This is a genomic window from Pseudomonas lurida (genome assembly GCF_002563895.1).
GTDB lineage: Bacteria > Pseudomonadota > Gammaproteobacteria > Pseudomonadales > Pseudomonadaceae > Aquipseudomonas > Aquipseudomonas lurida.
In genome coordinates, this window is record NZ_PDJB01000001.1 from 2,908,543 (window position 1) to 3,139,228 (window position 230,686).

At 60.4% G+C, this 230,686-nt stretch carries 187 protein-coding genes and 9 pseudogenes (2 of these 196 running past the window's edge); 107 read left to right on the forward strand and 89 right to left on the reverse strand.

Annotated elements, in window-relative coordinates; translation table 11 throughout:
• Window positions 1-188, reverse strand: partial view of an ABC-F family ATPase gene (locus tag ATH90_RS13065; RefSeq protein WP_010210624.1) — the 5' portion only. 1,399 nt of this gene lie to the left of the window's left edge; only the first 188 of its 1,587 coding nucleotides appear in the window; it begins with the start codon at window positions 186-188; the stop codon falls past the left edge of the window.
• Between the two features lie 141 nt (window positions 189-329).
• Window positions 330-1,568 carry an MFS transporter gene (locus ATH90_RS13070; RefSeq protein WP_069023933.1) on the reverse strand — a complete coding sequence of 413 codons (1,239 nt, stop codon included), beginning with the start codon at window positions 1,566-1,568 and terminating at the stop codon, window positions 330-332.
• Between the two features lie 153 nt (window positions 1,569-1,721).
• Here ATH90_RS13070 and ATH90_RS13075 point away from each other — a divergent pair, with 153 nt between their 5' ends.
• A complete protein-coding gene (locus ATH90_RS13075) occupies window positions 1,722-2,534 on the forward strand; it encodes a class I SAM-dependent methyltransferase (RefSeq protein WP_098466450.1) in 813 nt (270 codons plus the stop codon).
• A 138-nt stretch (window positions 2,535-2,672) separates the two neighbouring features.
• Here ATH90_RS13075 and ATH90_RS13080 read toward each other — a convergent pair whose 3' ends face one another.
• Window positions 2,673-3,059: a TIGR03067 domain-containing protein gene (locus ATH90_RS13080; RefSeq protein WP_034103537.1), complete on the reverse strand. Its 387-nt coding sequence runs from the start codon at window positions 3,057-3,059 to the stop codon at window positions 2,673-2,675.
• A 368-nt stretch (window positions 3,060-3,427) separates the two neighbouring features.
• On the opposite strand from ATH90_RS13080, the gene ATH90_RS13085 reads away from it, so the two are divergent.
• On the forward strand, window positions 3,428-4,744 hold the full coding sequence (locus ATH90_RS13085; RefSeq protein ID WP_098466451.1) for a Wzz/FepE/Etk N-terminal domain-containing protein: 1,317 nt from the start codon (window positions 3,428-3,430) through the stop codon (window positions 4,742-4,744).
• Between the two features lie 252 nt (window positions 4,745-4,996).
• Entirely contained in the window at window positions 4,997-5,896 is a 900-nt protein-coding gene (lpxO, locus tag ATH90_RS13090; protein WP_034103533.1) for a lipid A hydroxylase LpxO, read from the forward strand.
• Between the two features lie 18 nt (window positions 5,897-5,914).
• On the opposite strand, the gene ligD is transcribed toward lpxO, so the two are convergent.
• Both ligD and ku read right to left on the reverse strand, forming a co-directional pair.
• Window positions 5,915-8,404 (reverse strand): DNA ligase D, encoded by a 2,490-nt coding sequence (gene ligD, locus ATH90_RS13095; protein WP_098466452.1) that lies wholly within the window; start codon window positions 8,402-8,404, stop codon window positions 5,915-5,917.
• Between the two features lie 3 nt (window positions 8,405-8,407).
• Window positions 8,408-9,241, reverse strand: coding sequence for a non-homologous end joining protein Ku (ku, locus tag ATH90_RS13100; protein ID WP_069023927.1), 834 nt, complete (start codon window positions 9,239-9,241; stop codon window positions 8,408-8,410).
• A 184-nt stretch (window positions 9,242-9,425) separates the two neighbouring features.
• Here ku and ATH90_RS13105 point away from each other — a divergent pair, with 184 nt between their 5' ends.
• Together ATH90_RS13105 and ATH90_RS13110 are read left to right on the forward strand one after the other, a co-directional pair.
• Window positions 9,426-9,740 (forward strand): hypothetical protein, encoded by a 315-nt coding sequence (locus ATH90_RS13105; protein ID WP_069023926.1) that lies wholly within the window; start codon window positions 9,426-9,428, stop codon window positions 9,738-9,740.
• Window positions 9,741-9,752: 12 nt separating this feature from the next.
• Window positions 9,753-10,910: a PQQ-dependent sugar dehydrogenase gene (locus ATH90_RS13110; RefSeq protein WP_098466453.1), complete on the forward strand. Its 1,158-nt coding sequence runs from the start codon at window positions 9,753-9,755 to the stop codon at window positions 10,908-10,910.
• Window positions 10,911-10,999: 89 nt separating this feature from the next.
• Here ATH90_RS13110 and ATH90_RS13115 read toward each other — a convergent pair whose 3' ends face one another.
• Window positions 11,000-11,479 carry a nuclear transport factor 2 family protein gene (locus ATH90_RS13115; RefSeq protein WP_034103524.1) on the reverse strand — a complete coding sequence of 160 codons (480 nt, stop codon included), beginning with the start codon at window positions 11,477-11,479 and terminating at the stop codon, window positions 11,000-11,002.
• 54 nt (window positions 11,480-11,533) lie between these two features.
• Entirely contained in the window at window positions 11,534-12,097 is a 564-nt protein-coding gene (locus tag ATH90_RS13120; protein ID WP_098467672.1) for a TetR/AcrR family transcriptional regulator, read from the reverse strand.
• A 125-nt stretch (window positions 12,098-12,222) separates the two neighbouring features.
• Here ATH90_RS13120 and pssA point away from each other — a divergent pair, with 125 nt between their 5' ends.
• On the forward strand, window positions 12,223-13,566 hold the full coding sequence (gene pssA, locus ATH90_RS13125; RefSeq protein WP_034103520.1) for a CDP-diacylglycerol--serine O-phosphatidyltransferase: 1,344 nt from the start codon (window positions 12,223-12,225) through the stop codon (window positions 13,564-13,566).
• A 65-nt stretch (window positions 13,567-13,631) separates the two neighbouring features.
• On the opposite strand, the gene efeO (ATH90_RS13130) is transcribed toward pssA, so the two are convergent.
• Genes efeO (ATH90_RS13130) through efeU form a run of 4 tightly spaced genes read right to left on the reverse strand, consistent with a single transcriptional unit; the run spans window position 13,632 to window position 17,854 of the window.
• The gene (efeO, locus tag ATH90_RS13130) at window positions 13,632-14,450 is read right to left on the reverse strand and encodes an iron uptake system protein EfeO (protein WP_069023924.1); all 819 of its coding nucleotides are present in this window, start codon (window positions 14,448-14,450) and stop codon (window positions 13,632-13,634) included.
• A 26-nt stretch (window positions 14,451-14,476) separates the two neighbouring features.
• Window positions 14,477-15,781 carry an iron uptake transporter deferrochelatase/peroxidase subunit gene (efeB, locus tag ATH90_RS13135; protein ID WP_034104229.1) on the reverse strand — a complete coding sequence of 435 codons (1,305 nt, stop codon included), beginning with the start codon at window positions 15,779-15,781 and terminating at the stop codon, window positions 14,477-14,479.
• 14 nt (window positions 15,782-15,795) lie between these two features.
• Complete coding sequence (gene efeO / locus ATH90_RS13140; RefSeq protein WP_098466454.1) at window positions 15,796-16,998, reverse strand: iron uptake system protein EfeO; 1,203 nt, start codon at window positions 16,996-16,998, stop codon at window positions 15,796-15,798.
• A gap of 10 nt (window positions 16,999-17,008) precedes the next feature.
• On the reverse strand, window positions 17,009-17,854 hold the full coding sequence (efeU, locus tag ATH90_RS13145; RefSeq protein WP_034103514.1) for an iron uptake transporter permease EfeU: 846 nt from the start codon (window positions 17,852-17,854) through the stop codon (window positions 17,009-17,011).
• Window positions 17,855-18,020: 166 nt separating this feature from the next.
• On the opposite strand from efeU, the gene ATH90_RS13150 reads away from it, so the two are divergent.
• Both ATH90_RS13150 and ATH90_RS29070 read left to right on the forward strand, forming a co-directional pair.
• Entirely contained in the window at window positions 18,021-19,043 is a 1,023-nt protein-coding gene (locus tag ATH90_RS13150) for an AraC family transcriptional regulator (protein WP_098467673.1), read from the forward strand.
• Between the two features lie 286 nt (window positions 19,044-19,329).
• Window positions 19,330-19,713, forward strand: coding sequence for a hypothetical protein (locus ATH90_RS29070; protein ID WP_105702682.1), 384 nt, complete (start codon window positions 19,330-19,332; stop codon window positions 19,711-19,713).
• Window positions 19,714-19,772: 59 nt separating this feature from the next.
• Here ATH90_RS29070 and ATH90_RS13155 read toward each other — a convergent pair whose 3' ends face one another.
• Window positions 19,773-20,300, reverse strand: a complete 528-nt coding sequence (locus tag ATH90_RS13155) for a hypothetical protein (protein ID WP_034103512.1) — start codon at window positions 20,298-20,300, stop codon at window positions 19,773-19,775.
• A gap of 132 nt (window positions 20,301-20,432) precedes the next feature.
• Between ATH90_RS13155 and ATH90_RS13160 the strand changes: the two are divergent.
• A pseudogene (locus ATH90_RS13160) lies at window positions 20,433-20,750 on the forward strand (helix-turn-helix transcriptional regulator); the annotation flags it as partial.
• Between the two features lie 15 nt (window positions 20,751-20,765).
• Here the strand turns inward: ATH90_RS13160 and ATH90_RS13165 are convergent.
• The 9 genes from ATH90_RS13165 to ATH90_RS13205 form a co-directional block, all read right to left on the reverse strand.
• Complete coding sequence (locus ATH90_RS13165) at window positions 20,766-21,977, reverse strand: MFS transporter (RefSeq protein ID WP_098467674.1); 1,212 nt, start codon at window positions 21,975-21,977, stop codon at window positions 20,766-20,768.
• Between the two features lie 389 nt (window positions 21,978-22,366).
• Window positions 22,367-23,782, reverse strand: a complete 1,416-nt coding sequence (locus ATH90_RS13170; RefSeq protein ID WP_034103510.1) for an efflux transporter outer membrane subunit — start codon at window positions 23,780-23,782, stop codon at window positions 22,367-22,369.
• Window positions 23,779-26,958 carry an efflux RND transporter permease subunit gene (locus ATH90_RS13175; RefSeq protein ID WP_034103509.1) on the reverse strand — a complete coding sequence of 1,060 codons (3,180 nt, stop codon included), beginning with the start codon at window positions 26,956-26,958 and terminating at the stop codon, window positions 23,779-23,781. Before ATH90_RS13175 ends, ATH90_RS13170 begins: the two co-directional genes overlap by 4 nt.
• Window positions 26,959-26,973: 15 nt before the next feature.
• A complete protein-coding gene (gene mexE, locus ATH90_RS13180; protein ID WP_034104225.1) occupies window positions 26,974-28,215 on the reverse strand; it encodes a multidrug efflux RND transporter periplasmic adaptor subunit MexE in 1,242 nt (413 codons plus the stop codon).
• A 452-nt stretch (window positions 28,216-28,667) separates the two neighbouring features.
• Entirely contained in the window at window positions 28,668-30,290 is a 1,623-nt protein-coding gene (locus tag ATH90_RS13185) for a dipeptide ABC transporter ATP-binding protein (protein WP_098466455.1), read from the reverse strand.
• Window positions 30,287-31,186, reverse strand: a complete 900-nt coding sequence (locus ATH90_RS13190; RefSeq protein ID WP_098466456.1) for an ABC transporter permease — start codon at window positions 31,184-31,186, stop codon at window positions 30,287-30,289. The genes ATH90_RS13185 and ATH90_RS13190 overlap by 4 nt, the downstream gene beginning before the upstream one ends.
• Window positions 31,187-31,189: 3 nt before the next feature.
• Entirely contained in the window at window positions 31,190-32,140 is a 951-nt protein-coding gene (locus ATH90_RS13195; RefSeq protein WP_098466457.1) for an ABC transporter permease, read from the reverse strand.
• Complete coding sequence (locus tag ATH90_RS13200) at window positions 32,137-33,747, reverse strand: ABC transporter substrate-binding protein (protein WP_098467675.1); 1,611 nt, start codon at window positions 33,745-33,747, stop codon at window positions 32,137-32,139. Before ATH90_RS13200 ends, ATH90_RS13195 begins: the two co-directional genes overlap by 4 nt.
• A gap of 62 nt (window positions 33,748-33,809) precedes the next feature.
• Complete coding sequence (locus ATH90_RS13205; protein WP_098466458.1) at window positions 33,810-36,242, reverse strand: TonB-dependent receptor plug domain-containing protein; 2,433 nt, start codon at window positions 36,240-36,242, stop codon at window positions 33,810-33,812.
• Between the two features lie 393 nt (window positions 36,243-36,635).
• On the opposite strand from ATH90_RS13205, the gene ATH90_RS13210 reads away from it, so the two are divergent.
• From ATH90_RS13210 to ATH90_RS13240, 7 genes are all read left to right on the forward strand, one after another.
• Window positions 36,636-37,583, forward strand: coding sequence for an AraC family transcriptional regulator (locus ATH90_RS13210; RefSeq protein ID WP_034103505.1), 948 nt, complete (start codon window positions 36,636-36,638; stop codon window positions 37,581-37,583).
• A 107-nt stretch (window positions 37,584-37,690) separates the two neighbouring features.
• Complete coding sequence (locus ATH90_RS13215) at window positions 37,691-39,064, forward strand: Rieske 2Fe-2S domain-containing protein (protein ID WP_034103504.1); 1,374 nt, start codon at window positions 37,691-37,693, stop codon at window positions 39,062-39,064.
• Window positions 39,064-39,552, forward strand: coding sequence for a benzoate 1,2-dioxygenase small subunit (gene benB, locus ATH90_RS13220; protein ID WP_098466459.1), 489 nt, complete (start codon window positions 39,064-39,066; stop codon window positions 39,550-39,552). Before ATH90_RS13215 ends, benB begins: the two co-directional genes overlap by 1 nt.
• Before the next feature lie 10 nt (window positions 39,553-39,562).
• Window positions 39,563-40,585 (forward strand): benzoate 1,2-dioxygenase electron transfer component BenC, encoded by a 1,023-nt coding sequence (gene benC / locus ATH90_RS13225; protein WP_098466460.1) that lies wholly within the window; start codon window positions 39,563-39,565, stop codon window positions 40,583-40,585.
• Between the two features lie 10 nt (window positions 40,586-40,595).
• The gene (locus tag ATH90_RS13230) at window positions 40,596-41,357 is read left to right on the forward strand and encodes a 1,6-dihydroxycyclohexa-2,4-diene-1-carboxylate dehydrogenase (RefSeq protein WP_098467676.1); all 762 of its coding nucleotides are present in this window, start codon (window positions 40,596-40,598) and stop codon (window positions 41,355-41,357) included.
• 54 nt (window positions 41,358-41,411) lie between these two features.
• Window positions 41,412-42,746: an MFS transporter gene (locus ATH90_RS13235; protein ID WP_069023910.1), complete on the forward strand. Its 1,335-nt coding sequence runs from the start codon at window positions 41,412-41,414 to the stop codon at window positions 42,744-42,746.
• A 40-nt stretch (window positions 42,747-42,786) separates the two neighbouring features.
• Window positions 42,787-44,034, forward strand: coding sequence for an OprD family porin (locus ATH90_RS13240; protein ID WP_098466461.1), 1,248 nt, complete (start codon window positions 42,787-42,789; stop codon window positions 44,032-44,034).
• On the opposite strand, the gene ATH90_RS13245 is transcribed toward ATH90_RS13240, so the two are convergent.
• Window positions 44,031-44,255 carry a DUF2790 domain-containing protein gene (locus tag ATH90_RS13245; RefSeq protein WP_069023906.1) on the reverse strand — a complete coding sequence of 75 codons (225 nt, stop codon included), beginning with the start codon at window positions 44,253-44,255 and terminating at the stop codon, window positions 44,031-44,033. The genes ATH90_RS13240 and ATH90_RS13245 overlap by 4 nt on opposite strands.
• 110 nt (window positions 44,256-44,365) lie before the next feature.
• On the opposite strand from ATH90_RS13245, the gene ATH90_RS13250 reads away from it, so the two are divergent.
• The 4 genes from ATH90_RS13250 to ATH90_RS13265 all read left to right on the forward strand — a co-directional run bounded on the left by ATH90_RS13250 (window position 44,366) and on the right by ATH90_RS13265 (window position 47,871).
• Window positions 44,366-45,277 (forward strand): LysR family transcriptional regulator, encoded by a 912-nt coding sequence (locus tag ATH90_RS13250; RefSeq protein ID WP_034103492.1) that lies wholly within the window; start codon window positions 44,366-44,368, stop codon window positions 45,275-45,277.
• Window positions 45,278-45,506: 229 nt separating this feature from the next.
• The gene (locus ATH90_RS13255) at window positions 45,507-46,340 is read left to right on the forward strand and encodes an oxidoreductase (protein ID WP_098466462.1); all 834 of its coding nucleotides are present in this window, start codon (window positions 45,507-45,509) and stop codon (window positions 46,338-46,340) included.
• Window positions 46,341-46,366: 26 nt separating this feature from the next.
• The gene (locus tag ATH90_RS13260) at window positions 46,367-47,308 is read left to right on the forward strand and encodes an AraC family transcriptional regulator (protein ID WP_098466463.1); all 942 of its coding nucleotides are present in this window, start codon (window positions 46,367-46,369) and stop codon (window positions 47,306-47,308) included.
• Window positions 47,309-47,553: 245 nt separating this feature from the next.
• Window positions 47,554-47,871, forward strand: a complete 318-nt coding sequence (locus tag ATH90_RS13265; protein WP_098467677.1) for a hypothetical protein — start codon at window positions 47,554-47,556, stop codon at window positions 47,869-47,871.
• A 138-nt stretch (window positions 47,872-48,009) separates the two neighbouring features.
• On the opposite strand, the gene ATH90_RS13270 is transcribed toward ATH90_RS13265, so the two are convergent.
• From ATH90_RS13270 to ATH90_RS13295, 6 genes and pseudogenes are all read right to left on the reverse strand, one after another.
• Window positions 48,010-48,378, reverse strand: a complete 369-nt coding sequence (locus ATH90_RS13270; protein ID WP_098466464.1) for a hypothetical protein — start codon at window positions 48,376-48,378, stop codon at window positions 48,010-48,012.
• 142 nt (window positions 48,379-48,520) lie between these two features.
• Window positions 48,521-48,976: a hypothetical protein gene (locus ATH90_RS13275; RefSeq protein WP_170041116.1), complete on the reverse strand. Its 456-nt coding sequence runs from the start codon at window positions 48,974-48,976 to the stop codon at window positions 48,521-48,523.
• A 145-nt stretch (window positions 48,977-49,121) separates the two neighbouring features.
• Window positions 49,122-49,546, reverse strand: a pseudogene (locus ATH90_RS29555) (LysR substrate-binding domain-containing protein); the annotation flags it as partial.
• A gap of 12 nt (window positions 49,547-49,558) precedes the next feature.
• On the reverse strand, window positions 49,559-50,314 hold the full coding sequence (locus ATH90_RS13285) for a bestrophin-like domain (protein WP_098466466.1): 756 nt from the start codon (window positions 50,312-50,314) through the stop codon (window positions 49,559-49,561).
• Window positions 50,315-50,372: 58 nt separating this feature from the next.
• Window positions 50,373-50,492, reverse strand: a pseudogene (locus ATH90_RS29560) (S-(hydroxymethyl)glutathione synthase); the annotation flags it as partial.
• Window positions 50,493-50,524: 32 nt separating this feature from the next.
• Window positions 50,525-50,647: pseudogene (locus ATH90_RS13295) on the reverse strand (S-(hydroxymethyl)glutathione dehydrogenase); the annotation flags it as partial.
• On the opposite strand from ATH90_RS13295, the pseudogene ATH90_RS13300 reads away from it, so the two are divergent.
• Window positions 50,647-50,766 (forward strand): annotated as a pseudogene (locus ATH90_RS13300) (SDR family oxidoreductase); the annotation flags it as partial. The pseudogenes ATH90_RS13295 and ATH90_RS13300 overlap by 1 nt on opposite strands.
• Window positions 50,767-50,773: 7 nt before the next feature.
• Here ATH90_RS13300 and ATH90_RS13305 read toward each other — a convergent pair.
• The 4 genes from ATH90_RS13305 to ATH90_RS13320 form a co-directional block, all read right to left on the reverse strand.
• Window positions 50,774-52,126, reverse strand: a complete 1,353-nt coding sequence (locus ATH90_RS13305; RefSeq protein ID WP_098466467.1) for an MFS transporter — start codon at window positions 52,124-52,126, stop codon at window positions 50,774-50,776.
• Between the two features lie 99 nt (window positions 52,127-52,225).
• Window positions 52,226-52,840, reverse strand: coding sequence for a nitroreductase family protein (locus tag ATH90_RS13310; RefSeq protein ID WP_098466468.1), 615 nt, complete (start codon window positions 52,838-52,840; stop codon window positions 52,226-52,228).
• 70 nt (window positions 52,841-52,910) lie between these two features.
• Window positions 52,911-53,264 carry a putative quinol monooxygenase gene (locus ATH90_RS13315; protein WP_034103479.1) on the reverse strand — a complete coding sequence of 118 codons (354 nt, stop codon included), beginning with the start codon at window positions 53,262-53,264 and terminating at the stop codon, window positions 52,911-52,913.
• A gap of 85 nt (window positions 53,265-53,349) precedes the next feature.
• The gene (locus tag ATH90_RS13320) at window positions 53,350-53,547 is read right to left on the reverse strand and encodes a tautomerase family protein (protein ID WP_034103477.1); all 198 of its coding nucleotides are present in this window, start codon (window positions 53,545-53,547) and stop codon (window positions 53,350-53,352) included.
• A 149-nt stretch (window positions 53,548-53,696) separates the two neighbouring features.
• Between ATH90_RS13320 and ATH90_RS13325 the strand changes: the two genes are divergently transcribed.
• The gene (locus ATH90_RS13325; RefSeq protein ID WP_098466469.1) at window positions 53,697-54,599 is read left to right on the forward strand and encodes a LysR family transcriptional regulator; all 903 of its coding nucleotides are present in this window, start codon (window positions 53,697-53,699) and stop codon (window positions 54,597-54,599) included.
• A 15-nt stretch (window positions 54,600-54,614) separates the two neighbouring features.
• Here ATH90_RS13325 and ATH90_RS13330 read toward each other — a convergent pair whose 3' ends face one another.
• Window positions 54,615-55,514: a LysR family transcriptional regulator gene (locus ATH90_RS13330; RefSeq protein WP_034103473.1), complete on the reverse strand. Its 900-nt coding sequence runs from the start codon at window positions 55,512-55,514 to the stop codon at window positions 54,615-54,617.
• A 144-nt stretch (window positions 55,515-55,658) separates the two neighbouring features.
• Here ATH90_RS13330 and salA point away from each other — a divergent pair, with 144 nt between their 5' ends.
• The 3 genes from salA to ATH90_RS13345 all read left to right on the forward strand — a co-directional run bounded on the left by salA (window position 55,659) and on the right by ATH90_RS13345 (window position 59,615).
• A complete protein-coding gene (gene salA / locus ATH90_RS13335) occupies window positions 55,659-56,960 on the forward strand; it encodes a salicylate 1-monooxygenase (RefSeq protein ID WP_098466470.1) in 1,302 nt (433 codons plus the stop codon).
• 376 nt (window positions 56,961-57,336) lie between these two features.
• A complete protein-coding gene (locus ATH90_RS13340; RefSeq protein WP_141537480.1) occupies window positions 57,337-58,761 on the forward strand; it encodes a hypothetical protein in 1,425 nt (474 codons plus the stop codon).
• Entirely contained in the window at window positions 58,758-59,615 is an 858-nt protein-coding gene (locus ATH90_RS13345; RefSeq protein WP_098466472.1) for a hypothetical protein, read from the forward strand. Before ATH90_RS13340 ends, ATH90_RS13345 begins: the two co-directional genes overlap by 4 nt.
• Before the next feature lie 397 nt (window positions 59,616-60,012).
• Here ATH90_RS13345 and ATH90_RS13355 read toward each other — a convergent pair whose 3' ends face one another.
• The 3 genes from ATH90_RS13355 to ATH90_RS13365 are packed head-to-tail and all read right to left on the reverse strand — an operon-like array spanning window position 60,013 to window position 64,226.
• Complete coding sequence (locus ATH90_RS13355) at window positions 60,013-61,908, reverse strand: hypothetical protein (RefSeq protein WP_098466474.1); 1,896 nt, start codon at window positions 61,906-61,908, stop codon at window positions 60,013-60,015.
• A 19-nt stretch (window positions 61,909-61,927) separates the two neighbouring features.
• Entirely contained in the window at window positions 61,928-62,560 is a 633-nt protein-coding gene (locus ATH90_RS13360) for a hypothetical protein (protein ID WP_098466475.1), read from the reverse strand.
• Window positions 62,553-64,226 (reverse strand): VPA1262 family N-terminal domain-containing protein, encoded by a 1,674-nt coding sequence (locus ATH90_RS13365; protein WP_098466476.1) that lies wholly within the window; start codon window positions 64,224-64,226, stop codon window positions 62,553-62,555. The genes ATH90_RS13360 and ATH90_RS13365 overlap by 8 nt, the downstream gene beginning before the upstream one ends.
• A 1,303-nt stretch (window positions 64,227-65,529) precedes the next feature.
• Between ATH90_RS13365 and ATH90_RS13375 the strand changes: the two genes are divergently transcribed.
• Genes ATH90_RS13375 through ATH90_RS13385 form a run of 3 tightly spaced genes read left to right on the forward strand, consistent with a single transcriptional unit; the run spans window position 65,530 to window position 80,381 of the window.
• Complete coding sequence (locus ATH90_RS13375) at window positions 65,530-67,251, forward strand: ShlB/FhaC/HecB family hemolysin secretion/activation protein (RefSeq protein ID WP_098466478.1); 1,722 nt, start codon at window positions 65,530-65,532, stop codon at window positions 67,249-67,251.
• A 33-nt stretch (window positions 67,252-67,284) separates the two neighbouring features.
• Window positions 67,285-79,614, forward strand: a complete 12,330-nt coding sequence (locus ATH90_RS13380; protein WP_098466479.1) for a two-partner secretion domain-containing protein — start codon at window positions 67,285-67,287, stop codon at window positions 79,612-79,614.
• A gap of 29 nt (window positions 79,615-79,643) precedes the next feature.
• A complete protein-coding gene (locus ATH90_RS13385) occupies window positions 79,644-80,381 on the forward strand; it encodes a hypothetical protein (RefSeq protein WP_224265895.1) in 738 nt (245 codons plus the stop codon).
• 112 nt (window positions 80,382-80,493) lie between these two features.
• Here the strand turns inward: ATH90_RS13385 and ATH90_RS13390 are convergent, their stop codons facing one another.
• A complete protein-coding gene (locus ATH90_RS13390; protein ID WP_010210548.1) occupies window positions 80,494-81,408 on the reverse strand; it encodes a LysR family transcriptional regulator in 915 nt (304 codons plus the stop codon).
• A 247-nt stretch (window positions 81,409-81,655) separates the two neighbouring features.
• Here ATH90_RS13390 and ATH90_RS13395 point away from each other — a divergent pair, with 247 nt between their 5' ends.
• The 4 genes from ATH90_RS13395 (at window position 81,656) to pgm (ending at window position 87,962) form a co-directional block, all read left to right on the forward strand.
• Window positions 81,656-82,678: a zinc-dependent alcohol dehydrogenase family protein gene (locus ATH90_RS13395; RefSeq protein ID WP_034105416.1), complete on the forward strand. Its 1,023-nt coding sequence runs from the start codon at window positions 81,656-81,658 to the stop codon at window positions 82,676-82,678.
• A gap of 704 nt (window positions 82,679-83,382) precedes the next feature.
• Window positions 83,383-84,810 carry a hypothetical protein gene (locus ATH90_RS13400; protein WP_098466480.1) on the forward strand — a complete coding sequence of 476 codons (1,428 nt, stop codon included), beginning with the start codon at window positions 83,383-83,385 and terminating at the stop codon, window positions 84,808-84,810.
• Window positions 84,807-86,210, forward strand: coding sequence for an aminotransferase-like domain-containing protein (locus ATH90_RS13405; RefSeq protein WP_098466481.1), 1,404 nt, complete (start codon window positions 84,807-84,809; stop codon window positions 86,208-86,210). The genes ATH90_RS13400 and ATH90_RS13405 overlap by 4 nt, the downstream gene beginning before the upstream one ends.
• A gap of 108 nt (window positions 86,211-86,318) precedes the next feature.
• Entirely contained in the window at window positions 86,319-87,962 is a 1,644-nt protein-coding gene (gene pgm / locus ATH90_RS13410) for a phosphoglucomutase (alpha-D-glucose-1,6-bisphosphate-dependent) (protein ID WP_069023853.1), read from the forward strand.
• A 52-nt stretch (window positions 87,963-88,014) separates the two neighbouring features.
• Here pgm and ATH90_RS13415 read toward each other — a convergent pair whose 3' ends face one another.
• Window positions 88,015-88,710: a pirin family protein gene (locus ATH90_RS13415; protein ID WP_034105409.1), complete on the reverse strand. Its 696-nt coding sequence runs from the start codon at window positions 88,708-88,710 to the stop codon at window positions 88,015-88,017.
• A 218-nt stretch (window positions 88,711-88,928) separates the two neighbouring features.
• Here ATH90_RS13415 and ATH90_RS13420 point away from each other — a divergent pair, with 218 nt between their 5' ends.
• Window positions 88,929-91,376 carry a UvrD-helicase domain-containing protein gene (locus ATH90_RS13420; RefSeq protein ID WP_098466482.1) on the forward strand — a complete coding sequence of 816 codons (2,448 nt, stop codon included), beginning with the start codon at window positions 88,929-88,931 and terminating at the stop codon, window positions 91,374-91,376.
• A 136-nt stretch (window positions 91,377-91,512) separates the two neighbouring features.
• Here ATH90_RS13420 and ATH90_RS13425 read toward each other — a convergent pair whose 3' ends face one another.
• The gene (locus tag ATH90_RS13425) at window positions 91,513-91,785 is read right to left on the reverse strand and encodes a DUF1652 domain-containing protein (RefSeq protein WP_034105405.1); all 273 of its coding nucleotides are present in this window, start codon (window positions 91,783-91,785) and stop codon (window positions 91,513-91,515) included.
• 258 nt (window positions 91,786-92,043) lie between these two features.
• Between ATH90_RS13425 and ATH90_RS13430 the strand changes: the two genes are divergently transcribed.
• From ATH90_RS13430 to ATH90_RS13445, 4 genes are read left to right on the forward strand one after another with little or no spacing between them, the layout of a single operon-like run.
• On the forward strand, window positions 92,044-92,853 hold the full coding sequence (locus ATH90_RS13430; RefSeq protein ID WP_098466483.1) for a helix-turn-helix transcriptional regulator: 810 nt from the start codon (window positions 92,044-92,046) through the stop codon (window positions 92,851-92,853).
• A gap of 49 nt (window positions 92,854-92,902) precedes the next feature.
• Window positions 92,903-94,309, forward strand: coding sequence for an NAD(P)/FAD-dependent oxidoreductase (locus ATH90_RS13435; protein WP_034105401.1), 1,407 nt, complete (start codon window positions 92,903-92,905; stop codon window positions 94,307-94,309).
• Window positions 94,310-94,336: 27 nt separating this feature from the next.
• Complete coding sequence (locus ATH90_RS13440; RefSeq protein ID WP_016975816.1) at window positions 94,337-94,678, forward strand: cupin domain-containing protein; 342 nt, start codon at window positions 94,337-94,339, stop codon at window positions 94,676-94,678.
• 60 nt (window positions 94,679-94,738) lie between these two features.
• Window positions 94,739-95,818 (forward strand): polyamine ABC transporter substrate-binding protein, encoded by a 1,080-nt coding sequence (locus ATH90_RS13445; protein ID WP_034105397.1) that lies wholly within the window; start codon window positions 94,739-94,741, stop codon window positions 95,816-95,818.
• Window positions 95,819-95,904: 86 nt separating this feature from the next.
• Here ATH90_RS13445 and ATH90_RS13450 read toward each other — a convergent pair whose 3' ends face one another.
• A complete protein-coding gene (locus tag ATH90_RS13450; RefSeq protein ID WP_098466484.1) occupies window positions 95,905-96,690 on the reverse strand; it encodes a helix-turn-helix transcriptional regulator in 786 nt (261 codons plus the stop codon).
• A 199-nt stretch (window positions 96,691-96,889) separates the two neighbouring features.
• Here ATH90_RS13450 and ATH90_RS13455 point away from each other — a divergent pair, with 199 nt between their 5' ends.
• The 8 genes from ATH90_RS13455 (at window position 96,890) to ATH90_RS13490 (ending at window position 107,516) form a co-directional block, all read left to right on the forward strand.
• Window positions 96,890-98,254 (forward strand): APC family permease, encoded by a 1,365-nt coding sequence (locus ATH90_RS13455; RefSeq protein WP_098466485.1) that lies wholly within the window; start codon window positions 96,890-96,892, stop codon window positions 98,252-98,254.
• 9 nt (window positions 98,255-98,263) lie between these two features.
• Window positions 98,264-99,367, forward strand: coding sequence for a DmpA family aminopeptidase (locus ATH90_RS13460; protein ID WP_098466486.1), 1,104 nt, complete (start codon window positions 98,264-98,266; stop codon window positions 99,365-99,367).
• A gap of 365 nt (window positions 99,368-99,732) precedes the next feature.
• Complete coding sequence (locus ATH90_RS13465) at window positions 99,733-101,166, forward strand: serralysin family metalloprotease (RefSeq protein WP_034105390.1); 1,434 nt, start codon at window positions 99,733-99,735, stop codon at window positions 101,164-101,166.
• A gap of 49 nt (window positions 101,167-101,215) precedes the next feature.
• Entirely contained in the window at window positions 101,216-101,584 is a 369-nt protein-coding gene (locus ATH90_RS13470) for an AprI/Inh family metalloprotease inhibitor (protein ID WP_098466487.1), read from the forward strand.
• A gap of 103 nt (window positions 101,585-101,687) precedes the next feature.
• Complete coding sequence (locus ATH90_RS13475; RefSeq protein WP_034105386.1) at window positions 101,688-103,439, forward strand: type I secretion system permease/ATPase; 1,752 nt, start codon at window positions 101,688-101,690, stop codon at window positions 103,437-103,439.
• The gene (locus ATH90_RS13480; RefSeq protein ID WP_069023846.1) at window positions 103,436-104,737 is read left to right on the forward strand and encodes an HlyD family type I secretion periplasmic adaptor subunit; all 1,302 of its coding nucleotides are present in this window, start codon (window positions 103,436-103,438) and stop codon (window positions 104,735-104,737) included. The genes ATH90_RS13475 and ATH90_RS13480 overlap by 4 nt, the downstream gene beginning before the upstream one ends.
• 2 nt (window positions 104,738-104,739) lie before the next feature.
• Complete coding sequence (locus tag ATH90_RS13485) at window positions 104,740-106,068, forward strand: TolC family outer membrane protein (protein WP_098466488.1); 1,329 nt, start codon at window positions 104,740-104,742, stop codon at window positions 106,066-106,068.
• Between the two features lie 38 nt (window positions 106,069-106,106).
• Window positions 106,107-107,516, forward strand: a complete 1,410-nt coding sequence (locus ATH90_RS13490; RefSeq protein ID WP_098466489.1) for a polyurethane esterase — start codon at window positions 106,107-106,109, stop codon at window positions 107,514-107,516.
• A gap of 66 nt (window positions 107,517-107,582) precedes the next feature.
• On the opposite strand, the gene ATH90_RS13495 is transcribed toward ATH90_RS13490, so the two are convergent.
• A complete protein-coding gene (locus ATH90_RS13495) occupies window positions 107,583-107,807 on the reverse strand; it encodes a YgdI/YgdR family lipoprotein (protein ID WP_034105378.1) in 225 nt (74 codons plus the stop codon).
• A 186-nt stretch (window positions 107,808-107,993) separates the two neighbouring features.
• Between ATH90_RS13495 and ATH90_RS13500 the strand changes: the two genes are divergently transcribed.
• From ATH90_RS13500 to ATH90_RS13510, 3 genes are all read left to right on the forward strand, one after another.
• Window positions 107,994-109,640: a VRR-NUC domain-containing protein gene (locus ATH90_RS13500; protein WP_098466490.1), complete on the forward strand. Its 1,647-nt coding sequence runs from the start codon at window positions 107,994-107,996 to the stop codon at window positions 109,638-109,640.
• On the forward strand, window positions 109,637-111,892 hold the full coding sequence (locus ATH90_RS13505) for an ATP-dependent DNA helicase (protein ID WP_098466491.1): 2,256 nt from the start codon (window positions 109,637-109,639) through the stop codon (window positions 111,890-111,892). The genes ATH90_RS13500 and ATH90_RS13505 overlap by 4 nt, the downstream gene beginning before the upstream one ends.
• An 80-nt stretch (window positions 111,893-111,972) precedes the next feature.
• A complete protein-coding gene (locus ATH90_RS13510) occupies window positions 111,973-112,905 on the forward strand; it encodes an alpha/beta fold hydrolase (RefSeq protein WP_098466492.1) in 933 nt (310 codons plus the stop codon).
• Here ATH90_RS13510 and ATH90_RS13515 read toward each other — a convergent pair.
• Together ATH90_RS13515 and ATH90_RS13520 are read right to left on the reverse strand one after the other, a co-directional pair.
• Window positions 112,868-114,334 (reverse strand): sensor histidine kinase, encoded by a 1,467-nt coding sequence (locus ATH90_RS13515; RefSeq protein ID WP_034105369.1) that lies wholly within the window; start codon window positions 114,332-114,334, stop codon window positions 112,868-112,870. The two genes, ATH90_RS13510 and ATH90_RS13515, sit on opposite strands and share 38 nt — an antisense overlap.
• Window positions 114,331-115,041, reverse strand: a complete 711-nt coding sequence (locus tag ATH90_RS13520) for a response regulator transcription factor (RefSeq protein WP_034105368.1) — start codon at window positions 115,039-115,041, stop codon at window positions 114,331-114,333. Before ATH90_RS13520 ends, ATH90_RS13515 begins: the two co-directional genes overlap by 4 nt.
• 286 nt (window positions 115,042-115,327) lie before the next feature.
• On the opposite strand from ATH90_RS13520, the gene ATH90_RS13525 reads away from it, so the two are divergent.
• Both ATH90_RS13525 and msrA read left to right on the forward strand, forming a co-directional pair.
• A complete protein-coding gene (locus tag ATH90_RS13525; RefSeq protein WP_098466493.1) occupies window positions 115,328-117,070 on the forward strand; it encodes a cytochrome c biogenesis protein DipZ in 1,743 nt (580 codons plus the stop codon).
• Between the two features lie 161 nt (window positions 117,071-117,231).
• Window positions 117,232-117,927, forward strand: coding sequence for a peptide-methionine (S)-S-oxide reductase MsrA (gene msrA, locus ATH90_RS13530; protein WP_098466494.1), 696 nt, complete (start codon window positions 117,232-117,234; stop codon window positions 117,925-117,927).
• Window positions 117,928-117,999: 72 nt separating this feature from the next.
• On the opposite strand, the gene ATH90_RS13535 is transcribed toward msrA, so the two are convergent.
• Both ATH90_RS13535 and ATH90_RS13540 read right to left on the reverse strand, forming a co-directional pair.
• Window positions 118,000-118,950, reverse strand: a complete 951-nt coding sequence (locus tag ATH90_RS13535; protein ID WP_034105362.1) for an alpha-E domain-containing protein — start codon at window positions 118,948-118,950, stop codon at window positions 118,000-118,002.
• 2 nt (window positions 118,951-118,952) lie between these two features.
• Window positions 118,953-120,362 (reverse strand): circularly permuted type 2 ATP-grasp protein, encoded by a 1,410-nt coding sequence (locus tag ATH90_RS13540; RefSeq protein ID WP_034105360.1) that lies wholly within the window; start codon window positions 120,360-120,362, stop codon window positions 118,953-118,955.
• 430 nt (window positions 120,363-120,792) lie between these two features.
• Between ATH90_RS13540 and ATH90_RS13545 the strand changes: the two genes are divergently transcribed.
• The 3 genes from ATH90_RS13545 (at window position 120,793) to ATH90_RS29715 (ending at window position 121,782) form a co-directional block, all read left to right on the forward strand.
• Window positions 120,793-121,338 (forward strand): hypothetical protein, encoded by a 546-nt coding sequence (locus tag ATH90_RS13545; protein ID WP_034105358.1) that lies wholly within the window; start codon window positions 120,793-120,795, stop codon window positions 121,336-121,338.
• A gap of 85 nt (window positions 121,339-121,423) precedes the next feature.
• Window positions 121,424-121,636: a hypothetical protein gene (locus ATH90_RS13550; RefSeq protein WP_034105356.1), complete on the forward strand. Its 213-nt coding sequence runs from the start codon at window positions 121,424-121,426 to the stop codon at window positions 121,634-121,636.
• A gap of 11 nt (window positions 121,637-121,647) precedes the next feature.
• Window positions 121,648-121,782, forward strand: a complete 135-nt coding sequence (locus ATH90_RS29715; protein WP_010210499.1) for a hypothetical protein — start codon at window positions 121,648-121,650, stop codon at window positions 121,780-121,782.
• On the opposite strand, the gene ATH90_RS13555 is transcribed toward ATH90_RS29715, so the two are convergent.
• On the reverse strand, window positions 121,773-123,125 hold the full coding sequence (locus tag ATH90_RS13555; protein ID WP_034105354.1) for a cation:proton antiporter: 1,353 nt from the start codon (window positions 123,123-123,125) through the stop codon (window positions 121,773-121,775). The genes ATH90_RS29715 and ATH90_RS13555 overlap by 10 nt on opposite strands.
• 394 nt (window positions 123,126-123,519) lie before the next feature.
• Between ATH90_RS13555 and ATH90_RS29720 the strand changes: the two genes are divergently transcribed.
• The 5 genes from ATH90_RS29720 to ATH90_RS13585 are packed head-to-tail and all read left to right on the forward strand — an operon-like array spanning window position 123,520 to window position 128,799.
• Complete coding sequence (locus tag ATH90_RS29720) at window positions 123,520-125,514, forward strand: aminotransferase class I/II-fold pyridoxal phosphate-dependent enzyme (RefSeq protein WP_069023834.1); 1,995 nt, start codon at window positions 123,520-123,522, stop codon at window positions 125,512-125,514.
• A gap of 25 nt (window positions 125,515-125,539) precedes the next feature.
• Window positions 125,540-126,394, forward strand: a complete 855-nt coding sequence (locus tag ATH90_RS13570) for a transporter substrate-binding domain-containing protein (RefSeq protein WP_034105347.1) — start codon at window positions 125,540-125,542, stop codon at window positions 126,392-126,394.
• Window positions 126,394-127,098 (forward strand): ABC transporter permease, encoded by a 705-nt coding sequence (locus ATH90_RS13575; RefSeq protein WP_034105977.1) that lies wholly within the window; start codon window positions 126,394-126,396, stop codon window positions 127,096-127,098. Before ATH90_RS13570 ends, ATH90_RS13575 begins: the two co-directional genes overlap by 1 nt.
• 7 nt (window positions 127,099-127,105) lie before the next feature.
• A complete protein-coding gene (locus ATH90_RS13580) occupies window positions 127,106-127,804 on the forward strand; it encodes an ABC transporter permease (protein WP_034105345.1) in 699 nt (232 codons plus the stop codon).
• Window positions 127,801-128,799, forward strand: coding sequence for a DMT family transporter (locus ATH90_RS13585; protein WP_034105344.1), 999 nt, complete (start codon window positions 127,801-127,803; stop codon window positions 128,797-128,799). Before ATH90_RS13580 ends, ATH90_RS13585 begins: the two co-directional genes overlap by 4 nt.
• Here the strand turns inward: ATH90_RS13585 and ATH90_RS29575 are convergent.
• A pseudogene (locus tag ATH90_RS29575) lies at window positions 128,755-129,294 on the reverse strand (TetR/AcrR family transcriptional regulator); the annotation flags it as partial. The gene ATH90_RS13585 and the pseudogene ATH90_RS29575 sit on opposite strands and share 45 nt — an antisense overlap.
• 90 nt (window positions 129,295-129,384) lie before the next feature.
• Between ATH90_RS29575 and ATH90_RS13595 the strand changes: the two are divergent.
• A complete protein-coding gene (locus tag ATH90_RS13595; RefSeq protein WP_098466496.1) occupies window positions 129,385-130,383 on the forward strand; it encodes a M14 family metallopeptidase in 999 nt (332 codons plus the stop codon).
• On the opposite strand, the gene ATH90_RS13600 is transcribed toward ATH90_RS13595, so the two are convergent.
• Window positions 130,345-131,202, reverse strand: coding sequence for an AraC family transcriptional regulator (locus ATH90_RS13600; RefSeq protein ID WP_034105338.1), 858 nt, complete (start codon window positions 131,200-131,202; stop codon window positions 130,345-130,347). The two genes, ATH90_RS13595 and ATH90_RS13600, sit on opposite strands and share 39 nt — an antisense overlap.
• Window positions 131,203-131,346: 144 nt before the next feature.
• Between ATH90_RS13600 and ATH90_RS13605 the strand changes: the two genes are divergently transcribed.
• A complete protein-coding gene (locus ATH90_RS13605) occupies window positions 131,347-132,147 on the forward strand; it encodes an alpha/beta fold hydrolase (RefSeq protein ID WP_034105336.1) in 801 nt (266 codons plus the stop codon).
• Between the two features lie 107 nt (window positions 132,148-132,254).
• Here ATH90_RS13605 and ATH90_RS13610 read toward each other — a convergent pair whose 3' ends face one another.
• A complete protein-coding gene (locus ATH90_RS13610; RefSeq protein ID WP_098466497.1) occupies window positions 132,255-133,043 on the reverse strand; it encodes an aldolase in 789 nt (262 codons plus the stop codon).
• A 3-nt stretch (window positions 133,044-133,046) separates the two neighbouring features.
• The gene (locus ATH90_RS13615) at window positions 133,047-133,751 is read right to left on the reverse strand and encodes a haloacid dehalogenase type II (protein WP_098466498.1); all 705 of its coding nucleotides are present in this window, start codon (window positions 133,749-133,751) and stop codon (window positions 133,047-133,049) included.
• Between the two features lie 115 nt (window positions 133,752-133,866).
• Between ATH90_RS13615 and ATH90_RS13620 the strand changes: the two genes are divergently transcribed.
• A complete protein-coding gene (locus tag ATH90_RS13620) occupies window positions 133,867-134,712 on the forward strand; it encodes a LysR family transcriptional regulator (protein ID WP_034105330.1) in 846 nt (281 codons plus the stop codon).
• On the opposite strand, the gene ATH90_RS13625 is transcribed toward ATH90_RS13620, so the two are convergent.
• From ATH90_RS13625 to ATH90_RS13670, 10 genes are all read right to left on the reverse strand, one after another.
• Window positions 134,698-135,927 (reverse strand): EAL domain-containing response regulator, encoded by a 1,230-nt coding sequence (locus tag ATH90_RS13625; protein ID WP_034105328.1) that lies wholly within the window; start codon window positions 135,925-135,927, stop codon window positions 134,698-134,700. The genes ATH90_RS13620 and ATH90_RS13625 overlap by 15 nt on opposite strands.
• 9 nt (window positions 135,928-135,936) lie before the next feature.
• Window positions 135,937-136,320 carry a response regulator gene (locus ATH90_RS13630; RefSeq protein WP_034105326.1) on the reverse strand — a complete coding sequence of 128 codons (384 nt, stop codon included), beginning with the start codon at window positions 136,318-136,320 and terminating at the stop codon, window positions 135,937-135,939.
• Entirely contained in the window at window positions 136,305-137,654 is a 1,350-nt protein-coding gene (locus ATH90_RS13635) for a sensor histidine kinase (protein WP_034105324.1), read from the reverse strand. The genes ATH90_RS13630 and ATH90_RS13635 overlap by 16 nt, the downstream gene beginning before the upstream one ends.
• 194 nt (window positions 137,655-137,848) lie before the next feature.
• The gene (locus tag ATH90_RS13640) at window positions 137,849-139,219 is read right to left on the reverse strand and encodes a sensor histidine kinase (RefSeq protein ID WP_034105322.1); all 1,371 of its coding nucleotides are present in this window, start codon (window positions 139,217-139,219) and stop codon (window positions 137,849-137,851) included.
• Window positions 139,216-139,878, reverse strand: coding sequence for a response regulator (locus tag ATH90_RS13645; protein ID WP_034105320.1), 663 nt, complete (start codon window positions 139,876-139,878; stop codon window positions 139,216-139,218). Before ATH90_RS13645 ends, ATH90_RS13640 begins: the two co-directional genes overlap by 4 nt.
• A gap of 12 nt (window positions 139,879-139,890) precedes the next feature.
• Complete coding sequence (locus ATH90_RS13650) at window positions 139,891-140,535, reverse strand: tetratricopeptide repeat protein (protein ID WP_034105318.1); 645 nt, start codon at window positions 140,533-140,535, stop codon at window positions 139,891-139,893.
• A complete protein-coding gene (locus ATH90_RS13655; RefSeq protein ID WP_098466499.1) occupies window positions 140,532-141,341 on the reverse strand; it encodes an SDR family oxidoreductase in 810 nt (269 codons plus the stop codon). The genes ATH90_RS13650 and ATH90_RS13655 overlap by 4 nt, the downstream gene beginning before the upstream one ends.
• Window positions 141,328-142,002: an iron-containing redox enzyme family protein gene (locus tag ATH90_RS13660; protein ID WP_098466500.1), complete on the reverse strand. Its 675-nt coding sequence runs from the start codon at window positions 142,000-142,002 to the stop codon at window positions 141,328-141,330. The genes ATH90_RS13655 and ATH90_RS13660 overlap by 14 nt, the downstream gene beginning before the upstream one ends.
• Window positions 141,999-143,477: an AMP-binding protein gene (locus ATH90_RS13665; protein ID WP_098466501.1), complete on the reverse strand. Its 1,479-nt coding sequence runs from the start codon at window positions 143,475-143,477 to the stop codon at window positions 141,999-142,001. Before ATH90_RS13665 ends, ATH90_RS13660 begins: the two co-directional genes overlap by 4 nt.
• Entirely contained in the window at window positions 143,467-144,144 is a 678-nt protein-coding gene (locus tag ATH90_RS13670) for a thermostable hemolysin (RefSeq protein ID WP_098466502.1), read from the reverse strand. The genes ATH90_RS13665 and ATH90_RS13670 overlap by 11 nt, the downstream gene beginning before the upstream one ends.
• Window positions 144,145-144,325: 181 nt before the next feature.
• Between ATH90_RS13670 and ATH90_RS13675 the strand changes: the two genes are divergently transcribed.
• The 6 genes from ATH90_RS13675 (at window position 144,326) to xylB (ending at window position 150,993) form a co-directional block, all read left to right on the forward strand.
• On the forward strand, window positions 144,326-144,868 hold the full coding sequence (locus ATH90_RS13675; RefSeq protein ID WP_098466503.1) for a cytochrome b: 543 nt from the start codon (window positions 144,326-144,328) through the stop codon (window positions 144,866-144,868).
• Between the two features lie 164 nt (window positions 144,869-145,032).
• Entirely contained in the window at window positions 145,033-146,565 is a 1,533-nt protein-coding gene (locus tag ATH90_RS13680; RefSeq protein WP_069023824.1) for a sugar ABC transporter ATP-binding protein, read from the forward strand.
• A complete protein-coding gene (locus ATH90_RS13685; RefSeq protein WP_034105304.1) occupies window positions 146,558-147,535 on the forward strand; it encodes an ABC transporter permease subunit in 978 nt (325 codons plus the stop codon). Before ATH90_RS13680 ends, ATH90_RS13685 begins: the two co-directional genes overlap by 8 nt.
• A gap of 34 nt (window positions 147,536-147,569) precedes the next feature.
• A complete protein-coding gene (locus ATH90_RS13690; RefSeq protein ID WP_034105302.1) occupies window positions 147,570-148,502 on the forward strand; it encodes an ABC transporter substrate-binding protein in 933 nt (310 codons plus the stop codon).
• Between the two features lie 21 nt (window positions 148,503-148,523).
• Window positions 148,524-149,525 (forward strand): LacI family DNA-binding transcriptional regulator, encoded by a 1,002-nt coding sequence (locus tag ATH90_RS13695; RefSeq protein WP_098466504.1) that lies wholly within the window; start codon window positions 148,524-148,526, stop codon window positions 149,523-149,525.
• 7 nt (window positions 149,526-149,532) lie between these two features.
• Window positions 149,533-150,993 (forward strand): xylulokinase, encoded by a 1,461-nt coding sequence (gene xylB / locus ATH90_RS13700; protein WP_098466505.1) that lies wholly within the window; start codon window positions 149,533-149,535, stop codon window positions 150,991-150,993.
• A 135-nt stretch (window positions 150,994-151,128) separates the two neighbouring features.
• Here xylB and ATH90_RS13705 read toward each other — a convergent pair whose 3' ends face one another.
• Window positions 151,129-151,977: an NmrA family NAD(P)-binding protein gene (locus ATH90_RS13705; protein ID WP_098466506.1), complete on the reverse strand. Its 849-nt coding sequence runs from the start codon at window positions 151,975-151,977 to the stop codon at window positions 151,129-151,131.
• 99 nt (window positions 151,978-152,076) lie between these two features.
• The gene (locus ATH90_RS13710) at window positions 152,077-152,517 is read right to left on the reverse strand and encodes an Lrp/AsnC family transcriptional regulator (protein WP_034105294.1); all 441 of its coding nucleotides are present in this window, start codon (window positions 152,515-152,517) and stop codon (window positions 152,077-152,079) included.
• Window positions 152,518-152,626: 109 nt separating this feature from the next.
• Between ATH90_RS13710 and ATH90_RS13715 the strand changes: the two genes are divergently transcribed.
• Entirely contained in the window at window positions 152,627-153,529 is a 903-nt protein-coding gene (locus ATH90_RS13715; RefSeq protein ID WP_098466507.1) for a DMT family transporter, read from the forward strand.
• On the opposite strand, the gene ATH90_RS13720 is transcribed toward ATH90_RS13715, so the two are convergent.
• Window positions 153,507-155,486: a peptidase U32 family protein gene (locus ATH90_RS13720; protein ID WP_098466508.1), complete on the reverse strand. Its 1,980-nt coding sequence runs from the start codon at window positions 155,484-155,486 to the stop codon at window positions 153,507-153,509. The genes ATH90_RS13715 and ATH90_RS13720 overlap by 23 nt on opposite strands.
• Window positions 155,487-155,556: 70 nt before the next feature.
• A complete protein-coding gene (locus ATH90_RS13725; RefSeq protein WP_010210464.1) occupies window positions 155,557-155,937 on the reverse strand; it encodes a RidA family protein in 381 nt (126 codons plus the stop codon).
• Window positions 155,938-156,103: 166 nt separating this feature from the next.
• On the opposite strand from ATH90_RS13725, the gene ATH90_RS13730 reads away from it, so the two are divergent.
• The 3 genes and pseudogenes from ATH90_RS13730 to ATH90_RS30050 form a co-directional block, all read left to right on the forward strand.
• On the forward strand, window positions 156,104-156,592 hold the full coding sequence (locus tag ATH90_RS13730; RefSeq protein ID WP_098466509.1) for a winged helix-turn-helix transcriptional regulator: 489 nt from the start codon (window positions 156,104-156,106) through the stop codon (window positions 156,590-156,592).
• 115 nt (window positions 156,593-156,707) lie between these two features.
• A pseudogene (locus ATH90_RS30045) lies at window positions 156,708-157,475 on the forward strand (PAS domain-containing protein); the annotation flags it as partial.
• A gap of 111 nt (window positions 157,476-157,586) precedes the next feature.
• Window positions 157,587-158,063 (forward strand): annotated as a pseudogene (locus tag ATH90_RS30050) (methyl-accepting chemotaxis protein); the annotation flags it as partial.
• 54 nt (window positions 158,064-158,117) lie between these two features.
• Here ATH90_RS30050 and ATH90_RS13740 read toward each other — a convergent pair.
• A complete protein-coding gene (locus ATH90_RS13740; RefSeq protein WP_098466511.1) occupies window positions 158,118-159,440 on the reverse strand; it encodes an OprD family porin in 1,323 nt (440 codons plus the stop codon).
• A gap of 588 nt (window positions 159,441-160,028) precedes the next feature.
• Window positions 160,029-160,898 carry an isocitrate lyase/PEP mutase family protein gene (locus tag ATH90_RS13745; RefSeq protein WP_034105279.1) on the reverse strand — a complete coding sequence of 290 codons (870 nt, stop codon included), beginning with the start codon at window positions 160,896-160,898 and terminating at the stop codon, window positions 160,029-160,031.
• A 276-nt stretch (window positions 160,899-161,174) separates the two neighbouring features.
• Here ATH90_RS13745 and ATH90_RS13750 point away from each other — a divergent pair, with 276 nt between their 5' ends.
• The gene (locus ATH90_RS13750) at window positions 161,175-162,197 is read left to right on the forward strand and encodes a hypothetical protein (protein WP_141537481.1); all 1,023 of its coding nucleotides are present in this window, start codon (window positions 161,175-161,177) and stop codon (window positions 162,195-162,197) included.
• A 253-nt stretch (window positions 162,198-162,450) separates the two neighbouring features.
• Entirely contained in the window at window positions 162,451-164,067 is a 1,617-nt protein-coding gene (locus ATH90_RS13755) for a hypothetical protein (RefSeq protein WP_098466513.1), read from the forward strand.
• A 350-nt stretch (window positions 164,068-164,417) separates the two neighbouring features.
• Here ATH90_RS13755 and ATH90_RS13760 read toward each other — a convergent pair whose 3' ends face one another.
• Complete coding sequence (locus ATH90_RS13760) at window positions 164,418-165,167, reverse strand: SDR family NAD(P)-dependent oxidoreductase (RefSeq protein WP_034105276.1); 750 nt, start codon at window positions 165,165-165,167, stop codon at window positions 164,418-164,420.
• A gap of 103 nt (window positions 165,168-165,270) precedes the next feature.
• On the opposite strand from ATH90_RS13760, the gene ATH90_RS13765 reads away from it, so the two are divergent.
• The gene (locus ATH90_RS13765; protein WP_034105273.1) at window positions 165,271-165,630 is read left to right on the forward strand and encodes a winged helix-turn-helix transcriptional regulator; all 360 of its coding nucleotides are present in this window, start codon (window positions 165,271-165,273) and stop codon (window positions 165,628-165,630) included.
• Window positions 165,631-165,690: 60 nt separating this feature from the next.
• Here ATH90_RS13765 and ATH90_RS29930 read toward each other — a convergent pair whose 3' ends face one another.
• Entirely contained in the window at window positions 165,691-166,554 is an 864-nt protein-coding gene (locus ATH90_RS29930) for a methyl-accepting chemotaxis protein (protein WP_420884290.1), read from the reverse strand.
• A pseudogene (locus tag ATH90_RS29935) lies at window positions 166,549-167,328 on the reverse strand (MCP four helix bundle domain-containing protein); the annotation flags it as partial. The gene ATH90_RS29930 and the pseudogene ATH90_RS29935, both read right to left, overlap by 6 nt.
• A gap of 133 nt (window positions 167,329-167,461) precedes the next feature.
• On the opposite strand from ATH90_RS29935, the gene ATH90_RS13775 reads away from it, so the two are divergent.
• Window positions 167,462-168,670: a multidrug effflux MFS transporter gene (locus ATH90_RS13775; protein ID WP_098466515.1), complete on the forward strand. Its 1,209-nt coding sequence runs from the start codon at window positions 167,462-167,464 to the stop codon at window positions 168,668-168,670.
• 223 nt (window positions 168,671-168,893) lie between these two features.
• A complete protein-coding gene (locus ATH90_RS13780) occupies window positions 168,894-169,751 on the forward strand; it encodes an SDR family oxidoreductase (protein WP_034105269.1) in 858 nt (285 codons plus the stop codon).
• A gap of 126 nt (window positions 169,752-169,877) precedes the next feature.
• Here the strand turns inward: ATH90_RS13780 and ATH90_RS13785 are convergent, their stop codons facing one another.
• A complete protein-coding gene (locus ATH90_RS13785) occupies window positions 169,878-170,792 on the reverse strand; it encodes a site-specific integrase (RefSeq protein ID WP_034105267.1) in 915 nt (304 codons plus the stop codon).
• A 108-nt stretch (window positions 170,793-170,900) separates the two neighbouring features.
• Window positions 170,901-171,725 carry a M949_RS01915 family surface polysaccharide biosynthesis protein gene (locus ATH90_RS13790; protein ID WP_034105265.1) on the reverse strand — a complete coding sequence of 275 codons (825 nt, stop codon included), beginning with the start codon at window positions 171,723-171,725 and terminating at the stop codon, window positions 170,901-170,903.
• Window positions 171,726-172,136: 411 nt separating this feature from the next.
• On the opposite strand from ATH90_RS13790, the gene arnC reads away from it, so the two are divergent.
• The 12 genes from arnC (at window position 172,137) to ATH90_RS13850 (ending at window position 185,151) form a co-directional block, all read left to right on the forward strand.
• Complete coding sequence (gene arnC / locus ATH90_RS13795) at window positions 172,137-173,168, forward strand: undecaprenyl-phosphate 4-deoxy-4-formamido-L-arabinose transferase (RefSeq protein ID WP_034105263.1); 1,032 nt, start codon at window positions 172,137-172,139, stop codon at window positions 173,166-173,168.
• On the forward strand, window positions 173,165-175,156 hold the full coding sequence (arnA, locus tag ATH90_RS13800) for a bifunctional UDP-4-amino-4-deoxy-L-arabinose formyltransferase/UDP-glucuronic acid oxidase ArnA (protein WP_098466516.1): 1,992 nt from the start codon (window positions 173,165-173,167) through the stop codon (window positions 175,154-175,156). The genes arnC and arnA overlap by 4 nt, the downstream gene beginning before the upstream one ends.
• On the forward strand, window positions 175,156-176,040 hold the full coding sequence (gene arnD, locus ATH90_RS13805) for a 4-deoxy-4-formamido-L-arabinose-phosphoundecaprenol deformylase (protein WP_098466517.1): 885 nt from the start codon (window positions 175,156-175,158) through the stop codon (window positions 176,038-176,040). Before arnA ends, arnD begins: the two co-directional genes overlap by 1 nt.
• Window positions 176,037-177,698 (forward strand): lipid IV(A) 4-amino-4-deoxy-L-arabinosyltransferase, encoded by a 1,662-nt coding sequence (gene arnT, locus ATH90_RS13810; protein WP_098466518.1) that lies wholly within the window; start codon window positions 176,037-176,039, stop codon window positions 177,696-177,698. The genes arnD and arnT overlap by 4 nt, the downstream gene beginning before the upstream one ends.
• Complete coding sequence (arnE, locus tag ATH90_RS13815; RefSeq protein WP_098466519.1) at window positions 177,695-178,042, forward strand: 4-amino-4-deoxy-L-arabinose-phosphoundecaprenol flippase subunit ArnE; 348 nt, start codon at window positions 177,695-177,697, stop codon at window positions 178,040-178,042. The genes arnT and arnE overlap by 4 nt, the downstream gene beginning before the upstream one ends.
• Complete coding sequence (arnF, locus tag ATH90_RS13820) at window positions 178,039-178,452, forward strand: 4-amino-4-deoxy-L-arabinose-phosphoundecaprenol flippase subunit ArnF (protein ID WP_069023808.1); 414 nt, start codon at window positions 178,039-178,041, stop codon at window positions 178,450-178,452. Before arnE ends, arnF begins: the two co-directional genes overlap by 4 nt.
• On the forward strand, window positions 178,449-179,840 hold the full coding sequence (locus tag ATH90_RS13825; protein ID WP_034105251.1) for a UDP-glucose 6-dehydrogenase: 1,392 nt from the start codon (window positions 178,449-178,451) through the stop codon (window positions 179,838-179,840). Before arnF ends, ATH90_RS13825 begins: the two co-directional genes overlap by 4 nt.
• A gap of 3 nt (window positions 179,841-179,843) precedes the next feature.
• Window positions 179,844-181,466, forward strand: coding sequence for an ArnT family glycosyltransferase (locus ATH90_RS13830; protein WP_098466520.1), 1,623 nt, complete (start codon window positions 179,844-179,846; stop codon window positions 181,464-181,466).
• A gap of 144 nt (window positions 181,467-181,610) precedes the next feature.
• A complete protein-coding gene (locus tag ATH90_RS29780; RefSeq protein WP_034105244.1) occupies window positions 181,611-181,865 on the forward strand; it encodes a type VI secretion system contractile sheath small subunit in 255 nt (84 codons plus the stop codon).
• 175 nt (window positions 181,866-182,040) lie between these two features.
• Entirely contained in the window at window positions 182,041-182,751 is a 711-nt protein-coding gene (locus ATH90_RS13840) for an HPP family protein (protein ID WP_034105242.1), read from the forward strand.
• Window positions 182,752-182,892: 141 nt separating this feature from the next.
• Window positions 182,893-183,996, forward strand: a complete 1,104-nt coding sequence (locus tag ATH90_RS13845) for an enoyl-CoA hydratase/isomerase family protein (RefSeq protein ID WP_034105240.1) — start codon at window positions 182,893-182,895, stop codon at window positions 183,994-183,996.
• A gap of 3 nt (window positions 183,997-183,999) precedes the next feature.
• Window positions 184,000-185,151, forward strand: a complete 1,152-nt coding sequence (locus tag ATH90_RS13850) for an acyl-CoA dehydrogenase family protein (protein ID WP_034105238.1) — start codon at window positions 184,000-184,002, stop codon at window positions 185,149-185,151.
• Between the two features lie 131 nt (window positions 185,152-185,282).
• Here ATH90_RS13850 and ATH90_RS13855 read toward each other — a convergent pair whose 3' ends face one another.
• From ATH90_RS13855 to ATH90_RS13870, 4 genes are read right to left on the reverse strand one after another with little or no spacing between them, the layout of a single operon-like run.
• The gene (locus ATH90_RS13855; protein ID WP_034105237.1) at window positions 185,283-186,056 is read right to left on the reverse strand and encodes an enoyl-CoA hydratase; all 774 of its coding nucleotides are present in this window, start codon (window positions 186,054-186,056) and stop codon (window positions 185,283-185,285) included.
• A gap of 11 nt (window positions 186,057-186,067) precedes the next feature.
• Entirely contained in the window at window positions 186,068-187,195 is a 1,128-nt protein-coding gene (locus ATH90_RS13860) for an acyl-CoA dehydrogenase (protein WP_034105235.1), read from the reverse strand.
• 9 nt (window positions 187,196-187,204) lie between these two features.
• Window positions 187,205-188,389, reverse strand: coding sequence for an acetyl-CoA C-acyltransferase (locus ATH90_RS13865; protein ID WP_098466521.1), 1,185 nt, complete (start codon window positions 188,387-188,389; stop codon window positions 187,205-187,207).
• A 12-nt stretch (window positions 188,390-188,401) separates the two neighbouring features.
• Window positions 188,402-189,169 carry an SDR family NAD(P)-dependent oxidoreductase gene (locus tag ATH90_RS13870; protein WP_098466522.1) on the reverse strand — a complete coding sequence of 256 codons (768 nt, stop codon included), beginning with the start codon at window positions 189,167-189,169 and terminating at the stop codon, window positions 188,402-188,404.
• A gap of 213 nt (window positions 189,170-189,382) precedes the next feature.
• Here ATH90_RS13870 and ATH90_RS13875 point away from each other — a divergent pair, with 213 nt between their 5' ends.
• The 5 genes from ATH90_RS13875 to ATH90_RS13895 all read left to right on the forward strand — a co-directional run bounded on the left by ATH90_RS13875 (window position 189,383) and on the right by ATH90_RS13895 (window position 199,588).
• Window positions 189,383-190,276, forward strand: a complete 894-nt coding sequence (locus ATH90_RS13875) for a bestrophin family protein (protein ID WP_034105231.1) — start codon at window positions 189,383-189,385, stop codon at window positions 190,274-190,276.
• Window positions 190,277-190,352: 76 nt separating this feature from the next.
• A complete protein-coding gene (locus tag ATH90_RS13880) occupies window positions 190,353-191,411 on the forward strand; it encodes a HEAT repeat domain-containing protein (RefSeq protein WP_098466523.1) in 1,059 nt (352 codons plus the stop codon).
• Window positions 191,412-191,533: 122 nt separating this feature from the next.
• Window positions 191,534-193,033, forward strand: a complete 1,500-nt coding sequence (locus tag ATH90_RS13885) for an ATPase domain-containing protein (RefSeq protein ID WP_034105227.1) — start codon at window positions 191,534-191,536, stop codon at window positions 193,031-193,033.
• Window positions 193,033-194,703 carry an ATP-binding protein gene (locus ATH90_RS13890; protein WP_098466524.1) on the forward strand — a complete coding sequence of 557 codons (1,671 nt, stop codon included), beginning with the start codon at window positions 193,033-193,035 and terminating at the stop codon, window positions 194,701-194,703. The genes ATH90_RS13885 and ATH90_RS13890 overlap by 1 nt, the downstream gene beginning before the upstream one ends.
• Window positions 194,704-194,845: 142 nt before the next feature.
• A complete protein-coding gene (locus tag ATH90_RS13895) occupies window positions 194,846-199,588 on the forward strand; it encodes a DUF8038 domain-containing protein (protein WP_098466525.1) in 4,743 nt (1,580 codons plus the stop codon).
• A gap of 51 nt (window positions 199,589-199,639) precedes the next feature.
• Here the strand turns inward: ATH90_RS13895 and ATH90_RS13900 are convergent, their stop codons facing one another.
• The 5 genes from ATH90_RS13900 to ATH90_RS13920 form a co-directional block, all read right to left on the reverse strand.
• Window positions 199,640-200,017 (reverse strand): response regulator, encoded by a 378-nt coding sequence (locus ATH90_RS13900; protein ID WP_003217591.1) that lies wholly within the window; start codon window positions 200,015-200,017, stop codon window positions 199,640-199,642.
• A gap of 78 nt (window positions 200,018-200,095) precedes the next feature.
• Entirely contained in the window at window positions 200,096-201,289 is a 1,194-nt protein-coding gene (locus ATH90_RS13905) for a hybrid sensor histidine kinase/response regulator (protein WP_034105219.1), read from the reverse strand.
• Window positions 201,283-201,888, reverse strand: a complete 606-nt coding sequence (locus ATH90_RS13910; protein ID WP_034105217.1) for a chemotaxis protein CheB — start codon at window positions 201,886-201,888, stop codon at window positions 201,283-201,285. Before ATH90_RS13910 ends, ATH90_RS13905 begins: the two co-directional genes overlap by 7 nt.
• Window positions 201,885-202,715, reverse strand: a complete 831-nt coding sequence (locus ATH90_RS13915; protein WP_371919443.1) for a CheR family methyltransferase — start codon at window positions 202,713-202,715, stop codon at window positions 201,885-201,887. Before ATH90_RS13915 ends, ATH90_RS13910 begins: the two co-directional genes overlap by 4 nt.
• Window positions 202,716-206,213, reverse strand: a complete 3,498-nt coding sequence (locus ATH90_RS13920; protein WP_098466526.1) for a response regulator — start codon at window positions 206,211-206,213, stop codon at window positions 202,716-202,718.
• A gap of 277 nt (window positions 206,214-206,490) precedes the next feature.
• On the opposite strand from ATH90_RS13920, the gene ATH90_RS13925 reads away from it, so the two are divergent.
• From ATH90_RS13925 to ATH90_RS13940, 4 genes are all read left to right on the forward strand, one after another.
• The gene (locus ATH90_RS13925) at window positions 206,491-208,185 is read left to right on the forward strand and encodes a hypothetical protein (protein WP_141537482.1); all 1,695 of its coding nucleotides are present in this window, start codon (window positions 206,491-206,493) and stop codon (window positions 208,183-208,185) included.
• 69 nt (window positions 208,186-208,254) lie between these two features.
• The gene (locus tag ATH90_RS13930; RefSeq protein ID WP_098466528.1) at window positions 208,255-210,099 is read left to right on the forward strand and encodes a hypothetical protein; all 1,845 of its coding nucleotides are present in this window, start codon (window positions 208,255-208,257) and stop codon (window positions 210,097-210,099) included.
• Window positions 210,100-210,248: 149 nt separating this feature from the next.
• On the forward strand, window positions 210,249-210,611 hold the full coding sequence (locus tag ATH90_RS13935; protein WP_098466529.1) for a response regulator: 363 nt from the start codon (window positions 210,249-210,251) through the stop codon (window positions 210,609-210,611).
• A gap of 157 nt (window positions 210,612-210,768) precedes the next feature.
• Complete coding sequence (locus ATH90_RS13940) at window positions 210,769-212,169, forward strand: DUF1254 domain-containing protein (protein ID WP_034105213.1); 1,401 nt, start codon at window positions 210,769-210,771, stop codon at window positions 212,167-212,169.
• 44 nt (window positions 212,170-212,213) lie between these two features.
• On the opposite strand, the gene ATH90_RS13945 is transcribed toward ATH90_RS13940, so the two are convergent.
• A complete protein-coding gene (locus ATH90_RS13945) occupies window positions 212,214-212,885 on the reverse strand; it encodes a DUF3313 domain-containing protein (protein WP_069023794.1) in 672 nt (223 codons plus the stop codon).
• Between the two features lie 90 nt (window positions 212,886-212,975).
• A complete protein-coding gene (locus ATH90_RS13950) occupies window positions 212,976-213,470 on the reverse strand; it encodes a hypothetical protein (protein ID WP_034105208.1) in 495 nt (164 codons plus the stop codon).
• A 166-nt stretch (window positions 213,471-213,636) separates the two neighbouring features.
• Between ATH90_RS13950 and ccoN the strand changes: the two genes are divergently transcribed.
• The 3 genes from ccoN to ATH90_RS13965 all read left to right on the forward strand — a co-directional run bounded on the left by ccoN (window position 213,637) and on the right by ATH90_RS13965 (window position 216,058).
• On the forward strand, window positions 213,637-215,064 hold the full coding sequence (gene ccoN, locus ATH90_RS13955) for a cytochrome-c oxidase, cbb3-type subunit I (protein WP_098466530.1): 1,428 nt from the start codon (window positions 213,637-213,639) through the stop codon (window positions 215,062-215,064).
• A gap of 1 nt (window position 215,065) precedes the next feature.
• Complete coding sequence (locus ATH90_RS13960) at window positions 215,066-215,275, forward strand: cbb3-type cytochrome c oxidase subunit 3 (protein ID WP_098466531.1); 210 nt, start codon at window positions 215,066-215,068, stop codon at window positions 215,273-215,275.
• Between the two features lie 90 nt (window positions 215,276-215,365).
• On the forward strand, window positions 215,366-216,058 hold the full coding sequence (locus ATH90_RS13965; RefSeq protein WP_034105202.1) for an aspartate/glutamate racemase family protein: 693 nt from the start codon (window positions 215,366-215,368) through the stop codon (window positions 216,056-216,058).
• Here ATH90_RS13965 and ATH90_RS13970 read toward each other — a convergent pair.
• From ATH90_RS13970 to ATH90_RS13985, 4 genes are all read right to left on the reverse strand, one after another.
• On the reverse strand, window positions 216,055-216,567 hold the full coding sequence (locus ATH90_RS13970; protein WP_098466532.1) for a GNAT family N-acetyltransferase: 513 nt from the start codon (window positions 216,565-216,567) through the stop codon (window positions 216,055-216,057). The genes ATH90_RS13965 and ATH90_RS13970 overlap by 4 nt on opposite strands.
• Before the next feature lie 61 nt (window positions 216,568-216,628).
• Entirely contained in the window at window positions 216,629-217,693 is a 1,065-nt protein-coding gene (locus ATH90_RS13975; protein WP_069023792.1) for a DUF1176 domain-containing protein, read from the reverse strand.
• Window positions 217,694-217,746: 53 nt separating this feature from the next.
• Entirely contained in the window at window positions 217,747-218,886 is a 1,140-nt protein-coding gene (locus tag ATH90_RS13980) for a glycerate kinase (protein WP_034105196.1), read from the reverse strand.
• Between the two features lie 91 nt (window positions 218,887-218,977).
• Window positions 218,978-220,084 (reverse strand): sugar diacid recognition domain-containing protein, encoded by a 1,107-nt coding sequence (locus ATH90_RS13985; protein ID WP_034105195.1) that lies wholly within the window; start codon window positions 220,082-220,084, stop codon window positions 218,978-218,980.
• Window positions 220,085-220,246: 162 nt separating this feature from the next.
• Here ATH90_RS13985 and ATH90_RS13990 point away from each other — a divergent pair, with 162 nt between their 5' ends.
• On the forward strand, window positions 220,247-221,557 hold the full coding sequence (locus tag ATH90_RS13990) for an MFS transporter (RefSeq protein WP_098466533.1): 1,311 nt from the start codon (window positions 220,247-220,249) through the stop codon (window positions 221,555-221,557).
• 49 nt (window positions 221,558-221,606) lie between these two features.
• On the opposite strand, the gene ATH90_RS13995 is transcribed toward ATH90_RS13990, so the two are convergent.
• Window positions 221,607-222,311, reverse strand: coding sequence for an SDR family oxidoreductase (locus ATH90_RS13995; protein WP_069023789.1), 705 nt, complete (start codon window positions 222,309-222,311; stop codon window positions 221,607-221,609).
• Window positions 222,312-222,411: 100 nt separating this feature from the next.
• On the opposite strand from ATH90_RS13995, the gene ATH90_RS14000 reads away from it, so the two are divergent.
• From ATH90_RS14000 to rarD, 3 genes are all read left to right on the forward strand, one after another.
• Entirely contained in the window at window positions 222,412-223,314 is a 903-nt protein-coding gene (locus ATH90_RS14000; protein ID WP_069023788.1) for a LysR family transcriptional regulator, read from the forward strand.
• Window positions 223,315-223,394: 80 nt separating this feature from the next.
• Window positions 223,395-224,405 carry an aldo/keto reductase gene (locus tag ATH90_RS14005; protein WP_098466534.1) on the forward strand — a complete coding sequence of 337 codons (1,011 nt, stop codon included), beginning with the start codon at window positions 223,395-223,397 and terminating at the stop codon, window positions 224,403-224,405.
• Between the two features lie 226 nt (window positions 224,406-224,631).
• On the forward strand, window positions 224,632-225,513 hold the full coding sequence (rarD, locus tag ATH90_RS14010) for an EamA family transporter RarD (RefSeq protein ID WP_034105971.1): 882 nt from the start codon (window positions 224,632-224,634) through the stop codon (window positions 225,511-225,513).
• 55 nt (window positions 225,514-225,568) lie between these two features.
• Here the strand turns inward: rarD and hppD are convergent, their stop codons facing one another.
• Both hppD and ATH90_RS14020 read right to left on the reverse strand, forming a co-directional pair.
• Entirely contained in the window at window positions 225,569-226,645 is a 1,077-nt protein-coding gene (hppD, locus tag ATH90_RS14015; protein WP_034105188.1) for a 4-hydroxyphenylpyruvate dioxygenase, read from the reverse strand.
• 245 nt (window positions 226,646-226,890) lie between these two features.
• Complete coding sequence (locus tag ATH90_RS14020; RefSeq protein WP_098466535.1) at window positions 226,891-227,814, reverse strand: DMT family transporter; 924 nt, start codon at window positions 227,812-227,814, stop codon at window positions 226,891-226,893.
• Window positions 227,815-227,891: 77 nt separating this feature from the next.
• On the opposite strand from ATH90_RS14020, the gene ATH90_RS14025 reads away from it, so the two are divergent.
• From ATH90_RS14025 to ATH90_RS14035, 3 genes are all read left to right on the forward strand, one after another.
• The gene (locus ATH90_RS14025; RefSeq protein ID WP_098466536.1) at window positions 227,892-228,761 is read left to right on the forward strand and encodes a LysR family transcriptional regulator; all 870 of its coding nucleotides are present in this window, start codon (window positions 227,892-227,894) and stop codon (window positions 228,759-228,761) included.
• Window positions 228,762-228,843: 82 nt separating this feature from the next.
• Window positions 228,844-230,385: an EAL domain-containing protein gene (locus ATH90_RS14030; protein ID WP_098466537.1), complete on the forward strand. Its 1,542-nt coding sequence runs from the start codon at window positions 228,844-228,846 to the stop codon at window positions 230,383-230,385.
• A gap of 198 nt (window positions 230,386-230,583) precedes the next feature.
• Window positions 230,584-230,686 carry the start of a histone-like nucleoid-structuring protein, MvaT/MvaU family gene (locus ATH90_RS14035; protein WP_034105180.1) on the forward strand. The gene runs 263 nt beyond the window's last position, so the window shows 103 of its 366 coding nt (coding positions 1-103); the start codon lies at window positions 230,584-230,586; its stop codon lies off the right edge, out of view.

The window sequence follows — 230,686 nt, forward strand, 5'->3', positions numbered from 1 at the left end:
TTCGGCTCCAGCATGACCTGGCCGCCGGACGGATCGAGGTCACCACCGAGGATTTTCATGAAGGTCGACTTGCCGCAACCGTTGGCACCGATCAGACCATAACGGTTGCCAGCGCCGAACTTGACCGAGACGTTCTCGAAGAGCGGCTTGGCGCCGAACTGCATGGTGATGTTAGCTGTGGAGATCAATTACTTTACCTATCAATGGGTTGCGAGCGTGACGGCAGGGCCTTCAGGCATGCGTCAACAGCGACATCAAGGCGCGAAACCCGGTCGCTGAGCAGAAAATTGGGGATGTGTGTTGGAATTTGGCGCGCATTGTCGCATATGTCAGGCGACAGTTGTATGTCGAGCGAAGGAAGGTTTCTCCAACGTCTCCGGCATCGCCAGCCATAACAGCGCCAAGGCCGCTGCGGCCACACCGGCCAGGGTCAGGAACGCGGCGTTGTAGCCGGCCTGCTGCACCACGAAGCCGGCCAGGCTGCTGCTCAGCGCGGCGCCCAGCCCGAATACCGTAGACAGCGCGCCCAGGCTGACGTTGAAGCGTCCGGTGCCCTGGGTCAGGTCCTTGACGATCACCGGGAACAGCGCGCCGAAAATCCCTGCGCCAATGCCGTCGAGCATTTGCACGGCTACCAGCCAGTAAGGGTCGCTGGACAAGGTATAGAGCACCCCGCGCAGTGGCAGGATCATGAAGCCAGCCAGCAGAAGGGGTTTGCGCCCCCAGATGTCGGCTTTAAGCCCGACCAGCCAGGCCATCGGCACCATCACCAACTGCGCGGCGACGATGCATGCCGAGGTCAGCGGCGTCGCCATCTGCAGGTTAATCTGCGACAGCTTCTGGCTGACCAGCGGCAGCATCGCCGCATTGGCCAGGTGGAACAGGGCGCAGCAGATGGCGAACAACAATAGCGGGCGGTTCGCCAGCAACACCTTCATGCCAGAGGGTTGTTCATGATCGGTGTGATGCGCCGGGTCGAAACCTCGAGCCACATCGTGGTCGATCGCCTCGGCTGACACGCAACTGATCGCGACGATACTGGCCAACGCCATGAAGGCCATCAGGTAGAACACCACGACTGGCCCAAACAGGTAAGCCAGGCCCCCGGCCAACAGCGCAGCCACGGCATTGCCGGCGTGATTGAACGTTTCGTTGCGCCCTGTGCGCCGGGTGAACGCGCGCGGCCCGGTGATGCCCAGGGAGATCGCGCTGATCGCCGGCGCGAACACCGAGGCGGCGACGGCGCTTGCCGCCTGGGTCAATGCCACCAGGCTGAAAGAGCTGACAAACGGCAGCAGCAGGCAACTGCCGGTCACCACGATAGCGGCCAGGGCAATGACTGCGCGCTTGCTGCGGGTACGGTCGATCAGCGCGCCTGCCGGACCCTGGGTGAGGAGGGCGGCGATACCGGCCAGGGTCATGACCACGCCGATACTGGCGGGGTCCCATTTATGTACGGCCAGCAGGTAGATAGCGAGGTAGGGGCCAAGACCGTCGCGTACGTCCGCCAGGAAAAAATTCAGGCTGTCCAGGGACAAGGTGTTGCGCAGGTCGGAGTGTCTGGCCATGACGAAGTCTTCTGAGTTGGCGTCCAGGGACTGAACACTCACAGCGTTAATGACACGCAGGCGTTGCGTTTAGTTTCGCCCGTTACTTAGGGTTTTAATCGGCGGGCACTTGGCTTATTTTCTGTGCCCCTGTATGGATTTTCTGGAGAAGCAATGGACATGCCCTCAGCTCAACAGGCGATTGCCAGCAACAAAGACGCCTGGGACCAATCTGCCAACCTGCACAAGACCACTGACACCTGGACCGCGCTGCTCAACAGTGTTGGCGATGCGGATTTCTCTTGCCTGGATCCCACGCTCACCGGCCTGCTGCAAGACGTCGGCGTGGCCGGCAAGGACGTGGTGCAATTGTGCTGCAACAACGGTCGCGAAAGCCTTTCATTGTTTGGCCTCGGCGCAGGTTCGGTCGTGGGGGTGGACCAATCGCAGGCGTTCCTGCAGCAGGCCCGCGAGCTGGCGGCTGTCTCGCCGCACGAGCCTGAATTCATTGAAAGTGATATCCATCACTTGCCGCACTCTTTGCTCGGGCGCTTCGATATTGCGTTGGTGACCATCGGGGTGCTGGGCTGGATGCCGGATGTGGGCTCGTTCATGCGCCACGTTGCCAGCACGTTGAAACCCGGTGGCACGCTGGTGATGTATGAAACCCACCCGTTCCTGGAGGTGTTCGACCCACGGGCGCAGAACCCATTCCTGCCGGCCAGTTCCTACTTTCAGCGCGAACCCTTCGTGCTGCAGGAATCGATTGTCTACGAGGGTCAGGGCGAAGTGGCTGGGCCCACGTCCTACTGGTACGTGCACACCCTGGGCGATGTGGTCAGTGCCGCGATCTCTGCGCACTTGCAGATCAGCCACCTGCAGGAATACCCCCATTCCAATCGCGAAGAGCTGTACGACCAGTACGAGCACCAGCCCGCACAACTGCCAATGTGCTTTACCTTGACCGCCACCAAACGTCCCGCTTGAGGCGTTTTTCCAAGGGCAAAAAAAAGCCCGCGGGGATAGGCGGGCTAAGGGATTCACTGGAGTAGGTAGGCTTTACCCTATAGACCCGAAAGTGAAGGGGTTGTGAAAATACTGTCGCAAGTTCGGATGGCGCATCGTTCAGGTACGCCGCACGAAAGTGCGCATGGTTTGACCTGGGCCAGTACTGAACGCGATTGGCCTTGGCATACTTTCATCCGCGGCAATGAACACGAACTCATCCCCTTCGAGGCGATAGCTGGCGGGTAGGTGCTTGCCTGCGTCATCCCCTATGGCGTCGATCCAGGTGATGCGCTTGGGAACGGTGCTGCTGTCCAGAAAAAACCGGCCAGCCAGTAACACCTCGCCGCTGACGGTCTTCACTTCGAAGCGGTCTCCGGTAATAGTAGTGAGTGCACCGGGAGCGCTGTGGGCATCGGGAGGATTGAGCACGCCGCTGTCTTCGAGGGCGACTTGCTCCCAGGCACCTTGAAGGGCCTGAATATCGGGGTCTGAGATAGATGACATACAAATTCCTTTTTGCTGAAGCGTGATCTGCCTGAGATGTAATCAGGTGTAGGAAAAATCTTATTTTTCAATTGTTAATGCTATTTCTCGTTACCACGACAGGCGATTGACGTTACCTTGCCTGGCCGCCGGGTAACGTCTTGTAACGGACCGTCTTTGCTCTGGGTGTCTGTCAGCAGTGACACCCTTGTAACTGAAATGAAAACCCTTGCTGCTTAGGATGGTGAGACTTCAATCAACAAGGGGGTCCTTTGCTGTTAAAGGTCCTCTTGTACCGCCGGTCCGGACGTTGCCCTCTGTTTATTACGTTGTTATTCAGGTCTGTTGTTTATGGGCGCTGGATGTCAACTCATCAGGGCGTATGAATTTTGAACAACACTCCCCAGCTACACCAACACTTACCGTCGGATGAAATTGATCTCTTTGAACTGTTTCACGCGATCTGGAAGCAAAGAAAACAGGTCATCGGTTGCACCATTCTCGCAGGCCTTCTGGGAGTAGGCTATGCGTATCTGGCGCCGAAGGTCTACCAGGTCAGCAGTGTGTTGCGGCCTGCGGCAATCAATGAGCTCGATGCCCTCAACCGTTCGGAGGTCTACAAGTTGCCTGCGACCGATGCCCTGGCCAAAGTCGGCGCGCAGCTTGAGTCGTATGACGCCCGGTTGGGATTCTTCAGGGCCAACCCCGCGCTGTTCGAGGCCTTCCAGACACCTGGGCGAAGCCTGGAGCAGAGCTTCGAGGCGTTCAATCGCAACGCGGTCAACCTGGTCCTCCCGGATCCCAAGAAGCCCGGCTCACTCAACAATTACATCCGCCTGGAAATGCAGTACCCCAGTGGGGTTGACGGCGTAGCGATTCTCAATGGGTTCGTGGCCTACGCCATCGCGCAGGAACGCGATCAGGTGGGAGCGGACCTCAAGGTGATCGTCAACAACCGCCTGAACGAGCTCAAGGGCAAGATCGACGCAGCACGGGCCAATTACGAAACGGACAAGGCGTCGAAGATTGCCAGGCTGCTGGAGGCGGATAAGGTCAAGCGGGCCCAGTTGCAGGATGAGCTCACTGCCTTGCGCTTGCAGATGAAAATGCAGCGTATCAGTCGCCTTGCAGAATTGGACGAGGCTATCTCCATAGCCAAGTCCATCGGCATCAAGCATCCCACCACGCCTTCTGCAATGGGGGCTGATGCGTCCAATGGTTCCAGCCAGGTGATGCGTACCGAAGTCACCAATCAAAAAATCCCGCTGTACTTCATGGGCACCGACGCGCTGGAGGCCGAACGGGTGGCGCTAGCGCGACGCAGCAATGATGACTTCACCAACAGTCGGGTCGCCGAGATTGGCAAAGAATTGCGCATGCTTGAGGTCAATCGTGAAGTGGAGGTGCTCAAGAGCCGCAAGGACGAGGACATGTTCCTGCGAGACGTCGAACCACTCTGGGCCGAGGAAGCGCGACTGCGTGGCCTTAATATCGACATGAGCGCACTGAAACTGGTGACAGTCGATCGCCAGGCTCAAGAACCGTTGGCGCCGATCAAGCCTAGAAAGCCCCTGATCATCGCGTTAAGCCTGGTGGCAGGGCTAATGCTGGGGGTGTTGGTGGCGCTGATTCAGCATTTTGCGCAAGTGCGTCGGCAAAACGGGCCGCTTTCGGTACTCAATGAGCGTCAGTTGCCACGCCCATAGTAAGGGTTGAACGCGTCACGGGCGTGCCCCAGGGCAGGCCCGCTCAACACATTCATACGACAGCTTTTCACAATTCTTAGTTAACTTTTGGTTACAACCTGTGGCTAAATAACTGCCAATGGCCATAGGCCGGTGGTTAAACAGCCGGTTGTGCCGATTGTGTGAATTGTGATTTCAGGTGCTGCTATCCATCCTCGGCCGTTGTGGGCACGCAGGTGCAGCCTGTTCTCTTCTGACGTGTGACGAAATCCCTTGAAACTCATCATTGTAATTCTTTACGTTGCCTCGATTGCGTATGTTCACCTACGTGGCCGTGTGCGGCACAAGCTGGGCCGCCAGCTCAGCGATCATTCGACGTTCCTGGCACCGATCAACTGCTTTCTTTATCTCTTCTCCAAGCTGCCCAGCCGCCCCTATTTGTCACCCAGCGATTTCCCGGACCTGACGCCGCTGCAGGAACATTGGGAAGAAATCCGCCAGGAAGGCCAGAACCTGCTGCGCGCGGGTGAGATCAAGCGTTCGGATCAATACAACGACGTGGGTTTCAACTCGTTCTTCAAATCGGGTTGGAAGCGCTTTTATCTGAAATGGTATGGCGACAGCCACCCGTCGGCGATGAAGCTGTGCCCGCGTACCACGGCGCTGGTGCAGAGCATTGGCTCGATCAAGGCTGCGATGTTCGCCGAGCTGCCGCCAGGCTCCAAGCTGGTGCGTCACCGCGATCCGTACGCAGGCTCCTACCGTTATCACTTGGGCCTGGATACGCCGAATGACCCAGGCTGCTACATCAACGTGGATGGCGAAAGCTATTACTGGCGCGACGGCGAGCCGGTGATGTTCGACGAGACTTATATCCATTACGCCGAAAACACCACCCAGCAGAACCGCATCATTCTCTTCTGCGACATCGAGCGTCCGATGAAGTACCGCTGGGCGGCTGCGTTCAATCGCTGGTTCAGCCGGACCGTGATGGCCGCCGCGGGCTCGCCCAACGATGCCGGTGACAAGACGGGTGGGCTCAACCGTGCTTTCACGCGCCTGTACAAGATCCGGCTTCGCGGCAAAGAGCTGAAAAAGCGCAACCGTACGCGCTATTACCTTGAAAAGTGGGCGATCTTTGCGGGTCTGGCAGCGATCTTCCTGCTGATCTGAAGACGCTGCGGGCGCCGTTCACTCGGGTGGATGGGCGCCCAGTTTGTCCCACATCTTCTTGCTGATCTTCTGTCGGTTGGCATAACCCGCCCAGGGATCGGCCTTCAAGCCCCTGACGCGTTGCGCCAGGTTGGCGACCGTCCATTGCTGGGCACTGCGTAACCCTTTCAATTCCTCGCGGCTGATCGGCACCGACACCGGTAGACCCGGGCGTGCCCGCACGGAGTACGCTGCGACGGTACTGGCCCCGCGTGCATTGCGCAGGTAGTCGATAAAGATCTTGCCGACCCGATTCCTGGGCCCCGACGTCGCGGTAAACCGCTCGGGCAGTTGCGCCGTCATGAACTGCGCGATGGCCTTGGCGAATGCCTTGACGGTGTCCCAACTGTCCCGGCGCGCCAGCGGCACGACCAGGTGCAAGCCTTTGCCACCGCTGGTCTTGACGAACGCTTGCAGCCCCAACTCGTCCAGCACCGAGAGGGTCAACTGCGCCGCTTCGAGCATGGCTTTCCAAGGCAGCGCCGGGTCCGGGTCGAGATCGAGCACAAACAGGTCGGGGGTCTCGATCTTGTCCGTAGTCGAGCCCCAGGTGTGAAACTCTACGGTGCCCATCTGCACTGCGCCGATCAACGCGCCAATGCTGTCGATTTCCATCAGGCGCGCATGGCCCGGGTCGAGGGCCTGATCCAGTTGCTTGATGTTGGGAATAGCGAGACGTTCCGAGTGTTTCTGGAAGAACTGCTCGCCCTCGATGCCTTCCGGCGCCCTCAGTAGAGCAACCGGGCGATGGCTTAGGAAGGGCAGGATCCACTGGCTGATGCTGTCGTAGAACTGCGCCAGTTGTTGTTTCTGCGTGCCGCTTTGTTTGTCGATCACGCGGTCTGGGTGGGTGATATTCACCCCTGCGCCGGTTTTTTTCGTGGGCTTCATGGATTTGGCCGTTCGCGGTTGCTCATGAATGATCTGCGCGGCGGGTTTGTCCGTACGCATTCCGACAAACGACGCCTGGCGGACCACGCCTTCACGGGTCCATTCGGCAAACTGCACCTCGCCAACCAACGTCGGCTCCACCCAGTGCACGCCGCGGGCTTGCGCACTGGTCAGGGGTTTTTCCAGAGGCGATACCTTGCGTTCCAGTGGCGTGAGTTGCGTGTAGATCGATTTCAGTGACGCCTGATCGAAGCCGGTGCCCACACGCCCGGCGTACACCAGCCCGGAGTCGTCATTCACGGCCAGTAACAGCGCCCCGAAACCGCTGCGCGAACCCTGTGGCCGGGTGTAGCCGACAATCACGAATTCCTGGCGCAAACGGCATTTGAGCTTGATCCAGTCCGCGCTGCGACTGGACGCATACGGGCTGCCCAAGCGCTTGCCGATCACACCCTCCAGCGCCAGGTCACAGGCACTTTCAATGATGTCGCGAGGGTGGGCGGTGAAGGCTTCCGAGAAACGCAATAGTTTGCTCCTGCTGCCGGCCAACGCGGCCTTGAGTGCAGCACGGCGATCCTCGACGGGCGCCTGGCGTCGATCCTGGCCATTGAGAAACGGCGCATCGAACAGGTAATAGACAATGTCCAGGCTGCGGCCGATATCAAAGGCATTTTGCAACGCCTGGAAATCCGGCAGGCCGTCGCCGTTGAGGCTGACCACCTCGCCGTCGAGCCAACTGTCCTTGAGCTTGAGGGCCTGCAGGGCCTTGGCCTGACGCGGTAGTCGATCGGTCCAGTCGTGGCCGTTGCGGGTGAACAGACGCACTTCGCCGTCTCGAATGCGTGCGAGCATGCGATAGCCGTCGAACTTGATTTCGTATTGCCAGTCGCCCTCCGGTGCGCGGTCCACCAGCGTGGCCAGTTGCGGGCTGAAGTCTTCTGGGAGGGGGGGCGTCGCTTTTTGCGGCTTGGCTTTGGCTTTGGCTTTGGCCTTTGGCTGGGCACGGGGCTTGCCGACCGAAGCGTCACTGACCACGCTATTCGGTTCGGCCTGGACGATATCGTAGTCATCGGCCGGGCGTGCCTGGGAGTCCTTCTCCTTGATCAACAGCCATTGTTCTTTATCGCCGCTGCCCTTCAGGCGCGTGCGCACCAGCGCCCAGTCGCCGGAAAGTTTCTCGCCGACCAGGGTGAACTTGAGCTTGCCAGCGGCGTAGGCCTTGTGCGGATCGTCGTGGGGTTGCCACACGCCACGGTCCCACACGATGACATCGCCTGCGCCGTATTGGCCGGTGGGAATACTGCCTTCGAAGCTGCCATAACTGAGAGGGTGGTCTTCCACGTGGACGGCCAAGCGCTTTTGCGCAGGGTCAAGGCTTGGGCCCTTGGGCACTGCCCAACTGAGCAACACGCCGTCGAGCTCCAGGCGAAAGTCATAATGCAGGTTGCGCGCGTCATGTTTCTGGATCACGAAGGACAGCGCTGACGCCTGGCGTTTGGCAGCAGGCGCGCTGCCTGCCGGCTCGCCAGTGATGCTGAAGTCGCGCTTGCGGTTGTACTCGCTCAGGGGCTTTGCCATGACTTATGAGGCCTTGGTGGATTTTTTCGCTGCGGGCTTCTTGGTGGGTTTACCCGCCAGGCTGCGCTTGAGCAATTCCGTCAGGTCGATCACATCGGCAGACTTGCGCTCGTCACTGTCTTCACGCGTTTCCACATCTTCGATTTTGCCGGCCTTGGCTTTCTTGGCCACCAGCGCCATGATTTTTTCCTGGAAACTGTCGCGGTATTCATCCGGCTGCCAGTCGGCACTCATGTCTTCGACCAGGCGCTTGGCCATGTCCAGCTCGCCTTTGGCCAGGCTGGGCTTGGTCACGTCGGCACCCAGCTCCAGTTCGTCCAGGCTGCGGACCTCGGCGGGCCAGCGCAGCATTACCAGTACCAACGCCGAGTCCAGCGGCATCAAGGCTGCCAGGTGCTGCTTGGTGTGCAGCACCACATTGGCCAGGGCCACTTTACCGGTCTTTTTCAAGGTCTCCCTCAGCAGTGCATAGACCTTGCCTCCGCGCTTGTCCGGTGCCAGAAAATAGGGCGTGTCGATGTTCTGCAGCGGGATCTGGTCGCTGGCGACAAACGCGATGATTTCGATGGTTTGGGTCGACTTGGGGTGGGCCGAACGGATTTCCTCTTCGCTGAGCACCACATAGCGGCCTTTTTCGAACGCCACGCCTTTGACGATGTTTTCTTTCGTCACCTCTTTGCCGGTGGTCTTGTTGATACGCTTGTAGCCCACCGGGTCCATGCTGCGCTTGTCCAGCCAGTCGAAGTCAACGCCCTGCGATGAAGTAGCCGAGACCAGTGAAACCGGGATATGCACCAGGCCAAAGCTGATGGCGCCTTTCCATATTGCCCGTGGCATATGTGCGATTCCTTAAGTAGAGGCTGTGTTCTGGTGACTCGGACGCTGCGCGAAAAGTTTCCCCGAGCAGATGCGCGGACAGATCGTGTTACACCTGATGAGAAACTATTTAGTGTCGAAAGCCGAACCCAAGGCGTAGCGTGTTATCGAAAGCACGTACTCCTCGACCCAGAGAGGCTTTGTCATGAATAGCTGTGTGCGTCACGTTGCAGCGCTGGTAGCAGGCTTGGCCTTTGCGTCTATGGCCCATGCGCAAAACCTGCCCGGCAACAACACGTCCAACAATGGCCCGATCCACCGGGCCAACCCCAACAGCATGCAGGGCACCCAGCCCAATGCGCCGGCCATTCGCGGTATCCAGACCGGGCCGACCACGCGCACGCCCACCCTGGAGAACGGCGGCATTGGCAATAGTTACCCCAAGCGCGACGCCGCCCCCAGCCGCCCGACCACTGAAACCAAAGCCCCCACCTATGATGCCAACGGCAATCGCCGGTAAGGATGCAGCCCTATGCTTCTACGCAAAACCCTCCTAGCCGCCCTGTGTGCAACCTCGCTGCTACCGTTGACGGCCGCTTTCGCCGCCGATGCCCAGCAATTCCCGAGTGAACAAGGCAGTGTCACCGCGACCCCGATCGCCAAAGGCCTTGACCACCCATGGGCAGTGGCTTTCCTGCCGGACAAACAAGGTTTCCTGGTCACCGAGCGTCCCGGTCACCTGCGTTTTGTCAGCCCGGACGGCAAGCTCTCCGCGCCGCTGACGGGTGTACCCGAGGTGTGGGCCAAAGGGCAGGGCGGTTTGCTGGATGTGGTGCTGTCGCCGGACTTCAAGCAAGACCGAATGGTCTACCTTTCCTACGCCGAAGGTGGCGGCAAGAATGGGACGGCTGGGACTGCCGTGGGGCGTGGCCGTCTAGCCGCTGACCTCAGTGGCTTGACCGACTTCAAAGTGATCCTGCGCCAGGAGCCGAAGCTGTCCACCGGCAATCACTTCGGCTCGCGCCTGGCCTTCGACCGTGATGGCTACCTGTTCGTGACCCTGGGGGAAAACAATGACCGCCCGACGGCGCAGGACCTGGACAAGTTGCAAGGCAAGGTCGTGCGCATCTACCCGGATGGCCGGGTACCCGATGACAACCCCTTCGTCGGCCAGCAAGGCGTGCGGCCGGAGATCTGGTCCTACGGCCAGCGTAATCCTCAGGGACTGGCGTTGAACCCCTGGAGCGGCACGGTCTGGGAAAACGAACACGGCCCGCGCGGCGGTGATGAGATCAATATCATCGAGCGGGGCAAGAACTACGGTTGGCCGCTGGCGACCCACGGTATCAATTATTCCCTCACCCCCATCCCTGAAGCCCAGGGCAAGACGGTGGAAGGCACGGTACCGCCACATCACGTCTGGGAAAAGTCACCGGGCATCAGCGGCATGGCGTTTTACGATGCTGACCGTTTCAAACCTTGGCAGCACAACGTGTTCATTGGCGCGCTGGTTAGCCAGGAGTTGATTCGGCTGCAGTTCGATGGCGACAAGGTGATCCACGAGGAGCGCTTGCTGGGTGGCTTGAAAGCACGGATCCGCGACGTACGGCAGGGGCCGGATGGCTTCTTGTATGTGCTGACGGATGCGGACGATGGTGTGTTGTATCGCGTCGGTCTGAACCAGGACTGAAGGTCCAACAGGTCTGTAGAAGCCCCGCTTGCCGGTGACAGCGCCTTTAAGAGCGCTGTCGCTGGCAAGCTGGGCCGGACTGAAGCGGTTTACAAGCCCAGTTCGGAGAGCCCCGGATGATCATCCGGACGCCGACCGAGCGGCCAGTGGAACTTGCGCTCGCTTTCCTTGATCGGCAGATCGTTGATGCAGGCATAACGGTTGGCCATGAGGCCGTTCTCGTCGAATTCCCAGTTCTCGTTGCCATAGGAACGGAACCAGTTGCCCGAATCGTCGTGCCACTCGTAGGCATAACGTACCGCGATGCGGTTATCGGTAAACGCCCACAGTTCCTTGATCAATCGATAGTCCAACTCCTTGGCCCATTTACGCGTCAGGAAACCCTTGGCGTCTTCGCGGCTGTGAGCGAATTCGGTGCGGTTACGCCATTGGGTGTCGAGGGTGTAGGCCAGGGAGACGCGCTGCGGGTCACGGGAATTCCAGCCGTCTTCGGCCAAACGCACTTTTTCGATAGCCGACGCGCGGGTGAACGGCGGCAGCGGAGGGCGTGTTTCTGCGGTAGATGACATTGGCATTTCCTCAACACATTAAGGTTTAGTTGGAAAGTGCGCGTACCTGCGCGTTCAAAGTCCCAATAACGTTCGCGCCATGCATTGCGCAGTATCGGCAGCGGTGGAATCGCCCATCACCAGGGCAACGGTGATGGCGCCGTCGATCAGGATCAGCAGTTGCGCGGCCTGCCGTTCGGGGTCGGAAGTGCCATGCGCTTGGCACAGTTCAAGGGCGTACTCGAACAGTTTCTGTTTATGGGCCTTGGCCAGCAGGCGCACCGGGTCCTGCGGGTCGCCGGTTTCGCCACTGGTATTGATAAAGGCGCAGCCGCGGAAATCCGCAGTGCCGAACCAGGCCTTGAGCGCACTGAACAGCGCAAGCAGCCGCTCGCCAGTGCCTTCGTTGCGTTCCACTTCATCGCGCAGCCACTGCATCCAGCGCGCATCGCGACGTTGCAGGGCGGCAATCACCAATTCGTCTTTATTGGCGAAGTAGCGATAAATGCTTTTTCTCGAGACGCCGGCGGTTTTTACCAAAAAGTCCATGCCGGTGGCGGCGATGCCATGGCGATAGATCAGTTTTTCGGTGACATCGAGGATGATATCGCGGGTTTCATTGCTGGTCGTTAGGTGCATGTGATTGACAGTAGAACGATCGTTCTTCTTGGTCAATTAAATTTTTTCCATGCGGCATAGCGAGACCTGAGCACCCCCATGGTGTAAGCTCGGGGACTCTTCGGATTCGACCCATTGCGAGCCTTATGCCGTCGTTCTTCAAACGCTCCCTGTTGCCCAAATTGCGCGGTTTCCCTCTTACTCCCGACGCCATCGACGTGCTGTCCGGCGCAGATGCTTATCGCCGTTGTCTGCTGGAGCAAATCGCCCAGGCCACCCGGCGCATCTACATCGTCGCGCTGTATCTGCAGCAGGACGAAGCGGGGCAGGAGATCTACGAGGCCCTGCACGCGGCCAAGGCTGCGCGGCCGGAGTTGGACATCGTGGTGGTGGTCGACTGGCTGCGCGCCCAGCGTGGTTTGATCGGCGCGGGCAAGCAGCCCGGCAATAGTGCCTGGTACCAGGCCATGACCCAAAGCCACGGCAGCGAAGTACCGGTGTATGGCGTGCCGGTGCAAACCCGCGAACTGTTCGGCGTGCTGCACCTCAAGGGGTTCGTGATCGACGACAGCGTGCTGTACAGCGGTGCGAGCCTGAACAACGTGTACCTGCACAAGTTCGACAAGTATCGCTTCGACCGCTACCACTTGATCCACAGCAAGCCCTTGGCGGATTCGATGCAACACTTGGTGGAGCACGGGCTTATTGCCTCCAAGGCGGTCAATCGCCTGGACCTGCCCAACCCACCCACCACGCGCAGTTTGCGCAATGACATCGGCGACTTGCGCAGCCGCCTCAAACACGCGGCTTATGACACCACGGCGGGGCAGTTGCCCAACGGCCATCTGTCGGTCAGCCCATTGCTCGGCGTTGGCAAGAACAACCCGCTGAACCGAGTCGTGCTCGAATTGATCGCCAGCGCCCAGCATCAACTGACTATCTGCACGCCGTATTTCAACCTGCCATTGCCAGTGACCCGTGAAATCAACCGTGCCCTGGCGCGTGGAGTGAAGATCGACATCATCGTCGGTGACAAGACCGCCAACGACTTCTACATCCCGCCGAGCGAGCCATTCAAGGTCATCGCGGCGCTGCCCTACCTGTACGAAATCAGCCTGCGACGCTTCGCCAAGCGACATCAGCCGATGATCGACAGCGGCCAGTTGAACCTGCACCTGTGGCGCGACGGCGACAACACGTACCACCTCAAGGGCATGTGGGTCGACCTGCGCTACACCTTGCTGACCGGCAATAACCTCAACCCGCGGGCGTTCCGCCTCGACCTGGAGAACGCCTTGTTGATCGACGATCCCCAGGGCCAGTGGTTGGAGCCGCGACGTGTCGAGCTGACGCAGATTTTCCAGCACACCACACGCATCGAGCGTTACCTGGATCTGCAGACGCTGCCGGACTATCCCGAGGCGGTCGGCAAGTTCCTGCGTCGGGTCAGCCGTGTGCGGATCGAGCGGTTGCTGTACCGGATCCTGTAGAAACCGCAGGCAAAAAAAAGACCCAGCCCCTTCAACCGGGCTGGGTCTTTTTTTTTGCCTATGGTTTAGTTCAGGCCCAGCTTGCCACGCAGGGTCGACAGGTCTTCAGCCAGGGTATTGACCGGACCCACCAGGGCCTTGCGGTCGTTTTCCTTGACCTTGTCGTAGGTCTCGAAGCCGCCATCCTTGGTCTTGTACTTGGCCAAAACCTTGTCCACGGTGGCGAAGTTCTTGTCGACCTTGGCCAGGAAGGCCTTGTCCTGCTTCTCGATCTGGCCACGGAACAGATCGACGATTTTCTTCGCGCCGTCGATGTTGCCCTGGAAGTCATACAGGTCCGTGTGGCTGTAGCGGTCTTCTTCGCCGGAGATCTTGGTGGCGGCGACTTCCTCCAGCAGCGCGGCGGCACCGCCCACGACTTTCTCGGGTGGGAAGGTCAGCCCGTCGACGCGGGTCTTGAGGTCGTTGACGTCGGTGTTGAGCTTGGCGGTCAGGGTTTCCAGGCCCTTGGTGCTGTTCTGCGAGAACAGCGCGTATTCGATGCGGTGGAAACCGGTGAAGTCCTCGGCGGTCACGCCTTTTTCATGGTCGTCGACACGCGAGTCGATGGACGCATCGAGGTCGCTGAACAGCTCGGCGATCGGCTCGATGGACTCATAGTGCACACGGGTCGGCGCATAGAGCTTCTTGGCAGTGGCCAGGTCACCCTTGTTGATGGCGTCGGTGAACGCCTGGGTCTGGGTAACCAGTTCGCCGATTTCTTCGGTGACGTAGATCTTGTAGTCCGAGACCGGGCCTACCAGGTCCAGCGGCGCGGTAGCGGCGAATGCTGCAAGCGGCGAAAGGGTCATTAACAACGACAACGCAATAGTCGACTTCTTCATGGGACGGTATCCGCTCTGAGTGTTTTTTAGGTATGGGCAGTGGTTTGAGGATGCGTTGCAGCCAGCAGCGTGCGCCCAATGAAATCCTTGGGCCCGGTGACCCCCGGCAAGGTGAAGAAATACCCGCCGCCGACCGGCTTGAGGTACTCCTCCAGAGGCTCGCCGTTGAGCCGGGTTTGCACACTGATAAAGCCTTTCTCCAGGTCAGCCTGGTAGCAGATGAACAACAGCCCCATGTCCAGCTGACCGTTTTTGTTGACGCCGTTGGAGTAGTTGAACGGCCGGCGCAGGATCAGGTTGGCCTGGGTCTGCGGGGTGCGAGGGTTGGCCAGGCGGATGTGGGCATCGAGCTTGGTCAACTTGCCTTCCGGGTCCTTGCTGTAGTCGGGGACCTGGGTTTCTTTCTGGCCATCCATGGGCGCGCCCGTGGTCTTGACGCGGCCGATGATGCTTTCTTGCTCTTGCAGTGGCGTACGGTCCCAGCGCTCGACGAAGTTGCGGATGATGCGCACGGCCTGGTAGCTGCCGTTGGCCGCCCAGGCCGGTTCGTCGCTGCCAGGCTGTACCCACACAATCTGGTTCATGGCGGTCTCGTCGTTGGAGTTCGGGTTCGCCGAGCCGTCACGGAAACCCAGGAAGTTGCGCGCGCTCTGGGCTGGCTCGCCAGGTTTGGCAGGCGCCTGGGGCGGCACGCTGCCTTCCTGCTTCCAGCGCACCAGCAACAGGTCGGGCAGGTTCTTCACGATGTCGCGCAGGGCGTGAATATTGGTGTCCGGGGTGTTGGAGCTGAATTGCAGGCTCAGGTCGCCGTGGCACTGCGCCGGTTCCAGCGCATCGTTGGGGAAACCGACCATGCGGCTCAGGCGCTTGGGTTTGGCTGCTGCGAGACCGAAACGCTCATCGAACAGCGATTCGCCGACGGACACCGTGATGGTCAGGTTGTCTGGCGTCACCACCGGGCCGAGGATCCCGGAGTCGGTGGGCGGCAGTTTCGGGTCCACTTGCGGCACGGTGCCGCCAGCCATCAGGAAGCTGATGCGCTCGTTGAGCGTGCGGAACAGCCGCTCCAGGTCCTCACGGTCACTGGCCAGTACGTCGAACGCCACGAGCATGCCGCACGCCGGGCGTGGGGTGACGATGCCGCTCTGGTGCTTGCCGAAGAAGTCATGGTGGTCCTGGGTCTTGTCGCTGCGTGGTGCGGTGGTGACTTGCTCGGCGGCGGCCGCCATGGCCGGGCAGGTCAGTGTGCTGCCGGCAATTGCCGCGCCGGTGGCGGCCATGCCCAGCAGGACACGGCGGCGTTGGAGGTCAAATTGTGCTGAATCGCTCATGTGTGCGGTCGTCTTCACTGCAGGCCGGAAAGGCCAAGGGCGGGGTCGATTCCATCGAGTGCAGCGGCCAGAGCCTTGGCCTTGTCGGCGATCTGCTTGCGCTGATCGGCGGTCACGCTGTCATAGGTGGCGTAGCCCTTGTCGACCTTGAAGCCCTGGAGTTCGGCATCAAAGGCGGCGAGGGCGCTGTCGACCTTGGGTAGCAGGTCGGCGGCGGATTTGGTCAGCAACGGGCGCATCAACTCCACGACCTTGTGGGCGGCCTCCAGGTTGGCGGCGAACCCATTCAGGTCGACGTGGCTGTAGCGTTCTTCTTCACCGCTGATGGCGCGCACATCGGACAGGCTGTTGAGGTTGCGCACCACGATGCTCACCAGTTGCTCCGGTGGCAGGGACTGGGCCAGCAGCTGTTGCTTGAGCGTCGTGACGTCGCTCACCAGGCGCTGTGCAACCGGAGCCAGGCCGTCGAGGCTGCGCTGTTGGAACAGGCTGTATTCCAGGCGATGGAAGCCGCTGAAGGCCGGGTCCTGTTCGCGCTTTTCAAAGTAATCGGCGCGGGCGTTGATGGCATTGTCCAGCTCAGCCAAGCGTTGCGAGGCCGGGGCCAGTCGCTGGTAAGCCTCGCGGGCGGGAACGTAAAGCGCTTGCGCCTGGGCCAGGTCGCCGCTGTCGATGGCCTGCTGCAAGGCGGTGGCGGCTTTGACCAACGCGCTGCCCTGGCTGCTCAAGTACACGCGAAACTCCGACAACGGGCCAATAAACGCCACCATCGACGGTTTGGCCTTGGCCTGCGCGTCGGACTCGGCGGTGGGCGTTACGTGCAAGGTGCCACGTGGGTTGCTCAGCAGGCCGCAGGTGATCGCGTAGTCGCCGGGCAGCAGGTTGGCGTTGATCACCTGGCTCAGGCCGGGAGCGATGTTTTCACGCTCTTCGACCACGAGCACGCCATCGAGGATTTCCCATTCCACCGCACGATCAGAGCGGTTGATGATGCGGAAGCTGGCGCGGCCGGCCGGCACCGTCAGCTCATTCGGCTCGCAGGCGTGGCCATGAATGGTCACGGCGATCTCGTTGTGGTTGGTCTGGCGCTTGCTGGCCGCCAGTTGCGAGGCGTAATAGAACAGGCCACCGGCGGCGATCATCACGACCACCGAGCCCGCCACTGCCCAGCGCAGGGCGCGGGGTGGCGAAGCCGGTTGAGGAGTTGGGTTGGACAAGGGACGGTCCTTACTGGCTGGAAACGGAAGAAGACGAGGCGACCGGCTTGGACGGCGCGGCCGGCAGGAAGAACATCACCAGGGCCACCACCAGGTAAATCAGGTAGGCGCCGAGGGTGCTGACGGTCGGGGCCTCCTGATAGCCGAACATGCCGGCGAGTACTGAGCCCAGCGGGCTGTCCATGGGCAAGGCGGCGCTGAAATCGAACAGCACGGTTTGCAGGTGATTCCACACGCCCGCCTCGTGCAGGGCCTGCACGGAATTGGCGAGGATGCCGGCGGCCACCACGAGGATAAACAGGCCGGTCCAGCGGAAAAACGCACCGAGGTTCAGGCGCATGCTGCCGGTGTAAATCAGGAAGCCGACGATGATTGCCAGGATCAAGCCGAGCAGGGCACCTATCGGTGCGCCCGGGCCCTCACTCTGCTGGAACACCGCCAGCAGGAAAAACACGGTTTCAAGGCCTTCACGGGCCACGGCGAAAAACACCATGAGGATCAGCGCGGTGACTTGGTGTCTGGAGCCGGCCAACGCGTGATCAAGGGATTCGTGCAGGGAATGCTTGATCGACCGCGCCACTTTGCGCATCCAGAACACCATGGAACTGAGGATGCCCACGGCGACCAAGCCGACAATGCCTTCGAACAGCTCCTGCTGTTTTTGCGGGAATTCGGCGCTGACCAATTCCAGGCCACCACCGACCAGCAGGGCCAGCGCAGCGGCGAGGAACACCCCGATCCACACGGCAGGCATCCACTGCCCACGGCCGGTCTGTTGCAGGTAACTGGCGATAATGCCAACGATCAATGCGGCTTCAATGCCTTCGCGCAGCATGATGAGAAAAGGAACGAGCATTCGGCACCGCATCCAAACTAGATAGGAACCTAAGTTGTAACATAATGATACTCATTACTAAACAAGCAATCTTGACGTTTGCTGAACCCTGGCTGAACGGTGGTGGCAAATCGCGTCGCCCCTTATGATGCGTGCCATTCTCTGCACCCTTGGGCACCGATTCACCATGTCGGAAAAAGACACCATTTCCATTCACCTCGTACGCGAAGCCTTATTGCAAAGCTGCGCGCCGGGGGCCGCAAGCGACGAAGTGCTGCAGCGCGCCGGGGTTGACCCGCACCTGCTGGCCGAGCCCACCGCGCGTGTCTCGGCCACTGCCTACGCACGCTTGTGGCGCCTGTTGGCACGGCGCATGGATGATGAGTTCTTTGGCATGGACCCGCGCAAGCTCAAATCTGGCAGCCTGGCCTTCCTGTGCCGCACCGCGATGGCGCAACCGACACTCGTCACCAGCCTGGAAAGCGGCCTGGGGTTCCTGTCACTGATGCTGGAGCGACTGCCCGCGCAACTGGTGCGCCAACAGAGCCTGGCGGAGATCGTGTTGCTTGAGCCCGAGTCTGAGCCCAACCGAGCGTTCACGTACTTTACCTACTGGATGATCGTGCACGGCGTCGCCTGTTGGCTGGCAGGGCGACGCATCCCGATCCTGGCGATTGAACTGCGTTGTCCAAAACCGGCCTTCTGCGACGACTACCAGGTGATGTTCTCTGACAACCTGCGTTTTGATCGGCCGCGTACCCGCATGATCTTCTCCGCCGACTGCTTGGACCTGCCGATCAAGCGCAGCACTGAAGAACTCAAGCGTTTCCTGGCCCACGCGCCCGCCAATATCCTGGTCAAATACCGCGACCCCGACAGCCTCGCTACCCGCATCAAGCACGACCTGCGCCAGATGCCTCCCGATACCTGGCCGGAAACCGACGGCCTCGCCGCCAGCCTGTGCATCTCCGCCTCCACCCTGCGCCGCCGCCTGGCGGAAGAAGGGCAGACCTACCAGGGCCTCAAGGACAGCGTGCGTAAAGAACTGGCGATTGTCTGGCTCGCCGAGCCGCAGATCAGCTTTGCCGAGATAGCCGAGCGATTGGGCTTTGCCGATACCAGTTCGTTTTATAAGGCGTTTCGTAAATGGGTCGGGTCGAATCCCGGGCAGTACCGTAGTTTGATTTTGAACGAGACAAATCGGTTGTAATGGCGTGAGTGGGCTGGATTAGGAAATAACTTACCGAGTGCTTCTCGCGTACTACAGAACAGTCCTTCATGTTTTTGGGAAGTTTGCGGCTTACCCACAGTGATAATTCGTGCATAGTCAGTGGCACGGTTCCTAATACTTCTATTGAACAGTTCGATTCATGTGCAGTGTATCTGCGTCGGCAGCGCGGCACGGCTAAGTCGAGGGCGGCTTATGGAGAAATAACAAAACGATAGGTAAATAGTCGCAAAAAAATCTTGAAGGTTCGACATTTAAGGTGAAGATCATGAAAAGTCTTTTTGCACTGCCTTTTTTAGTGTTGACGTTGCTGTCTGCGTCCGTGTCCGCGGTGTGCTTGAATATCACGGATAGCTACAGTGGGATAATCCAACCTGACTCCGAGGCCATAGCGCTCGGTCCATTTACTATCGCAGGGACTAACGGCTGCTCTAATGCAAACATTGATGCGATGGTGTCTGCTGCAGGAAGCGGTAGAGCACCCCATATCTACATTCAACAGCAGGTCGGTGGCGCTTGGAAAACAGTCGCTCACAATCCTTTGTCAGCCTATGCCTCATGGCTTGGCCCCTTGGGTACCTACCGAGTGATGCTGGACAACCGCGAACCGGTCTCCAAGTCCTATTGGGGGACGGTCAGGTTTGGTCGGTGATGCGCTGATAGACCAGGGTGTCAAAAGGCGGGTTGGCACCCTGTATGACATGGCCAGGTTCAGGCACGCTCCTCTATCGAGAGATCACTTCGGGAAGAGTTGACAAAATACGCGAGTGCATTTATTGCGTGATTGGCAGCGATCATGCCCTGGACATATTCTGGGATACCTTGTGAACGCTTCACGTCGGGACGACTTTCAAGAAACGAAAGGTAGTCTTCCAGTGTTTCGTTAAATAAAGCGATTGCATTGTATTTGACGTCGGTTTCGGCTTGCTGGCCGTTGGCATCAAAAGCGCCAAGGCCAGAGATGAACACATGAAACGCCTCGCCATCAATGACGTTATCCTCATACAGCCGCCTGCCGACTTTCTTTAGTTCGTTGGTGGTAATGGATGTCATGTCGTAGTCTTTCAAGAAGGCTTTCAGATCATCGATTGACTCTTGTTTGCGAAGCTTCAACGTGTCCGCAGCGTTTGCCTCCTCTGTTATCGTGAATTTATTGACCACCTGTTCCGGGTTTTTTATCTGGAACGGGTTAGACGCCTTGGTATGCCTCATTTGTTCTGCAGTCAATAAAACGGCCATGATCGGATACTCCGTTAGTCGAAACGTACACTTTTATATCGGCCCCTGTCATATCCACTTTAAAAAAGCCTCGTGACCGAATGACCACGGCGCAAAAGCGGGCGCACATACTGGCCACGTCAAAGGCAGCACACCCCCATCGAGCACTACCTGCGCCAGATGCCCGCTGAGGCCTGGCCGGAAACCGACGGCCTCGCCGCCAGCCTGTGCATCTCCGCCTCCACCCTGCGCCGCCGCCTGGCGGAAGAAGGGCAGACCTACCAGGGCCTCAAGGACAGCGTGCGTAAAGAACTGGCGATTGTCTGGCTCGCCGAGCCGCAGATCAGCTTTGCCGAGATAGCCGAGCGATTGGGCTTTGCCGATACCAGTTCGTTTTATAAGGCGTTTCGTAAATGGGTCGGGTCGAATCCTGGGCAGTACCGTGGTTTGATTTTGAGTGATGCTAATTAGCGGAAGAGAGAGTGTTTAGTCAAAGCGGCTAACTTTTTTATAGCGGTAATGATAGATTGCAAGTGAGGTTAATGCTGTAAAAAACGTTGCTAGGGCGGCCGTTGTGAAGGGGGCATGCCGGCCATAGGTTGTTATGAGTAGCGTCCCTATAGCAGGGCCTATTACAACGCAGAGCATTTGAGCGCTTCTAAAAGACGTTGACATTCGCCCAATGGTTTCAGAAGGGCAGAGTTGCTGGAGGAGTATGTTTGACGAGATAATCAACAGCTCGTAGCCAAAGCCATTGATAAACCATACGGTTGGATAAAGTAACTTTTTGTTAGGTATATCAAGAGGCACTAGCAGTGCAGTCATTATCAATGCCAAGCAGAAAACAACGAGGCCGTATGACCGAAGCAAAACGTCCTCAAGGTTTTTGAGTTTTAACTTCACCAGCAAGGCAGCGCACACCGCCCCTGCGGCCGTCGCTGAAACGATCTGTGAAAACACGATGGGAGGGTAACCTTCATGTGCCAGAAAAGCAGCCAGGTGGGGATCATAGATGCCTAACGCCAACGAAGTGAGCAAGGAATATAGAAAACCAACGCGTAATTGGAAAGGCAACGATTTAAATATTGAGAACCCCTTCAGTAGGTCACGATATAACGGCAGGATTTTTGATGACGCAGGTGCAGGTTTGGCGTCTATTTTCGCACAAAGGGAAAGCAGGAACGGCAGGGTTAGAAGTACAGCTGTGGCGGAAAAAAAGAAGCCGTCTTTAGTGGGCAATACCATAGTCAGCAGGCCAGCCAGTAAAGGCACAGTGATTTTTGAAGTTTGGTCAAGTAGGCTGGTGTAGCTAAAAAATGACTTGTGTTCTTCCCGGTTGACTAATGTTCGTATCGCTATAGTAATTGAGGGGAAATAAATCAAATTCGACATCCCTTTCAGAATCACTAAGACTAAAAACATTTCAAAACTTGGGGAGTAGGCGAGCGCAGCGGTGGAAGCTATGCGAAGCGAAACGCCAAATATTAACGTTTTCCTAACGTCCAGCCGATCAATCAACGTTCCAACTATCGGCCCCAGAAGTAACATAGGTGCACCCAGACAGAAAGCGAGTAATGCTACTGAGGGTGGGGAAATGCTCCACAGGTATGCAGGCACCGTAAATATCAGAAAAATATCCAGCCATAGCGCCAGGCTAGATAACGCTTGGACGACGACAAGTTCACGTGAGGCTCTCAATGTCTTAACCCGACTTTTAATGAGATTATATGATGAGTTCCTCAATGTTGTCGCCTTAGCAAAATGCCCAGGCGCAAGAAACGGTAAAATTGTCGAGTATTGCTGTCAATGGAAAAGCTTGAGGTGTTGTGCTTTTCGATTTTATATTTTGTGAAAATTGGATTGGGTTTGTAGGAAGTTGTCCGGTGTTTTTTCCTACACTCTTTTATGGGGTTGTATTTGAATGTTTATTACCGGCTCCTGTCTGTCCGCATGTAGCCATGCGTAAGACTTGATTTAATTCTTGTCAATTTGTTTCAGGTTTCGACGAGCCAAAAAAAGCCCCGTGACCGAATGGACCACGGGGCAAAAAATTGGCTGGATGCGACCAACCAAAGGAGCTCTTTACATCACTTGGCGGTAGCGACCACCGTGTCCGGCTGCCAGCCACCCCCCAGTGCCTTGTAGATCGCGACGATGCCGCGATACAGGTCGACTTCGGCCTGGGCCTGGGAGTCTTCGGCGGCCAGGCGCTCACGTTGGGCGTCGAGCAGTACCAGGAAGTCCACAGTGCCTTCGCGGTAGCGGATCGCGGCCAAATCGGCAGCGGCGCGGCTGGATTCGCTTTGGCGGATCAGCGAGACCAAGCGTTGCTGGCGCTTGCCGTAGTCGCTGAAGGCGTTCTCGGACTCTTCCAGGGCCAACAGCACTTGTTGCTCGTAGGTTGCCAACGCGCCATCGGCCTCGGCATCGGCGCCGCGCAAACGGGCGCGCACACTGCCCAGGTCAAATGCTGCCCAAGTGATGCTCGGGCCAAGGGCCCAGGCATTGGCGGCGGACGAGCCGATCTGCGAACCGCGCCCGGCGGTAAAGCCGAGGAAGCCGCTGAGGCTGACCCGTGGGAACAGGTCGGCCTTGGCTACGCCGATGCGTGCAGTGGCGGCGGCCAGTTTGCGTTCGGCGCTGAGGATGTCCGGGCGGCGTTGCAGCAGTTGCCCCGGGTCGCCAATCGGCAACGCCTTGGCAATCGCCGGCAGGTCTTTCGGGCTCAGGTCTACGGTGAGCTTGTCGGGCCGCTGGCCGAGGAGGGTGGCGATGCGATTGCGCTCGCGCACTTGCTCGGCCTGCAATTGCGGCACGCTGGCTTCTACCGCCGCCAGGCGCGCATCGGCACGCTCCACGTCGAGTTGGTCACCCACACCGGCATCCCGCAGGCTGATGGTGATGGAGCGAGATTCCTGCTGGTTCTTCAGGTTGTCCAAGGCAATGCGTTCACGCAGTTGCGCGCCACGCAGTTGACCGTAGGCGTCCACCAGTTCGGCGATCATGGTGACTTGCAGCTGGTACAAGTCCGCCTCGGCGGCCTGCTGGTCGGCGTCGGTGGCTTCCAGGTTGCGCTGGATGCGACCGAACAGGTCCAGTTCCCAGGCCATGTCCAGGCCGAGGTCGTAACGCTCACTGTTGACGCGCTTGGTGGTCTGGCCTGGGATTTGTCCCTTGGCCAGGTCACTGCTGGCGCGGCTGGTGATGGTCGGCATGGCGTCATTGCTGGCGTCATCGCGGATCGCCCGTGCCGCCCGCAGGCGGGCAAAGGCGACGCGCAGATCCCGGTTACCTTGCAGCGACTGGGTCACCAGTTGGTTGAGGGTCGGGTCCTCGAACTGCTGCCACCAGATGCCTTCGAACTTGGCATGGTCATACTGCTTGGCATTGGCAGCGGCCGTGATATTGGCCGCCTCCGGCGTCTGGGTTTTATAGTCCGGGCCTACGGCACAGGCGCTTAGCGCCAGTACCAGCAAGCTCGGCAGAAAGACTTTCACACTCATTGCTGTGTCTCCAGCTTCAAGGCCTTGGCCGCTTTGCGCGCGTCCTGGCGCTCCACATAGCGACGGATCAGTACGTAGAACACTGGCGTCAGCAACAGACCGAAGAAGGTCACACCGATCATCCCGGAGAACACCGCCACGCCCATGGCATGACGCATCTCGGCACCGGCGCCGCTGGACAACACCAGAGGCACCACACCCATGATGAAGGCGAACGAGGTCATCAGGATCGGCCGCAGACGCAGACGGCAGGCTTCCAGTACCGCAGCGAGCGGGTCGAGGCCTTCTGCCTGTTTATCCTTGGCGAACTCGACGATCAGAATCGCGTTCTTGCACGCCAGGCCCACCAATACGATCAAGCCGATCTGGGTGAAGATGTTGTTGTCGCCGCCCGAGATAATCACCCCGGTAATGGCCGACAGCAGGGTCATCGGCACGATCAGGATCACCGCCAATGGCAGGCTCCAGCTTTCGTATTGGGCGGCCAGTACCAGGAACGCCAGCAGTACGCAGAGCGGGAATACGAACAGCGCGGTGTTGCCCGAGAGGATTTGCTGATACGTCAGGTCGGTCCACTCGTAGGTCATGCCGTTGGGCAGTTCTTCTTTCAGCAGTTTCTCGATCGCCGCTTCAGCCTGGCCCGAGCTGTAGCCCGGTGCCGCGTTGCCGTTGATTTCGGCGGTGATGAAGCCGTTGTAGTGCATCACGCGGTCCGGGCCCGAGGTGTCGCTGACCTTGATGAAGGTCGCCAGGGGGATCATCTCGCCTTTGTTGTTGCGCACTTTGAGCTGGCCGATCTGGTCTTCATCCAGGCGGAACTGCTGCTCCGCCTGCACGTTGACCTGGTAGGTCCGGCCGAAGCGGTTGAAGTCGTTGGCATACAGCGAGCCCAGGTAGATCTGCAGGGTGTCGAAGATGTCGCTGATCGCCACGCCATGGGTCTTGGCCTTTTCACGATCGATGGCGGCATCGACCTGGGGCACGTTGACCGTGTAGCTGGTGAACAGGCCGAACAACTCCGGCGTGGTACGGCTCTTGGTGATGATGTTCTGCACTTCTTTGTACAGCTCGTCGTAACCCAGGTTGCCACGGTCTTCGATTTGCAGGCGGAAACCACCGATCGTACCCAGCCCCTGCACCGGCGGCGGAGGGAAGATCGCCATGTAGGCTTCCTGGATGTTGCTGTATTTGCCGTTCAAGGCACCGGCAATCGCACCGGCGGACATGCTCGGGTCTTTACGCTCGTCGAACGGCTTCAGGGTCACGAACACGATGCCGCTGTTCGGGCTGTTGGTGAAACCGTTGATCGACAGGCCAGGGAACGCTACGGCGCTTTCCACGCCTGGTTGTTTCAACGCGATGTCGGACATGCGCTTGATCACATCTTCAGTGCGGTCCAGGCTCGCGGCGTCCGGCAACTGGGCGAACGCCACCAGGTATTGCTTGTCCTGGGCCGGTACGAAACCGGTCGGCGTGTGGGCAAAGCCCAGCCAGGTCAGGACCATCAGGCCGGCATACAGGAACAGCGCGATGCCACTGCCACGGATCACGCGGCGTACGGTGCCGACGTAGCCATGGCTGGCCTTGTCGAAAAAGCGGTTGAACGGTCTGAACAACCAGCCACCCAGCAACTTATCGAGGAATTTGGAGAACCCATCCTTCGGCGCGTTGTGGCCTTTGAGCAAGACTGCAGCCAGGGCAGGGGACAATGTCAGCGAGTTGAAGGCCGAAATCACCGTCGAGATCGCAATGGTCAAGGCGAACTGCTTGTAGAACTGCCCGGTCAAGCCGCTGATGAACGCCGCTGGCACGAACACCGCACACAGCACCAACGCCGTGGCGATGATCGGGCCGGTCACTTCGCTCATGGCTTTTTCAGTGGCCGGGAACGGTTCCAGGCCCAGTTCGATGTTCCGTTCGACGTTCTCCACCACCACGATGGCGTCGTCCACCACGATACCGATGGCCAATACCAATCCGAACAAGGACAGCGCGTTGAGCGAGAAGCCGAACAGGTGCATCACCGCAAACGTACCGATCAACGATACCGGCACCGCCACCAATGGAATGATCGAGGCGCGCCAGGTTTGCAGGAACAGGATCACCACCAGGACAACCAGGATCAGTGCTTCGAACAGCGTGTGCACCACCGCTTCGATGGAGCCGCGCACGAAGATGGTCGGGTCATAGACGATGCTGTAGTCCATGCCCTGGGGGAAGCTCTTTTTCAGCTCTTCCATCTTGCCGCGCACTTCGTTGGAGATCTCGATGGCGTTGGAGCCAGGGCGCTGGAAGATCGGAATCGCCACGGCCGGCTGGTTGTTGAGCAACGAACGCAGGGCGTACTGGCTGGAGCCAAGCTCCACCCGTGCGATGTCTCGCAGGCGGGTGATTTCACCATTGTCGCCGGAGCGAATGATGATGTTCTCGAACTCTTCCTCGGTTACCAGGCGACCCTGGGTGTTCACTGACAACTGGAACGCGGTGGCCGTCGGTGCAGGTTGGGCGCCCAGGGTACCGGCGGCGACTTGACGGTTCTGCTCACGGATCGCCGTCACGACATCAGTGGCGGTCAGATTGCGTGAAGCGGTCTTGTTCGGGTCCAGCCACACTCGCAGCGAGTAGTCGCCCATGCCGAACAGCTGTACGTCACCCACACCGCCCAGGCGCGCCAACTCATCCTTCACATTGAGCAGGGCGTAGTTGGACAGGTACAGCATGTCGTAGCGCTGATCCGGGGAGGTCAAGTGCACCACCATGGTCAGGTCGGGGGAGGCCTTGTCCACGGTGATACCGATGCGTGTCACTTCCTCAGGCAGCTTCGGCTGAGTACGGGTCACGCGGTTTTGCACCTGCACCTGCGCATTGTCCAGGTCGGTGCCCAGGGCGAAGGTGATGGTCAAGGTCAGCTTGCCGTCGGCGGTCGACTGCGAGGACATGTACAGCATGTTCTCGACGCCGGTGATGGCTTGCTCCAGCGGAGCGGCCACGGTTTCACCGATGACTTTGGGGTTGGCGCCCGGGAAGTTCGCGCGCACCACCACGGTCGGCGGCACCACTTCCGGGTATTCGCTGATCGGTAGTTGGAACAGCGAGATCGCACCGGCAATCAGGATCAGCAGCGAGAGCACCGCTGCGAAGATCGGCCGTGAAATGAAGAACTTGGAAAAATTCATCTTGAGTCGTATCCCTTAACCGCGTGGAGTCGCAGCGCTGGCAAGTTTGGGCGCGGCTTTATCCGGCGCCACTTGTTCCAGATTGCTGGCTTCAAGCGCTTGTCGTTGTTGGGCCAAGGCGGCGAGGGTTTCCTTGCTGGCCATCGGAATGGTTTCCGGGGCGACCGGCGAGCCAGGGCGCACGCGCTGCAGGCCCTTGACGATAATGGTGTCGTCCTTGTTCAGGCCGCTGCGCACGATGCGCAAACCTTCGATCTTCGGACCCAGCTCCACCGCGCGATAGGCCGGCTTGTCACCGTCCATCACCAGTACGAATTTCTTGCCCAGGTCGGTGCCGACGGCTTCATCGTTGATCAACACGGCGGAGTAGGTGCCGCTGCCCACCAGCTTCAGGCGTGCGTACAGGCCAGGGGTGTATTCGCCCTTGCTGTTATCGAACACGGCGCGACCACGGATGGTGCCGGTGGCGGGGTTGACCTGGTTGTCGACGAAGTTCATCTGGCCCAGGTGCGGGTTGCCGGTCTCGTTGGACAGGCCCAGGTAGACCGGGGTCGTCGCACCGCGACGGCCTTGGCGAGCCAGTTCGGTGTACTTGAGGAACACGCGTTCATCGGCGTCGAAGTAGGCGTAGACCTTGTCGGTGGAGACCACGCTGGTCAGCGCGGTGACGTCGGCGGTCACCAGGTTGCCGGCGGTGATTTCGGCACGGCTGACGCGGCCGCTGATTGGCGAGGTCACGCGGGTGAAGCTCAGGTTCAGCTTGGCCAGGTCCAACTGCGCCTGGATCCCGGCGACGGCGGCGCGGGCTTCCTGGGCAGAGGTGGTGCGCGAGTCTGCCAATTCGGCGGAGATCGCGTTGCTCTGGCGCAGGCGCTCGCCACGTTGCGCTTCGTTATCGCTGCGAGTGGCGGCGGCTTTGGTCTGGGCAAGCTGGGCCTCAAGGCGGCGCACTTCGGCCTGGAACGGACGCGGGTCGATCTGGAACAGCAGGTCGCCTTTTTTCACCAGGGCGCCTTCGGTGAACGCTACCTGATCGATCTGGCCGGACACGCGCGGACGGATCTGCACGGTTTCCGGGGCTTCCAGGCGACCGGTGAATTCATCCCACTCGTTGACCGGTTGTTCCAGCACCTTGGCCACGCTGACTTTGGCAGCTGGCATGGCGGCCGCTTGTTCCGGGGTCTTGCCGCACGCGCTCATCACCACCACGGCCAAAATCGCCAGGGGGAAGCGCAAATGTTTGAGTGACTGTTCCATGAGGTGCATCCGCCAATGTATTTGAGATGGGCGGATCATGCGCGGCGATGTGCTATGTCACGAATCGAATGAAGCAAAGGTAACTATCATTCGGAATGATATAAGCGAGCGATTAGCCCTCTAGCATGGGGGTTTCGTTAGGGGGCTATCAATGGGCTTAATGGCAAAGGACTGTTGCTGAGCGTGCAAGGAACCTGCGTCGCCTCATGAAGGTCTCGAAACCTACCCTTGGTTATCGGGTCGGCGGGTAGCTCGTACGCCGTGCCGATGCCACCAGGACTGGCCCACCGGCATCGGACTTGAAATGGACTCCCAAGGCGATTCCTTGCACATCGTCGGCCGCTGCTGTCGCAACTCAAAGTGACCTGCGCTGTAATTGGGACAGCGCCTGCGAAGAGGGTCGACGTGTTCTTTGGCGGTTTGTTGCAACTGTCGCAGTTGCAAATGGGTGATCACGCCGCCGTTGCCGTGACCTGCCGCCCTGGAATCGCCGCAATCAGTTCCCGCGTGTAGTCACTCGCCGGCTGATTGAATATCCGCTCCACCGAACCCTGTTCAATCACCCGGCCATTGCGCAGCACCAGCACGGCATGGGCGAAGTTGGCCACCACCGACAGGTCGTGGGACACCATCACATAGGCGATGCCCATCTCCCGTTGCAGCTCTTGGAGCAGATCAAGAATGTGCGCCTGCACCGAGACATCCAAGGCGCTGACGGGCTCATCCAGCAGCAACAGGTCAGGTTTCAACGCCAGGGCCCTGGCGATGGCGACGCGTTGGCACTGGCCGCCAGACAGTTCACGCGGCAGGCGGTCCAGGTAACTCACCGGCAGGTGCACACGGCTGATCAACTCCCGCGCCGCCTGTTCCAGGGCCGGCCCCTTGAGCAAACCGAACGACACCAGTGGCTCGACAATGCTGTCGAACACCGTGAAGCGTGGGTCGAGCGCGGCAAACGGGTTTTGTTGCACCAGTTGCAGGCGCTGGCGCAGCGGACGGAATTCGCGCCAGCTCAGGTCGGTGACGTCCTGCTGTTCGAACCAGACCCGACCCCGTGTGGGTTTTTCCAGGCCGAGTGCAATGCGCAACGCGGTGCTCTTGCCCGAGCCGGACTCGCCCACAATCGCGAGTGTCTGGCCGGGATAAACCTGCAGGTTGAGGTCCTCAAGGGCCACGAACGTCGAGTCCTCCCCCTTGACCTTGGGCAGCACGAACGTCTTGCCCACATTGTGCAGGCTCAGTATCGGTTCCTGCGCCGGGTCAATGCGCACCAACGGCTCGCGACGCTTGGCGAAGGCCGGAGCGGCGGCAATCAGCGCGCGGGTGTAGTCATGCTTTGGCGCGCCGAGGATCTGGCCTGGCGGCCCTTGCTCGACGAGTTCGCCTTGCTGCATCACCAGGATCCGGTCGGCGCGGTCGGCAGCCACGCCCAGGTCGTGGGTGATGATCAACAGCGATATCCCACGCTCACTGACCAGGCGTTGCAGGTGGTCGAGGATCTTGCGCTGTACCGTAACGTCGAGGGCACTGGTAGGCTCGTCGGCGATAATCAGGCGCGGGTTGCCCGCCAACGCGATGGCGATCAGCACGCGCTGGCGCATGCCGCCGGAGAGTTCATGGGGATACTGGCGGGCGCGCAGCACGGGTTTGTCGATGCCCACCTGTTGCAGCAATTCGACAATGTCGGCATCCACCGCAGGGTAGCGTTTGCCCTTGGCCAATATCAGCGCCTCGGCGATTTGCTGGCCGATGCGCAGGGTCGGGTTGAGGCTGACCATCGGGTCCTGGGGCACCAGGCCGACGGTACGACCACGCAGGGTGCGCTTCTGGCGCTCGTTGGCGTGCGTCAGGTCGTTGCCGTCCACCCACAGTTGCCCCGCGCTGATCTGCGCGGTGTCCGGCAGCAGGCCGAGGATGGCATTGGCCAGGGTCGACTTGCCGGAGCCGGACTCGCCGACGATCGCCACCGTCTCGCCCTGGGCGATGGCGAACGACAGCGTGCGTACCGCGTGATTGACGTGCCCGCCGGAACCGTAGGTGACACTGAGTTGGCGAACGTCCACTAAAGCGCTCATCGCTGGATCTCCTCGAAAGTGCGGGCGATATGGTTGAGGCTGAACACCACGGCGACCAGGAACAGACCGGGCAACAGTGACACCCACGGGGCTGTGATCAGGAAGTGCCGACCGTTGGCAATCAAGGTGCCCCATTCGGCTGCCGGTGGCGCGGCACCGAAACCGAGAAAACTCAAGCCGGCCGTGGCCAGGATGGCCGCGCCAAAGTCCAGGGTCGCCAGCACGGCCACCGGCCCCCAGGCATTGGGCAGGATATGCCGCAGCAAGGTGCGCCCCCAGCTTGCGCCGCCCAATCGCGCGGCCTCGACGTAGGGCAGGGTCTTGACCCGCAGCACTTCGGCGCGGGTGGTACGAGCAAACCCCGGGATGATGCCGATGCCCACGGCGATGGCCACCGGCACAGTGCCGAAGCCGATTGCCGTGACGATGGCCAGCGCCAGCAACAGGCCGGGCAGGGCGAGCAGCACGTCGACGAAGCGCATGATCACTGCATCGATGCGGCCACCGGCAAAGCCCGAGAGGATGCCCAGGCCCAGGCCGCCCAACAGCGCGATACCGACAGCCAGGACTGCCGCGAGCACCGACAGGCTGGAGCCAAATACCACCCGAGTGTATAGGTCGCGGCCCAGCTCATCGGTGCCGAACCAGTGGCTCAGGTTGGGGGCGCGCAGCTTGTCGATGGGAGACGTGGCATAGGGGTCGAAGCTGCTCAACCAGTGCGGGGCCACGGCCGCCACCAGCGCAAACAGCACCACCAGCAGGGCCAGGCTGAACCCCGGTCGACGCAGCAGTGGCAACACCACTGCCGTCGCACGTTGCAGGCGGCTGCGGCGCTGCCATAGGGCAGGACTTGCCGGGCGGGCGTTGCGCCCCAGGTTCTGCTCAAGGATGGTCATGATCTAGGACACCTTTGGCGTGTGAGAGATACGCGGGTCGAGCCACGGATAGAGCAGGTCGACCAGCAGGTTCACCAGTACGAATGCCGCCGCCGACACCGCGACGATTGCCAGCACCACCGGAATGTCCTGGCGCAACACCGCTTCCTGGGCGAGGCGACCGATGCCGGAGCGGGCAAAGATCGTCTCCACCAACACCGCGCCGGACACCGTATTGCCGACCTGCAAACCGATCAGGGTAAGGACCGGCAGCGCAGCATTCTTGAAACCATGGCGCGCCTGCACCTGGCGCCGGCTGAGGCCCTTGGCGTAGGCAGTGGCGATATAGGACTCTTTCCAGACCCCCTGGAAACTGCGTTGCAGCACCTGGGCGTACACCGCCGCGCTGGGAATCGCCAGGGTGATAGCCGGCAGCACAAGGCTCTCAACGCCCCGGCTGCCGGTGGCGGGAAACCAGCCGAGACCGAAGGCAAAGACCTGGATCAGCAGCAACCCCATCCAGAACACCGGCACCGAGAACCCCAGCGATGGCAGGCGCGCCAAGGTTTTTTTCAGCGGTTGCCAACGGATGTAGGCGGTCAGGTAGGCCAGGCCGATCCCGCCCAGCAGTGACAGCACAATGGCCAGGCCGGCCAGGGACAAGGTCTGCGGCAGCCGTTCGGCAAGCAGCTCGGCCACCGGGCGATTGAGCGAGAGTGACTGGCCGAAGTCACCACGCAGCGCCCCTAGCAGCAGGTCGACATACTGTTCGAACAGGCCCTTGTCCAGGCCGTAGTAAGCCCGCGCCTTGGCCAAGTCCTCTACCGACAGCGAGTCGGCCTCCATGCCCGACGCGCTGAGCATGATCGACAAGGTGTCACCCGGCAGCAGATACAGGATGAAGTACGTGATGCTATAGGCCCCCCACAGCACCAGCAGGGCCTGGCCAACGCGGCCAATCAGATAGCGGCTCATGGTGTGCCGATCTCGATGTCGCCCAGCAGCGCGAAGCCCTCGGCGGTCCAGCGGAAGTTCTTCACCTTGGGCGAGGTCGCGGCTTGCCACACGCGCTCATACACCGGGAAAGCCGAGCTTTCGTCGATCAGCAGGTCCTGCAGGTCACCATAGGCCGCCGCGCGCTGTTGCCCTTGGGTCGCGGTGATGCCGGCATCGAACAAGCCCTTGGCTTTTTCCAGCACCGCCGGCTCATAGGTGTTGGTGGCGACCGTGGAGCTGTTGGCACTGCGCGGATCGAGGATGGTTTGCAGGATGATCGGGTCGGCGCGAGTCATGTAGTTGATGGTCAGGTCATAGTTGCCCGCAGCGTTGTTAGCGACCCATTCGGCGCGAGTGACCACGCTGAGCTTCAACTCGATGCCGACCTTGCGCAGTTGGTCCTGGATCAGCACGTCGCCGGCGGTTTCGGCCGGGGTGATGTTGTAGCTCAGTGTCAGGCGCTTGCCGTTTTTCTGTCGGTAACCGTCCGCGCCCTTGGCCCAACCGGCTTGATCCAACAATTGCTCGGCACCGGCCGGGTCATGGGCGAGCTTGTCGCCCTGGCTTTTGAAATACGGGGTGGTCACATCGAAGATGCCGTCTACCACCGGGAACTCGGCGTTGTAGACGGTGCTGGCGTAGCTCTTGCGGTCGAGGGCCTTTTGCACCGCTTGGCGCACGTGCTGGTCCGCCAGGATGCGCTCGCCACGGGTGTTGGGGTACAGATTGAGCGCAGGCCCCGGCAGCGAACGGCTCTGGATGGTCGCGCCCTTGGACTGGAACAGCTTCAGGTCGACTTCCGAGAACGGGTTGCGTGGCCACAGGATGTCGGCCTTGCCTTGCAGGAACAGGCCATTGCGCACGCTCTCTTCGGGGATGTAGCTGATGTCCACCGCGTCCAGGTGCGCTTCGCCCTGATTCTTCATATTGGCCGAGGCCCACGCGTAACCCTTGCGCTTGGTCAGGTGGGCGCCGACTTCCGGCGTGTAGCTGGCCAGCACGAAAGGCCCGGTGCCGATTATCTTGCCCAATGAGCGCTCTTTCACGGTCAGTGCGTAGGAGGCGGGCGCCAGGATCGCCAGGTTAGTGGTCGAGGTGGCTTGCAGGAAACCCGCGTTGGGCTTGGACAGCACCAGCTTGACGGTGTAGTCGTCCACCACCTCGGCATGGTCGAAGCCCGCCAGGTAGGTGGCGCCGAAGGTGGCCGGCAGCTGCGTAGCCAGGGCCTTGTCGCTGTCGAATGCGGTTTTTACCGACTTGGCATCGAAGCGCTCGCCATTGCTGAAGGTGACGTCATCGCGCAGGTGGAAGGTGTAGGTCAGCGCGTCGTCACTCACTTCCCAGCTTTTGGCCAGCCAGGGAATGATCTTGCCGGTGTCCGGGTCCTGGTCGGTCAGGGATTCGGCGACGTTGCGCAGCAGTACCCGGTGCTCCAGCCAATAGACCTGGAACGGGTCGACGCTGACCAGGGTGGTGTTGTCGCCAAAGAACGCGATGTTCAGGGTCTTGCCAGCCTGGGTGTCATTCCCGGGCGAGCAAGCGGCGAGGCTGAGCGCCAAGACGCAAGGGGCCAGCAGACGGCTCATCAAGTTGGAGGTATTCAATGGGGTGCCCTCATGTGGCGTTTCGGGTGCATGCAAGGTGTGGATCAGAAGTCGTAGGCCAGCTTGGTGTACCAATAGCCACCGCCTGGATAGAACGGCGGGTTGCCGTACGCCGCGAGGCCGAGGTTGCTGTACACCGCATGTTTGTCGGGGCGTACGTCGAAGATGTTGGTGCCGCCGATGCTGACGGTGACGCTGTCGACGAAGGTGTAGCTAATGTCCAGGTCGGTGATCCATTTGGCGCCGAAGCTACGATCGCCCGTCGGGTTGACGGCCAGGGTCTTCACCGCGCCGTAGCGGGCGGTTTGCAGGTTCACGGCCAAGTCCTGGACCTTCCAGTTGGCGCCCAGGATCCACTTGGTCTTGGGTGACGCGTCGGTCAGGTCGCCTTCGCGGTCGCGGCCTACCAGGGTCACGCCCGAACCCGCCAGCGCCCCCGGCGTGTCGCGTGTGCCTTCGATAGTGGTTTTGTTCCAGTTGAAGCCCAGGCTCCAGCGCACATCACCCCAGGCGTCCAGCGGCGTGGTGTGGTCGGCGACCACGTCGAGGCCCTTGGTGCGCGTGTCGAAGGCGTTGGTGTAGTAGTTGACCCAGGTGCCGGTGGGCACGCCCTGGGCGGCAAGAATGGCGTTGATCACACCGTTGCCACGGTCGTAGAGGTTGCTGGTCAGGGCGATGCGGTCGTCGATGTCGATCAGGTAGGCATCGGCGGTGATGCTGGTGCGTGGCGCTGGCTGCCAGGTGAGGCCCAGCCCCAGGTTGCGGGATTTCTCCGGCTTGAGGTCGTCGCCACCGAGGGCCTTGGCCAGGTTGCTGCCGGACGGCGTCAAGCGTGTAACCGCCGGCACCACGTTGCCATTCACATCGGTCGCCACCCGGTTGTCGGCCACGGTGTAGCCGATCTGGGTCAGGGAGGGCGCCCGGAACCCGGTGCCCACCGTGCCACGCACCGCCACGGTGTCGGTCAATTCGTAGCGCGAGTTCACTTTCAGGCCGAAGGTATTGCCCGAGTCATCGTCGTAATGCTCGACCCGGCCGGCCACGTCGAGAAACCATCGCTCGGTCAGGTCGAAGCCCAGGTCCAGGTAGCCGGCGTAGTTGTTGCGGATCAGGCTCACTTCATCTTCCGGGCGAATCGTCACGGCGGCCTGCGCGCCGGAAGCGGCGGGGTAGGTGCCGGTGATGTACGCCTCAGGGTCGCCCGCGAACGTGCTGAAATGCTCCCAGCGATGCTCCAGGCCCGCCGATACCTGCACCGGCGGTGTCAGGTTGAACAGGCTGTCGTAGCGGCGGGTGAAGTCCAGGTTATTGACCCACTGCTCAAAGCGAAAGGTCGCCAGGTTGTCGAATTTGGTCGGTGATGCGGTGCCCAGCGACGGGTTGATATTCAGGTCGCTGGAGTGGTGCACGTTGTTGCGGCCGTAGGTGGTGCTCAGGTCCCAGTTCCAGTCCGCCAGCAGGCCCTTGCCGCCAAACAGGAACTGGTAGTCGCGGTCCTTGATGTTGTTGAGCGGGAAGTACCCGTCGGGGAACACCTCGGGCACCGCTGCCGTGCCGGTGGGTAAGCGAAAGTAGTTGGCGGCCTCGGCATCACGCTCGCCGTAGGTAGAGAACGAGTACAGCGTCAGGTCTTCCAGGGGCAATTCGGCGTTGTAGGCCAGGTTGAAGGCCTTGAGGTCGGGGTCGCCGTTCTTGATCGCCACCCGGTCCCAGGCCGCTTGCTTGGCCGGGTCGGCGAACGCTCGCACGGTGTTGTCGGCCTTGTCGTTCCACGAGGCACTGCCGCGTTTGCGCGCGTCGGCCGAGAAATGGAAGAAGCCGCCTTGGCCGAGTTCGAAGCCCTGGTCACCCGCCACCTTGATGGTCTCTCCCTGGCCGGAATACAGCTGGCCGTAGCTGGTTTCCAGGTGTCCGCCACTCTTGGTGCTCTTGAGGATGATGTTGATCACACCCGCTACGGCGTCGGAACCGTACTGTGCCGCAGCGCTGTCCTTGAGCACCTCGATATGGTCCACGGCACTGACCGGGATCAGGTCGATATCCACCGCATTCGCGCCGCTGTTGTCGATGGAACCGCGCTGGCCCGTGGCGCCGTTATGCCGACGTTTGCCGTTGACCAGCACCAACGTGTAGGCCGGTCCAAGGCTGCGGTTGCTCAATGGGCGGGTAACCGAGTTGTAGCCGGCGATGTTGGTGCCGAAGTTGAACGAGGGCAGCAACTTGGCAATCGCCTCCGACAACTCGGCGCGGCCGGTCTTGAGCAACTGGTCGCTGTTGATCACATCGATCGGTGCCGGGCTGTCGGCCACGGTGCGCTGCTGGCCACGCAGGCCGGTGGAAATCACGGTGACGGTGTCGAGCTTGGCGTCTTCGGCAGCGGCCTCGGCGAAGGAGGGCGCGGCGGCCAATAGCAGGGAGCTGGTCAGCAGTGACAGGTGAAATTTCTTGATAGGGGCGGGGAATGCGATGTCTGGCATGGAGGCAACCTGGAGGCTAGGGGGTACGTCCTCCGCCAGGCATGGGGTCGGTCTGTGATATGAAGATATCTCTATAAAAAATCGCGGGGAAAGTCTTTTTTGGAATAAGCTAATTATTAGAAATTGTTATTTTGAGGTTTTATAAGATCAGCTTTTTTTATTATGTGGGGGGCGTTCGTGCTGCATGTCCAGCGCGGGTCACTCTATCGGCACCGAGGTGGATACGTATCAAGACGTTTCGCTGCACACGGCGCCGATGCGAGGTCTAGTGCGTATCATTGAGCGGCGTTGTCGCACCATACCTCCAGGGTATCCCTTCAGACCTTATCCATATTGGACGGTCGCCACACCAGGCGTCAGCCTGAGGCCAATAACTATAAAAGAGGCGCAACCATGACCGTGCTATTGAGTGAGCGCAGCCAGATTTTCCAGCGTGCCGATGCCTATGCCGTGTCCGACTACGTCAACCAGCATGTCGGCAGCCATTGCATCCGCCTACCGCCCAAGGGCCGACCGCAGGCGAGCATCAGCCACCGTACCTTTTCCAGCCTGGACCTGTGCCGCATCAGCTATGGCGCGCCGGTGCGGGTCACCTCGGTGGCGCTGGAAACCATCTATCACCTGCAGATTCTGCTGACCGGGCATTGCCGTTCCAACGCCCGTGGCGTGGAGCATGTGTTCGGCCCGGGCGAGATCCTGCTGATCAACCCGGATGACCCGGTGGACCTGACTTATTCCGCCGACTGCGAAAAATTCATCATCAAACTGCCGGTGCGCCTCCTGGAAAATGCGTGCCTGGAGCAGCAGTGGGCCCTGCCGCAGCCCGGCATCCGCTTTGCAACCGGCCGTCACGCGCTCAGCGAAATGGGTGGGTTCGCACAGTTGCTGGGGCTGATCTGCCATGAGGCGGAAAACGCCGCCGAGCCGCATATGCAGGGCCTGTACGAGCGCATCGTGGCGAACAAACTGCTGGCATTGCTGGGCAGCAATGTGCGGCGCGTGGTGGCCCAGCCGGCCCAGGGTGGCGGCTTCGAGGCTGTGCGCGAGTTCGTCGAGCAGCACCTCACCGACGACATCAGCCTCGAACAACTGATGGCAGTGGCCAAGGTCAGCGAGCGCTCGTTGTACAGCCTGTTCGAACGCCAGGTGGGCTTGTCACCCCGCGACTACGTAAGGCGGCGCAAGCTTGAGCGGGTGCACGCACGCCTGCAACTGGGCACCGCGCGCAGCGTCACCGAGGTGGCGCTGGACCATGGCTTCATGCACTTGGGACGCTTCTCCGAGGCCTATCGCCAGCGCTTTGGCGAGTTGCCTTCGCAGACCTGGAAACGCCACCGATAAGCGGCGTGCGCCCGGCGGATAGTGATTTGCAGAAAAGGGATATTGGCCAGTAGGACGGCCACGTACGGTGAGGGCGCCTGATACAAGAACAACGGAGGGCCTGCCCCATGACCAGTACACTCGACCGACTCGCCCGGCAACTGCGCGAGTCCGTTCAGGAAGATCCCGCCACCGGGGTGTTTCGCTGCCGCCGCGACATCTTCACCGACCCCGAGCTGTTCGCCCTGGAGATGAAGCATATCTTCGAAGGCGGCTGGCTCTACCTGGCCCATGAAAGCCAGGTGCCCGAGATCAACGACTACTTCACCACCTGGATCGGCCGCCAGCCCGTGGTCATCACGCGCGACAAGCACGGCAGCCTGCATGGCCTGGTCAACGCGTGCGCCCATCGCGGCGCCATGTTGTGCCGGCGCAAGCAAGGCAACAAGGGGTCGTTCACGTGCCCCTTCCACGGCTGGACCTTCAGCAATGCGGGCAAGCTGCTCAAAGTCAAAGACGCCAAGACCGGTGCCTACCCGGACAGCTTTGACTGCGACGGCTCCCACGACCTCACGCGCCTGGCCCGCTTTGAAAACTACCGGGGTTTCCTGTTCGGCAGCCTCAGCGACAACGTGCCGGAATTGAGCGATTACCTGGGCGAAACCCGCGTGATCATCGACCAGATGGTCGACCAGGCACCGTTGGGCCTGGAGGTGTTGCGCGGCAGTTCGGCCTATGTCTACGACGGTAACTGGAAGCTGCAGATCGAGAACGGCGCCGACGGTTATCACGTCAGCTCGGTGCACTGGAACTACTCGGCAACCATGGGCCGGCGCAACTACGAGGCCGAAGGCACACGCACCGTCGACGCCAACGGCTGGTCGAAAAGCCTGGGCGGCGTCTACGCCTTCGAGCATGGGCATATCCTGCTGTGGACGCGCCTGCTCAACCCGGAGGTGCGCCCCGTGCACGCCCACCGCGAGGCGCTCGCCGAACGCCTGGGCCAGGCGCGTGCCGACTTTATCGTCGACCAGACCCGCAACCTGTGCCTCTACCCGAACGTGTACCTGATGGATCAGTTTTCCACCCAGATCCGTGTGGTGCGGCCCATCGCGGTCGACAAGACCGAAGTGACGATCTACTGCATGGCCCCGATTGGCGAGAGCGCCCAGGAGCGCGCCACGCGTATCCGCCAGTACGAAGATTTCTTCAACGTCAGCGGCATGGGCACCCCGGACGACCTGGAAGAGTTCCGCGCTTGCCAGACCGGCTACCAGGGCGCGAGCACCTTGTGGAACGACCTCAGTCGTGGCGCCAAGCAATGGGTTGAAGGCGCGGATGAAAATGCCAAGGCCATGGGCATGCACCCGCAGCTCAGCGGGGTCAAGACCGAAGACGAGGGGTTGTTCGTACGCCAGCATGCGCATTGGGCCCAAAGCCTGCAGCGCGCAATCGAACGCGAGCAGCAAGGCCTGATCGCCAGCGACCGGGAGGTGTTGTGATGAGCCAGTCCCGTGACCGCCTGCTGGATTTTCTCTACCGCGAAGCGCGCCTGCTGGACGACCGCCAGTGGGATGAGTGGCTGGCGTGCTACTCACCCAAAGTCGAATACTGGATGCCCGCCTGGGACGATCACGACACCCTCACCGAAGACCCGCAACGCGAGATCTCGTTGATCTATTACCCGAGCCGCGACGGCCTCGAAGACCGCATCTTCCGGATCAAGACCGAGCGCTCCAGCGCCAGCACACCGGAGCCGCGCACCGTGCACATGATCAGCAACCTCGAAGTGCTCGCCGACGATGGCGCGCAGGTGGAGCTGCGATTCAACTGGCACACCCTCAGTCACCGCTACAAGACCACGGACAGCTATTTCGGTACCTCGTTCTACCGCCTCGATACGCGCGCCGAACAGCCGCTGATCACGCGCAAGAAGGTGGTGCTGAAAAACGACTACATCCACCAGGTCATCGACATCTACCACATCTGAGGACACTGCCATGACGTACGCCATTGCCCTGAACTTCGAAGATGGGGTCACGCGTTTCATCGATTGCAAGGAGGGCGAGAAGGTACTCGACGCGGCCTTCCGCCAACGCATCAACCTGCCCATGGACTGCTCGGACGGCGTGTGCGGCACCTGCAAATGCCATTGCGAAACCGGCACCTATGACTTGGGCGACGATTACATCGAAGACGCCTTGAGCGCGGATGAGGCGCAGGCACGCCAGGTGCTGACCTGCCAGATGGTGCCGCAGTCCGATTGCGTGATCGCCGTTCCGGTGCCGTCCAGCGCCTGCAAGACCGGCACCACGCATTTTGCCGCGACGCTGACCGGTATCACCCGCCACGCCGATGCCGCACTGGAGGTCAGTTTCGAACTGGATCAGGCGCCGGTGTTCCTGCCCGGCCAGTACGTGAACATTGGCGTGCCCGACAGCGGGCAGACGCGCTCGTATTCGTTCAGCAGCGGCCCGGGTGAGCGGCGCACGAGTTTTCTGATCAAGCACGTGCCGGGCGGGTTGATGAGCGGCTGGCTGCAACGCGCCCAGCCGGGTGACAGCGTGCCGATGACTGGGCCACTGGGCAGTTTCTTCCTGCGTGAAGTGGCGCGGCCACTCTTGCTGTTAGCCGGTGGCACCGGGCTGGCGCCGTTCCTGTCGATGCTTGAAGTGCTCGCACAGCGTCGGGAAACCTGCCCGATCACGCTGATCTACGGCGTCACGCGGGACCAGGACCTGGTGATGGTCGAGGCACTGCAGGCGTTCAGTGCGCGGTTGCCCGGCTTCAACTTCGTGACCTGCGTGGCCGACCCACAGACCGCGCATCCCCGCCAGGGCTATGTCACCCAGCACATGGCCAGCGAGGTGCTCAATGACGGTGATGTCGACGTGTACCTGTGCGGGCCGCCCCCCATGGTCGATGCGGTGCGCCAACACTTCAAGACGCACGGCGTGAGCCCGGCCAGTTTCCATTACGAGAAATTCACCCCCAACGCTATTGCCAGCAGCGATGCCGCCTGAGGACCTGTCCATGACTCAACGTTTCAACAACAAAGTCGCGCTGGTCACCGGCGCCGCCCAGGGCATTGGCCGTCGCGTCGCCGAGCGCTTGCTGGAGGAGGGCGCCTGGCTGGTGGCAGTGGATCGCTCCGAGCTCGTGCATGAGTTGCAGCATGCACGCGCACTGCTGCTGACTGCGGACCTTGAACAGCACGCCGAGTGCGCGCGGGTGATGGCCGCGGCCCAGGCGCAGTTCGGGCGTATCGACATTCTGGTCAACAACGTCGGCGGGACTATATGGGCCAAGCCTTTCGAGCATTACGCCGAACGAGAGATCGAAGCTGAAGTGCGCCGTTCGCTGTTCCCGACGCTGTGGTGCTGCCATTGCGTGCTGCCGTACATGCTGGCACAGGGCAGCGGCGCCATCGTCAATGTGTCGTCCGTCGCCACCCGTGGAGTCAACCGCGTGCCCTACGGTGCGGCCAAGGGCGGTGTGAATGCACTCACTGCCTGCTTGGCCCTGGAAACCGCCGGCAGCGGCATTCGCGTCAACGCCACCGCGCCTGGTGGCACAGAGGCACCACCACGGCGCATCCCGCGCAACAGCCAGCCGCAGAGCGAGCAGGAGCGCGTGTGGTACCAGCAGATTGTCGACCAGACCCTCGACAGTAGCCCGATGAAGCGTTACGGCAGCATCGACGAACAGGCCGGCGCGATCCTGTTCCTGGCGTCCGACGAAGCTTCCTATATTACCGGCGTGACCTTGCCGGTGGGCGGTGGCGACCTCGGCTGAAGCGCGTTCTACCTGCAGACACTGACTCACAACAACAATAAAGAGAGCACTGCCATGCGTACCCATGATGTCCATTCGATTATTGATAACGCTCCGTTCAACCGCTTCCACTGGTTGATCGTGAGCCTGTGTGCGGTGCTGTTGATCTTTGACGGCTATGACTTGTTCATCTATGGCGTGGTCCTGCCGTCGATCATGCGCGAGTGGGGGCTCACGCCCTTGCAGGCTGGCGCCCTGGGCAGCTACGCGTTGTTCGGCATGATGTTCGGTGCACTGATTTTCGGCACCCTGGCGGACCGTTTCGGCCGCAAGAAAGGCATTGTGTTCTGCTTCGCGCTGTTCAGCGTCGCCACCGTGATCAATGGCTTCGCCAGCAGCCCCACCGAGTTCGGCATCTGCCGGTTCATCGCCGGGCTAGGCTGCGGCGGGCTGATGCCCAACGCCGCCGCGCTGATCAATGAATACGCACCGAAAAAAGTCCGCAGCACCCTGATGGCGTTCATGTTCAGCGGTTACTCCCTGGGCGGCATGCTGGCCGCCAGCGTAGGGATTTTCATGCTGCCGCACTTCGGCTGGTCGTCGATGTTCTTTGTCGCGGTGATCCCGCTGCTGCTGTTGCCGCTGATTGTGTACTGGCTGCCGGAATCCATTGGCTTCCTGATCCGCCAGGGCCGCACGGAACAGGCCCGCGCTCTGCTCGCTCGCCTGTCGCCGGGCACCCTGATCAACGCCGAAGATGAGTTGGTCGTCACCGACATCAAGGGCAAAGGCGCCTCGGTGGTGGAGCTGTTTCGCCATGGCCTGGCGGTGCGCACGGCAATGATCTGGACAGCGTTTTTCTGCTGCCTGCTGATGGTCTACGCACTGAGTTCTTGGCTGCCCAAGCTGATGGCCGGCGCCGGTTACAGCCTGGGGTCGAGCCTGTCGTTCCTGGTGGCCTTGAACTTGGGGGGCATGGCGGGCGCCCTCATAGGCGGCCGCCTGGGCGACCGCATGAACCTGGTGACCGTGACGATCGCGTTCTTTATTGCCGGGGTTATCTCGATCAGCCTGCTGGGCATCAACAGCCCGATGCCGGTGTTGTACCTGCTGATCTTTGTTGCAGGGGCGACCACCATCGGTACGCAGATCCTGTTGTATGCGGGGGCGGCGCAACTGTATGGCTTGTCGATACGCGCCACGGGCCTGGGCTGGGCCTCCGGCATCGGCCGCAACGGTGCGATCGTCGGACCGCTGCTGGGCGGTGCGCTGATGGCGATCGAGCTGCCGCTGCAACTGAACTTCATGGCCTTTGCCATTCCTGGTGCCATCGCGGCACTGGCGATGACGGTGTTCGCCCTGAATGAGCGCCGCAACCGCGTGGCCTTTCCGACCGCACAGGCGCTGTGACCTGCACCCACCGTCGATAACAATAACTAAGAGCAACGACATGCACACACAACGTATCTGGCTTGCCCTGCTGGGCATGCCCCTTGCGGCGACGGCTGGCGAGGGTGGTTTCTTCAAGGATTCCACGGCCACCTTGCAAGCCCGCAACTATTACTTCAGTCGCGATTTCTCCGACATCGTCGGGGCCAACAAACAATCCCGGGCAGAGGAGTGGGGCCAGGGTTTCATCCTCACCTACAAGTCCGGTTATACCCCAGGCCCGGTAGGCTTCGGCCTGGATGCACTGGGCACCCTGGGCCTCAAGCTCGACAGCAGCCCCGATCGCGTCAATACCGGCTTGCTGCCGGTGAAGGACGACGGGCGCGCCGCCGACGACTACAGCCGGCTGGGCCTGACCTTCAAGGCGCGCCTGTCCAAGACCGAGCTGAAGGTCGGCGAACTGCAGCCCAACCTGCCGGTGCTTGCCTTCAGCGACATTCGCCTGCTGCCGCCGAGCTACCAGGGGCTGAGCATCAGTTCCAGCGAGATCAGCGGCCTCACACTGCAGGCCGGGCATTTGACCAGCACCCGCCTGCGTAACGAGGCCGGGGACGAAAAGATGATCGCCATGCTCGGTCATGTGCCGCAACGCACGGCCGACAGTGAAGCCTTCAACTACCTGGGCGGCGACTACGCCTTCAACAGTAACCGCACCAGCGTCAGCCTCTGGCACGGCCAACTGAAGGACATCTACGCCCAGGACTTTGTCGGCTTCAAGCACAGCCAGCCGATCGGATCGTGGGTGCTGGGGGCCAACCTGGGTTACTACGATGCGCGGCAGGACGGTGACCAATTGCTTGGCAAGCTCGACAACCAGGCGTTTTTCTCGCTGCTGTCGGCCAAGCGAGGCGGCCATACTTTTTACCTCGGTTATCAGGCGATGTATGGCGACAGTGCCTTCCCGCGTGTGTTTGCCAACATCACCCCGCTGGGTAACGAGGTGCCCACCTACGAGTTTGCCTACACCGACGAGCGTTCGTGGCAAGTGCGCTACGACTATGATTTTGTCGCGCTGGGCCTGCCGGGGCTGACCACCACCGTGCGCTACATCACTGGCGACAATGTGAACACGGGGGCTGGCTACGAGGGTAAGGACCGCGAGCGTGACCTCGACATCGGTTACGCGGTGCAAAGCGGCGTGCTCAGCGGCCTGGGGATTCGGATTCGCAATGTGATGGCGCGTTCCAACTACCGCAGCGACATCGACGAGAACAGGCTGATCCTTAGCTACACCTGGAAGCTGCTTTAAACCCCGCCCTGGCAGGTGCCCATCACCGTGTATTCCACGGTGTGGCTTGTGCCCTGGCTGTCGAGATAAACCAGGGTGGCGGGCTCCACCTGGCAACTGCCGGGCACCGCAGTGATGGAAACGATGTGCTGGATATCCAGCGGCTGGCTGTCATTGCTGCCGGCGGCGAAAGCCCCGGTGGCGGTGAACAGCAGGATAAGGCTGAGAAATCGAATATTCATGCTGGGGTCCTCTGTCAGTAGGCTCCAGTGTAGTGGCTGCAGCGCCGCGTTAAAGACAGGAACCGGTAAATGACCCGTACGCATTATGTAGCAATAAAGGCCCGCCGCTGATGGACCTGTTCAACGGCATGCGGGTATTTGCCCAAGTGGTCGACAGCGGCAGTTTTGCTGCAGCGGCAGAGGTGTTGAACCTCTCCGGAGCGCAAGTCTCACGACTGGTCGCCGACCTCGAACACCATCTGCAGGCGCGCCTGCTGCAGCGCACCACCCGGCGCCTGAGCCTCACCGAGTCCGGCGAACGCTTCCTGCTGCGCTGCCGTGGCATCCTCGACGACGTCAGGGACGCCAGCGCCGAAGCCAGCGGCGCCCACCTCAACCCCCGCGGGCACCTGCGCGTGCACTGCATGAGCGGCCTGGGCGTACTCATCACCCCCTTGATCGCACGGTACAGCGAACTCCACCCCGACGTATCCCTGGAACTGACCCTTTCCCAACACACCCCCGACCCCCTCGAAGAAGGGCACGACGTCGTCATCTCCATCGCCCACGCACTCCCGGATTCCGCCCTGGTCAGCCAGACCATCGGCCAACTGTTCAGTGTGCCCTGCGCAGCCCCCGGCTACTTGGCCAAGCACGGCGTACCGGAACATCCCCGCCAACTGCTGGAGCATCGACGCCTGCACCTGCAGGACTTCCAGGAGGATGAATGGCTGTTCCAGGACGAGGCGGGCGCCATCAGCATTCCGCCCGGCACCACCTTCAGGACCAACGTTGCCGATGCGATGGTCAAGGCTACGCAAGAGGGGATGGGGGTCAGCCTGCTACCGTTTTTCAGCGCGTACCCGGCGCTGAAGGACGGCTCGCTGGTGCGGCTGCTACCGGAGTATCGGCTGCGTGAGCGGACGATTTTCGCGGTGTACCCGTCGCGGCGGTTTTTGGATGCGAAGGTGCGTACTTGGGTGGTTTTTTTGCAGGAGAGGTTGCCGGTGGTGTTGGGTGGGTGTATTGGGGTAGATAACTAGGAGGGGTGGGCTGGTTTAATTGGCTCCTATCGGCCAATAGTTGACGTTCAAAGCAGGGTAGAGAAATCCGTTCCCTTTCTTCCTTTGGTCTCGTTTCCTGTCATCAGACTTCAGGTTGCTCACCGAGCACTTCGATAGAATCAGGCAATACTAAAATCCAATTCGGCATAGTCCCCAACCCCTCTCCGCCCTAGCATGGCCTCACCTTATATCTTCAGGAGTGCGTCCCATGAGTGCAGAAAAAACCATTTTTATCACCGGCGTGAGTAGCGGCTTTGGCCAGGCCCTGGCTAAGGAAGCTCTCGCCCAAGGCCATCGAGTGATCGGCACTGTCCGCAGCGAATCATCTTTGGCAATCTTCCAGGCGCTCTCGCCTGGTCGGGCCCATTGTGTGGTGCTGGACGTTACCCACTTTAATGCCATTGACGCAGTGGTCGCCGCTGTTGAGGATCAGTTTGGCCCTGTGGATGTGCTGGTTAACAACGCGGGGTATGGCCACGAGGGGATTTTCGAGGAGTCGTCGTTGGCGGAAATGCGCCGCCAGTTCGACGTCAATGTATTCGGCGCGGTGGCGATGACCAAGGCATTCGTGCCGTATTTTCGCCAGCGGCGGGCGGGGCATATCCTTAATATCACGTCCATGGGCGGGTATATCACCATGCCGGGCATTGCTTATTACTGCGGCAGCAAATTTGCGCTGGAGGGCATCTCTGACACGTTGAGCAAGGAGCTTGCACCCTTCAATATTTTTGTCACGGCTGTGGCGCCGGGGTCGTTCCGAACGGACTGGGCAGGTCGTTCGATGCAGCGTACGCCGCGCAGCATCAGTGACTACGATGCGACTTTCGACCCGGTACGAAAAGCCCGTGAGGAAAAAAGCGGCCAACAACTGGGCGATCCACAAAAAGCTGCACGCGCGATGCTGACGATTATCGCGAGCCCCAACCCACCGGCTCACCTGCTGTTGGGCAGCGATGCCCTGGCTCTGGTGCGTGACAAGCTGCACCGGACGGCGGAGAGTATTGAGCAATGGGAGACGCTTAGCTGTTCTACGGACGGCTGAGCATGAAAGGGGAGGACGTATAGTTGATGCAGAAACCCGAGAACCCGAGCACAGCGCGTATCGTGCAGTTGATGAGCCAGCTTGCACCGTTGGAGGGTTACAACCTGAGCCCGCTGGATGATGTGCGTTTTCTGCGTTCCAACCGGCCGCTGACGCGCACGCCGGTTTTGTATGAGCCGGGAATTGTCATTCTCTGTCAGGGGCAGAAACGCGGTTATCTGGGTGATGAAATTTACGTCTATGACGCCCAGCATTATCTGGTGGTGTCGGTGCCAGTGCCTTTTACAATGGAGACCGATGCTAGCGAGGCGGAGCCAATGCTGGCGATTTACCTGCGTCTGGATTTCGCCCTGGCCGGCGAGCTAATTGAGCAGGTAGATAAGGTATGGAACATAAGAGTGGCTCAGCCTATGGGCATGTACGCCTCGCCCATGGATGAACCGCTACGCCAGTCCACCCTGCATTTTCTGGAAGTCATGGGCGACCGCACCGACGCGCAAATCCTTGGCCCGGCGATGTTGCGCGAACTCTACTACCGCATCCTCACCGGCGAACAAGGCAACACCCTACGCGCGGCCATCGCCCAGCGGGGTCAATTCGGCAAGGTGACGCGTGCCATTTACAAAATCCACCGCTGTTACCACGAGCATCTGGATGTAGAAGCCCTGGCCCAGGAAGCGCAGATGAGTGTGCCTAACTTTCATCTACATTTTCGTAAGGTGACGGATTCCTCGCCTATGCAGTACCTCAAGTCGACGCGGTTGCATCAAGCGCGATTACTGATGCTGCGTAATGACCTGACAGCGGCCAAATCGGCATTTCTGGTGGGATATGAAAGTGCTTCGCAATTTAGCCGCGACTTCAAGCGCCTCTTCGGCCGCACACCGATAGCGGAGGTGGCATGGATGAAACAGACTTATGCGTTGCCGGCACCGACAACCCCGTCGCCATTCGTGTCATCACACTGAGCCTTAATCAATCCTGTCTTGCCCGGCGCCAGTAGGCTTGTAAACGCCGTGCTGTTTCAGTCTGCGGAGAAAGGGGAGGAATTTATTTACCCTGCTCTAACGTCTGCTAAGGGTCGTTTTCTGCCCCTAGGGACAGACAGAAAACGGCCCATTGCTGACTGTCGTAACAGTTGCCTGCCTAGCGTGGATATCTTTGCCAGCGCTATTGTGCGCACCATTTACCCACAAAAAAATGGAGCCCAATGATGAGGGCAAAACGCTATCGAGTTCGCTTAATGTTCGAATGGGGCGGAGGCTGCCTTTGGTGTGGAAACACTATTGCCCGGGAGAAATTTTCTGTAGGGCCTATTGAAGAGAGACTACCACTCAGTAACGAAGTACAGGCAATGCTTAAAGAGCTTTCACAGTGGCATGACACCTCGCTGAACTGGGACTATCCACCTGATCCCGGCCCTTGGAGTGCAGACGATTACGCAAGATTTGACGAGGCCGCCGCTAAATTACTGAAATCCGTCCAACAGGAACTGGGTGAAGAATTCGAGGTGGTGTACGAAAAACTTTAGCTTATCGGTGTGAGCCTTCGACCTGATTCTGATAACGAAAGGATGCAGCTATAGATCGGTAGCTCACCTTTGCAACAGGCCGCCACAACCCAAAGCAGACATATTAGCTTCTTGATCAGTAGGTAGCCCCCGCCAGTCCTAAAATCGAGACGGCGGTTCATTTCCAGCTTTGATCTGTGAAAAGACATGGTCTGGATCTGCCTGGCACCAATATCTGAACAGAAGGCGAGGTTCGGTATCCCCAAAATACTGACTCAGGAAGCTCTCGGCGGGGATTAACAATTTAGTTTCTGGCCATTGCTGAGCTAAAACACCTATGTGTTTGCCAGACGAACAAATAATCCACGTCGCCTTGCCTCCACTGATGCCAGGCAGGTAACCCATACCTTGGATCGTTTCGAACAAAGCGCGCAGTGTTACTGCTGGATCAAGCCTGATTGATGTCCTACGACTTTCCAGATCATCCCCTGCATGCACGCCATCCCGATCAATTTGAATGACCAACATGAATGTTCCTTTTCAGTGTTGTGTGATTACTAGAATGCCAGCGTAGGAATGCCAGCAGCTATCTGTCTACAGTCCGCTTTGGTCCGGTTGCTGCCTTTCGCGACGGGCAGCAATCGACCCAAAGCCGACATAACTCCGTGCATTATCGTTTTTCCACAACAACCACATAATCGGAGAAGTCGACATCACCCACCCCGTCGCTACATTCCAACGTCATCGTGCCATCGGTCCCGTGGACGTGAATTCCAGCATTGCCAACCCATGCATTCATGCCAAAAGCGCTCTTCCAGACGTTCCAGATTTTTAGAACGTTTCCACCTTTAGAAAACACTTCTATCTCCAAAGCATCGGGACTGGTATCAGACCACAAAACTATTTCGGGACAGCCGTTGCCAGAGCCTTCGACGACAATTTGCCCGCCCTTTATCTTTAATGCCAATCCTTGCACTCGACCGTTCGTAGCGCCCAATCGACGAACTGAAAAGACGGTTCTGGGCTCTGTGATCTTGATCTCAATGATCGCAACGACAGTTTTTCCATTGAAACTTATGGGCTTCCCTTTGGTGCGCATAAATGTCGAGGAGAGCGTTTTTTCCATTTTTAGATCCCCGGAATCTCTCAGGTGCCTTGCCTCAGTTTGGCCTAGGGAGGTTAGCATCTCTATACCTTAGGGGATTATGAATGGCTGCTTCTGGCCGATTGCTGCCCTTACGATAGGCAACAATCAGCTACCTGCCGCCAAGCGCCAAATGCGCCCGACTCGGGTACAGCAACGCCAAAGGGCGAGGGGCTGGCCTATGCGGCCTCAGAATCTCTACCAGGCTGAGACTGTCCAAATGCTCGGCCACGGTGATCCCAGCGTTACTCTCAAACGCCCGATCCTGGCCCTTTATCGAGAAATGCCAGGGCAAGGTCCTGTTGCTCTGACCGGATAAGAAGTTGACGCCGCAATGGGAGGCCAGGTCGTCGAGTGTCTGTGGTTCGCCATGCCGTACAGGTACTCGAACGCTGCACACGTCACCACGGTGGCCATCGCGATAGGGCGTGCGATCGATGTTGAATCCGGTAGCTCGCCAATACGCAACGTAAAGTCGATACCTTCACCGACAAACTCGACAGCCCGGTCGGTCACGCCAAGAATCATGTTGATGCCCGGATAGGCGGCGGTGAGTGCGACCTTTTAGAGCTGCATGACGGCCAGCGCCCTGCGCAGGGGCTCGTCGGATATCTGGATGGGGCCATGGAAGGGCACATCCATGTCCAACACCAGGTAAACAGACGCTGCGATCAGCAATGACGAGATGATGAACATCCCGATGACCATCGGGTTCCTGGGGGCGCGGTAGCCAAAACTCGCGAAGATCAGCGTCAACCAGGCGGCCAGCATCCCGATCAACGGGCCGGGAATCGCCCCCTCCGACTGCTCGACGATCCTCCAGCGTTGCTCGATGAGCGAACGGTATTGCTGGCGAATATCCTGGAGCATCGTTTCGTGAAAACGATCCGGGGGTTTTATACCGGTCAATGACTTCCCGATGTCGTCCAGGTATTTAGCCGCCTCACTGTTACGGTGCTGCAATGCTTCGTCACCGCGATAGGGGGTCTCGATCGCTCGCTCAAGATAAGTGACCAGGCGGCTCCTTGTGTCTTGTGTTGCTTCTCCGTAGGCACGCAGCGTCCGGTCAAAAATGATCAGGCTGGTTGCGTACCCGTGGAAATTCGCATCAATGGACTCAAAGGTGTTCTTGGCGGAGTTGATCATCAGCCCGAATTCCAGTGACGTCATGACCACAAAAATATTCGCGACCAGACGAATGACCGTGTTGGTCTCGTCATCCCTGTGGTGGGCCGCCAGTTTGGGGTACCACTGCATCATGAGCAGTGATGCAGCAACCAGGCACCCAAAAATGGCCAGTGCGATCCAGAGTGAGTTCATGCGTCAGCGCCCTGATCAAGAGGATTCAAGTCTTGCAGAATAGACTGTCGACGGTACCCTTGTTCTCGATACGTCCGTACAGGTGCGCGTGGCACGCAGTGCAGGCGTGGCGCGGAATGGCTGCGTTCTTGTCCGCAATGGCGAGCTTGTCGGCATGTGCCGTGACGCTGACAGCATCGCCCGAGGGATTTGCCGCCCCCGGGCCTCACATCAGTACTTGATGACGGTGCGGATCGACTTGCCTTCATGCATCAGGTCGAACGCTTCATTGATGCGTTCCAGTGGCATCGTGTGGGTGACAAAGGGCGCCAGCTCGATTTCGCCTGTCATGGCGTGCCGCCAGCGTTGAGGAAGTGGCTAACATGATCGTGTATGTCTGCTCCACGCAGGCATCGGCGACCACCGGCGCTTCGTTAAGAGTCGACGGTGGCGTAGTGGACGATATCGTCTAGCCGGCCTTCAGGGCTGGCGGGATACGTACAGATTCACCCCGATACAGACCAGCAAGGCGAACGCAGACAACAGCATTGCGTTCGCCATCCCTTGCGAGAACGACGCCACGTCATCATGCGCAATCAATATTCCCGAGACGGCAACGCCTAACACGCCGCCCAACTGCCTGGCAGAAGCCATCAACCCCGAGGCGATCCCTGCATCGTGCTGGGATACAGACGACAACATCGAATTGGTAATGGACGGCACCGACATTGCGCTGCCAATGCCGACCAGCATCAGTGCGCCATTGAGCAGCCATGGGGAGGCTTGCGCCGTGATTTGCGACAGTACGAGAAAACCTGCGATCTGAACGCTAAAGCCCGTGGTGATGATGCGTGTGGCGCTGAAGCGTTTGGCGAAGCGTGAGGAGAGCAGGGTTGAAAGGGTCAGCACCGCCGTCAAGGGGATGAATGACACCCCGGTTTTGAACGCGTCGTAGTGCAGGAAGGTTTGAAAGTAGATACTGAACACGAACACTGCGCCATAAAACGTCAAATTGATCGCAGCACCGGCCAGCGCCATGCTGCCGAGCACTTTATTGCGGGCAAGGCGTGTCGGTAGCATGGGATCCTTGACGTGACGTTCGATCACAACGAACGCTGCCGCACAGGCCAGCGCAACAGCCATGGATGTCAGCGTCTCAGCGCTCCAGCCTTGCGCACTCGACTCGGTCAAGCCGTAGGTTAAGGATGCAAGGCACACAGCAATACTGATCTGGCCCGGAATATCGATGTGTTTATCGACCCGAGGGGATGCGGGTGCGTAGCGCAGGATCAGCATGATCGCCAGCAGACCGATTGGAATATTCAGCAGAAAGACACTTCGCCATCCAAAGTACTCGATCATCAAACCACCGATTACCGGCCCGGCAGCCAGCGCTATTCCGCCGCAAGCCCCCCAGAGCGCGACGGCAGATCGACGTCGGTCCGGGTCTTGAAATGACACACGGATCAGCGTCAATGAAGTGGGGATCAGCAACGCGGCTCCGATGCCCTGGATCACCCGCATCGTGATCAGGACACTCATGCTGTTGGCCAAGCCGCAGCCGATGGAGGCTAGGGTAAATATCGCAAAGCCCGCGGCGAAAACGGATTTTGCCCCCCATTTGTCACTCCAGGCTCCCCCCAGGATCAGCAAGGCAGAGAAGGGCAAGGCATAACTGTTAATGACCCACTGAAGGCCGGTGAGGTCGGCGTTAAAGGCGGCTTTCAGGGCTCCCAGCCCGACGTTCACTACGCTGACGTCGAGTTGCACGACAAGAAAGCCCAGGCAGGCAGCGATTAAGATGGCGCGTAACGAAGCAGGAGTTTGAATCATGGCATTTGTGTTTCACAGCCTGTGGCAGGTCAGGGTTGAGGCGATTGACCCAGGCCATGGCATGCCTGGCGTGAACCAGGCACGCACAGTGGCGAGGGCTTACACGAACTGCAATACGTCGTTCACGGCTTTACGCGGTTTTTGTGGCCAGTTGGCCGAGCCCGGGTAGCCAACGGTGATCAACATCACAGGTACTTCTTCCTCCGACAGACCGAACTCCTTGGCCACCGCAGCCTGATCGAACCCGATCATGGGGGTCGATACCAGGCCTTGGCCCTTGGCGGCCAACATCAGGGTCATCGCGGCAAGCGAGCCAGAGCGAATGGCTTCGTCGCGCTGCAATTGAGCGTTTTCCTGGTACATGCCTTGGGCCGCACCCACCCACATGTCGTAGATCGACTGGTCAATGATTCCGGCATCCAGGGTCGGCTTCAATGCGGCAGGCAGGGTGACATGCGGGTTCAGGGTGCCGCAGACAATAAACGTCACGGCGGCGTCCATGATCTTTTGCTGGCCGAATGCCAATGGCAGCAGGCGCGCTTTGGCTTCGGTGCTGCGTACGGCCAGGAACTTCCAGTTTTGCAGGTTGAAAGCGGAAGGGGCGTGGGTGGCCAGGTTGACCAGCTCGGCGACCTGGGCGTCCGTCAAGGAGCGTTCAGTGTCGTAGCTGTTGGCGGAAATGCGGGACTTAATTACTTCGGCGATAACGGACATGGTGATCTCTGTGCGGGCGGGTGATGCGCAGGACACGGTTGTCACTCTTGAGCCTGCGCCCTGTTTCAACTCAGCGGCTGAAGCCGTCGAATGGCGTCATGTAGACGGCGCCGAACGGGTCCAGGCGCTTGCGGATTTCAGCGTCGGGGGTGCCGTACACCACCAGGCTCTTGATGGTGCACAGCTCCAGGAAACGCTGGCCGAAAGGCGCAAACGTGGTGTCGACGTGGCTTACCACGGCATCGACGTTATAACGCTCAAGGATGTGCACGGTGCTGTTGTCTTCGTTGACGCTGTATTCGTAAACCAGTGTGCCCGGCTCAGCCTTGGTGGCCGCAACGATCGTAGCAATCAGTCGTTTGAATTCAGCGAACTCGGCGGGTTTTACCGCAAGTGAGAACAGGCAGGAAATATAGGGATGCATGATAGTGGTCTCCGGCAGAGGGATGACAAAAACCTGCAAGGCAGCATCGGTGGATTAGCCAGAGCATGCGGTGCAGGTCGGGGCGTCAGGATTTCTCGGGGGCTTCCCCGAACAGCTTGCCGGCGCCTGCCCAATCCGATGCGGCTACGTCTTCGAAGATCACGTAGATGTAACTGGCATCGGTACCGGTGTGTTTAACAATGCTTTCGGTGATATCGGCTGCAACAGCCGCTTTCTGCGCGTGTTCTTTACCTTCGAACCAGCTCACACGTACGACGGGCATGATGTATTCCTTCTAGGACATTGATCTGGAAGCGGTGCGCGAAGTGCACCGTTGTCTGACTGGAATCCATCGTACTGTTGAATACTGTGGCGATAAACGGCCTTCAGCTATAATCTGGGTAGACCAAAACTCTACAATGGCAGTGCATCATGGTACCTATCGACTCCTTCCAAGGCGTCATCACCTTCGTCGTGGCGGCGCGTTCATCCAGTTTCACCCAGGCAGCGGAGCGCTTGGGCCTGTCGAAGTCTGCCGTGGGCAAGGCCATCGCGCGGCTGGAAGAGCGGTTGGGCACGCAGTTATTCCATCGCACTACGCGAAGGATTTCCCTGACCGCTGATGGCGAGGCCTACTTCGCAGCGTGCTCCACGGCGCTGGAGGAAATCGGCACCGCAGAAAGCGGGCTGGGGCCAGGTGGTGGTGAACCTTCAGGACGTTTGCGGGTTGATGTTCCGGTGGCCTTCGGACGGCGGGTCGTCGCACCACTGTTGTTTGAGATCGCCAACAAATACCCGGCGCTTCAATTGAGCCTGACGTTTTCCGATCACTTGGTGGACCCGTTTGAAGAGGGTATCGATTTGTTGGTGCGCTTCGGCGAATTGCAGGACACCAGCGGGCTGGTAGCACGGCGATTGACCCGTCAACGCTGGGCAGTTTGTGCGTCACCTGACTACCTTGCGCGCTTCGGCACCCCGCAAACCCTGGAAGAGCTGACCCAGCATCGCTGTATCGTCGGCCATCGGCGCGGCCAGCCGCTTTCATGGCGAGTGATGCAGGCGGGTAAAACCGTGCGTTACGCCCCCCCTTCAACGCATCAGATTGGCGATGGCGAAGCCATGATTCTGGCCGCGGTGGCGGGTACGGGCCTATGCCAAATGCCGCGTAGCCTGTTCCAGGATGATATCGAGGCGGGCAGGCTGGTCGAGGTGTTGCAAGCCTATGAGCCTGAAGCGGTGGACGTGCATGCGGTGTGGCCCAAAGTGTCGCACCTGCGCCCCAAGGTGCGTTATGTGGTCGACGAGTTGGTCAAGTTGTGCGCGCATTGGCAGTGAAGGCTGCACGCGCCGTTAATCGCTGAACAGCTCGAACATCAGTTGCCGGAACCATTTATTGGCGGGGTCCCGGTTGTATTTGCCGTGCCAGAATAAGTTGATGGCAATCTCGGGCAAGGGCAACGGGACCGGCAGGCTGGTAAGCCCAAACGGCTGCGCGCAGCTGTTGGCGAACCGCTCGGGAACGGTCGCGATCAAGTCGGTGTTTTGCAGGATATGCCCGACCGCTACAAAGTGCGGTACTTCCAAGCGAATCTCACGTTGCAGACCCGCACGCTGCATATGCGTGTCGATTTCGCCATGCCCGGTGCTGGCCGCAACGATCCTGACGTGCCCAAACTCACAGAAACGTTCGCGGGTCATGGGCTGTTGGGTCAATGGATGGTCTTTTCTGCACAGGCACACATAGCGATGGTGAAATAAACGCCGCTGGTAAAAGCCCGCTTGCAGGTCTGGCAGCAGCCCCACGGCCAGATCCACCTCGCCACTGGCCAGGCTTTCGGATAGCTGGGCATTGCTTCGCAGCGTACTCACCGAAATGCCAGGGGCCAGTTTCAGCAGCGCGTCGATCAGGCGCGGCACGAAATAAATCTCCCCGATGTCGGTCATCGCAACCACAAAGCGTTTTCGGCTAGTCGCTGGATCGAACTCGTCGTGGCGGTTTATCGCACCGTGCAACAGGCCGATCGCTTGGGATACCGGTTCTGCCAGTTGCACTGCGAATGGGGTTGGCTGCATGCCGTTGGGAGTTCGCACGAACAGCTCATCGTTGAACGTGATGCGCAGACGCTTCAGCGCATTGCTGACGGCCGGTTGAGTCAGGCCGAGGCTTTCAGCCGACACAGAAACACTTCGGTCTACCAGCAGTTGGTTAAAGATCACCAAAAGATTCAGGTCCAGCTCGCGCAGATTCATCGTGGGTTCTCTTGGACACATGTGCGGGTGAAGTCATTTTTATATTCACGCTGGTGATAGTTTGTATGGAGGGCAGGGCATTTATCAATGGTTTGTGAATAGTCATGATCGGACTATTCCAAAAACAAACATAAGGTTTTTTCCATGACTAGCCCTCATTCTGTCTTGCAAGTGGGCATCGTCGGCGGCGGTATCGCTGGCGTGGCCTTGGCACTTGATCTCTGCCGTCATCCGCACCTGGACGTGACGTTATTTGAAGCCGCACCTGCTTTCGGTGAAGTCGGCGCCGGTGTTTCGTTCGGTGCAAACGCAGTGCGTGCCATCGAAGGCCTGGGCATCGGCACGCCCTATGAGCGCATTGCTGACCGCACGCCACAACCCTGGCAAGACATTTGGTTTGAATGGCGCCGCGGCGTGGATGCCGGCTACCTCGGTGCCAGCATCGCCGATGGCGTGGGTCAATCGTCGGTGCATCGCGCCGATTTCCTTGATGCGCTGGCCCAGCAATTACCGGACGGAATTGCCCGCTTCGACAAGCGCGCGGTCAGCGTGCATGAGGCAGGGGAAAGGGTCAGCGTTCAATTCACCGATGGTACTGACTACGAATGTGACCTGCTGATCGCAGCCGACGGTATCAAGTCATCTCTGCGCGACTATGTACTTGAGGGGCTCGGCCTGCCTGTGGTCGCACCTCGATTCAGCGGCACCTTTGCCTACCGGGGCATGATCGACAGCGAGCAACTGCGCCAAGCGTATCGCGCTGCCGGCGTCGATGAGCACCTGATCAATGTTCCGCAGATGTACCTGGGGCTCGATGCTCATATCCTCACGTTCCCGGTCAAGCAAGGTCGGTTGATCAACGTGGTGGCCTTTGTTTCCGATCGCTCGACCCCCAATCCTGTATGGCCGCAAGGCACACCCTGGGTCAAAACCACCAGCCAGGCGCAAATGCTGGACGCCTTCGCACATTGGGGCGATGCCGTGCGCGTATTGCTTGAGTGCATTCCCGCGCCGACGCTGTGGGCGCTTCACGAGTTGGACGAGCTTGCAGGCTACACACATGGCCGTGTCGGGCTGATTGGCGATGCTGCTCACGCCATGCTTCCCCATCAAGGCGCAGGGGCCGGCCAAGGGCTCGAAGATGCTTGGCTGCTCGCGCGATTGCTCGGAGACAAGCGGGTGCTGGAAAGCAACGCCCAGGATGTTCTGCAGGTATATGACGCGATCCGTCGTCCTCGCGCTTGCCGTGTGCAGCGCACGTCCTGGGAAGCCGGTGAACTCTACGAGTTTCGAGACCCCCAGGTTGGAGACCGTGAGCCTCTCCTGTCGACCACCCTGGCCAGTCGCTTCGACTGGTTATGGATCCACGATATGCAATCGGACCTTGCGCAGGCCCACAGGCAGCTGGGCTGGACCGAAGACGGCGTCGCTACTTGCTCTTTCTGATTGTGCTGCGAGTGTTCTGGCGTCTGCTAAAGCGACCACCCGCCTTGCCGGCCAGCATGAGCCGGCTGGTGGCGGCATGGGAGCATCAGTGTATGACTTTTCGAGCATGGGCCAGTGGGGCATCCTTTTGAAACCACCCGAAGCATGCCCTCAAATGTGCCCCCAATGTAGCAATCCACTGGAAGTGAATTGAGCTACATGGTTTGTGGAAAGGCAAAAATGATCAGAATCACAGCCTGTCCTAAGATCACTACAGACTCTCAGGGTCGCCAAAGAACATTTTGACTTGGCTCTAGAACGCTGGTTTCAGAGCTTAAAATTGAAGCTATGCCCCCATTTTTGCCCCCACTTGCAACGGCTGTGCTAGCGATCGTGAATGGCGATTCCTGATAAACACCAGTGTGGCTTTGGCTGGCTTTCAGTGTACTCCCTGAAGTCAGTATTTAATCTTTCTTGTGACAGTCCTCAGTCTGCCTCGGCGTTGCGTTGCAGTATTTTTATGCTGCAATGCAATGCGTCGGCAGCAGCCCTCCATCTGCGTGCAATCGCTTTGTTTCTTGTTTCGGATGTGTACCAGGGTCATGCTATAGACAAATTCTGCTCAAATTGTGAGATCGCTGTGGAAGTGTCGCTCGATGGAATGAGCTTGGTTGAATCAATTGCACGAGACCTCTCTGCGCCCGGCATGACCCCTGTGCTTGCGATCGAGCGTGCTCTCGAAGCACATCTGCATGAGCGATTCGCAGGAGCTTTCTCGGACATCCTGGTTAAGCCGCCCAGGGTCAAATTCCACGCGATGTACTTCAAGCAACGGTACGCTTCGCTGCCAGTCCTTCTTGGTAGTGAATACGAGACTTGGTATCCGGAAATCACGCTGTCCACTGCTACGTCGCACGCTTTCGATCAGATTGAGCTTACGTCTGAGGCTCTAGAATTGCTTCCCATATTGTACGGGGGAGGGGTTTCCAAGGTTTATCAACTCAAGCGGAAAGACCTGAAGAGGCAGACGAACCACACTGTGCGGATCAATCACATCAAGCTTGGCTCAGAGGTCATCCAGGCTGTTTTGAGCCGCCTTGTGCAATCACCGCCGTCCCAGCCGCTTATCTCGAACCTCGACCCCTTGTCGAGTTCGTGGGGGCTGAGAATCGTCTCATTCGATCATATGCTGTCTGGCAAGCGACTCCTCTGTGAGTGCTCCAAAGCGTTCCATGAAAACGCTATGGCGAATTTGGAAGCTGGGGGATATCACAGGTCCGCGTTGCGTGAGTACATTTCAACGTGCGGCTACGGAATGGGCCTGTGCCACTTGTGTATTGCTAAGGCGGCCCCTGAGGACGAAAGGTACGGTCCTAGTATTGAGACCAATTATGAAAGCTACCTCGATCAAGTGATGTTTGATCTGAAGGTAGATCAGAGAACCGCTCGCGCCGAGGTGATGCACGTCCTTAGGTTAAGCCGGTGGCGGCGGGAGTCCGCATTGTACGGTTTGGTGCGGGAGATTTTTCCTGATCATCAGGTTTTGCGTGAGGCCTCTCCAGGGTGGCTTGGCAGGATGAGACTCGACATTTACCTGCCGGAGCTGGGGCTCGCTATTGAGCATCAAGGAGAGCAGCACTACCGGCCTCTAAAGGTCTTCGGTGGTGAGGAGGCCCATCTACGGGTGGTGGAAAGAGACGCCTCCAAACGTAGGCTATGTGCTGAAAATGGTGTTGAGGTCATTGATTTTAAATTTGATGCGCCGCTTACCAAAAGCTCCGTCAGGCAACGCCTTTCAAGATTTTGGGGGGGTAACGAATGAAAAATTTCAGGGATTTTGACAGTGATTTCAATCTCCTCATTGAGCTGATGGTGGCAATGATTGATGCTCGCGCTTCCAGCCCCATTACTCCGGGAATGGGATGGCTCAACGACATACAGACCCTTTCTATCAAGCTTTTCAAGCAGCTCTGTTCGACGAAAAGTCTTTCTGATGGGTGTGTTTTCAAAAGCGCGGCAGGCAAGAGCATTGAGTTCATAGACCAGGGATCAGTCTCGATTCTCGCTCGTGCTTCAGTAGAGACGTTTCTGACCTTGCACTGGATCTTCGGATGCCCTAGTGAGCGGTCTCAGTTTAGGCATGCGCTGTGGCAGTACGCAGGGCTCACGGACAGAGTGAATCTGAACTCATCAACGGATGAGGGGCGTGTCAAGCAGGCTGATGTCAGAGTACAAAAGGCAGAATTGCTCGGGTTTATCGAAGGTTCACCTCTCCTCAATGAGTATTCCGTTCGGGAGATCAAAGAACTGAAGAAAGGCAACTGGAGGGTTGGCTGGTCTTGGAGCAGTGAGGCAGTGCGTGCGGGCTTCCATAAGCTGTATTTCGATAACGTCTACAGTCATTTGTGCGGGTACTCGCACAGCAACTACATCAGTGCTATGCAGATCGGGCAGGCCCAAAGCATTACCGACCAGTCCAAGCTCGCCTCGGCAGGCATCCAAATCAGCATCCATATTCTCGCGCATTTCATTCATCTGTACGCGTCCACTTTCTCACCAGCTGCCGATCTCCTGGCAGCTTCGCCAGCAAAGGCAGTAGCTGACCTGTGGCACTTCAAAGCTGAAGATATGAACTTCATTTTTGAGCAAGAAAAAAGCGCCGATCACGATGCTTAGTGAGCGGCGCTCTGGTTGTATATGGGCTCTATCGGCAGCAGAGGTCAGGCTATTGGTAGGTCCTAGCCTGCGCTTCCCGTTTGAGCTTTGTGACCGCCTCACCGAGCTTGCCGACCAGCTTCGCATCCGGCTTGCAGGTGAAGGTTTGCTCAGTAGAAGTGGTGATTACGAAACGCAGATATCTCAGCCACGGCTCACCCTCACGCAGCAACAGGGTTGCTAAGCGGACGCACCCATCAGAGATCCTGGCGAACACTGCAACGCCCGCACGATCCCAATGGGCGGGCCGGATTGTCAGTAATACGGACTGTTTCGGGGATTTGGTCATCCTGCAGATGGTGCAGGGCTCGCTTCTCCTCAGCGAGCCCTTTGTAATGCGTCGGGTATCTACGATCGACTATCGTAGTCCCTCGATTAAGTCGACGTGATGAGGATCGATGTTGAATTTCTTTTTCGGGGCTTGTTCGTATTTGTGAGCGCTCGCGGCCAATGCTGACATGTCGATTTGCGCGATGGTGAGGAGATACCTTAGGTTTTGCTTAGTGGTGTTTTGGAGCAGCAGCGGAAGGAGCTTCAGAATGGAGCTTGTATTCGCAGAAACCTCCTTCAGTAATTCCGCAGCCTTTGGCATTGTTGCTTCGTTGAGGTAAGCACAGTAAGCCTCTGCAGGCTGACCGGGTGCTACAGCCCATCGTATGCGGCGTATAGCCAAATGTTGCTGCATCTGACTCCAGAATTCGTCACCGTACAGGTCGATGCTAAGCATTTCCGTGGTAGCTGACCATAGCGCAGTGAAGAGCTTTGCAGTTTTGTCCAATGCTTCGGTGTCCAGGGTTTCCTGTTCGTAGGCTGTGCAGTCAAGAATTCCCAGGCCGATGTCGAGCAACGTTCGCATTAGGCCCGACACATCCGAAGAGCGCCATTTGTCGGACGTTTGGGCAGTAGGGCGGAACTCCAAGATCTCTCTCAGCGCAACGCTACACTCCCACATGCGCAACCAATCATTCGCATAGTCATCACTCAGAGCGATTGAATAACCGAGTACCCTGCAGGCATAGTCGCTTGCGCGGGTCGCATGGTAGTGCTTGGCGTGATCTCGAAGTCGCTGGCCTTTGACCGAATCCCAATCCTCCACTGTCAGATTCCACTCATCGATGAAACTTTGTATATCCGGCGGGGCAAAATGGTCTGGTTTTTCAGCGTGCAAGAGGGCGAGCATGCTTTGATAGACCCACGGCTCCCAACTGTTATCCAGATCGCTTGAGGCTCTGGATACAAATGAAGAGGCTATTCGGTCAGCCAAAGCCATCAGGAGGTGGCTGCTATCTATGAGTGTCTTACGCTGTGACTCATGAGCTGGGAAATTAAGGGTCTGACGAGTAATCCACGTGCCCCAGCGTTTGAATATCCCGACGAAGTCGGAGCGCTTTGCAAGAGTATCGCTCAGGCGACTCAGCAAGGCTTTGACATGAGTTTCCAGTATATCCTTAGGGTGCTCTGTCCTATCAGCGACGTGAAGCAACATCGATTTACCATGGCGGATCAAACTCGGCAGCAATATTTCGCCGTTCCAGGAGCCGTCGTCTAAAAAGCTTGGTGCCGCTCTAGAAGTTAAGCGCTCCCATAAATCATAATTATTGTAGAATTCTGGGCTCTCTAATACCCGGTTAAGCAGCACGGGATTTCGTATCGCGCTCATCGTTTCGAACAACTGTTCAAAGTCTAACTCGGCAAGCAGTCGTACCCAAGACCAGCTCGAATCGTTTGATCGTGACTCGCGGAAGTGCCCGCTCCAAAGATCACCAAGCGTGAAGGGATCGTTATGGTCTTGTGGGTTCTCTTTATTTAGTTGCGCCTCAACGTTGATGAAGTGTTGAGCAGCGAGGGTGATGACAGTAATCCTAAAGCCTTCGTTTAACTTGGCGAAGGCAGAGGTAGAGTCGATCCATAGGTGCTCAAGCCACCAAGAGTGTCGAGTCAGTGCCAAGAGTGCATTTGTTCTGAGCGCAGTTTCTTCAGAAGACCAAACTTGAACGAGTGCGCTGGATATGACGGCAAGTGATTCGGCGTCGTCTAGGATCTCCGATGCGTCATGAGTATCGCTTAACTCTGAGGCAAATTCATTAAGCGCGATTTTAGCGTCAGAAGGGTTGCAAAAATAACTCCTGATGAGCGTTATTAAGTGAGATGGGTAATTAATATTTTCTGCGGCGTAGTTGTTGATGAGGGCTATGGCACTGTTGTAATCATTGTCAGTTCTATAGGGAGAGGGCAGTAACCATTCTGTTTTCATTTGTAAAAAAGCTCCTAGATTAGTCGCTTACGCCATTCCACGCCATTTCGAAAAAATCGATCGCTCTGTGAGCATTAACATCCCAACCTCGACTGGCAGCACTTACGCTGCGATGGAATCCGCCGACAGTCGCACCGAAATGCCATAACTCATCGTCTATGATGGCAAAACGGTCGTGTATATAGGGGAATTTGTTAATGGAGAATTTGATTTGAGCATCTAGTGGTGGGTTGAGTGGCAGTCTGCGATTTGAGACCTCTTCTGAAAGAGCTAGAAATTTTTGTGCTGCTTCTTTTTCATCGGGCGAAGTGCCCGTTAAAATGCGTACAGATTTAACCTGATCGGTGCTTTGGAACCATTTTACGACGGTGTCGAGTCGTCGTTTATGATCGGGTTTTTTGCCATCATCCGAAAGGATATGTTTATCTATTATCCAAACTCGTGACTGTGCTGCACGAATAGCACTGGAAAACTCGTCAGAAATTTGTACCTTTTCAACTCCTAGGCGTGCCTTAATGGCTGCTATGCTAGGAAAATGCTGCACTCCTTTTTCCCGGTGAAAGGGCTCACATGGGATGAGTAGCTGAGGGCTTAAGACGGATTCGGTTATTGGGGCGACCTTGACAGATGGACTTGATAAAAGCTTAGGCATCGAATTCGCCCTGTTCCGAAAACCCTTCCAAAATAGCAGAATTGTCAAATAGCTGGCCTAAGAGATCTATGACTTTATCACCATGTGGAACTCGCATAATTAAAGTTGGCTGCGTGCCTATCGAATTCAGTGAGCTGCCAAGTATCCATACCCGACCGTCTATTGCAATGAATCGGTCGTGGAAGCTGGTTTCGCTTGTTTCTGCAATCCTGACTTCAAGAGGATTGGCGTGCAGGGATTTGAAACTATCGAGTGTGCTTTTGAAATCTGCTAGTTTTTCCTCTGAGGTAACTTCCGCGGTTTTACCATCTGCGGTTTTTTTTGATTTAGCGAAAGCGCTCTTAGAAGTCAGGATTTTTAATTTTATATCGCTGCGCTCAAGCGCAAAAAGAAATTGCGCGATTTGAGTTGCTGCGAAATAGGGGTCGACGATGAAAACGCTAGCTCGGGCATTCCTTATTTTGGTTCGTATGTAATCGAGTGCCAGTATACGTTGACCTGTGCCAAACCATGTTTGATCATACCGGAGGGCGCTGTAATTCAGGCTTCGGTCATTCCGAACCTCAGTCAAACGCTTGAAAGCATCGGAGGTATCTGCAGGGGAACCGTAAGTTTGCGCCGAAGCTAAGGTCTTCTTTTCTGTGTGGTAATGGTTTTCCGCGCTATTTTTACTTTCGGTTTCAGGTACTGTCACCTTGACGCGTTGTTCAACGACTTCCATTGTGAAGTGCATTTGTCTCAGGAATGATTTCATGGGCGTCTGTAGTAACACACCTCGTTGCTCATGTGCTAGAACCAAGCCTGCGGTATCGATGGAATTCAGTCTTTTGATTTCAATCAGACCATCCTCGGGTACTTTTAGCGTTTGAAAGGCGGTCAGCATACCTTCCTGTCCCTCAAATACAGTCAGATTGAGGTTTTGCAATGGTCGCCCTAGATGAGGTTTAAGGTGGAAATACAGCGACTCAGAGTCGCCATTCTTAGGGTCGATGAATTGTCTTACGGAAGCAACGTCGATGTCAGGAACGGCAAGTGTAATTCCGCCTAAATATTCGGGATAATCCCTAAGGTCCACATGCAAATGTCTTAGCAAAAAATTGAAGGCATCGTCGCTATTTTTTGTTCGTCCGCTGGGGTTCAAAAAATCGGGCCATGATTGAGTTCCTGAGATTCGACGAGAGTATCGGGTAATGCCGATGTTCTGGAATGGAACCGGAGATTGTTCTGATGAATCCGTAAGGCTTTCACTTTGCATCGGCACGCCTAATATCGGCCATTTGGGGAAGTCAGAGAGAGCTGCTACATCAAGTGGGGCGCCGTCTGAGGCGTTTTTATTTTCGAAAGGGATCGGCGTTGTGAAAGTTCCAAATGAGCTTCTATACCAATTGAGCGCGTCTTCAGCACGCATTACTACTCGGTCCACTGCGATGCTGTATTTTTCTTTTTTGAATCGTTTGAATGCGGTGTCATATCGCTTCTGGGGTATTTGTCGGCCCAGTGGCAAAAGCGAAACCGATCCGAAGATCAATCGCAGAGGGGGGCGTTCGGTTTGATCCGATTTGGGTTGTGGCGGTACTACTACTGCAATTCGAACAACTGCGTAATCGAAGCCCGCAAGCGCATCGGCGGATTGATAAGGTGATGAAAGGGTTTCTAAACTATCCATGTTTGGCTCATTCTATGAAGTGGCTTGCTGTTCACTTTGTATCCGTACTAGCGTGCAGATCTTACCTAATGTTGGGTTAGGCCACCATCGTGCCATCAAATATTAGTGGTGTCAGAGGTTTGCCTGCTGATTAAGGAGCACACCGCGCGACGTTGGAGAACTGATCGTGTCGGCGGGATGTAGCCAGAAAGCAGGCCTTGACTCGCTGCCCAGAACCTCCAGTCGTTTCGAATTCGGGAAACTCCGCACGAACACGTTCAAGCAGGCCGCAGAGCGCGAGGCCAAAGTTGCTTCGATGGCCGAGGTACGCATCTGGGCGAGCGCTCCTCATGCACTGGGTAGCGACCAAATCGTCCGGTGTACTTATTAACTTGAGTGCCCAGATACCCATTGGCGATAGCTTTGGCAATGAGTGTCCACCTATCCACGAGGGATAGGTGTTTCATCCAGTGCATAACATATCGCGCGGCCGGTCAATAACATGCTCTTTTGCCTTTCGGGGAGGTACGACGCTTCTTCGATGCGACGTTCAAACAAATTGAGCTTGAAGACGATCTGGGCCAAGCGCTCTTTGCTAACTGTGGAAAGCTGCTTGAGGTTGGCTTGATGGTCGATGTACGAAGGATTACGGTGTCACGTCTGCTAGAGGTCTGAATTCAGCTTGGCAAGCTACACCTGCGATCCTAATTGCACAGGAGGTATCACTCGGTTGCTCACGCACTTGGGCAGCGGAGAGCATCTCATCGGTCTACCTTCACTCCGCGGTGTGTGGGAACAACAAGGGTGACTTTTCTAGAAGGGAACTGTTGGACCTCAGGCTGGGGGCATCCTTTTCAAACCATCCAAAGCATGCCCTCAGATGTGCCCCCAATGGAGCAATCCACCGGAAGTGAATGGAGCTCCATGGTTTGTGGAAAGGCAGATATGATCAGATAAACAGCCTGCCCGACGAAGCTTATAGACTCTCAGGGTCGCCGAAAAACATTTTGACTGGGCTCTGGAACGGTCTTTTAAGGTCCGAAAAACTTTTCGATGCCCCCATTTTGGCCCCCACGGCGAACATCTTTATTGATCAGCGATGGCTGTTCGCGGGGGCGCTTGGCGGCCTTGAGAATCCGGGTGCCCGGGGTTGACTCGCGCAGGGATAGGGTTGCGCGGTGAATTCGGTCTCTACCGCTTCTTGCGACTTGATATCAACATTTCAACGCTGAAACAAAATCATACATTTAATTGACGCCATCAAATCGCCACTCTAAGATCGCCGAAAAAATAGTGGCACAAGGCCATTTAGAGGGATCTAGAAATGTGGCGTTCGGTACGTCGGACCAGGCTTTGCCTGCTGTTCGCATTTTTTTGCCTGAGCACGGCCGGGATGGCCCAAGGCGCGACCCCGCAGGACACGCCAGGCGTTACCGACCTGATCCGTGATCGCCAGGATCGCCTGCTCGAAGAGCAACAGCGCCGCCTCGAAGAGCTCAAGGACCTGCCCGGCAAAGCCGCCGCCCCCGCCAAGCCGGCAGCGCCCGCCGACACTCGCTGTTTCGCCATCAACACCATTGAACTCAGCGGCGCCGACGCGCTGTCCGAAGGCGAACGCGCCAGCCTAATCAAGCCTTACATCGGCCAATGTCTTGGCGTGCCGCAGCTCAATGATCTGCTCAAGGTCATCACCGACCACTACCTGGCCAAAGGCCTGGTCACCAGTCGCGCCTACCTGCCGCAACAAAACCTCGGCAGCGGCAACCTCAAGGTGCAGGTGGTGGAGGGCCGACTGGAAGGCATGAAGGGCGCCGAGGGCAGCGGCATCACTGACCGTCAATTGGCCATGAGCTTTCCAGGTAAACCCGGCGACCTGCTGAACCTGCGCGAAATCGAGCAGATGGTCGACCAACTGAACCGCTTGCCCTCCAACCAGGCCCAGATGGAATTGGCACCGGGCAAAGCAGTCGGCGGCAGCGAAGTGCTGGTCAAGAACACCCCGCAAAAACCCTGGCGCGTCGGCCTTTTCCGTCACAACGGCGGCCAGCGCAGCACCGGCGAACAGCAGTGGGGCGCCAGCCTGGATTGGGACAACCCGCTGGGCCTGGCGGACCAATTGTCGCTACGAGGCGGCCACGATGCGATCAGCGACCACCAGAAAACCTCGCGTAACTCGATGCTCAATTACAACCTGCCGTTCGGCTGGTGGAACCTCAATTACACCTACAGCGAGAGCGACTACCGCTCGCTGGCCCAGGCCAGCGGCTTTAACTTCAAGCAATCGGGCGACAGCCAAAACCACCAACTGCGCCTGGAGCGGGTCATCCACCGCGACGCCCTGAGCAAAACCTCCCTCAGCACCGGCGTGGCCTACCTGCGCACCAACAACTTCATCGAAGACAGCAAACTCGCCCTGAGCAGCAACCGCCTCAGCGAAGCCCAATTCGGCATCAACCATGGCCGGCGTATTGGCGGCTCGTTCCTCAACATCGACCTGGGCATGCAGGACGGCATCGGCGCGTTCGACGCCCAGGCCAATCACAACCCACGCCCCGGCCAGGCCGATGCGCGCTACCGAAAATACACCGCCACAGTGAGCTACCTGTACCCGTTCAAAGCGTGGGGCGAGTCGTTCAGCTTCAGCAGCCTGATGACCGGCCAACGTAGCGAAGACGTGCTATTCAGCCCGCAGCGCATGAGCCTGGGCGGGCAATCTTCGATACGCGGTTACAAGGATCAAAGTCTGTCCGGCGACAGCGGCGGCTACTGGCGCAACGACCTGCGCTGGAGTAGGCCGGTGACCCTCGCGTGGTTGCAGCCAGTGTTCGCCGAGTACGGCACCAGCCTCGGCTATGACCAGGGCGTGATCCGCCGCGACCGCTACAACGCCGAACAGCACGGGCGCATGACCAGCAACTCCGTGGACCTGTTCGCGCGCGGCCAGAACGTCGCGGCCACGGTGACTTTTGCACACTCTTTGGAACGACCGGGGCCGATCACTGAGCGTGAAGCGCCGATCTATTTTCGACTGGATTTCTTTCTTTAAATTTTTACCGCCCCTCGGGCATCGAGACATGACATGGACGTTCGCCAGCTCGCCTTCCTTGCGCGCCAACCTTCTGCAGCCGTGAAAAGCCGTTCCAACTTCTTGGGCTTGCCCAAGCGCGGGCTTGCGTTGGTCTTGGCCAACGCCATGTTCTGGCAGCCATTGCTGGCGCAGGCGGACGGGATTGTGGTCAGTGCGCCGGGGACGACGCTCGGCCAGGCGGGCAACGGCGTGCCTATCGTCAACATTGCCGCGCCCAATGGCAGTGGGCTGTCGCATAACCAGTTCAGTGATTACAACGTTGGTTCGCAGGGCGTGATCCTCAACAACGCGACCGGTCGGACCCAGTCGACCCAGTTGGGTGGGATCATCCTCGGCAACCAGAACCTCAATGGTACGGCTGCCAGCGTGATTCTCAATGAGGTCAACGGCGGCAGCCCCAGCCAACTGCGCGGCTACACCGAAGTGGCGGGGCAGTCGGCGCATGTCATCGTGGCCAACCCGTATGGGATTACCTGTAACGGCTGCGGGTTTATCAACACCCCGCAAGCCACGTTGACCACCGGTAAAGCGGTAATCGAAAACGGCCAGATCAGTCGCTACCAAGTCGATCAAGGCAGCGTGTCCATCGAAGGCGCAGGCCTGAACGCCAACAACATCGACCAGTTCGAAATCATCACCCGTTCGGCCAAGCTCAATGCCGAGATTCAAGCCAAGAACCTGACGATCATTGCCGGTGCCAACGACGTCGATGCCAAGACCCTCAAGGCCACCGCACGAGTGGCCGACCCAGCAACAGCCCCGCAACTGGCGATCGACTCTTCAGCCCTGGGCGGCATGTACGCCGGGGCGATCAAGCTGGTCAGCAGCGAAGCCGGTGTCGGGGTAAAACTCGATGGCAAGATGGCTGCCAGCGCAGGCGACATCCAGATCGACGGCAACGGCGACCTGACCGTTGCAAAAGTCGCCGCCGACGGTGCAGTGAACATAGAGGCCGTCAGCGCCAACATCCAAGGGTCGGCCTACGCCGGCACCACACTGGAGATGAAAACCCGAGGCGACCTGACCAGCCAGAACAACCTTGTCGCCAAGGACCGCATAACCCTCACCAGCGGCGGCCAGTTGGCCAACAATGGCATCATCGAAAGCGGAGTCAATCCCGATAACACCCGCAACACCAACGCCGATATTAGCATCAGCGCGCAGAGCCTCAACAACGCCGGCAAGAACATCATTGCCAGCCGTGACCTCGACATCACCACCACCCAGACCCTGAACAACCAGGGCGGCACCCTCAGCGGGCAGCGGCAGACCACCGTCACCGCCGGCACCTTCGACAACCAAAACAAGGGGCGGTTGCTCAGCACCGACCGTCTGACCTTGACCGCCGACAAGGCCGCGAACGGCCGGGACGGTCTGATCTCCAGCAACGGCGACCTGGTAGTGAACGTCGGTGCATTGGGCAATCGCGGTGGGGAAATCTCCAGCCTGGCCGATGTCACCCTGAATGTCGCCAGCCTCGACAATACGTCCGGCTTGATCGCGGCTGACAGGGGGCTCAGCCTCACTGCCAGCGGCGCGATCAATAACCGTGACGGCACCTTGTCGGGTTCAACCCTGGCGACCTTGAAGGCCGTCAGCCTGGACAATACCCGCGGGCAGATTACCGGCGATCTGGGCTTGAGCATCGACCTCAGCGGTGCCTTGGATAACCATGCTGGGACCCTGGGTTCCGGCAAGGCCTTGACCCTGGCCGCCGCCAGCCTCGACAACCGCGCGGCGGGCACGGTGCTGGCGGCGGACGGCACGCTGAGTGCCACCGTTCACGGCGCGCTGGACAACCGCGAACAGGGCAAGCTGCGCGCCACGGGCAGCATCGAGCTGACCACCGGCAGCCTGGACAACCGCGGCGGCAGCCTGGCGGGCAAGGACCACCTGACCGTACGCGGAGGGTCGGCGGACAATCGTGGCGGCCTGATCCAGGCCGACAAAGACCTCAAGCTGCTGGTCGATCAACTGGACAACCGCGACAAGGGCAACCTTGTCGCCAAGGCGGCTGTCGGCTTCGAAGGCACCCGCCTGGACAATAGCGGTGGCCTGCTCAGCGCAGTCGGCCCGGTCAGTCTCAAGGCCAAGGAGGTTGCCAACACCCAGGGCCGTATTGCCAGCCAGGGTGACCTCGAAGCCAGCATCGACAGCCTCAGCCAGCAGGGCGGGGCGCTGGTGGCCCAGGGTTCCATGCGGCTGACCGGCAAGAGCCTCGACAACCGCAATGGCGGCACGGTCGCCAGCACCCAGGGCCTGACCGTCAATGTCGAGCAGATCGACAACCGTACCGGCGAGCTGTCCAGCACCCACAGCACCGTCAGTGTCAGCGGGCAGCGTTTGGACAACAGCGATGGCGGCAAGCTGCTGACCGAGACTGATCTTGGCGTCGCAGTGGCGCAAGTGATCAACCAGAACCAGGGCCGGCTGTTCGCCAGGGGCAGCGTCAACCTGAACGGCAAGACCCTGGATAACAGTGGCGGCAACATCTCCGCCCTGCAGGGCCTGGATATCCGCCTCGATGGCGCGCTGCTCAACAACACCGGCTCGCTCAGCAGCGAAGGTGCGCTGGGCCTTACGGTCGGCAGCCTGGACAACACGGCCGGCAAGCTCGGCAGTGCCGCCGACCTGTCGATCGACAGTCTCGGCGCGGTGCTCAACCAGGGCGGGTCGATCCTCACGGACCAGGGCCTGGTGCTTGCCAGCGGCAGTCTCGACAACAGCCAGAAAGGCCTGATCAGCGGCGAGGGTGCGACCCGCGTCACCACCGGCACCCTGGATAACCACCAGGGTGGCCGCCTGACCAGTGGCGACCGCCTTGACTTGACGGCAACCCAGGTCAACAACGGCGCTTCCGGGCGTATTGCCAGTGCCAAGGATCTGACGGCCAACGTCACCGGCCTCGACCAACAGGGCGGCGAACTGTTCAGCAAGACCCAACTGAACCTGGACCTGCACAACGGCCGCCTGGACAACAGTGGCGGCCTGATCAACGGCCCGCTGCTGGTACTGAAGAACCTCGACGTGGTCGTCAACCAGGGCGGTGAAATCTCCAGTGCCCAAGCCTTTGCCCTGGCCGCGAAAAGCCTCGACAACAGCAACGGCAAGCTGCTGAGCAACCAGGGCCTGACCCTGCGTATCGATCAGGCGCTGGGTAACATCAAGGGCCTGGTGGCCGCGGCTTCTCTCGACAGTCGTAGCGCCAGCCTGGACAACAGCCAGGGCCTGATCAGCAGCCGCGGTGCGGTCGACCTCGGCGTAAACGGGGCGTTCATCAACCAGGGCGGCACCCTGGTGGGCGACGGCGCTATCCTGTTGACGGCCAACAGCCTGGATAACAGCAACGGTGCCGTTTCCGGAAAAGCCGATGTCACAGCGAACATTGCTGCTCTGGATAACCGCAACGGCAAGCTGATCGCCAGCAGCGCGCTAGCCTTGAGCGGCGCCTCCGTGGATAACCGGCTGAACGGCCTGGTAGGGGCGACAAAAGCGCTGACACTCGATGTCGACGTTATCGACAACCGCGGCGGTGAACTCTCCAGCAGTGCCGATATTCGCCTGACCGGCAAGCGCCTGAACAACAGCGACAGCGGCAAGCTCCTTGCCGATACCACGCTGACCCTCGAAATGGCCGAAGTGCTCAACCGCAACCTGGGACTGCTCAAGGGCAAGACCGGCGTCACGCTGGACGGCCAGGCCCTCGACAACACCGGCGGCCAACTATTCAGCGACCAGGACGCACGACTCACCCTCGGCGCTGACCTCGACAACAGCGCTGGCCTGATCAGCAGCGAAGGCCGGCTGGACGTCAGCAGCGTCGGGCTGACCAACACGGCCGGTAGTCTGTCGAGTGGCGGCGCGCTCAACGTCAAGGCCAACGGCACACTGGCCAACCAGGGTGGACGCCTGGTCAGCGACAGCAGCATCAACCTGAACAGTGCCAGTCTCGACAACACCCGGCTGGGAGTGATCAGCGGTAAAGGTGCGGTGACTGTCACTACCGGCGCCTACGACAATCGCACCGGCAGCCTGAGCAGCAGCGACAGCCTCGCCCTGACGGCAGGGCAGGTCAGCAACCAGAGCGGCCGCATCGGCAGCGACAAGGCCCTGGTCGCCAGCGTCACCGGCCTGGACCAGCAGGACGGCAAGCTCTTCAGCAACACGGCACTGACCCTGGACCTGAACAACGGCCAACTGAACAACCAGAACGGCCTGATCAACGCACCGTCATTGCGGCTCAACAACCTCAAGGGCGTGAACAACCAGGGCGGTGAAATCTCCAGTGCCCAGGCCTTCGTGCTGGCCGCCGACAGCCTGGACAACAGCAGCGGCAAACTGCTGAGCAACCAGGCCGTGACTCTGCGGATCAACCAGGCACTGAGCAACCTCAAGGGCCAGATCGCGGCCGCCGCGCTCGATATACGCAGCGCCAGCCTCGACAACAGCGGCGGTACCGTGACCAGCCGGGGCGCCCTCGACCTGACCACCAGCGGTCAACTGAGCAACCGCGACCAGGGCCTGATAAACGCCGCCCAAGCCCTGAGCGTCAGCAGCGCCGACCTCGACAACAGGGGCGGTACCCTGCTGGGTGCCAGCACCGTGACCCTCAACGCCATGGCCCTGAACAACAGCGCCAAGGGCCTGATCAACAGCCAGGCCGGCCTGACGATCAACGCCAGCCGCCTGGACTCCGGCAATGGAGGCGAAGTCTCGGCCAAGGGCGATATCGACCTGAGCCTCGGCGCCCTGGCCCAGAACGGCGGCCGCCTGCTCGGCGACCAAGCCATCCGCCTCGACCTGGCGGGGGGTGATCTCGACAACCGCAACGGCCTGCTCAAGGCCAAGGGCCCCCTGACCCTCAATCATCTGCGTGACCTGAACAACCAGGGCGGCGAGCTGTCCAGCAGCCAGAGCTTCAACCTCACCGCACGGACCCTGGACAATAGCGGCGGCAAGCTGATCAGCAGCAACCAGTTGGGCGTGGCCGGCGACAGCCTGGTCAACCAGGGCGGCCTGATTTCCGGCTGGCAGGGGCTGGCCGTCAACGGCGCGAGCCTGGACAACCGCAACAGCGGCACGCTGTCCAGTCGCAGCGGCAATCTTGATGTCAACGTCAGCGGTGCATTGCTCAACAGCAATGCCGGTGCGCTGGTCAGCCAGCAAGCCCTGACCGTCAACGCGGCCAGCCTCGACAACAGCGCCGGCATTCTTTCCAGTGGCGCGGCCCAGCGCCTGACCGTCAGCGGTTTGTTGAACAACGCCCAGGGCGGCTCCATCGACAGCGCCGCCACCCTGACACTGCAAGCTATGAGCCTGAACAACAGCGGCAGCATCAGCGCACAACAGGCCCTGGATTTCACCGGCAGTACCCTGGACAACCGTAACGGTACCCTGAGCGGCAAGGCCGCAGTCAGCCTCGACCTGCTCGGCGCCTTGACCAACAGCAACGGCCAGCTCGCCAGCGGCGGACCACTGGTGATCAGCCGCAGCAGCCAGATCGACAACCAGGGCGGCCAACTCGTCAGCCAAGGGGGGCTGAGCCTGCTCACCGGCAGCCTGGATAACCGCAATCGCGGTACCGTCGCGGCCAATGACAACCTGGTGATCAGCAGCAGCGGTGCCGTGCTGAACAACAGTGACGGCCTGATCTACAGCCAGAACGCTGGCGTCCGTGTCGACGCTGCGAGCCTCGCCAACGGCAACGGCTCCCTGCAAGGGCAAGGTGCACTCAACCTGACGGTCAGCGGCGATATCGACAACCAGAGCGGTAAGCTGATTAGCCAGAATGGCGACCTCAGTGTCAGCGCGGCCAGCCTCGACAACCGTGGCGGCACCCTGGCCAGCCTCAAGGGCGCTTTCGAAGCCCATGTCGTCGGCGTGCTGAAAAACGGCTATGACCTGGCCAACAATCGCCAGGGCGGCATCATCCAGGCCCAGCGCCTCAACCTCAGGGCCCTTGGCGGGATCGACAACTACGGTGGGCGGATCGCGGCGCAAAGCGGCGATGCCCTGATCACCACCGCCGACTTCGACAACCGCAACGGCGGCCTGTACGCCCAGGGCCTGGTACAGGTCAGCGGCAAAAACTTCGACAACAGCGGCGACAACGACGGACAGATCGCAGGCCAGCGCATCGACCTCAGCCTCAACGGCGCGCTGAACAACCGCCTGGGCGTTATTGAAAGCGACAGCAGTTTGAGCGTGCGTGCGGCCAGCCTCGATAACCAGACCGGCCAGATCCGTGCACTGGGCTCCGGCGGCAAGACCGACTTCCAGATCGGCGGCCTGTTCGATAACCGCAACGGCAAGCTGGAAACCGCCAACAGCGACCTGACCCTCAATGCCAGCAGCTTCCAGAATATGGGCGGCAGTCTGCTGCATGTGGGTAACGGCACCTTTGATATCAGCACCGCCAATATCACCAACGCCGGCGGCAGCCTGTTAACCCGTGGCGGCCTGACCTTGACGGCGGACAACTGGACCAACAGCAGCGTGATCCAGGCCGGGCGCCTGACGGTGAACGTCAACACCCTCAACCAGACGGCGGGCGGACAACTGCTGGCCTCGGACAGCCTGACCGGCAACGGTGGCAATTGGAACAACGATGGGCTGATCGCCAGTGACGGCACGGCCAACCTGACCCTGGCCGGCACCTATGGTGGTAACGGGCGCTACAGCAGCGTCGGCACCCTGGGCTTGAGCGCGGCCCAGGTAACCCTGGGCACTGCCACGAGCATTGCCGGTGGCGGGGATACCACGATCAATGCCGGTGGCCTGAGCAACGCCGGGCGCCTGACGTCCGGCGGTTCCATGGCGGTCACCGCCAATAGTATCGGCAACACCGGCACGCTGGGAGCGACCCAGGACCTGACGCTGAAGACGCCCACCCTGGTGAACGATCACGGCCTGATCTTCAGCGGCCGAAACATGGGCTTGCTGGTCAATGACTTCACCAACGACAACGGGGATGTCTACAGCATCGGCAACCTGAACATCTCGGGACTCAATGGCGGTCGCGCCAACAGCGTGACCAACCTGGCGTCCTCGATCAATGTCGACGGGGATTTCTCGCTGTCGGCGAACAGCTTCAACAACAAGACCGAAGGGGTTATCGGCAAAGAGCGGCTGGTGTCGGGCGATATCACGTTTAACGGCAGCACGTTCTATATCGCCGAAAACTACACCTCGGAGTCGACCATCAGCGGCACGCGAGCGAGCCTGGCGGTGGCCGGAAACATTGATGGCGATGTCGGCCGCTTTTCCAACACCGCCTCGACGATTTCTGCTGGCAAGAATATTCGCTTGAACGTGGATACCTTCGAGAACCTGGGGTTGGAGGCCGGCAACTTCGCCCGTAACCGGGTCTATACCGGCGTGCGCAATATCTTCACTAACAAAACTTACGCGAACGAAGCGCTGGACGCCTACGCGCGAAGATATTCCCAGTACGTCTACCGATACACCAAGACCGTGCATGAGCCCGACAAAGGCGGGACTCACACCGAGCTCAACGATTACGGCAAACAAAAAACCACAACCGTGAACACCAAATTCGGTCAGGGACCGGATGTGGCCATTCCCGCCGGCATCCTGGCCGGCACCCTGAGCAGCGATAACAAAGTGTTTACCGCCGGGGGTGGCAGTGTCGCTTCGGTGGTCCAGGCCGGGCAGGCGATACAGATCAACGCCAAGAACACCATCGACAACAGCAACCTGCACGCCAATACCCAGTTCTCCGGGACGACGAAGACCGGGACCGGTACCCAGGTCGGCAGCGCGGCCAAGCCGACGGTCGTCTACCTGAACCCACAACTGCCGCCGAACCTGTCCCAGCAGCGGGTGGACCCCGTGGCGTCGCGGGGTTTCAGCCTGCCGGACGGACAAAACGGTCTGTTCCGCCTGAGCGGGCAGGGCGCTTCTGCGGCCCAGGCAAGCCAAACCAGTGCCGGGCCACAGAGCTGGAGCATGGGCAGCGCGACAGTCAGCAGTGCCCAGCGCCAACAGGGCGCGGATGACGTCCAGGCGCGCAACCTGCAGTTCAGCGATGCGGCGCGGATCGCCGCGAGCACTCTTCAACTCGAACAAACTACCCGGCAGGCCACGGGCGCTGGGGTGTCCGGCAGCGTGATCAGTGTCAGTGCGCCGGGCGATTCCGGCAGTGTCCAGTTGCCGGGGCAGGCGGGCGTGGTTTCCACGGTGGGCAGCCAGGTCATCAATCGCGTGCAGGGCCTGCCGGACACCTCGGGCAGGTCCAACCCGCAGAAGTACCTGATCGAAACCAACCCGGTACTGACCGACCTCAAGCAGTTCATGAGTTCGGACTACCTGCTGGCGAACCTCGGTTACAACCCCGATCAAAGCGCCAAACGCCTGGGCGACGGTTTCTATGAGCAGAAGCTGATCCAGCAGGCGGTGGTCGAGCGTACCGGTCAGCGTTTCATCGACGGCCAGACCTCCGACGAAGCGCTTTACAAGTACCTGATGGACAACGCCATCAAGAGCAAGCAGCAGCTCGACCTGTCGGTTGGGGTCAGCCTGACCTCCCAGCAGGTCGCGGCGCTGACCCACGATATCGTCTGGCTCGAAGAGCATGAAGTGAATGGTGAGAAAGTCCTGGTGCCGGTGCTCTACCTGGCCCAGGCGACCAATCGCCTGGCGCCGAACGGGGCGCTGATCCAGGGCGCGGATGTGACGCTGATTGCCGGTCAGGATCTGCAGAATGCCGGGACATTGCGTGCAACGAACAATCTGAGCGCGATGGCGGGTAACAATATCGTCAACAGCGGCCTTATCGAGGCCGGCAATCGTCTGGATCTGCTGGCCAGCAACAATATCGTCAACAAGGCCGGGGGGATCATCTCCGGTCGCGATGTCAGCATGGTCGCGATCGGCGGTGATGTGGTCAGTGAGCGCACTGCCTCGACCACGGGTTACAGCATCAAGGGATATACCCAGACCCAGGACTATGTCGACAGCGCTGCACGCATCGAGGCAGCAAACGACCTGAGCATCAGCGCCGGGCGTGATATCACCAGCGCCGGCAGCGTGATGTACAGCGGCCGTGATACGACCCTTACTGCCGGTCGTGACGTCAACATTGTCTCTGCCGAGCAACACCGTAGCGAAGCCGGCCGGGGACAAAGCAGCGGCGTTAGCCAATATGGCTCCGACCTGATGGTCGGCCGTGACGTATCGGTAAGCGCCGGTCGTGATATCTCGGTGATTGGCAGCGATATCGACGCCATGCGGGATATCAGCATGAAGGCCGCCGAGAACCTGACCTTGAGTTCTGCAGCTGACGAAAGCCATTCCTACTCCAAGTCCAAGAAGCTCAAGACGCAAGAGGATCACGTCAAGCAGATCGCCAGTAACGTGACGGCGGGTGGTGATGTCGTGTTCAGTGCGGGTAAGGACATGACGCTGGTATCCAGCCGGATCAATGCTGGAGATGAGGCGTATCTGGTAGCGGGTGGGCAACTGGATCTGCTCGCAGCACAGGACAGTGACTATTCGCTCTACGACAAGAAAAAGAAGGGCAGTTTCGGCAAATTGCAGACCCGCCACGATGAAGTGACCCAAGTGACAAATGTGGGGAGCGAGATCAAGACCGGGGGAGACCTGACGCTAAAGAGTGGAGATGACCAGCGTTACCAGGTTGCAAAGCTTGAGAGCGGTAAGAATCTCACGCTGGACAGTGGTGGCAGCATTACTTTCGAGGGGGTGAAGGACCTTCATGATGAGAGCCATACCAAAACCAACAACAATGCTTTCTGGAACTCATCCAAAGGTAAGGGCCATACCGACGAAACACTTCGCCAGAGCCAACTGACGGCGGCTGGAGCAATCACCATCAAGGCTGTCGAAGGCCTGAAAATCGATGTCAGGGAGGTCAATCAGCAGACGGTCAGTCAGACCATCGACGCGATGGTCAAGGCTGATCCGAAGTTGGCATGGCTCCAGGAAGCCGAGAAGCGCGGTGACGTGGATTGGCGGCAAGTGAAGGAGATTCACGAATCCTTCAAGTACAACACCTCGGGACTGGGGCCTGCATCGCAGTTGATCATCGCGATTGCGCTGGCTGCGGTGATGGGGCCGATGATGGCCGGCTGGAGCACCATGGCCCAGGCGGGCGCCGTCAGCGTTGCGACCAAGGCGACCGTCAGCACCATCGATAACCGGGGCAACCTCGGTGCGATTTTAAAGGATGTCACGTCCAAGGACAGCCTTAAGGGTTATGGCGTTTCGATCGCGACGGCGGGTGTGGCGCAAGGGCTCAACTACAGCCCCGGCAGCATGGGTTTCGATCTTCAAAGTGCACAGACTGTTGCCTTGAAGGTGACCGCGGATGCGGTGATCAAGACCGCGGTGTATGGCGGTAGCTTCCAGGACAACCTGGCCAGCTCGGCGATGGGTACTGCCGCCAGTATTGGTGGGGCAATCGGGGCCGGGAAAATCGGTGATCAGGGACTGCCCGAAGGTGGATTGGAAAAAATCCTGTTGCACGCGGGTCTTGGTAGCCTGCTGTCCAAGGCCATGGGCGGTGATTTCCGCACGGGTGCCATTGCCGGTGGCGCCAACGAGCTTTTAGTCGGGCTGTTGGGCGACCAGCTCCTGCCGGAAAACCTGGTAAAGGGCTCCCCTGAATATATCCGGGCCGAAGCGAACCTGATGGCGCTCTCGCAGATTGCCGGTGTGCTGGGGGCGGTAGCATCCGGTGGTGATTCCGCCATTGCGTCCTCGGTGGCAGCGAATGCCACCCAGTACAATTTCCTGGGAAATCATTCGCAAGCCGTGCGTGATCGAGCTCGTAACGAGTATGAGGAAACTGGAAGCCTCGACGCCGCCAGGAAGTTGTCCACGCTTGAGGGCGCTGATCATCGTAGCGATGATTTGCTGGCCAAGTTCCATAACGACCCTACCTCCCTATCCGCTGCGGAAACAAGTGAGCTGAAGGCCTATCTTCAAGTCTATGCCTACGAGACGCAGCTCAAGTATGGCCCTGAAGTTGCCGCGTCCAGCGTCAAGATGCTGATAGAGAATGGACCGGTTCCTATCCGTGATTATCCGTTTGCGGGCACGACCGAGGCGAAAATCGCCTATGCCGATGCGTTGCGTGCAGTGGACGGTGTCTCTGTACTGAATCCGTTCTGGAGCCGAGAACAAACGGCCAACGAGATGGTGTACAGGGATGCGCAAGGTTATTTGCGCATCAGCAACGAACAGCAGGGCCTGGCAAACATCGGGACGCCGGCGATTTACGCACTGTCAGGTCCGTTGGGTTCGGCTATTCGTATCGCCGCAGCTGCCAATGGAGTATTGCAGGCGGGTTACGGGGGTAAACAGGTCATCGATGGCGATACCTGGAACGGTCTCGGGAACATCGTCGTCGGAGCCCTGGGGGCCGCGAGCGTCAAGTTTCCTGGTGGTGTGACCGGCGTTGCAAGCAACGAGCTCAAGGGCGTTGTGGCGAGCGAGCTGCGCGGTCCTTGCTGTTTCGCCGCAGGCACGATGGTTGCGACCCCGTCAGGGGATCGCGCCATCGATACGCTCAAGGTCGGCGAAATCGTCTGGAGTAAACCTGAACACGGCGGTGAACCGTTTGCCGCGGCCATCCTGGCAACCCATGAGCGCACGGATCAACCGATCTATCGCCTGAAGCTGGAGAGTATTCGTAAAGACGGTGCGGCGGAGGGCGAAACGCTGTTGGTGACCCCGTCGCACCCATTCTACGTTCCAGCCCAACACGATTTTGTCCCAGCCATCAATCTCAAGCCTGGCGACTTGCTGCAGTCGCTGGGAGACGGCGCCAGCGAAAACGTCTCGACTCGGGTCCAGTCCCTGGAGCTGTTCCAGCCGGTGGGTAAAACGTTCAACCTGACAGTTGATATCGGGCATACGTTCTATGTTGGCAAGCTGAAGACCTGGGTCCACAACACTGGGCCATGCAAATTGCCCCAGATTACCCTCAATCGCCAAAATGGCATTGAGTTTGAACGGCAAGTCATCAGTGCCTTTGATGATATGGGCGGGGTGAAAAATACCAGCCTGGTAACTGTCGAGCTGGCTAACGGCGCAAAAGTAACAACGATTCCTGATATGTGGGGGAAGAACGTAGGGGGGATGTTGGAGATCAAGAATGTACTCAATCTTTCAATGTCCAACCAGTTGCGTGCGCAGGTCAAGGTCGCACTCGATACCAGCCAACCCTTGAATATTGTGGTCAGCTCCAGAACAAATGGTATTTCGAGGGAGGTGATGCGCCAGGTGGAGAGCACGGGGGGGAGGTTTATAGATACAATCCTGTCACGCGTGAATTGACGAGATTTTGAAGACATATGAAGCCTTACGTGCAGATCGCAATCAGGACGAAGTCTGAAACTATTGGATGGGGCGTTGGAGAGGCGTTCATTGCGTCGTTAAGCCGGGATGGGGGCGTACTGGTTCCAGAGCAGGTGTCGCACAACGCGGATAAGTTCGTGGAGTCTTTCATGGGCATGGCCGCGAGTGAGGCGTGCTGGGCGTCCAAGGCGGCCATACGGATTAATGGCGCATTGTCGGACTTCTACCAAGACTTTGCCTGGCGGAGAAAAAAAAAGGTTAAAGGCTCTGGGAGCGTTGTTCATACTGCGCGCAACGCCCGGGGGCAGGTGGTTCCAGGCGCAATCAGCTATCGCTCGGCCAGTAGCGAGAGAGTCGATTGGTATTCACTCTTCAAAACATGGTGTGAAATTTTTCCTCCTCAACTTGGAATGCTGCACCTTTTCAGTGAACCCGAACTCGGCCCTCATGAGAAAAATAATAGTTTTCAGATCGGCTCATTCAAGTCAGCTTTGAACCCGGACGTGCCGAATATAGGTTGGGCCATGTTCTACGGCGATGAGTTCGCTGAAGAGGTCGATTTTGAGCGGATTGCTGCAGCAGGCTTTCCTATTGAAAAGCTTAATAAGGGCTATCTTGTAACGGTCACAGAGAATATCCAGGATGTGGCAAGTAACTTCTCACTGTTCTCAAAACGCCGGGGTGAGCTTAAGCGTCTGTTTCGAGAAGATTTTTTCTTGATAAAAACTGAGCCATCCATTGATTGATCGCTGCGTGTCCGTTACGCAAAGCGGCACAACCAGCTGCTCAGGCTGCAGGTGAATGGGGCTCCATGGTTTGTAGAAAGGCTGATCAGACCAACAGCCTGCCCGACAACGCCTAAAGACTCTCAGGATCGCCAAAAAACATCTGAATCCGCGACCGCAACCAACGCTCTCCCGGATCATTATCCTGCGACCCACGCCACGCCATGTGCAGCTCGAAGCTGCGCACCGGCAACGGTGGGTCTTCTGCGCGCAAGCCGCCTGCCGAGGTCAATGCCTCGGCGGCGTAGTCCGGCACGGTTGCCAGGATGTCCGTACCCGCCAGCAACGTGCCGAGGCCGTTGAACTGTGGTACGGCCAGGACTACGTGGCGTTTGCGGTCGAGTTTTTCCAGTTCTTCATCGATGAAGCCGCTCAGGTCGCCGGCGAAGGACACCAGGGCGTGGGGGCGGGCGCAGAAGTCGTCGAGGCTCAAGGAGCCCGGTACGCTGTCGGCGCGCAGCAGTTTGGGCAGGCTGCGGCGTAGTACCTTGCGCTTGGCGTTGGCCGGGAGGTCGGCGGTGTAGCTGACGCCGATGGAGATTTCGCCGGACGCCAGCAGGCCGGGCATCAGGATGTAGTTGACGCGGCGTACCACCAGCACGATGCCGGGGGCCTCGGCGCGCAAGCGTTTGAGCAGTTGCGGCAGCAGGGCGAATTCGACGTCGTCGGAGAGGCCGATACGGAACACGGCGGTGCTGGTCGCCGGGTCGAACTCGGCGGCGCGGCTGACGGCAGTGGAAATCGAGTCCAGGGCCGGGGAGAGCAGGGCGAAGATCTCTACTGCCCGGGCAGACGGCTCCATGCTGCGCCCAGTGCGCACGAACAGCGGGTCGTCAAACAGCCCGCGCAGGCGTGACAACGCCGCACTGATCGCCGGTTGGCCAAGGAACAGTTTCTCCGCAGCGCGGGTCACACTGCGCTCATGCATCAAGGTTTCGAATACGATCAAGAGGTTAAGGTCGACACGACGCAGGTCGTTACGGTTCATCTTGTGTCCTGGAAGAGTCAGCAAACTTGACGAGAGCAGCCATGTAAGAAGAATGACCGGCATGAATCTTACGGGTAAAGGCTGTTACTCTGCACAGGAAAATTGAGTTTTCTTACAAGCTCTGAGGTCTATTCCTCAGTTGCGGAATCAATGACAGGCATGTCGACTATTAATGGCGACCGGTGGTCTTACCCGGAAAGCCCAGATAGAGTTCATGGCATTAGAGGTTACTTTGACGAGGTTTGCGATGTCCCGCACGATCCGTTTTCACAAGTTTGGTCCGGCCGAGGTGCTCAAATGCGAAGAGCATGCAGCCGCGCAGCCCGCACCGGGCGAAGTGCAGGTGCGTGTCGAAGCGATTGGCATCAGCTGGTATGACATTCTGTGGCGCCAGAACCTGGCGTCTTCCCATGCACGCTTGCCGTCCGGCCTTGGCCACGAGATGGCCGGTGTCGTGGTCGCCGTAGGCGATGGCGTGGACGACTTGGCAGTGGGCGATAAGGTGGCCAGTTTTCCGGCCGAGAGCCCCAATGATTATCCGGTGTATGGCGAGCAGATCGTCCTGCCCCGTTCGGCCCTGACCCGTTATCCGGATGTCTTGAGCCCTATCGAAGCCAGCGTGCACTACACGCCGCTGTTGATTGCGTACTTTGCCTACATGGATCTGGCACGGGTCAAGCCTGGGCAATTCGCCCTGGTGACTGACGCCAGTCACTGCGCCGGCCCATCCTTTGTGCAACTGGGCAAAGCCCTGGGTGTGCGGGTGATTGCGGCTACCAAGGACAGCGAGGAGCGTGAGTACCTGCTGTCCCTCGGCGCAGAGAAGGTCATCGTCACCGAAGAGCAGGACCTGCTGATGCAAATCAACAAGTTCACCGACAACCGCGGCGTGGACGTGGTGTTCGATGGCTTGGGCGGCCCTCAGATGTCGCTGCTCGGTGATGTGCTGGCACCGCGTGGCAGCTTGGTCTTGTATGGCTTGCAGGGCGGTAACCAGACACCGTTCCCGGCGTGTGCGGCGTTCCAGAAGAATATTCAGTTCTTTGTGCACTGCATTGGTAACTTCACCGGCAAGCCCGAGCTGGGCATTATCCAGGACCAGGTTGCCTTGCAGCGAGCCCTGCGGGATATCAACCAGCTGACGGCCGACCGCGTGCTGGTACCGCTGAAAACCACGGTGTTTCCGTTCAGCCAGTTCGTGGAAGCGCACCGCTACATGGACGAATGCCCGTGCCGCGAGCGTGTCGCGTTGCAGGTTGAAGCTGTTTAGGATGTAGGAATATTCGCAAACGAGTATTCCTGTCACCTGGCGTATGGGGCAAATACGCCATTTGACAGGGCTGAACCCTTACCGCTGTTGTGCTACCTGGTTGTTTATTTAACCCCTGAATCCTGACTTTCCCCCTGACGCCGCCCTGAATTCCAGTGCGGCGTCTTTGTGTGCGCGTCATTTAAAGGTTGGCCGTTATTCATCTGCACTGGTTTTCGGCGGGGTTCTGTATCTATTAATCATTATTCCAGCACTGATAATTGCAGCTTCACTTTCATCTCAAGGACTGAGCAATGATTGAATATCTGACATGCCTGTCACGGGCGACTGAAACTAACGTCGCACCGTATGCGTTGCCCCAGGGAAAAACGTGCGCTCCGCATAAGCCTCAACCCGATAAGTGGGAAAGTTGGTTGAATTGCGGGTCGGACGTTTCTTTAAATAGTTGGTTAAAAGTGCGTAAGAGTTTGTCGGAACGGTCCTAGGACTGCGGCTGTGTTTATTTATACCCAGTAAATTCGGTGGTTTGCGTGCTTGCAGGGCCAAGCCCTTGCCCGACTGCAGCCGTGTCGAAGTGTTGCGCGGTGCTAGTGTCTAGATGTTGGCGCACACGGCTGTGCGCGAATTTATTACAGACATGGCAGGCCGAACAAACACTGTCAGCAGTTGCTTGAAACTCATATTTCAACTCAGGTAGTAAAACGATGAGCACTATTCACGAACAGGCTATGAATTATGTTTACCAGCAAGTTCTGCAACGCTTGATCGGTTACTTTAATCGCGAAGAACGAACAGCACTCCAGTTATTGGTCCAGCGAATCGTTGTGGCGGCGGGAGGCATGGAGCAGGTCGGGGATTACAAGATACTGGTTGCCCACGGTGGTGGCGAAGTCAGCAGCTACACCCTGGCGCTGTTGCGTGCTGCGCAACTGACGATTGCTGGCCGGGCACCGCGCACCTTTCACTTGCGGGTTGCGACATTACGCTACGCGGGGATGACGGAGGGCCGGCTCAATAGCCTCAACCAGGGCTACGGCCGCCTGTTTCTCCACGATGATCCAAGGGTTGAGCTCCTGATGGTGGAAAACCAGGAGGTATTGCCCTTCAACGCCTTGCGACCGGCCTCTGCGCTTGGCCGGGAGGCCAGTCAACGCAACATGTTGATGGTGGGCCACCTGAGTGCCGGTGATTGCCGCGCGACGTTGTGCAGTGATACCTACCTGGCACTTGGCGATTTCTACCAGCGCGTCACCACTTGGAACGGCGGGGTGCATGCGCTGGTCAGCGGCGACTCGCCGCGCAAGCAAGGCCAGTTTCTGGCCTGGCTCAAGAACACGTCACAAGGCGCCGGGGTCGACGTGACGGACGCCTGGCCGTCCTCCCTCACAGGGTTGTTCGCGCGCATGGAGGAACTGAGCATGGGGTATTACCGTGAGGTGTACGGCGAACACTATGTTGCCCATGAAAACCCCAGCAAGACGGGTTACCGTCACTTGTCCTACATTGGCGTTGCCGATTTACTGGACGGCGTAGACCTCCCGTCCTCGCCCATGCTCACCGAGTTCATGGCCTTCGCCCCAGACCCACTGGGGTTTCACTTCAGCCATCCAGCCTATTCCAACCCGCTGCTGATGGCGCATCTGCGGGGGTTGCAAGCCCAATGCCTGCGAGACCTGGATTATGAAGAGGGCGTGCAGGGGTTTCTCCAGCAAGCGGCCCACTACCTCAGTCGCATGCGCATGCCTGAGGCGGTGCTCGCCGAAGCGGGTACCCGTGAAGGGCGCATCCAAGCGAGCACCTACGCCCAGCAGTTCTTTGGCCATGACGAGACGCAATTGATTTGCCTGTTGTTTTCGCCGTTTATCCACCATGGGGAGCGTCTGGAAGGCTATCTGCGCCACTGTCATCCAGGCATGCTGGTTGCCCTGCCTGAGCTGCACAAGGTCCTGCAGGGCAAGCCTTGCGCCGACATGCTGCAACAGTGGGTCACCGACACCAGCGGCTTGCCAATGCCTTTGCTACAGCACCTCTACCGCAAGCGTCCAGCGGTTATCGCCAGCGGCAAAGACCTGCACAGCAGCGATGCCCTGGCTTATGACAGCGTCCACGCCTGTCAATCGTCCGGTCGATGACACTGCGCGGCGAACGGCCGGCCGACTTCGCTTATCAGGCGGTTTACCGCTACATGATCAGCCTGATCAACGAAGTCAGCACTGATGCACGGGTGAAACTGCCTTCCCTGCGGCAATTGGCGGGGCGCCTTAAGGTATCGATCTCGACCGTACAGTACGCCTACTCGCTGCTGGAGAAGGAGGGCAGGGTCTATTCGGTGGCCAAATCGGGCTATTACGCCTGGCCCCTGTCGGCCAACCCGCTGGCGTGGGCCGGAGGCGATCTGCTCGATCGGCTCTACGCTGCGGCGCGCCGGCCGGGCATGGTGGTGCTCAGTGGTGATGAACCGGCGCTGCTGGCTTCGCTGGATGGCAGCCTTTTGCGCCTGGAGCGGGAGCTGGTACGCCACTACCCGCGCCAACTGCAGCCCTGGTCCCAGCCATGCGGTGTCTGGGAGCTGCGTGCCGTGCTGGCGGCGCGTTACACCTCGTCGCCCACGCGTTGCTGGCATGCCGATGACGTCTACATCGGCGCCGACCTGCGCGGTGTGCTGGACATCCTCATCGACGTACTGGGCCTGAGGGGGACCACGGTGGTTGTCGAATCGCCCTGCGACTGGCTGGTACTGCGCCTGTTCCAGGATGCTGGCGTGCGCGTTATCGAATTGCCCTGGACGCTGGAAGGTCGCCTGGACGTGACGACGCTTGACCGCTTGTTATGCGATGAACCTGTGCAGTTGGTGTTGCTGTCAGCACGGGTCAGCCTGCCGTCAGGGCTCGTCCTGTCGACCCCTGAGCGTCTGGCCGTCGCGCAGATGCTGGAACGCTACGGCTGTTGGTTGCTGGAAAACGACACCTTTGGTGAGCTGGGTTTCACAGAGCCCCAGACAGCCCTGCGCGAACTGGTCAACCCAGAGCGACTGATCGTGTTTTCTTCTTTCGAGAAAGTACTGGGTTCGGAAGCGCCCTATGGTTACCTGTTGTCTCGACGCATGAGCGGCGAATTGCAGCGCCAATTCCTGCTGCGGTCCTTTCGGCTGTCGTCGATCCGCCAGCGCGCCATTGCGCGCCTTTGTCAAAGCGGGCGAATCGACGTGCACTTGCGAGCGCTGCGCCTGCAATTGAGCCAGCAGGCACAGGACATGTGCCAGCGCCTGGACCTGCACCTGGGGGAACAAGTGGCCTACCGTCCGCCAACCGCCGGGGCGACGTTCTGGCTGGGCGCCACGCGGGCAGTCGACATGCGCCAGGTGTTCCAGCGCCTGCTCACCCAACAGGTGGTGATTGCGCCGGGTGAGCTGTTCAGTCTCAGCGGCTTGCACCAGCAACATTTGCGCTTGAGCCACACTTTTCATGGGCATCCCGACCTGGATGTTGCCTTGGCAGCCATCAGTGAAGCGCTGCGTCAGGCCCAGACGTGATGACTGCGTGAAGTTTCTCTTGCTGCTGTAGGATCTATAACGTCGCGCAGCAGTCGAACTCTCAGTAAACTGCCATTTTTTCCGAATCCTTCTTTCCGAGGTTTATGCATGACAATCAGTCCTTTTGCGGGCAAGCCGGCGCCAGCCCAGTTGCTGGTGGATATCCCGCGACTGGTCACGGCCTATTACACCGGCCAGCCTGATGCAGCAATCTCCACCCAGCGCGTCGCGTTTGGCACCTCCGGGCACCGTGGCAGCTCGTTCGAATTGAGCTTCAACGAATGGCATGTACTCGCCATCAGCCAGGCCATCTGCCTGTATCGCGAAGCCCAGGGTATCAATGGCCCGCTGTTTGTTGGCCTGGATACCCACGCGCTGTCGACGCCTGCCGGTGCAAGTGCCCTGGAAGTACTGGCCGCCAATGGCGTGCACGTGATGCTGGCGGAGGGCGACGAGTACACGCCGACTCCGGCCATTTCCCACGCCATTATCTGCTACAACCGTGGTCGCACCAGCGGCCTGGCCGACGGCATCGTCATCACGCCGTCGCACAATCCGCCGCAGAGTGGCGGCTACAAGTACAACCCGCCCAATGGTGGGCCAGCCGATACCCACGTCACCAAGTGGATTGAAGCCAAGGCCAACGAACTGCTGGCCAACAAACTGGCCGGGGTCAAGCGGATCACCCACGCGCAGGCGCTCAAGGCCGACACCACCCATCGCCATGACTACCTCAACAGCTATGTGGCTGACCTGGTCAACGTGATTGACATGGACGCTATCCGTAGCGCCGACCTGCGCCTGGGCGTAGACCCGTTGGGCGGAGCAGGGGTGCGCTACTGGTCGGCGATTGCCGAGCACTATCGCCTGAACCTGGACGTGGTGAACACCGAAGTCGACGCGACCTTCCGCTTCATGAGCGTCGACTGGGACGGCCAGATCCGCATGGACCCGTCCTCCAGCTACGCCATGCAAGGCCTGATCGGGCTGAAGGAACGCTTTGACGTAGCGTTCGCCTGCGACCCGGACCACGATCGCCACGGCATCGTCACCCCATCCGGTGGCCTGCTGGCACCAAACAACTACCTGGCGGTGTCCATCGACTATCTGTTCCAGAACCGTCCAGACTGGCGCGCTGACGCGGCCGTGGGCAAGACCGTGGTCAGCAGCGGCCTGATCGACCGCGTTGCCGCACGCATTGGCCGTCGCCTCTACGAAGTGCCAGTTGGCTTCAAGTGGTTTGCCGATGGCCTGTTCGAAGGTTCATTGGGTTTTGGTGGTGAAGAAAGCGCCGGCGCCTCGTTCCTGCGCAAGGACGGTACGGTGTGGAGCACTGACAAGGATGGCCTGATCCCTGCCTTGCTGGCGGCGGAAATGACCTCGCGCAAAGGCCAGGACCCCAGTCAGATCTACCGCGGTCTCACTGATGCCCTGGGCGAGCCGTTCGCGATCCGTGTGGACGCCAAGGCCACTCCGGCACAGAAAGCCTTGCTGGGCAAACTGTCGCCAGACCAGGTGACGTCCACTGAGCTGGCCGGGGAGCGCATTCAACAAATCCTCAGTCACGCGCCGGGCAACAACCAGGCGATCGGCGGCTTGAAAGTGATGACCGAAAATGGCTGGTTCGCCGCACGGCCGTCGGGCACCGAGGATATCTACAAGATCTACGCCGAGAGTTTTATCGGTGAGGATCACCTCAAGCAACTCGTGGAAGAGGCGCAGGTGCTGGTAGACGGCGCGATCTCCGAGTAACGGCGCAATACGCCAGTGGGAGGGGGCATGCTCCTCCCACCGGTGCTTGAAATCAGGCCAAATCGACCAGGACAATCTCGCTGTCCTCAATGGCCGTCACCCGCAACACCTGCTCCTCCTCGATTGCCACGCCGTCTCGGGCGTGTGCGCGCAAGCCATTGACTTCAATCACCCCAGTGGCCGGCACCAGGTACGCACGGCGTCCGTTGTCCAAGCGGTATTCCGCGCTTTCCCCGGCTTTCAGGTTCGCGGCCACCAGGCGTGCATCCGCACGGATGCGCAGGCTCTCGCTGTCCCCGGCCTTGCCACTGGCCAGTGTCACAAAGCCTTCGCGATCGCCTTTCGGGAACGGCTTGGCGCCCCAGGACGGTGGCAGACCCGCTTCGTTCGGGATAATCCAGATCTGGAAAATCTTGGTGGGCGTGCCTTCCAGGTTGTACTCGCTGTGGGCGATCCCGGTGCCTGCGCTCATGACCTGCACATCACCGGCCTCGGTACGGCCTTTGTTGCCGAGGTTGTCGGCATGACTGATCGCACCTTCACGCACGTAGGTGATGATTTCCATATCACGGTGCGGGTGCTGGGGAAATCCGGTGCCCGGCGCAATGATGTCATCGTTCCAGACCCGCAAGTTACCCCAGTGCATGCGCTTGGGGTCATGGTATTCGGCAAATGAGAAGTGGTGATGAGCGTCAAGCCAGCCATGATGGGCGCCGCCCAGGGAAGTGAAAGGTCGAAGTTCTAGCATGATCGTCTCCTGTGGATGGTGCTTATGATCCAGCAGGTCATGATCGATAAAAAGCCTGAAAAGTGCCTGATTCCTATCAGTCGATTAGATTGGTTAGTGGCGTTTTGACTTTCAGTTCAGCGCCTAACTGCATGACAGCAAAGCAATTGGCTGGAACTGAACGTCGATTCCGGCGACCATGGTGCCCTTGTAAGAACCCGCCCATCGCAGGAGTCCGCGTGTCGCAACAAAAGCCTGATCTTCCCCCCGAACTGCGCCCCCTGGCTGACATGCCGTTATTGAAGCGCCTCGCTGCGCGTCTGTTTGGCCATGGCCTGACCCGCCTGCGCGCCCAGCACCGGTTTTCCTGGTTGCACGGGCAGGCTGATGGTTTCCGCAGCGGGCACGAGGCGGGCGTGGAATACGGCTATCGCGAGGGCAAGGCCGATGGCCTTGAGGAAGGCCGCCAGGTGTTGCTGATTCGTGACTATCGCCCGGATGAGCATCGTGCACCGGGGGTGGATGACAGCCTGTTCGATGATTGGCGCCTGCCGCTCACCGCCGACTTGAAGAAGCGCATCAAGGCGGACGTTGCGCGTTTGCTGCCGGCCCACGCCCAGCCCAGCGCGGCGCAGTGGAAGATGATCTTCAGCGATACGCCTTCTACCTCAGTGATCGCGGGGGCCGGGGCGGGCAAATCCACATCGTTGGTGTTGCGTATCTTGTTGCTCACCCATTACCTGGGCTTCGAGCTCAGCTCGATGACGGTGGTGACCTTCACCCGCGAGTCGCGCAAAGACTTCATCAACAAGCTCATGGAAATTCTCAGCCTGTGGGGCCAACCCCTTGGCATGAAAGAAGCACAGGCCGTGGTGCGTACCTTTCACTCGCGCATCCTGCCCATGGTTCGCAGCCTGCCAGGCTTTGAGCGCCTGCAAGCGTTCGAGAACCTGAATGCGGGCTTTGAAGACGCTGACAGCAACCCCTTCGACTTGCGTATCAACGATGCCCAGCGCCAGCAGATGAATGCCTGTTATCACCGGTTGCACGGGCAGCACCCACGCTTTCGTGAGTTGATTGCGCCGCTGGCACGCCATGGCCTGCAGCTCAAGGAACTGGAGCGTGATCACCCCGAGGTGCAAAAACGCGTCGCCGTGACTGAGCTGGCGGCCAAGCGCGATGAAGAACTCTGCGATGTGATCGAGGACCTGTGGTTCCGGGCCGGCGCCTGGCCGATCAAGGGCATTGAGCCCAGTCGCCAGGCATTGGAGATCAACGGCGCGCAGTTTCACTGTCATGGCTATATACCCGAGCTGGACGCCTGGGTGGTGCTGGGCTTCGATTCGCGGGAAAACGCCCAGATCAGCCGGCCCAACGCGAAACTGTCGGTGCGTGCGGAATGGGCGGTAAAGCGCACGTTGTTTCAAGCTTTCTGCCGTAAGCCATTGATATGGCTTGATAGTTACGATTCTTCGAAGCGGCTTTTAAGCAGTTTGGCGGGTGATGCCGCGGCCGGGCCGGGCTTTGATTATAAGGTCAAGGGCGAGTTGGCCTCGGCGCCGTTGCTGGACAGCTTCGTGATGGCCGCCGGGTTTATCGAAAACCTCGGGCTGGACGTGCCCACCGCGGTTGGGCAGATGAGCTTTGCCAAGGATGACCCGGACCGTTTCTTCTTCGAAGCCCTGAGCATCTTCTGGAAAGCCCTGGAAGATCACCTGCTGGACCAGTCGCCACCGATCATGACCTACAACCGCATGTTCTCGCTGTTCGGCGAAAACACCCCGGAAAATCTCAAGCTGCTCAGTGATCCGTTGTTGCGGCCGCTTTCGCACTTGATGATCGATGAATTCCAGGACGTTTCACCGCAAATCGTCTCGTGGATCCGCGCCAGCCTGCGCGAGATCCGCAGCCGTGGCCCGGCGATGCATGTCGGGCGCGGTGCACAGCACTCATCGCTGTTGTGCGTGGGGGATGACTGGCAATCCATCTATGGCTGGCGCGGGAGTTCGCCCAAGTACTTCATGGAGTTCAACAAGGAATTCCCGTCACCTGCCACCACGCGCGTAATGCTGGGTGAGAACTACCGCAGCCACCAGCACATCATCGATGCCGCCGAGCACATCGTGCGTGCGGCGCCGGCGATTCCAGGCAAGAAGGCCAAGGCCAGTGGCACGCATAAGGATTTGGTGCCCGTCAAAGTCCTGGAGCGCGACGACGCAGCGTTGGGGCGGCAACTGCTGGAGCATTATCAACGCGGTGAATCGGTGTTGATGTTGTATCGAAAAAGCAGCGATAAGTTATTGATTCAAGAGAATATTCGCTCGGTAGTTAATGTAGACTCTAACTTGCCGCCCCAGGCGCGCAGGTTGAAGCAACTGACCTATCACAGTGCCAAGGGGCTGCAAGCCGACGCAGTGTTCCTGCTTGGGGATTGCCAGCACGTGACCCGCTCTCCCTACAAGAACCAGGTGTATCGCATGGCAGGCCTGGGTAAGGATGGCGACAGCGAGCCTTACGATAATGCGCAAAAGGACGAAGTGCTGCGCCTGGCCTACGTGGGCATTACCCGCGCAGTGAGCCATTGCTACTGGTATGTGGAAAAGCCCGAAGGCCAGGCGGTGAATGTGCCGAAGGCGTCGGAGCGGGTCGATGGCAGGAAAGCCTTCTTTGACGACCAGCGCAACTGATGGGGCGCCGGAACTGATGTGGGAGCGGCCTTGCTCGCGACTACCAGGGTTCAGCCCCACATGTGCTGGCTGAAACTACGCATTCGCGAGGGAGCCCGCTCCCACCTTTTCACTCTGTTTCCATGGAGAAGTTGAGTCAGGCCCGCAAGGAAAGCGGCGGTACGAACGACTCCAACTCATCCTCCACCGCCTCGATAATCCGCTCCACATCGGCTGCATTCATCACGGTAGCGCAGGGGATGCCGGCGATAGCTATCAGTGTCTCGCCGCTGGCGCGGTCGAACAGGCGCGCGATCATACTGCCAGGGGCGTCCATGCTGCCCTCGAAGCCCATCGGATGAAAATGCCAGCGCATCAGCTGGCAGGCGTTGGGGAACGTCACTTTGTTCATGTTGCCCACCTTGGTCATTGAGCGCTTCCTTTAGCTCGCGGTAGGGGGGCCATGACCTTCACTGGTCGTGGCGTCTGAGAGCTTAAAAGTAGCATTCGTTCGCAACCCCAAGGTGAATTTTTTGGTTCCGTTCGGCGGTTGTCTTCACTTAAGTTGACGTGGGTCATCTCTTACCCGGATTCAGGCAAAAGGCCATTAGTCAGAAGGTCCATTTGGCCATTGAAGACCTTGGCAAAATTCGGCAATCTCCAAGGTTTACCCGCCCCAGAGCCATTCATGCCCGACATCGCCCCCGCCGATGATGCCCAGCAATCCCAGGCCACACGCGAGCTGGTACTGCGCCACCACCTGTGCTGGCGCCACCGGGACCTGGAGGGCGTGATGTCCTACTACCATCCGGACATCCAGTACCACGACTTTTTCCAGAACCGTGTCATTGGGTTCGCCGACTTGCGTGACTACCTGCAAGCCAGCATGCCGCGCGAGGCCGACGAGGCGATCGAGCACAGCGACCGTATCCGCGCCGATGGCAATACCGCATTCATCCAGTACCGCATCACCTTGCGTGGCGGCCAGGGCCTGGTGTCGTTCCGCACCAGCGAGGCCATCACGGTACGCGACGGGTTGATCTGGCGCGTCAACGAATACGCCTCCCTAGTGCATGAACAACCCGCCCAGGCCGCGCGGCCTTCGGTCAGCCGCCTGGGCGTGTCGCCCCAGCAATTGGGGCACATGGCCAATGACCTGCAGCAGTATTTCGAATGCAAGCAACCTTACCTGGACCCGGAGCTGGACCTGCAACGGGTTTCCAAGGAATGTGGCTACAGCCGCAACCAGATTTCCTACCTGCTCAACCAGGTACTGGGCCAGAGCTTCTATCGCTATGTGAACCAGGCACGGCTCCAGCATTTGTTGGCCGCCCTGGATAAGGCCGTGCCGCCGTTAAAGATCGACGACCTGGCGTTTGCCGCAGGTTTCAACTCGTTGTCGGCGTTCTACAGCGCGTTCCGCCAGCACACGGGCCAGTCGCCCAAGGCCTATGTCAAACAAATTTCCCTGCGTGCACGCGCGCAAGACAACCCATGACGGCGCGCCCTAGGATCGACCCTATCGAAACGAGGTGGGGGAACCTGGCATGCCGGCATGGCGCACCATCAGTTTATGGATGGACCAGTTGGACGACCCGCTGCACGCGCGGCCGGCCCTGGAGCATGACCTGGACGTCAACGTGGCCATTATCGGCGCCGGTTACACCGGGCTGTGGACCGCTTACTACCTGAAACGCCAAGCCCCCGAGCTGAAGATCGCGATCATCGAAGCGCAAACCGCCGGCTTTGGCGCGTCGGGTCGCAACGGCGGCTGGCTGATGGGCAACCTGCTGGGTGAGGACCGCTTGCTCGCCGGCCTGGCCCCCGAGCAGCGCCGCGCCTCCTTTGACCTGCTGCACGCCATCCCTGACGAAGTCGCCCAGGTGCTGGCGCGTGAAGGCATCGACTGCGACTACCGCAAGGGTGGCGCCTTGTACTGCGCGGCGCGCTACCCCGAGCAGGAGGGCAGCCTGCGCCGCTACCTCGACAAACTCTACGCCCAGGGCCTGACCGAAGCCGACTACCGTTGGCTTGGCCCGCAGCAATTGGCCGAGCAGATCCGCATCGCCAGGCCCTATGGCGGCATTTATGCGCCGCACGTTGCAACCATCCACCCAGCCAAGCTGGTGCGTGGCCTAGCGCGGGTGGTGGAGCGCATGGGCGTGGCAATCTACGAAAACAGCCCGGTTACCCACTGGCAATCCGGTAGCCTGCGCACTGCCAAGGCCAGCGTCCGGGCAGCCTGGGTGGTGCCGGCAGTGGAGGGCTACGCCAATACCTTGCCACTGCTGGGCCGCTACCAATTGCCGGTGCAGAGCCTGATCGTCGCCACCGAGCCGTTGCCGGCCAGCACCTGGGACGACATCGGCCTGAGCCATGGCCAAGCCTTTGGTGAAAGCAGCCGCCAGGTCACTTACGGGCAGCGTACGGCGGATAACCGACTGGTGTTCGGTGCGCGCGGCGGTTACCAGTTTGCCGGCAAGCTGCGCCATGACTTCGATTTGACCGACAGCGAAGTGGAGCTGCGTCGCTACCTGTTCGGTGAGCTTTTCCCACAGCTAAAGAGCGTGAGGATTACCCATTCCTGGGGCGGCAACCTCGGCATGTCGCGCAATTTCCGCCCGCACATGCTCTGCGATCACAAGACTGGCATCGCGCTGTCCGGGGGATACGGCGGGGAGGGCGTCGGCGCGACCAACTTGGGCGGCCGCACCCTGGCCGACCTGATCCTGGGCCGCGACACGCCGTTGACCCATCAACCCTGGGTGATCCGCGAACGCGGCCTGGACGCGCTCAAGCCCTGGGAGCCCGAACCCTGCCGCTGGCTGGGCTACAACGCGATCATTCGCAGTTTCGTCCATGAAGACCAGGTGTTGGCCAACCCCAACACCGCCCCTTGGCGCCGCAAGCTGGCGACCGGCGTGGCCGGGTTCATGGAAGGTTTCATGCACTAAGACGTTTCACTCACACGGGAAAATCCCATGAGCATCACGCAATTCAAAGACACGCTGAACGCTCACCTACCTGACTCGTCGCCCGTTGCTGTGCCGCTGGGCGAGCCCATTGCCGTGGCCTCGACCCTGAGCGTCGAGCGCAACGATGGCGTCGAAACCGGCATCTGGGAATGCACCCCAGGCGTTTGGCGTCGACAGATCAAATCCCAGGAGTTCTGCCACTTCATTCAGGGCCGCTGCACCTTCACCCCTGACAACGGAGAAATCGTCCACATACAAGCCGGTGATGCACTGATGTTGCCGGCCAACAGCACCGGCATCTGGGACATCCAGGAAACCGTGCGCAAGACCTACGTATTGATCCTGTAACGCTTTGATCCTTGATCGCCTGCCATAAAAACAGCCCTAAAACCGCCAGGAAATCGAACCATGAAAGCCATTGCCCTGTTGCCCTTGATGTTGGTGGCCTCTATCGGCCAGGCCGCCGAGACGGTGAAAATCTACAACTGGTCGGACTACATCGCGCCTGACACCACCAAGAACTTCCAGAAAGAAACCGGCATCGGTTTCACCTACGACGTGTACGACAGCAATGAAACCCTCGACGGCAAGTTGATGACCGGTAAATCCGGCTACGACGTGGTGTTCCCGTCCAACCATTTCATGGCCCGGCAGATCCAGGGCGGCGCGTTGAAGAAGCTCGACAAGAGCCAGTTGCCCAACTGGAAGAACCTCAACCCGGTGTTGCTCAAGGCCCTGGAAAACAATGACCCGGGCAATGCCCATGGCTTTCCGTACCTGTGGGGCAGCACCGGCATCGGCTACAACATCGACAAGGTCAAGGCGGTACTGGGCGACAACGCACCGGTCGACTCCTGGGACCTGATCTTCAAGCCGGAAAACATGGCCAAGCTGCAGAAATGCGGGGTGGCGATTCTGGATAATGGTCCGGAGCTGCTGCCCGCTGCGCTCAACTACCTGGGCTTGCCGCACCACAGCAAGAAGCCCGAGGACTACAAGAAAGCGCAAGACCTGATGATGAAGGTGCGGCCTTATGTGGCGTACTTCCATTCCTCGAAGTACACCGCGGACCTGGCCAACGGCGATATCTGCGTGGCAGTCGGTTTCTCTGGCGACATCCTGCAGGCTGAAAGCCGTGCCAAGGAGGCCAAGAACGGCGTGAACATCGGCTACAACATTCCCAAGGAAGGCGCTGCGATCTGGTTCGACATGGTCGCCATGCCCGCCGATGCCCCCAACGAAAAAGCCGGCTACGCGTTCATGAATTACCTGTTGAGCCCGCAAGTGATGGCCAGCATCACCAACTACGTGCACTACGCCAACGGTAACGAAGCCGCCGACAGCCTGGTGGACCCTGCGATCAAGGCCGACACCAAGATCTACCCGAGCCCCGAGATGATGGGCAAGCTGTTCGCACTCGAAGCGATGCCGCTGAACGTCGACCGGGTGCGCACGCGGGTGTGGAACACCATCCGGACCGGGCGCTGAGGTCAACGCAGGCACGGTAGGAGCCCGGCTTGCCGGCGATGGCCATCTCACCGGCGCCATCGCCGGCAGGCCGGGCTTCTAGAGGGTCAAGGATGCTCCAGGTCATGCCCCAACGACTGGATAAACAACGAAAACAGCTCCGGTTGTGACGAGATATCCAGCTTCGCGTACAAATGCCGACGGTGCACTTTCACCGTGTCCGGCGAAATGTTCAGGCGTTCGGCCATGGCCTTGGATGAGAACCCGCGCAGCACCAGGCGGGCGATTTCCAGCTCGCGGTCCGAGAGCACGCCGCAGCCGAACTGACTCAGGGCATCCCTGATCTGGCTGTCCATCGCCGGCGCACGCCGGGTGCTTTGCTGCCAGTGCTGCTGCATCAGGGGCAATACCCAGGCCGACATGGTCGTCATCAATCCCGTCTCCTCGAGGCTGAAGCGCCGCTGCATGCCCAATGACAGCGACAAGGTCCCCGCGCCGGGCAATTGCAGAATGAATTGCACCTCGTCTTCCAGCACGTTGTCGTGGAAGTAGCTGAGGAAGTACTCACTCTGGCGAAAATGGTCCGGGGCCACTTCCTCCAGGCGGTACACACCGCTGGCATACCCCTCGCGGCAGGCTTGGTAAAACGGGTCGAGCAAATACAACCCATTGAGGTACGCCAGCATCGACGCCGGCTTGCTGCTGGGCTGGGCGTCGTATTCTTCCAGGGCCTGGGGCGCGCCTTCCAAGGGGTAGTAGATCGCCAGGGCGTTATCGAAGGGCAGGCACTGGTGCAGCAACAGCACGAGCTGTTTCCAGAAACGCTCGGTACCGATGTACGTGACGGTGCGGCCCAGGCCGGCGTGCATCCCGACCTCCCGAAACAGGCTCATGTGTCAGGCTCCCGCCAACAAAAGATTGGCCAAGGGTTCGGCTTTTGCCCGGTGGCGTCAAGGGGAGTACGCCAATAGGGGAATTGGCTGACATAAACCCAATGTTTATCTTCGTCATCATTCAGCGGGAAACATATCCCGTGCCTCTCAGACTTTTCGTTTCTGCCTCACACCAAGAACAACGACAGAGGATAACGATATGAGCACTTCCCCTGCGCCCAACGGCGTGCTGAAACCCACCCTGAGCGTCTTCGATGTGGTGGCTATTACCGTGTCGGCGGTGACACCGGCCAGTTCCGTGTTCGTGATTGCGCCGTTTGCCATCCAGCAGGCCGGCAGCGGCGTGTTCCTGGCGTTTGTAATGGCCGGTTTGCTCGCGCTGATGTTTGCCTTTTGCTACGCCGAACTGGGGCGTGCCCACAACAGCGCCGGCGGAGAGTATGTGTATGCCAAGCGAGTGTTCGGTGGCATGGCGGGCTATGCGACGTTCCTGACGGTGCTGGTCATGTTGCTGTTTATCCCGCCGGTACTGGCGACGGGCGCGGCGACCTACCTCAATAACGCCCTCGGCACGACGTTCGACGCCCAGACCGTCGCACTGGTGATCGTGGTGTGCAGTTACGCGCTGGGCATCCTCAATATCAAACTCAACGCCTGGATCACCGGCACCTGCCTGCTGCTGGAAGTGGCGGCATTGCTGGTGATCGTGGTGATCGGCTTCGGCAACCCGGTGCAGCCGGCCAGCGTGCTGTTCCAGCCGCAAATCGTCGAAAACGGCGTGCTGCATCTCGCACCCTGGGCACTGGTGATCGGCGCGGTGGGGGTCGGCCTGTTTTCCTACAACGGCTATGGCCCGGCGGTTTTGCTGGCTGAAGACATGAAATGCGGCGGCAAGGGCGTGCACAAGGCAGTGCTGTGGTCCCTGGGCCTGGTGGTGATCATCGAACTGGTGCCGATTACCGCGCTGTTGATCGGCGCGCCCTCCCTGAGTGCGATGATCAGCAGCCCGGACCCTATCGGTTACCTGTTGAGCAGCCACGGCAATGAAACGTTGTCGCGGCTGGTCAGCGCCGGGATCTTCCTGTCGGTGTTCAACGCGATTGTGGCCATCGTGATCCAGATCGGCCGCGTGGTATTCAGCAGTGGGCGCGATGCGCTGTGGACACCGAGCATCAACCAGCTGTTCACCCGCATTCATCCGCGCTGGGATTCGCCGTGGTTGGCTACGCTGTTCCTGGCGATTCCTTCGGCGCTGCTGAGTTTCAGTTCCAACCTGGCCGACCTCACCTCGTTCAGCGTGCTGCTGATCATGCTGGTGTACCTGGTGGTGGCCTTGAGCGCGTTGATGAGCCGAGTGTTGCTGCGCGATCGCGAGCATCCCTATCGCATGCCGTTGTGGCCACTGCCGGCATTGCTCGCGGTACTGGGCGCCGGCTATCTGTTGGTGACCCTGGTGGCCGCCGCCTCGGTGCGGGACATCATGGTCATCATCGGCCTGCTGGCCCTGTCGGTGATTCTGTATTGCATCAGTGGCCGGTCGAGTCCGGTCTTCCAGAAATTGTAAGGAGTGGTTATGCGCGCACGTCAATTGGGCATCACATTGGGGCTGGGCACACCCGGTGAATGGAACGCCATCACCGATGTGCCCGGCGTTCGGGTCGGTCACAGTACGCTCAAGACGCAGCATGAGGGCAAGCACGTGCGCACCGGTGTCAGTGTGATCCAGCCACGTGCCGGGGAAGCCCGCCAGCAACCGTGCTTTGCCGGGTACCACGTGCTCAATGGCAACGGGGACGCCACCGGTCTTGAATGGATCAACGAGGCGGGGTTGCTGACCACGCCGCTGGCCATCACCAACACCCACAGCATCGGTGTGGTGCGCGACAGCCTGATCGCGCTGGAGCGCGAGCGTCTGGCAGACCCCGCCGTGTACTGGTGCATGCCGGTGGTGATGGAAACCTATGACGGCCTGCTCAATGATATCTGGGGCCAGCATGTCGGCCCGGAACATGTGCGCGAAGCCGTGGGCAACGCCGAAACCGGCCCGGTGCAGGAAGGCGCTGTGGGCGGTGGTACTGGCATGATCTGCCATGAGTTCAAGGGCGGCATCGGCACGGCCTCGCGGCGCTTGCCAGCGGAGCAGGGCGGGTGGACCGTCGGCGTGCTGGTGCAGGCCAACCACGGCAAGCGCCAGGAACTGCGGGTGGATGGCTACCCGGTGGGGCGCCACTTGATGGAGATCCCGTCGCCGTTTGCCGAGCAAGGCACGCCGGGCATGGGCTCGATCGTGGTGATCCTCGCCACCGACGCGCCGCTGTTGCCACACCAATGCCAGCGGCTGGCGCAACGCGCATCGATCGGCATCGCCCGTACCGGCGGCGGTACCGAGGACTCCAGCGGTGATCTGTTCCTGGCTTTTGCCACCGGCAACCAGGATTTGCCGCCCGCAGACTACGGGCGCAAGCATCTACCCTTCAGCACTGCATTGCAGATGGTCAACAACGACCACATCTCGCCGCTATTCAGTGCCGCGGCGGAGGCGGTGGAAGAGGCAATCATCAATGCGATCCTGGCGGGGGAGGACATGCTCACCGATCAAGGTGTTCTGGTGCCCGGCCTCACGGGTGACACGTTATTGTCGGCATTAAGCGAGGCGGGTTGGCATGTGTCCCGGTAATAGGGGCCAGCCGAACTTATTATTACAAGTAATGGCTGTTTAATGTTGCCAATGACACCCTGTCAATATAATGGATCCAATAACTAACGGCGCCGAACACATGCACAAACGTTAGGACTATTTAATATTTAAATAACGGGGCGGTTTTTTTGTCGGACAAACACGGCGCTGCCCAACAAACATTGATTGATACTTCCTTGAGTTGAGTGTTCGGGGAGTTTTAGTGCAGGAAAAGATGTAGACGAAAGATTTCAAGTTGTGTCAGTTTTCTTACGCCTTCAAAAGAGGCGAGTGATAGGACGATCTCGCCCGCGGGGTTCCTATCGATCAAAGACTGATGCACTTGCAAACAAGGAAGTACGTTTATGTCAAAAGTAAAAGACAAGGCTATCGTGTCGGCGGCGCAAGCCAGCACCGCTTACTCGCAAATCGATAGCTTCAGCCATCTGTATGACCGTGGCGGCAACCTCACGATCAATGGCAAACCCTCCTATACCGTTGACCAGGCGGCCACCCAGCTGCTGCGCGACGGCGCCGCGTACCGGGACTTTGACGGTAACGGCAAGATCGACCTGACCTACACCTTCCTGACTTCGGCCTCCTCGAGCACCATGAACAAACATGGCATCGCGGGCTTCAGCCAGTTCAACGCACAGCAAAAAGCACAGGCCGTACTGGCCATGCAATCCTGGGCGGACGTGGCCAACGTCACCTTCACCGAGAAAGCCAGCGGCGGTGACGGCCACATGACGTTCGGCAACTACAGCAGCGGCCAGGACGGCGCGGCAGCCTTCGCCTACCTGCCCGGCACCGGCGCAGGCTACGACGGCACCTCGTGGTACCTGACCAACAACAGCTACACGCCGAACAAGACCCCGGACCTGAACAACTACGGCCGGCAGACCCTGACCCACGAAATCGGCCATACCCTGGGCCTGGCTCACCCTGGCGACTACAACGCCGGGAATGGCAACCCGACCTACAACGACGCGACCTATGGACAGGACACGCGCGGCTACAGCCTGATGAGCTACTGGAGCGAGAGCAACACCAACCAGAACTTCAGTAAAGGCGGAGTCGAGGCCTACGCGTCCGGCCCGCTGATCGACGATATTGCGGCGATCCAGAAGCTCTACGGTGCCAACTACAACACCCGCGCCGGCGACACCACCTACGGGTTCAACTCCAACACCGGGCGTGATTTCCTCAGTGCCACATCCAATGCCGACAAGCTGGTGTTCTCGGTATGGGACGGTGGTGGCAACGACACCCTGGACTTCTCCGGCTTCACCCAGAACCAGAAGATCAACCTCAATGAAGCGTCGTTCTCCGACGTGGGCGGCCTGGTGGGCAACGTGTCCATCGCCAAGGGCGTGACCATCGAGAACGCCTTCGGCGGCGCGGGCAATGACTTGATCATTGGTAACAACGCGGCCAACGTCATCAAGGGCGGGGCCGGCAACGACCTCATCTACGGCGGCGGCGGAGCGGACCAACTGTGGGGCGGCGCGGGCAGTGACACCTTTGTGTTCGGTGCCAGTTCCGACTCCAAGCCTGGGGCGGCGGACAAGATCTTTGACTTTACCTCGGGTTCGGACAAGATCGACCTGTCGGGCATTACCAAAGGCGCAGGCCTGACCTTCGTCAATGCCTTCACCGGGCATGCCGGCGATGCTGTACTGACCTATGCCGCAGGTACCAACCTGGGCACCCTGGCAGTGGACTTCTCCGGTCACGGCGTGGCGGATTTCCTCGTCACCACCGTCGGCCAGGCTGCGGTCAGCGACATCGTGGCGTAATGCACGGGCGCGGCGCTTCGGCGCCGCGCTTTACGGCTGGAGCGTGAAGATGCAGCGTTTTTTCAATCTAGTCACTTGCGTATTGCAGGTGATGTTCGTGTCGGCAGGAGCCCACGCAATGGCGAGCAGTCTTGTATTACCCACCACCGCCCAGTTGGCCGGGCATTGGCAATTGCACCAGCAGGACCAGGTGTGCGCCCTGGACTTGCTGGAGCAGGCCAATGCCTTGGGCGGTGATGTGGCGTGTGTCGCGCAATGGCTGGGGGACAAGCCCCTGACCTGGACGCCAACGCCGGATGGTATATGGCTGATGAATGCCGAAGGCAGCGGGATTACCCACCTCAATCGGCAGAAAGAAGGCGAATATAAAGGTCGCACACCGACCGGCCTTGAAGTGGTATTGCAACGCACACCTTAGTTGCCGTTATAAGCTAATAACTTGATGTCATTAGTTGACCACCCTGTTGTGAGGGGCTGGGTCGACTATTGCGCGCAATTTGCTTCAGGGAAGATCAGAAACCATGGCGAAGTCCCATGCCGTCGCGCCGTTATTCAAGGCGCTGGGTGAATACAAGCGTATTTTGATCAGTGTGGGCTGTTTCACCGCATTGATTAACCTGCTGATGCTGGTGCCGTCGATTTACATGCTGCAAGTGTATGACCGTGTGCTGTCCTCCCAGAACGAAACCACCCTGGTGATGTTGACGTTGATGGTCGTGGGCTTCTTTGCATTTATTGGCCTGTTGGAGGTCATCCGTAGTTTTATCGTGATCCGTATTGGCAGCCAATTGGAGCGACGCTTCAACTTGCGCGTGTACAAGGCGGCGTTCGAACGCAACCTGCAGCGTGGTCAGGGGCATGCCGGGCAGTCCCTGGGCGATTTGACCCATATCCGCCAGTTCATCACCGGACCTGCGCTGTTCGCGTTTTTCGATGCGCCTTGGTTTCCCATCTACCTGTTTGTGATTTTCCTGTTCAACGTGTGGCTGGGCGTATTGGCCACGGCCGGTGCCGTGCTGCTGATCGGCCTGGCATGCCTGAATGAGTACCTGACCAAAAAGCCGCTGGGCGAAGCCAGCGGTTACTCCCAGCAATCCACGCAATTGGCCACCAGCCACTTGCACAACGCCGAGACCATCCAGGCCATGGGCATGCTCGGCGCGCTGCGCAGCCGCTGGTTTGCCGTGCATTCGCAGTTCCTTGGCCTGCAGAACAAGGCCAGCGATACCGGCTCGGTGATGACTTCCCTGAGCAAATCCCTGCGCCTGTGCCTGCAATCGCTGGTGCTTGGCCTAGGCGCCTTGCTGGTGATCCGAGGCGATATGACTGCCGGGATGATGATCGCCGGCTCTATCCTCATGGGCCGGGTGCTCAGCCCCATCGACCAGTTGATTGCAGTGTGGAAGCAATGGAGTTCGGCCAAGCTGGCCTATCAACGCCTGGATGACTTGCTGCGCGAGTTTCCCCCGGAGGTCGAGCAGATGAAACTGCCGGCGCCCAAGGGCCAGGTCAGTTTCGAACAGGTCAGTGCCGGCCCACCCGGACGGCGCGTGGCGACCTTGCACCAGGTCAGTTTCAACCTGGGCGCGGGTGAAGTGCTTGGCGTTCTTGGGGCGTCGGGCTCCGGCAAATCGACCCTGGCCCGTGTGCTGGTGGGAGTATGGCCAACGCTGGCCGGCACCGTGCGCCTGGATGGCGCAGACATTCACCGCTGGGACCGCGACGACCTTGGCCCGCACATTGGTTATTTGCCCCAGGACATCGAGCTGTTCAGTGGCAGCATTGCCGACAACATCGCGCGCTTTCGCGCGGCCGACCCCGAGCAGGTTGTGCGCGCCGCGCAGCAGGCCGGCGTGCATGAACTGATCCTGCGCTTGCCCCAGGGCTACGACACGGTGCTGGGAGACAACGGTGGCGGCCTGTCCGGTGGCCAGAAACAACGGGTGGCATTGGCACGGGCCCTGTACGGCGGGCCGCGCCTGATCGTGCTGGATGAGCCCAACTCCAACCTCGACACCGTCGGCGAGGCCGCCCTGGCCAGCGCCATTGTGCAGATGAAAGCCCAGGGCAGCAGTGTGGTGCTGGTGACCCATCGGTCGTCGGCGCTGGCCCAGGCCGACAAGTTGCTGGTGCTCAGCGAGGGGCATCTGCAGGCGTTCGGGCCCAGCCAGGAAGTGCTGCGGGCATTGTCCGGCCAGCAGGAAGCGCCGAAGGAGAAACCCGGCGTGAGTTTCAGTCGTCAGTACCCGGCCGCAAGGAACCCAGGCGCATGAGCAGCATCACTTTTGAACAACGCGACGCCACCTTTTTCGCCCGCATGGGCTGGCTGCTGACGCTGGTCGGTGCCGGCGGATTTTTCCTCTGGGCCAGCCTGGCGCCATTGGACCAGGGCATTCCGGTCCAGGGCACGGTGGTGGTGTCCGGCAAGCGCAAGGCGGTGCAAACGCTCAGCCCCGGTGTGGTCACCCGGATCCTGGTGAAGGAGGGCGAACGGGTGAAGCAAGGCCAGCCGCTGTTTCGGCTCGACCAGACCCAGCACCAGGCGGACGTGCAGTCCCTGCAAGCCCAGTACCGTATGGCCTGGGCCAGCGTGGCGCGCTGGCAGAGCGAGCGCGACAACCACGCCAGCATCCGCTTTCCCGCTGAGTTGAGTGCCAACCCCGACCCGGCCCTGGCGCTGGTGCTGGAAGGCCAGCGCCAGTTGTTCAGCAGCCGTCGCGAAGCCTTTGCCCGCGAGCAGGCCGGTATCCGCGCCAACATCGACGGCGCCACGGCGCAACTGGGTGGCATGCGCCGCGCCCGCAGTGACCTGACCGCCCAGGCGCAATCCCTGCGCGACCAGCTGAGCAACTTGCAACCCTTGGCCGACAACGGCTACATCCCGCGCAACCGCTTGATGGAATACCAGCGGCAGTTGTCGCAGGTGCAACAGGATCTCGCGCAGAACAGCGGTGAAAGTGGCCGCGTGGAGCAGGGCATCCTCGAATCGCGCCTGAAATTGCAGCAGCACAGCGAGGAATACCAAAAGGAAGTGCGCAGCCAGCTGGCCGACGCGCAATTGCGCAGCCTGACCCTGGAACAGCAACTCACTTCGGCCGGGTTTGACCTGCAACACAGCGAAATCAACGCGCCGGCGGATGGCATCGCGGTCAATCTCGGCGTGCACACCGAGGGCGCCGTGGTGCGTGCCGGTGAAACCCTGCTGGAAATCGTGCCCCAGGACACGCGCCTGGAGGTGGAAGGGCACTTGCCGGTGCACCTGGTGGACAAAGTCGGCACGCACCTGCCGGTCGATATCCTCTTCACCGCCTTCAACCAAAGCCGCACCCCCCGAGTGCCGGGGGAAGTCAGCCTGATTTCCGCCGACCAGATGCTCGATGAAAAGACCGGTGCGCCCTATTACGTGCTGCGCACCACTGTCAGCGACGCGGCACTGGAAAAACTCCATGGGCTGGTGATCAAGCCAGGCATGCCCGCCGAGATGTTCGTGCGCACCGGCGAGCGCTCGCTGCTCAACTACCTGTTCAAGCCGCTGCTCGACCGCGCCGGCTCCGCGCTGACCGAGGAATAGACATGAAGTACGTGTTTATCGCCTTGTTGTTGACCGGCACCACGGCCCAGGCCGCCATGGGCCCGTTCGATGTCTACGAGCAGGCCTTGCGTAACGATCCGGTATTCCTCGGTGCCATCAAGGAGCGCGACGCCGGCCTGGAAAACCGTGCCATCGGCCGCGCCGGCCTGCTGCCCAAGCTGTCCTACAACTACAACAAGGGCCGCAACAACTCCCAGGCCACGTTGCCGGACGGGCGCGGTGGCAATTATCACGACGACCGCAACTACAACAGCTACGGCTCCACCTTCAGCCTGCAACAGCCGCTGTTCGACTACGAGGCCTATGCCAACTACCGCAAGGGCGTGGCCCAGGCGCTATTTGCCGATGAAAGCTTTCGCGACAAGAGCCAGGCGCTGCTGGTGCGCGTGCTGACCTACTACACCCAGGCGCTGTTTGCCCAGGACCAGATCGATATCGCCCGTGCCAAGAAGCGGGCTTTCGAGCAGCAGTTCCAGCAAAACCGCCACCTGTTCCAGCAGGGCGAGGGCACTCGTACGGACATCCTGGAAGCCGAGTCACGTTACGAGCTGGCCACTGCTGAAGAGATCCAGGCGTTGGACGAGCAGGACGCGTCCTTGCGCGAACTCGGCGCGTTGATTGGCGTGCAGAGCGTCAACATCGATGACCTGGCGCCGCTGAACCAAGGCTTTGCCGCGTTCACCCTGACCCCAGCCAGCTATGACACCTGGCATGAACTGGCGATCAGCAACAACCCCACGCTGGCGTCCCAACGCCAGGCCCTGGAAGTGGCGCGTTATGAGGTGGAGCGCAACCGCGCCGGGCATTTGCCCAAGGTCACGGCGTATGCCAGCTCGCGCCAGCAGGAGTCCGACAGCGGCAACACCTACAACCAGCGCTATGACACCAACACCATTGGCGTCGAAGTCAGCCTGCCGCTGTACGCCGGTGGCGGTATCTCGGCGTCGACTCGCCAGGCCAGCCGCGCCATGGAGCAGGCCGAGTACGAGCTTGAGGGCAAGACCCGCGAAACCCTGATCGAACTGCGTCGGCAGTTCAGCGCCTGTCTGTCCGGGGTGAGCAAGTTGAGGGCGTATCAGAAGGCGCTGGTGTCGGCCGAGGCACTGGTGGTGTCGACCAAGCAAAGCATCCTCGGCGGCGAGCGGGTCAACCTCGATGCACTGAACGCCGAGCAGCAGCTCTACAGCACCCGTCGCGACCTGGCCCAGGCGCGGTACGACTACCTGATGGCCTGGACCAAGTTGCACTACTACGCCGGCAACCTGCGGGATACCGATTTGGCCAAGGTGGATGAGGCGTTTGGGCGTTGACGTTGGTTTTTGACAACAACAATAAGAGAGGCAATACCATGGGTGTTTTTGACTACAAGAACCTCGGCACCGAGGGCTCCAAAGCGTTGTTCGCCGATGCAATGGCGATCACGCTGTATACCTACCACAACCTGGATAACGGGTTTGCCGTGGGTTACCAGCACCATGGCCTGGGCGTCGGCTTACCGGCCACGCTGGTCGGCGCGCTGCTGGGCAGCACGGATTCCCAGGGAGTGATCCCGGGCATTCCCTGGAACCCGGATTCGGAAAAAGCCGCGTTGGACGCGGTGCAAAAGGCCGGTTGGACGCCGATCAGCGCGAGTGCCCTGGGCTACGGTGGCAAGGTCGATGCACGGGGTACGTTCTTCGGCGAGAAGGCGGGCTACACCACGGCCCAGGTCGAGGTGCTGGGCAAGTACGATGACGCCGGCAAGCTGCTGGAAATCGGCATCGGCTTTCGCGGCACCTCCGGGCCTCGGGAAACCCTGATCAGCGACTCCATCGGTGATGTGGTCAGCGATCTGCTCGCGGCGCTGGGGCCCAAGGACTACGCGAAGAACTACACCGGTGAAGCCTTTGGCGGCTTGCTCAAGAGTATCGCCGACTACGCCAGCGCCCACGGCTTGAGCGGCAAGGATGTGGTGGTCAGCGGGCACAGCCTGGGCGGCTTGGCCGTCAACAGCATGGCGGACTTGAGTGCTAACAAGTGGGGAGGCTTCTACACGGACGCCAACTATGTAGCCTACGCATCGCCGACCCAAAGTGCCGGCGACAAGGTGCTCAATGTCGGCTACGAGAACGACCCGGTGTTCCGTGCGCTGGACGGCTCGTCGTTCAACCTGCCGTCCTTGGGTGTGCATGACAAACCCCATGAATCGACCACCGACAACATCGTCAGCTTCAACGACCACTACGCCTCGACGTTGTGGAATGTGCTGCCGTTTTCCATCGTCAACCTGCCGACGTGGATATCGCACCTGCCCACCGGCTATGGCGATGGCATGACGCGCATTCTCGAGTCCGGGTTCTACGAGCAGATGACCCGTGACGCCACGGTGATCGTCGCCAACCTGTCCGACCCGGCGCGGGCCAACACGTGGGTGCAGGACCTCAACCGCAACGCCGAGCCGCACAAGGGCAATACCTTCATCATAGGCAGTGACGGCAATGACTTGATCCAAGGAGGGAAGGGCGCTGACTTTATCGAGGGTGGCAAGGGTAACGACACGATCCGCGATAACAGTGGGCATAACACCTTTTTGTTCAGCGGGCATTTTGGCCAGGACCGGGTGATTGGGTATCAGCCAACGGATAAGCTGGTGTTCAAAGGGGTGGAGGGGGACGTGGATTACCGTGAGCACGGCGGGGATACGATAATCAGTGTTGGTGGGGACTCGGTGACGCTGGTAGGGGTGAGCGGCGGGTTGGGAGAGGTGCTGATCGGCTAGGGCTGGGTTGCGCTTAACCCTGTGGGAGCGGGCTTGCCCGCTCCCACATTTGATTGGCGGTGTTGCTTAGTCTTCCTTGCGTACGGTGGCGACGTCGTCAGCCTTGACCCGTACACGCTTGCCGGCGATGTCGGTGAATTCATAGAAACCGTCGGCGGTCTTGGTTTTTGGGGTGTCCTTGGTCAAATATTGTGTGCCGTTTTGCAGTGTCACTACGGTTTGCGTCGTGCAACCGGCCACTACCAGAAAAGTGAGTACAACCAGTGGCAGACCCAAATTCTTCATGTTCATAACCCTTACCTTAACCTTGAAAAGTCCCACGCCAGACGCCGTGGGCGACAAATGTTACGCCATCGACTTCCCCATCTGATCACTTTTATGCAAAAAGTTGCAGGCGCCATTTATCTGTTACCGATTGCAACCTGGCATTTGCGACGGCACTCTGTATGCATAACCAGTATTTGATCGCTGCGCGCCATGGCCAATCCCCTCGAAGAACCGCTCTATTACCTGCACAACTTCCGCCAGGTCCTGCAATGGCTGGGGCAACGCTATGCGGATCTGCTCGACGCGGACGAACAGCATTTCATTCAGCAATTTGACAGGTTGCCGCAAGCGTCCCAGGCGCTATTGGTGCGCATGGTGATGCGTAAGGGCGTGCATTTTCGAGCGGGCAAGCTCAATTACGGCGAGATAGGTTGCACCCACGCGGCGGTCGGGCCATTGCTTGCACTGGGATGGGTTGACGACGAATGCCTGCTGGCTTTTGAAGAACTGTTCGCCTTGCTGCAAAAAGGCGAAATCCTCGCTGCGTTCAAGCCTTGGATCGACCAGCCCAAAGGCAAGAAAGCCGACTGGCTGGAAGGGTTGTCGGCGCACTTTACCGACAGCCGCTGCTTTGCCAACTGGTGCCCCGACCTTGCCGACACGTTGTACAGCCTCACGGTGATGGCGCTGTGTGATCGCCTGCGCCTGATGTTCTTTGGCAACCTGCATCAGGACTGGTCCGAGTTCGTCCTGGCTGACCTGGGCATCTACACCTATGAAAAAGTCGAGTTCTGCGCCGAATCCCGTGGCCTGCGCAGCCGTGACGACGTGCATGGGTTTTTGTTCCTGCACCAGTGCCAGCAGGCCTTTGAAGCCGGTGATGCGCTGGAGGAAGTACTGGCACAGGTCGCAACGTTGGAAACGGATAACCCCTGGTTGGAAAAGCGCCGCGCCAAGCTGTTATTCCAGGTGGGTCAATATTGCGAGCGCACGGCCGAATTGGCACTGGCGCAACGCATTTATCGCACCTGCGCCTATCCCGGTGCTCGCTCGCGGCTGATCCGTGTGCTGGAGCGCCAGGAGGACTACGTACACGCCATGGCCCTGGCGAATATCGCCCAGCAGGCCCCGGAGAGCGCCGCCGAACAGCAGCACTTGCTGCGTGTGGTGCCACGCCTGCGACGCAAACTCGGGGAGCCGGCATTGCCCAAGGTCAAGCCACGGCCCGTCACGCGCCTGGACCTGGCCCTCGCGTTACCGGAGCCGTCGATGTCGGTGGAGTATTGCGTGCAGGCACATCTGAGCGAGCCCGATGGGCCGGTGCACTACGTTGAGAACGGCTTGATCAACTCGTTGTTCGGCCTGCTGTGCTGGGACGTGATCTTCGCGCCGCTGCCAGGTTCGTTTTTCCACCCGTTCCAGCGCGGGCCTGCGGATTTGCACAGCGAAGACTTCCACCTGCGCCGCGCACCGCTGTTCGCCGCCTGCTTCGAGCAACTGCAGGACGAGCGCTACAAGACCACCATTCGCCAACGCTATGCCGAAAAGTGGGGCATCCAGTCGCCCTTCGTGTTCTGGCACCTGCTCAGCGAAGAGCTGCTGGAACAGGCCCTGGCCTGCCTGCCCGCTGAACACCTGCGCTACTGGTTCGAGCGGCTGCTGCTGGACATCCGCGCCAACCGTGCCGGCATGCCGGACCTGATCCAGTTCTGGCCCGCGCAAAAGACGTACCGCATGATCGAGGTCAAGGGCCCCGGCGACCGGCTTCAGGACAACCAGTTGCGCTGGCTGGAGTTCTGCGGCGAATACCAGATGCCGGTGACGGTCTGCTATGTGCGCTGGGCAGCGTCCGCTTGAGCTACAGCGTTGCCGTGCGTGCACTGTGTGAGTTCACGGCCAAGGTCGGTGACCTGGACCTGCGCTTCACGCCGTCGCCCAGCGCCCAGGAAGGCATTGTCGGCCACCGCACCGTCGCCTCGCGGCGCAGCCAGCACTACCAGAATGAAGTGGCACTCGAAGGTGAGTACCAGCAACTCAAGGTGCGGGGCAGGGCAGACGGCTACGACCCGGACGCCAACCGCCTGGAAGAAGTGAAAACCTATCGCGGCGACCTTGATGCGCAGCCCACCAACCACCGGCAATTGCATTGGGCCCAGGTCAAAGTCTATGGCTGGTTGATGTGCCAGAAGCTTGGCCTGCCTGAGATCGACCTGGCGCTGGTGTACTTCGATATCGTCGGCGAAGGCGAAACGGTGCTCAACCAACGCTTTCAAGCCACCGAGCTGGAACCGTTCTTCAACCAGCAATGCGCACTGTTCCTCGGTTGGGCCCAACAGGAAATGGCGCACCGTGAAGCGCGCAACAGCGCCGCGCAAAGCCTGGTGTTCCCCCATATCGGTTTCCGTGCCGGCCAGCGTTCCCTTGCCGAATCGGTGTACAAGGCCGTCAGTACTGGCCGCTGCTTGATGGCCCAGGCACCGACGGGCATCGGCAAGACCATCGGCACGATTTTCCCTTTGCTCAAGGCCCTGGCGCCCCAGCAACTGGACAAGCTGTTTTTCCTCACCGCCAAGACGCCCGGCCGCAAGCTCGCCCTGGATGCCGCCCAAGTGCTGTATGCCAGCAGTCCCCACCTGCCTCTGCGCGTGCTGGAGCTGGTGGCGCGAGACAAAGCCTGCGAACACTTGGACAAAGCCTGTCACGGCGATTCCTGCCCCTTGGCCAAGGGCTTCTACGACCGGTTGCCCGCTGCGCGTATCGCCGCGTCGAAGGTGCGCCTGCTGGACCAGCGCAACCTGCGCGAGGTGGCGCTGGCCCATGACGTCTGCCCCTATTACCTGAGCCAGGAAATGGCGCGCTGGGCCGACCTGGTGGTCGCCGACTACAACTACTATTTCGACTTTGGCGCCATGCTGTTCGGCCTGGCACAGCTCAACCAGTGGCGCGCGGCCGTGCTGGTGGACGAGGCGCACAACCTGGTCGAGCGCGCCCGCTCCATGTACAGCGCCAGCCTGGACCAGTACCACCTCAAGACCCTGCGTGACACCGCGCCCGAGCCCTTGAAGAAACCCTTGCAGCGCCTCAACCGTGAGTGGAACGCGCTGCACAAGGACCAACTTGCGCCGTACCAGGCCTATGCCGTGCGACCGGAAAAACTGCTGCTGGCCCTGAGCATGTGTGCCAGTAGCATGGGCGAGTATTTCAATGACCATCCCGACGCGCTCAGTGGCGACCTGCAAACCTTCTATTTTGACGTGCTGCAATTTGCCAAGGTCGCCGAGCTGTTCAACGAACACTTCATTTTCGACATCAGCAAGCGCCAGCTCAGCGGCAAACGCAGCAGTTCTACCCTGTGCCTGCGCAACGTGGTGCCCGCTGAGTTTCTCCGCCCACGGTTGACCGCGGCCCGCAGCAGCGTGTTGTTCTCCGCGACCCTGAGCCCGCGGCATTACTACGCCGACCTGCTGGGCTTGCCGGCTGACACGGCGTGGGTCGATGTGGAGTCGCCGTTCAAGGCCGAGCAATTGCAGGTGCGTATCGTCGCTGAAATCTCCACGCGTTTTGTCCATCGCCACGCCTCGCTGGCACCCATCGTTGAGCTGATCGCCCGCCAGTACACGCAGCAGCCTGGCAATTACCTGGCATTTTTCTCAAGCTTTGATTACCTGCAGCAGGTGGCGCAACTGCTGGCCGAGCGGCATCCGCACATCACCCTGTGGCAGCAGTCGCGTGGCATGGCCGAGGCCGAGCGCCAGGCGTTCCTCGACCAATTCACCGAACACAGCCAGGGCATCGGTTTTGCCGTGCTCGGCGGCGCCTTTGGCGAAGGCATCGACCTGCCCGGCGCCCGCTTGATCGGCGCCTTCATCGCCACGCTAGGGTTGCCCCAACTCAACCCGGTCAACGAGCAGATGAAACTGCGCATGGGCGCTATCTTCGGCGCGGGCTATGACTACACCTACCTGTACCCCGGCCTGCAGAAAGTGGTGCAGGCCGCGGGCAGGGTGATCCGCAGCCAGCAGGACCGTGGCGTGGTGGTGTTGATCGACGACCGTTTCGGCGAGGCGCGGGTACGTCAGTTGTTGCCCCGTTGGTGGGCGGTTGCATGAGTTATTCCCGCCATCAATGATGCTGGTGGCTGTGTAAGCCATGCTGCAGGCTGGGCAACACCTTCGAAAAGGTTATGCCCATGAGCCAGCAACTAATCCACGTCAACGGTATTGAGCTAAGCGTTCACATTGCCGGCCCCGAGCACGGCTCGCCGATTTGGCTGCTGCACGGTTTTCCGGAGTGCTGGCATTCCTGGCGCGAGCAGATTCCTGTCCTGGCGGCGGCGGGCTATCGGGTGTTTGCCCCGCAAATGCGCGGCTACGGCCAGTCAAGTTCGCCGGCCGAGGTCGCCGATTATGATCTGCTGACGTTGTGTGGCGATATCCAGCAGGCCATGGATTACTTTGGCCATGGGAAGGTGGTGATGGTCGGCCACGACTGGGGCGCGGTCGTGGCCTGGCACCTGGCGTTGCTCGAACCTGGGCGCGTCTCGCGCTTGATCACGATGTCGGTGCCTTTTGCCGGGCGTGCGCGGCGGCCGGTGATTGAAATCATGCGCGAGCTGTACGCCGATCGCTTCAACTACATCCTGTATTTCCAGGAACCAGGCGTCGCCGAGCAGGAATTGAACGCCGATATCGAGCGTACCTTGCGCCTGTTCATGCAGGATCAGGATGTGTTCCTGCAAAGGAAACCGGCGAACGCCACGTTGCTTGAAGGCGTTGCGGCCCCCGGTGCCTTGCCGCAATGGTGTTCCCAGGCGGACCTGGACGTCTACGTCAACACCTTCGTCGCGCATGGGTTTCGCGGCCCATTGAACTGGTACCGCAACTTCGAGCGTAACTGGCAACGTACCGAAAGCCTGGCCGGCAAGCAGGTGCTGCAACCTACGCTGTTCCTGATCGGCGACCGTGACCCGGTCGGGGTGTTCGAGGCCCACACGCTCAAGCGCATGCCGGACTCAGTGCCTCACCTTGAGCAGCATGTGCTGCCCAACTGCGGGCACTGGATCCAGAACGAGCAGGGGCAGCGGGTCAACGCGCTGATGCTCGGGTTTCTAGGGAGAACATAAAGGTCGCCCCATGGCCTGGGCGGTCCACCAGGCCAATGCTGCGCCCGTGCAGTTGCAGGATGCGATGCACGATGCGCAAGCCCAGGCCACCGTCGCGTCGCGCGCCACCGATGGTAAACGCCCTCAGGAACAAGCCTTCGCGCAGTTCGGTGTCGATACCCGGGCCGCTGTCACTGACAGTGATGGCGACTGCGCAGGCTTGCGGCGACAGGATCACCTCGATTTCGCCATTCACCGGTGTATGGCGCAGGGCGTTATCCAGCAGGTTGGTCAGTACCCGTTCGATCAGGCCCAGGTCAGCGAATACCGTCGGTACCTGCGGCGGCAGGGTCGCGGTGAGCGTGATGGCCCGCGCCTCGGCGGTCAGTTCGAATTTCTGGAAGATGTCCTGCACCAGGTCCGGCAATGAAAAACCTTCGATCACCGGCTGTACGAAGCCATGCTCCAGACGCACCAACTCCAGCAGCGACTGGGCCAGGCCGCCGACCTTGCGGCTCTGGTCCAACGCAATGCCCAGATAGCGGCGACGCTCCTCAGGGCTCAGGCTGGCATCTTTGAGTGACAGGGTTTCCAGGTAGCCGTGCAGCGAGGCCAACGGCGTGCGCAGGTCATGGGAGATATTGGCGACCATCTCCCGCCGTTCCTGGTCCTGGTGGGTGATGGCGCGCCATTGTTCGCCGAGGCGGTTTTGCATCTTTACAAAGGCGTGGTCGAGTACGGCAATTTCGTCGCTGCTGTTGAATTCGCGTGCAGTCGGTTCGGCGGGTTCGGGGGCGCCGTTGATGTCAAACTGGCCCACTTTGTCGGTGAGCTGGCGCAATGGCCGGGTGATCCAGGCAAAGGCAATCAGCCCGGCCATCAAGCAGAGCAGGGCGACCAGGCCGATGGACCACAGTGCGATCTTCAGCGCCATGCCGGTGGCGTCCTTGGCGTCGTACACGTCATGGGCTTCGCCGAGCAGCACTACATACAGGAAACCGGCTTGCTGGCCGCCGACCTTGAGCGGCGCCGCGCTGAATACCTTGCGGCCATCGGCGCTGCGCGGGTCGTCCCCGAGAATCGGCAGCATGGCCCCGCTGAGGAAGCGCCGAATGGGCGCCAGGTCCACGTGGTCACGCCGCATATGCCCGCTGGGCGCTGCGTTGCCGACCACGCGGCCATCAATGTCGAGCAGGTACACCTCGACGCTGGGGTTGACCAGCATCAGTTGGCTGAACAGATTGCGCACTGCGTCGGGCTTGAGGCCGTCGGCGTCCATGAGCTGGGTGTCGCGGGCAATATGGGCTGCCAGGTCGCGGGACAGGCCTTGCACCACCTCCAGCTCGTGCATGTGATTGGAGCGTACCTGCAGCCAGGCGGAGGTGCCGCTGCAGATCAGCAGCAACACGGCGAACACCACCGACAGGCGCTGGGTCAGGCTGAGCTTCATGGCGGGCTCTCGGCAAACTTATAGCCACGGCCCCACACCGTGAGGATGCGTGCCGGATTGGCCGGGTCGGCCTCGACCTTGGCGCGCAGGCGGTTGATGTGAGTATTGACCGTGTGCTCGTAGCCTTCGTGACTGTAGCCCCACACCGCGTTGAGCAGGTCCATGCGCGAAAACACCTTGCCTGGCTGGCGAGCGAAGAAGTACAGCAGGTCGAATTCCCGTGGGGTGAGGTCCAGCCGTTGGCCTTGCAAGGTGACGTCGCGGGTCAGCGGGTTGATGAACAATTGACCGAGATCGAGGCTGCCGGCGTCCATCTTCAGGTTGCGCGCCATGGCGTCTACGCGGCGCAACAGGGCCTTCACGCGGGCAACCAGCTCCGGCAGGGAGAACGGCTTGGCCAGGTAATCATCCGCACCCAGCTCCAGGCCGAGGATGCGGTGCAATTCGCTGGAGCGCGCGCTGGTGATGATGATCGGTGTGTAGCGCGTCATGGCGCGGGCACGCCGGCAGATCTCAAGGCCGTCGACGCCGGGCAGCATCAGGTCAAGGACCAGCGCATCCCAACCGCCTTGCTCCAGCAGGCGCAGGCCTTCGTTACCGTCGGCACTGTGCACCACTTCGAACTGTTCATCACGCAGGTGCAGGCAGATCAGGTCGGCAATATGCGCATCGTCCTCGACCACCAGGACACGTTTGGGCTGTTCCATGCAGGGAAACCTTCGCTTGTCGTCCGCCTATTGTGCGGCTTTTACAACCGTGTAGTTATCACGAATTGTTTAACTCTGCGTGAGGATTCCGCGACCGCCATACGCGCATGATCACCTCACTGCCTCAAGTGAGCACTGCTCATCACGGGTGCCTTGCCTGCCATGAATGGGAGAGCCCCATGGACTCACGCCGACAAATCCTCCTGGCCAGCGGCCTGCCCAAGCAGCCCAACAGGGTCACCGAGGCTTAAGCCGATGTTTTTTCATTCGTATAAGGGAAGATCCCATGTGGCTGCTGGTTCTCGCGTATCTGGGCGGTGTGCTGACCATCGTCAGCCCGTGCATCCTGCCTGTTCTGCCTTTTGTCTTCGCTCGCACCGGGCAGCCGTTTTTGCGCAGTGGCTTGCCGCTGTTAGCGGGGATGGCGGTGACATTCGCCCTGGTGGCCTCGCTGGCGGCAGTGGGCGGCGGTTGGGTGGTGCAAGTCAATCAATACGGGCGCTGGCTCGCGTTGCTGTGCGTTGCCCTGTTCGGACTCACGCTATTGCTGCCGCAACTGTCGGAGCGCCTGACGCGCCCACTGGTCGCCGCCGGCAGTCGCCTGTCGGCAGCCGCCGGGGCCGATGCCAGGCCGCGACCGGGGGCGTCGTTCCTGATCGGCGTGGCCACCGGGCTGCTGTGGGCACCCTGCGCCGGGCCGATCCTGGGGCTGGTGCTCACCGGCGCCGCGCTGCAGGGCGCCAGCATCGGTACTACCTTGCTGTTGCTGGCCTACGCCGCCGGTGCTGCCACCTCCCTCGCGCTGGCCTTGCTGGTCGGCGGTAAAGTCTTTGGCTTGATGAAGAAGTCCCTCGGCGCCGGCGAATGGCTGCGCCGTGGCTTGGGTGCGCTGATGCTGGCCGGTGTGGCCGCTATCGCGCTGGGCTTGGACACCGGCGTGCTGTCGCGGCTATCGACCGCATCCACCGGTGGCCTGGAACAGAGCCTGGTGGACGAGCTCAGTGCCAAGCCGGAACAAAAGGGCGGGGCGATGATGGCCGCCGCCAACCACAGCGACACGCTGCCGATCGAAGGCACGCTGCCACCGCTGGAGGGCGCCGTGCAATGGCTCAACAGCCCGCCACTCACTGCCGAAGCGCTCAAGGGCAAGGTGGTGCTGGTGGATTTCTGGACCTATTCCTGCATCAACTGCCTGCGCACCTTGCCGTACGTGAAAGCCTGGGCCGAGAAATACCGCGACCAGGGCCTGGTGGTGATTGGCGTGCATGCGCCGGAATTCGCCTTTGAACGTGATGTCAGCAACGTCACCAAGGCCATGAAGGACCTGGGCATCACTTACCCGGTGGCGATCGACAACGCCTATAAGATCTGGCGCGCGTTCGACAACCAGTACTGGCCGGCCCACTACTTTGCCGACGCCAAGGGCCAGATTCGCTACCACCACTTTGGAGAAGGCGACTACGCCGAGTCCGAGCGTGTGATCCAGCAACTGCTGCGTGAAGCCGGTGCCAGGAATGTCGCGGGTGGCTTGATCCAAGCCGATGCCAAGGGCGTACAGCAGGCGCCGGACATGAACGAAGTGCAGTCGCCGGAAACCTACCTGGGCTTCCAGCGCGCCGAGAACTTCATCAGCACGGGCACCCTGGCCACCAACCAGGTGGCGAACTACCCGGCCGCCGGCAACCTGGCCTTGAACCATTGGACCCTGGAAGGCCAATGGAACGTCGGTGGCCAGCAAGCCACCCTCGACCAGCCGGGTGGTCGCATCGTTTACCGTTTTCACGCCCGTGACCTGCACTTGGTGCTCGGCCCTGGCGCCGATGGCAAGCCGGTGCGCTTCAACGTCACGGTCGACGGCCAGGCCCCCGGTGATGCCCACGGCACCGATGTAGCACCGGATGGCAGCGGCACCGTCACCGAACAGCGCCTGTACCAACTGGTGCGACAGCCAGGGGCGGTGCAGGACCATACCTTCACTATCGAATTCCTCGACCCGAACGTGGCGGCCTACGCCTTCACCTTCGGCTGACCCACTCGAAACATGAAGTGAAGACCCAACCCTTGTGGAAGCCGGCTTGCTCGCGAAGGCGTTAGACCTGTGAATACGTCTGTGACGTTCAGACCGCTTTCGCGAGCAAGCCCGCGCCCACAATTTGGCCCCATTTATTCAGTTGCACTGGAGTGACTGCAATGAAACTTCTGAAGTATTTACCCGTGTTTGCCTTCGCCGCCTTTATCGGCCAAACCCCAGCGTTCTCCTTCGGCGCCTCCGAGGATGCCGTGGCGATCGCCCCTCCGACGCTGGACCTACCCACCGACTCCGGCAACCTGCAAACCGCTGTATTCGCGGGGGGGTGTTTCTGGGGTGTCCAAGGGGTGTTCCAGCACGTTCAGGGGGTAAAGAACGCCGTCTCCGGCTATGACGGCGGCGCCGCGAGCACCGCGCAATATGAGTCCGTCAGTGACGGCGATACCGGCCATGCCGAGTCGGTTGCAGTCACCTACGACCCGAGCACAGTCACCTACGGCAAATTGCTGCAGATCTATTTCTCGGTCGCCCACAACCCCACCGAACTCAACCGCCAGGGCCCCGACACCGGCACCCAATACCGCTCGGCGATCTTCGCGCAGAACGCCGAACAGCAAAAAGTCGCCCAGGCCTACATCGCCCAACTGGACGCGGCCAAGGCCTTCGATAAACCCATCGTCACCCAGATCGAGATGGGCAAGCCGTTCTACCCGGCGGAGTCCTATCACCAGGATTTCCTCACCGAGAATCCGTCGTACCCCTATATTGTGATCAATGATTTACCCAAAGTGGCACAGCTCAAAAAACTGTTTCCCGACCAATACCGCGCCGAGCCCGTGCTGGTAAAGAACCAGTAGGCACACACGCCCTGCAGGCGTCCGGCTTGCCCGCGCTATCGCCGGCAAGGCAGACGCCTGCAAGGTTGTGGTCTACACGACTTCCAGATACGAACTGTGTATCGCCCGTGCCAGCTCGCGCACCATGTCGATGAAGTCCGTGAGGCGGCTATGCAGCCCATCCTCCAGGATCTCATCAATGCCCGTATACCTCAGCCGAGCTTCGAATTCGGCGGCGAGTCGCTGCGCGGTCCTGCCATAACTGCCGGGTAGATCGGCCAGGATATGGCTCAATTCCTCGATGCACGCATGCAACGAACGCGGCACGTCGCTGCGCAGCAACAGAAGTTCCGACACTGACCGCGCATTCAACGCGTTCGGGTACAGCTCGGTGTAGGCCTCGAACGACGACAATGCGCGGAGCAGGGCACTCCACTGGTAATAACCGCGTGCCGACAAGTCGCTGACTTCTTCCGACTCTTCGCCAAACATCTCGTAACGCGCGTCCAGTAACCGCAGGGTGTTATCCGCGCGTTCGACAAAGGTGCCCAGGCGGATAAACCGGTAGGCGTCATTGCGCATGATCGTCCCGGAGGTCGCTCCGCGAAACAGGTGCGAACGCTGCTTGACCCAATCACAGAAGTGGCTGATGCCGTGCCGCGCCAGGCCGCCAGCGGCGATGCTGCGCATTTCCAGCCAGGTGGCGTTGAGGTTTTCCCACATGTCGGCGGTGATGCGCCCACGGACCGCGTGGGCATTGCCGCGTGCGGCGCGCAGGCAGTTATAGATGCTGGCGGGGTTTTCTTCGTCGAGGGCGAAGAAGTGCAGCATGCGTTCGGCGTCCAGCTGTTTATGACGCTCCAGGTAACTGTCCAGGGTGCCGCTGCTGAGCAACGACATTGCCAGCTCATCCAGCCCATCGCTGCGCCCGGCCTGGGGCATCAACGACAGCGAGTAACTGACTTCCAGCATGCGCGCCAGGTTCTCGGCACGCTCCAGGTAGCGGGACATCCAGTACAGATCTGCGGCGGTTCTACTCAACATACTCAGCCCTCCACCACCCAGGTGTCCTTGGTTCCGCCGCCCTGCGACGAGTTGACGATCAACGAGCCTTCCTTCAATGCCACGCGGGTGAGGCCGCCGGGCACCAGGCGGGTTTCCTTGCCCGAGAGTACAAAGGGCCGCAGGTCGATATGCCGTGGGGCGATGCCGTTTTCGACAAAGGTGGGGCAGGTGGACAGGCTCAAGGTTGGTTGGGCGATATAGGCATGGGGACGGGCCTTGATACGCTGACGGAAGTCCTCGATCTCGGCCGCGGTGGAGGCCGGGCCGACCAGCATGCCGTAGCCGCCGGAGCCCTGGGTTTCCTTGACCACCAGTTCTGGCAGGTTGGCCAGTACGTGGGACAGCTCGTCGGGCTTGCGGCACTGGAAGGTCGGTACGTTTTGTAGCACCGGTTCTTCATCCAGGTAGAAACGGATCATTTCCGGCACATAGGGGTAGATCGACTTGTCGTCGGCCACGCCGGTGCCGATGGCATTGGCCAGCACCACGTTGCCGGCGCAATAGGCGGCGACCAGGCCGGGCACGCCGAGCATCGATTCGGGATTGAAAGCCTTGGGGTCGAGGAAGGCGTCGTCGATCCGCCGGTAGATCACGTCCACTGGCTTGGGGCCATCGGTGGTGCGCATGAACACTTTGAGGTCGTGCACGAACAGGTCGGCGCCTTCCACCAATTCGACGCCCATTTCCCGGGCGAGGAACGCATGTTCGAAGAACGCGCTGTTGAAGCGGCCGGGCGTCAGTACCACCACGTTGGGGTTGTCCAGGCGGCTTGAACTCTTGAGGGTCTTGAGCAGCAGGTTGGGGTAGTGGTCCACCGGCGCGATGCGCTGCTTGGCGAACACCTCGGGGAACAGGCGCATCATCATCTTGCGGTCTTCGAGCATGTAGCTCACGCCGCTGGGGGTGCGCAGGTTGTCTTCGAGCACGTAGTAGGTGCCGTCGCCATCACGCACCAGGTCAACCCCCGAGATATGGGAATAAATGTCACGGTGCAGGTCCAGGCCGACCATCGCCTTCTGGTAACCCTCGTTGCCCAACACCTGGTCCGCCGGAATGATCCCAGCCTTGATGATGCGCTGGTCGTGGTAAATGTCGGCAAGAAACATGTTCAGCGCGTTGACGCGCTGGATGCAGCCGCGTTCGATCACGCTCCATTCGCTGGCGGGGATGCTGCGCGGGATGATGTCGAAGGGGATCAGGCGCTCGGTGTCCTGCTCGTCGCCATACAGGGTGAACGTGATCCCGGCGCGGTGGAACAGCAAATCGGCTTCACGGCGACGCTGGGCCAGCAATTCCGGCGGCGTATTGCCCAGCCAGCGGGAGAAATCCTGATAATGCGCACGGCAAACGCCGTCTGCATCGTTCATTTCATCAAAGAAAGATCGAGCCATTCCAGTACCTTGTCAGTGCCGAGGGAAGCTTGGGTGGCACTGCCGTTTCAAAAAACGCATTTTTATAAGGGCCGTGGCTGAGGGTGCCCACGGGCCTGGTCCTTACTTTCTTATGGGATCGGCTCTGGGTCGGGGGGTAACGAATGCTCCTGAATCCGGGCAGATGAAAGGATAAAGCAATGCCTGTGCCGGAATGCCCATGCACGCTGTCGATTACTCGCTGCAGGGCCAAGGGTTTTGGGGCGGGGCCCGGCTTGCCGGCGGTGGCGGTGTCACGGCCGCCATCGTCGGCCAGCCGGGCGCCTGCAGTGGGTATACCGCACATTGCCATGACGGCGCATGGCTCGCACCAAGGCAGTGCACGAACAAACTTGAACTTCACCGCCCCCCCATTCTTCTAATAGGACTCGAACCTGCGTGGAGCACTGTCGTGCCCAGAATCATCTCTCCCCACACGCCGGAAGCGGCCCTGGACGACCACAGCGAGCATAATGCCAAGATCTTCGGCTCGCCCAAGGACCGCCTGGATTTCTACCGGCGCGAAATCCAGTACGAAACCACCATCCTGGCCAACCGCACCGACGCCTACCTCACGGCGCAGTCGTTCCTGGTCATCGCCTTTGTCTCCGGCATGGGCAACCTCAACCCGGAGTGGGGCAAGCTGTTCACCCTGGTGGTGCCGGTGTTCCTGGTCTCGCTGGGCATTCTCAGCTCACTGAATGCCTGGCCAGGCATTCGGGCCGCGTACGAAATCATTGACCACTGGCATTACAAACAGAGCGAATTGCTGCGCAGCGAGCCCGTGATGGGCATGGCCTACGATGAATCGCCGCTGTTTTCCGAAATGGAGTCGTCCCACAAGGGCTATCGCAAGTCGCTGCTCTTCTCCATGCGAGCCCCCTGGTTGTTCATGGTGTTCTGGCTGCTGCTGGGGATTTACGCGTTCTATATCCAGGTCGACAACCCGATCCGGTGAGCAATCGAACGGAACTTCACCGTTCGGCGCGGCGCCTTACCTTCAGGCCCTGCTGATTTCCCACCGGCCTGCCAAGAGGTGACCCATGAGCACAAGCAAAGACCCGCAAATCGATGACCGCAACGATCCTGCCATCGACGGTGGCGAACCGGCCCCCGGTACCGCTGCAGACGCGCCCAAGGACCCGGTCCCGGCCAAAGACCCCAAAGCCAAGGAAAACGACTACAGTCCAGACTTCAAGCCTGAGCGCGAGCCCAAGCCTGAAACCGATGCTGATATCGACACCCAAGGCGGTTAGAGGAGACGATCATGTCAAAAGAACTCGATGACGAACTCAACGACCCGGGCAATGAAGATCCCGGATCGCTGATGGATGATGCAGAAGTGCCGCTCAACGATCTGGATGATGCGGCAGACGTCGGCAATACCGAGCGTCAGGACTGAGCTTTCGCCTTGGCTCGTCGTTCATACCACACCAGCATCGGCTGGGTACTCAGGCCATGAACGACGATGCTCAGGGCTATCACTGACAACGTCAGGTTCACCGCCACCGCGCTGCTGGTGCCGATCAGCCCGTGATTGAGCGCGTAGAACAGGTAGTAAATACTGCCGATCCCCCGAATGCCGAACCATCCCATCAGCCCGCGCTGGCGCCTATCGATCAGGCTGCCCCAAGGCATTGCCAGCACGCCTATCGGGCGAATCACACAGAACAGCAACGCCGCCACCGGCAGTGCGCGCCAATCCCAGTGGCTCACCAGCACGATGCCCAGCACCGTCACCAGGAACACCTCCATCGAACGCTCCACCAGGCTGCCAAACGAGAGCATGTCGCCCATCATCACGCCGGCAGCGATCTGGGTATCCTTCAGTTCGCTGACATCGCCTTGCAGCGCGCGGTCGGGCTCGACCTCCAGGTGGCCCACCACCGGCAGCGCGAGATGCTCCGACGGCGTTGTCGAATGCCCCGTGGACCGAAATTCCGCCTGCCGCAACCCCAGCCCTGCCGCAAACACCGACAGGAAGCCATAGCCACCCACCGCCTCGGCGACCACGTAGGCCAGCGCGATCAGCGCGAGCGTCAGGTAGTCATTGGGCGAGAGCGTGCTGTCACTGTTGGTGATGCGCAGCCACAGCGTCACGCGGCCAATGCCGCGGCCCATCCAATAGCCAATCAACAAGCCGGCCGGCACTGCCCACAGCAGGTTTTTCAGCACCCAACCGCCCAGCCAGTCACCGTCGAACCCGCCATGCTGCATGAACAGCAGGGCGAAGATCACGAAGGGGAAGGCGGTGCCGTCGTTCAACCCCGCTTCGCCGGACAGCCCAAAGCGCAGTGCGTCATAGTCCTGGGCATTATTGACCTGCACCAGGCCCGCCAGCACCGGGTCAGTCGGTGCCAGAATCGCGCCCACCAGCAGCGAGACGCCCCAGGACATCGCAAACAGGTAATGCAGCGCCAGGCAGATGCCGAGGATGGTCAGCAGCATCACTGGCCCGGCCATGCCGAACGCGATGCGCCAAGTGCGGTGCTTGAGCGGCAGGCGCAACTTCAAACCGCTGACAAACAACGAAAACAGCACGGCGACTTCGGTCAGGTGCTCCATCCAGCGCGCGGAGTTCTTGATATCCAGGTGCAACAGGTCAACGCCCAGCGGGCCAATCCCCACGCCCAGCAGCAGGCACACTGCCGAGGTGGTCACTGGCATCCAGCGCAGGTAGGAGGAGGTGAGGGCAAGGGTGAGCAATACGGCGCCCAGTACGGCCATCCATAGAATAAAAGTCATCAAGCGTGCGCCAAGGCCGTGGTCTGTTCAGGTTGGAGGACCATGGCCGGTCACGGGTTCAATGTGATTGGGCCAACTGCGAGCCGATGGTTTTCACACTGGCGCAGCCCCGGCCGCGACAGCGGCCTGCGCCCGGGCATCTTTATCGCGCTCAATCACGTGGCGCTCATCGCGTTCAACCTCGGCTCGGCCGGCGAGTTGCCGGGTTGTCGCTGCGGCCTGATGAGCCAGGTGCGAATCCGTAGGAATCACCACAACGACCTCTTTGGACGATAAACGACACGGGGCTGGATTTACCCATTGAACGACTGTTCAGTTTGAACTATGTTGACCGCATCCACCCCTTGCACAGCAACGGGGTCGCGCTTTTTCTTCTTGAACGAGAGGCTCTGGCATGCGGTTTTCCCCCTTCGTCGATCGAATTGCAGGGCAGGGCGTAGCCGCCTGGGACATCCACCATGCTGCATTCCAGGCCGCCAGCCAGGGCGAAGACATCATCATCCTCAGCGTCGGTGATCCTGATTTCGCCACGCCCTCCTTCATTACCGATGCCGCCATCACGGCCTTGCGCGAAGGCGACACCCATTACACCGAAATCCCGGGGCGCCCGGCGCTGCGCGAGGCCATCGCCGCGCGCTACAGCAACACCCTGGAGCGTGCGCTCAATGCTACGAACGTGATCACCGTGGCCGGTGCGCAGAACGCCTTGTTCGTGACGTCCTTGTGTCTGTTGCAGGCCGGTGACGAGGTGCTGGTGCTCGACCCGATGTACGTCACCTACGAGGCCACGCTCAAGGCCAGCGGCGCAACACTGGTGCGCGTGCCGTGCTCGCCGGCGTCGGGTTTTCGCCTCGATGCGCAACGGCTCTGCGCCGCGATCACGCCCCGGACGCGGGCGATTTTCTTTTCCAACCCGAACAACCCGACCGGCGTGGTGCTCAATCCGCAGGAGTTGCAAGCCATCGCCGACCTGGCCATCGCCCACGACCTGTGGGTGGTAGTGGACGAGGTCTACGAAAGCCTGGTGTTCGACGGCGACTACCACAGCCTCGCCGCGCTGCCGGGCATGGCGGAGCGCTGTGTCGTGATTGGCAGCTTGTCCAAGTCCCACGCCATGACGGGGTGGCGCATCGGCTGGATTGTCGCGACGCCGCAAATGGTCGCCCATGCCGAAACCCTGGTGTTGAGCATGCTCTACGGGCTACCCGGTTTTGTGATGGAAGCCGCGACCGCGGCGGTGCTGGCCCATGATCAAGTGACCCAGGGCATGCGCGAGATTTACCGGCGCCGGCGCGACCTGGTGGTAGCGGGGCTGAGTGCATGCCCTGGAATCAAGGTGCAGGCGCCGCAAGCAGGCATGTTTGTGCTGGTGGATGTGCGCGATACCGGCCTGGGCTCCCTGGATTTCGCTTGGCGCTTGTTTCGCGAAGCCGGGGTTTCAGTGCTGGACGCCGCCGCGTTCGGCGAGCCCGCCCAAGGGTTCGTGCGGTTGTCGTTCACGCTGGGGGAGGAGCGCCTGGCCCAAGCCTGCCAGCGCATCGCAGGGTTTGTCGCCAAACTGGCCGGTGAACCGCGTGCCGCTGCTGTGCCCAGGATTGAAGTGGTGCAACCCTTGGCAGCCAAGAAGATGATCGAAGTCATCGACCTGCATAAGCGCTTCGGCAATATCGAGGTGCTCAAGGGCATTTCCCTCACCGCCCACGAAGGCGATGTGATCTCGCTGATCGGCGCCAGCGGGTCGGGCAAAAGTACCTTGTTGCGCTGTATCAACATGCTCGAAGTGCCAGACCAGGGCAGCATTCACGTCGACGGCGAAAGCATCAAGCTCAACTACGGTCGCCCCGGCGCGCCCTTGGTGGCGGACGCCAAGCAACTGGTGCGCATCCGCTCGACCCTGGGCATGGTGTTCCAGAACTTCAACCTGTGGCCGCACCGCACGGTGCTGGAAAACCTCATCGAGGCCCCCACCCAGGTGCTGCGCGAAAGCCGCGCCGAGGCCATCGAACGCGCCGAAGCGTTGCTCGACCGCGTCGGCCTGGCCGCCAAGCGCAATGAGTACCCGGCGTTCCTTTCCGGTGGCCAGCAACAGCGCGTGGCGATTGCCCGTGCGCTGGCCATGCGGCCCAAAGTCATGCTGTTCGACGAACCCACCTCGGCCCTCGACCCGGAACTGGTGGGCGAAGTGCTGCGGGTGATCCGCTCCCTGGCCGAGGAAGGCCGCACCATGATCCTGGTCACCCATGAAATGGCCTTCGCCCGGGATGTGTCGTCCAAAGTGGCGTTTCTGCACCAAGGCATGATCGAAGAAACCGGCTCGCCGGATGCGGTGTTTATCGACCCACGCAGTGAGCGTTGCCGGCAGTTCGTCAACGCGCATCAAACTCGCTAACTCCAGAAAAAGACGGGGCAAAATCATGAAATCCAAACGTATGGCAACGTGGTTGAGCAGTGCAGTGTTGATGATGGCCGCAGGTTTCACATGGGCGGCAGACAAACCGATCGTGTTCGCAGTGGCGGCCGAACCTTACCCTCCGTTTACCGTGAAGGGCGGTAACGGCCAGTGGTCAGGGTTTGAAGTCGACCTGATCCACAAGCTCTGCGAGGGCATGAAAGCCGAATGCCAGATCAAGGAAGTGGCGTGGGACGGCATCATTCCCTCATTGCTGGCGAAGAAGATCGACGTGATTTTTTCATCGATGTCGGTGACCGATGAGCGCGAAAAACAGATCGCCTTCAGTCGTGCCTACTACGACTCGCTGCTGGGTGTCGCCGGGCCCAAGGGCAGCGAAGTCGAGATCTCCCCGGCGGGCCTGAAGGGCAAGTTGATCGGCGTGCAGATCTCCACCGTCAGCGCCAATTACCTGAAGAAATACTACGAAAACATCGCTGACCTCAAGTACTACGATACCCAGGAATCGGCCAACGCCGACCTGATCGCCGGGCGTATCGACTACATGATGGCCGACGACACCGCCATCGCCATGATGGTCAAGACCCCCGAGGCCAGCGGCCTGGCGCACATAGCCAGCGTGCCCTACGACCCGATCATCGGCCGTGGCGTCGGCGCCGGCTTGCGCCAGGAAGACACCGCGCTCAAGGCCCGGTTGGACAAGGCCATCGGCGAGCTGCTGGTGAGCAAGGATTATGACGACCTGTCGCAGCACTACTTCGGCCTGTCGGTCAGCCCGTGCAAACGCACCGACACCCCGGCGTTTGTGAGCAAGACTTGTGACAGCCCGTACCAACAAGTCGCCCAGAAGAGCGAATGATGTTCGACCTTCTCAGCTTCGGCGAACAGGGGTGGGGCAATGCATTGCTCAAGGGGTTATGGATGACCCTGCAGATCTCCGCCGGCTCCTTTGCGGTGGGTTTGCTGATCGGCCTGGTGGTGGCCTGCGCGAAGCTCAGTGCGCCGCGCCCGATTGCGCTGCTGATGCGCGGCTACACCACGGTGTTTCGCGCGGTGCCGGAACTGCTGCTGATCCTGCTGCTGTATTACGCAGGCTCCATGGGGCTCAACGCGCTGATGCTGTGGATGGGCGTCGAGCAGGTGAATATCAGCGGCCCGCTGGTGGCCATCCTGGTGTTGGGCCTGGTGCAGGGCGCCTACGCCTCGGAGATTTTCCGCGCGGCGATCCTCGCGATTCCCCACGGACAGATAGAAGCGGCACGGGCTTTTGGCTTGAGCGGGTTCGGCCTGTTCCGGCGGGTGACCCTGCCGATCATGGCGCCCTTCGCCCTGGCCGGCATGTCCAACCTGTGGATCAACCTGATCAAGGACAGCGCCTTGATCAGCGTGGTGGGCACCAACGAGCTGCTGTACACCGCCAAGCAGGCGGCGGGTTCCACGCGCCACTACCTGCTGTTCTACCTCACGGCCGCCGCCCTGTATTACCTGGTGACGCTGGCTTCCAATTACCTGTCCGGGCGCCTGGAGCGACGTATCCGTCGCTGGATGCCGGTTGTCGAGTGAGCGGCCCATGCCTGAATGGATAAGCTATTACGCCGGCCTGATCGCCAAGGGGTTGCAGACCACCTTGTCGCTGCTGGTGGTGTCGGCGGTACTCGGGTTTGCCCTGGCGGTGCTGGTCGCGCTGGCGCGGTTGTCACGGCGCAAGTGGCTGGCGCGTGGGGCGCTGGCTTACACCAGCGTATTGCGCGGTACGCCACTGCTGATCCAGATCTACATTTTCTACTACGGCCTGGGGAGCCTGTTCGCCCAGTTCCCGATGATTCGCGCCAGCGTCCTGTGGCCGTACCTGCGCGATGGCTACTGGTACATCGTGTTTGCCCTGGTGCTGTCGGTCGGCGCCTACGTGGGCGAGGTGATCCGCGGCGGCCTGCTGGCCGTGCCCAAGGGTGAAATGGAAGCCGCCTCGGCGTTCGGCATGACCCCACGCCAGGCGCTGCTGCGGGTGCGCTTGCCACGCGCGATGCGCCTGTTGCTGCCGACCCTGGCCGGGGAGACGGTGATGCTACTCAAGTCCACCGCACTGGCCTCGACCATTGCCGTGGTTGACCTGCTGGGCGCGGCCAACGTGGTGCGGGCACAGACCCTGCAGATCTACCAGCCGCTGTTGCTCGTGGCGGGCGTCTATTTGTGCCTGACCTTCCTGATCGAAGCTGCATACGCGATTGCCGAACGGCGTGGCACGCCACTGCGCAGGTCGGCCGGATGAAACAGGACCGATCGCTGCAAGGGATTGCCCTGTGTTCCCTGGCCTACGCGTTCTTGGCGTTGCAGGATGCGGTGATCAAATGGCTGGTGGCCGATTACTCGGTGTTCACCATCCTGTTCTGGCGCAGCCTGGTGGTGGTGGCCGCCTGCGTGATGGCTGGGCGCATGGGGCTGTTGCGGCGCGCGTGGACCTCGGCCAGCCGCCGCTTGCTGATCATCCGCGGGCTGTTGTCGTTGCTGGCATGGTTGCTGTACTACACCGCTGCCAAGGACCTGAGCCTGGCGGAAATGACCACGCTGTATTTCTCCGCGCCGATCATGGTCACGCTGCTCGCGGCGCTGATCCTCAAGGAACGTGCCAGCCGCGGCCAGTGGATCTCGCTGGTCATCGGCTTTGTCGGCGTAGTGATCGCCTGCCGCCCCAGCCAGATGATGGACCCGCTGCCCATCGCGCTGACCTTGGCCGCGGCCTTGTGCTGGGCGTTTACCTACATCCAGTTGCGCCAGGTCGACCCGGCCACCTCGGTGCTGGAGCAGATGCTGATCACCAACGTGGTGTTTGTGCTGTGCATGGCGGTGACCTTGCCCTGGACCCATACGCCGTCGCCCACCCCAGCCTGGCTGGGCATGTTGGCGGCGGGCCTGGTCGGCGGGGTTGGCCAGTTCCTGCTGTTTGCCAGTTTCCGCCGTGCCACGGCGACTTTGCTGGCGCCGTTTGAATACACCGGGTTGATCTGGGCGTTCCTTCTGTCGAGCCTGGTGTGGGGCACGCTGATGGATGGCTCGCTGATTGTCGGCGCAGTGTTGATCGCGGCCAGCGGCACCCTGGCCATGCTCAGTGCGCGGCACCCGGTGTCACAGGATGTGGTCGGCGCCGAATGCTCCGTGACGCAACCCCTGTACCCAGCAGCGGCAGATGTGCAGGCCGTTGGCGGGGCTGAAAGTGCCGGGGTTGAGGCACCCCTCGAGCCAGAGTCCGTCGAGCATCGCCGATAGGCCAATGGCGGCCAGGCGGCTGTCGTGGATCACCAGGTTTTCGCTGCGGGCCAGGTCGTCCAGCAGTTGTTGGATCAACGCCAAGTAGGCGTGGTAGCTGTTTTCGTGGGACTGGTTCACGTGGGGCGAGTGGCGGATCAGGCTCCAGAACACCACCCACACGCCCAGCAGGTCGGGGTCCATGACCCTGGGCGAGAACGAGGCACTGAGAAACGCATCCAGGCGCGCGGCGGCGCCTTGAGCCAACTCGACCTGTTCCCACAGGGCGCTGGTCAGCTCGTTGGCCAGCTTGTGGTAGGTCTCGGCGATCAGTGCGTCGATGGTACCGAAATGGTGGTTGAGCAGCCCCACCGACACCCCGGCCTCGGAGGCAATGCGCCGCACGGAAATCCCGGCGTGCCCATCGCGGGCCAGGCAGGTGAGGGTGGCGGCAATCAGCAGGTCCCGGCGTTCGTCGGGGTTGGTGCGGCGCAGTTTGGGAGGGTCGATGGTCATGGGCAGGCCTTGGATGAAATACCACAGTGCTCAGGTTAGTTGAACATGTGTTCAATCTCTACCGAATAGTTGATGAGAGGAGGGCAAGGCATGGCAAAAGACCTTTCGTGGCAGGAAACCGGTGATGCTGGCCACGCGCTGCACATCGGCGCCTGGCGTTTCGACGGCGACGGCAGCGGGCCCAAGGTGCACCTGCAAGCGGGTGTGCATGCGGATGAAATCGCCGGCATGCTGGTCCTGCATCAGTTATTGCCGCGCTTGCAAGCGTGCCAGGACCAGGGCCGCCTGAAGGGCAGTGTCACCGTGGTGCCCCAGGCCAACCCATTCGGCATCGGCCAGTTCCGCCAAGGCCGATTGCTCGGGCGCTTCCATGAGGCCACCGGGCAGAACTTCAACCGCGCCTTCGACCACTCCCTGGCCATGGAACGTCCGGCAAGCAACCTGGCGCACTGGCAGAGATGCCTGGTGCAATTGGCCGCCGAGGCCGAACTGGTGCTGGACCTGCACACCGATGACGAGGCGTTGCCGTACCTCTATATCCACCGTCGCTTCTGGCCCGACCAAGGCCTGGCGCTGGCGGCGGCCTTGCAGGTGGACCTGGTGATTGTCTGGGATGAGGGCGGCGATGGCTCTTTTGAAGAAACCATCATCAACCACGCATCGCCGCAATTGGCCGCCACCATCGAGCTGCGCGGGCAGGCCGACGTCAGCGACGCCCTGGCGCAGCAGGACGCCGATGGCCTGTGGGCCTGGTTGTGCGTCAATGGTGTGATCGACGAGGTGGCGAGCATCGCCCCATGGCCAGGCGACGTGGTCGACATGGGCTGCATGGAAACCATACTCGCGCCGTGCGCAGGAGTGCTGGTGTTCGAAAAGGAGTTGGGTGATTACGTCGAGGCAGGCCAGCGTTTTGCGCGCATCATCGGCCGACCCGGCGACCCGATCTCGGAAGTGACCCTGCACGCCGCCCAGACGGGGCGCATGATCACCCGGCACCGCGAACGCCTGGTTGCCCAAGGCTCGGTGGTCGCCAAGTTCACCGGTACACGCTTATCCGACAGCTACAGCGGCGGTGTGCTCGACCCTTAGCGGCGCCTGCAGCTGCAACCATTCACGCGGGCTGGTGCCGGTCTTGCGCCTGAATGCACGGGCCAGCGCCGAAGGGCTTTCGTAACCGACCTCATCGGCAATCAGGGCGATGGGCCGGCCTTCACGCAGGCGTTTCTGCGCCAGGCTCACGCGCCAACTCAGCACATAGTCGGCCGGGGTCTGGCCGACCACCTTATGGAAGTGCGCAGCAAAACTGGCACGGGACATGTTCGATTCCGCCGCCATTTCCTGCACGGTCCATGGGCGCTCGGGGTGGTTGTGCAACAGCGTCATGGCCCGCGCCAGTCGCAGGTCTGCCAGCCCCGACATCATGCCAGTGGTCATGCTGTGATAAGCCATCATGTGGCGCAGGAACTGAATCACCATCAGCTCGAACAGGCGGTTCATCACCGCTTCGCGTCCACAGTGTTCGGCAAAGGCTTCGCTGAACAGCCAGTCGAGCGTCCCGGCGATCATCGGGATCTGCTTGAGCGGCATCACGATGGTGTCGGTCAGCGCCACTGACAACGGGTTATCCAGGCCACCATCAAAACGCAGGGACGCCGCCACCACCTGGGCACGGTCTGCTTTTGACGCCAGCAGGCGATGGGGCAGGGGGCGCGGCACCAACACCAGGCTGGGCTCGGGGAGCCGCAGGGTGCCGTCGGGCATCTCCAGGCTGGCCTGGCCCTCCTTGAGCAGGTACACGCGGCCGCGCTGCTGCACGTCGCGGGTGTCGAGCACACCGTGCAGTAACCCGCTGTGAAAGGTCTCGGCACCAATGCCGAAGTGCACCAGCAGTGTGGACAAACGATCCATGACTCACCTGAGCGTGAAAAAGCGCTGTTGTTTAGACGATCTGCGCCATATCGTCGACTATTAGCCTCCATTTGTAAAATGCGTTTCGGCATCATGGCCTCACGTTCAACGCCTTGAGCGCCTACCCTAACGGAGCAAACGTCCATGAAAACCTTCAAGTTCTCCCGCGTCGCCGCCGCCCTGATCACCGGCGCACTGGCCCTCGGTGCTGCTACCGCCAGCTTTGCCGCCCCGCAAAAAGCCACCGTGGTGCTGGTACACGGCGCCTTTGCCGACGCCTCCAGCTGGAACGGCGTGATCGCCGGGCTCAAGGCCGAAGGCTACCCGGTGGTCGCCGTGGCCAACCCGCTGCGCAGCGTCAAGACCGACTCGGACTACGTCGCCGACATCGTCGAACACACCCCGGGCCCGGTGATCCTGGTCGGTCACTCCTACGGCGGCTCGGTGATCTCCAACGCCGTGCACGACAGCAAGAAGGTCAAGGCGCTGGTCTACGTGGCCGCCTTCGCCCCGGAAAAAGGCGAGACCGCGTTTGAACTGTCCGGCCGCTACCCTGGCGGCACCCTGGGCCCGACCCTCGACAAACCAGTGGTGTCCAAGGACGGCGTGACCGACCTGTATATCCAGCAGGACAAGTTCAACGCCCAGTTCGCCGCTGACGTATCACCCAAGGACGCCCAGTTGATGGCGGCCGGCCAACGGCCGATCACCGAGGCTGCACTGAAGGAACCGTCGGGCGACCCGGCCTGGAAAACCGTGCCGTCCTACTTCATCTACGGTTCGGCAGACAAGAACATTCCCGAGGCCGCGCTTAAGTTCATGGCAGACCGTGCGGGCTCGAAGGAAACCGTGGATGTCAAAGGTGCGTCGCATGTGGTGATGGTGTCGAACCCGGCGCGGGTGGTGGCGATCATCAACGATGCGGCCAAGGCCAACGCGCAATAACCAATCGCTGTAGGCGCAGGCTTGCCGGCAAGCCTGCGTCTACAGATATCTGCGCTTGATCCTAGGCGCCCCCGGCAGGGATCTGGATAGGCGCTCAGGTCACCAGGTCACTGATCAAAGCGCGATCCCAACCCCCTCAGTCGCCGCATGGCACTGTCCAGATGCGCCCGCGCACTCGCCGGGTCACCCTCACGCATCTGCTCATATGCCAACTGCGCCACCGCTGGCTCGATTGGCTTGAGCGGCTGCCCACTGGCCATGGCCTTCAGCTGCACCTCGGCCGCGCGCTCCAGGTAGTACAAATCGTCCCAGGCCTCGGCAATGTTCGGCGCAGCCACCATCACCCCATGATTCTTCAAGAACAGAATATCGGCATCACCCAACGCCGCCGCGATGCGCTGGCCTTCGCGGTTATCCAGGGCCAGGCCGTTGTACGCTTCATCCACCGCCGTGCGCCCATAGAACTTCAACGCCGTCTGCCCCAGCCACAGCAAGGGCGGGCCTTTTAGCAGGCACAGCGCGGTAGCGTTGGGCATGTGGGTATGGAAGGCGGCCTTGATGCGGGGCTGGCACTGATGCAACTGTGCATGGATATAAAACGCGGTGGCTTCTGGCGTGCCATCGCCGTCGATCACATTGCCGGCGAAATCGCACACCAATAGATGGGAGGCGGTGATCTCCTCGAAGGCGTAGCCGAACGGGTTGACGAAAAACAAGTCGTCATGCCCCGGCACCGTCGCCGAGAAGTGATTGCAGATGCCTTCTTCCATGCCATGCAGCGCCGCCAGTTGCAGGCACGCGGCGAGTTCCATCCGCGCCTCGATGGCCGCGAGGCTGTCGAGGTTCAAGCGCCCGGCGCGCGGGCTAAGGGAGGAGGGCGTAAAGGTATGGGCCATGGTTCACCACCCCAGGGATTTGAATAATTCGGGCACGCCGTCGAGGGTTGGCAGGATGGCGTCCGGGGTGTAGTCGGCCAGCAACTGACGGCCGGTGCCACGGTCGATCCACACACAACGGAAACCGATATCCCGCGCCGCAGCATGGTCCAGATGCGGGCTGGCACAGATATGCACCACCTGGTCGAGGCTCACGCCGAGTTGCTCGTGAGCATAGTCGAACAGGCGACGATTGGGCTTGTAGGCCCGCGCCTGCCCGGCGGTAATGACCCGGTCGATATGGCCACCCAATTGCGCCACGTTGCCGGCGATCACGTCATCGTCGGTGTTGGAGACGATGCACAGTTTGTAACCCTGATCCTTGAGCTGCTTGAGAGTCGCCACGACTTCCGGAAACGGTGGCATGGCACTGATGCTGTCCGTCAGGATCGCGCCGTCGTGCTCATTGGTCGGCAGACCCAGCTCTTTCAGGGCGAGCTGCAAGCCCAGACCCGCAAGGGTGCGGAAGCTGCGGTGCGGTGGGGTTTGTTCCAGGGCGTGTTCGTGGTGGTCGTAAACGCTGATCAGCGTTTCGCCGTCGACATGATGTTCGCCTTTGTCGTCGAGGATCCGGTCAACGGCGGCACGCAGGCCCTCATCCCATTGGATCAGGGTGCCGTAGCAATCAAAGGTCAGCCACAGGGGGCGAGGGGAGTGGTCGAGCGACATGGGGCACCTTTAGCCAAGAATGGGCGACCGCTGCAGCATAGGAAACCTGGCGTTCAGTTGGAAATTAAATTAGCCTCTGTGTCACAGTTGAATTTCCGATAAGTGGGTGGCTACCATGTTTGACCTCGAACTCCTGCACACCCTGGTCTGTGTGGTGGACGAAGGCAGCTTCACCCGCGCCGCCGAGCGCGTACACCGCACCCAGTCCACGGTGAGCCAACAGATTCGCAAGCTTGAAGAAAGCGTGGGGCAGGTGCTGTTGGTACGGGACCGCTCAGGCCAGCAAGTCAGCGCCACCGAACACGGCGAGGTGCTGACCCAATACGCCCGGCGCTTGTTGAGCTTGTCTCGGGAGGCCCGCGATGCCTTGAACACCGAGGCCAGTGTGGTGCCGGTGCGCTTGGGCGTGCCCGAAGATTTTGACGCAGCGCGCATGGCCTCGATGCTTTCCGGCTTCGTCCGTGCTCGCCCAGAAGCGCGCCTGGAGACGGTCAGCGGCATGAGCACCGACCTGCGCCGGCAACTGGAAAGTGGTGAAATCGATATCGCTCTGGTCAAGCGCGAGGCCGGCAGCGGCGAATGCCACGCCAGTTGGCCGGAGCCGTTGGTGTGGGTGTGCGGCCACGGCCAGGACCTGCAGGCCGAGACCTTGCCCCTGGCGCTGTTTCCCCAAGGCTGCATCTACCGCCAGCGCGCTATCCGCACCCTGGACAAGGCCCGGCGCAGTTGGCGCGTGGCGTTCGGCAGCCACAGCCTGACCGGTATCCAGGCGGCGGTGACGTCCGGGCTGGGCATCAGCATCTTGCCAAAAAGCGCGGTACTGCCCAGCCATCGGATCTGCACGGAGTTGCCTGCCGTACCGCCCTCGGAACTGGCCTTGGTCAGTGGTGCGGAGCGGTTAAGTGCGACCCACCGAGGGTTGATCGAATGCTTGAGCGTGGAGATTTCACGGACGGTCTAGGCGCTCCAGCAACAAGCGCTCCAAGGTCTCCACTGGCAGCGGTCGGCTGAACAGGTAGCCCTGGATCTGATCGCAGCCGGCGTCTTTCAGGAACGCAAGCTGCGCCTGGGTTTCCACGCCTTCAGCCACGACGCGCAGGCTGAGACTGTGGGCCAGTTCAATGATGGTGCGGGTGATCGCCGCGTCCTGTGGGTTACTGGTGACTTCGCGGATAAACGCGATGTCGATCTTCAGCGTGTCGATGGGAAACCGTCGCAGGTACGCCAGGCTCGAATAGCCGGTTCCGAAGTCATCGATGGAGATCTTCACGCCCATGGCGTGCAGGCGCTGCAGGCTGTCGATGGTGTGTTGGGTATTTTCCATCAGCGAACCTTCGGTCAGCTCGACTTCCAGCCAATGCGGCGCGACCCCATGTTGTGCAAGAAGGCGTGCGATGTCGGCAATCAGGTCGCCTTCGATCAATTGATGGCCGGAGACGTTCACCGACACTTCCACTGCGCCAATGGCACCGCGTTGCCACTCGGCAATCTGTTGGCAAACGGTGTCGATCACCCAGCGGCCCACCGGCACGATCAATCCGATGCTTTCCAAAACCGGTACAAACACTCCCGGGGACACCGCGCCGTAGTCCGGCCGTTCCCAGCGCAGCAGCGCTTCGAGGGCGCAGAGGCGGCCGTTGGCAACTTCGACCTTGGGCTGGTAATGCACGGTGAATTCCTCACGCTCCACAGCCAGGCGCAAGGCCTCCTCCAGGTCCTGGTGGGCCAGGTCATGCACGTTCATGCCGGTTTGCTGTCGCGTGAGCTCCCGTGAAGGGTTCACCCGGTCGCCGCGTGCCTTGAGCCGCAGCAGGTTGCGCACCCGCAACCACAGCTCGACACGCTCCACCGGCTTGCTGATGAACTCCTCGGCACCGGTCTCCAGGCCACTGACCCTGGCGCTCGGTTCACTGAGGGCCGAGAGCATGATGATCGGGATGCCCGCCGTGGTTTCATCGCCTTTGAGCTGGCTGGCGACTTCGTAGCCGTCCATGCCCGGCATCATGATGTCCAGCAGGATCAGGTCCGGGGGCTGTTGTGCCACCAACTGCAAGGCTTCTTCACCGCTGCCGGCGCACAGGGTCTGGTAGCCCTCATGTTGCAGCAGGGTTTCCAGCAGCTTGCGCACCTGGGGTTCATCATCGACGATCAACAGCGTTGCGGGTTGGCTGGCCATGGAGAGGACTCATATAAGAGGACGGATGTGCTGTTGCAGCAATGTGTCGATCACTTGGTACAGCTCTTTGTAGCGTAGCGGCTTGATGATGTAGGCGTCGCAGCCGGCCAGGCGGGTCTTTTCGCGGTCCTCTTTCATCGCCATGGCCGTCAGGGCGATCACCGGGATGTGCGCGGTGAGCGGGTCACACTTGAGCAGCGCGGTGGCGGCCAGGCCGTCCATGCCCGGCAGTTGGATGTCCATCAGGATCAGTGCTGGCTGTTGTTCGCGGGCCAGGGTCAGGCCGGTTTCGGCATCGGGAGCCCACAGTACGCTGTGGCCCGCATTCACCAGCAACAGGCGCGCCAGGCGCATGTTGGCTTCATTGTCTTCGACGATCAGGATGTTGGCCATGCGGCCTCCGGCGCGCGGTGCAGCGGCAGCCAGGCGACAAATCGCGCGCCCTGGCCCTCACGACTGGCCACGGCGACGCTGCCGCCATGCAGGTCGGTCAGGCGCTTGACCATCGCCAGCCCCAGGCCGGTGCCTTCGAATTTGCGCGCCAGGCTGCTGTCGATCTGGCTGAATGCCTTGAACAGCTTGCCCATGTCGTCCTCGGCAATCCCTATGCCCGTGTCGCTGACGCTCAGTTCGAGGAACTGCTGATGGGGGCTGTCTGGCAGGTCGAAGCTGTAAACCGGCCAGTCGCCTGCAATATGCCCGACCTGTTTGCGGGCCACTTCGCGCACCGTCAGCGTCACTGAGCCTGCGTGTTCGCTGAACTTTACGGCGTTGGCCAACAGGTTGTAGACGATCTGCTTGGTCTTGCGCAGGTCCAACTCCAGGCAGCCGAGGTCCTCGGGGCTTTCGAGTTTCAACTGGATGCGTTGCAGTGCGGCTTTTTCGCGCACGATCAGCAGGCTGTTGGCCAATAACCCCGCCAATTCCACCGCCTCAAGCTCCAGCTCCATCATCCCGGCCTCCACCTTGGACAGGTCGAGGATGTCGTTGATCAGCGACAGCAAGTGCTGGCCGCTGGTGAAGATATCGCCGATGTATTCGCGCTGCGTGTCACTCATGTCGCCGACCAGCCCATCCTTGAGTGCCTCGGAAAAGCCGATCACTGCATTCAACGGTGTACGCAGTTCGTGGGACATGGTCGCGAGGAATTCGGATTTCATGTGGCTGGCGTGTTCCAGCTCCAGGTTCTTTTCTTCCAACGCCCGCTCGAAGCCTTTGCGCTCGGCTTCTTCCTGCTTGCGCGCGGTGTTGTCGGTACCGATCAGCAGGTAGCCGATGATGGTGTCATGCCGGTTGCGCAGGGCGGTCACCGACACCATGGCCGACAGGCGACTGCCATCCTTGCGGATATAGGTCAACTCGTAGATGTCTTCGATGCCACGGGAGGCCTTGAACACCAGGGCTTCGAAACCCGGCGTGATCGGCGTTTCCAGCTCGAGGCTGAGGGCGGCGGCGCGGGTAATCAGCTCGACAGGGTCGGAAATGTCGGCAGGGGTGATGCGGTTGACCACGTCGGCGGCGGCATAGCCAAGCATGCGTTCGGCGCCGACGTTGAAGATCTGGATGACACCTTTCTCGTCAGTGGCGATGCTGGAGAAGTAGGCGCTGTTGAAGATCGCGTCTTGCAGGGCGCCGGTCTTGAGCAGGGTTTTCTGCCGTTTGAACTCGACGATTTTTTCGGCGCGTGATTGCAGTTCAGGTGAGGTACCGATGACTGGTTTGTCCACTGCGTAGCGTTCCGTGCAGATCGGGCCCGGACGCGTCGATGACACGGCCGCAGAGCATGCTCACAGAAAATCGCTGGAATGCGATCAGGAGGAGATGAGGTCCTTGGACAATAGCAGATACCGTGCCTCGCACGGTACGAATACACTCAAACGGATGGGTGTCGGTACCGGGCGGCGTGTAGCCTGCGAACGGCTTACCCATCCACAGGTATTTCCAGGGTCGCTCTCAGGCCACCGGATGCCAGGTTTTCCAGGTGCACCCGGCCGCCGAGGTGTTGGGCGATGGTGTGCACGATGGTCAGCCCCAGGCCAGCGCCTTCGGCATTGCCCCGGCTGTAGAACAGTTCGAACAGGCGGTCGCGCTCGCTCTCGTCGATGCCTGGTCCCTGGTCATCCACGGTCAGTACGAAGTGTTTGGCGACCTGGCCCAACCTCACGGTGATGACCCCGTGTTCCGGAGAGAAGTTTGCCGCGTTGGTCACCAGGTTGGTCAGGGCAATGTTGATCGCGCCAGCATCGGTCGTCACGCGGCAGGGGGCAGCGTCGGCGTCGAACACCAGTTCGAGGCCTTTGCTCAGCAACCAGGGTGTTAGCTGGATCAGTGTTTCGCGCACGGTTATCGCCAGGTCGATCGTCTGTACAGTCAGTTGCCCGGCGCTGGGTTCCAGGCGTGCCATGGTCAGCAATTGGTTGACCAGGCGGCTGGTGCGGTCGACGCCTGTGATCAAAAAGGCCAGTGACTCACGCCGCTCGGCTTCGGTGCCGGCTTCCTGCAGGTTTTGCGCGTGCACCCGCAGAACCGCCAAGGGCGTGCGCATTTCGTGGGCGGCGTCGGCAATAAAGCGTCGCTCACGGCCGAGCATTTCCTGGATCTGCGCCAGCATGCGGTTCAACGCCGCCTGCATCGGCTCCAGCTCCGTGGGCAAGGGCGTCAATTGCATCGGCTCCAGTGAGCCGGAATGTCGGGCCCGCAACGTGCTGGCCATATCGGCCAGCGGCTTGAGCCCCCAGCCGATGGCGAGCCAGACCATTGCTGCCAGGACCAGGCTACCCAACACGTTGGGCCACAAGGTATGTCGCACGATCCGCTGCACCAGGTCGGAGCGCACGTCGTCGCGCTCACCCACCCAGATGCGCAGGCCATTGTCCTTGTCCTTGAGCACGAAACCGCGCCATTGCCGGCCGTTCAGGTCGTCTATATTGCTGTACCCCGGTTGTGCGGGGGGCGTGGCGAATGACGGGGCGCTGGCGGTAAACACCAGCAGTTCGCCTTTTGGGTTCCACACCTGGAAAGCGATCTTGCTCTCGTAAGGGTGCCCGTCCACCCGGGGCATGGCCTCGCCCAGGGCTTTATTGAAGGCGCGATACAGGTCCGCCTGGTCTTTGCTGGCCAGTGGCATGCTCATGACCCCTTGGAGCAGGCGCGCGTTCTGCGCCAGTTGTGCATCGTAGACTTCGGCAATTTCGTGGTTGCTGTCATGCAGGTTCAGCACGCTGATCACCAGCAAACCGGTGAGCAGCAGGCCGATGATCAGCGTCAGGGTGCGCCGCCGGATCGAGGTCATCGGTGCTCCTCCACCAGGTAGCCAACGCCGCGAATGGTACGGATCAGCTCGCTGGAAAACTTCTTGCGCAGGTGATGGATATGCACTTCCAACGTGTTGCTTTCGGCTTCTTCGTTCCAGCCGTAAAGCAACTGCATCAACTGGTCACGGGTCATGACACGGCCGGGCGGTGACAGCAATTCGTGCAGCAGTTGATATTCCTTGGGGGTCAGCAACACCGTTTGGCCATGGTAACTGACGTGCTGCGTGCTCGGGTCCAGGCAGATGCCCGCGTGTTCGATCACCACCCGTGCACGGCCGGCGCTGCGGCGCAGCAGCGCGCGTAGGCGCGCCTTGAGTTCGGCCAGGTCGAACGGCTTGATCAGGTAGTCATCGGCACCGGCATCGAGCCCGGCGATGCGGTCCTCGGTGGCATCGCGTGCGGTGAGGATCAGCACGGGCACGGTGGCGCCGCTGTCGCGCAGGCGCCGCAGCACTTCCAGCCCGTCCATGCGTGGCAGTCCCAGGTCCAGCACCACGGCGTCAAAGGTTTCGCTGAGCAGGGCGTGCAGGGCACTGCTGCCGTCTTGCAGCCAATCGACGGTGTACCCTTCGCGAACCAGCGCCTGGTGAATACCTTCCCCCAGCGCCACGTCATCCTCGATCAGTAATAGGCGCACGCAGACTCCTTGTCAGCTGAGTTTTTTAGTGGTGTCGGCCAGCAGGCTTTCGATCTCTTTGCGCCGTCCGGCATCGGCTGTTTCCCGACCGGGGCGTGGCGCGGCCAGCAGGGCTTTTTGCAGGGCATCGCGGGCTTCGCCATAACGTTTTTGTCGGTAGAGGTGGTCACCCCAGAAGTACAGACTATCAATGCCCGTCGGGTTGAGTTGCAAGGCCTGTTTGAGCAACTGCTCAGCCTTGTCAGCATCGCCGAAGCCGATCGGCCAGCCAGGTACGCGGTCGTACAGGGCCGCCAGGCTGGTGTAGGCCGAGCCTTGCAGGGCCTTCGGATCCAGGGCGAGCGCGTTTTCCAGGTCAGCCTTGGCCGCCTTGACCTTGCTCAAGGCGCCGAGCCCGCCCTGGGCGCCAGCCCAGCTGCTGGTGACAATCCCCGACCAGATCCACGCCTCGGCGGCCTGTGGGCGGGCCTGTGTGAATGCTGTTGCCTGGGAGGCCAGCCGTTCGAATGCTTGGGTACGCTGCTCCTCCGGCAGGTTGTACTGGATATGGGCCCAGCGCGTCTGGATATCGTTCAGGCGCTGTTGGTCGGCGGCGTCCAGCGCCCAGGTGAAGGGGCTCAGAGCACTGAGCAGCAGCGCGGCAACTAGTCGTTTCATGGGTTCAGGTCCTTATTCGCGGGTTTATTGCTGAAGCGGCGTATCAGCGGCAGTTGTTTACGCAAACCGCGGTCAACCAGGTTTGGCAACACGCTGTTGAGCTTTACGAAGAAGCGTTCTGGCCAGCCCAGGTAAAGGTCGCGACGTTCGTTGGCAATTGCCTGGACCACCGCAGACGCTACGGTGTTCGGGTCGTCGACGTTGGACTTGAGCGCATCATTCAAGGCCTGCGCCGCTGGGCTGTTCATCTGGGTCCGGGTCGCGCGCGGCGCCACGTACAGTACGCCGACACGCGTGTCAGCCAGCTCACGGCGCAAGGCTTCGGAAAACCCGCGCAAGGCAAACTTGGTGGCGCAGTACGTGGCGTAGCCGGGGTAACCGATAGAGCCATAGGTCGAGCCGACATTCACGACCATGGCGCTTGGTGCCTGCTTGAGCAGCGGCAGCAGCAGCTTCGTCAGGCAGATGGGTGCGCCGATGTTGAGCGCCAGCATGCTGTTGATTTCGTCATCGTCCAGCTGTTCGAGCATGGCAAAGTGGTTGATGCCGGCGGCGTTGATCAGCAGGTTGACACCCCCAATGGCTTCTGCGGCGGCCAGCACTTTACGGCGGTCGGCGAGTACGGTCAGGTCGGCACCTATCCAGCACAGTTGCTGCGGGTAGCGTTCAAGCAAGCCCTCCAGCGGCACACGGTGACGAGCGACGGCCAGCACCTGCGCACCACTGGCGCACAGGGCAGTGACGATGGCCAGGCCGATGCCACCGCTGGCACCCGTCAGCACTACGCGGGCGTCAGATAGGCGCATGGAGCGCCTCCCCGATACGCGGCAGGCTGCGAAACATGTCGGTGTAGAGGGCGTACACCACTTTGGATGCGCGGATTACCGCAGCCTGGTCGTCGGGGTCTTCCAGGCTGTTCATCAAGTGGCGATAAGTGTCCATGTGGCCGATGTCCAGGGACCCGTGCGAGCTGAGGTAGCTGAAGGCTGTTGCCGGCAGTTGCAGGCGCTCACGGATGCTGCCAGCCGCATGGGTGGCCAGGGCGATGCTGGTACCTTCCAGCACGTTGACCATGCCGAACAGGCCGACCGGGTTGTCACGGGCGATCAGGTCGTAGAGGTAACTGACCATCAGCTCGATGGGCAAACCCGGGCGGCCGTCCCGCACCGCGTCCTTGTCACCGCCACAGGCGGCGATGTCATTGAGCACCCATTGCTCATGGCCATATTCGTCCTCGATGTAATCGCAGACGGCCTTGCGCAACCATTCCAGGCGGGTTGGCAGGCGTGCACCGCAGCCCATCATCAATGGCACGGTATGCCGCACGTGGTAGTAGGCCTGGGTCAGGAACGCTCGGTAGCTTTCCAGGCTGACCTGGCCTTCCAGGGCATCGCGAATGATCGGCAAATTGAACAGCGCCTGGCGTTCCTGTTGGGTGGCTTCTTGCAGTGTGTCGAAAAAATTCACGATGAGGTTTCCTCGGTGAGTGCAGGGGCAAGTTGGGCTTGATAACGGGCGACGATGGCATCACGCCGTGGGCGACCATTGGCGGTGAGCAAGCCATTGGCGGCGGTAAAGGGTTCTGCCAGGCGCGTCCAGCGATGCACCTGGGCGTAGTCGGGCAGGCCGGTGTTGGCCTCGGCCACGGCGGCGGCCAACTGGGCATCGCTGCAGTCGGTACGCAGTGGCCAGAGCAGGGCGTGGTTTTCCGGCAGTGCTTCGCCATAGACGAATGCCTGGGCGATGGTGTTGCCCTGGGTCAGCTCGGCCTCGACCCAATCCGGGTTGACGTTGCGCCCGTAACTGGTGACGAACTGATGTTTCTTGCGGCCCTTGAGGTAGAGAAAGCCGTCCTCATCAATGTCGCCGAGATCGCCCGTGGGCCACCATTGTTCGGGTTGGCCGGGCTGGTCCAGATAGCCGAGCAACGTCGACCCCTTGATCAGGACCTCATCGTCTTCGGCCAAGCGGATTTCAACATGCGGCAGCGGCCGCCCGACACTCCCGGGGCGCTGCGCCTCGGGGCGATTGAGGCACACCACAGACGCGCATTCCGACAGCCCGTAACCTTCATAGACCGGCATGCCCAAATGGTGGGCGCGTTGCAGCAAGGACCGGGACACGCGTGCGCCGCCGACGGCGGCAAACCGCAGGTTCTGTGGGCTGAAGGCGTTCTGCTCGGCGGCGATCACCAGCATCAACAACAATTGCGGTACGAGGATCAGGCTGTGGGGCTGGCGTGTCGCCAGGCAACCGAGTAATTGCGCGGCGTTCACGGCACTGGCGCCTTGGATACCCAGGCGCTTCTGGCTGGGCAAGCTCAAGGTGGCACCGGCATACAGCGCCGCGTAGCAGCCGAGGTTTTCCAGCAGTATTGCAATGGGTAACAGCGCCAGGTGATGGCGTGGGTCAGCGGAATGGCTTGCCTGGTATAACTCGCGAGCCACCCGCAGCAGGCTGTCGGCGCTCAGGCAGACGCCCTTGGGCGCTCCAGTGGTGCCGGAGGTAAACGTCACCTTGGCGGTGCCCGAAGGCATGGCAGGCTGATGGTCAAAGGTGCGGCACCAGAACTCGCCGTTCTGACAGTAACCGCTGGCCAGCAGTTCTGCCTCCAGGTAGGGCTCGGCGATTACCCGTTCGGCGTGACTCTGTTCCAGGCAGTGGGCACGCTGGGCGGGGCTGAAGAACGGCGGTAGTGTCAGGCAGGTCAGCCCTTCGAACAGTACCGCAAGGTCCCACAACATGGCGTCGACGCCGTTGTCCAGGGCCAGGGCCACCACCTTGACGCCTTCCTCGCGCAGGCGCTCCTGTCGATACGCCACTTCGGCGAACAACGAGGCGTAGTCGATCTTCAGCGTGTCCCCCCACAGGGCGACGGCGCCATCGTTGCGTTCGGCATGGCCGCGCAACACGGCGTGGAAACGGCGGGTTTCAGGCGACATGGCTGGCGTCCTCGAGGGTGGTTGGCAACCCCAGGCGCGCGAACAGGCCCATGTTGCGCAAATGGATGAAGCCGGCGCGGATGTTGCCGACATGCACCCAGGGTTGGCTTTCGTAGTAGCTGCCCCAATGGTGGCGATCATCGCCGAGGCGCTGCGGGTCGGCCGCACAGAGGGTGACGGGCTTCAAACCCAGGCGATGGAAACTGTTGACCAGGCCGATATTGCCGGTGAACGCCACCCACTCCAGGCCGCCCATGGCGAGCAACCAGGTAATGGCGATGATGCTCAGGCGTGCACTGCCGGTATCGCTGGCTGCGAGATTGCCGACTTCGGCGATGGCGCTGCGCTCCACAGGCTGTTCGGCGGCGGCACTGATCAGTGGATCGATCGCATGGTCCAGATACCGCTCCAGGAACAACCGTTCGGCACTCGCCAGGCGTACGCCAGCGACGGCGCACAGGTCGCCGTTGGCCTGGCTCACGCCAAATAACTGCGGCATGAAATGGCGAATATCGGCACCGTGCGCGATGCGAAAACGGTGTTGGATATACGCCTCGAAAGCCGGTCGCTGAGGGTCGTGGGGCAGGGCGCGAGCCAGGCGCAACGGTGCGCTGTCGGCCTGGCTAAACAGCAGTGGCAATGGAATGTTCCAATCGATATCGGGCATTGGCGTTGCGCCTCCCCAGTGAAGTTGGGAGGAGTATCAAAGGCATTTCTTAACGAAGTCTGAAGGTGACGAAAAATCGGCGCATTGCCGACCTTCAGATTGGCTTAAGACTCCTCGGGCAGGGTGGCGCCGACGCTTTCAGGCCACGTGAGGCCACCCTCCTGCACAAGGTATCTTTTCCATGGACAACTCCCTGATGACGCAGCGCTATGCAAGGCTGTCGATGACCCTGCACTGGCTGATGCTGGCGCTGTTCATAGGCGTGTATGGCTGTATAGAAACCAGAGGCCTGTTGCCTCGGGGCCACGCGCTCAAGGGCGTGTTACTGGGCAGTCACGCACTGTTCGGCATGGGCATTTTCCTGCTGGTCTGGCTTCGCCTGTTGGGGCGCCTGGCGAAGCGGCCACCGATCGTGCCGCGCCCACCCGCCTGGCAAGCGGGTGTATCGCAGCTCATGCACCTGGCGCTGTACGGCCTGATGATCGTGACGCCATTGCTGGCGTGGATGATGCTCAATGCTGCCGGCAAGCCGGTGCCTTACTTTGAATTCGCATTGCCCTCGCTGGTGGCACCAGACCCGGACCTGGCCAGGCAGTTCAAGCACTGGCATGAGTGGCTGGGCAATGCCGGATATGCATTGATCGGCCTGCATGCAGCAGCAGGGTTGCTCCACCATTACTGGGTCCGCGACAACACGCTCATGCGCATGCTGCCAAAACGTTAGAAAGGGGGGAATAGCCAATACGATGCTTGATGAAACGTTTCACTAGTCGACAAACGGAAGAAGCAAGCGCTTGCGTAAGCAAATGTATCTGATTAGAGTCGGTGGCAATCGGCTCTGATCCAAGGGGCCCGAATACAAAAATAATAAAATCCAGGAGCTCATTCATGAGCCTTGAACCCTTGCTTGAGATGCAGGGCATCAGCAAAACCTTCAATGGTTTGCGCGTGCTCAAGAATGTCGGCCTGAAAGTCTACCCCGGCGAAATCCACGCCTTGATGGGGGAGAACGGCGCTGGCAAATCGACGCTGATGAAGATCCTCTCTGGCGCCTACCAAGCTGACCCCGGCGGTGAAATCCGCATTGCTGGCCAGCTCGTTCCCTCCTTCGACCCCGCTACCGCCAAAGCCCTCGGCATCGCCGTGATTTACCAGGAACTGAGCCTGTGCCCGAACCTGAGCGTGGCCGAGAATATTTACCTGGGCCGCGAACTGCGGCGGGGCTGGACCATCGACCGCAAGGGCATGGAGGCCGGTTGCATCGAAGTGCTGCAGCGCCTGGGTGCCGAGTTCACTCCGGCAACGCGGGTCAGCAGCCTGTCGATTGCCGAACGCCAGTTGGTGGAAATCGCCCGCGCCCTGCATGCCCACGCCAAGATCCTGGTGATGGATGAACCCACCACCCCCTTGTCATCCCGCGAGACCGACCGCCTGTTCGCGCTGATCAAACAGCTGCGCGGCCAGGGCCTGGCGATCATCTATATCAGCCATCGCATGGCCGAGATCTATGAATTGTCGGACCGCGTGTCGGTGCTGCGCGACGGCCAATACATTGGCGAACTCACCCGCGATGCGCTGTCGGCCGAAGTGCTGGTGAAAATGATGGTGGGCCGCGACCTGTCGGGTTTCTACAAGAAGGAACATGCCGCGTATAACCCCGGCAACGTGGTAATGCGGGTGCGCGACATGGCCGATGGCAAGCGCGTCCGCCACTGCAGTTTCGACCTGCACGCCGGTGAAGTGCTGGGCATTGCCGGCCTGGTCGGGGCAGGGCGCACCGAGCTGGCGCGCCTGATCTTTGCCGCCGACCCACGCACCTCGGGCACCCTCGAAGTGGTCGGCAAGCACGTCACCCAATTGCGCACCCCGGCGGATGCGATTCGCGCCGGGGTCGTCTACCTCACCGAAGACCGCAAGGCCCAAGGCCTGTTCCTGGACATGAGTGTGGCGGACAACATCAATGTCTGCGCCTGTGTGCCGGATGCCCACGCTGGCGGCGTGCTGGACCGCGGGCATGCGGCGCAACGCGCCACGGACGCGATCAAGTCGCTGTCGATTCGCGTGGCGTCGGGCAAGGTCAATGTCGGCGCCTTGTCTGGCGGCAACCAGCAGAAGGTGCTGCTGGCACGGCTGCTGGAGGTCAAGCCGCACGTGCTGATCCTCGACGAGCCCACACGCGGCGTGGACATCGGCTCCAAATCCGAGATTTACCGCATCATCAATCAACTGGCCCAGGCCGGCGTCGGCATCGTGGTGATCTCCAGCGAGCTGCCTGAAATCATCGGCACCTGTGACCGCGTGCTGATCATGCGCGAAGGCCAGTTGGTGGCTGAAGTCGGCGGCGCGTCGGGCCAGGTTATTTCCCAGGAACGCATTATTGACCTCGCCACCGGTGGCGATCAGGTGGTTGCCCATGGCTGAGTTGAATGTTGCTACAACCGGTAAAGCTGAACGCGCACGCGAGTTGATGCGCACGGTCGGCATGTTGCCAGTGCTGATCCTGTTGCTGGTGGGCTTTGCCCTGGCCAGCGAGAACTTCCTGACGGTGCAGAACCTGTCGATCATCACCCAGCAGGCTTCGGTGAACGTGGTGCTGGCGGCGGGCATGACATTTGTGATCCTGACGGCGGGGATCGACCTGTCGGTGGGCGCGATCCTCGCGGCCTCGGCCGTGGTGGCGTTGCAGGCGTCGATGTCGCCACAGTTTGGCATGTTCGGGATTGCCGCCGGCATTGGCTTCGGGCTGTTGCTGGGGCTGGTCAATGGCGGGTTGATCGCCTTCATGCGCTTGCCACCGTTTATCGTCACCCTCGGTGCGCTGACGGCCATGCGCGGCCTGGCGCGCCTGCTGGCGGACGACAAGACCGTGTTCAACCCGGACCTGCCGTTTGCATTTATCGGCAATGATTCGATCCTCGGCGTGCCCTGGCTGGTGGTGATCGCCGTGGCGGTGGTGGCGCTGTCGTGGTTCATCCTGCGCCGCACGGTGATGGGCGTGCAGATCTATTCGGTGGGCGGCAACCCAGAGGCGGCGCGGCTCTCGGGCATCAAGGTGTGGAAGGTGCTGCTGTTTGTCTACGCCATGTCCGGTGCGTTGGCCGGGCTGGGGGCAGTGATGAGCGCGTCGCGCCTGTTCGCCGCCAATGGCCTGCAGCTGGGGCAGTCCTATGAACTCGATGCGATTGCCGCAGTGATCCTGGGCGGCACCAGTTTTACCGGCGGTGTCGGCACTATCGGTGGCACGCTGATCGGTGCGCTGATCATCGCCGTGCTGACCAATGGCCTGGTACTGCTTGGCGTCTCGGATATCTGGCAGTACATCATCAAGGGCATCGTGATCATTGGCGCGGTGGCGCTGGATCGGTATCGCCAGTCCGGTGCGCGGACCTGATTTCACTCCTACAACAATCACAAGAGAGACCCGCATGAAACTGACCCGCATGTTTCCCGTCATTGCCTTGGCCGCCCTGATGTCCCACGTCGTCGAAGCCCGCGAGTTGAAAGCGCTCGGCATCAGCATGGGCTCGCTGGGCAACCCGTATTTCGTGACCCTGGCCGATGGCGCCACCGCTCGTGCCAAGGCGCTCAACCCCAACGTCAAGGTCACGTCGGTGTCGGCCGACTATGACCTGAGCAAGCAGTTTTCGCAGATCGATAACTTCATCTCGTCCAAGGTCGACCTGATCCTGATCAACGCCGTCGACCCCTCCGCCATGGCCTCGGCGATCAAGAAAGCCCGTGATGCCGGGATCGTCGTGGTGGCGGTGGATGTGGACGCCAAGGGCGTGAACGCCACCGTGCAGACCGACAACGTCGAAGCGGGCAAGCTGGCCTGTCAGTACCTGGTGGACAAGCTCTCCGGCAAGGGCAATGTGATCATTCAGAACGGCCCGCAAGTCACCGCGGTGACCGACCGCGTCAAAGGCTGCAAGGCCGCGTTGGCCGGCGCACCGGATATCAAGGTGCTGTCCGATGACCAGGACGGCAAAGGCTCGCGCGAAGGCGGCCTGAACGTGATGCAGGGTTACCTGACGCGCTTCCCGAAAATCGACGGCCTGTTCGCGATCAACGACCCGCAAGCCATCGGCAGTGACCTGGCGGCCAAGCAGCTCAAGCGCAGCGGTATCATCATCACCTCGGTGGACGGTGCGCCGGATATCGAGAACGCGCTGAAGACTGAATCGCAGATCCAGGCATCGGCCAGCCAGGACCCTTGGGCCATGGCGCAGACTGCGGTGAATGTCGGCAATGACATTCTCAACGACAAAGCCCCGGCTGAAGCGGTTACCCTGCTCACGCCAAAATTGATCACCCGTGACAACGTCGCTACGTACAGCGGTTGGTCGAGCAAACATTGATTCACTGAAGGGGAAAGCGTCGTGGTCACCATGGATGACGTGGCAAGCCGGGCGGGGGTGTCGACGTCGACGGTTTCGCACGTGTTGAACGGCACCCGCAAGGTCAGCCCGGCGACGGTGCTGGCGGTGCAGCAAGCGATCCAGGCGCTGGGTTACATCCCCAACACCCTGGCGCGTTCGCTGGCCCGCTCGAGCACCAGCACGATTGGCGTGGCGATTTCGGCGCTGTCCAACCATTACTTCAGTGAGACCGTGCACGCGATTGAAACCGAGTGTGCCAAGCACGGTTACATGATGCTGTTTGTCGACACCCACGACGACCCGGAGCAGGAGCTGCGGGTGGTCACGGCGCTGCATCACCGGCGGGTGGATGGGATATTGCTGGCACCGTCCTCCGAGTCCAAGGCGCTGGAGTACCTGCAGGCCAATGAGGTGCCTACGGTGCTGGTGGACCGCATGATGAGCGCGCAATTCGACCAGGTCGGGGTGGAGAATACCCAGCCGACCCAGGCCTTGGTTGAACATCTGATTGCCCATGGTCACCGCCGGATCGGCTTTATCGCCGGGCGTGAGGGGTTCAGCACCACCGACGAGCGCGTTGCCGGCTATCGGGCTGCGTTGCAGGCGGCGGGGCTGGCGTTTGATCCGCAACTGCTGGTCAACGGCGGCTCCAATACTGAGCCCGCCCGCCAAGCCACGGTGCAGCTGCTCGGCTTGGCGCCACCGCCCACGGCGATCATGGCCGGTAACAACCTGATGACTCTCGGCGCCATGCAGGCGCTGCGTGACGCCCGCATCGACGTGCCGGCGCAGATGGCCCTGGTGGGCTTTGATGATTTTGACTGGGCGGATTTTTTCGTGCCGCGCCTGACCTTGATCGCGCAGCCGGTCCAGGCCCTCGGCGCCCAGGCCGTGAACCTGCTGTTGCAACGCATGGCTTCGCCCGGCGCGCCAACCCACAGCGTGCGCCTGACGCCGACCCTGCAAGTACGTAACTCATGTGGCTGTATTGGATTGGAATGACCCCCGTATGAGCAACCCTGTTTCCCTCGGCATTGACCTCGGCACCTCGGAACTCAAGGCCATTTTGATGGACCTCGACGGCAAGGTGCTGGCCCACGCCGGCGTGCGTCTGACTGTGTCGCGGCGCCACAGCGGCTGGTCAGAGCAAGCGCCGGAAGCCTGGTGGCAAGCGTGCTTGCAGGCGCTGACCGAGTTGCGCGGGCACGCGGCGTTCGCCCAGGTGGCCTGTATCGGGCTATCCGGGCAGATGCACGGCGCGGTATTGCTGGGGGCGGATAACCGCGTGCTGTACCCGGCGATCCTGTGGGACGACTCCCGCGCCATCGCCGAGGCCGGGCAGTTGGGCGCGGCCTTCGCGCACGTTACCGGCAGCTTGCCGATGGCCGGGCTGACTGCGCCAAAACTGCTATGGCTGCAACAGCATGAGCCAGAGGTGTTCAAGGCCATCGACTGTGTGTTGTCGCCCAAGGATTACCTGCGGTTGCGCCTGAGCGGTGAGCGTGTCAGCGAGATGTCGGATGCTGCCGGTACGTTGTGGCTGGACGTGGCCCGGCGTGAATGGTTCGCCCCTATGCTGGGCGCAACGGGCCTCGCGCCGGAGCAGATGCCCAGGTTGGTTGAGGGCGGCGCCGCCAGCGCTGTGTTGACGGCGCAGGGGTTGGGCTTGTCGTCCTCGGTCGTGATCGCCGGCGGCGGTGGTGACAACCCGGTAGCGGCTGTGGGTATTGGGGCGATCAATGCGGGCGACGGGTTTATCACCCTGGGCACCAGCGCGGCCATCGTCGCCATCACCGATCATGCTGCCGGGAACCCCGCGAGCGCGGTGCACAGTTTCTGCCATGCATTGCCTAACCGTTGGTACACCATGGGCGCCATGTTGGCGGGGGCCAGTTGCCTGCGCTGGGTCACGCGACTGACGGGCACTGCGGATGAGCAGACCTTGCTGGACCAGGTGACCGCACAATTGCCGATCACGCAGGCAGTGCCGCTCGGCACGCCCTTGTTCCTGCCCTACCTGGCGGGTGAACGCACACCGCATAACGACCCGCTGTTGCGCGGTGGTTTCATGGGCCTGGGCCATGACTGCACACCCGCGATGCTCGGTTATGCGGTGATGGAAGGCGTGGGTTTCGGCCTGCTGGATGCGTTGCACGCCGTACAGTCAGCCGGTGCCGACGTGGGGGCCTGCGCATTGGTAGGCGGCGGGGCGCGCAGCGCGTATTGGGCGCAGTTACTGGCCAATATCCTGCAGCGTGAAATCTTCACCTTGCACGGCAGTGAGTTGAGCGCGTGCATGGGTGCGGCGAAGCTGGGGTTCCTGGCGATTGGCCAAGGGGCGGCGTTGGTGCAGGCGGGGATGCCGGTGAAGGCGCGGTACGTGCCGGATGCTGGGCAGCACGCGGTGTTGGAGGCACGTTATCGCAAGTTCCGGGGTTTACTGGGAGCAGCCCAGGCATTGCACGACTGAACGACGAGGCTTGATAGGGGGGAGCGGGACCGCTACCTGACGGTAACCCCGCCCTCCAAAAATGTGGGAGCTGGCTTGCCCTGCCGGCGACTCGGTACATCAGGTAGGTCGGGGCCGAGTTGTTCGGTGGCAGGTTCAGTGGCACAGTTCACGCAAGACTGTCAGCAGCGTCGTGTTGCCCTTGAGCACTTTGTCATGCTCGAAACAGATCCAGCCCTCGTTGAACCCATCCACCATGCGCATGCGGGGCATCGGGTTCTGTGCGCCCTGTGCACGCAGCAGGGTTTCCCAGGTATCGCGCGCGACCACTTCGGCGCGTACGTCGCGTTGCAGCAACTGGGCCAGGGTGCGGGCGATGTCGTTCGGGCTCACCCATTCGCCTTCCAGTTCCACCACGCGTTGGCCTGTCCAGTCTTGCTGCAATAACTGTGCGGCCACTGCGCCGATGTCCGCCGTGGCGATCATTGGCACGGCCTTGTCCAGCGGCTGCAGGAAGCTGTGGTTCACTCCTGTTTCACGGGCGGCGATCACGTCGTACAGCGCATTCTCCATGAACCAGGCCGGGCGCAGGAAGGTCACGGGGATGTCGAGGGCGCCGAGGGCTTGTTCCATCAAGGTGCGCTGGGTCAGCAGGTTGAGCGGTTCGGCCTGGGCACCAATGGTCGACAGGCACAGTACCTTCTTCGGCCCTGCGGCCTGCAGCGCCTGGCTGACGGCACTGATCACCGCGCGGGCTTCGGGGAAGCCAGGCAGAGGATCGAAGCTTGGTGGCGGCAGGATAAACACGCCAGTCGCGCCCTTGAACGCGGCGGTGAGCGCCTGGGCATCTTCCATGTGTGCAAACGCCACGTCGCAACCCTGGTCAGCCCAGTAGGCCGCCTTGGTTGCATCGCGCATGACCGCGCGAACGGGTTGGCCCGCCTTGATCAGGGTGTGCGCCAGGGCGCCGCCGACTTTGCCTGTGATTCCGGTAATGACGTACATGAGCTGTTCACCTGTTGTTCCAAAGAGTGGAGCCAGGATAAACACCGCCCAGTCGTGACAGAATACCTATTCAGGCACCGCGCTGATGACGCGCAATCACTAATCCCCCAAGGGCGGCAATCGGCGTTTCACCGGGGTTTTCTTGACGATGGCCGTGTTGGTTTCGGCGTAGGCGTTAAGCCGGTCGAGCAAGCTGTCCAGATGGTCCATGGTGCGCACATGCAACCGTGCGATGAAGCAATCATCGCCGGTCACCTTGTCGCACTCGGTGAATTCGGGGATCGCCTGGATCTGCCGCTCCACCTCGTGCAACTTGCCGGGCAGCGGGCGGATGCGCACGATGGCTTGTAGCAGGTAGCCGAAATGCCTGGGGTCGATGTCGACGGTGTAGTGGGTCAGTACTCCCCGTTCTTCAAGACGGCGAAGGCGCTCGCCGACACTGGGCGAGGACAGCCCCGTGATGCCCGCCAGGGCCTTGAGAGACAGGCGCGAGTCGTCCATCAAAGCGGCGATCAGTTGCTGGTCGATGGTGTCAATCATGGTATTCGCCTAATAAGTAAAGGTAATCCAGGCGTATGGCCTATTTTAGTCGCTGGAGCCGGTCGCAAGCAGATTGCCATAATTGAGCCTCACTTGAGGAGCCTCAAACATGGACACATCCATCCGTCGCGGGTCGTGGGAAATGATCGCCGCCATGCTGATCTCGGGCACCATTGGCTGGTTTGTACTGGTATCTGGCGTGTCGGTGATCGAAGTGGTGTTCTGGCGCTGTGTAATCGGCGGGCTCACGTTGTTACTGGTGTGCGCGTTGCTCGGTTACCTGCGCCTGGACCTGCTCAGTTGGGCCAAGCTCGGCCTGGCGATGCTCAGTGGCGTGGCGATTGTGGGCAACTGGCTACTGCTGTTCGAATCCTATTCCCGCGCGTCCATAGCCATCAGCACGGCGGTGTACAACGTGCAGCCGTTCATGCTGGTGATGCTGGCGGCGTTGTTCCTGGGCGAAAAAATCACCGTGCAGAAACTGGCATGGCTGAGCGTGGCGTTCCTGGGGATGCTGGCGATTGTCACCGCCCACGGCGATCAACACACCGGCGACGATTACCTGGTAGGCATCGCATTGGCGCTGGGCGCGGCGTTCCTGTATGCGATTGCGGCGCTGATCATCAAGCGCTTGAAAGACGTGCCGCCGCATCTGATGGCGTTGATCCAGGTGAGCACCGGCGCGCTGTTACTGGCACCAATGGTGCCGTGGGATAGCCTGCCGGCCACGACCAACGCCTGGGCGGCGTTGGTGACACTTGGCGTGGTGCACACGGGTTTGATGTATGTACTGCTGTACGGCGCGATCCAGAAGCTGCCGACCGCCCTGACGGGCGCACTGTCGTTTATCTACCCGATTGCGGCGATCTTCGTCGATTGGATCGCCCTCGGGCATCGCCTGGGCTGGCTGCAATGGCTGGGGGTGGTAGCGATTCTACTGGCGGCCGCCGGGTTGCAGCGGGGCTGGTGGTGGCCCCGCGTTCACAAGGTCAGTGCGTGCCCTGAAAGATGATGTTTTCCGGGTTGAAATGCTCGACCACGCTGCCCGGCTGCGGCAGACCGAGGATGTGCCCCTTGATCTTGCCAACCACGTGCATCTCGCAGGGCTTGCAGTCGAACTTCAGGGTCAGCACTTCATCACCATGAATCAGTTGCATCGGCGCAACCTTGGTCTTCACGCCCGTCACGCCCTTGGCCTGTTTAGGGCACAGGTTGAACGAGAAGCGCAGGCAGTGCTTGGTGATCATCACCGGGACTTCACCGGTTTCTTCGTGGGCTTCGAAGGCAGCGTCGATCAGCTTCACCCCGTGACGGTGGTAGAAGTCGCGGGCTTTCTGGTTGTAGACGTTGGCCAGGAACGACAGGTGCGCGTCCGGGTAGACCGGTGGCGGCGAGGTCTCGGCCTTGCGCCCACCGCGTGGGTGAGCGGCTACGCGCGCAGCGGTCAGCGCTTCGATCACTTCGCGGCGCAGCGCCTTGAGCTGTGAGTTGGGGATGAAGAACGCTTGCGGCGCATCCAGCTGGATATCGGTGGCGTGGTACTCGGTAGTACCGAGTTGGCCGAGCAGGTCGCGCAGGGTATCGAGCGCCTGTTCCGGCTTGTTGGCCACACCGAACGGGCCGGGCAGGGTGACGCTGGCGCTGATGCCTTCTTCGCTGGTAGCGATCACTTCAAGCTGCTCTTCACGCAAGCGTGCGACCCAGGCCAGGCCGATACGGCGCTCGGCCGAGGTCTTCAGCAGCGCTTGTTGCCAGTTGTGGTCGAGGTTGCGGTTGAGCGGGTGGTTCGGACGCAGTTGATGCAGGCCGACCGGCATTTCGTTCGGCTCGACGCGGTAGCGGTAGCGCTTCTCGCCGTCTTCTTCGAACTCGCCTTTAGGCTCGGCGATGTTGGCGCGGAAGCCGACCACTTCGCGCTTGACCAGCACGTTCAGGCCATCGCCGTTGGACAGCGGCTCATGGGTGACCACTTGCAGGTCGCGCTTGCCGGCTTTTTCCACCACACCCACCGGCAGGCCGGTGAAGGTCGGGGTGTCGAAGGCGCCGATATCGATCTTGCGGTCGCTGACGAAATAGTCGGTGCTGCCGCGGTGGAAGGTCTTTTCCGGGTCGGGCAGGAAGAAGTGCGCGGTGCGGCCGCTGGAGGCACGGGCCAAATCCGGGCGGTCTTCGAGGATCTCGTCGAGGCGCTGGCGGTAATAGGCGGTGATGTTCTTCACATAGCCCATGTCCTTGTAGCGGCCTTCGATCTTGAACGAACGCACGCCGGCTTCGACCAGGGCGCGCAGGTTGGCGCTCTGGTTGTTGTCTTTCATCGACAGCAGGTGTTTTTCAAAGGCCACGACGCGGCCTTGGTCGTCCTTCAGCGTATACGGCAGGCGGCACGCTTGGGAGCAATCGCCACGGTTGGCGCTGCGGCCGTTCTGCGCGTGCGAGATGTTGCACTGCCCGGAGAACGCCACGCACAGGGCGCCGTGGATGAAGAATTCGATGGCGGCATCGGTTTCGTCGGCGATGGCGCGGATTTCCTGCAGGTTCAGCTCACGGGCCAATACCAGCTGCGAGAAACCGGCCTGGTCGAGAAACTTGGCGCGGGCCAGGGTGCGAATGTCGGTCTGGGTGCTGGCGTGCAGCTCGATGGGCGGAATATCCAGCTCCATCACGCCCAGGTCTTGCACGATCAACGCATCGACGCCGGCGTCGTAGAGCTGATGGATCAGCTTGCGCGCGGGTTCCAGTTCGTTGTCATGCAGGATGGTGTTGATGGTGGTGAAGACGCGTGCATGGTAACGGCGGGCGAATTCCACCAGTTGAGCGATGTCGCTCACGTCGTTGCAGGCGTTATGGCGCGCGCCGAAGCTCGGGCCGCCAATGTAGACGGCGTCGGCGCCATGCAGGATAGCCTCGCGCGCGATGGCGACATCGCGGGCAGGGCTGAGCAATTCCAGGTGATGCTTGGGCAAGGACATAGTTTTTTTAGTCAGGCTTGTCACGGTTGAGACGCGCATTGTAGCTGTGAAATGCCTGACCGGCACCCACTCAGGCTTGAGCGGCCATCGCAGTGACTTCGACGCGCATGCCGTCTACTGCCAAAGCAGCTACGCCAACCGCCGCGCGTACAGGCCAGGGCTTGGCAAAGAAGCGTTTGTAGACCTCGTTGAAAGCGGCTCGGTCGGCCATGTCCGTCAGATAAATGGTCAAGTGCATCACCCGGTCCATGGAGCTGCCGGCTTTTTCCAGGGCGACTTTCAGGGCTTGCAGGGTGCATTCGCTTTGCTGGGTGATGTCGCCCAGTTCCAGGCTACCATCGGCTCGGGTTGGAATCTGGGTGGACACCAGGATGCCGTTGAAGCCGATCACATCCGAAGAAATCGAGTCGGCATCGGGATCGGGGGTGTAGTGCAGGTCGTGGTTGGCCATGGGCGCCTCTCGTTGGCAGGTTAAGAAAGGCGCCATGGTCCCTGAAAATCACAGCACGGGCAAACTACCCCCAGCGGCGGAACAGCACGCTGGCGTTCACGCCGCCAAAATCATCATGAAAGTAACATGGGGGCACGCAAATTTGCACTGCCACACAGGAGCCGCCATGCAACGCAAGTCCCTCACCCGCGACGAATGCCCCATCGCCCCTAGCCTTGACCGGGTAGGGGAGTGGTGGAGCATCCTGATCATGCGCGATGCACTGCAGGGCCTGCGTCGGTTCGATGAGTTTTCCCGCAGCCTGGGCATCGCGCCCAATATGCTCACGCGCCGCCTGAACGCCTTGGTGGAGGCGGGGATGCTGGAGCGCCGCGCCTACAGTGAGCGGCCGCCGCGCTACGAATATGTGCCGACGCCCAAGGGCGAAGATTTCCGCATGGTGCTGATGTCGCTGTTGGCCTGGGGCAATCGGCACCACGCCGTGGAGGGCACCAGTGTGGAGTTGGTGGAACGCGAGACAGGCACGCCGGTGCAGCCGATGTTGGCCCGTGCGGATGGGCAGTGCGTACCGCTTGACCAGTGCGCGTTGCAGGCCGGTCCGGCGGCCAGCCCCGGCATGCGCGAGCGCCTGGCGTCGCTTGATGCAAAACGCTGACCGCGCAAGTCGTTGACGCCAGAAAATAATCCCTGCAGGGCGCGTAAAGTCGCGTATTTCCCAGCCGATAGCGAATCGAGACACAGGGTTTCTCCGCACGGCTGAGGGTACGTCCATGTTCAACACAGCACTCAAGACAGAACTGTCGGCCAGGACGGCCGAAGTCACCGAGTACAAAGGACTGATCGCCGCACTGGAACGCTCAATGGCCGTGGTCGAATTCGACCTCAATGGCAAGGTGCTGCGGGCCAACGACAACTTCCTCAAGACCCTGGGTTACAGCGCCGGTCAATTGGCCGGTAAAACCCACCGTGACTTTTGCTTGCCGGCGCTGACCAGCAGCTCGGCCTACAGCCAGTTCTGGAGTGATTTGAAGGCGGGCAAATTTGTCTCCGGCACCTTCAAGCGTGTGGACAACAGCGGCAACACCGTCTGGTTGGAAGCCAGTTACAACCCGGTGCTGGATGAGCGCGGCCAGGTGCTCAAAGTGGTCAAGTACGCGCTGGACGTGACCAGTAAGGTCGAGCAGGAGGCAGCCACCCGCAGCAAGCTGACGGCGCTGGACCGGGCGATGGCGGTCATCGAGTTCGATTTGAGCGGCCAAGTGCTGGACGCCAACGCGAACTTCCTCAACGTGATGGGGTACACCCTGGCGGAAATCAAAGGCAAACAGCACCGTCTGTTTTGCGAGCCGGCGCTGATCAACAGCACTGAATACGCCGACTTCTGGCGCCGCTTGAACAACGGCGAATTCTTCACCGGGCAATTCAAACGCGTGGGCAAGCACAGCCGTGTGGTATGGCTGGAAGCCAGCTACAACCCGGTGTATGACGGCGACGGCAAGCTGATCAAGATCGTCAAGTTCGCGAGCGACATCACCGAACGCGTGGAAAAATTCGAAGAAGACTCGCGGGGCGCATCGCGGGCCTACCATATTTCCTCCGAGACCGAGCGCTTTGCCGAGCATGGCACCCAGGTGATCCAGGAGACTGCCAGCGAAATGCGCCGCATCGCTGACAACATCGGCGCCTCCGCGCGCCTGGTGGGGCAACTGGGCGATCGTTCCGAGCAGATCACGGCCATCGTCAACACCATTCGCGGTATTGCCGACCAGACCAACCTGTTGGCGCTCAACGCGGCCATCGAGGCTGCGCGTGCAGGCGACCAAGGACGCGGCTTTGCGGTGGTGGCCGACGAAGTCCGGCAACTGGCCGGGCGCACCAGCCGCTCGACAGCGGAAATTGCCGAGATGATCGGCATGATCCTCTCGGAAACCCGCGACGCGGTAACCAGCATGAATGCCACCCAGGAGGGCGCGCAACGCGGTGTCAGCCTGGCCGATCAGGCGGGGTCGGTGATCCTGCAGATTCGCACCAGCACCAGCGATGCGGTGCAGGCGGTGAGCATGTTCGCGTCGAAACTCGACGAGTCCGAGGTCATTCCCAAGACGGCCATCGGCTGGGTAGGTTAAGACTCTTCTCCCTGCAGTCTCGAGCAGGCTCGCGGCTGCAGGGAGTGCGGCGTTTCAGAGCAGGGTAAACGGGTAGTCGACGATCAGGCGCAGCTCATTCAAATCACCATCGCGCTGGTCGGCGTTCGACGCGATGATCGCATCGCGCACGCGCAATGACAGGTTTTTCGCCGAACCGCTCTGGATCACGTACTTGGCTTCCAGGTCGGTCTCGTGGTGGGCGCCATCGGCACCGTAGTCACCCACGTAGGCGCTGTGGTCGGGTGTGTGGGTGCCATTGATGTCCGAGCCATTGATATAGCGCGCCATGAAACTCAGCCCCGGCACGCCATAACTGGCCACATTCAGGTCATAGCGGATGCCCCAGGACTGCTCGCCCGGGCCGTTGAAGTCGCCCCACTGGACGGAGTTCGCCAGGTACACCGAATCACCGCCTTCGCCTGCGCCGTTGTTGCCGGTGCCGATGTAGTCAAACGGTGTGTCGCCATGCACCTTCTGGAACGACAGCGTCAGCGTGTGCGCTTGCAGGAACGAGTAGGCCGCCGCCACCGAATACGTGGTGTTGTTGATGGCCCCGGCCTTGGCGCTGCCAGTGTCGAGGGTGCGGTACAGGTTGCCGTCCAGCGCCAGGGACTGGTCATGTGGCAACGCGATCACATAGTTGAGGTTGGTGTAGTACTGGCGCCAGATATCTTCCAGCTCACCGGCATACAGCGTTGCGCTCAGGGACGGTGTGAAGGTGTATTTGCCGCCGACGAAGCTTGCACTGTTGGCGGCGACGTTGGCGTAGGTGGCGTAGATATCGTGGTCATGGTTGCTCGTCATGCCGCTGTTGGTGCTAGTGAAATGCCCGGCCTCCAGGTCCAGGCCGGCGATTTCGCTGCTGGTCAGGTCGAAACCGGTGGCGGTCTGCGGCAACAGGCGCGTGCCGCCGGTGGCGAACACCGGCGCGGTGGGCTGCATGTCACCAAATTTCAGTTGGGTCTTGGAGATCTTTATCTTCACTGCCGCGCCCACCGAACCGTAGGCATCTTCGGGATCGCCATGCCGATCGGTCGGCAGGTTGCCCGTGCCGGCGTCCGCGTGGGTGGCATCAAGTTTCAGCCCGCCGTAGGCGTAGGCGTCCACGCCGAAGCCGATGGTGCCCTGGGTGAAGCCCGAGGCGTAGTTGAGCATCGCGCCCTGGGTCCAGTCGATGTTATCGGCACGGCCGCCCTCGCGATTGCGGTTCATGTAGTAGTTGCGCAACAACCCGGTGACGCTGCTGCCCTCGATAAACCCCTTGGCATCCGCCTGGTCGCTGACGGACTCGGCAAATGCCATCTGGCTGATACCGGCACACACCGCCAGCGCTAACAGGCTCGACTGTTTAATCATGTTATGACTTCCCCGGATAATGAACGCGCGCGCAGAGACACCGCACTTATTGGATGGCGCACAAGATGTTTGGGCAGGTGGTTACAGGTGAGCGATTACGGTTTTTATTGTGTTCGGCATGGTTGCCGAGGCTGATTCTAAGCACAGTCGACGTGGCCTGCAGCCCGGCAATGGATGAAACTCGATTAATTAAACTTCACTCTATTTAAGCGGCCGCAGGTGTAGCGTTGGCCCTGTCTTAGCCGCTCTGCTTCGACAAAATCCTTTGGTTGCCGCCGCAGATTCTGCGGCGGACTTTTTTTGTGTCGCGCACACGCGGCAAACATGAAGTTTCATTTCACTTAGTTGCTCGTGCGTCGACTATCAGAAATAACAGCTGCGGGAATGTATCGATCAGTTATTGCCATGCGCGTTTGATCAGCACCCGGAATGTCAATGCCCAGGCCGAGCAGTGGCTGGGGAGGAGGGCAGTGCTGGCTTCAAATGTGATGTGCCGGTGGTTACCGAGCGGTTTGGAAGGTCTTGTCGACCAGGGCGCCGCGAGTGAAAGGAAGGAGGGGCGTTGCACCCCTCGTTCCGGTTTGAGTTTTACTCTTTGACGTCCATGAACTCTTCAGCCCAGGCCACGTAGCTTTCCGGCAATGTATACGTGTGGGTCAGTTCGGTGGCACTGAGGTTATCGGTGCTATGGGTCAACTGGCGCTGGGCGCGCAGGCTGTCGTAGGTCGCCTTGATCGCGGCGAAGTAAGCACCGTGGCCGGCAACCACCACGCGCACGCCGAGGCTGGCCAGACGCTGGGCGTCGTTCAGTTTAGGGTTGCCATACGTCACCAGCATCAGCGGCACCGTGAGGTTCTCCGCGATTTTCTCCAGGTGCTCGAAATCAGCCACGCCGACCATGCAAATCCCATCGGCACCGGCTTTTTGATAAGCCTGGGTGCGCTCGATCACGGCTTCGGTCGGCAGCACGCCGGCGTTGGTGCGGGCAATGATCGACAGCTGCGGATCAACACGTGCCTCCAGCGCCGCGCGAACCTTCCCGATGCCTTCGTCGATGGAAATCAGGTCAGTGGACTTGCGCCCGAATTGCGCCGGCAGCAACGTGTCTTCAATGGTCAATGCGGCCACACCGGCACGCTCAAGCTCCTCGACCGTGCGCATCACATTCAGCGCGTTACCGTAGCCGTGATCGGCGTCGGCAATGAACGGCAACTGGGCGACACGGCCGATACGGGTAGCTTGCTCAACGAACTCACTCAGGGTGATCAGCGCGAAATCGGGCGCGGCCAGTACCTGCAACGAAGCCACGGAGCCACCGAGGATGCCGACTTCAAAACCCAGGTCAGCAGCGATACGCGCCGACATCGGGTCAAAGACGGACGCGGTTTCAACGCAGGTTGGGGTGGCAAGCAATTCACGGAATTTGCGGCGCAGGGCTGAGTGAGAAATCTTTGGCATGGGCTTTCCTGGTTCTGGTCATCGTCTTGTGACGATCAATGTCTATTCGTGGTGGTGCGAGATTAACATGCAGGCGAGCCAGGGATGATGACGTTTCAGCATTAGGCGGTGCTGGGATATGGCGTGTGCGTTCACGGTTTGTGTCATGGCCTGAGAATGAGGTAGGCGAGAGGACGCGCGCGAGCGATGCGCGGGGATGTGCAAGGAGCCTTAACCCGTTACGATCAGACTCTTGCCAGAGTGCGTTCCATAGCGCTGCAACGATAAGGACTGTCCGTGCATCCTCTAGATTATTTACTTGATGATCGTTACGCATTGAAGACGGCTCACGCCGGCATGGATCTCGATCCGTTGACAACTTGTCAAAAAAGTACATTCCATTCGGCTGTCACGTTACTGAAAAAGGCCAATGACGATGGAAAATTGCTGACTACATTCAGGGGCGATAGTTATACACGCCTGGCTGAGCGAGTTGGCGGTGATCACGGATGGGAGGGTGTGCTCTATCAAAGAACATTTTACTTTGGCGAAAAGTCCAAGCATTTCCTTGAAAACAATGCCTCGATTGCCAAGCGCGCCCATTTACGCGCGATAGATGACGTCAGCGATGCTACATTTGAGTTCTTATTCAAAAAGATAGCGAAAATTTGCCAATTAGACGTCTACAAAGGGCATCTCTTTCTGAAAGATAACGTTGAAATCGTCAGGTTCTTCGTAACGCCCGAAAATAAAGAATTTTTCCTGTCGTCGATACGAAATCAGCCCGAGGGCATAAAGATGCTGGTAAGAGATTACTACCTGTATCTCTTGCATACGGCAGGAAAAAAAGGTGTGTCGAAGGAGTCCGTACTGGTCTCCACTTCTACGCATTGGATGCAGGCGAAGGGATTCGTTGACCAATTGGATACTCGGCAGATTATCTATTACTACTTTGTGCCAGAACCCTTTGAGAGGTACTGCATCACTTCGTATCTTTGCCAAAATGCTTATAGCGTCATTGGGCGTCTCTCGTTACCCAGGTATCAGCCCGATAGCGGCCTTTATCCTGACCAGCGTGAAGTTTCGATGCGCGGAGGCCTGCTGCCACATTTTATGTTAGGCATTCTGAGGGTCGACCTTGATGAATTCGTGGTAAATCCGCACCTCTTGGCAATGCCTGAGGAAGACCTGCAGTCGATAGTTGTCAGCGGGATCAAGATCGATCAGGCGCATTTTCACGATCGTATCAAAGAAACCAATTACCAACGTTACTCTGAATTGCGCGGCGATATGTTTGCGGCTTACATGCGTGAACGTTAAACAAGCTGCGCCCGCCGAGAGAGTGGACGTCAGAAACGGGTTTGTCGAATCTGTGGCTTAGACAGCTCATGAACATATATGACATGAGCTGTCGTTTAACAAGTGGGCGATGTCAGATGTTCATAAGCAGATCAGTAGCATCCACCTTCGCATAAGTCCGGAACTCGGCCCGCCTATGAGGCTTGGAGTGTCTACGAAACCAGAGGCGATTCACAATGCATCTACGAAGACTGGGAAAGCTAGGATAATTGCAATGAGGCACGAAAAGGAAATCCAGAAATGGCTGGAAGAATTGGCGGGAAAAAATAGCCGCAGCTGCAGCGGAGAACTCTACGCTTCCATCCGATTCGCTGATGACCCCCTTAGCCAAGAAATGAAGGACGAAGTTGAAAGGCGCTGGCAGCGCGGCATACCCCCTGGTCGCCATCGCGCAGCACGGGAAGCATGCCGTGTGCTTCAAAGTCTGCAAGAACCGCGGTTCTACAGTGCCGATACCAATATTTCACGCATATCAGGGAAAATCCTAAAACCGGACCTGGTGCTGGAAGACGAGATCAGCGGCGCCTTCGTCATCGTCGAAATCAAGCGAAGCCAGAAAGCGGCCCGGGAATTTGCCACAGAGCTTCTGGCCTATGCGAACTGCCTATGCAGTCAGCACCCTGGCTCAAAAGTGTTCTTTGTGTTGGTTTCAACCAGCTGGGCTCCCCTTGAACAGCATGCGATTGATCAGTTGGCTCAATGGGATATCCCTACACTTGCTTTGGAGTATCGAGAGCCAAATCTTGTTGAAATAGAGCAAACGCTTTGGGTGCGCAGTGATTTATTACCTGAAGTGTGCAGAAAGACATTCCCGCCCGCGGCGCTTGAAGTACACACGAAGGTGTTTTTCTTGCCTCACCTTTGGTGGAACGACTCGACGTGGTTTCGCAAGATAGATCACGCGGCGGAAAGGATTGCGCGGGAGGCCGAACGGGCACGTGCTTCAGGTTTTCTAATAGTGTGGTCGATACCCATGGAGCGTCCCGAATACAAACAAACAAGATTGTTTGTGTCAATGGCCGTGCGCAACCCTTGCCGCCCACAACAATTTCCGGAATTCAGTACGGTACAAGAATATGAGGCGTTCGCATGGTCAAATGATTTTTCCGAACTTTCAGACGATACCTCTATAAGGCTTTTGCTTGATCTCGAAGTTGGTGAAAACATACACAGTTATTCACCAGAACTTGAGGGGAGTTGGGACAATCTCAGGGCAAGACTTGAAAGAGAAAATGCAAAACTATGGGGTTTCAACAGCTTTGGTGAAATTGCCGATGAGGTTTATAGCTGGCGTGACGTGAGTCGTTATTCGCTTTCTCCTGCGATCGCAGATATCACGTCCTATCCTTCATGGCACCCCGTCACCTGGCTTCCTGCTCTTGAGTCGCTGATCGCTCGTGAAGCATTTGAAGGTGAAAAACTCAAGCTTTGGCTTGCGCTTCGTAGAGGAGAGAAACTTGCAAAAATTGGAAGGTCGGGGTTAAGAGGACGTTGGTTGAACAATTTCAATTGGGCTGTATCTCAAGCAGAATTTGCATGTGCCTGGGTCGACTTTATCGAGTCAAATGAAGGCGCCTCAACGTTTAAAGTAAATCTGTTTTCACCGTCGGACATCTTTAATCGGTTTGAGTGGGAGTCTGCGATCAATGCGGCTTACCAGTACATGGAAAAAGAGGGTGAGCTGGTCGCCTTCTGTTTCTATCTGGGAGTGCAACGGGAGCGCGGAAGGATAGATTTAAACGGCCTTGAAGAACATCGAGAGGTTTTGCGAAGGAAAGGAATTCACGTACCTCGCTGGGTGGAGGAGATAGCCAACAGCCTGGTTCGCTAGGAATTTTGACGCATTGTGGAACTAAACGCGCGAGGTACCTGTAGGCCGCAGGGAAGGAGGACAAGTTGGCTAAATCGAGGTGTGCCGGACACCGCATTACTAAAGCGTAACGGCACTGAATCAGCTTCATCGGCAGCCACCTCATTCAATGACTGGCCATGAACACGGAGGACATGGCCCGTTGAGAGAATGGATGCCAGAAGCGGGTTTGTCGAATCAGAGCCTTACGAGCCTCATGAACATCTTTAACATAGCACCTAATTTAACATAATATACATTATGCGTAATATCGTATTGCGCATTCAGGGGCAGTGCCCGTTAGATTTCAACAGGCAAAACCCCTGTCTTGCTCAAACCTGAGCAAAGCCTCCATCGACAAACATTTCACTGCCCGTCATGAAGCTGCTTTCATCCGACGCCAGGAACAACGCGGCGGCTGCGACTTCTTCAGGCTTGCCGATACGCCCCAACGGAACCTGCGCCGTCATGTCGTCGATGATTGCTTCCTTTTGTCCCGTGCCTGACAGCGCCAGGTCCAGGCCTGGTGTCGAGATCGGGCCTGGTGACAGCACGTTGATGCGAATGCCGGTGCCTTTCAGATCGAGCGCCCAGCTTCTGGCGAAGTTACGCAGCGCAGCCTTGGTGGCGCTGTACACGCTGAAGGCCGGTGTGCCCATGGTGCCGGTGGTTGAACCGGTCAGGATCACTGAGCTGCCAGCGGGCATCAGTGGCAACGCGTTTTGCACGGTGAACAGCGTGCCTTTGACGTTGATGCCGAATGTCCGATCAAACGATTCCTCGGTAATCGATCCGATCGGCTGGAAATCCCCCAGGCCCGCATTGGCGAACAGCACGTCAACTCGGCCCTTGTCGGCTTTGACTTGAGTGAAAATGCGCGCCAGGTCGTCCAGGTTGGAAATGTCACCCTGGATGGCGATGGCTTCATGGCCAATCAGGTGAAGCGCCTTGTCCAGTTCATCCTGGCGACGTCCTACGATCACGACTTGCGCGCCTTCAGCTGCGAAGCGAATGGCGGTTGCCAGGCCAATGCCGCTGTTTCCGCCGGTAACCACTGCAATTTTCCCGTTGAGCCTGCTCATGGTGAGCTCCAATGAATAAGGTTGAGGCCCAACTGTAGATCTGCGCTATTCTTTTGAATAGTATGCACCTTTTAGTAAGTACCCCCTCGGAGCCTTCATCATCATGGCGAACAACTCATTCAACTGTGGCCTGGAAGCGGCATTGGCGGTGATTGGCGGCAAATGGAAACCCCTGGTTCTGTTCAACCTGGCGCAGAATGTTCATCGATATGGCGAATTAAAACGCGCGATTGGCGGCGTGACTGACAAGGTATTGATCCAGCAACTCAAGGAGTTGGAGCGCGACGAGATCATTGCTCGTGTGGACTTTCACGAGATACCGCCGAAGGTCGAGTACTCCCTCACGCCCTTCGGCCATTCCTTGGCCACGGCGCTGGGCGCGTTGTGCCAATGGGGTACGCAGCATATGCAAGCGGTTGAGCGCATCGCCGAACGACGCACGTCTGCCCTCTCCGGGGCGTGAGCCCCCTGCCCTGGTATCCAACTCAACTAAATGACTATTTAGTTGAGTTAAATCAATACGTTATAGCCTGAATCGGTCGACCGACTGCGACAGCTTGCCTGCCAAGCAGGACAATTCGTCCGTCGTCGACGCTGTCTGGCCGATTACGCGACTGTTACTTTCCGACATCTGCGCAATCATCTCCACCTGATGGGCAATCTCATTGCTGGCCAGGCTCTGCTCCCCGATGGTTCGGGAGATATCGTTGACCATCTCGGTGGTATTCAAGGTGGCCTGGAGAATCTCACGAATTGACCGCTCCACATCGGCGGTCACTGCCATGCCCTTATCGACCTGCGCAACGCCCTCCTCCATGCTGGTGACGGCTTCCCGCGTGCTTTGCTGGATACGCCCTACCATGCTGGCAATTTCCTGGGTCGAGGCACTGGTGCGCCCGGCGAGGTTGCGTACTTCATCGGCGACCACGGCAAAACCGCGCCCCTGCTCACCGGCACGGGCGGCCTCGATCGCGGCATTCAGGGCGAGCAAATTGGTCTGGTCGGCGATTCCCTTGATCACCTGGATAATGCTGAAAATGGCCTCGGACTCTTTGTCCAGCGTGCGGATTACCTGGGCGGACTGTTGCGCGGATCGGGCAATGCCGTCCATGTCGCTGACCACCTGATGAATCACCCGGCCACCGTCCTTGGCCAGTGTTTCAGCCTGGTTGGCCATGGCCAATGCTCGCTCGGCATGCCGAGTGATTTCCTCGATGCTCGCGGTCATTTCACTCGCGGCAGCGGCCATGGTGCTTGCCGCCGCGCTTTGTTGCTGGCTGCTGCCAGCCACTTCGTGACAGCCGTGGCTCAGTTGCTCGCTCGTGGTATTGACGCTATGGGCGTTGCTGCGCACCACGTCGATCATGCCGCGCAAATCCCGTTGCATGGTGGCCAGGCTACGAATCAATGCACTGGCTTCATCCTTGCGGACGGGTTCGACAATCGGTTCGCTCAAGTTGCCATGGGCAATGCTGTCGGCAATCCGGCTGGCCGTTTGCAGCGGCGCCATGATGCTGAGGATGACCCAGCGGCCCTGGGCCAACAGCAACAACAGGCTGGCGATCAACACCACGCCAAGGGTTAAGTTGGCGGCGCTGATGCTCTGCCGAGTGCCGACACTGGCCTGCTGGGTGTTGTTTTCGATCAGTTCACTGAGCGTCGCCATCTGGTCTTCAAGCTGACTGAAGGCGGCGTTGAACGTGCCCAGTTCGCCCCGAGCGGCGTCGGGGTCCTCCAGCGCCAGGGCGACGATGCGCTCGCCGGTACTTATATAGTTGTCCAGGCTGGGTTTGATTTTTTCCAGGTTTGCCTTGAGCGTATTGTCCAGCGGCAGCTTGAGGTTATCGGCCAGCACTTGGCGAAAATGCTCGGCATGCTCCTTGAGCGAATCGCTGACCTGCGCCTTCGTGCTGGTACTTTTACCCAGGCCCACCAGCATGGCCGACAGCACATCCGCGCGCAGGGCGTCGTGCATCATGTCGGCTTCCATATGGTTGCGCAGCGCCGTCATGCTGAGCTCGCTGTCCTGCACGGCATCGGCCATCCGGGTATTTCCCAGGTAGCCGGCCAGGCTCATGATCAGGGCCGTAAGCAATCCGGTCGCAATCAACAGCATCAAGCGAAGTTTGATCGTCATGCTGATATCCCCGTGCCTGGTCATCCGGTTGGGAAGCCAACCGCAGAAGCCTCGCTGTTGATGTTATCGGCCACAATCGCTTGTTATTGAAGCCTAAGTTTGCGGATCTGCACGGATCCCTTAAGCTGTCCGGCCCTCGCACTGCCCGGAACTGCCCATGTCTCGAAGCATCGCCCACCTCGCCCTTCTCCTGGGCTTGATCACTGCAGTCGGCCCCTTCGCCATCGATATTTACCTGCCAGCCTTGCCGACCCTGGGCGCAAGCCTGCATGCCTCGCCAGCACTGGTGCAGATGAGCCTCACTGTATTTTTCGTCATCGTTGGCGTGTGCCAGCTGTTCTACGGGCCGATCAGTGACGTGTTCGGGCGCAAGCCACCGATTTATGCAGGCCTGGTGATTTTTGCCGTGGCGAGTGTCGGGTGTGCGCTGGCGCCGACCATCGAAACACTGATCGCCTTTCGTGCCTTGCAGGCGTTTGGTGCGTGCGCGGGCATGGTGATTCCGCGGGCCATCGTGCGTGACCTGTACACCGGGCATGAAGCGGCGAAACTCATGGCGTTGCTGATGCTGGTGATGAGCGTCTCGCCGATCCTCGCGCCGCTCGCCGGCAGCCTGGTGATCTCGTGGTGGAGCTGGCGCGAAGTGTTTGCCGTGCTGGCCGTCGTTGCCGTGGCGTGCCTGGTAATGACCATCGTGCAACTGCCCGAGACCCATCCGGCCGAACGTCGATTGGGCAAGACCCTGGGCAATGCGTTCAGCAGCTACGGCGCGTTGTTGCGCGACCCGGTCTTTATCGGTTTGTCGGTGGTGTGTGGTTTTGGCCTGGCGACCTTCTTCGTGTTCATCGGCAGCGCACCGTTCGTGTACATCGAGTATTACGGCCTGACGCCCACCCAGTTCAGCTTGGGTTTTGCCCTGAATGCTGCCTCGTTTTTCGCCATGAGCCAGCTGACCGCGCGCCTCACTGCACGCTTTGGCCTGGCACCGTTGATCCGCTGGTCGGTGGTTGCCGTGGCTGCGGTCATGACCGCGCTGGCGGCCACCACGCTGTGGGTTGATAGCCTGGCCTTGACGATGACGCTGCTGTTCGTCGGCTTCGGCTTTCTCGGCCTGCTGCTGCCGGCAGCGGGTGTGTTGTCATTAGAGGATCATGGCGCGGTGGCCGGTTCTGCCTCGGCCTTGCTCGGGGCGATCCAGATGATCACGGCGGCCGTGTCGATGACGTTGGTCGGTGTGTTCGCCGACCACACACCCGCGCCGATGCTAGTGGGTATCGCACTGTGCGCCATCGCGGCAATGCTCACCACCCTGTGGACGCTGCGCCGCCTGCCGACCCACTTGGCGAGCGCCCCGCCCTCCTCCTGACCGCAGCCCTGAGGGTGGGTCTCCACCCCCCCCTCACCGCCTCCAATGCCAAGGGTCGACTACCGCGCAGCCGATCCGCCAGGCCCAGGGCACCGGTGGCGAATAGCGTGTGTGCATCCGCTTGAAGCAACCACTCGTCGGGCTTGAGTGGCATCCACTACAACTATCGTCCGGCGCAAAACTACTAATCCCATAGCACCTTTGGAAACCTATGGAGATTGAGATGACTGACTACCCCCGCCCACCCTTCGCGCCGCAAGCCCAGAACGTGCCGGGTTCGCAGAAGAAAATGGACCCATACCCGGATTGCGGCGAGCAGAGCTACAAGGGCTCCGGCCGCCTCGCCAACAAGATCGCGCTGATCACCGGCGCCGACAGTGGTATCGGTCGCGCCGTTGCGATCGCTTTTGCGCGCGAAGGTGCGGATGTGGCTATCGCTTATCTGGATGAACATGAGGACGCCAAGGAAACCGCACGCTGGGTCGAGGAAGCCGGGCGCCAATGCCTGTTGCTGCCCGGTGACATTGCGCAGAAAAGCGTGTGCCAGGCGCTGGTGGACAAAACCGTCGAGCAATTTGGCCGCATTGATGTGCTCGTGAACAACGCCGCCTTCCAGATGACTCATGAAACCCTCGAGGAAATCGAGGACGAGGAATGGGTGAAGACCTTCGATATCAACATCACAGCGATGTTTCGCATCTGCAAGGCAGCCCTGCCCCACATGAAGGCCGGCAGTTCGATCATCAATACCAGCTCGGTCAACTCCGACATGCCCAAGCCGACCCTGCTGGCGTATGCCGCAACCAAAGGCGCGATCGCCAACTTCACCGGTGGCCTGGCGCAGTTGCTGGGTAGCAAAGGTATCCGAGTCAACAGCGTGGCCCCCGGGCCGATCTGGACGCCGTTGATCGTGGCGACCATGACCGATGAAGACGTGAAAAGCTTCGGCAGCGAAACCCCGCTGGGCCGCCCGGGCCAGCCGGTGGAGGTGGCGCCGATCTATGTGCTGTTGGCCTCGGATGAAGCCAGTTACATCTCTGGGTCGCGTTATGCGGTGACGGGCGGCAAGCCTATCCTCTAACCCCTGCCCAATACACCTGTGGGAGCTGGCTTGCCTGCGATTGCATCACCTCGGTACAACAGCAATTGCGAGGTGTGCGCATCGCGGGCAAGCCCGGCTCCCACAGGGGATTCCATTCACCTGACCCTACAGATCAAACCGATCCACCGCCCGCCGCCGCTCGTTGTCGTCGCGCACGTCGTAGCTGGCGGTGGTCTGGATATTGGTGTGGTGCGCCAGCTTCTGCGCAATCGACAGGTCATGCTCCTCGATCACCCGTGTAATGAACGAGCGGCGGAAGTCATGGGGCATGATCTTCACCCCCACCTGTTCACCGCGCTGGCGAGCGATGTAGTAAATCGCATGCTTGGTGATGCGCTCGCGGGTGATGTGGCTCCCGCGGCGGATGCGGTTGAACAGGAAGCTGTCATCCTGCTCGCCTTCCTTGAGGTGTTCGCGTCGGAACGCCAGCCACGCCTGTAACTTGGCGAACGCCCAGTCCGGCGCGTACTTGATCAGCTCTTTGTTGCCCTTGCCGATGACTCGCAGGCTGCGCGCCTGGAAATCAATCTGCGCCAGGTCGAGGTTGACCGATTCCGACTTGCGCATGCCGGAGCCATACAGAATGCCGATCACCGCGGCATCTCGCAGGCCCTGGGGGCGCGGGTCGGCGGCGCAGACTTCCATCATTTCGCGGATCAAGCTGCGCCGCAGGTTGCGGCCCTGGCCCAGGCGCGTACCCGGCGCAGCCTTGACGGTGCGCATGCGCAACAGGTGCTCCTGGTCGATCAGGTTCAGGCGCCAGGCTTCATTCATCACCCCACGCACCGCATTGACGTATAACGAAGAGGTATTCGGCGCATAGCCGTCCTCTCGCAAGGCGGCGACCAGGGCAATGACGTGCTCGGGTTGCAGCAGGTGCCAGTCGATGTCTTCAAGGCTCATGTCCTCGAAGCCCAGGCGGTCGGCCGCATCTTGCAGCACGTAGCGCAGGGTGAGTTGGCTGGAAGGTGCCAGGCGGGTGAGGTAGAGGGTCAGCGGGTTGCGAATAGACTCAGTCAAGGTAGATCAGCCTTTGGATTAAATAACTCGAACAAGCCTTTGTTTAATCGAGCTATTTAGTGAATTGGCGAAGACCGAGTCTAACCCAGGCCCAGCCCTCGCACAAAATCACGGCGCCGTGTCATCTTCGTCGGTGGGCTCCTGTGGCTGGACCTGGGTCTGGCTCCATTCGCTGTCCTGCTTCTGCATCAGTGCGAACCAGTGTTGACGCATGAACGCCAGGTACTCTTGCGGCGCCTTGGCGAAGTCCTTCTCGTCGCTATAACACCCTGGCAATGGCAGCTCGGTGCCTTGCTCCTTGTACTGGCTGACCAGCGCCTGCTGCCCGGCCACGCTGCAATCCTTTGGCAACGGCATGCCACGCAAGGCGCCCGCTTCTTCGTCCCACCAGGCCGCGCCGACACGGTCGACCCCGCGCAAACGGTACTTCTGCGACTTGCCCACATGCATGATCAGTTTGAATTCATTGGGGCTCACGTCACTGGTGCAGGTGCGCGAATAGCCCACGGTGGCCTGGGTGATGCCATCGCCGGCGAGGTCGGTGACCTTGGTGGCCGTCCTGTCGAAGCGCAGGGCGGCGTCGAACTCGCAATGCTGCACATCGTCGTAGAGCATCCACACGCGTTTGGGGCGGTTGCCGTCGATCAGGTATTGGGCCGCATACACGAACGCCGACTGGGTGCCATCGTCGTCGCGCTCGCTGACCTGCTCGGCGAGCACCAGCAGGTTCTTGCCTTGTTTATCGTCCCAGGTATAGGCGGCGATCTGCTTGCCGCGCACCTCCACGCCGTCCGGCACCTGGTCGATGCTGGTGAGCGCCACTGCGTCATCGGCCTGCACTGTCGTGACCCACGTCACGCTCATCAACAACCCCATCAACGATCCCATCAACGCAGGCCGCAACTGGCCGCGTAAAAGCTGCACGCTATTCATCCGATCACCCTGGCAAGAGACGGCTTACTTTACCGGCACTTGGGGTGCATTGCAGAGAAGATTCTTCACTAAAATTCGATCACTGAACGCACACAGGCAGTTGAACCAAACGGGCTACAAACAATTCTTATTTAGCCTCCCGATTAAAGCCCGCGGCCCCTTAGTTGCTTAGCTGAACCCTAGCTGTCTACCTGTCAAATAAACGAGTTTTTCATCCGGCTTTCATATCTGTTCCACATTTTTACGCTTAATCTTGAACACAGAACTTCATAGCAAGCCGCCCTATATCGTCTAACCTCTTGATTATGCTCCACCTTTGGCGCCAACTTTTAATCTGCGGCCTGGACTTTCGCCCAATGATTGCTGCTGTTTTCACGCTCCAAGTTGCTCTAACCCCGAGGTCATGAATCTTTGAAACCCTACCCTATTCATTGCGTGTCGATCGTTATCCCGGTCTACAACGAACAAGAGAGCCTGCCTGAATTGCTGCGTCGTACCACTGCAGCCTGCAAGCAACTGGCCTACGAATACGAAATCATCCTGGTGGATGACGGTAGCCGCGACAATTCGGCCCAACTGCTGGAAGACGCCGCCTCAGAGGACGGCAGCAACGTGGTGGCGGTGATCCTCAACCGTAACTACGGCCAGCATGCGGCGATCATGGCCGGTTTCGAGCAGTGCCGGGGCGAAGTGGTGATCACCCTCGACGCCGACCTGCAAAACCCGCCCGAAGAAATCCCGCGCCTGGTCGAACAAGCCGCCCTGGGCTACGACGTGGTTGCCACCGTGCGCAACAACCGCCAGGACTCGGCCTTTCGCCGCTGGCCTTCGCGCCTGATCAACCTGGCCGTGCAGCGTTCCACCGGCGTGGCCATGACCGACTACGGCTGCATGCTGCGCGCCTATCGCCGCACCATCGTCGACGCAATGCTCGCCTGCCGCGAACGCAGCACTTTCATCCCGATCCTGGCCAACGGTTTTGCCCGTCACACCACCGAGATCCTGGTGCACCACGCCGAGCGCGAGCATGGCGAATCCAAGTACAGCGCCATGCGCCTGATCAGCCTGATGTTCGACTTGCTGACGTGCATGACCACTACCCCGCTACGCCTGTTGTCCATCGTCGGCTTCAGCCTGGCGGCGCTGGGCATGCTGTTTGCGTTTGCGTTGATCGTCATGCGCCTGGCCTTCGGTGCCGACTGGGCCGGCGATGGCCTGTTCGTACTGTTCGCGGTGCTGTTCGTGTTCACCGGCGGGCAGTTCATCGGCATGGGCCTGCTGGGTGAATACCTGGGCCGCATGTACAGCGATGTGCGCGCCCGCCCGCGCTTCTTTATCGAAAAAGTGCTGCGCAACCAACCGGCAGCACCGGCTCCCGTGGTCGTCGTCGACGGCCTGGTGTCCTCCCATACCTCTACTTCTGCTGATCAGGTCCAATCATGAGTTCAAAAGCTGTTGTATTCGCGTACCACGATATTGGTTGTGCAGGCATCGAAGCGCTGCTCGATACGGGTTACGAAATTGCTGCTGTGTTCACCCATGCCGATGACCCGAAGGAAAACAACTTCTACGGTTCCGTGGCCCAGTTGTGCGCGCGCAACGGTATTGCGGTGCACGCCCCGGAAGACGCCAACCACCCGTTGTGGATCGAGCGCATCGCCAAGCTGAACCCGGACTACCTCTTCTCCTTCTACTACCGCAACCTGCTGAGCGAGCCGCTGCTGGCCACCGCGCGCAAAGGGGCGTTCAACCTGCACGGCTCGTTGCTGCCTAAATACCGCGGCCGTGCTCCGGCCAACTGGGTGCTGGTCAACGGTGAAACCGAAACCGGCGTGACCCTGCACCGCATGGTCAAGCGTGCGGATGCCGGCGCGATCCTGGCCCAACAGAAAGTCATCATCGAGCGCAGCGACACCGGTCTGACCCTGCATGCCAAACTGCGTGACGCCGCCAGCAACCTGCTGCGCGACGCCCTGCCGCAACTGGCCCAGGGCAAGCTGGAAGAAACCGCCCAGGATGAAAGCCGGGCCACCTATTTCGGTCGCCGCACCGCCGACGACGGCAAACTGGAGTGGAAAAAACCGGCTGAAGAACTGTTCAACCTGGTCCGCGCCGTGACCCAACCCTACCCGGGTGCTTTCTGTGCGGTGGGCGAGCACAAGCTGATCGTGTGGCAGGCTGAAGTGGTCAAAGGCAACGAAGGCCTGGCGCCGGGCCGTGTGATCAGCGTCAACCCGCTGCGCATTGCCTGCGGCGTGGACTCCCTGGTGATCAAGTTCGGCCAGCGCAACGACAACGGCCTGTACCTGGCCGGCCCTTCACTGGCCAACGAACTGGGCCTGGTCGACGGTTCCGTGCTGCGCGGTGCCGAGTCCGGCCGCAAGCCGCGCCGTACCCGCGTGCTGATCCTGGGCGTGAACGGCTTTATCGGTAACCACCTGTCCGAGCGCCTGCTGCGTGACGACCGCTACGAAGTCTACGGCCTGGACATCGGCTCCGACGCCATCGAGCGCCTGCGCAGCCACCCGAACTTCCATTACGTCGAAGGCGACATCAGCATCCACACCGAGTGGATCGAGTACCACATCAAGAAGTGCGACGTGGTCCTGCCGCTGGTGGCCATCGCCACGCCGATCGAATACACCCGCAACCCGCTGCGTGTGTTCGAACTGGACTTCGAAGAGAACCTCAAGCTGGTGCGCTACTGCGTCAAGTACAACAAGCGCGTGATCTTCCCATCGACTTCCGAAGTCTATGGCATGTGCCAGGATCAATACTTCGACGAAGACACCTCCAACCTGGTAGTCGGCCCGGTCAACAAGCAGCGCTGGATCTACTCGGTCTCCAAGCAACTGCTGGACCGCGTGATCTGGGCCTACGGCGCCAAGGGCCTGAACTTCACGCTGTTCCGTCCCTTCAACTGGATGGGCCCACGCCTGGACCGCCTGGATTCGGCACGTATCGGCAGCTCCCGTGCGATCACCCAGCTGATCCTCAACCTGGTGGAAGGCACGCCGATCCGCCTGTTCGACGGTGGCGAGCAGAAGCGTTGCTTCACCGATATCGCCGACGGCATCGAAGCCCTGGCGCGCATCATCGATAACGACAACGACGCGTGCAACGGCCAGATCATCAACATCGGCAACCCGGAAAACGAAGCCAGCATCCGCCAGTTGGGCGAAGAATTGCTGCGCCAGTTCGAAGCCCACCCGCTGCGCGCCAACTTCCCGCCGTTCGCCGGCTTCCGCGACGTGGAAAGCAAAGCGTTCTATGGCACCGGTTACCAGGACGTGGCGCACCGCAAGCCAAGCATCGAAAACGCCAAGCGCCTGCTGAACTGGGAGCCGACCGTGGAGATGAGCGAAACCATCGGCAACACGCTGGACTTCTTCCTGCGTGAAGCGATGCTCGAAATCGCGGACAAAAAGTAATGGAGGCAGGTCTTCGCATCGACGTCGACACCTACCGTGGCACCCGTGAAGGCGTGCCGCGGTTGCTCGAAACCCTGGACGAAGCCGGGGTCAAAGCGACGTTCTTCTTCAGTGTCGGGCCGGACAACATGGGGCGCCACTTGTGGCGCCTGATCCGCCCGCAGTTCCTGTGGAAGATGCTGCGTTCCAATGCCGCCGGCCTGTATGGCTGGGACATCCTGCTGGCCGGCACCGCCTGGCCGGGCAAGCCGATTGGCCGTGACCTGGGGCACCTGATGCGCCAGGCCAGGGCGGCCGGGCATGAAGTCGGCCTGCATGCCTGGGATCACCACGGCTGGCAAGCCAATACCGGGCGCTGGAGCGAGGCTCAACTGGTCGAGCAGATCCGCCGTGGGGTCGACACCCTGAGCGACATCCTTGGCGAACGTGTCGACTGTTCAGCGGCCGCCGGTTGGCGCGCCGACGAACGCGTGGTGCATGCCAAGCAAGGTTTCAACTTTCGCTACAACAGCGATTGCCGGGGCACCAGCCTGTTTCGTCCTACCCTGGCCGATGGCAGCGCGGGCACCCCACAAATTCCGGTAGACCTGCCAACCTTCGACGAAGTCGTCGGGCCGGTGGTGGCTGCCAAAGACTTCAACGGGTTCATCCTCGACCGCTTTGCCGAGTCGAAGCTCAACGTCTATACGATCCACGCAGAAGTAGAAGGGATTCTGATGGCCAATGATTTTCGCCAATTGCTTGCCCAGGCAGGGCAGCGTGGCATCGACTTCAAGCCCCTGGGCGACCTGTTGCCCGCCGACCTGACCACCCTGCCCCAGCAACAGCTGGTGCGCGGCGCCTTGCCCGGCCGGGAAGGTTGGCTCGGAGTGCAGCAGGCATGATCCGCCGTTGGGCCCTGCCCCTGCCCCTGCTCCTGTTGGCATTTGGCGTGTTTTACCTGCTGCCGCTGGCCACTCACGGCCTGTGGATTCCAGACGAAACCCGTTATGCGCAGATCAGCCAGGAAATGCTGCTGACAGGCAAGTGGGCCTCGCCGCACTTCATGGGTATTCGCTACTTCGAGAAGCCCGCCGCAGGCTACTGGATGATCGCGCTGGGCCAGGCGATCTTCGGGCAGAACCTGTTCGGCGTGCGGTTTGCGTCGGCGCTGAGCACCGGCCTGAGCATCCTGCTGGTGTATCTGGTCAGCCGCCGCTTGTGGAATGACCCGCGCAAGCGCCTGGTCAGTACTGTGCTCTACATGAGTTTTGCCAGCGTCGCGGCCCTGGGCGGTTATGCCAACCTCGATCCGCAGTTCACCTTCTGGGTGAACCTGACCGGCGTGGCCCTGTGGTTTTGCTTTGACAGCACCACGCGCAGCGCTCGCCTGGGGGCCTGGGCATTGCTGGGCCTGGCCTGTGGCATGGGTTTCATGACCAAGGGCTTCCTGGCCTGGTTGCTGCCGGTGCTGATCGCCCTGCCCTACGCGATCTGGCAGAAGCGTTTACGTGAGCTGTTGGGCTACGGCCTGGTTGCCGTGGCGGTCGCGATTGCGGTCAGCTTGCCGTGGGCGCTGGCGGTTCATCTGCAAGAGCCCAACTACTGGAACTTCTTCTTCTGGCACGAGCATATCCAACGCTTTGCCGGCGACGACGCCCAGCACGCCGAACCGTTCTGGTATTACCTGCCGTTGCTGGTCGCGTTCAGCCTGCCGTGGGTGGCCCTGTTGCCGTCTACCTTCAAACAGGCGTGGCGCGACAAGCGCAACGTAAAAATCGGTTTTGTATTGCTGTGGCTGTTGATGCCGCTGGCGTTTTTCAGCTTGGCCAAGGGCAAGCTGCCCTCCTACATCATGCCGTGCCTGCTGCCACTGGCCCTGCTGATGGGCAACACCCTGGCCGACAAACTGGCCGAGGGCCGCTACCGGGCATTGCGTATCAACGGCTGGCTGAACCTCGTTATTGGCGTAGTGGTGCTGCTGGCGTTGAGCTGGTTCCAACTCAAGAAGCCGGTGTACGAACACGGTCAGGAAACCCTCAGCCTGGTGCTGGTGTTCACCTTCCTGTTCGGCTGGATCCTGGTCAACCTGTTGCAGGCCGCACAGCCGTTGCGCCTCTGGGCAGCGCCGGTGCTCGGCAGTTGGCTCATGGTGGCGTTGTTGCCGGCGGCGTTGCCGCATTCGGTGGTCTACAACAAGACTCCTGACCAGTTCATCATCGACCACCTGGCGGAACTGCGCCCCGCCACTGCCTTGCTGAGCAATGACCTGGGGGCGGCATCGGCGCTGTCGTGGCGCCTGGCGCGTCCTGACGTGACGCTCTACAACACCATCGGCGAAGTCAAATACGGTCTCGCCTATCCCGATGCCGGCCATCACAAGGTGGATATCACCCAGGTCCAGCAGTGGATGAGCCAGGCGCGGCAAAAAGGCCCGGTCGGCGTGGTGATGCGCGTCAAGGGCGACGATGAGCGTGCCGAAGTCGCGTTGCTGCCCACCGACGGTCAGCGCTATGAACAAGGCAATATCGTGATCCTGATCTTCCCGCAGGTGACGCCATGATCACCTTGCTGTTGTTACTGAGTGCCTGCCTGCTGACCTGCATGGGCCAGGTCTCGCAGAAATTTGCCGTGGAAAGCTGGCGCGACCTGCCTGACGGCTGGGCGTTGAAGCTGCGTTCGCCGTGGTTGTGGTTGGCGCTGGTGTGCCTGGGCCTGGGCCTATTGGTGTGGCTGCTGGTGCTGCAACGCCTTGAAGTGGGCATTGCCTACCCCATGCTCAGCCTGAATTTTGTGCTGGTCACCCTGGTGGCGCGGTTTGTCTTCCGTGAGCCCGTCGACGGCCGTCATTGGCTGGGTGTGGCGCTGGTGATCGGCGGTGTCGTGCTGCTGGGGCGCCACGTATGAGCCGGGTCCAAGGCTTTGCCCTGGCCCTGGGCAGCGTCGGCCTGGTCAGTGTCGCCCAACTGGGCATGCGCTGGAGCATGACACGCCTGCCGCTGCCCAACGAATGGCTGGACGCGTTCACCCACAACAGCATCGACCTGGGCGCCCTCGGTGTAGTGACCCTGGCGATCCTGGCCTATGCGCTGTCGATGCTCTGCTGGCTCGGCGCGCTGAAGCACTTGCCGCTGGGTCGCGCCTATTCGTTGTTGAGCATCAGCTACGCCCTGGTGTACTTGCTGGCGGCCAGCCTGCCGGTGTTCAACGAACATTTCTCCGTTTCAAAAACCTTGGGGGTGGCGCTTGTCATCCTCGGTGTGCTGATCATCAACTCTCGTCGTGCTAGCGCTACAACTTCCAGGAATGCCCCATGAAAATCAGTGTATTTGGTAGTGGTTACGTCGGTCTGGTACAGGCCACCGTATTAGCCGAAGTCGGTCACGATGTCATCTGCATGGACGTCGACCAGAACAAGGTCAGGCTGCTGCAGCAAGGCCACGTGAGCATTTTCGAGCCGGGGCTGGCGGCCATGGTGAAGGAGAATCTGGAGAGTGGGCGCCTGCATTTCACCTTTGACGAGCAGTTGGCCGTTGAACACGGCGAAGTGCTGTTCATCGCCGTAGGGACGCCTTCGGATGAAGACGGTTCGGCTGACCTCAAGTACGTGCTGTCGGTGGGCGATGCGGTCGCTCGCCACCGTAAGCAGCCGGTGATCCTCGTGGAGAAATCCACCGTGCCCGTCGGCACCGGCGACACCCTGCGCGCCCATATCGAAAGAGCCCTGCACCTGGCCGGCCGGCACCTGGAGTTCGATATCGTCTCCAACCCGGAATTCCTCAAGGAAGGCTCGGCCGTTGCCGACTGCCGCCGCCCAGACCGCATTATCATCGGCTGCGAGCGTGAAGAGGTGCGCGACGTGATGCGCGACCTGTACGCGCCCTTCAACCGCAACCATGACCGCATCATCTTCATGGACCTGCGCAGCGCCGAGCTGACCAAATACGCCGCCAACTGCATGCTCGCCACCAAGATCAGCTTTATCAACCAGATCGCCGAGCTGGCTGAACACCTGGGGGCGGATATCGAAGCCGTGCGCCTGGGCATCGGCGCCGACTCGCGCATCGGTTACCACTTTATCTACCCCGGCTGCGGCTACGGCGGCTCGTGCTTCCCCAAGGACATGCGCGCCCTGATCCACAGCGCCAAGCAGGCCAACTGCTCCAGCGACCTGCTTGAAGCGGTGGAAGCCATCAACCAGCGCCAGAAGAGCAAGCTGTTCGAACGCATCAATGCGTTCTTCCACGGCAACCTGCGCGGCAAGACCTTTGCCTTGTGGGGCCTGGCGTTCAAGCCCAACACCGATGACATGCGTGATGCGCCCAGCCGTGTGCTGATGGAAGCCCTGTGGGCCGCCGGTGCCAACGTGCGCGCCTTCGACCCGGAAGCCATGCAGGAAACCCAGCGTATCTATGGCGATGATCCACGGCTGATGCTGATGGGCACGCCGGAATCCACCCTGGGCGGCGCCGATGCGCTGATCGTCTGCACGGAATGGCAGCAGTTCAAGGCACCGGACTTCGACCTGATCCACCAGCGCCTGAAAACCCCGGTGATCTTTGACGGTCGCAACCTTTACGACGGCGAGCGCCTGGCGCGCAAAGGCTTCCACTACTACCCGATCGGCCGTGGCGACTCCTGCCAGTTGCCAATTCCCCAGCAGCAGTGGGTGGCTCACGTGGCAGAACAGGTCGTGGAAGCCTGATACGTGAACAAAGTCCAACCGCCCCTGTTAACGCCAACGATTCGCCGCCAATCCCTCGGGCTGGGGTTGCTGGCGCTGTTGCTGTTCATCGCCGGCAGCTGGCACCAGGCGATCATTGGCTTCGACTCACGCTTCGTGCTGTTCGCCCAGGAAATGCTGCGCCATGGGCCGGGCTTCTTTCCCACCACCTATGGGCAGCCCTACGCGGATTACCTGGCGACATCCACGGTGCTGACCTGGCTGCTGTCATTGCCCCTGGGTCAGGTCACCAGTCTCACGGCCTGGCTGCCCACGGCGATGGCATCGGCGTCGATCGTGGTCCTGGTGTATCGGCTCACGGCGCCCTACTCCCCGCGCTGGGGCCTGCTGAGCATTGCGATGCTGTTGCTGAGCAGTAGCTTTATCAGCGAAACCCGTGCGGTGTCCCTCGACCAGATGCTGGCCGCCATCGCGCTGGCCGTGTTCTACCTGGGTTATGCCCATGACCATTTCGGGGCGGGCAAACGCCTGCACTGGCTTTACCTGCTATTGATCGTCGGTTTTGCGATCCGTGGGCCCATTGGCCTGGTGGTGCCTACCGGCGTGCTGTGCAGCTATTACCTGATCAACCGGCAATGGCGCCAGCTGTTGAGCTTCGGCTTACTGGCACTGGCGTTGCTGGTGGCGTGTGTTGGCCTGCTGTTGCTGATGGCCAAGCTGAGCGGCGGAGAGAGCTTCATGCAGGACGTGATCCGCATGCAGTTCCTTGGCCGGATGGATGGCAGCGAAGGCTCCAGCGGCGTGCTGTATTACTTCACCAGTTCCCTGGGCAACTACGCCATGGCTTATCCGATGGCACTGTTGGTGCTGCTGGCGATGGTGGTCAGCGGGCGACGTGCACCGGGGCCCGCGTTGCAGTTGGTGTGGTACTGCGCGGCCGCAGGTTTGCTGGTCATGGTTGGCCTGTCGATTCCCCAGGCAAAAAAGGCGCGCTATGTGTTGCCCATGTTGCCGATGGCCGCGATCATCGCAGCGTACCCGTTCCAGGTGGTGCACGGGCGGTTCTTTGCCTGGCTGCGTGGGCTGATACTGGGTATCTGGACGGTGTTGCCGGGGCTATTGATCGCCGGATTACTGCTGGCACGTCCGCGCTATCCGGAACAATTGAGCCATCTCGGCGCGGTGTTCGCGCTGCTGGGTGCACTGCAGGCCCTGGCACTGTTGACGCTGTTCAAAGCACGCCTGCGCCCGGGCGGGCCCGCCGTGGCTGCCGTACTGGCCGTATGGGCGACCTTTATCCTGGTGGTCGAGCCGCTGGAGCGCAGTGTCTATGACACCCGCACCTTTACCCTGCAGGTGCATGAGCACGTGATGCAACAACGCGCGCCGGTGGTTTTGCACGGCCTGGGCAAAGACGCCAAGGCGATCAAATACATGGTCAACCTCGACTGTGACCAGGTGCCATTGTTTACCCAGCAAGCGGCTGACCTGAAGCCGATTCAAGGTCCCGCCTGGCTGGTCATGAGCGAAGCGGACTACGAAGCCTTGCAAGACCCGCGCTTTCGCGCCATCACCCCAACCCTGGCCGGTGAGTTCGACCGCAACCCTTATGTGCTGCTGCACCTGACCAAGCCCGCGCAACCCTGACGACGGCCCCAGCACAGAAAACTCCTACATAGCTTTGCGTAATAGCTGGTGCCATTTCTCTTCCCGGCGTCCAAAACCCGGCTGTAAACTCGCCCAGCTGGTGCGGTATTCATTCACCGCCACAGGTCATGGATTACAACAAGGATGTTGGAGGAGAACGCCGTGCCAGAGGATGTTTCGCTTGATCGCCCTGCTTTCTCGGCCCGTGCCGACGTGTATCTGGGCTACGTGCCCATGCCGTCGCTGGACCGACTGATGGGGTTGCGCGACATCCTGGTGGCATTGAAGGGCCCGCTCGCCAGTGAGCCAGGGCTACGGGAAAACCTGCAAAGACGCGTTATGGATGAAGAATTCCATAATCGCGTGCTCGGCAGGCTGTGCTGTTCGGTTTCGGTTTAGTCCCTTTATAGTTCATTATTTTTGCACTCAAGCCTCATTAATATGCATTGGCAGCCTGTTACGCAGGTCGGCACACTGCAGGGGTTCCTTCCCCCAAATGTTGGAACGTTCAAAGGGCTTCTCCGGGCAACCAGACAAGCCTTTTTTTTGCCCGCTGTTAACGGATTCTCCTTCAATGCTCGCTCGCTGGTTCCCCGCTGCTATTAACACCCGCCCCTCCGAATGGAGCCGTGCCGCGATCGGCATGGCCCTGGGTACCCTGTTCAGTGTCTGGCTCTGTTCCCAAGTGTTCGGCATGGAGGTGGCCCTGCACCTGCTCGGCCCCCTAGGCGCTTCGGCAGTGTTGTTGTTTGCGGTGTCGTCGGGAGCGTTGGCGCAGCCCTGGTCGATCATCGGCAGCTACCTGTGTGCCGGGGTCGTGGCGTTGCTGGTGGCCCGCGTCCTTGGGCCTTCCTTGAGCGGCGCCTGCCTCGCGGCGGGGATGACGGTGATACTGATGTGTTGGCTGCGGTGCCTGCATCCGCCGGCAGGTGGCCTGGCCATGACGCTGGTGTTGGCCGACCCTGCGTCCGCCGCCCTGGGGTGGTATGAATTGGGCGCAGTGCTGCTCGGTGCGGGTGCCCTGTTGAGTTGTGCACTGGCTTACAACAATGCCACTCGCACGCGTTATCCGAAGGGGGCTGCTGAAGCACCGGCGATTATCGTGACCCACCCTGAAGCTGGGCCAGACCCTGCAATCACGGCAGCTGATTTGAAGCTGGCGCTCGCCGAAATGGAGCAGTTCTACGACGTGGAACCCACGGAGCTGGAGCAACTGATCCATGCCGCGCAAACTCACGCCAAGCGGCGTAGCATTGGTGAAGTGCTGGCAAGCCGAGTTGCCTGAGCGCCTCTTTTACTCCCTGCATAAATGCAAAAACGACCTGCATGATTCCGGGTTGTACTGGGCAAATTTGCACTGGTACGATCATGAGATGGTTCGTCCCCGAACATCTTGATAAAGAACAATAAAAGCAGGGAGTTATCGATGACTGCTCAGGTTTCAACCGAGGCAAGCCACGCAGAAACACTTCAGGACGAAGTCCTCGCCGAGGTCCGCAACCATATCGGCCACCTCACCCTCAACCGCCCCGCTGGCTTGAATGCCATTACCCTGCAGATGGTGCGCAGCCTGGCGTCCCAGCTGCAGGCATGGGCGGATGATCCGCAGGTGTATGCCGTGGTCCTGCGCGGGGCTGGCGAAAAAGCCTTTTGTGCCGGCGGCGATATCCGGTCGCTGTACGACAGCTTCAAGAACGGCGACACCCTGCACCAGGATTTTTTCGTCGAGGAATACGCACTGGACCTGGCCATCCACCATTACCGTAAACCGGTTGTGGCACTGATGGACGGGTTTGTCCTGGGCGGCGGCATGGGGCTGGTACAAGGCGCGGATTTGCGCGTGGTGACCGAGCGCAGTCGCCTGGCGATGCCGGAAGTGGCCATCGGTTACTTCCCCGATGTGGGCGGCAGTTATTTCCTGCCGCGTATTCCCGGTGAGCTTGGGATTTACCTGGGGGTCACCGGGGTGCAGATCCGGGCCGCCGATGCCCTGTATTGCGGGCTGGCCGACTGGTACCTCGACAGCACCAGGCTCGCCGACCTCGATCAGAAGCTCGATCGCCTGCAATGGCACGACGCGCCGCTCAAGGACCTGCAAGGCGTGCTCGCCAAGCTGGCGGTACAACAATTGCCCGATGCGCCGCTGGCGGCCTTGCGCCCTGCGATCGACCACTTTTTCGCGTTGCCGGATGTACCAAGCATCGTCGAGCAACTGCAGCAAGTCACTGTGGCCGACAGCCATGAATGGGCGCTGACCACCGCCCGCCTGATGCAGACGCGCTCGCCCCTGGCCATGGCCGTTACCCTGGAGATGTTACGCCGCGGCCGCCGCCTGCCCCTGGAGCAGTGTTTTGCCCTGGAGTTGCACCTGGACCGTCAATGGTTCGAACGCGGTGACCTGATCGAAGGTGTCCGCGCGCTGATTATCGATAAGGACAAGAGCCCGCGCTGGAACCCGCCGACCCTGCATGGGCTGGCCCTCAGCCACGTGGAGAGCTTTTTTCATCACTTCGAGAAGGTTGCGAACTAAGCCATGCAAGACATTGAATATACTGAAGAACAGGTAATGATCCGTGACATGGCACGTGACTTCGCCCGTGGTGAAATCGCGCCCTACGCACAAGCTTGGGAGAAGGCCGGCTGGATCGACGACGCCCTGGTGGCGAAGATGGGCGAGCTGGGCCTGCTGGGCATGGTGGTGCCGGAAGAATGGGGTGGCACGTATGTCGATTACGTCGCCTACGCCCTCGCCGTGGAGGAAATTTCTGCCGGTGACGGTGCGACTGGCGCCCTGATGAGTATCCATAATTCAGTGGGTTGCGGGCCAATCCTCAACTACGGCTCCGATGAGCAGAAACAAACCTGGCTGGCAGATCTTGCCAGCGGCCAAGCCATCGGCTGCTTTTGCCTGACCGAACCCCAGGCCGGGTCCGAAGCGCACAACCTGCGCACACGCGCCGAACTGCGGGACGGCCAGTGGGTGATCAATGGCGCCAAGCAGTTCGTCAGCAATGGCAAGCGCGCCAAGCTGGCCATCGTGTTTGCCGTCACCGACCCTGATCTGGGCAAGAAAGGCATCTCCGCGTTCCTGGTGCCCACGGCAACGCCGGGGTTTGTGGTCGATCGCACCGAGCACAAAATGGGCATTCGCGCCTCGGACACCTGCGCTGTCACCCTCGACCAATGCACGGTGCCCGAAGCCAACCTGCTCGGTGAGCGTGGCAAGGGCCTGGCGATCGCCCTGTCCAACCTGGAAGGCGGGCGCATTGGCATTGCCGCCCAGGCATTGGGCATCGCCCGCGCAGCGTTTGAGGCTGCGTTGGTGTATGCCCGTGATCGTGTGCAGTTCAACAAGGCGATCATTGAGCACCAGGCCGTGGCCAATCTGCTGGCTGACATGCAAACCCAACTCAATGCCGCGCGCTTGCTGATCCTGCACGCCGCGCGACTGCGCAGCGCCGGCAAGCCGTGCTTGTCGGAAGCGTCCCAGGCCAAGCTATTTGCCTCGGAAATGGCGGAGAAGGTCTGCTCGTCAGCGATGCAGATTCACGGCGGGTACGGGTACCTGGAGGATTACCCCGTGGAGCGTTACTACCGGGATGCGCGGATCACGCAGATTTACGAAGGGACCAGCGAAATTCAGCGGATGGTGATTGCCAGGGAATTGAAGAACTACCCGCTGTGACCGACACACCACCCAACCCCTGCGGGAGCTGACTTGCCTGCGATGCAGACGCCTCGGTTCATTCTTGTACCGAGGTGGTGCAATCGCGGGCAAGCCAGCGCCGGCAATGATTTGCGGCGCTGGAAGGTGGGTTATTTGTCTTTGAAATCCGGTGCACGCTTGGCCACGAATGCGGCCATGCCTTCCTTTTGATCCTGTGTTGCAAACGCGGCATGGAACACCCGGCGCTCAAAACGCACGCCTTCCGACAGGCTCACTTCAAATGCACGGTTCACGCTTTCCTTGACCATCATGCTGATCGGCACCGACTTGCCCGCGATCAGGGTGGCGACTTTCAGTGCTTCTTCCAGCAACTCATCGGCCGGCACAATGCGCGCCACGATCCCACAGCGTTCGGCTTCCACGGCGTCGATAAAGCGCCCGGTCAGGCACATTTCCATGGCCTTGGCCTTGCCCACCGCACGTGTCAGGCGCTGGGTGCCGCCCATGCCTGGCAGTACGCCGAGGTTGATTTCGGGTTGGCCGAACTTGGCGGTGTCGCCGGCGAGAATGAAGTCGCACATCAAGGCCAGTTCACACCCCCCCCCGAGAGCGAAGCCGTTGACGGCGGCGATGATCGGCTTGCGGCGGTTGGCCACGCGGTCGCTGTCGCTGAACAGGTCGTCAAGGTAGATCTGCGGGTAAGTCAGCTCGGCCATTTCCTTGATGTCGGCGCCGGCGGCGAAGGCTTTTTTCGAGCCAGTCAGCACAATGCAGCCGATTTCAGGATTGGCTTCCAGGCTGTCCAATGCCTGGTTCAGCTCGCTGACCAGCTGCGCGTTCAGGGCGTTCAGGGCTTGCGGGCGATTGAGGGTAATCAGCCCGACGCGGCCCTGGACGTCGAGCAAAATGGTTTCGTAACTCATGTATCGGCTCCTTAGAGGTTGCGTGAGATGACCATGCGCTGGATATCGCTGGTGCCTTCGTAAATCTGGCAGACCCGCACGTCGCGGTAGATCCGCTCCAGGGGGAAGTCGTTCAGGTAACCGTAACCGCCCAGGGTTTGCAAGGCGGCCGAACAGACTTTCTCGGCCATTTCCGACGCAAACAGCTTGGCCATCGAGGCTTCCACCAACGCCGGCTTGCCGCTGTCGCGCAGGGCGGCGGCGTAATGCACCATTTGCCGGGCTACCGCGATCTGGGTCGCCATGTCTGCCAGGCGAAACGCTACGGCCTGGTGTTCGATAAGCGGCTTGCCGAAGCTTTCGCGCTCACGGGCATAGTCGCGGGCCGCTTCAAAGGCTGCGCGGGCCATGCCCACCGATTGCGAGGCGATGCCCACGCGCCCCCCTTCGAGGTTGGCCAAGGCAATCTTGTAGCCTTCGCCCTCCTCCCCCAGCCGATTGGCGACCGGCACCTTCACGTCTTCGAACAGCAACTGGCAGGTATCGGACGCATGCTGGCCGAGTTTGTCTTCGACCCGTGCCACGCTGTAGCCCGGCGAGTCGGTGGGCACGATAAACGCGGTGATCCCGCGTTTGCCCGCAGCCGGGTCGGTCACGGCAAACACAATCACTACCCCGGCATTCTGGCCGGAGGTGATGAACTGCTTGCAGCCGTTCAGGACGTAATGGTCGCCTTCCAGGCGCGCCCGGGTCTTCAGGCTGCTGGCATCGGAGCCCGCCTGCGGTTCGGTGAGCGCAAAGGCGCCAAGCATGGCGCCGCTGGCCAGGGGCTTGAGGAATTGCTCTTTCTGGTGGTCGTTACCGAACTTGAGAATCGGCACGCAACCCACCGAGTTATGCACGCTCATGATCGTCGAGCACGCACCGTCCCCCGCGGCGATTTCTTCCAGGGCCATGGCGTAGGCCAGGTAACCGGTATCGCAACCGCCCCACTGTTCCGGCACCAGCATGCCGAAAAAGCCCAGCTCGGCCATTTCACCGATGGCCTCCTTGGGGAAGCGGTGCTCGCGGTCCCATTCGGCGGCAAAGGGTTTCAGCCGTTCCTGGGCAAACTGCCGGGCGGCGTCGCTGATTTGCAGTTGTTCGTCATTGGGCAGCATCTGGACTCCTTAATACAGGCATTCGACGGCCATCGCCGTGGCTTCGCCACCGCCGATGCAAATCGCGGCGACCCCACGCTTGAGACCTTTCTGGCGCAGGGCCGAGAGCAGGGTCACCAGGATCCGTGCACCGGATGCACCGATCGGATGGCCCAGGGCGCAGGCGCCGCCATGAATATTGACCTTGGCGTGGGGGATCTCCAGCTTGCTCATGGTGACCAGGCTGACCACGGCAAAGGCTTCGTTGATCTCGAACAGATCGACCGCGTCCAGGCTCCAGCCGGTCTTGGTCATCAGCTTGCGGATCGCCCCCACCGGCGCCACGGGAAACAGCCCCGGTTCATCGGCAAATGCCGCATGGCCATGGATAACCGCCAAGGGCTTGAGGCCGCGCTTGTGCGCCTCGGACTGACGCATCAGCAACAAGGCCGCTGCCCCATCGGAAATCGAGCTGGAGTTGGCCGCCGTCACGGTGCCGCCTTCACGGAAAGCCGGCTTCAGGCTGCCGATCTTGTCGATCTTGGCCTTGGGCGGCTGTTCATCATGCAAGATGGTTTTCTGTTCTTTGCCCACGGTGACCTGCACCGGGACGATTTCAGCGGCGAAGCTGCCATGGGTAATGGCTTCTTGCGCACGGGTCAGCGAAGCGATGGCAAACGCGTCCTGGGCCTCGCGGGTGAAGCCGTTGTGCAGGGCACAGTCTTCGGCGAAGGTGCCCATCAGGCGGCCTTTGTCGTAGGCGTCTTCCAGGCCATCGAGAAACATGTGATCAAGCACCTTGCCGTGCCCCATGCGGTAGCCGCTACGCGCGCGGTCGAGCAGGTACGGCGCGTTGGACATGCTCTCCATGCCCCCGGCGATGACCACGTCGACGCTGCCGGCCAATAGCGAGTCATGGGCCAGGATTGCCGCTTCCATGCCCGAGCCGCACATCTTGTTGAGGGTGGTGCAACGCGTGGCCTTGTCCAGCCCGGCGCCCAAGGCAGCCTGACGCGCCGGTGCCTGGCCGAGGCCTGCGGGCAATACACAGCCAAACAGCACTTCATCCACGGCATCGGGGGCGATACCGGCACGCTCGACGGCGGCGCGAATCGCAGCGGAACCCAGCTGCGGCGCAGTCAGGCCCTTGAGGTCGCCCTGGAAGCCGCCCATGGGCGTGCGCACGGCGCTGACAATAACGATAGGGTCGGTCATGGAGATTGCTCCTTATTTGGCCGCCATGCGCAAGGCGCCGTCGAGACGGATCACCTCACCATTGAGCATGCTGTTTTCAATAATGTGCCGCACCAGCGCGGCGTATTCGGCGGGTTTGCCCAGCCGTGGTGGAAATGGCACGCCGGCTGCCAGGGAGTCGCGTACTTCCGGGGTCATGCCGGCCATCATCGGTGTTTCGAAGATGCCGGGGGCAATGGTCATCACGCGAATACCAAAGCGCGCCAGTTCACGTGCAGCCGGCAATGTCAGGCTGGCGATGGCACCCTTGGACGCGGAATACGCAGCCTGGCCGATTTGCCCGTCAAATGCGGCCACGGAGGCGGTGTTGATGATCACACCGCGCTCGCCATCGGCATTCGCCTCGGTTTCAGCGATGGCGGCGGCGGCCAGGCGTAACAGGTTGAAGCTACCGATCAGGTTGACGTTGATCACCTTGGCAAAGCTGGCCAGGCCGTGTGGGCCGTTCTTGCCGAGAATTTTTTCGCCACGCACCACGCCAGCGCAGTTCACCAGCCCGTGCAGGCCACCAAACGCTGCGACCGTGGCCTGCACGGCGGCTTCGGCGGCCGCTTCCTGGCTGATATCCGCGACAGCGCTGCGGGCATTATCACCGAGCTGCTTGGCCTTGGCTGCCACGGCGTCGGCATTCAGGTCCACCAGCATGACCTTGGCACCGGCGGCGACCAGCATCTCGGCAGTCGCCGCGCCGAGGCCCGAGGCACCGCCGCTGACCAGGAAGATCTTGTTTTCAATCTGCATTGTTGTTTCCTTGAACGGTCCGAATCGTCGAAATAGTCGCCCCGCAGCGCACGCGCGGCAATGGTCAAAGCCTTCAACCTGCCTGACTGTTTTGGCCAGTCATCGACCTCGCCGATCAACCGGTCAGCCCAAGCGATTGGACGGCCAGGGATCAGGCTTCTAACCTGTAGGCCTGCGCCACCCCATCTGCTCCACGAAAAGAAGCCTGCATCGATGATAGTCCGCCCCAAACCCAACCTCCTGGGCATCCTGTTTTCCCTCAAGGGGTCGATTGCCAAGCGCATTGCCTTGCGCAGCCTGTTGGTGACCTTGCTGGCCTCGGTCATTGTGCTGGTGGAAACCCTGCACCCGGCGTATTTCTCCAAGGTCAACGCGACGCCGTTCACCCTGCTCGGGCTGTCGCTGTCGATCTTCATGAGCTTTCGCAACAACGCCTGCTATGACCGCTGGTGGGAAGGCCGCAAGCAACTGGGGCAGATGATCATCGATGTGCGCTCGTTGATTCGCGAAACCCAGGTGCTCAGTGACCCGGCCGAACGCGCTGGCTTGCTGCGCAACGTGTGTGGCTTTGCCCATGGCTTGATCGCGCGCCTGCGCCACGAAGATGAGGCCCTGGCCATACAGCCTTGGGGCAAGGTCGCGCCCCACCACCCCAACCTCCCCGACAGCCTGCTGCAACAGCTGGGCGCGAGGTTGTCCGAGCTGGCCGAGCGAGGCGTGATCAGCGAATGGCGCTACACCCAGCTGGAAACCCGGTTGGTCAGTCTCAGCCAAGTGCAGGCGTCCTGCGAACGCATCAAGAGCACGCCACTGCCCTTCCCCTACACCCTGCTGCTGCATCGCACCATTTACCTGTTCTGCATCCTCTTGCCGTTTGCGATGGCCGAGCCGCTGGGCTGGTTGACGCCGGTGTTCACCGCCATCGTCAGCTACACGTTCTTTGGCCTCGATGAAATTGGCGATGACCTAGAGGACCCGTTCGGCTTTGACGAGAACGACCTGCCCTGCAATGCGATCCTGCGTACCCTTGAGCGCGAAGTCTTGGCTGCCCTCGGCGAAACCGATCTGCCGCCGCCCCTGGAACCGGTGGAATACGTGCTGACCTGACACGGGTTTGACACCTGCCGTGGTCTGGCCGAAGCTGACGGCTTTGTACTAGCTGCCCAAGCTTTCGGACGCCTGCATGTCAAAGTCACGCCGTTACTCCATCATCGGCCTGTGCGCCCTGTTGTTGATTGTGCTGATCACCTGGTATTTCTCCCGTTCCACACCGGTGGCCGTGCCGCCCGCCATCGCCCATGGCTACGCCAAGGCCCTGAAACAGGCGCATAACGGCGAGCCCGGCGCGGCGCGCGTGTTGTACCAGCAACTGGGGCGGCCGGACTTGACGCCCGAGCGCCGGGCCGCACTGCATGCCGAACTGCCCAACTACCCCAGCCCCCAAGCCTTGAAGCTCGCGGACAAAGACCTGAGCAGCGATTCACCGCTGGTCCGCGAGGCCGCCATCCACAGCATTGTCGGCCTGGTGCCGACCGGCCAGCGCACGTTGCTGCTCGGCCCCGTGCTGGATGACCCCGAGCAGGAGGTGCGGTTTGCCGCCGCGAATGCGTTGCTTGGGTTGTCGCCCGACACCTTGGGCCTGTACTTCGGGCCCTTGCAGCAGGTGCTGGACGAGTTCATGAAAACGCTCAAGGCCCAGCCCGAAACCGCAGAAAGCTGGATCCAACTGGCGCGCCTCTACATCCACAGTGCCCTGTTGCCGGACGCGCAAAACGCCTTGGAACAGGCCATGCGCCTGCAACCGGACAATCTGCAGGCCGTCGTCGCGCAGATCGAACTGCTGGACAAACAAGGCAAGACTGACGAATCACGCCAGTTGCTGGCGCGCCAACTGGCGGCGCATCCCGAATCGGCCTACCTGCAACACGCCCTGGGCCTGTGGCTGTTGCACCATGGCGAACGCACCTATGCGCTGCTTGGCCTGTCCAAGGCGGTAGAGCTGGAGCCGGACAATCAGGATTATCGCTACGACCTGGCCACCACCCTGCACGCCCAGCAGGAATTGGAAGCGGCCCAGCGCCAACTGGAAGAAATCATCCAGCGCCATCCGGCCAATCGCAAAGCGCGGGTACTGCTCGTCAATTATTGGAAAGAGAGTGGCCAATTGCAGAACGTACAGGTGCTGCTGGCGCAACTCGAACAGCAGAATCCGGACGATCCCGCCTTGCAGCAAGGCCTTTGACGCCGCTCACGTCGATACAAATATTACGAAGTGTTGAACCGCCACAGGCCAGCACGGTCAAGAGTTTATGGCGCGCCTGAGGTGGCGCGTCCCTCTACTTGTACGTGACCTGAGGGCACTTCTTGTCTACATCCAAAGAGCTGTTCAGTGAAAAGGCGGCCACCGGCATCGAAGGTCTTGATGACATTCTTGCCGGGGGGCTATCGCGCAGCCACCTGTTCCTACTGGAAGGCGAACCCGGCACCGGCAAGACCACCGTCGCGCTGCACTTCCTGCAAGCTGGCGCCAAGAACGGTGAGACATGCCTGTACATCACGCTGTCCGAGACGGAGCGTGAGTTGCGCCAGGGCGCCGAATCCCACGGCTGGGACCTGGATGACAATATCCATATCTTTGAACTGACCCCACCGGAGAGCCTGCTCAACGCCGAGCACCAGCAGAGCCTGCTGTACTCCTCCGACCTGGAACTGGGTGAAGCCACCCGGCAGATCTTCGAGGTGGTCGAACGGGTCAAGCCGACCCGCGTGGTGGTCGATAGCCTTTCCGAGATCCGCTTGCTCGCCCAGAGCTCCCTGCGCTATCGCCGGCAAATCCTGGCGATCAAGCATTACTTTGTGCGCTACGACGCCACCGTGCTGCTGCTGGACGACCTGACCACCGAATCCCTCGACAAAACCGTGCACAGCGTCGCCCACGGGGTGATCCGCCTGGAAGAGCTGACCCCCAACTACGGCGCCGAGCGCCGCCGCGTTCGGGTGGTGAAATACCGCGGGCAAAAGTACCGCGGCGGCTTTCACGACTTCACCATCATGGCCGACGGCATCCATGTGTTCCCGCGGCTGGTCGCGGCCGAACATCGCGGCGGCTACGTGCGTGAGACATTGAGCAGTGGCATCGCCGAACTCGATTCATTGATGGGCGGCGGTGTCGAGACCGGCTCCAGCAGCTTGATCCTCGGCCCGGCGGGTACCGGTAAGTCGCTGATCTCGATGATCTTTGCCGCGGCCGCCGTGGCCCGTGGCGAGAAAGCCGCGCTGTTTATCTTTGATGAAGAGCTGGGCCTGCTGTTCGAGCGCATGAAAAACATGGGCATCGACCTCGCGGCCCTGCAGGCCACCGGCAATCTGCTGATCGAGCAGGTGGACGCTGCCGAGTTGACCCCGGGCGAGTTCTCCCACCGGGTGCGCCGTTGCGTGGACGAGCGTGGCATCAAGACCGTGGTCATCGACAGCATCAACGGCTACCAGGCTGCCATGCCGGAAGAAAACGCGCTGATCCTGCACATGCACGAACTGTTGCTGTACCTGAACCGTCGCGGCGCCGCGACCTTCATGACAGTCGCCCAGCACGGCCTGGTCGGTGACATGCAGGCGCCGGTGGACATCACCTACCTGGCCGACACTGTGATTCTGCTGCGTTACTTCGAGGCGCTGGGCAAGGTACGCCGTGCCATTTCGATCATCAAGAAACGCACGGGCATGCATGAATCGACCATTCGTGAATACCGCATCGGCAACCGCGGCCTGACGGTCGGCGAACCCCTGGATAACTTCCAGGGCGTATTGCGCGGTATTCCAACGTTCACCGGCACCGGCTCGCCTCTGCTCAAGGAAGAGGGATAGTGACTGCCCTATCCCCCGTCTCCGAGCGTGCAATCATCCTGGCGCCCTTGGGCCGTGACGGCTCATTGGCGCTGGCGATGCTCAATGAGGCCGGCTACACCGGCATGATCGCCAGCAACCTGGCGATGCTCTGCGACGCGCTTGAAGAGGGCGCGGGCCTGCTGGTGATTGCGGCCGAGGCCCTGCGCGGTGTCGACCTTGAGCCGCTGCTGGAGCACCTGCACCAGCAGCCGGCCTGGTCGGACCTGCCCATCGTATTGATGACTCACCACGGCGGCAGTGAACAGAATGGTTCCTCCCACCTCAGTGGCTTGCTGGGCAACGTGACCTTCCTGGAGCGGCCCTTCCACCCGATCACGTTGATCAGCCTGGTAAGCGCCGCGTTGCGTGGGCGCCGGCGGCAATACGATGCCCGTGACCGGCTGATCGATCTCAGCGAAAGCGAGCTGCGCCTGCAACGCACGCTGGAAACACTTGAACAGCAAGTCGAGGAGCGCACTGCCCAACTGCGTACTAATGAAGAGGCGTTGCGCCAGTCGCAGAAAATGGAGGCGGTCGGGCAGTTGACCGGCGGCATCGCCCATGACTTCAACAACATGCTGACCGGCATCATCGGCAGCCTGGAGTTACTGCGAAGGCGTGTTGCTCGCGGCAAACTGGACGATCTCGACGGCCTGATCGACCTGGGTGTGACGTCGGCCAACCGCGCCGCTGGCCTGACGCACCGCTTGCTGGCCTTCTCCCGTCGCCAGTCACTGGATTCCAAGCCCGTTGAGATCAACCAGCTGGTCACCTCCATGGGCGAGCTGTTGCAACGCAGCATCAATGAAAGCATCGCCCTGGATATGCGCCTGGCCGCTGGACTGTGGACCGCCGAAGCCGACCCCAACCAACTGGAAAGCGCCCTGCTCAACCTGGTGATCAATGCGCGCGATGCCATGCCCGGCGGCGGCAAGCTGGTGGTCGAAACCAGCAACCGCCACCTCGACAGTGTGTTTACCGCAGCCTATGGCACGTTGACGCCAGGCGATTACGTCGAACTGAGCGTCAGCGATACCGGCTGCGGTATTCCCGAACACTTGCTAACGCGCGTGTTTGACCCGTTTTTCACCACCAAGCCCATCGGCCAGGGCACCGGCCTGGGGCTGTCGATGATTTATGGCTTCGCGCGCCAGTCCCACGGGCATGTCACCATCCACAGTGAAGTCGGCATAGGCACCACGGTCAGCCTGTTCCTGCCACGCTTTGTTGGCGAACTGCACACCCAGGAGCCGCTCAACCCGACATTGCTGTCCGTCGCCAATGTGGGTGAAACCATATTGATCGTCGAGGATGACCCGGCGGTGCGGGTGCTGGTCTGTGCCGTGCTCAAAGAGTTGGGTTATGCGTTTGTCGAAGCCGGTGATGCCGACACGGCGTTGCCCATCCTTGAGTCCGAGCAGCGCATTGACCTGTTGATCAGTGACGTCGGCCTGCCGGGCATGAACGGACGGCAGATGGCGGAAATCGGTCGCAAGATCCGGCCCGGGCTCAAGGTGTTGTTTATCACCGGGTATGCCGAACACGCGGCAGTACGGGGTGGTTTCCTGGACCCCGGCATGCAGTTGATCACCAAGCCGTTTACGTTTGATCTGTTGACGGCGAAGGTGCGGGAGATGATTCACGCGTGAGCTAGCTGCCGAAAAGCGCTGACATATTGAACAGCTGGGGGGACTGGAACCGTAACACCCCGGGGGGACACGAAGGTTTACACCGACGCGCATGAAAATTCGCTGAGGTTAGCCTGAAATTACCTTACGAGTCCGTTCAACCATGATTCCTTCCAGCCACGTCACCGCCCGGCGTCAACTGCCGCTGACCGCCGAATTCAAAACCCCGATCGTCAACCGAACACAATCCGCGGAGCACGACAGCAGCACTGTCATCAGGCCAGAGCCCTCGGATGGCGACGCGCGGGCCAAAGGCGACAGTGAGTTGGCCGGCCTTGTAGCGCAAGCGCTGCACCTGGGAGCCCGTACCGGTCGACTGGGTGATATCGACCACATCCCCCCTGCTTCTGCCTTCGGCCAGTGGTGGTCACACCTGCACGGTGTGATGAACAATCCACATTTCGTCAGGTGGGCGGCTGACCAGAAGATTGATCGGTCTAAAGCGATAGAGATCAACCCCAGCGAAAACTACATCACCGCCATGGTCGACGGTCAGCGCAAGACATTTTCGGGCTTCGACCATGGCCACGCCTGGACCTCGATGATGGCGCCCATCATGCAGGCGGCCAAAGCGCTGACCACTGGCTCTGGGTCTGGCTATATCTATGGCGCGTCAAACACGACATGGGCGCCTTACCAGGCGGTCGCGGGCTTTTATGGCGAGCCCATCATCGGGCAAACCAGGGAATCTGCCGAGGCGCGTGCCACCGAACTCGAACGCGCCAAGGCCTTCGGCCCCAGCTCACGTGCGCCTGAGCGATCCGACGAGGCTCTGCAGGATGCAAAGGCCAAGCTGGCCACTATCCACGACCAAACCACCGCCGCGTTGGCGCTGATCGATATCGTCCTGGCGGTCGACGAGTTGTCCGAGGGGCTCGTCTACCGCACGACAAAGGACCCCCTTGACAGCCTGTACCTGTCACCGTCGTACGTTGAAGAGAAGATAGAGCAACTTATCCGCGAGAAAATGGGCAGCGTCAGCCTCCCACTGCATGCCGATTCGCCCTTCCAGCGGTTGCAAACACGCCCAACGGTCAGCCTCCACACCTACATCAGCGACAACGGCTGGGAGGTGCCCAGGCGCCGCGATGAATTATTCAACCTCGGCCGCATTCTGACTACCCCGCCACTTTCACTGCTTCCTCACGGAAACCTAGGCGGAGCGTTGTCCTGGCCTGTCCCACTGAATGATGACGATCGGTACAACGTGAGAAATGCCTTGCGCCAAAACACCGTGGGTCTGGGTGAGCTGCAACATTATGACGAAAACAAAGGTGTGCTGGGATACCTGACACACAACCAGTCGTTCGCGCCACACGAACTGCATGATCCGACTCGGTTTATTCAAACCTTGCTTGCTACACCGAAGGCCCAGGCACTGGGTAAGGCACTGCAGGAAAAGTTCGATGGCGTATCGACTTCGCAGAGCAACAACGACTGGACCTTGGGCGCCTTGGGCGCCACGCTTGATAAGGAATCCGAAGCCGCAAACACCTCCGCTCCCGCCAGGACCGGCATCGCCGGGTTTGATATGGCCCGTTACGAACACTGGGGCCAGCATCCCTCCGTCGTGGTGGCAGGCCTGGTCAGCCACCTGATTGCAAAAGGCCGCGCCAGCGCCGAGCTCGCACCTATTGCGGCCCATGTACTGTTGTCTCGCAGGGCGCCAGCCTTCCTGGTCAAGGATATGCCCGAAAGAATCACCTACGGGTCCCATAGCTGGGTGAGCTTGTGCACTGCGGTGGCGTGCCTGGAGAGCCAGGCGCCGGGTGCCACTGCGCACATGAACTACGCAGACATCATGCGACGGTCTGAACTGGCCCCCGTGACCGAACAGGCGCGGCAGGTGGAGCAAAGCGCTCAACAGGATGCGCTCAAAGACTGGGGGGTTGCCCAGGGCATCATCCCGCTTGATACGCTGGACGCCTACACAGACGCGCAGATGCGGCGTGTCTTCAGTGCATTCAACGCTCAGGTGTCGGCGCTGCGCGAGGCCTCGCAGGTGCAGTCGACAGCGATGCCCGAGCGCCAGAAGATGGCGCTCGAAGCGCTCAAGGATGCCTTTGGAAATCTGCCGTTCGAGAATAAGTGCCTGACACCCTTCGTTGAGAATCGCGACTTTCCCGGACCGTACTCGGTGTTGGATCTTTACCTGAAGGGTGAACTCAGAGGAACACAATGGACGTCGTCGTCCGCCGAGGTGGACATCAGGCGTATAGCCGCCAACGCAGGCAAACTCCCAGATGTGAACGAGATGTTTCACACCCAGCTCTACACGTATTTTTCCTCGGCGGAGCAGTCGGCGGGCACGCAAGTCAAGCACCTGATAGCAGCGCTGCCGCTTGAGGATAGAAAAAACCTTGAGTACGGGAAAATCACCCTGCTCAAGGAACACAGGCTACCGAGCATTCACTATCGCGCGAGACCTAGCGAAGCGTGGAAAGTACCTGGCAGCCTATTGGTTAAAGCCCAATTGGGTGGCAACGTCAACCTGTATGAAATCAGCACGAAAGCAAACAGTGTTCACAAACGCAATGAATTAATCGACCATCCAATAGGGCGTGGCGATCTAATGGATATTTACGTCCATAAGATGCTCTTGGACGTTGAACCTGCCGGTAGTTATTCATCCAACATCGCAGGGGAAAAACGCCCAAGGGGCACGCCAGACAGCTTCACCAGCGAGAGGACCCGGTACATTGCCGACGCCTTGGTGCAAGATCTCGGCATCCGGGCGCTCGAGGATGAGGCCAGGGGCATCACAACCTTTGACACTGAAGTCCCGTTCTACAAAAAAGCCCGCGAGTTCATGCTCGACCTCATTCCCCTGCGCTCGGCGATCCAGAACTTTCGCGCCGGTAACATTGGCGATGGCATGGTTGACTTGGCCTTCGACGCGTTCGGTTTTGCCGTCGGCATAGGCACGGCCGCTAGAGGCGCCAGAGCCGTTCAAGCGGGCGCATCAACCCTGAATAGATTGACTCGCGGGGCAAAAATCGTCGGACGTGGCGCCCTTGGCAGCCTCAACCCGGTAGAGGGTTGGGTGGACCTGGCCCGGGGTGGCACACAGTTGATCAAGCGCGGTGCCCGTCCTGCGCTGTCGGCAGGCGCCAGCGCCGTCAACACGCTCAAGGGCGCCGGTCACTATGACCTGCTCAAGGCGGCGAGCAAACACTACGACGCCGTCGCTACGGGCACCTACAAGCGTGCAGAAGATACTCTGGAAGCCGCTGCAGTGCTCAGGCATGGGAAATGGTACCGCTACGATCCAGCCTCGCGCCTAGCGTTCGGCACGGCGCTCAATGACTTCGTACCGTCCATGGGGGGCACCTCCCCCGCCTTTGGAGACTGGGCGGTGGGTCAACGGGTATTAACGGACAGTGAAAAAGCCATCAAGGCCCGATGGGACGCGGCGGTCAAACGTTCCAAATTTGGCGTGGGAAAGTTTGAATTTGAAGCAGCGTATTACAGTACCAATCCGCCGAAAGACTTGATCAGCAAAACCAAAAATCTGACAGCGATGGAATTGATGGCTTTGGCGCAAGGCAACGATACCCCTGCAGGCGTCATGGGGACGCTCGTCAGGCAATACGACAGCTTGGCCTTTAAGCAAGGGAAGAAAACGGCGGCCCAGTTTATCGACGCTATCGACCCTGATTTCGGAACGGTATTTCCACTGCCGCAGACCGTTTATCTCAGTTCGACAGCGCAGTTTTCTGATGGCCAGTGTGCGGCCCTGTCACGGGCCCTTGCTACCGCCGTCGAGCAAGGCAAAGAGAAAACACTGATTAATAACCTGTTCAAGGCCGCTGCCCGCCCTGATACGGCAGAAGCCAGAGCGTTCATGCGCACCCTCAGTCGCCTTCAAGCCTTTACCGGGGGAGAAAGTACCTTTCATGCGCAGAAAGTCTTGCGCCAGGTGACCCCTCAGGACATGGTCCGGGAGCTTTCGCGCTCGACTGTCACCCAATCCGTGATGATCGACTCGCCGGGGCATGCGATGGCGGCAGGCGTTGTAGTGGATGGCGCCCACAAAAAATACTACTTCTATGACCCCAACGCGGGCGTTGCTTTCTTTCCAACCGCCGAGGCAATGGAGGCAGGCCTGACCAGGCTATTCAGTGACAAACGTCTGCAGGGTCAGTACAGAACGCATGCCACTCATCCCAAACGCTTGGAATTCAAGATTTTTGACCACGACGATGAGTGGAGAAAACTGGCTAGCATCGATGAAGGGAGCTTTAAAACACTCTTTGACGTCCCCCTTCACGAGCGCGCGGTTGCCAGCATGTCCCATGAACGCTTGAAGGTGAGCTGGGAAACCTTGCAAAAAGCCCCGGGCAACCAAGGTTTAAACTGCTATCAGGCTTCGGTCCATGTGGCCCAGGCGGAACATAACCTCACACCTGAAGCCGTCAATGCCGTCAAAGCGGCTACGAAGAATGGAGGCCCGACCAGTTATACACCGCGTTATCTGGAGTTGATGGGGATCACACCCGACCACCTCAGAACCACCTTCGATGCTGCGCAGATCAAGGAGTCCGGGTTTCTCAACTTCAAGCATGGCAATGAGGGTGGAGCGTTCGGCCACACTGTTTACCTTCAGAAAACCGACACTCATCAATTATACCTGTTCAACACCAACAGCCCTGACCTGGACGTCGCCATGATCAAGAATGGCAAGCCAATAGAGACAAGCGGTGGAATGACGGTCTTCCATCTCGATGACGCGGGTCAGAGAGGCCTGCAGAATTTTCTGGATGGGATCGCCGTTGGAAAGGATTGGCAGTTTGTCTACACACCCGTGAGCACCGTCACGGCTAACGTACAGGGCCTGACGCATTGATCAGGTAGAAACGGCGGCAGCGCGTATGTCGACGCCGCCGCTAACTTCACTTCACGCCAACAACCGCTGGATATGCTCTTGCAGCGTATCCAGGTCGAACGGCTTGGCCAGGATCGGCGCGTTTCGCGTGATCGGGCTGTTGCAGTCGAGGATTTCCTGCGGATAACCACTGATAAAGATGACCTTCAACTCGGGGCGCAACTTGATCGCCGGTTCGGCGATCTGCACGCCGGAGATCCCGCCCGGCAGGCGGTAGTCAGTGACCATCAGGTCCAGGTGCGGCTTGGTGGCGAGGATTTCGAAGGCCTGCTCGCCATCGATTGCCTTCAACACCCGGTAGCCCAGCCCGGCCAGGTATTCACCCAGCACAAACATAATGGATTCGTCGTCTTCGACGATCAGTACGACGTCTTGTGCATCTTCACTCATGGGAAGCCTTTGTCAGGTCATTTGCTGCAATTACGACCATAGGGTCATGCAGAGGTTGCGTCGAGGTGACGATTGATTTCACGCCGGCGCGTCCAGGGGCAGGCACACGCGAAACAGGGCGCCCTCGCCTATCTGGCTTTCGACCTCGATGGAGCCGCCATGAGCCGCGACGATCTGCTCGGAAATAAACAGGCCGAGGCCAAGACCCGCCGCCACCTGGCTGGCCGAGACCCGCTCGAACTGCTGGAAAATACGCTTCTGGTTCTCTTCGCTGATACCGATCCCCCGGTCACGCACTTCAACCCGCGCTTCTCCATGCGCGGTATACACGCGCACGTCCACAGGGCTCTTGGCCCCGTAGCGCAGGGCATTGGTGAGCAGATTGGTCACGACCTGCTCGATGCGGAATTCATCCCAGTTGCCCTCGACCGGCCCTTCAGCGCTCAGTTGCATGGACGAGTCGGCGGCCGCCACTTGCGGGGCGAAGTTTTCCACCAGGTTGCGCACCAGTTGCGTAAGGTCAAAGCGCGCCGGGCGAATGGACAGCTTGCCCGTGCGGATACGCGACACGTCGAGCATGTCTTCGATCAAACGGATCAGGCTCTGGATCTGGCGCTCGTCGCGATCGACCATGGCGTGCATCTTGTCCAGGGTGAATGCGGCGGCGTTGTCCCGGGCCAGGTGCATCTTGCGCAGCTGTGTCTCTAGGATCAGCCCATTGAGGGGCGTGCGCACTTCATGGGCGACGATCGACATGAAGTCGTCACGCATGCGCACGGCCTGCTCCAGCTCAGCCTGGGTAGCCTGCAGGCGCGTCAGCAGCAACTCCTGCTCGCGACGGCTACGCTCCAGGGCTTCGACCTGCTGCTTCATGGCCTTGCTCTGGCGATACAGATCGACGAACACATTGACCTTGCTCTTCACCGCATGGATATCCAGCGGCTTGTGCAGAAAGTCCACGGCACCGCTTTCGTAACCCTTGAAGGCGTAATTGAGCTCGCGGCCGGCGGCACTGACGAACACAATCGGGATGTTCTTGGTTTTCTCGGTACCGCGCATTAATTCGGCCAGCTCGAACCCGTTCATGCCGGGCATCTGCACGTCGAGAATCGCCATGGCGAATTCGTGCTCCAGCAACAGGGACAAGGCCTCGTCGGCGCTCAATGCCTTGAATACCTGGCGGTCCTCGCGCTTGATCAGCGCTTCGAGGGCCAGCAGGTTTTCCGGCAGATCGTCGACGATCAGCAGTTTGGCCTGGACAGTACTTAACATGGGGAATATTCCAGGGAAGCCAGCAATGAGCCAATGCGGCTCAACGTCAGAATGTGGTCGGGTGTATGCAGCGCCAGCGCTGCGCGTGGCATGACGGCAACACGTGCTTCAGAGGGCTCTTGCACCACGGTGGTCCCGCCTTGTTGCTTGACGTGGGCCAGCCCGCGGGCGCCATCCTGGTTGGCACCGGTCAACAGAATGGCAAGCAGGCCTTTGCCATAGGTATCGGCGGCAGAAACAAACAGGAAATCAATTGCCGGCCGCGAGTGGTGCACACGGTCTTCCTGGCTCAGCGACAGGCTGCGATCATGCTCCACCGACAGGTGATAACCGGGGCCGGCGAAATACAGGGTGCCGGGCTTGAGCACTTCCTTGTCGCGCGCTTCAACCACCGGCATGGCGACACGCCGGTCAAACACCTCGGCCAATTGGCTGCGACGCTCGTCCGGCAAGTGCAGTACGGTGATGATTGGCAAGCCGAAGTCTGCGGGCAACTGAGCGAATATCGTCAGCAACGCCTCCACGCCACCGGCGGATGCGCCGATGACGATAGCTTCTATGCCCCGGACCGATGCCGGGCTGGCAGCCGCTTGATTCATAGCTTCCGGTAGATCCGTTCCTGTTTGACCAACGCTTCGAATTGTTTCCCGTAGGCGGAGAAATCCAGCGTTTCCTTACTGCCCAGCACCAGGAAGCCGCGATGACACAGCGATTCATGGAACAAACCAAACGCCCTGTCTTGCAGCTTTTTATTGAAATAAATCAGGACGTTGCGACAGGAAATTAATTGAGTTTCTGAGAATACACTATCGGTTGCCAGGCTGTGGTCGGCAAAGGTGACATTCTCACGCAGCGTTTTATCGAAGATCGCGTAATCGTATGCCGCAGTGTAGTAATCGGCAAATGAACGTTGGCCGCCGGCTTGCTGGTAATTGGCGGTGTAGGCCCGCACGTTCTCCAGGGAGAAAATCCCCTGCTTGGCCTTGTCCAGTGACGCCGGGTTGATGTCAGTGGCGTAGATGATCGTACGCTCCAGCAGGCCTTCTTCGCGCAGCAGGATGGCCATGGAGTAGACCTCCTCGCCCGTACTGCAGCCCGCGATCCAGATCTTGATCGATGGGTAGGTCTTGAGCAGCGGTACCACTTCCTGGCGGATCGCCAGGAAGTGCGACGGGTCGCGAAACATCTCGCTCACCGGGATCGTCAGGAATTGCAGCAACTGCATGAACGCCGCTGGGTCATGCAGCACGCGCTCCTGCAGGGCGGATATGGTCGCGCAATCGAACTGGCGCAGCGCATGGGCCACGCGGCGTTTCACCGACGCCCCGGAGTAATCCCGGAAGTCATAGCTGTACTTGAGGTAAATCGCCTCGATCAACAGGCGCAGCTCAATGTCGCTGCTTTTGTCCAAAAAACATTGCTCCACTTAAATGCGTTCCATCTTCGGTAGCCATACGCGAATCAGTGAGAACAGACGATCCAGGTCAATCGGCTTGGCCAGGTAATCATTGGAACCCGCCGCGAGGCAGCGCTCCTGATCGTCCTTCATGGCCTTGGCCGTCACCGCGATGATCGGCAGCTTTTTCCAGCGCGGGTCCTGGCGGATCAAGGCGGTGGCCTCGTAACCGTCCATTTCCGGCATCATCACGTCCATCAGCACCAGGTCGATATCGTCGACTTCATTGAGTTTGTCGATAGCTTCACGGCCGTTACGCCCGATGACCACTACCGCACCCTTGTGCTCCAGGGCGCTGGTCAGGGCGAAGATATTACGCACATCGTCGTCGACCAGCAGGATCTTGCGCCCCTCGAAGACCTTGTCGCGGCTGCGCGCGGTCTTGAGCATCTTCTGGCGGTCATGGGACAGCTGGGATTCGACTTTGTGCAGAAAGAGTGTGACCTCATCCAGCAAGCGCTCCGGCGAGCGGGCGCCCTTGATGATGATAGAGCGCGAATACTTGCGCAGCTCGGCCTCTTCATCGCGGGTCAGGTTGCGACCGGTGTAGACGATAACGGGCGGGAACGAGCAGATATCCTCGGTGGCCATGCGCTTGAGCAGTTCGTTGCCGAGCATGTCCGGCAGCTTGAGGTCGATGATCATGCAGTCGTAGATATTGGTCCGCAGCAAGTCCAGGGCGGCCTGGGCGAAACCGACGTCGGTGATCTCGATGTCATCGTCGCCGATCAGGCGGGCAATGCTGTCGCGCTGCAGGTCGTCGTCCTCTACCAGCAGCACACGCTTGACCTTCTGGGTCAGCTTGGCTTCCAGGCGGGCAAACACGTCCTTGAGCTCTTCGCGGGTGGTGGGCTTGACCGCATAGCCGATGGCGCCCATGTGCATGGCGGCTTCGACACGGTCTTCCACAGAGATTACATGCACCGGGATATGGCGCGTGTTGGCGTGCTCTTTGAGGCGCTGCAGCACGGTCAGCCCGGAATGGTCCGGCAGGCGCATGTCCAGCAGGATCGCATCGGGCACGTATTCCTCGGCCAGGCTGTAGCCTTCGTCTGCGCCGTGCGCCACGAGGCAGTGATAGCCCAGCTCATGGGCCAGGTCGAACAGGATACGGGCGAAGTTCGGCTCGTCCTCCACCACCAGGATGCAGCGTGTGGTGAACGGCGCCTTGTCGCGGTCGTCGGCAAAGCGCGGGATCTGGCTGGTATCGGCCACCGGCAGCGGCGATACCTTGACAGGCACCGGCGCGGGCGCCACGGCGACCTGGCGTGGCTGTTCGACCGGAACGGCGTTTTCTTCACGCTCGACATACTGTTCCGGCAGTACCAGGGTGAAGACACTGCCCTTGCCGGGCTCACTGCTCACGCTGATGTAGCCGCCCAGCAGGGTCGCCAGGTCACGGGAGATCGACAGGCCCAGGCCCGTGCCGCCATACCGGCGATTGGTGGTGCCGTCGGCCTGGCGGAAGGCTTCGAAGATGCTTTCCTGCTGGTCCGGGGCAATGCCGATGCCGGAGTCGCGAACCGTGAAGGCAATACCCTCCCCTGGCGCACGGGACACGCTAAGGCTGACGTCGCCCTGTTCGGTGAACTTGACCGCGTTGGACAGGAGATTCTTGAGAATCTGTTCCAGGCGCTGGCGGTCGGTAAACAGCATGGTCGGCGAACCTTCCTGGACTTCCACGTGGAAGCCCAGCTTGCGATCGGCCGCCAACGGCTCGAACATCCCGCGCAGGCCGTCCACCAGGCGCGCCACACTGGAGTTCTCCGGGCGCACTTCGAGCTTGCCGGCCTCCACCTTGGAGATGTCGAGGATGTCATTGATCAGGTTGAGCAGGTCATTGCCGGCGGAATAGATCGACTCGGCAAACTTGACCTGTTCGGCGCTGAGGTTTTCCTGGGGGTTCTCAGCCAGCAACTTGGCCAGGATCAGCGAGCTGTTGAGCGGCGTGCGCAGCTCGTGGGACATATTGGCGAGGAATTCGGACTTGTACTTGCTGGAGCGCTGCAGTTCTTCGGCGCGATCCTCCAGCTCGATCTGAGCCTGGTTGAGCTCGATGTTCTTGCGGTCCATGGCGTCGCGTTGCTCGGCCAGTGTCTGCGTCTGCTCGGCCAGCTGTTCGTTGGTCTGCTCCAGCTCGGCTTGCTGGGTTTCCAGGTGAGCCTGGGATTCCTTGAGGATACGCGACTGCTCTTCCAGCTCTTCGTTGGCGGTCTTGAGCTCTTCCTGCTGCACTTGCAGCTCTTCGTTGAGCTGCTGGGTTTCGGCCAGCACTTCCTGCAGGCGCTGGCGATAGCGGGCCGCCTCGATGGAGGTGCCGATATTGCCTGCGATGAGCTCCAGCAGCTCTTCGTCGCGCTCCTGCAGCGGACGCAGGAAGCCCAGTTCGAGCACGCCATTGACGCGATCATCATCGCTGGTGGGCATGACCAGCACGCTGCGGGTATGCCCTTCACCCAGGCCGGAGCTGACCCTGAAGTAGTCCACCGGCACATCGTCCAGGCGAATCAGGCGATCCAGCTGGGCCGCCTGGCCGACAATGCCTTCGTCACTGTAGATCGCTTGTTCCAGCTGTTCCTGCTCGCGGGAGAAGCCGTAGGTGGCCACGCGCCGCAGGCCGCCGTGTTCTTCACGCACGTACAGCGCGGCAACGGCGGAGCCCATGTACTGGGCAAAGAATTGCAGGATATTGCGCCCGAGCATGTTCAGGCTGAGTTGACCGAGTACCTGTTCAGCCAGTTCGGTCTGGCCGTTGCGCAGCCAGGCTTGTTGTTCCAATCGGCCTGCAATCTTCTGTTGCGACGCGAGGTTTGCGCTGTAACTCTCTGATAACGCAACTAAATTCCTACGACCGATATACGCCAGGAAACCACTCAGGCCTAGCACGAAGACCAGGTACAGGGTGACGCTGACCACGGTGGTGCGGGTGACTTCCTGGTTGCGGGTGATGCGGAATTGCTGCTCCATCGCCACCGCGTCGTCGTATTCCTTGCGGATCTCGTCGGTCAGGCGCTTGCCGCGGCCGGCCTTGACCGCACTGCGGTAATCGCCGCTGGTGCGCTGCATATCAATCATCGACTGGGCGTAGTTGTTCCACTCGACTTGCAGGGCTTCCAAGCGCTTGAGGCGATCCACCTGCTGCGGGTTGTCCGCTACCAGTTCCTGCAGGTTGCGCAGGTCGGCAATGATCCGTGGCTTGGCCACTTCGTAAGGATCGAGGAAATGCTCGTCGCCGGTGATCAGGAACCCACGCATGCCGGTTTCCAGGTCGACGGTCAGCTTGGACGACTCATTGAGGTTGTTGATAACCCGATCGGTGTGCTCCACCCATTGAATGACCGACAACAGATAAGTGATCAAGACGACGAAAAACACAGCACTGAGCACGCCCACACCCAGGGGCAATGCCACGTTTCTGCTCAGCAGGTTACGAAAGCTGTTTTCATCGACGGACGACGCGGGAGTCATGGGCATGCCTTGGCCAAAGGTGGAAAAACCGGGAGTTTGCCCCAAAGTCGCGCGCAAACGCTATTTTTCTCTAACTCAAAGCCATTACGTCCTTGCTCGGCAGGCGAGAATTCTGCGGTGAACGCCCGCTTTTCGTCCTGCCGCTGATTTGACTTCTTACATACCCGGGCATTTGGCACAGGAACCCCTCGACCTTTTTGGCTCACCCAAAGACGTGCAGGGGAACAGGGAACCTCCTCTGGAAAAGCACCTATGTCATTCACGAAGGTACCCTTCTATGCTCAATCACGTCTCTTCTACCCCGCCACAGCCGACACCCATGGTTCCGGCATTGCTGCCCCGCGATCCGACCCCTGCAGGCTCAACGGTATCGATCCACACTGAGCGCGCGCCTGCCTTACCCCTCACCCGCACGCCCACTGTCCCCGTCACACTGGGGCAACGGGGGCTGAAGGCTGCGCTGGGCGACCGCCAGAACTGGCAAACCCTGGCGCAAAAACTCAAGGAAATCGTGAGCCGACCCGGGATCACTGACGCTGCGCCGGCGATACTGAAGGCATTGAGCAGTACGCCCATGGATTTGCACCCTGAGTCGTCTTACCCGATCGATAACGGTACGGCCGTGACGCTGAGGCACTTTATCGAGGCCCACGGCTTGCGCGTGCCGAGCAACCTGTTCGAACTGACCGCCCTTGGGGATGCTGCGACCGTGCGCGCCTTGCCTCACCCCTTCGGCAACTTCGGCGGCGCGTTGTCCTGGCCCATCCCCCTGGATGAGGACGCCCAGTCGGGGTTGCTCAGGCGAGCCGCCCGCCTTGTCCGCGAGCACGATGATGCGCCGCAGAGTGGCCAACCGGAGGGCGTACTGGATTTTCTGCGTCGTGACCTGCCACTCACCGGGGAGACCGTGCCGGACCCCGCCAAAACGCTGGAAACGCTTGTCACATCAAGCCGCGGACAGGCATTGGGGACCCAACTTCAAACTGACTTCAACGCAATTTGCACGGGGTGGAGCGCCAGCGACTACGCCCTGGCGGCCATCCACCTGAGCCTGGACCCCGCCAGCATCAAGGCATCGCGCCGCAATACCGTGGCGGGTTTTGACCTGGGGCAGCCTCAGCACTGGGGGAAACCCGCTTCGGCGGTACTCCAGGGGCTGGCCGCACACTTGGTCGCCACCGGCAAGGCAAGCGCTGAAATGGCCCACGTGGGTGCGTACCTGTTACTGATGAGGCGCGCGCCCGAGTATCTGATCAAGGACATTCCCCCCAGTGTCACGTACGGCAGCCCGGCCTGGGTCAGTCTCTCCATTGCCGCGGCTACTCAGGAAGCCCGTTCACCCGGGACAGTGGCGAACATGACATTTGCCCAGGTCATGCTCAACGCCGAAGCGACCGCGCTGGCCAACCCGCAGGCCACGGCATTGGCGCAGACATCGGCGCTGCTCGACTGGGGCGTCGCTCATGGCGTGTTTGCACGCAAGCCCGACAGTGCGTACACCCATGCCGAGGTGGAGCAGACAAGAGCGACGTTCAATCAACAACAAACCGATTGCAAAGAAGCATCTGCTTCGCTGGACAAGGACATCCCCACCCGCAAAGCGATCGCACTGGAAAAACTCAAGGAACGCTTCGGTGACCTGGGCGCGCTCTTTGAAGAGAAGCTCATATCCAGCGAAGGCGGAGGCGGAACCGGCCAGCAGACCAAGCTGACAGGCAAGCACTCACTGCTGGATATCGCGATGATGGACCTGGATGATCCCGCACCGTTTTACTCGGCTGACAGCCGAGTCCCCTTGGCAGCGTTGAACGCCAACCCTCGGTTTGGTGTAAGGCAGGTATTTGATCAGCAATTCGACGCGGCTATCCAGGACCGAAAGACCGCCACAAGCGTCTCGATCAAGCACCTGATCGCGCAGCTTCCACTGGAAGATCGCAACAACCTTGAATATGGAGAGATCAGTTTCTATTAGGACACCTCTCACACCCTGGGGCGTGACTTCACCTCCAAATACCCGGATCCCAATAGCCAGGACTTGCTGGTGAAAACCACGCGCGCCGGCGTGACCACCGCGTACGAAATCAGCTTGGCCAGGGGCGAGATCAAATCCATCCCTCTGCATCGTGTGGAATTAAGCAGCACCCGGGAAGCCAACAAAGTCTACGAGACCAAACTGTTCACACCTGCCGGCAGTGAGCCCCACCACCGCCGCGAGACAACGCCCCTCGGCGCATTGCCGCCAGCGAGCTTCCGCTCGGACCGATCCCACAACATTGCGGATGCGTACATCAAGCACCTGGATTTCGACAACCCGAATATAAAGTCGTACGCCAGAGGCCAAACCACACGGGACGAGCAGGCGGCAAGAGCGCTGCCCGTTGAGCAGTTTTTCCTGAACCTGGTGCCTTTCAGGTCAGCCATTGTCAACTTCCAAAAAGGCAACTACGGCGAGGGGGCGTTGGACCTTTCACTGGATATCTTTGGTTTTCTCACGGCGGGTGCCTCTACGGCAGGAAAACTGATCAAGTTGGGCGGCTCCGCCCTCTCCACAGGTGGCAAGGTGCTACGGGCCACCCGATTGATTGGTGCTGCGGCCATTGGCACGCTCAACCCTTTGGCCGGAGTGGGCGATGCGGCGGTGGGAACCGTCGGCGCGCTGGGCAGAGGCGGTCGGTATCTGCTGTCCAAAGGCACCGAGGCCGTCAACCTGCTCAAGGGGGCTTCCGGAAACTACAACCTGTTGAAAGCCGCCAGCAACGACAATGTGGTCGTCGCAACGGGGATGCTGAACGTTGCCCCGCGCGCTGTCGAAGGGGCCGCCGTGCTGAAGAACGGCCAATGGTATGCGTTTGATGTCGACAGGATGTGCGCTTACGGCGGACCGCTTCGGGGGTTCACGCCAGCAACCGTGGCGACCAAGGGCCAGATCAATCAGAGCTTTATAGACTGGCTCTACCGGCGACTCGCAGGCGATGAAGTGCCCACGACGGCGTCGCCGACCGTATTGGGCCAATATGTGCCCAAGGCATTCGAAGCAGCCCTGGAGACTGCCAGGCGCCCCAATAACCTCAAGGACTTCGAGTTTGGCTATGCCCATGGTCATCCGGAGAAAGTGCCTGGTTATTCATCGAGCATGAACATGCTTGAACTCCAGACGCTGGCTTCTCAACGCTTTTTGGGGCCTGAAGACGTAGGCACCCTGGCCAAGCAAATCGAACGCCAGAAAGTGAAACTGACCCAGGACGGTTTCATGCTGTTCCAGCGCGATATCCAGGCCGCTGGCGGCACCGTGACGCCAATGCCTCAAGAGCTGTACCTCAGCCAGGTCCGGCTTGCTTCAGAAGGCGAATGCGCGGGTATCGCCAATACCCTTGCGCTGGCACTCAGGTCCGGCGATGAAAATACCTATCTGGGGAATATGTTCAAGGCTGCCGCCGCCTCTCAAGCACCGGGTGCCAAGCAGTTCATCGACAACCTTCATGATTTTCACCAGGCGGTCAATGGCTTCGAAACGTTCCATATGGGGAAGCCGGTCAGGCAAATCCCCTATCAGGAGATAGCCGCTGAACTCAGCCATGCCGCACCGCCCAAGACCCTTAGGATCGCCACGCGAGACCACGCACTGCTCGCGGGTGTGATGACGCGGGACAACAAGCCGGTGTGGTTCTACTTTGACCCGAACTTCGGGCTGGCCAAGTTCGACTCGGCCGACGCGATGAAGAATGGCCTTGAGCGAACCCTGAACCGGGGAACCAGCCCGTTCCAGCATCGGGCCCTGGGTGAACACCCGGCATCCCCGGAGTACAGGGTGAGTGATTTTGACGCCAGCGACGTGAGTACCTATCACCTTCCTGCCGTCAGGCGCATGGCGTCGGTGCCATTATGAGTGATCGAACAACCTGACGGGACATTCGGCTCCATGAAGGTCACAATGCCAGCAATTACTTTGGAACTTGCTGGCGTTGTCGCCACTCATTACTGAATTGTCTTTTGACCTTTCACGCTCAGCCCCCTTATCTTTCAGGAATGTTTACTATGTCCACCACCTCCACCATCCTTGTAGTCGAAGACGACGCCATCGTGCGCATGCTGATCGTCGATGTCTTGGAGGAGTTGGAATTCAACGTGCGCGAGGCTGCTGACGCTGAGGAAGCGCTGGCAGTGGTGAAAGACGCCGACACCGTCATCGACCTGATGATGACCGACGTCGGCCTGCCGGACATGGACGGCAAGCAACTGGCCACCAAGGTGCGTGAACTGCGCCCTGCCCTGCCTATCCTGTTCGCCAGCGGCTATGCAGAAAATATCAACGTACCCGCCGGCATGCAGGTGATCGCCAAGCCGTTCTCCATCGATCAGTTGCGCGACAAAGTCAAATCGATGCTGCCTGCGCTTTAATCTTGGCAAGTCTCCAAGTGCCGCCTGCCTAGGCGGCATTTTTGCGTAAAGCGTGTAGAGATTAACGTGACCTTGGGCCGATAAAATCGGAAACTCAGCGCTTTCACGCGCCGTTCAAACAGATTCTTCAAAACGCATTCAGGAAGGACGCAACAACATGATTGCAAAACCGACGCGCCTGCTGTTGGCGAGCCTCTCGATACTCATGAGCACCGGTGCCTGGGCCGACTTCACGGCAACGCCCGACGAAGCGCGGGCCATCGCCAAGGAAGCCTACCTGTATGGCGTCCCGGTGGTGGAAATGTACAAGAGGCTCTACACCCAGGCCGTTGACAAGGGCGGCGCCAATTACAAGGCGCCGTTCAACCATATTGGCAACACCGCCCAGGTGTTCACCCCCAAGGACACTGCGTTCGCTACGCCAAACGCAGACACGCCCTATTCCTTCGTGTGGATGGACCTGCGCAGCGAGCCGCTGGTGTTGACCTTGCCGAAAATCGAGGACAACCGCTATTACTCGGTCCAATTGATCGACCTCTATACGCACAACCTTGCTTACCTGGGTACTCGCAGCACCGGCAACAACGGTGGCCACTACATGATCGCCGGCCCCGACTGGAAGGGTCAGCAGCCGGTGGACGTCGACCGGGTGATCTACAGCGAAAGCACGATCGCCTATGCCCTGTACCGCACGCAGCTGTTCGACGAGAAGGACCTGAACAAGGTCAAGCAAATCCAGAACGGCTACAAAGTCCAGTCGCTGAGCAGCTACGTGAAGCAAGCTGCCCCGGCCAAAGCGCCGAAAATCGAATGGCCCAAGCCCACCGCCACCATGACCGAAGGGCCGCAGCTGTTTCGCTACTTGAACTTCATGCTTGCCTTCGCCGCGCCCCAGGACAGTGAAAAAGACCTGCTGGCACGTTTTGCCAAAATCGGCATCGCCCCCGGTGCGCCGTTCAAGGTCAACCAGTTGACGGCCGAACAGCGCAAGGCGCTGGACGCAGGCATCGCTGATGCCAGGGCTGAGTACAGCGCATTCAAGAAAGACAAGATCGACACGCACCAGGTGTCCAGCAATGACCTTTATGGCAATCGCGATCGCCTCCAGAACAATTACCTGTACCGTTTCGCCGGGGCCGAACTGGGCATTTTCGGAAACTCGGCCAGTGAAGCCGTGAACCTGCGGTACACCCTCGACAGTGAGGGCAAGCCAGCCAATGGCGCACGGCACAGCTATACCGTGCATTTTGCCAAGGACCAACTGCCGCCCACGGATGCGTTCTGGTCACTGACCATGTACGACGCCAAGACCCGGTTGCTGGTGCCTAACCACAAAAAGCGCTACCTGATCAATTCGCAGATGCTGGATAGACTCAAGCGGGATGCCGATGGCGGCTTGACCCTGGCATTGCAGCATCATGAACCGCCCAAGGACGAGCAGAGCAACTGGTTGCCCGCCCCTCCCGGTCCGTTTTACGCCGTGCTGCGCATTTACCTGCCCAAGCCCGAAGTCGTCAATGGCCAATGGAACCTGCCACCGTTGACACCACTGAAGTAACACCACGCTGGGGAGGGGCTTGGCGTGTCGCTGCCAACCCTGAACTAGTGTTTTTTCAGCTTCAGGTAAGACTGATGCAGGTCCGCGGCCCAGCCGTCGATCACGGCCTTCACGTCGTTGGCCTGCATCACCTGGGTGTCATTGGCCAGCGGCTTGCCGGTACCTTTGCGCACCACTTGGGCGAGGACCCGGCCGTTTGCGCCGTCGAGAAACTGCGCTTCCGTGCCCAGGGTGGTTTCCTGGTCGCGGATCCCGGTACCGGCACTGACCGCTGCCGCTACCAGCGCGACCGGGACGAATTCATAGGGCTTGAGGCTTTCGGTCTTGCTGCTGACGGCGGTAATCGCGGCGCGCACCACCATGACCCCTGGGCCGGGACCGTTTGCCAAGGGCAGCGATTTTGCCAGCTCGCGCTTGAGCGCCTGGTTAAAGTAATCGTTGATGCCGCGCAGGGTGCTGTCCGGGATCTTCGCCGTGGCCTGGGGCTTGGGGTAGAACTGTGTCGGTTCGATGTACACCGCGTTGTAACGGCTCAAATCGAGGGTTGGATCGACCCAGCGCATGACTTCAGCACCCGATGGCGACTTGGCTTCCTTCAGTTGGCTGTAGTCAGAGAGAAAACCAGAGTATTCATCTGGTTGCGTAACCTTGCTGGCACACCCCGCCAGCCCGAGCGAAGCGATGCACAGCGTGCAGATCAATGGCTTTAGGTTCATCTTCAAACTCCCTGGCAGTTGGCGTTGGGGCACTGATCTCTAGGTATAGCCAATCCTGGAGAAATAGCCCTGTGCCCACCACCAGGCTGCTCAGCCGCGCTCGCGCGGAATCAGGCTTTGCAGCTGCGACGCCAGGAAGTTAGCGTCGAAAGCGAAGGTGTCCGGGTCTTTGAGGCCGTTGGTCTTCTTCCATAACCAGTCGTTCTTATCCGCAGGCAGCACCAGTGACACACTGCCGTGCCGTGCGGCGGTCAAGCCGATGACCGAGACGGAGATCAACCCGCCCACGCCCATCACATCCGGCACGAACTCCACCGGCTTGCCGGTGATCTGCACGATCAGTTTCTCGGTCTTGAACGGCGACGTCTGCGCCGGCACGCTCGGGCCGCTGGCCACGTAAGGTTCACGGTGGACTTCGAGCAACCCGACGGTCTTGACCGGCTCCAGCCACTGCTCGACCTGGTCGAATAGTTCGCCGAGCTTTTGCGCCCATCGGGCCGACTGCAGGTCGAACTGCTGTTTTTTATGCGCTTCGCTGTCGGCGTAATGACGAAGCATCTCGCCCAGTTGTTGTACATCGTCCATTGCGAATTTCCTTGGGTGAGCCAGGTTGCGTACCACGATCATGGCAGATGCGGCCCCTCAACGTACGGCTTAAAACTGATCCGCAACAATGAGGTTTTACTGAGCCTGTTTTGTTTTGCCCACGCTTCCTACAGTGCCGCCACTTGGAACCGTGGGAGGACTGAGCATGAGCACAGCAATAACTGGGCAGGCCTATAACTATAAGGTCGTGCGCCAATTCGTTATCGCTACTATCGCCTGGGGCGTGGTAGGCATGGCCATGGGCGTGTGGATTGCCTCGCAGCTGGTCTGGCCCGAGATGAACCTGGATTTGCCCTGGACGACCTTTGGTCGCCTACGGCCCTTGCACACCAGCCTGGTGATCTTTGGCTTCGCTGGCAGCGCACAGTTTGCCGCCAGCTATTACGCGGTGCAGCGCACCTGCCAGGTGCGCTTGTTTTCTGACCGCCTCGCTGCCTTTACCTTCTGGGGGTGGCAGTCGGTCATCGTGATCATGTTGATCAGTTTGCCGTTGGGCTATACCACTACCAAGGAATACGCCGAGATCGAGTTCTCCGGCGCGGTCTGGATGGCGGTGGTCTGGGTGGCCTATGCCATTGTGTTTTTCACCACCGTGGTACGGCGCAAAACCCGGCATATCTACGTGGGTAACTGGTTTTTCGGGGCGTTCATCCTGGTGATCGCCATGTTGCATGTGGTCAACCACCTGGCGATCCCGGTGGGCTGGTTCAAGTCTTACCCAGTGTATTCAGGTGCGACGGACGCGATGGTGCAGTGGTGGTATGGTCATAACGCCGTAGGATTTTTCCTGACCACTGGTTTCTTGGGGATGATGTATTACTTCGTGCCCAAACAAGTCGGGCGCCCGGTGTACTCCTATCGCTTGTCCATCGTGCACTTCTGGGCACTGATCACCCTGTATATCTGGGCTGGCCCGCATCACTTGCACTACACCGCGCTGCCGGACTGGGCGCAGTCCCTGGGCATGGCGATGTCGCTGATCCTGCTGGCGCCTAGCTGGGGCGGGATGATCAACGGCATGATGACGTTGTCCGGGGCTTGGCATAAGTTGCGCACCGACCCGATCCTGCGTTTCCTGGTGTTGTCGTTGGCGTTCTATGGGATGTCGACGTTCGAAGGCCCGATGATGGCGATCAAGACCGTCAACGCCCTCTCCCACTACACCGACTGGACCATTGGCCATGTGCACGCCGGCGCCCTGGGTTGGGTGGCGATGATTACCTTTGGTTCGCTGTACCACATGATCCCCAAGGTGTTCGGTCGTGAGCAGATGCACAGCGTGCCGCTGATCAACCTGCATTTCTGGCTGGCAACGATCGGCACCGTGCTGTACATCGCCTCGATGTGGGTCAACGGGATTACCCAGGGCCTGATGTGGCGGGCTGTGAACGACGACGGCACCCTCACCTATTCGTTTGTCGAGGCGTTGCAGGCCAGTCACCCAGGGTTCGTGGTGCGATTTGCCGGTGGCGTGTTCTTCCTCACCGGCATGGTGCTGATGGCCTACAACACGTGGCGCACGGTGCGGATCGCGGACTTGGAAATAGCCCAGCTCGATGCACGGATCGCCTGATATGTGGGGCTTGCTGATGGTGGCGTGCCTGTATGGCGCGGTGGAGTACTGCTTGCGCGGGGAATCTGACAAGAGCCTGGACGACGCCAGCTTGATGCCCTTCGCCGATGACCCGGAGGTGGCGCGGCGCGTGGAACAAGCGACCGGCAAGCAGATCAACGCGGTGGCGCCGCAAGCGGCCAGGCCGGGCTGGACCCACTTGGACATGTGAAACTGCACCGGTCATTTTGCCGACAACTGCGTATGACTAATCAACCGCCGATGCGTAAGGTGAAGCGACTTTCCTTGTCAGGAGCATCGCATGCGCACCATCGGCCTTATCGGCGGCATGAGCTGGGAATCCAGCGCCGAGTATTACCGCATCATCAACCAATGCGTGCGCGACCAACTTGGGCCGCTGCGTTCGGCACAATTGTTGATGTACAGCGTGGATTTCGGTCCGGTGGAACAGGCTCAACACGCGGGCCGCTGGGATGACGCCGCGCTGATCCTCGAAGATGCCGCACGCCGCCTGCAGGCTGGTGGCGCCGAATGCGTGGTGCTGTGTACCAACACCATGCATTTGGTTGCGCCGCGTATTGAAGCGGCAGTCTCGATTCCGTTCCTGCATATCGCCGATGCGGCCGGCGCTGCGGCCGTGGAGGCCGGCACGCTCACGGTTGGCCTGCTCGGTACCGCGTTCACGATGGAGCAGGACTTCCTCAAGTCACGCCTGGCAGCCCAAGGCCTGACCGTGCTGGTGCCCGAGGCGGACGAACGCCAGGCCGTGCACCGGATCATCTATGAGCAATTGTGTGTCGGCGTGATCAGCGATGCGTCGCGCAAGGTTTACCAAGGTGTGATCGAGTCCCTGGCCGCACGCGGCGCCCAGGCGATCATCCTCGGTTGCACGGAAATCAGCCTGCTGATCAAGCCCGAGCACAGCGACCTGCCGCTGCTGGACACCACCGCGCTGCATGCGCAGGCTGCGGTGGCGTTTGCCTTGCAGGACTAAGCCGACTGGCGCAGGCGCGCCATGCTCACGGTGTCGACAAACCGGCCGTCACGCAGGGCGTAGTCGCGTAATACGCCTTCGACCTCAAAGCCGAACTTGCGGTACAGCGCCTGCGCCGCTTCGTTGTCGGCATACACCGTGAGTTCCACCCGGTGCAGGTTCATCCAGTTGTCGGCGACGTCCAGCGCGGCCGACAACAGCCGCGAGCCGACGCCCTTGCCCTGCCACGCCGTCGCCACGCCCATGCCAAAAGAACCTACATGGGCCTGACGCACGCGCAGGTACTGTTCCAGGCCAAGCTGGCCAATGACCTCGCCAGCGTGCACCGCCACCAACTGCAGCCGGCGCTCATTGTCCTGGACCAGCCTGTTGCGCCACGCCTCGACCGACTGGAAAGGCATTTGCAACACCTGGCGGCATACAGCCGGTTCGTTATAGAGCGCAGCGACGCCTTCAAGGTGGGCTTCGGTAAAGCGCTGGATCACGATAGGGGTTTCAGGTGTGTGCATTGTGTTTCATCCGTTGAAAAACAAGTGGCCGGCCAGTGTAGGGGGCATAACGGCCCGATGGCTAGGGGCCTGGAAGGGTCGACCACAACGATGGCCAATCACCGTAACCGACCCCGGTACAGCGCGGCATCATGTGAAATTCGCGGAGCCTGAAGCGTTCCCCGTCAAACACCCAGGAACCTCCGCCGCCACAATCGCCTATCCCACGTTGCTTGTAGAAATAACTCAGGGTGCCGGAGGCTTCGTCATACCCCACCGAGCCTTGTAGCGCAGCGCCATCCAACGGCAGCGGCTCCAGGTCGAGCGAGGTCGTCTCATAGGGCGCCTGGCGCTGGCGGCTGTTGACGTCGAACTCGCAGTTGTAGGCCGCGCAGTCATAACGCACCACCGTCATTGCCTGCTGTGCCGTCAGTGCCCCGGCCTCCGCCTCAGGTTCTCCTTCCTCTGGCTTGACCGCCTGCAACGCAGCGGCCACCAGGCCCGCCTGCTCCTGCGTCGTCAGGGACGGTGGCGTAACGAACCTGCGCAACACGGGCGTCGGCGCGCGCGGCGGCACTTCACTGGCCGCCCGTTTGCCGGGACGGGCCAGGGCCGTCACGTTATCCACGCGTCCCTGTACGGCATCCATCAACAGCAGCGAGGCACTCAGCCCACTGAGCGACACATGCGCCGCCTCATCGCCTGGGAGCTGCAAGCGCTCGCCATTGCGCAGACGCTGCAACCAGCGCCGCGCCGCAGCGTCCTCGATCACGCCATAAGCGTGCACGTCGGGATCGCCGCCTTGATCGTCCAACTCGACGTGCAGATCCCGGGTCAATTCCAGGCCCAGGGGTTGGCCGTCCAGCAGCAAAGTGGAAAGGTCGACGTCCTGGCCCCGATGATCAAAACGCAGGCGCAAATACCCCTGTGGGCCGGCCTGGTGCCAGAGGTGCAAAGTCAGTGAACTGTAGTCTTCTTCATCCACGCCACTGGGTGCGCTGAGGGCATGGCAGTTGCGCAGGTTGTCGCAGCCCACCACCCATTGCTTGATCTCCCGTAGCAGCGGCACGGATTCGGCGGGCGGTTGTGCGACAGCGGGGGCAGCGGCGCTGGTGAGTAACAGGGCCAGGATTGCGGGGCGCAGCATGAGGACTCTCCGTGTCTAAAAGGCGCGGATTGTCCCATGTTCGTGATTACACGTCAGCGCTTGCCAGCGGTGCGCCACAGCCGCGCAATATCGGCCGCCCGCTCGCTCAGCAAACGCGGCGCTTCGCTGCACGCCTGCTCCAGGCTCATCGGCCCGGAGGGCAAGGCGAACGCCGCTGCCACGCCGTGAGCGTACATCTGCTCGTAGCCGTCGCCCAGCGTGCCGGCAATCACGATGACGGGCACGTTGTGTCGCTGGGCAATACGCGCTACGCCGAACGGCGTTTTGCCCCGCAGGGTCTGGGCATCGAAGCGGCCTTCACCGGTAATCACAAGGTCGGCGCCACGTACGGCTTCGTCCAGACCGACCAGTTCGGCCACCACCTCCACCCCGGCGCGAAATTGCGCGCCCAGGAAGGCCTTGGCGGCGAAACCCAGGCCGCCGGCGGCGCCGCTGCCGGGCTCGTCGCGCACGTCCTTGGGCAGGACGCTGGCGCAGTGATCGGCAAAATGGCCGAGGGCGGCGTCCAGTTCCTGCACTTGCTCGGGATTCGCGCCTTTTTGCGGGCCGAAAATCGCCGAGGCGCCGTGCGGGCCGCAGAGCGGGTTGTTGACGTCGGCGGCGATGTCGAAACGCACCTGTGCCAGGCGCGGGTCGAGTTGCCCAAGGTCGATTGTGGCCAGGCGGCTCAACGCCAGGCCACCAGGCGGCAGTGCTTGGCCTTCGGCGTCAAACAGTTGCACGCCGAGCGCCTGCATCGCACCGGCGCCGCCATCGTTGGTGGCACTGCCGCCAATCGCCAGGATAATGCGCTCAGCGCCGGCATCCAGGGCCGCGCGGATCAGTTCGCCGGTGCCATAGGTGCTGGTCTTGCACGCATCGCGTTGCCCCGGCGGGACCAACTGCAGGCCGCTGGCTTCGGCCATTTCGATGAGCGCGGTGCGGCTGTCGGCCAACCAGCCCCAATGTGCTTCAACCGCTGCGCCGAGCGGGCCGCGGACGTTTTGGTGACGCAACTGGCCGTTGCACGCCGCGAGCACCGAATCGACCGTGCCTTCACCGCCATCCGCCATCGGGCACTGGATCAATTGCGCATCCGGCCAGACCTGGGCCAACCCGCTCGCAATGGCCTGGGCGACGCCTTCGGCGCTCAGGCTGTCCTTGAACGAGTCGGGGGCGATGATGATTTTCATGGGCTTTCTCCGGTTTTTATGACGCCCATGCTGCCAGTTGGCACCGCCGCTGACGCCAGTCCGATGCACAAGTACGGACGAGGTTTGTTGTTCATTCCGACAAAGGCTGGGGCAACAACTGTACGCCGAGGTACAGCGCAAGCATGCCATCCAGGGTCAAGGGGTCAACGCCACTGAGTTCGGCAATGCGTTCCATGCGGTAGCGCAGGCTGTTGCGGTGAATGCCCAGCGCGTCGGCACAGGCCTGGCTTTGCCCGTCGTGTTCGCACCAACTGCGCAGGGTTGCCAGCAGTTGGCCGTTACTGTCCTTTGCCAGCACTTTGCGCAGCGGGTTGAGCAGTTCGTCCAGGGCGTCGTCGTTGCGATGGCGCCAGAGCATGACCGGCAGGCGATAGCGGTTGAGGGTCAGCAGCCGTGATTGCGGCAATACATCGCGCCCATACGCGAGCAAATCACCCACGCGTCGATAGCAGCGGCGCAGCCCCGCGAGCCCATCTGCCTGCCCGCCCACGGCAACGCGCAGGATGTTCCAGCCGAGGCCTTCGAGCTTGTCCAACAGCCGTGGGTTGTCGACCTGCACCGCTGCCGGCCGGCACCACAGCAATGAATATTGCGCCGAACTGACACACCAGCTGTCTGGATAGCGCGAGGTCAGCCAGGCACTCAAGGCCTCCGCCGATTGCCCCGCACCCAGTTCGAACAGGTACGGCGTGCGTGCCATCTGCGGCTTGAGCCCCAGTTGTTGGGCTTCATCCACCAGGCGCGGTGAGTCGCCGGTGTCGGCCAGCAGCAACGCCAGCAAATCATCACAACGCTGGCGCCGCCACTGTTGCTCGGCCTGCTGGTGGCGGTGGCTCACCAGCATTTCGGCGGTCATGCGTACCAATTCGGCATAGGTGCGCAAGCCTTCCGGTTCGCCGGTGATGCCGAGAACGCCGATCAGGCGCCCATCATGCAGCAACGGCAGGTTGATGCCCGGCTGCACGCCCTTGAGGTGCTTGGCGGTCTGGCCGTCGATTTCCACCACGCGGCCATTGGCGAGTACCAGTTGCGCGCCTTCATGGCGCGTGTTGATACGCTCGGGCTCGCCGCTGCCCAGAATCAGGCCCTGGCTGTCCATGACGTTCACGTTATAGGGCAGTATCGCCATGGTGCGATCAACGATATTCTGCGCCAGGTCATGATCCAGCTCGAACATGGGGCTAATTTCCTGGAAAGCGATGGGTTGTTCATCGGCACAGCGCAATTACCGCTTCACTGTGCGCAAGCACAAAGACAGCGGCCTGCAAGGTGGTCGAGACTCTTTGGGCGATCAACGTTACCTTCGCATCGCAAAAAATCATAATAAAGAGAGACTCCCATGTCACAGAGCGCCGCAGCCACACTGGCCACCGATGACGATAAAAACGCCATCTACAAGCGCATTACCCTGCGCCTGATCCCCTTCATTTTCATCTGCTATCTGTTCAACTACCTCGACCGGGTGAACGTTGGCTTTGCCAAGTTGCAGATGCTCGATGCGTTGAAATTCAGTGAAACCGTTTACGGCCTCGGTGCCGGGATCTTCTTCATCGGCTACGTGCTGTGCGGCGTACCGAGCAACCTGGCGCTGACCAAGTTCGGTCCGCGGCGCTGGATTGCACTGATGATGATCGTCTGGGGCACGCTGTCCACCTGCCTGCTGTTCGTCACCACACCGACACACTTCTACACCCTGCGCCTGTTTACCGGTGCCGCCGAAGCCGGCTTTTTCCCCGGTGTGGTGCTGTACCTCTCGCAGTGGTTCCCGACCTTCCGCCGTGGGCGGATCATGGCGCTGTTCATGTCGGCGATCCCGGTGTCGGGCCTGCTGGGCAGCCCGTTCTCCGGCTGGATCCTCAACCACTTCGCTGCAGGCCAGGGCGGCCTGGCAGGTTGGCAGTGGATGTTCCTGCTGCAAGGCATTCCGACGGTGGTCCTGGGCGCCCTCGCCTACTTCCTGCTCAGCGACAGCTTTGCCAACGCCAAATGGCTGAAGCCCCACGAGCGAGCGGTGCTGGAGGCCGACCAGGCGACTGACCTGGCCAACAAGCCGAAAACCACCACCGATTCGTTGGCTGACGTGTTCAAGAACCCGGCAATCTGGGCATTCGGCCTGATCTATTTCTGCATCCAGAGTGGCGTGTATGCGATCAACTTCTGGCTGCCGTCGATCATCAAGAACCTGGGGTTCAGCGATAACCTGGTGATCGGCTGGCTCAGTGCGATCCCGTACTTGCTGGCGGCGGTGTTCATGTTGCTGGTAGGTCGCTCCGCGGATTTGCGCAAAGAGCGTCGCTGGCACTTGGTGGTGCCGATGTTGATGGGTGCTGTCGGCCTGGTGATCGCAGTGAACTTCGCCACCACCCCGGCTATCGCCATCCTCGGCCTGACCATCGCCTCCATGGGCGCGCTGACCGGCCTGCCGATGTTCTGGCCGGTGCCCACCGCCATGCTCAGTGCGGGCGCGGCGGCAGGTGGCCTGGCGTTGATCAACTCCATGGGCCAGATGGCCGGCTTCCTCAGCCCGTATATCGTCGGCTTTGTGAAGGATGCCACTGGCACCACGGATGTGGCGCTGTACTTGCTGGCGGCGGTGATTGTCGCCGGTAGCCTGCTGGCATTGCGGATGACGCGCACCCTGAAAGTCTAACGCCGCCGAATGTGCGGGCAAGCCCGCCCGCACATTGTTTGTTCGGTGTCTACAACAGGCCGCCGCCGTCGATATCGATCACGGCACCCGTCATGAAGCCGTTCTCCATGGCCAACACATACCCCGCCGCCACTTCGTCCGCCTGCCCCACTCGCCCGACCGGCAATGCCCCACCGGCCTTGGCAAACATCGCCAGGCGCTGCTCTTCAGCCAAGCCTGCATACGCCGGCGTATCGATCACGCCAGGGCTGATCACGTTGACCCGGCGCGGGGCCAGCTCCTTTGCCAGCTGCTTGCCCAATGCTTCGGTCGCGGCGTTGATGCCGGTCTTGATGAACTGGCCCGACGCCAATTTGCGTCCCAATTGCCCTGAGGTCAGGCTGATGCTGGCGTGTTCGTCGAGATATGGCAGCGCCCGTTGAATCGCCCGCAACGCGCCCCAAAGCTTCACATCGAAGTTTTCCTGGGCCTCGGTCAGGTCGGTTTCAACCAGGGTCTTGGCACGTACGCTGGGGCCTGAGGTGTAGACCAGGTGATCAAAGCGCCCGACGCTTTCGAACAGACGTTGCAAGGACGTCGCATCGGTGACATCCACCGGCTCGCTGCGCACGCCGTTTTCCACGCCGCTGACCAAGCGCCGTCCCGCCATCACCACGTGCGCACCTCGCGCAGCAGCGGCCTTGGCCACGGCCGCGCCGATTCCGCTGCTGCCGCCGATCACGATGACCGTTTTGCCGTTGAGAGAAGAAGTCATGGGGAGATTCCTGATGAAGAAAGTGAGCGTTCATCTTTACAGCTTGGTAATCGACGAAAAATCCCGGTAAAACGACAAGATCTTTAAAGGATTTTTACAAATGAGCTCGACCCTTGATCTTGAAGTGTTCGTGCGTACCGCCGACACCGGCAGTTTGTCTGCCGCTGCACGCGGGCTGGGCTTGACCCCGGCCGCCGCCAGCATCGCGCTCAAGCGCCTGGAAACCCGCCTGGGTATTCGCCTGCTGGCACGCTCGACCCGCAGCATGCGGCTGACTGAAGAAGGCCGGCGCTACCTCGAGAGCGTGCGCGTCGCATTGGAAGCGCTGTCCGAGGGCGAACAGGCGATCAAGCAGCAAGGCCAGAGCCTCAGCGGTTTGCTGCAACTGGCGGCGCCCTCGGATTTCGGGCGCAATGTGCTGCTGGGCTGGCTGGATGAGTTCAAACTCGAACATCCCACTATCCGCCTGCAATTGCTGCTCAACGACAGCAATGCCGACCTGTTTCGCGACACCGTCGACATCGCCCTGCGGTTTGGCGTGCCCAGGGATTCCAGCCTGGTGGCACTGCCGGTGGTGCCCGATCACCACCGCATCCCCTGTGCCAGCCCGGATTACCTGGCGCGCCATGGGACCCCCCTCACGCCGGCTGACCTGGCGCAGCACAACACCCTGCGCTACATGCGCCAGGGCCGCGCGAACAACACGTGGTACTTCCGCCAGGGCGCGGTGCTGCAGGAGGTCGAGGTGTCGGGCGACTACCTGAGCGATGACGGTGAAATCGTACGGCGCTGGGCCTTGGCCGGTCACGGCATCGCCTACAAGGCCAATCTGGATATTGCCCAGGACATCAAGGCTGGTCGCCTGGTGCCTTTGCTGCCGGATTGGCAGGGTGAGCCGACGCCGTTCAACCTGATGTGCCCCCACCGCCTGCAAGTATCGGAACGGGTGAAGGTGCTGCATCGCTTTCTACAGGCGCGTTGCAAGACACTGCTGAGCACATGAAGAAACGCGCGCAGGGCTTGTCCCAGAGCCTCTGAGTCTGGTATTGCATGGGCACGTTTCCCTGCCTTGAGGAGTTATCCATGATCTACCGCACATTGGGCCAGTCCGGGTTGAAGGTCAGCGCCTTGACCCTGGGCACCATGATGTTTGGCGAACAGACCAACACCGAGGACTCGCTGCGCATCATCGACAAGGCCTGGGACCAGGGGATCAATTTCATCGACACCGCCGACGTTTATACCGGTGGGCGCTCCGAGGAAATCGTTGGCGAGGCGATTGCGCGCCATCGCGAGGACTGGGTAGTCGCGTCCAAGGTGGCGATAGGCCCTACCGATGGCCTGCCCAACCGCAGTGGCTTGAGCCGCAAGCGCATTTTCAATGCCTTGGAAGCCAGCCTCAGCCGCCTCGACACCGACTACCTCGATATTTACTACCTGCACCGCGAAGACCACGACACACCGCTGGAAGTCACGGTATCGGCGATCGGCGACCTGATTCGCCAAGGCAAGATCCGTTACTGGGGCCTGTCCAACTATCGCGGCTGGCGCATTGCCGAAGTGATTCGCGTGGCCGAACGCCTGGGCGTCGACAAGCCGGTGATCAGCCAGCCGCTGTACAACATCGTCAACCGCCAGGCCGAGGTCGAGCAGATTACCGCTGCGGCTGCCTACGGCCTGGGGGTGGTGCCCTACAGCCCGCTGGCGCGTGGCGTGCTCAGTGGTAAATACGCTCCGGACGTCACCCCTGAGGCCGGCAGCCGCGCGGCGCGCCAGGACAAACGTATCCTGGAAACCGAATGGCGCGTGGAGTCCCTGCGCATCGCCCAGCAGATTCAGCAGTACACCCAAGGCCGTGGCGTGGGCATCGTGGAGTTTGCGATTGCCTGGGTACTGAACAACTCGGCGGTGAGTTCGGCGATTGTCGGGCCGCGCACCGAGGCGCAATGGGATGCCTACATCGGCGCATTGGACGTGAAGATCACGACGCAGGATGAGGCGTTCATTGACTCGCTCGTGACACCGGGGCATTCGTCGACGCCAGGGTTCAATGATGTGGGCCACTTTGTATCCGGTCGCGTAGCGCGCACCTGAGCCAGGAAACCTGGCTTTTTGCGCTGGCAAAACCCAGTGTGGCGAGCGGGCTTGCCCCGCTCACCACAACACGCCCGCTCGCCACAGGGTTTGAACCAAACACCTGCGCGTAAAACTTTTTTGCGTCAAACGCCCCAAAACAGCGCAACCCTCTCTCGCCAAAAGCACCATAATCCCCTGCTGAAATCCCCCCTCTTTTGTATCAATGGTTTTTCGCGAGGACAGTGTGTCTAAAGGTGTTGTGTTATCGGTCTTGGCCTCGGTGCTGTTTGCCGTGATGTATTACTTCACATCATTGCTCACTCCATTGAGCGGCCTGGAGATTTTCGGCTGGCGCATGTTGCTCACTGTGCCGTGCATGACGGTCTTCATGATCGTCAGCGGCGAATGGCGGCGCGTGTGGGAGCTGGTACGCATGCTGGCGGGCAGTCCGCGCCTGATTGCGGGTGTGCTGCTCTCTTCTGCCTTGCTCGGCGTGCAGCTGTGGCTGTTCATGTGGGCGCCGCTGAACGGGCGCAGTCTGGATGTGTCGGTCGGTTACTTCCTGTTGCCACTGACCATGGTGCTGACGGGGCGCCTGGTATGGGGCGAGCAGCTGTCCTACTTGCAACGAATCGCAGTATTTCTTGCAGCCCTTGGGGTGGTCAACGAGCTGTATCAGGCTGGCGGTTTCTCCTGGGCAACGCTGGTGGTGATCATCGGCTACCCGGTCTATTTCATCGTGCGCAAATACCTCAAGACCGACCACCTGGGCGGTCTCTGGCTGGACATGGCGCTGATGCTGCCGGTGGCCTGGTGGTTCGTGCAGAGCGGTGAGCAAGGCTTTGCGGTCATGGAGGCCCACCCGAAGCTGTACGCGTTGATCCCCATGCTGGGCTTGATCAGCGCGTCGGCGCTGGTGAGCTACATCATCGCCAGTCGGTTGCTCGCGTTCAGCCTGTTCGGACTGCTCAGCTACGTCGAGCCTGTGCTGTTGCTAGGCGTGGCATTGATCCTGGGCGAGGGGATCAAGGGCGGCGAATGGCTGACCTACATCCCGATCTGGCTGGCGGTGATGGTGCTGGTGTTTGAAGGATTCAAGCATTTGGTGCGCCAGCGCAAGGCCTGATGCGCAGGCAATAAAAAGCCCGGCCGGGACATCCCTCGGCCGGGCTTTTTTTTACTTACTCGGCGGTCAACACACCACGACGCACCTGGTCGCGCTCGATGGACTCGAACAGCGCCTTGAAGTTGCCCTCGCCGAACCCATCATCGCCCTTGCGCTGGATGAATTCGAAGAACACCGGGCCCATCAGGGTTTCCGAGAAGATCTGCAGCAGCAGGCGCTTGTCGCCTTCGATGGAAGAACCGTCCAGCAGGATACCGCGTGCCTGCAACTGATCCACCGGCTCGCCGTGGTTTGGCAGGCGGCCTTCGAGCATTTCGTAGTAGGTGTCGGGCGGCGCGGTCATGAAGCGCATGCCGATGTTCTTCAACGCGTCCCAGGTCTTGACCAGGTCGTCGGTGAGGAAAGCCACGTGCTGGATGCCCTCGCCGTTGAACTGCATCAGGAACTCTTCGATCTGCCCGGCACCCTTGGACGACTCTTCGTTCAACGGGATGCGGATCATGCCATCCGGTGCACTCATGGCCTTGGAGGTCAGGCCGGTGTACTCGCCCTTGATATCGAAGTAGCGCGCTTCGCGGAAGTTGAACAGTTTCTCGTAGAAGCTGGCCCAGTAGGCCATGCGGCCGCGATAGACGTTGTGGGTCAGGTGGTCGATGACCTTCAGGCCTGCGCCCTGCGGGTGGCGTTCTACGCCGTCGAGGTACACGAAGTCGATGTCGTAGATAGAGCTGCCTTCGCCAAAACGGTCGATGAGGTACAGCGGCGCACCGCCGATGCCCTTGATCGCCGGCAGGTTCAGTTCCATCGGGCCGGTTTCGATGTGGATCGGCTGCGCGCCCAGCTCCAGGGCACGGTTGTAGGCTTTTTGCGAGTCCTTGACGCGGAACGCCATGCCGCACACCGAGGGGCCGTGTTCGGCCGCAAAGTAGGAGGCGATGCTGTTGGGTTCGTTGTTGAGGATCAGGTTGATCTCGCCCTGGCGGTACAGGTGCACGTTCTTGGAACGGTGGGTCGCGACCTTGGTAAAGCCCATGATCTCGAAGATCGGCTCCAGGGTGCCCGGCGTCGGCGACGCGAACTCGATGAATTCAAAGCCCATCAGGCCCATTGGGTTTTCGTATAGATCTGCCATGATTTGGCGCCTCATCATTCTTGTGTTTGAAGGTTTCAATTGCCAGCAAGGATGAGGAGCACGGGCGGCGCACAGGAGAGGCCTCGCACGCTGCGGGCGAGGAAGTCACCAAAGATGAGGGGGGAGCCGAGTAGCTTCATGGTTACATCAGTCTCTGACGGCTTAGGCTTGCGTGAGCGCAAGTCCATATTCTTGTATGCGTAAATCGATTCTACACAGCGTAACAGTGTTTGTCCGTACTCTTATCAAATCCCCATTGCCCTGCCCCGTGCAAGGGGTTTGTTGCACAGGTAGATGCCCAGCAGGATCACCCCGCCGCCCACCAGCATCGGTAGGGTCAACTGTTCGTCGAGCAGCAGTGCGCCACAGATCACCGCCGTGAGTGGATTAAGCGCGATAAACACCCCGGAGCGCGTCGCCCCGATACGCCGGATGCCATCGTAATAGCCGATATAGGCGAGTGCCGAGCCCAGCACGCCCAGGTACGCCAGGCTCAGCACCTGCGGTAAATGCAGGCTGCCAATGGCCTCAGACGTCATTCGCCCCAGGACCAGTGTGGTGAGGATGAGCATCAGGGTACCCAGCAGTATCGACCAGGTGACCGTCTGCAACGGGCCGAGGCTCTGATTCAGCCCACGGGAACACAGCGAGTAGACGCCCCACCCCACGACGCACCCGAAGATCAACAGATCTCCACGCCAGGTCTGGGTTGCTGGGTTCAGCACCTGCGGGTTACGACTGACAATCACCACGGCGGCGCCGGCCAGGCAAAAGGCGATACCGATCACCTTGATGGCACCCAGGCGCTCCTTGAACAACCACCAGGAGGCCAGCCCGATCACCGCCGGGTTCAACGCCACGATCAATGAGGCCCGCGACGCGTTGATGAACTGCAACCCATAGAAAAAACACAGGTTGTAGAAAAAGATGCCAAAGAAACCCAGTATCGCCAGTTGCCCCATCTGTCGAAGACTGGGGCGGGACAAGGCAATACGGGCGCACCCCATGAATGCCAGCAGGGCCAGGCTCGCCAGTACGAACCGCAGGCTTGCCGCCAGCAAGGGGTCGAGTGCACCGGTCAAATAGCGACCGGCCACGAAGGTGCCGCCCCAGATCATGGTGACGGCGGCCAACTTCACATAAATGATGCGATCCGAGGGTGAATGCACGGGCTGAGGCTCTAATGGCTTGAGGACCCCTGCATTCTTCTGGTAATTCGGTGTCATCGTAAAATGAGTAATTGCTCATGACCCTGACCCAACTCGAAATTTTCTCGCTGGTTGCCGAACTGCAGGGTTTTACCAGTGCAGCTCACCGCCTTGGTATCAGCCAGTCGGCGGTGTCCCACGCGATCAAAGGCCTGGAACAGGAACTGGGAGTGGCGTTGTTCAGGCGCCACCAGGCCCACGTGGAGCTTAGCGATATTGGCACGCAGCTACTGGGGCGCGCACGAGCGATGCTGGGGCTGGCCAATACCCTGCAACAGGAAGCGGCGGACGCGCGCGGCATGAAACGCGGGACCCTGCGAATCGGCTCATTCGGCCCGACCGCCTCGACCTACCTGCTGCCGAAGATCCTCAGCTGTTTTCGCCTCGAATACCCTGGCATCGAAGTGCATGTGGACGAGGGGCCCGACAGGCAAGTGATCCATTGGCTTGACGAGCGCCGGATTGATATTGGTTTTGTGGTGCTGGAGCAGGAGCGCTTCGATACCTTCGCGGTGTTCGAGGATCAGATGGTGGCGCTGCTGCCGGCCGATCACAGGCTGGCAACCTGCGAACACGTGAGCCTCAAGGATCTGTGCAGCGACCCTTTCGCGCTGACGGAGGCCGGCTCCGCTGAACTGGTGGTACGCCTGTTCAATGAGGCGCGGCTGACCCCGAATGTGCGTTATCGCTGCTCGCAATTGCTGAGTACCCTGGAAACCGTAAGCCGCGGGGATGCAGTAAGCGTAGTGGCGCAGGCATCGTTGCCTGCTGGGCGCGATTCGCGCTACGTGCAGCGCGCGCTGGCACCCCGCGTGTCGCGCCGGGTTGGCCTGGCGGTTCTGGATCGGCGCCAGTCTTCGCCAGCGGCGCTCGCGTTTATACGTATCGCCCAAGGACTGGAACTGTAGCAACTCGACACTCGCCGAGCTTATTCTGGCCCAGCCATCTATTATCGATTGAATCTGATTCCTGCAGCAGGCCGTTCCCTTCATGCCCCTGACCGTCAACGGCCCGCGAAAACGCGCCACTCGTTACTTGATCACGTCACTCAGTGTGTTGCTACCCATTGCGCTCGGGGTGGTCATTCTGCATTGGCAGGCCGAACGCACACTGGAACAAAATACCGCCCAGACTGCCCAGGAGGCGGTGCGCCAGTTCGACCTGATGCTCGACAACACCGCCCTCGCCGCCCAGGCCTTGCTGCCGTTGGCGGGCCAACCCTGCGATAACAGCGCGAAACTGGCCCTGCGCGAACAAGTCACGCGTCGGCCGTTCGTGCGTGCAACGACCTTGTCCTGGCAAAAAAATATCTACTGCAGCTCGCTGTTTGGCAGCGACTACGAATCACCGGTCAACCCGGACGATTACGTGGACGGGCGGTTATGGTTGATGAATGGCAACCCGGTGACGCCGGACACCGCACTCCTGGTTTACCGACTGGTAGACGGTGACAAAGCCGCTTTTGCGTCGATTGACGGTTACCACCTCACTAATGCGCTGCGCCTGATCAGCCGGTTCGCCCACTTGGTACTGCAGGTCGGCCCGAATTGGCTGGGCGCCGATGGCAAAGTGCATGACACCGCAGTACCGACGTTTGCCGTGGCCCATCATCACTTGGCGTCCGAACGCTATCACTACAGCGTCGATGCAGGCATGCCTGCCGGTGAAGTGTGGCGTTACATGCGATCCCGATACCCAGCGGTGTTCAGCCTGGTGGTGTTCTTCGGCGTGCTGGCGGGCGTGCTTGCACATTGGTTGCAAAAGCGCTCTTCGGCGCCGACTCACGAACTGCAACGGGCGTTGGGGGCCAATGAGTTCATCCCGTATTTCCAGCCGGTGGTGCGGGGTGATACGCGCGAGTGGGCAGGATGCGAAGTGCTGATGCGTTGGCAACACCCCAAGGAAGGCTTGGTGCGCCCCGACTTGTTTATCCCCCTGGCCGAACATTCAGGCCTGATCGTGCCGATGACGCGTGCGCTGCTGCGCCAGACCGCCACGCAACTGGCGCCCCATGCGGCGCGATTCCGCCCTGGCTTTCATATTGGCGTGAATATCACCGCACGCCACTGCCAGGATTTGGCGCTGGTGGACGACTGCCGTGAGTTTCTCGCGGCCTTTCCCGTCGGCCAGGTAACCCTGGTGCTGGAGTTGACCGAGCGTGAGTTGATCGAGCCCACCGACATCACCCGTCGCCTGTTCGACGCCTTGCACCAACTGGGGGTGATGATCGCCATTGATGACTTTGGTACCGGCCATTCCAGCCTGGGCTACTTGCGTAACTTCAATGTGGACTACTTGAAGATCGACCAGAGTTTTGTCGCCATGATCGGTGCCGATGCACTATCACGGCATATTCTGGACAGCATCATAGAACTGTCCGGCAAGCTTGACTTGGGCATCGTTGCAGAGGGTGTGGAAACCACGCAACAGTGCGAATACCTGGCGGCTCAAGGCGTGGATTTCCTGCAGGGCTACCTGTTCGGAAAGCCTTTACCCTGCGATGAATTTATTAAATCCCTGAGCCGCCATTGAATACCCCTGCACTACCTGGGCGGAAATAATGTTGTTCAAACAAAAGACATGATTTACTCGTGGCACATTAACTACTACAATTTTTCCTGCCTGTGCAGAATTCGCGGGACGGCTTCTTTCTTGAGTCGCCTTAAAGCGCTTGGCTTATAGCTTTGTCTGCAGTTGATATCAGCCAAATACACTATTGGAGTACAGATTTTGTCCAGACTCGCCGAATTTCGCGCAGCAGAAAAAGCCCTTCAAGAGCAGCTTGCCCAGCTGGAATCCCTGAAGAACGACGCCGGCCTGAAGAAAGAAATCG

What these genes read in the sequence shown, in the direction of transcription:
- ATH90_RS13715 (WP_098466507.1), top strand. Translation starts at nt 152,627, where the DNA reads ATGGACACATCCATCCGTCGCGGGTCGTGGGAAATGATCGCCGCCATG.
- ATH90_RS13860 (WP_034105235.1), bottom strand. Translation starts at nt 187,195, where the DNA reads ATGCTGCCCAATGACGAACAACTGCAAATCAGCGACGCCGCCCGGCAG.
- ATH90_RS13105 (WP_069023926.1), top strand. Translation starts at nt 9,426, where the DNA reads ATGAATAGCTGTGTGCGTCACGTTGCAGCGCTGGTAGCAGGCTTGGCC.
- ATH90_RS13500 (WP_098466490.1), top strand. Translation starts at nt 107,994, where the DNA reads ATGGCCAATCCCCTCGAAGAACCGCTCTATTACCTGCACAACTTCCGC.
- benB (WP_098466459.1), top strand. Translation starts at nt 39,064, where the DNA reads ATGAGCCAGTCCCGTGACCGCCTGCTGGATTTTCTCTACCGCGAAGCG.
- mexE (WP_034104225.1), bottom strand. Translation starts at nt 28,215, where the DNA reads ATGGAACAGTCACTCAAACATTTGCGCTTCCCCCTGGCGATTTTGGCC.
- ATH90_RS13965 (WP_034105202.1), top strand. Translation starts at nt 215,366, where the DNA reads ATGCGCACCATCGGCCTTATCGGCGGCATGAGCTGGGAATCCAGCGCC.
- ATH90_RS13880 (WP_098466523.1), top strand. Translation starts at nt 190,353, where the DNA reads ATGTCAAAGTCACGCCGTTACTCCATCATCGGCCTGTGCGCCCTGTTG.
- ATH90_RS13555 (WP_034105354.1), bottom strand. Translation starts at nt 123,125, where the DNA reads ATGACTTTTATTCTATGGATGGCCGTACTGGGCGCCGTATTGCTCACC.
- ATH90_RS13570 (WP_034105347.1), top strand. Translation starts at nt 125,540, where the DNA reads ATGAAATCCAAACGTATGGCAACGTGGTTGAGCAGTGCAGTGTTGATG.
- ATH90_RS13540 (WP_034105360.1), bottom strand. Translation starts at nt 120,362, where the DNA reads ATGGCTCGATCTTTCTTTGATGAAATGAACGATGCAGACGGCGTTTGC.
- ATH90_RS13395 (WP_034105416.1), top strand. Translation starts at nt 81,656, where the DNA reads ATGTCCCGCACGATCCGTTTTCACAAGTTTGGTCCGGCCGAGGTGCTC.
- ATH90_RS13450 (WP_098466484.1), bottom strand. Translation starts at nt 96,690, where the DNA reads ATGAGCCTGTTTCGGGAGGTCGGGATGCACGCCGGCCTGGGCCGCACC.
- ATH90_RS13310 (WP_098466468.1), bottom strand. Translation starts at nt 52,840, where the DNA reads ATGTCCGTTATCGCCGAAGTAATTAAGTCCCGCATTTCCGCCAACAGC.
- ATH90_RS13355 (WP_098466474.1), bottom strand. Translation starts at nt 61,908, where the DNA reads ATGAAAACAGAATGGTTACTGCCCTCTCCCTATAGAACTGACAATGAT.
- benC (WP_098466460.1), top strand. Translation starts at nt 39,563, where the DNA reads ATGACGTACGCCATTGCCCTGAACTTCGAAGATGGGGTCACGCGTTTC.
- ATH90_RS13900 (WP_003217591.1), bottom strand. Translation starts at nt 200,017, where the DNA reads ATGAGTGAAGATGCACAAGACGTCGTACTGATCGTCGAAGACGACGAA.
- ATH90_RS13855 (WP_034105237.1), bottom strand. Translation starts at nt 186,056, where the DNA reads ATGAGTTACGAAACCATTTTGCTCGACGTCCAGGGCCGCGTCGGGCTG.
- ATH90_RS13995 (WP_069023789.1), bottom strand. Translation starts at nt 222,311, where the DNA reads ATGACTTCTTCTCTCAACGGCAAAACGGTCATCGTGATCGGCGGCAGC.
- ATH90_RS13905 (WP_034105219.1), bottom strand. Translation starts at nt 201,289, where the DNA reads ATGTTAAGTACTGTCCAGGCCAAACTGCTGATCGTCGACGATCTGCCG.
- ATH90_RS13670 (WP_098466502.1), bottom strand. Translation starts at nt 144,144, where the DNA reads ATGCCCGATATCGATTGGAACATTCCATTGCCACTGCTGTTTAGCCAG.
- ATH90_RS13615 (WP_098466498.1), bottom strand. Translation starts at nt 133,751, where the DNA reads ATGTCGCTCGACCACTCCCCTCGCCCCCTGTGGCTGACCTTTGATTGC.
- ATH90_RS13585 (WP_034105344.1), top strand. Translation starts at nt 127,801, where the DNA reads ATGAAACAGGACCGATCGCTGCAAGGGATTGCCCTGTGTTCCCTGGCC.
- ATH90_RS14000 (WP_069023788.1), top strand. Translation starts at nt 222,412, where the DNA reads ATGAGCTCGACCCTTGATCTTGAAGTGTTCGTGCGTACCGCCGACACC.
- ATH90_RS13415 (WP_034105409.1), bottom strand. Translation starts at nt 88,710, where the DNA reads ATGCTAGAACTTCGACCTTTCACTTCCCTGGGCGGCGCCCATCATGGC.
- ATH90_RS13840 (WP_034105242.1), top strand. Translation starts at nt 182,041, where the DNA reads ATGCTCGCTCGCTGGTTCCCCGCTGCTATTAACACCCGCCCCTCCGAA.
- ATH90_RS13120 (WP_098467672.1), bottom strand. Translation starts at nt 12,097, where the DNA reads ATGCACCTAACGACCAGCAATGAAACCCGCGATATCATCCTCGATGTC.
- ATH90_RS13630 (WP_034105326.1), bottom strand. Translation starts at nt 136,320, where the DNA reads ATGGCCAACATCCTGATCGTCGAAGACAATGAAGCCAACATGCGCCTG.
- ATH90_RS13910 (WP_034105217.1), bottom strand. Translation starts at nt 201,888, where the DNA reads ATGAATCAAGCGGCTGCCAGCCCGGCATCGGTCCGGGGCATAGAAGCT.
- xylB (WP_098466505.1), top strand. Translation starts at nt 149,533, where the DNA reads ATGAGCAACCCTGTTTCCCTCGGCATTGACCTCGGCACCTCGGAACTC.
- pssA (WP_034103520.1), top strand. Translation starts at nt 12,223, where the DNA reads ATGCCGTCGTTCTTCAAACGCTCCCTGTTGCCCAAATTGCGCGGTTTC.
- ATH90_RS13625 (WP_034105328.1), bottom strand. Translation starts at nt 135,927, where the DNA reads ATGGCCAGCCAACCCGCAACGCTGTTGATCGTCGATGATGAACCCCAG.
- ATH90_RS13620 (WP_034105330.1), top strand. Translation starts at nt 133,867, where the DNA reads ATGTTTGACCTCGAACTCCTGCACACCCTGGTCTGTGTGGTGGACGAA.
- ATH90_RS29715 (WP_010210499.1), top strand. Translation starts at nt 121,648, where the DNA reads ATGTCAAAAGAACTCGATGACGAACTCAACGACCCGGGCAATGAAGAT.
- ATH90_RS13980 (WP_034105196.1), bottom strand. Translation starts at nt 218,886, where the DNA reads ATGAAAATCATCATCGCCCCCGACTCGTTCAAGGACAGCCTGAGCGCC.
- ATH90_RS14005 (WP_098466534.1), top strand. Translation starts at nt 223,395, where the DNA reads ATGATCTACCGCACATTGGGCCAGTCCGGGTTGAAGGTCAGCGCCTTG.
- ATH90_RS29780 (WP_034105244.1), top strand. Translation starts at nt 181,611, where the DNA reads ATGTTGGAGGAGAACGCCGTGCCAGAGGATGTTTCGCTTGATCGCCCT.
- ATH90_RS13250 (WP_034103492.1), top strand. Translation starts at nt 44,366, where the DNA reads ATGGACCTGTTCAACGGCATGCGGGTATTTGCCCAAGTGGTCGACAGC.
- ATH90_RS13425 (WP_034105405.1), bottom strand. Translation starts at nt 91,785, where the DNA reads ATGACCAAGGTGGGCAACATGAACAAAGTGACGTTCCCCAACGCCTGC.
- ATH90_RS14025 (WP_098466536.1), top strand. Translation starts at nt 227,892, where the DNA reads ATGACCCTGACCCAACTCGAAATTTTCTCGCTGGTTGCCGAACTGCAG.
- ATH90_RS13340 (WP_141537480.1), top strand. Translation starts at nt 57,337, where the DNA reads ATGGCGATTCCTGATAAACACCAGTGTGGCTTTGGCTGGCTTTCAGTG.
- ATH90_RS13330 (WP_034103473.1), bottom strand. Translation starts at nt 55,514, where the DNA reads ATGAATCTGCGCGAGCTGGACCTGAATCTTTTGGTGATCTTTAACCAA.
- ATH90_RS13390 (WP_010210548.1), bottom strand. Translation starts at nt 81,408, where the DNA reads ATGAACCGTAACGACCTGCGTCGTGTCGACCTTAACCTCTTGATCGTA.
- ATH90_RS13200 (WP_098467675.1), bottom strand. Translation starts at nt 33,747, where the DNA reads ATGAGCCGTCTGCTGGCCCCTTGCGTCTTGGCGCTCAGCCTCGCCGCT.
- ATH90_RS13690 (WP_034105302.1), top strand. Translation starts at nt 147,570, where the DNA reads ATGAAACTGACCCGCATGTTTCCCGTCATTGCCTTGGCCGCCCTGATG.
- ATH90_RS13075 (WP_098466450.1), top strand. Translation starts at nt 1,722, where the DNA reads ATGGACATGCCCTCAGCTCAACAGGCGATTGCCAGCAACAAAGACGCC.
- ATH90_RS13115 (WP_034103524.1), bottom strand. Translation starts at nt 11,479, where the DNA reads ATGTCATCTACCGCAGAAACACGCCCTCCGCTGCCGCCGTTCACCCGC.
- ATH90_RS13080 (WP_034103537.1), bottom strand. Translation starts at nt 3,059, where the DNA reads ATGTCATCTATCTCAGACCCCGATATTCAGGCCCTTCAAGGTGCCTGG.
- ATH90_RS13850 (WP_034105238.1), top strand. Translation starts at nt 184,000, where the DNA reads ATGCAAGACATTGAATATACTGAAGAACAGGTAATGATCCGTGACATG.
- ATH90_RS13455 (WP_098466485.1), top strand. Translation starts at nt 96,890, where the DNA reads ATGAGCACTTCCCCTGCGCCCAACGGCGTGCTGAAACCCACCCTGAGC.
- ATH90_RS13745 (WP_034105279.1), bottom strand. Translation starts at nt 160,898, where the DNA reads ATGCCAAAGATTTCTCACTCAGCCCTGCGCCGCAAATTCCGTGAATTG.
- efeU (WP_034103514.1), bottom strand. Translation starts at nt 17,854, where the DNA reads ATGCTCGTTCCTTTTCTCATCATGCTGCGCGAAGGCATTGAAGCCGCA.
- ATH90_RS13315 (WP_034103479.1), bottom strand. Translation starts at nt 53,264, where the DNA reads ATGCATCCCTATATTTCCTGCCTGTTCTCACTTGCGGTAAAACCCGCC.
- efeO (WP_069023924.1), bottom strand. Translation starts at nt 14,450, where the DNA reads ATGAAGAAGTCGACTATTGCGTTGTCGTTGTTAATGACCCTTTCGCCG.
- ATH90_RS13845 (WP_034105240.1), top strand. Translation starts at nt 182,893, where the DNA reads ATGACTGCTCAGGTTTCAACCGAGGCAAGCCACGCAGAAACACTTCAG.
- ATH90_RS13760 (WP_034105276.1), bottom strand. Translation starts at nt 165,167, where the DNA reads ATGAGCAGGCTCAACGGGAAAATTGCAGTGGTTACCGGCGGAAACAGC.
- ATH90_RS13430 (WP_098466483.1), top strand. Translation starts at nt 92,044, where the DNA reads ATGCCCGACATCGCCCCCGCCGATGATGCCCAGCAATCCCAGGCCACA.
- ATH90_RS13535 (WP_034105362.1), bottom strand. Translation starts at nt 118,950, where the DNA reads ATGTTGAGTAGAACCGCCGCAGATCTGTACTGGATGTCCCGCTACCTG.
- ATH90_RS13685 (WP_034105304.1), top strand. Translation starts at nt 146,558, where the DNA reads ATGGCTGAGTTGAATGTTGCTACAACCGGTAAAGCTGAACGCGCACGC.
- ATH90_RS13640 (WP_034105322.1), bottom strand. Translation starts at nt 139,219, where the DNA reads ATGACCTCGATCCGGCGGCGCACCCTGACGCTGATCATCGGCCTGCTG.
- ATH90_RS13575 (WP_034105977.1), top strand. Translation starts at nt 126,394, where the DNA reads ATGTTCGACCTTCTCAGCTTCGGCGAACAGGGGTGGGGCAATGCATTG.
- ATH90_RS13945 (WP_069023794.1), bottom strand. Translation starts at nt 212,885, where the DNA reads ATGAACCTAAAGCCATTGATCTGCACGCTGTGCATCGCTTCGCTCGGG.
- ATH90_RS13205 (WP_098466458.1), bottom strand. Translation starts at nt 36,242, where the DNA reads ATGCCAGACATCGCATTCCCCGCCCCTATCAAGAAATTTCACCTGTCA.
- ATH90_RS13210 (WP_034103505.1), top strand. Translation starts at nt 36,636, where the DNA reads ATGACCGTGCTATTGAGTGAGCGCAGCCAGATTTTCCAGCGTGCCGAT.
- ATH90_RS13440 (WP_016975816.1), top strand. Translation starts at nt 94,337, where the DNA reads ATGAGCATCACGCAATTCAAAGACACGCTGAACGCTCACCTACCTGAC.
- ATH90_RS13725 (WP_010210464.1), bottom strand. Translation starts at nt 155,937, where the DNA reads ATGGCCAACCACGACCTGCACTACACCCCCGATCCCGATGCCGACTCG.
- ATH90_RS13375 (WP_098466478.1), top strand. Translation starts at nt 65,530, where the DNA reads ATGTGGCGTTCGGTACGTCGGACCAGGCTTTGCCTGCTGTTCGCATTT.
- ATH90_RS13870 (WP_098466522.1), bottom strand. Translation starts at nt 189,169, where the DNA reads ATGCAGATTGAAAACAAGATCTTCCTGGTCAGCGGCGGTGCCTCGGGC.
- ATH90_RS13305 (WP_098466467.1), bottom strand. Translation starts at nt 52,126, where the DNA reads ATGATTCAAACTCCTGCTTCGTTACGCGCCATCTTAATCGCTGCCTGC.
- ATH90_RS29930 (WP_420884290.1), bottom strand. Translation starts at nt 166,554, where the DNA reads ATGCAACGGGATTTGCGCGGCATGATCGACGTGGTGCGCAGCAACGCC.
- ATH90_RS13365 (WP_098466476.1), bottom strand. Translation starts at nt 64,226, where the DNA reads ATGGATAGTTTAGAAACCCTTTCATCACCTTATCAATCCGCCGATGCG.
- ATH90_RS13195 (WP_098466457.1), bottom strand. Translation starts at nt 32,140, where the DNA reads ATGAGCCGCTATCTGATTGGCCGCGTTGGCCAGGCCCTGCTGGTGCTG.
- ATH90_RS13070 (WP_069023933.1), bottom strand. Translation starts at nt 1,568, where the DNA reads ATGGCCAGACACTCCGACCTGCGCAACACCTTGTCCCTGGACAGCCTG.
- ATH90_RS13550 (WP_034105356.1), top strand. Translation starts at nt 121,424, where the DNA reads ATGAGCACAAGCAAAGACCCGCAAATCGATGACCGCAACGATCCTGCC.
- ATH90_RS13990 (WP_098466533.1), top strand. Translation starts at nt 220,247, where the DNA reads ATGTCACAGAGCGCCGCAGCCACACTGGCCACCGATGACGATAAAAAC.
- ccoN (WP_098466530.1), top strand. Translation starts at nt 213,637, where the DNA reads ATGAGCACAGCAATAACTGGGCAGGCCTATAACTATAAGGTCGTGCGC.
- ATH90_RS13265 (WP_098467677.1), top strand. Translation starts at nt 47,554, where the DNA reads ATGAGGGCAAAACGCTATCGAGTTCGCTTAATGTTCGAATGGGGCGGA.
- ATH90_RS13320 (WP_034103477.1), bottom strand. Translation starts at nt 53,547, where the DNA reads ATGCCCGTCGTACGTGTGAGCTGGTTCGAAGGTAAAGAACACGCGCAG.
- ATH90_RS13485 (WP_098466488.1), top strand. Translation starts at nt 104,740, where the DNA reads ATGAAGTACGTGTTTATCGCCTTGTTGTTGACCGGCACCACGGCCCAG.
- ATH90_RS13595 (WP_098466496.1), top strand. Translation starts at nt 129,385, where the DNA reads ATGGCAAAAGACCTTTCGTGGCAGGAAACCGGTGATGCTGGCCACGCG.
- ATH90_RS13665 (WP_098466501.1), bottom strand. Translation starts at nt 143,477, where the DNA reads ATGTCGCCTGAAACCCGCCGTTTCCACGCCGTGTTGCGCGGCCATGCC.
- ATH90_RS13765 (WP_034105273.1), top strand. Translation starts at nt 165,271, where the DNA reads ATGGCGAACAACTCATTCAACTGTGGCCTGGAAGCGGCATTGGCGGTG.
- ATH90_RS13600 (WP_034105338.1), bottom strand. Translation starts at nt 131,202, where the DNA reads ATGGATCGTTTGTCCACACTGCTGGTGCACTTCGGCATTGGTGCCGAG.
- ATH90_RS13755 (WP_098466513.1), top strand. Translation starts at nt 162,451, where the DNA reads ATGAGGCACGAAAAGGAAATCCAGAAATGGCTGGAAGAATTGGCGGGA.
- ATH90_RS13215 (WP_034103504.1), top strand. Translation starts at nt 37,691, where the DNA reads ATGACCAGTACACTCGACCGACTCGCCCGGCAACTGCGCGAGTCCGTT.
- arnF (WP_069023808.1), top strand. Translation starts at nt 178,039, where the DNA reads ATGAGCCGGGTCCAAGGCTTTGCCCTGGCCCTGGGCAGCGTCGGCCTG.
- ATH90_RS13240 (WP_098466461.1), top strand. Translation starts at nt 42,787, where the DNA reads ATGCACACACAACGTATCTGGCTTGCCCTGCTGGGCATGCCCCTTGCG.
- ATH90_RS13940 (WP_034105213.1), top strand. Translation starts at nt 210,769, where the DNA reads ATGATTGCAAAACCGACGCGCCTGCTGTTGGCGAGCCTCTCGATACTC.
- ATH90_RS13580 (WP_034105345.1), top strand. Translation starts at nt 127,106, where the DNA reads ATGCCTGAATGGATAAGCTATTACGCCGGCCTGATCGCCAAGGGGTTG.
- ATH90_RS13875 (WP_034105231.1), top strand. Translation starts at nt 189,383, where the DNA reads ATGATAGTCCGCCCCAAACCCAACCTCCTGGGCATCCTGTTTTCCCTC.
- ATH90_RS13325 (WP_098466469.1), top strand. Translation starts at nt 53,697, where the DNA reads ATGGTACCTATCGACTCCTTCCAAGGCGTCATCACCTTCGTCGTGGCG.
- ATH90_RS13255 (WP_098466462.1), top strand. Translation starts at nt 45,507, where the DNA reads ATGAGTGCAGAAAAAACCATTTTTATCACCGGCGTGAGTAGCGGCTTT.
- ATH90_RS13970 (WP_098466532.1), bottom strand. Translation starts at nt 216,567, where the DNA reads ATGCACACACCTGAAACCCCTATCGTGATCCAGCGCTTTACCGAAGCC.
- ATH90_RS13110 (WP_098466453.1), top strand. Translation starts at nt 9,753, where the DNA reads ATGCTTCTACGCAAAACCCTCCTAGCCGCCCTGTGTGCAACCTCGCTG.
- ATH90_RS13680 (WP_069023824.1), top strand. Translation starts at nt 145,033, where the DNA reads ATGAGCCTTGAACCCTTGCTTGAGATGCAGGGCATCAGCAAAACCTTC.
- ATH90_RS13655 (WP_098466499.1), bottom strand. Translation starts at nt 141,341, where the DNA reads ATGCGCCTATCTGACGCCCGCGTAGTGCTGACGGGTGCCAGCGGTGGC.
- ATH90_RS13865 (WP_098466521.1), bottom strand. Translation starts at nt 188,389, where the DNA reads ATGACCGACCCTATCGTTATTGTCAGCGCCGTGCGCACGCCCATGGGC.
- ATH90_RS13985 (WP_034105195.1), bottom strand. Translation starts at nt 220,084, where the DNA reads ATGTTCGAGCTGGATCATGACCTGGCGCAGAATATCGTTGATCGCACC.
- arnT (WP_098466518.1), top strand. Translation starts at nt 176,037, where the DNA reads ATGATCCGCCGTTGGGCCCTGCCCCTGCCCCTGCTCCTGTTGGCATTT.
- ATH90_RS13175 (WP_034103509.1), bottom strand. Translation starts at nt 26,958, where the DNA reads ATGAATTTTTCCAAGTTCTTCATTTCACGGCCGATCTTCGCAGCGGTG.
- ATH90_RS13605 (WP_034105336.1), top strand. Translation starts at nt 131,347, where the DNA reads ATGAAAACCTTCAAGTTCTCCCGCGTCGCCGCCGCCCTGATCACCGGC.
- ATH90_RS13170 (WP_034103510.1), bottom strand. Translation starts at nt 23,782, where the DNA reads ATGAGTGTGAAAGTCTTTCTGCCGAGCTTGCTGGTACTGGCGCTAAGC.
- ATH90_RS13495 (WP_034105378.1), bottom strand. Translation starts at nt 107,807, where the DNA reads ATGAACATGAAGAATTTGGGTCTGCCACTGGTTGTACTCACTTTTCTG.
- ATH90_RS13185 (WP_098466455.1), bottom strand. Translation starts at nt 30,290, where the DNA reads ATGAGCGCTTTAGTGGACGTTCGCCAACTCAGTGTCACCTACGGTTCC.
- ATH90_RS13710 (WP_034105294.1), bottom strand. Translation starts at nt 152,517, where the DNA reads ATGATTGACACCATCGACCAGCAACTGATCGCCGCTTTGATGGACGAC.
- ATH90_RS13475 (WP_034105386.1), top strand. Translation starts at nt 101,688, where the DNA reads ATGGCGAAGTCCCATGCCGTCGCGCCGTTATTCAAGGCGCTGGGTGAA.
- ATH90_RS13780 (WP_034105269.1), top strand. Translation starts at nt 168,894, where the DNA reads ATGACTGACTACCCCCGCCCACCCTTCGCGCCGCAAGCCCAGAACGTG.
- ATH90_RS29070 (WP_105702682.1), top strand. Translation starts at nt 19,330, where the DNA reads ATGAAAAGTCTTTTTGCACTGCCTTTTTTAGTGTTGACGTTGCTGTCT.
- ATH90_RS13825 (WP_034105251.1), top strand. Translation starts at nt 178,449, where the DNA reads ATGAAAATCAGTGTATTTGGTAGTGGTTACGTCGGTCTGGTACAGGCC.
- ATH90_RS13720 (WP_098466508.1), bottom strand. Translation starts at nt 155,486, where the DNA reads ATGTCCTTGCCCAAGCATCACCTGGAATTGCTCAGCCCTGCCCGCGAT.
- ATH90_RS13275 (WP_170041116.1), bottom strand. Translation starts at nt 48,976, where the DNA reads ATGGAAAAAACGCTCTCCTCGACATTTATGCGCACCAAAGGGAAGCCC.
- ATH90_RS13270 (WP_098466464.1), bottom strand. Translation starts at nt 48,378, where the DNA reads ATGTTGGTCATTCAAATTGATCGGGATGGCGTGCATGCAGGGGATGAT.
- ATH90_RS14030 (WP_098466537.1), top strand. Translation starts at nt 228,844, where the DNA reads ATGCCCCTGACCGTCAACGGCCCGCGAAAACGCGCCACTCGTTACTTG.
- ATH90_RS13790 (WP_034105265.1), bottom strand. Translation starts at nt 171,725, where the DNA reads ATGAATAGCGTGCAGCTTTTACGCGGCCAGTTGCGGCCTGCGTTGATG.
- ATH90_RS13610 (WP_098466497.1), bottom strand. Translation starts at nt 133,043, where the DNA reads ATGGCCCATACCTTTACGCCCTCCTCCCTTAGCCCGCGCGCCGGGCGC.
- ATH90_RS13480 (WP_069023846.1), top strand. Translation starts at nt 103,436, where the DNA reads ATGAGCAGCATCACTTTTGAACAACGCGACGCCACCTTTTTCGCCCGC.
- ATH90_RS13775 (WP_098466515.1), top strand. Translation starts at nt 167,462, where the DNA reads ATGTCTCGAAGCATCGCCCACCTCGCCCTTCTCCTGGGCTTGATCACT.
- ATH90_RS13445 (WP_034105397.1), top strand. Translation starts at nt 94,739, where the DNA reads ATGAAAGCCATTGCCCTGTTGCCCTTGATGTTGGTGGCCTCTATCGGC.
- hppD (WP_034105188.1), bottom strand. Translation starts at nt 226,645, where the DNA reads ATGGCAGATCTATACGAAAACCCAATGGGCCTGATGGGCTTTGAATTC.
- ATH90_RS13675 (WP_098466503.1), top strand. Translation starts at nt 144,326, where the DNA reads ATGGACAACTCCCTGATGACGCAGCGCTATGCAAGGCTGTCGATGACC.
- ATH90_RS13510 (WP_098466492.1), top strand. Translation starts at nt 111,973, where the DNA reads ATGAGCCAGCAACTAATCCACGTCAACGGTATTGAGCTAAGCGTTCAC.
- ATH90_RS13155 (WP_034103512.1), bottom strand. Translation starts at nt 20,300, where the DNA reads ATGGCCGTTTTATTGACTGCAGAACAAATGAGGCATACCAAGGCGTCT.
- ATH90_RS13515 (WP_034105369.1), bottom strand. Translation starts at nt 114,334, where the DNA reads ATGAAGCTCAGCCTGACCCAGCGCCTGTCGGTGGTGTTCGCCGTGTTG.
- ATH90_RS13190 (WP_098466456.1), bottom strand. Translation starts at nt 31,186, where the DNA reads ATGACCATCCTTGAGCAGAACCTGGGGCGCAACGCCCGCCCGGCAAGT.
- ATH90_RS13960 (WP_098466531.1), top strand. Translation starts at nt 215,066, where the DNA reads ATGTGGGGCTTGCTGATGGTGGCGTGCCTGTATGGCGCGGTGGAGTAC.
- ATH90_RS13230 (WP_098467676.1), top strand. Translation starts at nt 40,596, where the DNA reads ATGACTCAACGTTTCAACAACAAAGTCGCGCTGGTCACCGGCGCCGCC.
- ATH90_RS13925 (WP_141537482.1), top strand. Translation starts at nt 206,491, where the DNA reads ATGCTCAATCACGTCTCTTCTACCCCGCCACAGCCGACACCCATGGTT.
- ku (WP_069023927.1), bottom strand. Translation starts at nt 9,241, where the DNA reads ATGCCACGGGCAATATGGAAAGGCGCCATCAGCTTTGGCCTGGTGCAT.
- ATH90_RS13260 (WP_098466463.1), top strand. Translation starts at nt 46,367, where the DNA reads ATGCAGAAACCCGAGAACCCGAGCACAGCGCGTATCGTGCAGTTGATG.
- ATH90_RS13950 (WP_034105208.1), bottom strand. Translation starts at nt 213,470, where the DNA reads ATGGACGATGTACAACAACTGGGCGAGATGCTTCGTCATTACGCCGAC.
- ATH90_RS29720 (WP_069023834.1), top strand. Translation starts at nt 123,520, where the DNA reads ATGCGGTTTTCCCCCTTCGTCGATCGAATTGCAGGGCAGGGCGTAGCC.
- ATH90_RS13235 (WP_069023910.1), top strand. Translation starts at nt 41,412, where the DNA reads ATGCGTACCCATGATGTCCATTCGATTATTGATAACGCTCCGTTCAAC.
- arnD (WP_098466517.1), top strand. Translation starts at nt 175,156, where the DNA reads ATGGAGGCAGGTCTTCGCATCGACGTCGACACCTACCGTGGCACCCGT.
- ATH90_RS13400 (WP_098466480.1), top strand. Translation starts at nt 83,383, where the DNA reads ATGAGCACTATTCACGAACAGGCTATGAATTATGTTTACCAGCAAGTT.
- pgm (WP_069023853.1), top strand. Translation starts at nt 86,319, where the DNA reads ATGACAATCAGTCCTTTTGCGGGCAAGCCGGCGCCAGCCCAGTTGCTG.
- ATH90_RS13975 (WP_069023792.1), bottom strand. Translation starts at nt 217,693, where the DNA reads ATGCTGCGCCCCGCAATCCTGGCCCTGTTACTCACCAGCGCCGCTGCC.
- ATH90_RS13740 (WP_098466511.1), bottom strand. Translation starts at nt 159,440, where the DNA reads ATGATTAAACAGTCGAGCCTGTTAGCGCTGGCGGTGTGTGCCGGTATC.
- ATH90_RS13920 (WP_098466526.1), bottom strand. Translation starts at nt 206,213, where the DNA reads ATGACTCCCGCGTCGTCCGTCGATGAAAACAGCTTTCGTAACCTGCTG.
- arnA (WP_098466516.1), top strand. Translation starts at nt 173,165, where the DNA reads ATGAGTTCAAAAGCTGTTGTATTCGCGTACCACGATATTGGTTGTGCA.
- msrA (WP_098466494.1), top strand. Translation starts at nt 117,232, where the DNA reads ATGAAACTTCTGAAGTATTTACCCGTGTTTGCCTTCGCCGCCTTTATC.
- efeB (WP_034104229.1), bottom strand. Translation starts at nt 15,781, where the DNA reads ATGAGCGATTCAGCACAATTTGACCTCCAACGCCGCCGTGTCCTGCTG.
- ATH90_RS13895 (WP_098466525.1), top strand. Translation starts at nt 194,846, where the DNA reads ATGATTCCTTCCAGCCACGTCACCGCCCGGCGTCAACTGCCGCTGACC.
- ATH90_RS13285 (WP_098466466.1), bottom strand. Translation starts at nt 50,314, where the DNA reads ATGAACTCACTCTGGATCGCACTGGCCATTTTTGGGTGCCTGGTTGCT.
- ATH90_RS13520 (WP_034105368.1), bottom strand. Translation starts at nt 115,041, where the DNA reads ATGGAACAGCCCAAACGTGTCCTGGTGGTCGAGGACGATGCGCATATT.
- ATH90_RS13380 (WP_098466479.1), top strand. Translation starts at nt 67,285, where the DNA reads ATGGACGTTCGCCAGCTCGCCTTCCTTGCGCGCCAACCTTCTGCAGCC.
- ATH90_RS13525 (WP_098466493.1), top strand. Translation starts at nt 115,328, where the DNA reads ATGTGGCTGCTGGTTCTCGCGTATCTGGGCGGTGTGCTGACCATCGTC.
- ATH90_RS13705 (WP_098466506.1), bottom strand. Translation starts at nt 151,977, where the DNA reads ATGTACGTCATTACCGGAATCACAGGCAAAGTCGGCGGCGCCCTGGCG.
- ATH90_RS13470 (WP_098466487.1), top strand. Translation starts at nt 101,216, where the DNA reads ATGCAGCGTTTTTTCAATCTAGTCACTTGCGTATTGCAGGTGATGTTC.
- ATH90_RS13935 (WP_098466529.1), top strand. Translation starts at nt 210,249, where the DNA reads ATGTCCACCACCTCCACCATCCTTGTAGTCGAAGACGACGCCATCGTG.
- ATH90_RS13245 (WP_069023906.1), bottom strand. Translation starts at nt 44,255, where the DNA reads ATGAATATTCGATTTCTCAGCCTTATCCTGCTGTTCACCGCCACCGGG.
- ATH90_RS13650 (WP_034105318.1), bottom strand. Translation starts at nt 140,535, where the DNA reads ATGAAACGACTAGTTGCCGCGCTGCTGCTCAGTGCTCTGAGCCCCTTC.
- ATH90_RS13435 (WP_034105401.1), top strand. Translation starts at nt 92,903, where the DNA reads ATGCCGGCATGGCGCACCATCAGTTTATGGATGGACCAGTTGGACGAC.
- arnE (WP_098466519.1), top strand. Translation starts at nt 177,695, where the DNA reads ATGATCACCTTGCTGTTGTTACTGAGTGCCTGCCTGCTGACCTGCATG.
- ATH90_RS13345 (WP_098466472.1), top strand. Translation starts at nt 58,758, where the DNA reads ATGAAAAATTTCAGGGATTTTGACAGTGATTTCAATCTCCTCATTGAG.
- ATH90_RS13490 (WP_098466489.1), top strand. Translation starts at nt 106,107, where the DNA reads ATGGGTGTTTTTGACTACAAGAACCTCGGCACCGAGGGCTCCAAAGCG.
- ATH90_RS13405 (WP_098466481.1), top strand. Translation starts at nt 84,807, where the DNA reads ATGACACTGCGCGGCGAACGGCCGGCCGACTTCGCTTATCAGGCGGTT.
- ATH90_RS13360 (WP_098466475.1), bottom strand. Translation starts at nt 62,560, where the DNA reads ATGCCTAAGCTTTTATCAAGTCCATCTGTCAAGGTCGCCCCAATAACC.
- ATH90_RS13465 (WP_034105390.1), top strand. Translation starts at nt 99,733, where the DNA reads ATGTCAAAAGTAAAAGACAAGGCTATCGTGTCGGCGGCGCAAGCCAGC.
- salA (WP_098466470.1), top strand. Translation starts at nt 55,659, where the DNA reads ATGACTAGCCCTCATTCTGTCTTGCAAGTGGGCATCGTCGGCGGCGGT.
- ATH90_RS13460 (WP_098466486.1), top strand. Translation starts at nt 98,264, where the DNA reads ATGCGCGCACGTCAATTGGGCATCACATTGGGGCTGGGCACACCCGGT.
- ATH90_RS13730 (WP_098466509.1), top strand. Translation starts at nt 156,104, where the DNA reads ATGCAACGCAAGTCCCTCACCCGCGACGAATGCCCCATCGCCCCTAGC.
- ligD (WP_098466452.1), bottom strand. Translation starts at nt 8,404, where the DNA reads ATGGCAAAGCCCCTGAGCGAGTACAACCGCAAGCGCGACTTCAGCATC.
- ATH90_RS13150 (WP_098467673.1), top strand. Translation starts at nt 18,021, where the DNA reads ATGTCGGAAAAAGACACCATTTCCATTCACCTCGTACGCGAAGCCTTA.